Below are 227423 nucleotides of genomic sequence, written 5' to 3' on the forward strand. Positions count from 1 at the left end.
TCGCGTTCGATGGCTTCGAGCAACAATTCCTGAAGCTCATTTTTGTCGAGCGTCGCGACGTATTCGCGAATCATTTCCTCGTAGGTCTTCCGCTTCTTGCGTGGCTTGCCGGGAGCCGCCTCTTCGGCATGAAACACCTCTTCACCGGAATTCTCGAGCCAGGCGAGCGCAACAGCGACAGCGTGCTTGCAGAAAACGCCATCGTCTCCCACCGGACAGGTACAGTCGTAAGCGAGTTCGCCATCGTCATCGACGGCGAGTTCAACCCGGTAACGATGCGTGCCACGTACAGTGGCGTGAACGGCGCCGCCACGCTCCTCGAGACGGGAAACCACGCCCTCGTGGAAATAGGCTTTGCCGCGCGCAAAGGTCTTCGTGTCGGCAAGCGACCGTACATCGGCAAGAGTGAGAACCTCGGAGAGCGTTGCAGACTGGGACATCAATGGACCGGGGAAAAGCGGAAGAATGCCGCGACGGGCGACGCACAGGCACGATGATACCCGGGACGCATGCAGTCGACTCACGGCACAGTAATGCGTGGACGATTCCAGGCGCTGCCGCAGATGACGTCCATGGTCGTCGATGTACTGTCTCCGACGTCCATCAGAATTCGCGCCGCAACGCGAGAGCCAGCGCTCAAGCCGTGCTCGGGGGAATGATGGAGATGCTCAATTGGACATCGGGCGCCCCTCGGCGCCCACTGATGCGCGGAACAGCGGCTTTTTTCATTGCCGCGCTACCGCCCCACCCGCATCCCCCGCCCACCACCATCACGGCGAGCGCCCCGCGACTCACACCACCGCCGCCCCCCTCTGCACCTCCGTCCCTCCGGCCCGCCCCTTCCCGCGCCAGTTCTCCCCGCCCTCCAGCGACGGCGTCGCCTCGAACAGCTCCGCGATCCAGTCAGCGAACACGCGTACCTTCTGCGACAGATGCCGGTTGTGCGGATAAACGATCGAGATCGGCTTGGGCTTCGGATTGCACTCGGGCAGCACCTCCACCAGCGAGCCGTCGCGCAGATGCGGCAGCACCATGAACAGCGTCGGCTGGATCATCCCGAACCCTTCGAGGCCGCTCGTCACGTACGCATCCGAATCGTTCACGGTGACGGTGCCGGCCATCCGCACCTCGACCGGCTTGCCGTCGATCATGAACACCCACGGAATCGGACGCGCGCCGTGGCTCGCCCGGAAATTCACCGCATGATGGTCGGCCAGATCGGCGATCTCCTGCGGCTCGCCATGACGCGCCAGATAGTCGGGCGACGCGCAGGTCACGCGCTTGAGCATGCCGATCCGTCGCGCGACCATCGACGAATCCTCCAGCGGACCGACGCGGATCATGCAGTCGATCCCCTCCTCCACCGGATCCACATAGCGGTCGGACAGCCCGAGATCGAGCGCGATGTCGGGAAAGCGCTGCCGAAAGATCGACAGCGACGGCAACACCACACGCCGCCCGAGCGAGTTCGGCATATGCACGCGCAGCACGCCGCTCGGCTTGCGGTTGCCGGTCTGGAAGCTCGCATCGACTTCGGCGATCTCCGCGATGATCTTCATGCAGTGCTCGTAGTACGCCGCACCTTCCGGCGTCAGCGACAGCCGGCGCGTCGTCCGATGCATCAGGCGCACGCCGAGCAGCGCCTCGAGATTCTGGATGATCGTCGTCACCGACGCGCGCGGCATCGCGAGCGTGTCCGCCGCGCGCGTGAAGCTGTTCGCGTCGACCACGCGGGTGAAAACTTCCATTGCCTGAATGCGGTCCATGCTGCGCCCCTGTACGAATCGCCAACAGGACAGAATAGAGCGCCCACCGGCCGCGGCACAAGCCCCGGCCCATTGTTCCGCAAGCCCGAACAGTACGCGCCGCCTCGGCCTCAAAGTGCGCGACTTCCATGCGATTGCCTCGCATCGCACCCGACCACATCCGGTAATCGCATCGTGAGCATCCCGCCTCACCCCATCACCGCACGAAGCGCTCCCGATACCCCTGCGGCGACACACCGAGCACACGCACGAAACTGCGCCGCAGCGTCTCCTCCGACCCGAAGCCGCAGCGCGTGGCGATCCGCTTGATCGGCCAGTCGGTCTCGCCGAGCAGCCGTTGCGCCGCTTCGATCCGAATCTGTTCGACCGCCCGCGCGGGCGTGCGGCCGGTGCCCGCGCGATAGTGACGCACGAAGCTGCGCTCGCTCATGCTGACGCGCTCGGCAAGCGCGGGCACCGACAGATCGGCCGCGAGGTGTTCGGCGATCCACGCATGCAGTTCGCCGAAGCGGTCGTCGGTGCGCTGCATCGACAACATCGCGCTGAACTGCGCCTGCCCGCCCGGCCGCTTCAGGAACACGACGAGTTCGCGCGCGGCGTCGAGTGCGATCGCGCGCCCGAGGTCCTCCTCGACGAGCGCAAGCGCGAGATCGATGCCGGCCGTCACGCCGGCCGACGTCCACAGCGCGCCGTCGCGGATGAAGATCGGATCGGGCTCGACGCGCACGTTCGGATAGCGCGCGGCGAATTCGTCGCAACGCGCCCAGTGCGTGACGGCGCGCCGCCCGTCGAGCAGGCCGGCCTCCGCCAGCAGGAACGCACCGGTGCATACGGACGCGACGCGTCGCGCGTGCTGCGCCTGCCGGCGCACCCAGCGCACCGTGCGCGCATCCCGCGACGCCGCATGCACGCCCTTGCCGCCGGCGACGATCACCGTATCCGGCCGTCCGGCCGAGCGCAGCGAATCGGCCATCACGACGAGCCCGGCGGACGTCTCCACCGGCCCGCCATCGGCCGCCACGACGCGCGGCGCATAGGGCGCCGGTTGCCCGCGCTCCTGCGCGAGCTCGTTGACCGACGCAAACACCTGCAGCGGCCCGCTCACATCAAGCAACTGCGCACGAGGGAACGTGAGGACGACGATCGAACGGGGAGCGGCATGCATGGCGATTGGCTGAAAACGTGGGCGATATGGCAATTTCGCCAAACACTACGCGCCTAGAATCGATCTGTCCATCGTGCGCCGGCAGCGGCGCTTGTCCTTCTCTTCCGGAGTGTTCGCATGACCCTGCATATCGGCCTTCTCGTGTTTCCGGGCGTCCAGCAACTCGATCTCACCGGCCCGCACGACGTGCTGGCGTCACTGCCCGATGCGGCCGTCCATCTGGTCTGGAAATCGCGCGACACCGTCGCATCGAGCAGCGGCCTCGCGCTCGCGCCGACCTGCACGTTCGACGATTGCCCGCCGCTCGACGTGATCTGCGTGCCGGGCGGGATCGGCATCAACGAGTTGCTGCTCGATGCGCAGACGATCGCGTTCGTGCAGCAACGCGCGGCCACCGCGCGCTACGTCACGTCGGTGTGCACCGGCGCGCTGCTGCTCGGCGTGGCGGGCCTGCTGAAAGGCCGCCGCGCGACGACGCACTGGGCGTTTCACTCGTTGCTCGAACCGCTCGGCGCGGTGCCCGTGCGCGAACGCGTGGTACGCGACGGCAATCTGATCACCGGCGGCGGCGTGACGGCCGGCATCGATTTCGCGTTGACGATCGCGGCGGAACTCGCCGGCGTCGAAGAAGCGCAGTCGATTCAACTCGCGCTCGAATATGCGCCGGCCCCGCCGTTCGACGCGGGCTCGCCGGATACCGCGCCGGCGTCGGTCCTCGAGCGCGTGACGCAGCGCTCGGCGGCCGGCCTCGAAAAGCGCCGGCAGACGATCGACGCGGCATTGCGCGCGATGGCGCGATGGCGCGATAGTGCGATAGTGCGATAAACGCGTCGAATCCACGTCCTGATCCGAGGCCCGCACGGCCTCGTCGCTCCCTGCAAAATTCGAACCGCACCTGCGAACCCGTCGATGAACATCATCCGCAGCACGACCTTCACCGCTGCGCGCCCGTGGGGCGCGCTCGACATCGCGAACCTGAACGGCGTCACGGTCCGGCTGCACTGGACCGATCGGCCGTATCGTTGGCACGTGAACGACGGCGAGGAAGTGTTCGCGGTGCTCGACGGCCGCGTCGAGATGCGCTATCGCGAAGCCGGCATCGAACGCGCGACGGTGCTCGAAACGGGCGACCTGTTCCACGCGACGATCGGCACCGAACACGTCGCGCATCCGCTCGGCGAAGCGCGCATCCTCGTGATCGAATCCGCAGGCAGCGTTTGACCACGCACGCCGCGCCGGTTCGTCGGTCGCGGCTGGCCGGTTCAGATTGCGACGTGCCGCCACGGCGAGCGCATTCGCACGCAGCGTGCTGTAACACGCACGCGCGCTGCACCGAACACCCATCACCGGCGCCGCGTTCGCGCCGCCGCGCGCTCGCTCAGAAGAACAACGATACGCACAGCGCCGCGCCGCACAGATACGTACCGAACGCGCCGGTGAAGCGCACCGGATTGGGTCTGGCCATCGTCGGCCAGACAATCAATCCGACCACCAGCAGGCAGCGGCACACGGTCGCCGCGACGATCAGCGACAGGATCGCGCGAGACGGCGCATGCGCGCCGACATACAGGAACAGCACCGCGAGGAACGGCGCGTATTCGGCCGTGTTGCCGTGCGCGCGCACGACCTTGTGCAACCGGTCGGTCGGATCGGGCAGACATCCCGAACCCGTGGTGTGAAGAAAGCGCGACACCGACACGACGAGCCCGAGCCCGAACAACAGCAGCCCGAGAATCGCCGTACAAAAGAGCGCGACGGGATGGATCGACATGGTGGTCCTCGCCAATGCGGGCACGGCGGCACGGCGCCGCGGTCCGCCGATCGTACCGCAGCGGCGCCGCGCCACCCTTGCCGCAACCCGTAGTACCGTCGCGCGGCAACGGGATCGAACCCGATTTGTCGCCCGCGCCCCACGCACGGACGCGGTGCAGCGCGCCCGGCCGACGGCCCGCGCCGGGCACGTGCGTTGCATCCGCGCATCTCGGTAGTGAACACCCTTGGCAGCCCGCTGCGGAGGACTACACTAGTCCTTTATGAGGTGCGGCCGGAGCCTGCGCCTTCAGGGAGACGCCGCCATGAATCGGCCGCTGAATCGCATCCTGCCGCGCATGACCGGGAGTGCATCGGTCTGGACGTGGGTCAAGTGGTCTTTGCTGGCCGCGCTGCTGATCGCGATCGCGATCGTCGCCCGGCTGGTGATAACCGAGATCCAGACGTCGCGCCTGCAAGCGCACTACCTGTCGGAACTCACCCGCGACCTCAGCTACACGGTCGAGGCCGGCCCGAGCGACCACATCCGCTTCCCCGCCAACGGCCCGTACGACGAGCGCCTCGGCTACTCGATGATTCCCGCGTTTCAGCAACGGCTGCTCGCCCGCGGCTTCGTCGTCGGCAAGCAGGCCCGCGACTCGCAGCGGATGCTGTCGCTCGCCGATCGCGGGCTGTTCCTCCCGTATGAAGAGAAGGACCAGTCCGGGCTGATGCTGTTCGATTCGACCGGCGCGCCGCTGTTCGCGACCGTGTTCCCGCAACGCGTGTATGCCGATTTCGACGCGGTGCCGCGCGTGGTCGCCGACGCGCTGATGTTCATCGAGGATCGTTATCTGCTCGACCCGAACCAGCCGAACCGCAACCCGGCGATCGACTGGGGCCGCTTCAGCCGCGCGCTGGCGGACCAGGCGATGCACGTGGTCAACCGTCATCAGGCGCGCCCCGGCGGCAGCACGCTCGCGACGCAGATCGAGAAGTTCCGCCATTCGCCCGACGGCCGCACCGCGACGCCGCCCGAGAAGCTGCGGCAGATCGCGTCCGCGTCGGTGCTGGCGTACCTGAACGGCCCGCAGACGATGCTCGCGCGCCGCGCGATCCTGGTGCGCTATCTGAATTCGGTGCCGCTCGCGGCGCGCGCGCACGTGGGTGAAATCACCGGCATCGGCGACGGCCTCGCCGCGTGGTACGGCCGCGACTTCAACGACGTGAACCGGATCCTGTCCGCGCCGACCACCGGCGACAACGTCGACGCACAGGGCAAGGCGTTCCGCGAGGTGCTATCGCTGATCATCGCGCAACGCGCGCCGTCGTTCTTCCTGAATCGCGGCTATCCGGCGCTGCAGAAGCTGACCGACAGCTACCTGAGGCTGCTCGCGAACGGCGGCGTGATCTCGCCCGCGCTGCGCGACGCGGCGCTCGCCGCGTCGATCGAGCGCAGCGCGCCGCCGCCGGCCGCGCGCGTGCAGTCGTTCGTGTCGCGCAAGGCGGTGTCGTCGGCGCGCGCGTCTCTGTTGTCCGCGCTCGGCATCAGCGACCTGTACCAGCTCGATCAGCTCGATCTCGAAGCGACCAGCACGCTCGACAACGGCGTGCAGCAGGCGGTCGCCGAACGCCTCGCGCAGGCGTCGACGCGCGACGGCGCGCAGGCCGCCGGCCTGTACGGCTTCGAGATGCTCGCGCCGAAGGACGATCCGTCACACCTGACGTACAGCTTCACGCTGTACGAGCATCGCAACGGCGCGAACCTGCTGCGCGTGCAGACCGACAGCGTGAACCAGCCGTTCGACGTGAATCGCGGCGGCCGCATCAACCTCGGCTCGACGGCGAAGCTGCGCACGCTGATCACCTACCTGCAGATCGTGACCGAGCTGCATGCGCGCTACGGCGGCCTGTCGAACGCGCAGCTCGCGCAGGTGAAGCTCGATCCGCTCGACGGCTTGTCGCGCTGGGCCGTCGACTACCTGTCGCATACGCGCGAGCGCTCGCTGCAGGCGATGCTCGACGCGGCGGTCGAGCGCAAGTATTCGGCGAGCCCCGACGTGTTCTACACGGGCGGCGGCGCGCAGGTGTTCTCGAACTTCGAGAAGTCCGACAACGGCCGCATCCTCACGCTGCATACGGCGTTCGAGCATTCGGTGAACCTCGTGTTCGTGCGGCTGATGCGCGACATCGTGCACTACGAGATGCTGAAGGCGGCCGGCCCGTCGTCGTCGTGGCTCGGCGACCCCGAGCAGCGCAAGCGCTACCTCGCGCAATTCGTCGACGGCGAAAGCAAGGTCTACGTGAAGCGCTACTACACCCGCTATGCGGGCCAGGCGCCCGACGACGCGCTCGCGCTGATGTTGCGCGACGTGCGCAAGTCGCCGGCGAAGATCGCGACGGTGCTGCGCAGCGTCGCGCCGAACGAGCCGCGCGCGTGGTTCGATGCGCAGATGCGCGCGCAGTTGAAGGGCACGCCGGCCGCGACGCTGTCCGACGACGATCTCGCCGCGCTCTACGCGAAGTACGCGATCGACCGCTTCAACCTGAACGACCGCGGCTACATCGCGAGCGTCCATCCGCTCGCGCTGTGGACGCTCAACTATCTGCGCGCGCATCCGAACGCCTCGCTCGGCGACGTGCAGCGCGACAGCCGCGACGCGCGCGTCTACACCTACTCGTGGCTCTACAAGACGCGCTACCACGCGACCCAGGACCGGCGCATCCGCCACATGGTCGAGCTGCGCGCGTACGAAGAGATCACGAAGGCGTGGCGCGCGCTCGGCTACCCGTTCGCCGAAGTCACGCCGTCGTACGCGGCCGCGATCGGGGCATCGGGCGACCAGCCCGACGCGCTCGCGAAGCTGATCGGGCTGATCGCGAACGGCGGCCAAAAGGCGCCGACCGAGACGATCACGCGCCTCGATTTCGCGAAGGGCACGCCGTACGAAACCCGCTTCGTGCGCGCGGCCGCGCAACCGCAGCCGTTGCTGCCGCCGGAGATCGTCAACGTGGCGCACACGCTGCTGCGCGACGTGGTGCTGAACGGCACGGCACGGCGCCTCGCGGGCGGCTTCACGCTACCCGACGGCAAGACGCTCGAGGTGTACGGCAAGACGGGGACGGGCGACCAGCGCTTCAACGTGTACGCACGCGGCGCGCGGCTGATCGAATCGCGCAAGGTCAACCGCAGCGGCACGTTCGTGTTCGTGCTGGGCGACCGCTTCTTCGGCGTGCTGACCGCGACCGCGCACGAGCCGTACGCGGCGCGCTACGACTTCACGAGCGCGATGGCCGTGCAACTGCTGAAGTCGATGGCGCCGGCGCTCGCGCCGCTGATCGAGCGACCCGTGACCGCCGGCACGCGGACGGCCGGCGACGCACCGCAGGCCGAAACGCCGCAGCCGCTACCGTCGTGACGGCCGCGGCGCGTCGCGCGCCGGTGCCGAGCTGCGCCGCGCGCTTCAACGCGAGCGGCCGTCGTAATGCGTGACCGGCAGCACGTCGGGATCGACATCCTCGAGACACCGCACGTTGATGCAGACCATCTCGGTGCCGTTCGGATGCGTGGCCTCGGCGAAGGTGTGGATCCCGCAGCGCTTGCAGAAGCGATGCCGGATCATGTGCTGGTTGAACGTATAGGTGGCGAGGTTGTCGTCGGGCGTCGAGAACGTGACGTGAGCGCGCGGCACGAACCACAACAGCGCGCCCTTGCGCCGGCAGATCGAGCAATTGCAGGCCATCACGCCCTGCAGGTCGCCTTGCGCGTCGAACTTCACGTCGCCGCAATGACAGCTTCCGCGATACAGCATGGTGATCTCCGAAGCGGCACCGGCGCATCGACGCGTGCCGGCGGGACGCCGTCACGCGGATGCGCTCGAGCGAGCACAGTAGCGCGCCGCCACGCCGGCCGCAACGTACTGCGAGCCGCCGCGACGTCAATCGCGGCAGCCGCGACGAACGCGTCACATGACCGCGCCGACCGGCATTCCGCTCGCGACGAATCGGTCTGAACGCAGCGCGCGCAGCCGCCGACGGCGCGCCGGCGCGACCGCCCCGGCCGTCACGAGCGCTCGATGCGCGCGCGCGTCACCGCGAGCAGCGCGGCCATCGCGCGACGGGCGCCGTCCTCGTCGCGCCCGCGAATCGCATCGCTGACGGCCGTATGCTCGGCGAGCGACGCGTTGAACACGTGAGCGCGCCGCGCGTTCAGATGCAGCTGCGCCTCCAGCGTGCGGTCGATCAGCGCGCCGAGCGGCACCAGCAGCTCGTTGCCGCCGGCCTCGAGCACGCTCATGTGAAAGCGCAGGTCGGCGCGCACCCATTCGTCGACGTTGCGCGCCGCCGCCATCGCGCGCACCGCCGCCTCGATCGCGTCGAACCCGCCCGGCCCGTGCGCGCGGGCGGCCAGCGCGGCCGCATGCGGCTCGATCATCTCGCGCATCTCCTGCAGCTTCAGCGCGAACGCGATCGGCGGCGCGACACGCGCGTACCAGTCGAGCAGGTCGGCATCGAGCAGGTTCCATGCGCGACGCGGCCGCACGCGCGTGCCGACCTTCGGCCGCGATTCGACCAGCCCCTTCGACGTCAGCGTGCGCAGCGCCTCGCGCAACACCGTGCGGCTCACGCCGAACATCTCCATCAGGTCCGCCTCGCGCGGCAGCAGCGATTCGGGCGGATAGTCGCCGCGCAGGATCGCCGTCGCAAGCCGGAACGCCGTCTGTCCATGCAGGTCGCGTTGAATGATCGTTCTCCGTTGGGCGGGCAATGCGACGACTGCCCACTATCTGCACAATAGTGCTATTAATACTATTTTTTAGCACGCTACGCTAGGATCACCGTCATGTATTCGGCCGGCACCGCAATCGCACGGCGCGCCGGCCTCCTTCGGAGACTCGCGACATGAAAATCACCCGCCTCGAAACCTTCGTCGTCCCGCCGCGCTGGCTGTTCCTCAAGATCGAAACCGACGAAGGGATCGTCGGCTGGGGCGAGCCGATCGTCGAAGGACGCGCGCACACGGTCGAGGCCGCGGTGCAGGAACTCGCCGATTACCTGATCGGCAAGGACCCGCTGCTGATCGAGGATCACTGGCAGGTGATGTATCGCGCCGGGTTCTACCGCGGCGGCCCGATCACGATGAGCGCGATCGCCGGCGTCGATCAGGCGCTGTGGGACATCAAGGGCAAGCATCACGGCGTGCCCGTGCACGCGCTGCTCGGCGGCCAGGTGCGCGAGCGCATCAAGGTGTACTCGTGGATCGGCGGCGACCGCCCGAGCGACGTCGCGAACAACGCGCGCGCGGTCGTCGAGCGCGGCTTCAAGGCGGTGAAGATGAACGGCTCGGAGGAGCTGCAGATCGTCGACACCTACGACAAGGTCGAGCAGGTGATCGCGAACGTCGCGGCGGTGCGCGACGCGGTCGGCCCGCACGTCGGGATCGGCGTCGACTTCCACGGCCGCGTGCACAAGCCGATGGCGAAGGTGCTCGCGAAGGAGCTGGATCCGTACAAGCTGATGTTCATCGAGGAGCCGGTGCTGTCGGAGAACGCCGAAGCGCTGCGCGACATCGTGAACCAGACCAACACGCCGATCGCGCTCGGCGAGCGGCTCTACTCGCGCTGGGACTTCAAGCACATCCTCGCGGGCGGTTACGTCGACATCATCCAGCCCGACGCGTCGCACGCGGGCGGCATCACCGAGTGCCGCAAGATCGCGACGCTCGCGGAAAGCTACGACGTCGCGCTCGCGCTGCACTGCCCGCTCGGCCCGATCGCGCTGGCCGCGTGCCTGCAGCTCGATGCGGTCAGCTACAACGCGTTCATCCAGGAACAGAGCCTCGGCATCCATTACAACCAGGGCAACGACCTGCTCGACTATCTGCGCAATCCCGAGGTGTTCCGCTACGACGACGGCTTCGTCGCGATCCCGCAAGGGCCGGGGCTCGGCATCGACGTCAACGAGGAGAAGGTGCGCGAAATGGCGAAGACGGGCCACCGCTGGCGCAACCCGGTATGGCGCCACAGCGACGGCAGCGTCGCCGAGTGGTGAAGCAAGGCGGCACTCGCGGCGCGGTGCGCCCGCCGCGAGCCGCATGCGAGACGGCCGCCCGAACGGGCGGCCGTCGTTGCATCTGCGCCGTGCGCGGGCCGCGCGCGCCGCTGCGCCGAACTGCGGTCAGCCCAGCGCCGCAAAGCCCGGCACGCTGAACGACAGCACCGCGGCCGCGACGAACACGCCGATCATCAGCAGCGCCTCGAGATGCAGGATGTTGCGGAACGTATGCGCGTCTTCGGTCGACGCGGTGCGGCGCAGCCGCGGCAACGCGGAGAAGCGGTTCAGGCCGCCGAGCACCAGCGCGAGCGCGACCAGCAGCAGCTTGAGCAGCAGCACGCGCCCCCACGTGCTGCCGTCGAGCGGCGCGAGCGAGCCGCCGAGCCCGCGCAGCGCGTTGAGCACGCCGGTGCCGAGCACGAACACCACCGCGATCGTCGACGTGCGCGACAGCTGCTGGCCGATCCGGATCAGCGCGCCGCGCGCGACCGACGAGCCGAGCGTCGGCAGCACCGCGAGCCCGCCCGCCAGCACGAGGCCGCCCCACACCGCGGTCGCGAGCAGATGCAGCGTCTGCACGCCGACCGCCGCCGACAGCGCGCCCGTGTCGGCCGCATGGCCGAGCGACGCCTTGCCGGCCGCGATCGCGATGACGGCGAGCCACAGCACCGCGTGCGCGAGCGGGCCGTCCGGTTTGGCAAGCGCGACGATCGCCAGCACGACGGCGCCCGCGAACGCCACGCTCCACGCGAAGCCGACGTGGGTCTGCGCGAGCACCTTCGGCAGCGCGCCGAATGCGCCGCCGAGCCCCGTGCCGCTCATCGACGCGGCCTCGTACAGCAGCCAGCCGAGATCGGCGAGCACGAGCGCCAGCGCGGCCGCGACGAGCGAATGTTGCGCGCGCAGCCATGCGGGGTGCGACGGCGCGACGACCGGCCGCGCGCCGTCCTTGCCGAGCCACGCCTTGAGCAGCGCCGAGCCGGCCGCCATCGCGAAGGTCGCGTCCATCAACGCCGCCAGCGCGACCTGCCCGATCCACAGACTGTCGAACCTCGTCATGCGCGACCTCCGCGAAACGGGCTGCGGGCGATACGGCTGCGAATGCAACGACAGGGAGAAGACGGCAACGGCACGGTAACGAACGTCATCGATGAATCCGGAAACGGGAGAAATGACTGGATCAGCGGCGGAGGCGGCGCCGCGCGACCCGCGAGTGTACGGTCTTCGACGGCCAACGCGCACGCCGGTTCAGACTGCGACCATATAAAGCGCGTCAAATTGTCGCAAGTCGCAAACAGGCAGGAACCGACGTCCTTTTGCCAAATAGCCGTCATTACCCATCGGTGATAGAATGCCGCGTCGCAGCAGCCCGGCTGTCCTGCCGTCCATGCGCCGAGCCGATCGTAGCCCGGACAGGTCCCCGACGAATAAACATGGAGTCTCGTGTGTCTTCAAGACGCCTCTTCCGTCCGCTGCTCGCCGTTCTGTTGATCGGCGGCGCGGGCCTTACGAGCGCTGCCCAAGCGCAGACCAAGCCCACGGAGCAAGCGCACGCGCAGCAGGCGCCGCTCAAGGCACCCGATACGATGGCCGAGCGCGTGCGCGGCTGTACCGCATGCCACGGCGTCCACGGCCAGGGCACCGACAACGACTACTTCCCGCGGCTTGCCGGCAAGCCGGCCGAGTACCTGTACAACCAGCTCGTCAACTTCCGTGACGGCCGGCGCAAGTACCCGCCGATGAACTACCTGCTGACGTACCTGAACGACGACTACTTGAAAGAGATCGCCGAGCACTTCTCGGCCGAGCGTCCGCCGTATCCGACGCCGGCCAAGCCGACGCTGCCGGCCGCCACGCTCGCGCGCGGCAAGCAACTCGTGATGCAAGGCGATCCGTCGCGCAAGCTGCCGGCCTGCGTGGCCTGCCACGGCGCGGGCCTGACCGGCATGCAGCCGGCGATCCCGGGTCTCGTCGGTCTGCACGCCGATTACCTGAGCGCACAGCTCGGCGCATGGCGCTCGGGCAACCGTCGCGCGAAGGCGCCCGACTGCATGCACGAGATCGCGTCGAAGCTGTCCGACGAAGACGTGACGGCCGTGACCGCGTGGCTCGCCGCACAACCGGCGCCCGCCAACCCCGTGCCGGCTCCGGCGCGTTCGATGAAGACTCCGCTCGCCTGCGGCAGCGAACCGCAATAAGGCAAGGGAGACAGACACAATGAAACGCAAGTCCCTGTTTGCACTCTCGGCCGTCGCGATCGTCGCGGCTGCCGCTCTCGTGCCCGTCCTGTGGCCCGGCAACGATACGCTGCACGGCGCTGCCGCCGTCGCCGCAACGCCGGCCGACCAGGCCGCGCTGATCAAGAAGGGCGAATACCTCGCGCGCGTCGGCGACTGTATCGCGTGCCACACGGTGCGCGGCGGCAAGCCGTTCGCCGGCGGCCTGCCGATGGCGACGCCGTTCGGCACGATGTACACGCCGAACATCACGCCGGACGACAAGGACGGCATCGGCAAGTGGACGTCGGACGACTTCTATCGCGCGATGCACACCGGCCGTTCGAAGGACGGCAGCCTGCTCTACCCCGGCTTCCCGTTCGCGAGCTACACGAAGGTCACGCGTGCCGATTCGGACGCGATCTACGCGTACCTGCGCTCGGTCGCGCCGGTGTCGGTACCGAGCCGTCCGCACGAACTGAAGTTCCCGTTCAACAACCGCAACCTGCTGATCGGCTGGCGCACGCTGTTCTTCAAGGAAGGCGAATACAAGCCGGATCCGACCAAGTCGGTCGAATGGAATCGCGGCGCCTACCTCGTCGAAGGCCTCGGCCACTGCTCGATGTGCCACACGTCGATCAACATGATGGGCGGCCCGGTGAACTCCGCGGCGTTCGCCGGCGGCCTGATCCCGCTGCAGAACTGGTACGCGCCGTCGCTGACGAACGACAAGGAACTCGGCCTCGGCGACTGGCACGTGCAGGAGCTGTCCGACCTGCTGCAGGCCGGCGTGTCGCACCAGGGCGCGGTGTTCGGCCCGATGGCCGACGTCGTGCACAACAGCCTTCAGTACATGACCGACGAAGATACGCGCGCGATGTCGACGTACCTGAAGTCGATCCCGCAGAAGGCCGAAGCGCCGAAGAACATGCAATACGAGCCGTCGAAGCAGTTCGGCAACGCGCTGTTCGACCAGGGCAAGAAGATCTACGCCGACAACTGCGCGACCTGCCACGCCGAAAACGGCGCGGGCAAGCCGCCGGCCTATCCGCCGCTCGCGGGCAACCATTCGATCGTGATGGAATCGGCAGTCAACCCGATCCGCATGGTGCTGAATGGCGGCTATCCGCCGAGCACGTTCAAGAATCCGCGTCCGTACGGGATGCCGCCGTTCGCGCAATCGCTGTCGAACCAGGAAGTCGCGGCGGTCGTCACGTATATCCGGATGTCGTGGGGCAACAACGGTACGCCGATCTCGCCGCAACAGGTGAGCGACCTGCGTTCCGCGCCGCTTGACTAAATAACGCGCGACACAGACGGGGGCGCGGCTGCGGGAAACCGCAGCCGCGCCCCTTTGCTTTTGGCGACGTCACTTCCCCGCGCTGGCCGCGCGAGGCGTCGCCGATCATAAAACTCAAGAGTGGTATCTATGTCTTTCGAATCTCTCGGCCTGGCCGAACCGCTCGTCAAGGCGGTCAACGAGCTCGGCTACACGTCGCCGACCCCGATCCAGCAGCAGGCGATCCCCGCCGTCCTCGGCGGCGGCGACCTGCTCGCCGGCGCACAAACCGGCACCGGCAAGACCGCCGGCTTCACGCTGCCGATCCTGCAGCGGCTGCATACCTTCTACACCGAGCATCGCGGCGCGAAGCGTGCGGTGCGCGCGCTGATCCTCACGCCGACGCGCGAACTCGCCGCCCAGGTCGAGGAAAGCGTGCGCGCGTACAGCAAGTACGTGAAGCTGCGCTCGACCGTGATGTTCGGCGGCGTCAGCATCAATCCGCAGATCGACGCGCTCAAGCGCGGCGTCGACATCGTCGTCGCGACGCCGGGCCGTCTGCTCGACCACATGCAGCAGAAGACGATCGACCTGTCGGATCTCGACATCCTCGTGCTCGACGAAGCGGACCGGATGCTCGACATGGGCTTCATCCACGACATCAAGCGCGTGCTCGCGAAGCTGCCGCCGCGGCGTCAGAACCTGCTGTTCTCGGCGACCTTCTCCGACGAGATCAAGGCGCTCGCCGACAGCCTGCTCGATTCGCCGGCGCTGATCGAAGTCGCACGCCGCAACACGACCGCGGAAACCGTCGCGCAGAAGATCCACCCGGTCGATCGCGATCGCAAGCGCGAGCTGCTCACGCATCTGATCCGCGAGCACAACTGGTTCCAGGTGCTCGTGTTCACGCGCACCAAGCACGGCGCGAACCGGCTCGCCGAGCAGTTGACGAAGGACGGCATCAGCGCGATGGCGATCCACGGCAACAAGAGCCAGTCGGCCCGCACGCGCGCGCTGGCCGAGTTCAAGAACAACACGCTGCAGGTGCTCGTCGCGACCGACATCGCCGCGCGCGGGATCGACATCGACCAGTTGCCGCACGTCGTCAACTTCGACCTGCCGAACGTGCCGGAAGACTACGTGCACCGCATCGGCCGCACGGGCCGCGCGGGCGCGACCGGCGAAGCGGTGTCGCTGGTGTGCGTCGACGAGAAGCAGTTGCTGCGCGACATCGAGCGGCTGATCAAGCGCGAGATTCCGCAGGAAGTGATCGCGGGCTTCGAACCCGATCCGAACGTCAAGCCGGAGCCGATCCAGCAGCGTCGCGGCCAGCAGCCGCGCGGCGGCGGCAACGGTGGCGGCGGTGGCGGCGGCGGTGGGAATCGTCAGCCGCGTGCGGGCGGCTCAGGCCAGGCCGGCGCGAAGCGCGACGCCAACGCGCAGCCGAAGGCCGCGAAGGCGGCCAAGCCGCGCGCGGCCGGCGGTGCGAGCGGTAACGCCAACGGCGGCGGCCGCCCGGCCGGCGGCGGCAACGGCGCACGTCCCGCCAACGGCAATGCCGCGCACCCGAACCGCAACCGTTCGTCGCGCAGCGGCCAGCGCGGTCACTGAAGCCGCGCGGCCGCGCGCCGCAGGTGCTCGATCTGGCGTTGCCAGCGCGCGAGCACCTCGGCGCGCGTCTCCCCTTCCAGCGCGAACGTGACACCCGTCGCGAGACGCGCATAGCCGACCCGCTGCGCATCGCCGTGTGCGATCGTCGCAGCGAATCCGCGCAAGCCGCCGACATCCGCGTCGAGCGGTTCGATACTCAGTTGTGCCTGAAAGAACGCGCCGTCGGCGACGAGCGTCAGCGCGGCCGCGCGCCGCTGCGCGAGCGCGCGCGCCGCACGCGATTGCGGCCATAGCGCGAGCAGCAGCGTGTGTGCGTCGCGTGCGAAGATCTCGCCCGCGCTCAGCAGCGTCGTGCGCAGCTGGCCGTCGTCGGTCGCGACGAGCAGCGACGCCGCAACGTCGGCATGGCGCTCGAGCGCGGTGCCGTCGAACAGCGAGACGACGGCCGGTGGCCACGCGTCGAACGTCCATTGTTCGAGCGCGTGGCGATGGGTATCGGTCATGATGGCGGGCCCGGTGGAAAGCGAAACACGAGGCGACAGCATACGCGCGACGGGCCGCGCCGGGGGCTCAGCGCATGAACACGTGCCGCGTGATCTTGGTGAGCGGATAGTGGACGCTCGGCTGGATCTTCGCGGGCAGGTCGAGCGGCTTGAGCAGCATCTTCACGCACATGTCGGCCGACAGATTGCGCCGCACGAGCGAGCTGATGCGTGCGGCGCGCTCGCGGTTGTACTGATCGTCGCCGACGCGATCGGGATAGCGCACCGCGAACACGTGGCGCAGCGCGATCTCGGAGTCCTCGTTCTTGATCTCCATCACGCGGCGCATCAGCGCACCGAGCACCGCGAGCCGGCCGTTTCCTTCGAGCTTGTTGTACTTCTTGAAGAACTTGAAGAAGTGCTTGTAGTGGCGCACTTCGTCCGAGCGGATGTTGTCGGTGATTTCCTTCAGCACGGGCTCGTCCGAGCATTCGTTGATCGCGCGATAGAGCGTGGCCGTGCCCGTCTCGACGACGCAGCGCGCGACCATCTCGAGCGCGCGGGTTTTCTCGAACGCGTCGACCGAGCAGGTCTTCGAATACTCGGCGAAGAAATTCGCGAACGCGGTATCCCAGTCGAACTCGGGCCACACGTGCGCGATGTACGCCTTCAGCGCGCGCCCGTGCTGCAATTCTTCGTGCTCCCACGCACTGTTGAGCCACGCGGATACTTCCGGATCGTCGTTGAAGAACTCGCTCAGATTGCTCGTGTAGAGATCCGAGCCGCTTTCGATGAACGACGACGCGCACAACAGCAGCAGCAGATCCTCGTTCGCGGCGGCACGCTGACGATCGATCCGGTTCAGATCGATGTCCTCGATACGCCACGGCATGACATGCGTCGTTTCAGTAGGCATGGTGTTGCGCTCCCAGTCGTCGCGCGGCGCGCCGGCCCTTCCCTTCGGCACCGGCCCGGCGCCCGCAGGCGACGTTTTGCTTGCATTTATAGTGACTTGGTCCGGCCGAACCATCCTGGCATCTTAGCCGGAGATTTATGTTCGTGCTTCAACCACTGACCGTACCCGGCGCGCGCAGTTCCACCCGCCATGTTGCGCTTCGTTAGACGGGTTCTTCGAACCCCGCACGTGCCACGACATGCGCCACGTCAAGCCGGCTGGTCGGCTGGTCGGCTGGTCGGCTGGTTGGCTGTTTTGCCGATCGCCCTCGGATCGGCGCCGCCGCCGACTGGAAGCGTTCCGTCAGAAACCGGCGGCGAGGCCGTCGCGGCGGCTGTCGCTCGCGGCCACGTAGCCGCGCTCGGGATCGTCGGGATCGAGGCGCCAGACGAACTGCCCGGAGCCGAAATCCATGTAAGGATCGTCGACCGACTTGATCGTATGGCCGCGCGCGGCGAGCGCGTCGACGGTCTGCCGGTTCATCGTCGCCTCGACGTCGAGCGTGAAGTCGCGGTTGACCTTCCAGCGCGGCGCGCAGCACGCGGCCTGCGGCTGCTGGTGGTAGCCGAGCATCCGCACGATGGTCTGCAGATGGCCTTGCGGCTGCATGTCGCCGCCCATCACGCCGAAGCTCATCACCGCCTCGGTGCGCCCGTCGACCTGCTCGGTGACGAACGCCGGGATGATCGTATGGAACGGCCGCTTGCCGCCCGCGACCACGTTCGGCGAGCGCGGATCCATCGAGAAGCCGTGCCCGCGGTTCTGCAGCGCAATGCCCGTGCCGGGCACGACGAGCCCCGACCCGAAGCCCATGTAGTTGGACTGAATGAAGCTCACCATCATCCCGCGCTCGTCCGCCGCCGACAGGTAGATCGTGCCGCCCGAATGCGGGCGGCCGGCCGCGAAGTGCGTCGCCCGCGTGCGGTCGATCAGCTTCGCGCGTTCGGCGAGATACGCGTCGTCGAGCATCTCGGCCGGCGTCACGTCCATCGCGCGCGGGTCGGCGACGTAGCGATAGACGTCCGCGAACGCGAGCTTCATCGCCTCGATCTGCAGATGCTGCGAATCGGCCGAATCGACGGGCCAGTCGGTCACGCCCACGTGCTCCGCGATGCCGAGCGCGATCAGCGCGGCGATGCCCTGCCCGTTCGGCGGAATCTCGTGGACCGTATGGCGACCGAAGCGCTTGCCGATCGGCTCGACCCATTCCGGCCGGTACGCGCGCAGGTCGGCCTCGGTCAGCGCGCCGCCGCCTTCGCGCGCGAACGCCGCGAGCCGCGCGGCGAGCGCGCCTTCGTAGAACGCGCGCGGCCCGTCGTGGGCGAGCGTGCGCAGCGTCTGCGCATGGCCCGGCAGGCACATGCGCTCGCCGACGAGCGGCGCGCGCCCGCGCGGCATGAAGGTCTGGGCGAAGCCCGGCAGCGCGTGCAGCTCGGGCACGGCGGCCGCCCATTTGTGCGCGACGATCGGCGACACCGAATAGCCGCGCTCCGCGAGCTCGATCGCCGGTTCGAGCAGATCGGCGAACGGCAGCGAGCCGAACTTCGCGTGCAGCGCTTCCCAGCCGGCGATCACGCCCGGCACCGTGACGGTGTCCCAGCCGCGCGTCGGCTGCTTGGCGATGCCGTGCGCGTCCTCGCCGTGACGCCGGCGGAAGTAGTCGGGATTCCACGCCGCCGGCGCGACGCCCGACGCGTTCAGGCCGGACAGCCGCTCGCCGTCCCATACGAGCGCGAACGCGTCGCCGCCGAGCCCGCACGACACCGGCTCGACCACCGTGATCGCGGCCGCGGCGGCCAGCGCCGCATCGACGGCGTTGCCGCCCTTCCACAGCATCCGCAGCCCGGCCTGCGCGGCGAGCGGATGCGACGTCGACACGACGTTGCGCGCGAATACGGGGATGCGGGTCGTCGGATACGGGTTGTGCCAGTCGAAGCCTGTCATGTCGGTTCCACCTCGTTGGAAGCTGGGATGAGCGCGCGGGGCGCGGGGTTCGGCCTCGGCTCGGGCTCGGACTCCGCTCGCGAGCCGTTCCAGCGCCGTTCCGGCCCGCACTCGAGCTCCCCGCCCCGCGCGCGAACGGTCCGTCATTGCAGCGCGATCCGCGTGCTCGCGCAAATTCATTTGCGACATGAAATCATGCACCTGCGAACTGTATCCGCGGGCGTGGCGCGCCGCCGGCCGCTGCGAACGCGGTTCGCGCCCTTACAATATCCGGTCCGCACCACGATTCGACCGCCGAGCCATGACCCGAGATCCCCGCCTCACCCTCAACGCGCGCCAGCAGGAATTGCTCGAATGGGTGCAGCGCGACGGCTTCGTGACGGTCGACGATCTCGCGTCGCACTTCGCGGTCACGCCGCAGACGATCCGCCGCGACGTGAACTGGCTCGCCGACCTGAACCTGCTGCGCCGCTACCACGGCGGCGCGAGCCTGCCGACCAGCTCGGAGAACGTCTCCTACACTGCGCGCCAGCGGATGTTCCACGACGAGAAGCGGCGCATCGCGGCGCTGGCCGCGTCGCACATCCCCGATCAGGCATCGCTGTTCATCAACCTCGGCACGACGACCGAGGAAGTCGCGCGCGCGCTGAATCGCCATCACGGCCTGCACGTGATCACGAACAACTTGAACGTCGCGTCGATGATGAGCGGATACCCCGACTGCGAGGTGCTGATCACGGGCGGCATCGTGCGGCCGTGGGACAAGGGGATCGTCGGCGAGCTCGCGATCGACTTCATCCGCCAGTTCAAGGTCGACTACGCGATCATCGGCACGTCGGCGATCGAGGCCGACGGCACGCTGCGCGACTTCGACACGCGTGAGGTGCGCGTGGCCGAGGCGATCATGCAGCATGCGCGCACCGTCTACCTGGTCGCCGATCATTCGAAGGTCGGCCGTCCCGCGCTGGTGCGCCAGGGGCACCTGAGCCAGGTGCACGCGCTGTTCACCGACAAGCCGCTGCCGCCCGAGATGACCGACACGGTGGCCGCCGCCGGCACCCAGGTGTACGTCGCCGAATGACCGCCGCGATGCTGCACCGCACGCGAAACTTCAAGTGAAATCAAGAAGTTCGCGCGCCGGCCGAACCGCTTGCGGGGCGCGCCTGTGTCAAACGGAAAATTAACGGGGCACGATTTGTCGTTGCCCGCACGCTCGACTAGACTCCAGTTCCCCGGCCCGTCGCACGATCCGCTCCTGGCAGCGCGTATGCGACATCCCGGCCGGCGAATGCAGCTTTTCCCCCCAAGCCCTACCCGCGGGGTATCGCGCACCGGCGTTCACGCCGGCCGCGCGGGCAGACCGGTTGCCATGGAGAGAACGATGCTGAGTCCGCATGAATTCGCCACGCTATTGCTTGTGAAGGACGCCCCCGACCAGGGCGACATGGAGCGCGATGAACTCGACGCGCTGCTCGAACAGCAACTCGTCCGGCTGGAAGGCCTGGGATCGGGACGCCGATATTGCGTGACCGAAACCGGCGACGCCGCGCTGCGATCCATCAAATACCGCTATTCATGAAGCGCCCGCCGCACCGCCGTTCCAGATGACCCGCGCGCCGGCCGGATTCCCGGCCGCGCCGCTTTCCGCCTCCCTGCCGCCCTTCGTGCGTTCGCGCGTCAGCCGCCGCGCAGCGTCGGATCGACCGCCGCGCGCCAACTGATGGCCTGCGCGCGTGCGCCGTTGAAATACGCGATCCACGCGGCACGCTGCGCCGAGTTCGGCGCCGCGTAGCGCGCTGAAAGTTCGTTTACGAACGCACAATAGTTCGTTTCCGTCAGCCCCCGATAGCGTTTCGCCACGTACGCGTCGTACAGCGTCGAATAGACCGGCACCGCGTCGTCGCCCCAATCGCGCGCGGCGCCGCCGCAGCTCGTCTCCAGGTCGACGAACGACGGCGCGCGCCAGTTGCCCGCCAGCGGCGGCACACCGACGCCGCACCCCGCCAGCAACACGGCGCACGCGCCCGCCCACATCCCAATACGCATGATTCACCTCGCGAAACGGTCGATTGCGTCAGTATCGCCCGCGGTCGCGCCGCGCGCCACTGGCCCGCTTTTTCGAACTTTACTTTTTCGATTCCGTTCGTTAAATTTCGAATCCGAACATTTCATGTTCGCCAATTTCCATCAGACGATAAGGACAGCAGGTGACACAACCGAATCGCTACGATCTGCTCGTCGTCGGCGGCGGCATCAACGGCGCCGGCATCGCGCGCGATGCGGCGGGCCGCGGCCTGTCGGTGCTGCTTTGCGAGCAGGACGATCTGGCGTCGCACACGTCGTCGTGCAGCACGAAGCTGATTCACGGCGGCCTGCGCTACCTCGAATACAACGAGTTCGGCCTCGTCCGCAAGGCGCTGCAAGAGCGTGAAACGCTGCTGCGCGCGGCGCCGCACATCATGTGGCCGCTGCGCTTCGTGATGCCGCACATGCCGAACCTGCGGCCGGCGTGGCTGATCCGCGTCGGCCTGTTTCTCTACGATCACCTCGCGAAACGCGAACTGCTGCCCGGCTCGCGCGGCATCGACATGCGCCGCCACGCGGCCGGCGCGCCGCTGATCGACTCGATCAAGCGCGGCTTCGTCTATTCGGACGGCTGGGTCGACGACGCGCGTCTCGTGGTGCTGAACGCGCTCGACGCGCAGGAGCGCGGCGCCGAGATCCTCACGCGCACCAAGCTCGTGTCGGCGCAGCGCGTCGGCGACGCATGGGAAGCGCGGCTCCAGCTTGCCGACGGCTCGATGCGCGTCGTCCACGCCCGCGCGGTCGCGAACGCGGCCGGCCCGTGGGTCGGCGAGGTGCTGCACGGCGCGCTGGGCCGCGGCGCGCATCACAGCGTGCGGCTCGTGAAGGGCAGCCACATCATCACGCGCCGCCTGTTCGAGCACGACCACGCGTACATCTTCCAGAATCCGGACAAGCGGATCATCTTCGCGATTCCGTACGAACACGACTTCACGCTGATCGGCACGACCGACGTCGAATACACGAGCGATCCCGCGAAGGTCGCGATCGATCGCGACGAGACGCAGTATCTGTGCGAGTCGATCAATCGCTATTTCAAACGCAAGATCTCGCCGGCCGACGTGCACTGGACCTATTCGGGCGTGCGCCCGCTGCTCGAAGACGAAAACGCGGCGAACGCGTCGGCCGTCACGCGCGACTACCGGCTCGAGATGGACGACGGCGCCGGCGCGCCGCTGCTGTCGGTGTTCGGCGGCAAGATCACGACCTTCCGCAAGCTCGCGGAGGAAGCCGGCGACATGCTGTGCCGCGCGCTCGGCCGCGACGCGCCGACGTGGACGGCCGGCGCGCCGCTGCCCGGCGGCGACATCCCCGGCGCGAAGTTCGACGCGTTCGCCGATGCGTTCGCGACACGCCACCCGTGGCTGCCCGCCGCGCTCGCGCGCCGCTATGCGCGCGCGTACGGCACACGCGCGGAGCGCATGCTCGACGGCGCGCAGTCGCTCGCCGAGCTCGGCGCCGAAGTCGCACCGGGCCTGTTCGACGCGGAGCTGCGCTATCTGCGCGACGTCGAGTGGGCCACCTGCGCGCAGGACGTGCTGTGGCGCCGCTCGAAGCTCGGCCTGCACGTCGCGCCCGGCACGCTCGACGCGGTGACGGCCGCGCTCGACGCGTGGTTCACCGCCGCACACGCGCCGCACGCCTGACCCGTTTGCAGTTGCAGTTTGCATTTGCAGTGGCCTTACCGATGTCGATTCACCGACGCGCCGCGTAATATGCGGCGCGCATCACAACTACGCCGATCCACGGATGGAGATGAGAGACATGCAGGACCAGTACATCCTCGCGCTTGACCAGGGCACGACGAGCTCCCGCGCAATGCTGTTCGATCGCCAGGGCAACATCGTTTCGATCGCCCAGAAGGAATTCGAACAGATCTACCCGCAACCCGGCTGGGTCGAGCACGACCCGCAGGAAATCTGGTCGACGCAAGCCGGCGTCGCCGCCGAAGCCGTCACGCGCACGGGCCTGAACGGCACGTCGATCGCGGCGATCGGCATCACCAACCAGCGCGAGACGACCATCGTCTGGGATCGCGAAACCGGCCAGCCGGTCTACAACGCGATCGTGTGGCAGGACCGCCGCACCGCCGACTTCTGCGATTCGCTCAAGCAGCAGGGCCTCGAGGCGAAGGTGCGCGCGAAGACCGGCCTGCCGATCGACTCGTACTTCTCCGCGACCAAGATCCGCTGGATTCTCGACAACGTGCCGGGCGCGCGCGACAAGGCGCGCCAGGGCAAGCTCGCGTTCGGCACGGTCGACAGCTGGCTCGTGTGGAACTTCACGAAGCACGAGCTGCACGTCACCGACGTGACGAACGCATCGCGCACGATGCTGTTCAACATTCACACGCGCGAGTGGGACAGCGAGCTGCTCGAGCTGCTCGACATCCCGCGCAGCATGCTGCCGGAAGTGAAGGCTTCGTCGGAAATCTACGGCCATACGAAGACGACGGTGTTCGCGTCGAAGATTCCGCTCGCGGGCATCGCGGGCGACCAGCACGCGGCGCTGTTCGGCCAGATGTGCACGACCTCGGGCATGGTCAAGAACACCTACGGCACCGGCTGCTTCCTGATGATGAACACCGGCGACAAGCCGATCGAGTCGAGGAACAACCTCGTCACGACGATCGCCTGGCAGATCGGCGACGACGTGCAGTACGCGCTCGAAGGCAGCATCTTCATCGCGGGCGCGGTCGTGCAATGGCTGCGCGACGGGATGGGCATCATCAAGACGGCCGCCGAAATCGAAGCGCTGGCCGCGCGCGTGCCGCATACCGACGGCGTCTATCTGGTGCCGGCGTTCGCGGGCCTCGGCGCGCCGCACTGGAATGCCCGCGCGCGCGGCTCGGTGTTCGGCGTCACGCGCGGCACGACGTCCGCCCATCTCGCGCGCGCGGCGCTCGACGCGATCGCGTATCAGTCGCTCGACGTGCTGGCCGCGATGGAAGCCGACTCGGGGATCAGCATCGGCGAGCTGCGCGTCGACGGCGGCGCGAGCGCGAACAACCTGCTGATGCAGTTCCAGGCCGATCTGCTCGGCGTCGACGCGGTGCGTCCGCAGATCACCGAGACGACCGCGCTCGGCGCGGCCTACCTCGCGGGCCTCGCGATCGGCTACTGGAAGAACCTCGACGAAGTGCGCAGCCAGTGGCAGCTCGATCGCCGCTTCTCGCCGTCGATGCCGAAGGAGCAGGTCAAGCAGTGCATGGCCGGCTGGCAGCGCGCGGTGCGCGCGGCCAAGGCGTGGGCCGACGACACGCAGTAAGCGCGGCGCTGGCCGCAACACGTCCAAACGAAATACAACAACACCGGCGGGCCGCGCAATGCGCGAGTCCGCCGCACTCCAAGAGAGACAACATGTCACCTTATATTGCGGAATTCATCGGCACGGCGATCCTCGTGCTGCTCGGCAACGGCGCGGTCGCAAACGTGCTGCTTGCGAAGACCAAGGGCAAAGGCGCGGACCTGATCGTCATCGTGATGGGCTGGGCGATGGCGGTGTTCGTCGCCGTCTACGTGACCGCGTCGTTCAGCGGCGCGCACCTGAATCCGATCGTCACGATCAGTCTCGCGCTGGCGGGCAAGTTCGCGTGGTCGAAGGTCGCCGGCTACGTCATCGCGCAGATGCTCGGCGGGATGGCCGGCGCGCTGCTCGTATGGCTCGCGTATCGCCAGCACTTCGCGAACGAAGCCGACGCGGACCTGAAGCTCGCGGTGTTCTGCACGGCGCCCGCGATCCGCAGCACCACGCACAACGTGCTGACCGAAGCGATCTGCACGTTCGTGCTGATCCTCGGCGTGCTGTACCTTGCGTCGCCGCAGGTCGGCCTCGGCGCGCTCGACGCGCTGCCCGTCGGCCTGCTGGTGCTCGGCATCGGCATCTCGCTCGGCGGCCCGACCGGCTATGCGATGAGCCCGGCGCGCGACCTGTCGCCGCGCATCATGCACGCGCTGCTGCCGATTCCCGGCAAGCGCGACAGCGACTGGCGCTACGCGTGGGTGCCGGTGATCGGCCCGCTGCTCGGCGGCGCCGCGGCTGCCGGCCTGTATCTGCGCCTGCACGCGATGGCCTGAGCGCGGCGGCGGCGGCGGTTGGCGGTTGGCGGTTGGCGGTTTCGAAACGGCGCGCGGCGGCCGCCGTCGCGCGCTTCATGAACTCCTCACGCGGCGTCACGGCGCAGTGCGCCGGTGACGCCCGCTGCTGCCGCCGCTGCCTGCGGCCAGCATCGCCGGTGGCGAACCGCGTCGCGTCACGGCGGTTCCGCATGCTCGTCAACGCGCATCCCGTTCACGCATGCCGACACCCGGCCGAAGCCACCCGCCGCGGCAGCCGTTCATCTACCTCGAAGCCGAATCTGGCCTGCCTCGCGCCCGGCATTGCGAGGGCGAGCCGCGTCGCGCCACGGCGGCCTCGCATGCGCAGCGACGCCAGGCCCGCCCCCGCATGCCGGCACCCAGCCGACGCCGCTCGCCGCAGTCGCCAATCATCTGCACCGAAGCCGAATCTGTCAGCCGCACGCCGCCGGCACATCCCCCAAGCCCGCTGGCCGCATCGCGAAAACACGTATCATGGCGGCACGTTCGGCGTCGCCGACACCCCGCCTCTTCTTCATCATGCTCGATCACCTTATCTGCGACTGCGACGGCGTGCTCGTCGACAGCGAAGTCATCGCCGACCGCGTCCTGTTCGACACGCTGTCCGCCACGTTCCCCCACCTCGATTTCGAAGACGCTGCAAAGTCGGCCTTCGGCCAGCAGACGTCACGCTTTCTCGCGGGGCTCGAAGCGCGGTTCGGGATCAGGATGCCGGAGAACTTCATCGAAACCGTCGAGCACAACATCGAGACCGGTCTCGCGCAATCGCTCGCGCCGATCACCGGCGTGCGCGACGCGTTGATGCAGGTCGGCCTGCCGGCCGCGGTGGTATCGAACAGCCGGCTCGTGCGCGTGCGCAGCTCGCTCAAGCGCGCGGCGCTCACCGAGATCTTCGGCGATCGCGTGTTCAGCTCCGAGCAGGTCGCGCGGCCGAAGCCCTACCCCGACGTCTATCTGCATGCGGCGCAGACGCTCGGCGTCGAGCCGACGCGTTGCGTCGTCGTCGAGGACAGCGTGTCGGGACTGAACGCGGCGCGCGCGGCCGGCATGAAGACGATCGCGTTCGTCGGCGCGAGCCACATCCCGGACAACTACGCGGACGCGCTGCGCGCGATGGGCATCACGCGCATCATGCGCCGGATGGACGAACTGCCGGCGCTCGTCGCGGCCGGCGTACGCGGCGAATTCGGCGACGTGCAGTCCTGACGGTTGGCCGCCGCGCGATAAATCGACTGGTGCGCGCGGCTGCGCGCACGCGGTGCGCCGGGCGCAACGACGCGCCCGTGCGCCACGCTCAGGCCGGCTCGCAGCAGCGCTCGCGCGCGGCCGCCAGCGCCTCGCGGAATTCCACGAGTTCGGCGATCGTCAGCATCGGCAGCCCGTGCTGCTGCGCGAAGCGCTCGACGTCGTCGCCGCGCGTCATCGTGCCGTCCGGGTTCATCAGCTCGCACAGCACGCCGGCCGGCCTCAGGCCCGCGAGGATCGACAGATCGATCGTCCCTTCGGTGTGACCGCGGCGCGCGAGCACGCCGCCCGGTTGCGCACGCAACGGGAACACATGGCCGGGGCGGACGATGTCGTACGGCTTCGCATCGTCGGCGATCGCCGCGCGGATCGTCGTCACGCGGTCGGCCGCGGACACGCCGGTATGCACGCCTTCGCGCGCCTCGATCGACACGGTGAACGCGGTGCCGTTGCGGCTCTCGTTGGTCTGCACCATCGGCGGCAGCTCGAGCGCGCGGACCTTGTCGTCGGTCAGGCACAGGCACACGATGCCGCTGCACTCGCGGATCAGCAGCGCCATCGTCTCGGGCGTGATGCGCTCGGCGGCGACGATCAGATCGGCCTCGTTCTCACGGTCGTGATCGTCCTGCAACACGACCGCGCGGCCCGCGCGCAACGCGTCGAGCGCGGCGGCGATGCGCGGCGGCACCGGTTCGGATTCGAGCAACGGGAGATCGGCAAAGGCGTCGGCGGGTGCCGACGAAACGGACTTGAAGGACATGTGAAACGCTCCTCGCAATTACGATTTGGGCGAAAAACGTTTCAGGGCATTGCAAACAGACAGAACGACAATCCGCTACGCACGCACGGCGAAGCGGCCCTGACGGACATGACTATCTGCACATCTTCTCTCATCCGGACTATGACCGTCGGCTCTGGCATTCGACCAGATCTGCTGACCCCGCGCAGCTGCGCGGGCGCTCGCGGGCTCGCCGGCTTTCGCCAGCCTACCGCCGGTGGGGAATTTCGCCCCGCCCTGAAGACGCACTGATTGCCGGCCGGGACATCGATCCCGGAACCAGCGGGCAAAGCATACCTCAGCTGCAAACGCCGCGCAGCGAACCGCGGCTATACCCTTACCGGCGACACCGTCTAACGAAGTCGCCGCTACGGCCCGCCGCCCGCCGCGGCAATCGCGGCGTTCGCGCGCAATCAGCCGGCCGCGGCCGCATCGCGCACGTGCCAGCGCGGCGGCGCCTCGGGGCCGACCGTCACGCGGAACGCGCGCGCATCGCTGTCGCCGGGGTTGCGCAGGCTGTACGGCTGGTCGGCGTCGAACACGATCGCGTCGCCGGTCGCGAGCAGCTGGCGACGGTCATGCACGCTGACTTCGAGCGTGCCCTCGCTGACCACCAGATTGATCGTCGTGCCGGGCGCACGCGGCGTGCCAGGCTCCGTATGCAGCGGCGCGATGCGCAGCTCGTGGAACTCGGCCGCGGCCGGTTCACCTTCCGGATACAGCGCGCGCGCGGAAAAGCGGCCGTTCGAGCTGACGACGCGCACCGCGCGCTCGGCCGCCAGATGCTCGAAGCCGTTCACCGCGTGACGGCGCAGGAACGCGGCGACCGACACCTTCAGGGCCGCGGCGATCTTGCAGAGAACCTTGATCGACGGCACGCTGCGCGCGGATTCGATCTGCGCGAGCATCGCGCGCGACACGCCGGACAACCGCGCGAGCGCATCGAGCGACAGTTGCCGCTCGGCACGCAGGCGCGCGAGATTCACGCCGACGACGTGCTCGAGCGCGTCGAGCGAAGCGGACGTCCGCGCGCCGGCGGCGTCGCCGGACTCGAACGAAGACACGTCGCGCACCAGCGCCAGGGGTGTAGACATAGCATGACCTCCGGGCCGCCGTGCGGCCCTGCGTTGGGGTAAGCCGGAATCGGAGTGCGCCATGCACGGCGCGTACCGACACGCTATCACCGGGCCCGGAGCGGGCAAACGAAGTTATCTTCACACCGTTATCAGCAGCGCGGCGCAATGGGTGTTTCACGCGGCGTCTGCGCTCGCACCTTGCCGGGATGGAGCCGGCAAGGGGCCGGAACCCACCGGCACGGCGGCGCGCGCCCGCAACCGGCCACCGGTCCGGCGGGCCGCGAAAAGCTATAATGGAAAGCTTTCCCGACGGCCTTTCCTGTCCAATGCGCGCCATATCATGCAGCGTGCATGCAGCGCGCGGCCGTCCCGATTCACCCTTGACGACGCCCCCAGGTCAACCACTGCGAACGGCGAACCCCATGACCAAGAAAGTTTACGTAAAGACCTTCGGCTGCCAGATGAACGAGTACGACTCGGACAAGATGGTGGACGTGCTGAATGCGGCCGAAGGCCTCGAGAAGACCGACACGCCCGAAGACGCGGACATCATCCTGTTCAACACGTGCTCGGTGCGCGAGAAGGCGCAGGAAAAGGTGTTCTCCGATCTCGGCCGCGTGCGCGAGCTGAAGGAAGCGAAGCCCGGCCTGCTGATCGGCGTCGGCGGCTGCGTCGCGAGCCAGGAAGGTGCATCGATCGTGTCGCGCGCGCCGTACGTCGACCTCGTGTTCGGCCCGCAAACATTGCACCGCCTGCCGCAGATGATCGACGCGCGCCGCGCGAGCGGCCGCGCGCAGGTCGACATCACGTTCCCCGAGATCGAGAAGTTCGACCATCTGCCGCCCGCGCGCGTCGAAGGCCCGAGCGCGTTCGTGTCGATCATGGAAGGCTGCTCGAAGTACTGCAGCTACTGCGTGGTCCCGTACACGCGCGGCGATGAAGTGTCGCGCCCGCTCGACGACGTGCTGACCGAAGTGGCCGGCCTCGCCGACCAGGGCGTGCGCGAAGTGACGCTGCTCGGCCAAAACGTGAACGCGTACCGCGGCGCGCTGAGCGCCGGCTCGGCCGACATCGCCGATTTCGCGACGCTGATCGAATACGTCGCCGACATTCCGGGCATCGAGCGGATCCGCTACACGACGTCGCATCCGAAGGAGTTCACGCAGCGCCTGATCGACACCTACGCGAAGGTGCCGAAGCTCGTGAGCCACCTGCACCTGCCGGTCCAGCACGGCTCCGACCGGATCCTGATGGCGATGAAACGCGGCTACACGGTGCTCGAATACAAGTCGGTGATCCGCAAGCTGCGTGCGATCCGCCCCGACCTGTCGCTGTCGACCGACATGATCGTCGGCTTCCCCGGCGAGACCGAAGACGACTTCGACAAGATGATGGCGCTCGTCCACGAGATGAGCTACGACACGAGCTTCTCGTTCATCTACAGCCCGCGGCCCGGCACGCCGGCCGCCAACCTGCACGACGACACGCCGCGCGAGGTCAAGCTCAAACGCCTGCAACATCTGCAGGCGACCATCGAGGAGAACGTCGCGCGCATCAGCCAGTCGATGGTCGGCAAGGTCGAGCGCATTCTCGTCGAAGGCCCGTCGCGCAAGGATCCGAACGAACTGTCGGGCCGCACCGAGAACAACCGCGTGGTGAACTTCCCGGCGCCGCTCGCCTCGCACCCGCGCCTGATCGGCCAGATGATCGACGTGAAGATCAACCATGCGTACCCGCACTCGCTGCGCGGCGAGCTGCTGCTCGTGAGCGACGACGCGAGCGCGGCCACCCACTGACCGACTGACGTTCCACAGGAGCCCGACGCTACTTTGAAGACCGTCCAAGCACTGGAATTCACCGCACCGCGCGACGACAACGCGCGCCTCGCGAACCTCTGCGGCCCGCTCGACGAGAATCTGCGGCAGATCGAACAGGCGCTCGACGTGACGCTCGCGCGGCGCGGCCACCGGATCACGATCCGCGGCCGCGGCGCGAAGCTCGCGCTCGCGGCGCTCGAGAACTTCTACAACCGCGCGCGCGATCCGCTGTCGGTCGACGACATCCAGCTCGCGCTGGTCGAAGTGCGTCACACCGCCGGCAACGGCCGGCAGCACACGGTCGACGTGCGCTTTCGCGGCGATCCCGACCATCCGTTCGACGAACCGGCGGCGGCGCTCGACGACGCCGCGCCCGACGAGGAGCCCGCGCCGAAGCTGTACACGCGGCGCGCCGACCTGCGCGGCCGCACGCCCGCGCAGCGCGAATACCTGAAGCAGATCCTGCAGCACGACGTGACGTTCGGCATCGGACCGGCCGGCACGGGCAAGACCTACCTCGCGGTTGCATGCGCGGTCGACGCGCTCGAGCGCGACCAGGTCAAGCGGATCGTGCTGACGCGCCCGGCCGTCGAGGCCGGCGAGCGGCTCGGCTTCCTGCCGGGCGACCTCGCGCAGAAGGTCGACCCGTATCTGCGGCCGCTGTACGACGCGCTGTACGACCTGCTCGGCTTCGACAAGACCGCGAAGATGTTCGAGCGCCAGATGATCGAGATCGCGCCGCTCGCGTACATGCGCGGACGCACGCTGAACCACGCGTTCATCATCCTCGACGAGGCACAGAACACGACGCCCGAGCAGATGAAGATGTTCCTCACGCGGATCGGCTTCGGCTCGAAGGCCGTCGTCACCGGCGACACGAGCCAGGTCGACCTGCCGCGCGGACACAAGAGCGGGCTCGTCGAGGCGCAGCAGGTGCTCGGCGACGTGCGCGGGATCGCGCTCACGCGCTTCACGAGCGCGGACGTCGTGCGCCATCCGCTCGTCGCGCGCATCGTCGAGGCGTACGACGACTTCCACGCGCAACACAAGGACGCATGAGGACGCCTGACGACGCGTGACGCTGCTGCGGCGCCCGTGCGCCGCAGCAGCCACCGGCCCGGCCCGCCCGACGGCGCGCCGGGCATTTTTTCACCCGCGTCCGGACGCGGCGCATTCGGGTGCGATCGGCCGTTTGGTGTATCCTCAACGCGTTCCAATCGCCGCCCCAGTCATGAAATCATCCCGTTCTCGCAAGTCCGGGCGCGCACAGTCTGCCGCGCCAGAATCCCCCCGTGTTTCCCTGTTCGATGCGAAGGGCAAGGCCCGGAGCGTCAACGCGCAAGGGCTGCGAATCGACTTCCCGGATGGCCGCAGCCTGATGTTCGACCTGTCGGGCAGCTCGGGCGACGCGGCCGTCGCGATCGTCGCTCAGCACAACGATCCGACCATGCGCGCGAAGCTCGCGCTGCAGCCCGAGCACTACGACAGCGTGACGCTGCACGTCGGCGCCGAACTCGCGCCGCGCGACGAAGAAATGGATGAAGGCGGCCGCGAACTGGAGTTCGAACTGTCCGTGCAATACGGCGACGAAATCACCGCCGAGCTGCGCAAGACGCTGCCGAAGCGCAAGCTGATCGCCGAATGGATCGAGCCGGCGCTGTTCGCGAGCGCGCAGCTCACCGTGCGCTTCGTCGGCGAGGAAGAAGGCCGCACGCTGAACGCCGGCTATCGCCACAAGGACTATCCGACCAACGTGTTGACGTTCGCCTACGATCCGGCGCCGGACGGCACCGTGATCGGCGATCTGGTGCTGTGCTGCCCGGTCGTCGAAAAGGAAGCGCGCGAGCAGAACAAGCCGCTCGCGGCCCACTACGCGCACCTGCTGGTCCACGGCGCGCTGCACGCGCAAGGCTACGACCACGAGACGAGCGACGCTGACGCCGCCGAAATGGAAGCGCTCGAAATCGACATTCTCGCGAAGCTGGGCTTCCCGAACCCGTACCAGTAAACGCCGTCCGCACCATGCACCACGCCGCGCTGCTGCCGCCCGCCTACCCGCCGTCGATCGGCGAGGGCCGGCTGCTGACGGAAGAGGAACTCGCCGCGTCGCTCGCGCACACGATGCGCGATTGGGACGGCCGGCAAGACCTGTGGCTGTTCGGCTATGGGTCGCTGATCTGGAACCCCGGGCTGCCGACGGTCGCCGCCGTGCGCGGCAAGGTGCACGGCTATCACCGCGGGCTCTATTTGTGGTCGCGCGTGAACCGCGGCACGCCCGAGCATCCGGGCCTCGTGCTCGCGCTCGATCGCGGCGGCTCCTGCGCGGGCATCGCATTCCGGATCGCGGGCCCGACCGCCCAGCCGCATCTCGAGACGCTGTGGAAACGCGAAATGCCGATGGGCTCGTACCGGCCCGCTTGGCTGCCGTGCTCGCTCGAGACCGGCGAACGCGTGCAGGCGCTCGCGTTCGTGATGCGCCGCGACGCGCCCACCTACACGGGCAAGCTGCCCGACCCCGTCGTGAAGGCGGTGTTCGACAGCGCGGCGGGCCGCTACGGCACGACGCTCGATTACGTGAGCCGCACCGTCGACGCGCTGCGCGCGAGCGGCATCCCCGATCGCGCGCTGGAAGCGCTGCTCTCGCGATGCCGGTGACGCGCCGCACGCCGGTCCGCGCCGGGCGAGCGCGCCGCCGCGCCCCTGCATTCGAACCAGGATGGCCACGATGAAACCGTCAACCAGATCGCGCTGCATCGTCGCCGCGCTGCTGATCGCCGCGAGCGTCGCGGTGTCGGGCTGCGGAATGTTCGGCTGCGGCGGCGCCGCGACCAACGGCGCGGCCGCGGGCGGCTGCTCGGCCGGCATGCGCTTCTGACGCGGCGCCGGCGGGGCCGGCGCGACGAAATGCCGCCGCGCGGGCCTCGGGCCTCGGGCCTCGGGCCTCGGGCCGCTCCCGCTCCCGCTCCCGCCCGGGTATTTTTGCCTTCGCTGCGCTGCCGGCCCTTTCTGAGATAGGATGGACCCGAAGCAGGGCCGCCGTGCCGCGCGCGGTCGAGTCCCGGCCGACGCGCGGGCCGCCCGGCCTGGCCGGACGGCCGGTGACACGGCCGCGCCATGCCCTTGGTGTATCCTTCCCTACTCCGTGACCGCGCGCCCCGGCATGATCCGGGCGCACCACCATGAACGATTCGTATCCCAGTCGTAAGCCAATCGACAAACCGCAAGAAAAGCGCTCGCTGCTCGAGCGCCTGACCGACTTCATCTCGCCCGAGCCGGAATCCCGGACGGAACTGCTGGAAATCCTCCAGGATGCGCACGAACGCAACCTGATCGACGCCGATTCGCTGTCGATGATCGAGGGGGTGTTCCAGGTGTCCGACCTGTGTGCGCGCGACATCATGGTGCCGCGTGCGCAGATGGACGCGATCAACATCACCGACAAGCCCGAAGATTTCATCCCGTTCGTCCTCGAGAAGGCGCACTCGCGCTATCCGGTGTTCGAGGAGAACCGCGACAACGTGATCGGCGTGCTGCTCGCGAAGGATCTGCTGCGCTTTTACGCCGAGGAAGAATTCGACGTGCGCGGCATGCTGCGCCCGGCGGTGTTCATCCCCGAATCGAAGCGCCTGAACGTACTGCTGCACGACTTCCGCGTGAACCGCAATCATCTGGCGATCGTCGTCGACGAATACGGCGGCGTCGCGGGCCTGATCACGATCGAGGACGTGCTCGAGCAGATCGTAGGCGACATCGAGGACGAATACGACTTCGACGAAGAGGCCGGCAACATCATCTCGGCGCCCGACGGCCGCTACCGCGTGCGTGCGCTCACCGAGATCGAACAGTTCAACGAGACCTTCGGCACCGACTTCCCGGACGACGAGGTCGACACGATCGGCGGGCTGATCACCCATCATTTCGGCCGCGTGCCGCATCGCGGCGAGAAGCTGCAGCTCGGCAACCTCGTGTTCGAGATCCAGCGCGGCGATGCGCGGCAGGTCCACGTGCTGCTGGTGCGCCGCAACCCGCTCGCGAGCCGGCGCGCCGAAACCTCGCACGACGACTGACCTGACCGGCCGCGCCGGCCGCGCCTTCCTCAACCGCTCGCCCTCTTTCGCTTCACATGGACGATCCGATCCCGTCCCGCCCGGCTGGCGGCCTCCTCGCGCCTGCCCCCGGGCGCGCGCTGCCGCGCTGGCACTATCCGGCCGCGCTGCTCGCCGGCGCGGCCAATACGCTCAGCTTCGCGCCGACGCCGCACGGCGGCTGGCTGCAGCTCGCCGTATTCGTCTGGTTCTTCGCGCAGCTCACGCGCACGTCGAGCTGGCGCGGCGCCGCGCTCACCGGCGGCGCATTCGGGTTCGGCAACTTCATCAGCGGCATCTGGTGGCTGTACATCAGCATGCACGTGTACGGCGAGATGGCCGCGCCGCTCGCGGGCGGCGCGCTGGTGCTGTTCGCGCTGTACCTGTCGCTGTACCCGGCGTTTTCGGCCGCGTTGTGGTCGTTTTGCGCGGGCCACGCATGGCATCGCCGCGCGCCCGACCCGCGGCCGTTCGCGCCGACGTGGCACGGCGCGTTCGCGTTCGCGAGCGCATGGGCGCTCGGCGAATGGCTGCGCGGCACCGTGTTCACCGGCTTTCCGTGGCTCGCGAGCGGCTATGCACAGGTCGACGGGCCGCTCGCCGGGTTCGCGCCGGTCGTCGGCGTGTACGGGATCGCATGGGTGCTCGCGCTGTTCGCCGCGCTGGCCGTGCAGGCGCTCGTCGCCGCGCGCCGGCCGCGCACCGCCGAGCTTGGTGCTCCCGGCGCTGCACGCGCGCCCGCGATCCGGGCGGCCGCGCCGGCCGTGCTGGCGGTCGCGCTGGCGGCGCTCGGCATCGGGCTGTCGCAGGCGAGCTGGACCGTGCCCGCGAACGCGCCGCTCACGGTGCGGCTGCTGCAGGGCAACGTGAAGCAGGACATCAAGTTCGAGCAGGAAGGCATCGACGCGGCGATCAAGATGTACACGCAGATGATCGTCGAGAAGCCGGCCGACCTGATCGTCACGCCGGAAACCGCGATCGCGGTGATGATCCAGGAGCTGCCCGAGCCGTTCGCCGTCGCGATCCGCAAGTTCAGCGACACGACGGGCTCGGCCGTGCTGTTCGGCGCGGTCGGCACATCGGTGACGCCGGACGGCCATTACGTCGACTACACGAACAGCCTGTATGGCGTGACGCCGCATTCGCGAGACATTTACCACTACGACAAGCACCATCTGGTCCCGTTCGGCGAGTTCATTCCGTGGGGCTTCCGCTGGTTCGTCAACCTGATGAAGATGCCGCTCGGCGACTTCGCGCGCGGCGCACCGGTGCAGAAGCCGTTCCTCGTTCACAACCAGCCGGTGATGGCCGATATCTGCTACGAGGACTTGTTCGGCGAGGAGATCGCCGCGACGATCCGCGACAACCCGCAGCCGCCCGGCGTGCTCGTCAACGTGACGAACCTCGCGTGGTTCGGCGACACCATCGCGCTCGACCAGCATCTGCAGATCGCCCGCATGCGCGCGCTCGAAACCGGCCGGCCGATGCTGCGCTCGACCAATACCGGGATGACGGCCGCGATCGACGCACGCGGCCGCGTGCTCGGCCAGCTCAAGCCATACACGATCGGCTCGCTCGACGTGCGGATCGAAGGCACCAGCGGCTTCACGCCGTACGTGACGAGCGGCAACGCCGTCGTGCTCGCCGTGTCGCTGATGCTGCTCGCGTTCGGCTTCACGTTCGGGCCGGGGCTGCGCCGCCGCGAGCGGGCGATGCGCGACGGCGGCGGCGACGTGTGAGCGGGGGGTGGTCGTTCGAGCGGGCCGGCCGCTCGGACCGGCCGATCCATCCGAGCCCTCAGGCCAGTCGTTCAGGCTGATCGCTCAGGCCAGCCGCCAATGCGAGCCGCTACCCCCAGCGGCTGCCAGCCCCTCAACCCCGCCCAGCCGCGAGCCCACGCAAATCGCGCGCGAGCGCGTCCATCACCGGCGCCCACGCACCGAACGTCGGCTGCCGGTAGAGCGTCGCGCTCGGATACCAAGGGCTGTCGGTGCGATCGAGCAGCCACGGCCAGTGCGGATTCACGTCGAGCGCGACCCAGGTGCGCGCGCCGAGCGCGCCCGACAGATGCGCAACCGACGTGCACACCGTGATCACCAGATCGAGCGCGCCGATGAACGCCGCCGTGTCGTCGAAACTCTTCAGCTCGACGGTAAAGTCCTCGATCGCGAAACCGGCCGCGCGCGCCGCGGCGACATCGGCATCCGCGCCCGGCTGCAGCGAATAAAACGCGACGCCGTCGATGCTGCCGAACGCGTCGGCATAGCGCGCGAGCCCGACGCGCCGGAACGGGTTGCGCTGGTGCCCCGCACTGCCCGTCCACACCAGCCCGACCTTCAGCCGCCGCTCGCCCGCGAGCCGCGCGCGCCACGCGTCGCGCGCATGTGGCTCCGCATGCAGGTACGGCACCGACGCGCCGAGCGTCGACGTCTCCATCCCGAGCATCAACGGCAGGCCGATCAGCGGCACCTCGTAATCGAACGGCGGCAGCGTGTCGACACCGCCGCCGGCGCTGAACGCGTCCACGTGCGCGCCGAGGCTGCGCTGCATCAGCGTGCCGAGCTGCGGAAACGTGTTCCACACGAGCCGGCCGCCTTCGCGGTGCGCGCGCTCGGCGAGCGGCGCGACGAAGCGCGCGAACTGCAGCACGTCGCCGAGCCCCTGCTCGCCCCAGACGAGCAAGGTCTTGCCGGCGAGCGGCTCGCCCTGCCAGCGCGGGCCCGGCAGCGCCGGGCGGCGGCCGCGCAGCTCGCCGGCGCCGTCCCAGCGCGCCTCGTGGCCGCGCCAGCCGGCCGCGTAATTGCCGCGCACGAGCTGGATGATCGCGAGGTTGAAACGGAACGATGCGTCGTCGGGCGCGAGCTCGCACGCACGCGTCGCGTAGCGCTCGGCGTCGTCCCAGCGCTGCGCCTCCTTCATCGCCATCGCGATGTTGTTCAGCGCGAGCGCGTTGTCGGGCGCGATCTCCGCGAGCCGCGCCGCGGATGCGAGCGCGCCGTCGAGGTCGAGCGCCGCGAGCCGCGCGACGACCAGGTTGATCCACGCCTGCACGTCGTACGGATCGGCCTCGACGGCCGCGTCGAGCAGCGCGATTTCCTCGTTGCGATCGCCGCCCGACAGCCGCAGCGCGATCGCGAGGTTGTTGCGCAGCGACGGCCAGCGCGGATCGAGCGCATAGGCCGCGCGGTACGGCGCGACCGCGTCCGCGTGACGGCCGGCCATCTGCAGCGCGTAGCCGTGGTTGAACAGCGCCGCGACACCGGGATGCACGCGCGCCGCGCATTCGGCCAGCGCGAGCGCGTCGGCGATGCGCTGCCGCGCGACGAGCGTCGTGGTCAGCTGCGCGAGCGCCGCGCTATCGGCTGCGTGCAGCTGGCCGGCCGCGGCCAGCCACAGTGCGTGCACATCGGCATCGCCGCGCGCACGCGCGTCGGCGGCGTGGCCGAGCAGCGCGAGCAGCGGCGGCATCAGCGGAATCAGGAGTTCGTTCGAGTCTTGCATGCGATCGGGATAGGCGAGCGGTCCTGCGGCGAGCGCCGCAATACGCGCATCTTAACGCCCGCAAGACGTCGCGTAGCGGCGCGCAACGCCGCGCGGAAGCCGGCGCGGCATGCGCGTCGCGACACCGCACGACCGCGCGCGCCGCGCGTGTCGACACGCCGCGCCCGGCGCGCCGGAACCCCGCCGGCAGCGCATCGGCAGCGCATCGGCGGCGTTCCGGCCGCATCCGCTCGCCGATCCGGTAAAATTGCACGTTTCAGCACACTAACAAGCCGCGCCGCCGCGCGAGCCGACCCTCCGGGCGTTGCCCGGAGCGCCGCCCGCAACGGAGCGCCAGCGCCACGAAGGCTCTTCATGCTTACGTTTCAGCAAATCATCCTGACGCTGCAGTCCTACTGGGACAAGCAGGGTTGCGCTCTGCTCCAGCCCATCGACATGGAAGTCGGCGCGGGCACGTCGCACGTCCACACGTTCCTGCGCGCGGTCGGCCCCGAGCCGTGGCGCGCCGCCTACGTGCAGCCGTCGCGCCGCCCGAAGGACGGCCGCTACGGCGAGAACCCGAACCGCCTGCAGCATTACTACCAGTACCAGGTCGTGCTGAAGCCGGCGCCGGAAAACATCCTCGATCTCTACCTCGGCTCGCTGGAAGCGCTCGGCTTCGACCTGCAGCAGAACGACGTCCGCTTCGTCGAGGACGACTGGGAGAACCCGACGCTCGGCGCGTGGGGCCTCGGCTGGGAAGTGTGGCTGAACGGGATGGAAGTCACGCAGTTCACGTATTTCCAGCAGGTCGGCGGCCTCGACTGCAAGCCGGTGCTCGGCGAGATCACCTACGGCCTCGAACGCCTCGCGATGTACCTGCAGAAGGTCGAGAACGTGTACGACCTCGTGTGGACCGAATGGGAGGAGCAAGGCCCGAACGGCCCCGAGCTGCGCCGCCTGTCGTACGGCGACGTGTACCACCAGAACGAGGTCGAGCAGTCGACCTACAACTTCGAGCACGCGAACGTCGATCTGCTGTTCACGTTCTTCAACAGCTACGAAGCGGAAGCGAAGAAGATGATCGACGCGCAGCTCGCGCTGCCCGCGTACGAGCTCGTGCTGAAGGCCGGCCACACGTTCAACCTGCTCGACGCGCGCGGCGCGATTTCGGTCACCGAACGTGCGGCGTACATCGGCCGTATCCGCGCGCTGTCGCGTCTCGTCGCGCAGGCTTACTACGACTCGCGCGAGAAGCTCGGCTTCCCGATGCTCGGCAATCCGCCGGGCGTGCCGGGCCTCACCACCGACGCCCAGGACGCCGCGCAGCCGGCATGGGCGCCGCCGCTGAAGGTCGAACGCAAGATCGATCAGGACTGACGAGACGAGACTCATTCAAGACATGACGCATAACCATCCCGCCCCCCTGCTCGTCGAACTGCTAACCGAAGAGCTGCCGCCGAAGGCCCTCGCGCGCCTCGGCGACGCATTCGCCGAAGGTCTCGCGCAACGCCTCGCGGCGCGCGACCTCGTCGAAGGCGAACTCGTGTTCGAACGCTACGCGACGCCGCGCCGCCTCGCGGTGGTCGTGCAGAACGTGCGCGCCGTCGCGCCGGACCGGCAGGTCCGCGAAAAAGTGCTGCCCGTGTCGGTCGCGCTCGACGCCGAAGGCAAGCCGACCGCCCCGCTCGCGAAGAAGCTCGCGGCCCTCGGCCACCCGGACCTGACGATCGCCGAGCTCGAGCGCGCGCACGACGGCAAGGCCGAGGCGTTCTTCGTCAACTACTCGGCGGCCGGCGCGACGCTCGCCGACGGCCTGCAGGCCGCGCTCGACGAAACGCTCGAGAAGCTGCCGATCCCGAAAGTCATGACCTATCAGCGCCCGGACGGCACGGACGTCAAGTTCGTGCGCCCGGTGCATCGCCTGACCGTGCTGCACGACGATCGCGTCGTGCCGGTGGCCGCGTTCGGCGTCGACGCCGGCGACACCACGCTCGGCCATCGCTTCCTGTCCGACGGCCTCGTCGCGATCCAGCATGCGCGCGCGTATGCGGACACGCTGCGCGACAAGGGCCGCGTGATCGCGCATTTCGCCGATCGCCGCGAGACGATCCGCACGCAACTGAACGAGCACGCGAACGGCGACACGGTCGTGATGCCCGACTCGCTGCTCGACGAAGTGGCGTCGCTGGTCGAATGGCCGGTCGTCTATCCGTGCCGCTTCGAGGACGAATTCCTGCAGGTGCCGCAGGAATGCCTGATCCTCACGATGCAGACGAACCAGAAGTACTTCGCGCTGACCGATATCGCCGGCAAGCTGCGCTCGCGTTTCCTGATCGTGTCGAACATCGAGACGAAGACGCCCGGTGAAATCATCGAAGGCAACGAGCGCGTCGTGCGCCCGCGCCTGGCCGACGCGAAGTTCTTCTTCGAGCAGGACAAGAAGAAGCCGCTCGCCGAGCGCGTCCCGCTGCTCGCGAACGTCGTCTATCACAACAAGCTCGGCTCGGCGCTCGCGCGCGTCGAGCGCCTCGAGGCGCTGGCCGGCGAGATCGCGCCCGCGATCGGCGCGGACGTCGCGCATGCGAAGCGTGCCGCGCGCCTCGCGAAGGCCGACTTGCTGACCGACATGGTCGGCGAGTTCCCGGAGCTGCAGGGCACGATGGGCACCTACTACGCGCGCCACGACGGCGAGCCCGACGACGTCGCGCTCGCGTGCGCGGAGCACTACCAGCCGCGCTTCTCGGGCGACGCGCTGCCGACCACGCCGGTGTCCACCGCCGTCGCGCTGGCCGACAAGCTCGAGACGATCGTCGGCATCTGGGGCATCGGCCTCGCGCCGACCGGCGAGAAGGACCCGTTCGCGCTGCGCCGCCACGCGCTCGGCGTGCTGCGCCTGCTGCTCGAGAAGCAGCTGCCGCTCGATCTCGTGTCGCTGCTGCGCACCGCGCATGCGCGCTTCGAGCAGGTGCCGGGCGTCGCCGAAGCGACGGACGCGATCTTCGCGTTCTTCATGGACCGCCTGCGCGGCCTGCTGCGCGAACGCGGCTACACGGCTGGCGAAGTCGACGCGGTGCTGAGCCTGAATCCGACGCGCGTCGACGATCTCGTCGCGCGCCTCGACGCGGTGCGCGAATTCACGCGCCTCGCGGAAGCCGAAGCGCTCGCGGCCGCCAACAAGCGGATCTCGAACATCCTGAAGAAGTCGGAAGGCGGCGTGAACGGCGCGGTCCAGCCGGCGCTGCTCGTCGAGGCCGCGGAGAAGGCGCTGCACGAGCAGCTCGCCGCGGTCACGCCGCACGTGCAGTCGCAGCTCGACGCGCGGGCGTACACGGGCGCGTTGTCGGCGCTCGCCGCGCTGCGCGCGCCCGTCGACACGTTCTTCAACGACGTGATGGTCAACGCGGAAGATCCGGCGCTGCGCGCGAACCGTCTCGCGCTGCTGTTCGCGCTGCATCAGCAGATGAACTGCGTCGCCGACATCTCGAAGCTCGCCGCTTAAGGCCCGACGATGCCGACCAGCCCCAACCGCAAGCTCGTCGTCCTCGACCGGGACGGCGTGATCAACGTCGATTCGGATGCGTTCATCAAGACGCCCGACGAGTGGGTCGCGCTGCCCGGCAGCCTCGAAGCGATCGCGCGGCTCAATCACGCGGGCTACCGCGTGGTGGTCGCGACCAACCAGTCCGGCATCGGCCGCGGGCTGTTCGACATGGCCACGCTCAACGCGATGCATCTGAAGATGCATCGCGCGGCGGCCGCGGTCGGCGCACGCATCGACGCGGTGTTCTTCTGCCCGCATACGGCCGAGGATCAGTGCGACTGCCGCAAGCCGAAGCCCGGCATGATGCAGATGATCGCCGAGCGCTTCGAGATCGATCCCGGTCATACGCCGGCAGTCGGCGATTCGCTGCGCGATCTGCAGGCCGGCGTCGCGTCCGGCTTCCGGCCGCACCTGGTGCTGACCGGCAAGGGCAAGAAGACGCTCGCCGCCGGCAACCTGCCGGCCGGCACGAAGGTCCACGACGATCTGCGCGCGTTCGCGCTCGACTTCCTTTCACACGAACACGAGTGATGCGGCGGCCGCGCGCATCCTCCCTACTGTCAGACCCACGCCGATGCGCTTCGTCCGCTCCCTGCTGCTGCTGATCTACTTCATCCTGTACACGGTGCCGTACGCGACCGCGTGCTTCATCGCCTTTCCGTTCATGCGCCCCGACGCCCGCTACTGGATGGCGGCCGGCTGGTGCAAGTCGACGCTGTGGGTCGTGCGCTGGCTGAACGGCATCCGCTACCGGATCGAAGGGATGGAGAACCTGCCCGACGGGCCGGCCGTGCTGCTGTCGAAGCACCAGTCCGCGTGGGAAACGCTCGCGTTTCCGGCGCTGATGCCGAAGCCGCTCTGCTACGTGTTCAAGCGCGAGCTGCTGTACGTGCCGTTCTTCGGCTGGGCGCTCGGGCTGCTGCACATGGTCAACATCAACCGCAAGGAAGGCAAGAACGCGTTCGTGTCGGTGATCCGCCAGGGCAAGAAGCGCCTGTCCGAAGGCGCGTGGATGATCATGTTTCCGGAAGGCACGCGCACGCCGGTCGGCAAGCAGGGCAAGTACAAGACGGGCGGCGCGCGCTTCGCGATCGAGACCGGCACGCCGGTCGTGCCGATCGCGCACAACGCGGGTCGCGTGTGGCCGCGCAACTCGTTCACGAAATTTCCGGGCGTCGTCACGGTGTCGATCGGCAAACCGATTCCGGTCGAAGGCAAGACGCCCGACGTATTGAACTCGCAGGTCGAAGCCTGGATCGAAGCGGAAATGCGCCGCATCGATCCCGATGCCTATCGGCAGGCGGGCAATGCCGGCACGCGCGATGCCGCGCGCGTCTGACTCCCGCGGACTGCAGCCGTTGCGTACGACGAAACGAAGCGAACTGATGAAGAAGCGTCCGCGGCCACGGCCTGCCGTCGTGGCCCTCGATCATCGCCAGATGGACCTGCCGCTGTTCGACGGGCCGGCAGCCGCGTCGCCCGCGCCGGCTACACCTGCCACGCCCGCTCCCGCCGCCGCACCGCCGGCCACGCCCGCGGCCGGCGCGCCTGCCGCGCCGCTCGATCCGGGGCCTGCGCGCGATCGCTCGCGCGTGCGCACGTTCGCGATCGACAGCCGCGTGCTCGAATATCGGCTCAAGCGCTCGGCGCGCCGCACGATCGGCTTCACGATCGACGGCAGCGGCCTGTCGATCACCGCGCCGCGCTGGGTCACGCTCACCGACATCGAAGCGGCGATCGCCGAAAAGCAGCGCTGGATCTTCGCGAAGCTCGCCGAGTGGAAGACCCGCACCGAACAGCGGGCGCTGCCGCAGATCGACTGGCGCGACGGCGCGCAACTCCCGTATCTCGGCAAGACGGTGACGATCGCGCTCGGCGCGAGCGCCGTCGCCTTCGATACCGACACGCTGCGGCTGTCGCTGCCGCTGCCCGCTCAGGCCGACATGCAGCAGATCAAGGATCGCGTGCAGGGCTGGCTGCAAGGCGAAGCGAAGCGGATCTTCGGCGAGCGCCTCGCCGTCTATGCGCAAAGGCTCGGCGTCACGTATTCGACCTACGCGCTGTCGTCGGCTGCGACGCGCTGGGGCAGCTGCTCGAGCGACGGCAGGATCCGGCTGAACTGGCGGCTGATCCACTTCCCGATGTCGATCATCGACTACGTCGTCGCGCACGAGCTGTCGCATCTGCGCGAAATGAACCACAGCCCGGCGTTCTGGCAGACCGTCGAATCGATCTTCCCCGAATTCCGCGAAGCACGGCACACGCTCAAGCATCATCCGCCCGAGCTGCTGCCGTCGCTGTAACGCCGAGCTTCGCACCGCGAAGCGAAACGGGCGATGCGCATCCTGCGGCATCGCCCGTTTTTCATTGCGCGGCGCGCCGTGTGCGCCGCGACGCGCACCGCGCTCAGTGCGCCTTCTTCTGGATGAACTCGATCTTGTAGCCGTCCGGATCCTCGACGAACGCGATCACGGTCGTGCCGTGCTTCATCGGGCCCGCTTCGCGCGTGACCTTGCCGCCCTGCGCCTTGATCTTCTCGCAAGCCGCGTACGCATCGTCGACTTCCACCGCAAGATGGCCGAAGCCGTTGCCGAGATCGTAGGACGGCGTATCCCAGTTGTGGGTCAACTCGAGCACGGTGCCCGTGCTTTCCGCTTCGTAGCCGACGAACGCGAGCGTGAACCGGCCTTCCGGATAATCGTCGCGACGCAGCAGCTTCATGCCGAGCAATTCGGTGTAGAACTTGATCGAGCGGTCGAGATCGCCGACTCGCAGCATCGTATGCAGCAAACGCATCTGTGTACTCCTGTGGGGACTTTCCGGAACAGGAAATTCTACCGGAGACGGGTGAATCCCGCCGGAGGTGGAGGCGCGGGGTTGGGGGTGGTTTGCGGGCGGTGCTGTCACGGTTCCGGGGCGATCGGGCGGGATGTTGGGCGGCGTTCGGACGTGCTTGAGACCATCACCCGACCGCCTGCGCCCACGCGCGGACCGGCACCGCTCCGCCGGAGGCTCGCCGGCAAGTCCATCGATCGGGTAACATCGTCGCACGTCGCACCAAACGTGGGCATCCGCCCGCCGCCGGCCCGCGCCGCCTCTTCCCATTCAGCCACATTGCCCGCCGTGCGAAATCGCCAACTCGTTCGCCAACAACGCGCCGTCTGCCCGTCTCGTTCGCTGCCCGTCCTGCGTCACGCCGGCGAGGTCCGCCGATGAGCGCGCTCGCCGCATCGCCGACGCGCGGCGCGCTGGACGCACGCGCGGTCGGCGTGATGCTGCTGTGCGCGATCTGGGGCTTCCAGCAAGTCGCCATCAAGAGCACCAACGCCGCGATTGCGCCGATGTTCCAGGCCGGGCTGCGCTCGGTGATCGCCGCGCTGCTGCTATGGGGCTGGGCACGCTCGCGCGGCACGCCGTTGTTCCGCGCGGACGGCACGCTCGGGCCCGGCATCGCGGCCGGCGCGCTATTCGCCGGCGAGTTCGTTTGTGTGTTCTTCGGGCTGACGCTGACGAGCGCGTCGCACATGGCGATCTTCCTGTACACCGCGCCGTGCTTCACGGCCCTCGGCCTGCATCTGTTCGCGCCCGGCGAGCGGCTGCAGCGGATACAGTGGGCCGGCGTCGGCCTCGCGTTCGCCGGCATCGCGCTCGCGTTCGCGGACGGCTTCCTGAAACCGCGCGCGCCAGGCGCGTCGGTGCTCGCGGGGCTGGCCGGCGATGCACTCGGCATTCTCGGCGGCGCGATGTGGGCCGCGACGACGGTCGTCGTGCGCTCGACGTCGCTCGCCCGCGTCAGCGCCAGCAAGACGCTGTTCTACCAGCTCGCGGTGTCGGCTGCCGTGCTGCTCGCGCTCGCCGCGCTGCTCGGCCAGATCTCGTTCGCGCGCGTCACACCGCTCGCGCTCGCGAGCCTCGCGTATCAGTCGGTGATCGTCGCGTTCGTCAGCTATCTGTCGTGGTTCTGGCTGCTGACCCGCTACAGCGCGTCGCGGCTGTCGGTGTTCACGTTCCTGTCGCCGCTGTTCGGCGTCGCGTTCGGCGTGCTGCTGCTCGGCGAATCGGTCGGCTGGCGCTTCATGTCGGCCGCGGCGCTCGTGCTGACGGGCATCGCGCTGGTCAACGCACCGGCGCGTCGGCGCGCGTAGCGGGGCTTGGCGGCGAGCCGGAGGGGTCAAAGGCGCTGATCGCGCCGGTCGCGACGAAGGCGAAGGCGGAGGCGGAGGCGACGACCAAGACCAAGACCAAGACTGGGACCACGACTGGGACTGGGACTGGAACGGTAGCTCAGCCGCATGCGTCATCGCATCCGCAGCCTCAACAGTAGCCGCGACCACACCCGCCACCCCATCTGCATCCGCCAACGCCGCAGCCAGCACGCCGCATCCGCCCCAAAAACAAAAAGGCCACCCTCAAAGGAAGCCTTCCGAACCCCGAACCCGCGCACGGTCGCCCGTGCGCTTGCGTCACTGCGCGACGTTGCGCGTGCGGGCAAGCGCCTGCGCGACCCCGACATATTCGGCCACGCTCACGTCCTCAGCGCGCCGCGCGAGATCGAAGCCGAGCGCGTCGAAATCGATCGTGTCGCGATACGCGCCGAGCGTGTTGCGCAGCATCTTGCGGCGCTGCGAGAAAGCGGCCGTGACGAGTTCGCCGAGCAGCACCGGATCGACGTCCGGCAGTTCGTGCGGTGCGTACGGAATCATCCGCACGATCGCCGAATCGACCTTCGGCGGCGGCTGGAACGATTCCGGCGGCACGTCGAGCATCTTGTCCATCACGTAGCGGTACTGCAGCATCACCGACAACCGCGAGAACGCCTTCGTGCCCGGCTCCGCGACCATCCGCTCGACCACTTCGTTCTGCAGCATGAAATGCTGGTCGATCACGACAGGCGCGAACGTCATCAGATGGAACAGCAGCGGGCTCGAAATGTTGTACGGCAGGTTGCCGACGATTCGCAGCGACGGCGCGTCGCCCGGCGCCGCGAGCGAGCCGAAGTCGAACGCGAGCGCATCGCCCGCGTGCAGTTCGAGCAGCGCGCCGAAGCGCTGCTGCAAGCGCCCGATCAGGTCGCGGTCGAGCTCGACTGCGTGCAGCGGCGACTCCGGCGTGGCGACGCGCGCGATCAGCGGCTCGGTCAGCGCGCCGAGGCCCGGGCCGATCTCGACCATCCGCTGGCCGCGCACGGGGCCGATCGTCGCGACGATCGAGTCGATCACACCGTGATCGACGAGGAAGTTCTGCCCGAAGCGCTTGCGCGCGAAGTGGCCTTGGTGCTGTCTGCTGTTCGACATCGACTGAGAAAAACCAAAAATGCGACGAATGAGGTGGAACTGCGCGCGTCAGGATGCGCGGCGATGGCGCGCCATCGTGACGGCCGTGTCGAGCGCCGCGACCATGCTGCCCGGATCGGCGCGGCCGGTGCCGGCCAGATCCAGAGCGGTGCCATGATCGACCGACGTGCGGATGATCGGCAGCCCGAGCGTGACGTTGATGCCCTCGCCGAAGGTCGCATACTTCAGCACGGGCAGGCCCTGATCGTGGAACATCGCCAGCACGCAATCGGCGCCGGCCAGATAGCGCGGCTGGAACAGCGTGTCGGCCGGATACGGGCCGCGCGCATCGATGCCGCGCTCGCTCGCGCGGGCCAGCGCCGGCGCGATCACGTCGATCTCCTCGCGGCCGAGATAGCCGTTCTCCCCGGCGTGCGGGTTCAGCCCCGTCACGAGGATGCGCGGCGCCGCGAGGCCGAAGTCGCGCCGCAGGTCGCGATCGATGATCGCGAGCGTGTCGACGAGCCCGTCGATCGTCAGCGCGGCCGACACGTCCTTCAGCGGCAGATGCGTGGTCGCGAGCGCGACGCGCAGCGGCCGCTCGCCGGTGCCGGCCAGCATCATCACGACGCGCGGCGTGTGCGTGCGTTCGGCCAGGTATTCGGTATGGCCGGTGAACGGTACGCCGGCATCGTTGATGGTGCTCTTTTGCAGCGGGGCCGTGACGATCGCGTCGTAGCGGCCGGCCAGCGCGCCGTCGATCGCCGCGTCGAGCAGCGCGAGCACGTAGCGGCCGTTGGCCGCGTCCAGCGTGCCCGCGTGCGCGGGCGCCGCGAGCGGATGATGTTGCACCGACACCGGGCCGCCCGCGAGCACCGCACGGTCGGCGCCGACGGCCGCCGCGCGTGCGTCGAGCAGCGCGGCGTCGCCGAGCACGGTGAACTGCGCGTCCGGCCAGCGCCGCGCGGCATCCTGCAACGCCTGCACGGTCAGCTCAGGGCCGACGCCTGCGGGCTCGCCAGTCGTGATCGCGATCTGCAACGCGGCTGCCGTCATCTGAAGCTCGCTCAGTTCGCCGGCCCGACGCCGTCGATCTTGTACTGCACGTACGACGAGTCGCGCAGCTCGCGCAGCCAGTCGGCATATGCCTGCTCGGCCTTGCGCTGGCCGATCGCCTGGCGGGCGATGTCCATCTGCTGCTGCACCGACCCTTCGGCCTCGCGCCGGTCGATCACCTGGATCAGGTGATAGCCGTACTCGGTGCGCACCGGCTGGCTGATCTGGCCGTCCTGCAGGTTGTTCATCGCGCGCTCGAATTCCGGCACGGTCTCGCCCGGGCTGATCCAGCCGAGATCGCCGCCCTGCGACGCCGACCCGTCCTGCGAGTAAGTGCGCGCGAACTTCGCGAAATCGCCGCCGGCCTCGACCTGCTTGCGGATGTCGAGCAGCTGCTGGCGCGCCTGGTTTTCCGACTTGCCTTCGCCGACGCGCAGCAGGATGTGGCGCACGTGCGTCTGCACGATCTTCGGCGCCGCGGCGCTCGCGCCCTGGCTCTGGCGGCGATCGACCAGCCGGATGATCTCGAAGCCGTCCGGCACGCGGATCAGCGTCGGATTGACCTGGCCGGGACGCAGCTTCGACGCGGCCGCGACGACGTCAGGCGGCAGCGTGCTCGGCGCCTTGAAGCCGAGGTCGCCGCCCTTCTTCGCGTCGTTCGCTTCCGAATTGTTGCGTGCGAGCTTCTCGAAATCGGCGCCCGACGTCGCTTGCTGCAGCAGCGCCTCGGCCTTCTTCTGCGCGGCTTCGATGTCGGCCTGCGGCGCGTTGGTGGGCGCCTTGATGAAGATGTGCTGGAAGCGCAGATCCTGCTGCTGCGACGCGTTCGGCCCGCGCTGGCTCGCGATGTAGTTCGCGACCTCGGCGTCCGACACGGTGATCTTGCCGTCGACCTCGCGCTCGCGCAGCTTCGACAGCATCAGCTCGGTGCGCGCATCGCTCGTGAAGACGCTCCACGGCACGCCTTGCGCCTCCAGGCGCGCGCGATACTGGTCGAGCGTCATGCCGTTCGCCTGTGCGAGGCGCTGCAGCGTGGACTGCACGGTGGCGTCGTCGATGCGGATGCCGTCGTCCTTCGCCTTCTGCACCTGGATGCGCTCGAGCACCATCTGGTTCAGCACCTGCGCACGCAACTGTTCGGCCGGCGGCACGGGCGCGTTCTGCTGCTGCAGCCGGCGCGCGATCAGGCCGACCCGCTGGTCGAGTTCGCGGCCCGTGATCACGTCGTTGTTGACGACCGCGACGACTTCGTCGGTCAGTTGCGCGCCTTGCGAACCGAGCGCCTGCGCCGCGGCCGGCGCAGCGGCGAGCAGCGCGGCGGACGCGGCGAGGCTGGACACGACTGCCGCGAAACGAAGGGTTTTCTTCATTGCCACTGATACTCCATTGAAAGCGTGCTGACCGGTGCGGACAAGCCGGCGTTACTCGTAGTTGCTGAAGCGGGACATCGGCGGCGGCGCGGACGGCAGCGGCTGGTAGCCCGGCACGCCGGCGCGGAAGGCGGCGACGAGCCCGTTGTCGATGCTCGACAGCCCCTTCAACGTGAGCTGCATCATGAAGCGCGTCGACGAGTTCTGCTGCCCCGACGTGTTCACGCCGTTCGCGTACCGCTGGATCCCGACGCCGAGCGCCCAGCAATCCGCGTCGTATTGTAAGCCGAGCAGACCGTCGACGACCCGATCGGCGGCCAGGTCGTAGTTGAAGCGACCGACCGCATACAGGCGCCGCGTGAGCGGCCATTGCGCGGACACCAGGAACTGGTTGATCGGCTGGTTGTCGAGCGTCGTGTTCGAGCGCGTATAGCGGTAGCCGACGTTGATCACGCGGCGCTCGCCCGGGCTGAAGCCGAAACCGATGCTCGACTTCACGAGCTGGTTGTTGTTCTGGTTGTACTGGAACGCCGTCTCCGACATGAAGCCGGAGCCGAGCTTCAGCGCCGCGCCGACGATCAGGTCGGAATGGCGCGCCAGCACGCCGCTCTGGTTCGAGTTCAGCGCCACGCGCTGATTCGCGAAGTAGTACTGCTGCGCGACCACGAAGCGCGCGCGCTCGTCGCCGGTACGCGGATCGATGAAGCGCGAGGTCAGGCCGGCCGTGATCCGGTTCGCGTCCGCGATCCGGTCGTTGCCGACGAACGTGTTCGGCTGGTAGATCTCCGCGAGCCCGAAATCCGACTCGGCGGTATCGAACAGCGGCGCGTTCGACTGGTCGCGATACGGCGTGTAGACGTAGTACAGGCGCGGCTCGAGCGTCTGGATGAAGTCCTGGCCGAACAGATGGACCGAGCGGTCGAAGATCAGGCCCGAGTCGAAGCTCACGGTCGGGATCGACTCGGTGAAGTGCTTCGGGCTGTTCGGCGTGCTCGACGACAGATGGTTCAGGTCGTACGACGCGAGGTGGTACTGGACCTTCGGCACGACGAAGTAGCCGGGCCCGTACACGCCGTAGGCGATGTACGGATTGAAGACGATCCGGTCGCCTTCGGTCGAATCGGCGGTCGTGATGCGAAAGCGCGAATAGTCGGCTTCCGCGCCGAAGTCGAAGCCGCCGATGTTGTACTTCGTGTACTTCACGTTCAACTGCGGCTCGCGGCTGTACGGCGAGATCGACGGCGGCAGCGTCTGCCAGTGCTGGTAGCGCGCGAGCACCGACCACGGACCCTTGTTGTACGTGATGCCGGCTTCCTGCTGGTACAGCGTCTGCGTCCCGTTGATGAACTGGTTCATCGACCCAAGGTCTTCGGGATAGGTATTGTCCGAGACCTTGTTGTAGTAGACGTAGCCGGCGAAACCGCTGCCGAAGTTCTGCTGGTGCTGCCAGTAGATCGCGTAGCGGTTGCGGTGCGCGAGGCGGTCGTCCGGCAGGTAGTTGGCCGTGAACGTGCCCGAGTACGACGGCGACAGATAGCGGAACGTCGCTTCCGTCTGCACGCCGCGCCGCGAGATGATGCGCGGCGTGATCGTCAGGTCGCGGTTCGGCGCGATGTTGAAGTAGTACGGCAGCGACAGCTCGAACCCGTTGTTCGAGTTCATCGAGAAGGTCGGCGGCAGCAGGCCGCTGCGCCGGTCGCCCGACAGCGGGAACGTGAGCCACGGGCTCGCGAAGATCGGCACGCCCTGGAAGAACAGCACGCCGTTGCGCGCGGTGCCTTCGTCGGCGCCCGTATCGAAGTCGAAGCGGCTGCCCTTGATGTACCACGCGGGATCGGTCGCGCACTGGCATGCGGTGTAGGTGCCGTTCACGAACACCGAGCGCTCGCTGTCGAGCAGGTCGACGCGCTCCGCGCTGCCCGAGCCGCCCGTCACGTTGAAGTGGTACTTCGGCGCCGTCATGAAGCCCTGGTTCGCCTCGACCTTCAGATGCGCCTCGGGGCCAGCGAACGACGTGCCGCCGTTGATCACCCTCACCTGGCCGTACGCGTCGGCCATGTCGGTGTCCTGATCGTAGTGGATCGCGTCGGCCTTCACGACCGCGTCGCCGCGGCGCAGCTCGGCCGAGCCCTTCGCGGCCAGATCCTGCTCGGCCGTGCCGCTCGTGTGGTCGGCGATCACGAAGGCGGCCGGCTTCGCGCCGTCCTTCAGCGGGTGATCCTCGAGCTGCGGGGCGAGGCGCAGGTCCCACGGCGAGCCGAGCGGCTGCGGTTGCGCGGCCGCGCCCGACAACTGCGCGTACGACACGGCCGGCACGAGGCCGGGCACGGCCAGGAGCGCGAGCGCGAGCCGCCTTTTGCGCGGCGCCCCGTCACCGGGGAAGACATTCGGGAATAGCGGTTTGGGCGGCATCTATCGTTTGGCGAATCGCCCCTTGTCAACCGTCGCTGCACGGCACCGCCGCGCTCGGCGGGCCGCACCGTCGCACCGCGACTGCGGCTGAGCGCAAACCGGGAAGGCGAGCGGGCGGACGGCGCGACAGGCAACTGGCCGGTGCGGCGGAAGCTGACGCGGGGCGCGTCAAAAAAGTCGTGGGGTATTATATGGCAAGACGTTCCCCCCTCCGCCGAGTTTCATGACGCCCCCATCCGCCGCATCCCAGCCCGACGCCCGCCTCGACGCGCTCACCGCGTGGCTGCGCCCGCTCGCCGAGCGCCACGCGCTCGATCTGTCCACCCTCGCGCCCGCGTCTTCGGACGCCAGTTTCCGCCGCTATTTCCGCGTCGCGTCGGCAAACAGCCCGGGCGGCTCGCTGATCGCGGTCGACGCGCCGCCGCCCGAGAAGTGCCGCGAGTTCGTCCAGGTCGCGCAACTGCTCGCCGCGGCCGGCAACCACGTGCCCGAGGTACTGGCCCACGACTTCGACGCCGGCTTCATGCTCGTGACCGACCTCGGCCGCACGTCGTACATCTCGGTGCTCGATCCGGCGGACCCGGCTGCCGCACGCGGGCTGATGCGCGCCGCGCTCGACGCGCTGATCCGCTTCCAGCTGGCGTCGGCGCCCGACGTGCTGCCGCCGTTCGACGAGGCGTTCCTGCGCCGCGAGATGGAGCTGCTGCCCGAATGGCTGATCGGCCGGCACCTCGGCAAACCGGTCGACGACGCGATGCGCGGCACGCTCGACCGCACGTTCGCGCTGCTGATCGCGAGCGCCCGCGCGCAGCCGCAGGGCTTCATGCTGCGCGACTTCATGCCGCGCAACCTGATGGTGTGCGAGCCGAACCCCGGCGTGCTGGACTTCCAGGACGCCGTGTACGGGCCGCTGACCTACGACGTCGTGTCGCTGCTGCGCGACGCGTTCATCAGCTGGGACGAGGAGTTCGAGCTCGACTGCTTCGCGTACTACTGGGAAAAGGCGAAGAAGGCCGGCCTGCCGGTCGATCCGGATTTCGGCGAGTTCTACCGTCAGCTCGAATGGATGGGGCTGCAGCGCCACATCAAGATTCTCGGCCTGTTCGCGCGGATCAACTATCGCAACGGCAAGCCGCATTACCTGGCCGACCTGCCGCGCTTCGTCGCCTATGCGCGCAAGGTCGCGCTGCGCTACCGTCCGCTCGTGCCGTTCGCGAAGCTGCTCGACGAGCTCGAGGGCAAGGGCGCGGCCGATGTCGGCTACACGTTCTGAGCGCCCGCACGACCTGCCGAACATGAGCACGACCCTGACCACCGCGATGATCTTCGCCGCCGGGCGCGGCGAACGGATGCGCCCGCTGACCGACACCCGCCCGAAACCGTTGCTCGAAGCCGGCGGCAAGCCGCTGATCGTCTGGCAGATCGAGGCGCTCGCGCGCGCCGCCATCGACACGATCGTGATCAACCACGCGTGGCTCGGCGCGCAGGTCGAGGCGGCGCTCGGCGACGGTTCGCGCTGGGGCGTGCGGCTCGCGTATTCGGCCGAGCGCGAAGCGCTCGAGACCGCCGGCGGCATCGCGCAGGCGCTGCCGCTGCTCGAGCGCGACGGCCGGCCGACGGTGTTCGCCGCCGTCAGCGGCGACGTGTTCTGCGAATTCGACTACCGCACGCTCGCGTCGCGCGCGGCGCCGATGGCCGCGCTCGAAGCGCCCGCGATGCACCTGGTGATGGTGCCGAACCCGCCGTTCCATCCGGCCGGCGACTTCGCACTCGGCGACGACGGCCGCCTGTCGCTCGACGGCGCCGCGCGGCTCACGTTCGGCAACATCGGGCTGTACGACACGCGGATGTTCCGCGATCTCGAACCCGGCATGCGGCGCGCGCTGACGCCGTACTATCGTGCGGCGATCGAAGCGGGCCGCGCGACCGGCGAACGGTACGACGGCGTGTGGGAGAACGTCGGCACGCCGGCGCAGCTCGGCGAGCTCGATGCGCGGCTGCGGACCGGGGGTTGATCGATACGCGGGGCGGCGCGGCATGACGCGACGCGGTGGGCGGGTGCCGCATGCGGCGGCATCGTCCCGGCGGTCGACGACCACCGGCAGGCCTTGAATCGGCGCGGATCGCCGCGCCGGGCAACGCGGCGATAACGGCGCACCGCCTCACCGCCTCACCGCCTCACCGCCTCACCGCCCGCAGCGTAGCGCGCGCCCTCGGCACGCACCGCAACATCCGCGCTCGCAAACAACACCTCAAGCAACAACTCAAGCAGCCTCCGCCGCCTCCCCACCCGTCGCCGCACGCTGCTGCTGCAGCGTCCACATCTGCGCATACAGCCCGTCCGCTTGCACGAGTTCGTCGTGCGTGCCGCGCTCGACGATGCGCCCGTGGTCCATCACGAGAATCTGCTGCGCGTGCACGACCGTCGACAGCCGGTGCGCGATCACCAGCGTGGTCCGGTGCCGGGCGATCTGGTCGAGCTCCTGCTGGATCGCGCGCTCCGAACGCGAATCGAGCGCGGAAGTCGCCTCGTCGAACAGCAGGATCGGCGGGTTCTTCAGCAGCGTGCGCGCGATCGCGACGCGCTGCTTCTCGCCGCCCGACAATTTCAGCCCGCGCTCGCCGACCGGTGTGTCATAGCCCTTCGGCAGGCTTTCGATGAAGTCGTGGATGTGCGCGGCGCGCGCGGCCGCGATCACTTCGTCGCGGCTCGCGCTCGGGCGGCCGTACGCGATGTTGTAGTAGATCGAGTCGTTGAACAGCACGGTGTCCTGCGGCACGATGCCGATCGACGCGCGCAGCGAATCCTGCGTGACGTCGCGGATGTCCTGCCCGTCGATCCGGATCGCGCCGCCCGTGTGCCGGTCGAGGTCGTAGAAGCGAAACAGCAGCCGCGACAGCGTCGACTTGCCCGACCCGCTATGGCCGACCACCGCGGTCGTCGTGCCCGCATCGATCGTGAACGACACGTCGTGCAGGATCGGCCGCGCCGGCTCGTATGCGAAGTTCACGTGCTCGAAGCGCACCTGCGCGCCGGCCACCGCGAGCGCGCGCGCGTCGGGCAGATCCGCGACTTCCTTCGCAGCCGACAGCAGCCCGAACATCCGGTCCATGTCGGTGAGGCTCTGCTTGAGCTCCCGATAGACGACGCCGAGAAAGTTCAGCGGGATGTACAACTGCAACATGAACGTGTTGATCAGCACCAGATCGCCGAGCGTCAGCTTGCCGGCCAGCACGCCCTGCGTCGCGCGCCACAGGATGAACACGAGCCCCGTGCCGATGATCGCCTGCTGCCCGAAGTTCAGCAGCGACAGCGAATTCTGCGAGCGGATCGCGGCCTGGCGGTAGCGCTTCAGGTTCTCGTCGTAGCGCTGCGTCTCCCACTCCTCGTTGCCGAAGTACTTGACCGTTTCGTAATTGATCAGCGAATCGATCGCCCGCGAGTTCGCGCGCGAATCGAGCTCGTTCATCGTGCGGCGGAAGTGTGTGCGCCAGTTGGTGACCTTCACGGTGAACACGATGTAGGTGACGAGCGCCGCAAACGTCACGTACGCGTAATACGCTTCGTACTTGACCACGAAGAAGCCGAGCACGAGGCCGACCTCGACGAGCGTCGGCAGGATGCTGTACAGCGAATAGGAAATCAGCTGCTGAATGCCGCGGGTGCCGCGCTCGATGTCGCGCGACATGCCGCCCGTCTGGCGTTCGAGATGGAACCGCAGCGACAGCCCGTGCAGATGCCGGAACACCTGCAGCGCGAGCTGGCGCACCGCGCTCTCGGTCACCTTCGAAAACAGAATTTCGCGCAACTCGGTAAACAGCGACGTCGACAGCCGCACCAGTGCATAGGCCACCACCAGCAGCCCGACGCCGCCCGCGAGCACGATGCCGGCCGACTGCTCGGCGCGGCCGAGCGCGGTGAGCTGCTGCACGGCGGACAGATGATCGACGATGCGCTTCATCACGACCGGCACGCCGAGGTTCGCGACCTTCGCGCCGATCAGGCAGCCGAGCGCGAGCGCGACGCGCCATTTGTAGGTCGCGAGGTAAGGCAGCAGCGAGCGGATGGTCTGCCAGTCGTTGCGGGGCCCGGTGGGAGCCGGCGCGGGCTCGCCGGAAGCGGAATATCGGCGCATGGGGAGGATCGGCGGCGGCGTCAGGCGCATGGCTGCGGCGGCCCGCTCGCCCGCTTTCTCGTACAATTTATGGTCGTTGTATTGTCGCAGAAGCCGCTACGCACCGCTGCCGGCGGCCCGGCCGGCCGGGCTGCGCGCGGCGGCGCATTTATTACAGGATGAAAGCCCCGCCATGACCGATCCGATCCTCGAGCTCCCGCAGAAACAGCCCGCCCTGCGCGTCGTCCCGCAACCGCACGACGCCAACGTCCACGGCGACGTGTTCGGCGGCTGGATCATGTCGCAGGTCGACATCGCCGGCTCGATTCCGGCGAGCCAGCGTGCCAACGGCCGCGTCGCGACGGTCGCGGTCAATTCGTTCGTGTTCAAGCAGCCGGTGTTCGTCGGCGACGTGCTGAGCTTCTACGCGACGATCATGCGCACCGGCAACACGTCGGTGACGGTCGACGTCGAGGTGTACGCGCAGCGCATGCGGCTGATGGGCGAAATCGTGAAGGTCACCGAAGCCACGCTCACCTACGTCGCAACCGGCGCCGACCGCAAGCCGCGGCCGCTGCCGCCGCTGTGACCGGCAGCCGCGCCGACGGGCCGCAGCAGGCGCGTCAGCGCGCGGCCGCCAGCCCGAACTCGCGCATCGCCGGCACGAAATCGTGGTTCAGCGTCGGCTTGCGCGACAGCTTCATCAGCACGTAGCGCTGAAACGGCGCGAGCTGCTGCCACTGCGCCAGCGCGGGCGGCAGCAGCCCGGCCAGCGCGCTTTGCTGCACCAGCGCGTCGGGCACCGAGCCGGTGTCGCGCCAGCCCGGCTGCTCGTCCGGCTGGAACCACGACGGCTCGAGATCGGCATGCGTGCGCAGCATCTCGAACAGCGCGTGATCGAAATTGGGCTCGATCGCGGTATCGTCGTCGGCGGGAAAGCGTGCGAGCAGCTTGCGGTCCTCCAGCGGCAGCAGCTGCCACTGCTCGAGCGAGATGCGCAGACCGAAGCGGTCGAGATTGAAGCGCACGATCATCGGGATGTACGTCAGGTTTTCCGACGAATCGTGTTCGAAATCGAATAGCAGCGGAGCGTCGCTGAGTCCCATGGTCGTTACCTGAGTGTCGGATGCCGGCGCGGCCGGCCTGCCTGAGGTATTTTAGAACCTCCGGGCGCGCGCGGCCGACATGATCGACGCCGCAACCGCCCCTATCCACCGGAGTGCCCGTGAATCCGACTGACACAGAAGAACCGCGCGGCGCGATCGAGTTGCCGGTGCGTCGCACGCGCGGCGGCGCGGTCGAGGCCGCGCACGATTACGTCGGCCAGGAATGGCCGGTCGCGCTCGTCTTCAACGGCATCTCGCATGCGGTGATGATGTGTACGCCGCGCGACCTCGAGGCGTTCGCGGTCGGCTTCGCGATCTCCGAAGGGATCGTCGAGCGCGGCAGCGACATCAAGGACATCGACGTGAGCGTGCACGCCGACGCGCCGCTGCCGTATGCGCAGGTGCACCTCGAAGTGGTCCAGCAGGCGTTCGCCGCGCTGAAGGAGCGGCGCCGCGCGCTCGCCGGCCGCACCGGCTGCGGCGTGTGCGGCATCGAAAGCATCGACCTGCTCGATCTCGCGCCGGAGCGCGTGCCCGACACCGGCTTTCTCGCGCGCGTCGCGCCCGACGCGCTCGCGCGCGCCGCACGCGCGCTACCGGCCCATCAGGCGCTCACGCAGCTGACCGGCGGCCTGCATGCGGCCGCGTGGTGCGATGCAACGGGCGCGATCCGCACCGCGTTCGAGGACGTCGGCCGCCACAACGCGCTCGACAAGCTGATCGGTTCGCTGGTGCTCGCGCGCGCCGACCTGACCGACGGCTTCGTGTTTCTGTCGAGCCGCGCGAGCTACGAACTGGTGCGCAAGTCGGCGCGCGTCGGCATTCCGATGGTCGCGACGATCTCCGCGCCGTCGTCGCTCGCGGTCACGATCGCAAAGACGGCCGGCCTGCGGCTGGTGAGCTTCTGCCGCGAGACCGGCCACGTGGATTACGGCACCGCGTGAGCGGTCGCGGCCGGCGCATGGTTCGCCGTGTCGGCCGCATCGGACGCCGCACGCTGCACCGTGCGCACCTCGGGCGCCGCATCGCTCGTGCGCTTGCCGCGATAGTCGGTCCACAGCTTGAGGTCGGTGTCGTAGAGCTTGCAGCGGCGCGCCGTGTCGAAGTACCAGCGCAGGCTGAAGCGCTGCACGACGATCCGGCCGGGCAGCATGTCTTCCAGCTTCGTCTGCGCCGGCTTGAGCCGGTACAGCGGCACGCTCATGTCGACGTGATGCGCGGTGTGCTCCATGATGTGATGCAGCAGGCCGCCGATGCCGAACGGGAACGTCAGGTGCAGCGTGGTCGACACGAACGGCGCGGCGTTCGACCATTCGGCGCGGTTCGCGTGCCATGCGATGCGCGGGTCGGTATGGTGCACATACACGACGAAGCCGATCATCGAACACCAGAACAGGAACGGCACGAGCACGCCGGTCGCGAGCAGCAGCGCGACCGATTGATGCGTGCGCAGCGCGACCGCGACGACGGCGGCGATCCACACGGCCGCGAAGGCCGTCACCAGCAGGCAGTCGCGCCGGAACACCGGCCGCGACGCGCCGATATAGCCGCGGCTCGGGAAGTACATCCGCAGCCACCAGATCTCGACGAGATAGTAGAGGCCCGGCGCCCAGCCGCTCCGGTAGATGCGATCGAGCAGCCGGCGCGTCGGCGACAGCGCGGCGAACTCCGCCGGCGTATGCGGCGCCCAGACGAAGTCGAAGCCCTTCAGGTTCGTATAGCCGTGGTGCACGACGTTGTGCCCGACTTCCCACAGGCTGTACGGCGTCAGCGACGGCAGAAACGCGATGCGGCCGAGCCAGCGGTTCAGCCCGCGGTTCGGCGTGAGGCTCTGATGGCACGCGTCGTGCCCGATGATGAACAGTCGCCCGGTGATGAAGCCGGCCGCCATCCCGCAGACGATCTTGCCGACGATCGAGCCGAGCAGCAGCGCGCCGGCGAACGCGGCGAACAGCAGCAGGTAATCGAGCACCAGCAGCAGGATCGGGCGCGCGATCTCGCGCGTGGCGAACGGCACGAGCCAGGCGCGGATGACCTTGCGATGCGGGATCGGCTCGTCGGCGCGAACCGGAGTATGAGTATCGTGATTGTTCATGATGCGGAGAAGGCGCGCGGTACGCGCGCCTGAAAAGGAGAAGCCGCGCCGCTTAGCGCGACATCATGTTCATGCTGACGTTGTGCATCACCCACAATGTCCCGACGATCAGGATCAGCGCGGTCAGCACCGTATAGCTGAACGCCATCACGTTCCAGCGCTGGCTCGACGCGGTGTTCATGTGCAGGAAGCACACCAGATGCACGAGGATCTGCGCGAACGCGAGCACCGCGAGCGCGATGACCGCCGCCTTCGGCGCGAGCACGCCTGCCATCACCAGCCCGAACGACGCTGCCGTGAGCAGCACCGACAGCACGAAGCCGACGACGTAGCCACGGGCCGTGCCGTGCGCTTCGTCGTGGTGGATGAGTTCCGAATGAGCCATTTAGATCACGCTCGCGAGGTAGACGAAGGAGAACACGCAGATCCAGACGATGTCGAGGAAGTGCCAGAAGAGGCTCAGGCACGTGAGACGCCGCACGTCGCGCTCGGTCATGCCCGAGCCGCGCGCCATCTGCACGACCAGCACCACCATCCACAACAGGCCGACCGCCACGTGCAGCCCGTGCGTGCCGACCAGCGCGAAGAACGCCGACAGGAACGCGCTGCGCTGCGGGCCTGCGCCGTCGGCGATCAGGTGCGAGAACTCGCGCAGTTCCATCGCGAGAAACGCGGCGCCGAGCACGAACGTCACCGCGAGCCACACGAACACGGCGCCGCGCCGGCGGCGCTGCGCGCCGAGCATCGCGAAGCCGTACGTGATGCTCGACAGCAGCAGCGCGGCCGTCTCGAGCGCGACGCCCGGAATGTCGAACAGGTCCTTCGCGGTCGGACCGCCCGCGAACTGGTTGCCGAGCACGGCGAACGTGGCGAACAGCGACGCGAAGATCACGCAGTCCGTCATCAGGTACAGCCAGAAGCCGAACACCGAATGCGACGGCGGATGGTGGTGCGCGGCCGCATGAGGGGCGGCGCCCGACAGAGATTGATACGACATCAGTTCGTCTCCAGTTCAACTTCCGGCGCCGCGGCGCCGAGCTGCACGCCCGCGCGTTGTTCCTCGATGCGGCGGACGGTGTCCGCCGGAATGTAATAGCCGTCGTTGTCCTGCGCGCTGTACAGCACCACCGTCGCGACGATGCCGACGAGCGCGGCGATCGCGAGCCACCAGATGTGCCAGACGAGCGCGAAGCCGAGCAGCAGGCTGAAGATGCCGACGAAGAAGCCCGCGCTCGTGTTCGACGGCATGTGAATGTCGTCGTAGCGGACGTTCTTGCCGAGGCCGAGCCCGAGGCCCTTCGCCTTGCGATACGCGAGCTCGTCGAGTTCGTGCACGTTCGGGATCACCGCGAAGTTGTAGACCGCGGGCGGCGACGACGTCGCCCATTCGAGCGTGCGGCCGTTCCACGGGTCGCCGGTCGCGTCGCGATACTGCGGCTGGTGACGACTGCGCCAGCCGACCCACACCGATGCGACCTGGCAGAGCACGCCGAGCGCGATCAGCACGACGCCGCACGCGGCGGCCACCAGCCACGGATGCCATGCCGGGTTGTCGTAGTGGTTCAGACGGCGCGTCATGCCCATGAAGCCGAGCACGTACAGCGGCACGAACGATGCGTAGAAGCCGAGGAACCAGCACCAGAACGCGCGCTTGCCGAACTTCTCGTCGAGCCGGAACCCGAACACCTTCGGGAACCAGTAATGCACGCCTGCGAAGTAGCCGAACACGACGCCGCCGATGATCGCGTTGTGGAAATGCGCGATCAGGAACAGGCTGTTGTGCAGCACGAAGTCGGCGCCCGGAATCGCCATCATCACGCCGGTCATCCCGCCGAGCGTGAACGTCACCATGAAGCCGATCGTCCACAGCACGGGCGTCGTGAATTCGATGCGGCCGCGGTACATCGTGAACAGCCAGTTGAAGATCTTCACGCCGGTCGGGATCGCGATGACCATCGTCATGATCCCGAAGAACGCGTTGACGTCGGCGCCCGAGCCCATCGTGAAGAAGTGATGCAGCCACACCAGGAACGCGAGCACCATGATCACGCACGACGCGTAGACCATCGTCTTGTAGCCGAACAGCGGCTTCTTCGCGAAGGTCGCGATCACTTCCGAATAGATGCCGAACGCGGGCAGCACGAGGATGTACACCTCCGGATGGCCCCACGCCCAGATCAGGTTCAGGTACAGCATCGCGTTGCCGCCGGCATCGTTCGTGAAGAAGTGCATGTCGAGGTAGCGATCGAGCCCGAGCAGCGCGAGCGCGACCGTCAGGATCGGGAACGTCGCCATGATCAGCACGTTCGAGCACAGCGCCGTCCACGTGAACACCGGCATCTTCATCAGCGTCATGCCGGGCGCGCGCATCTTGACGATCGTCACGAAGAAGTTGATCGCGGTGATCAGCGTGCCGACGCCCGAGATCTGCAGCGCCCACAGGTAGTAGTCGACCCCTACGCCCGGACTGAACTGCAGCTCCGACAGCGGCGGATAGGCGAGCCAGCCCGTCTGCGCGAATTCGCCGATCACGAGCGAGATGTTCATCAGGATCGCGGCGACCGCCGTCATCCAGAAGGACAGCGAATTCAGGAACGGGAACGCGACGTCGCGCGCGCCGATCTGCAGCGGCACGATCAGGTTGAAGAACGCGACCAGCAGCGCCATCGCCATGAAGAAGATCATGATCACGCCGTGCGCGGTGAAGACCTGGTCATAGTGATGCGGCGGCAGATAGCCGGGCGAGTTGTATGCGAGCGCGAGCTGCAGGCGCATCATCACGGCGTCCGCGAAGCCGCGCAGCAGCATCAGCACCGCGACGATCAGATACATCACGCCGATCTTCTTGTGGTCGACCGACGTCAGCCACTCGCTCCACAGCCATTTCCACCGTCCGGTCACCGTCAGCGCGGCGACGATGCCGAGCACGACGAGCCCCATGAACGCGCTCGCGCCCATGATGATGGGCTGATCGAACGGGATCGCCGATAGTGTGAGTTTGCCTAGCATGCGTTACCCCTTCGTCGTGCAGGCGGCGTCCTTCGGATCGAGGACATGGCCGTTGTTGTACTTCGCGATGATGTTGTGGAACAGCTTCGGGTCCACCGACGAGAAATAGCGCACCGGCGCCTTCTCGCTCGGCTGCGCGACCGTGCCGTACGCGGTCATGTCGAGCCGGTCCGCCGACGCCTTCACTTTCTGCACCCACGCGTCGAACTGCTCGCGCGGCTCGGCGAGCGTGCGGAACTTCATGTCCGAGAAGCCGCGACCGCTGTAGTTCGCGGACACGCCGGCGTAGTCGCCGGCTTCGTCGGCGATCAGGTGCAGGCGCGTCTGCATGCCGGCCATCGCATAGACCTGCGTGCCGAGCTGCGGGATGAAGAACGAATTCATCACCGAATCGGACGTGATGCGGAAGTTCACCGGCGTGCCGACGGGAATCGCGAGCTGGTTCACCGACGCGATGCCGAGCTGCGGATAGATGAACAGCCACTTCCAGTCGAGCGCGACGACTTCGACGTCGATCGGCTTGACCGACGACTCGAGCGGCCGGTACGGGTCGAGTTCGTGCGTCGTGCGCCACGTGAGCACGCCGAGGAACAGGATGATCAGCGTCGGGACCGTCCAGATCACGACTTCGATCGCGGTCGAGTGCGACCAGTTCGGCGCGTAGGTCGCGTTGCGGTTGGATGCGCGATAGCGCCATGCAAACCACAGCGTGAGCAGGATCACCGGGACCACGACGATCAGCATCGTCCACGTGGCCGTCGCGATCAGCGACTTTTCCGCGACGCCGACGGCGCCCTTCGGATCGAGCACGTGGAGGTCGCTGCATCCGGCGAGTCCAGCCAGCAGCCCGATGGCGGGTGCCGCACGCGCCCCGCCGGTGATTCGTCCGATCATTGTTCGTTCGCCTGATTGTCGTTGAGGAGTACCACCGGTCGCGCGCCGCCGTCGCGCGACGCAGCCGGCCGCGGCGACCCGACCGCGAACTGTACGGAAATTTGCGGCAGCGCAACTTGACGGCAGACAAGGTTTGCCGTTGCGAGCGGGAGCGGGTCGCGGTAGGCGGGGCGGGATTTTTGGCGGTTGCCGCGTTCGCCGGGGCTCGCGGCGCGGCGGGGGGCCGCGTTCAGGCTGGGGGCAGGAGCGAAGGCGCTACACCGCGACGTGGGTGTCGGCGGGAAGCACGGTAGATATGGGGGACGATCGCGCGCGGCGATCGGCGACGATTGCCGCGGTATGGCGTGCCACGCGAACGCGCGGCGATGCGGGATCGAACCGAGATGCCGCTCGGCGCGTCTTCCCTACGCGCAGATGACGGGCCGCGCGGCGAGCCGCCGGCCGGCCCGAGCGTCCCGCTCGGCCGCGCCGGGCCGCGCGCTCGTTCTGGATCGCGAAGCGTTCGCGCCGCGTATCAGTCGAATTGCCGAAAATCCGGCTTCCGCTTCTCGAAAAAGGCCGTCATCGCCTCGCGCGCTTCCGGCGCGCGCAGCATCGCCGAGAAATGCGCAGCCTCCTCCGCCATCCGCGCGGCCACCGCGACGCCGCCGGTATCCTTGAGCAGCGCCTTCGTCACGCGCAGCGACGACGCGGGCAGCGCCGCCAGCTTCGCGGCCTGCTTCGCCGCGAACGCGTCGAGTTCGGCCGCCGGCAGCACGCGATTGACGATGCCGATCCGGTGCGCCTCAAGCGCGTCGAACGGCTCGCCGAGCAGCAGCTTTTCGGCGGCGATCTGATGTCCGGCCAGCCGCGGCAACAGCACGCTCGACGCGGCCTCCGGGCACAGCCCGAGCTGCGCGAACGGCAGCGAGAACGTCGCGGTGTCGGCCGCATAGACGAGATCGCAGTGCAGCAGCATCGTCACGCCGACGCCGACCGCGATGCCCGGCACCGCCGCGACGATCGGCTTCGCCGCGCCGCTGATGCGGCCGAGGAACTGGAACACCGGCGCGTGCTCGTCCGTCGGCGGCGCCTTCAGGAAATCCTCGAGATCGTTCCCCGAGCTGAAATTGCCGTCGCCGCCGCGCAGCAGGATCGCGCGGATCGCGTTGTCCTCGTGCGCATCGGCGAGCGCATCGGCCATCGTCTGGTACATCGCCGCGGTCAGCGCGTTCTTCTTCGCCGCCCGCGCGATCGTGATCGTGATCACGCCGTCGGCGCGCTCCACTTGAATTTCGGCCACAACCGTCTCCTTTGACTTTCCCCTACCGGAATGAAAAACGGTGCGCGAGCTCGTGGCCCGCGCACCGTCGTCGCTGCTCGTCGCGTCCCGCTTACAGGCGTTCGATGATGCCCGCCGCACCCATGCCGGTGCCGACGCACATCGTGACCATCCCGTACTTCAGGTTGCGGCGGCGCAGCCCGTGCACGACGGTCGCCGCGCGGATCGCGCCGGTCGCGCCGAGCGGATGGCCGAGCGCGATCGCGCCGCCCACCGGGTTGACCTTCGACGGATCGAGGCCGAGATCGCGGATCACCGCCAGCGATTGCGCGGCGAACGCCTCGTTCAGCTCGATCCAGTCGATGTCGTCCTGCTTCAGGCCCGCTGCCTTCAGCGCGGCCGGGATCGCTTCCTTCGGCCCGATGCCCATGATTTGCGGCGGCACGCCGCGCACCGCGAAGCTCACGAAACGCGCGAGCGGCGTCAGGTTGAACTCCTTCAGCACCTTCTCCGACACGACCAGCAGCGCGCCCGCGCCGTCGGACGTCTGCGAGCTGTTGCCGGCCGTGACCGAGCCCTTGTTCGCGAACACCGTGCGCAGCTTCGCGAGGCCCTCGAGCGACGTATCGGCACGCGGGCCTTCGTCGAGCGCGATCTCGCGGGTCTTCACGTCGACTTCGCCGGTCGCGAGGTTCGGGAAGCGCTCGGTGATCGTGTACGCGGCGATCTCGTCGCCGAATTCGCCGGCCTGCTGCGCGGCGAGCGCCTTGCGGTGCGATTCGACCGAGAATGCGTCCTGGTCTTCACGGCTCACCTTCCACTGCTCGGCCACGCGCTCGGCGGTCAGGCCCATGCCGTACGCGATGCCGAAGTCTTCGCTGCGATCGAAGATGTGCGGCGACATCGACGGCTTGTTGCCCATCATCGGCACCATGCTCATCGATTCGCAGCCGCCCGCGAGCAGCGCCTCCGACTCGCCGACGCGAATGCGGTCGGCCGCCATCGCGAGCGCCGTGATGCCCGACGCGCAGAAGCGGTTGACCGTCACGCCGCCGACCGTCTGCGGCAGCCCGGCGAGCAGCGCGCCCATCCGCGCGACGTTCAGTCCCTGCTCGGCTTCGGGAATCGCACAGCCGATGATCGCGTCCTCGATCAGCTTCGTGTCGAAGCCCGGCACCTGCGCGATCGTCGACTTGATCGCGTGAACCAGCATCTCGTCGGGGCGCGTGTTCTTGAAGACACCGCGCGGGGCCTTGCCGATCGGGGTGCGACTGGCGGCGACGATGTATGCGTCTTGCAGTTGTTTGCTCATTTGAAGCTCCTTGTCGGCTCGCTCACTCAGTTACGCACCGGCTTGCCGGTCTGCAACATGCCCATGATCCGCTCCTGCGTCTTCTGCGTGCCGAGCAGCTCGACGAACGCGCGGCGCTCGAGCGCGAGCAGCCATTGCTCGTCGACGAGGCTGCCGGCTTCGACGTCGCCGCCGCACACCACTTCGGCGATGCGGCTCGCGATCAGGAAGTCGTGGTCGCTGATGAAGCGGCCGTCGCGCATGTTGACGAGCGACGCCTTGATCGTCGCGATCGCCGAGCGGCCGGCGACCGGCACGTCCTTCGCGCGCAACGGCGCGCGATAACCGGTCGCGGCCAGCGCGCGCGCTTCCTTCTTCGCAGTGTCGAGCAGCTCGAACACGTTGAAGACGATCGTGTCGGACGGCTTCACGTAGCCCATCGCGCGCGCATCGTGCGCCGAGCTCGACACCTTCGCCATCGCAGCGTTCTCGAACGACTTAGTGACGAACTTGAGGATGTCGGTCGTCGCGTTCGCGGCCGTGGCGGCGTCCGCCGCGCGCAGCGCCGCTTCCTTCAGGCCGCCGCCGGCCGGCACGAGGCCGACGCCCACTTCGACGAGCCCGATGTAGCTCTCGACGTGCACGACGCGCTTCGCGCTGTGCAGCATCAGCTCGCAACCGCCGCCGAGCGCGATGCCCGACACGGCCGCGACCACCGGCACGTTCGCGTACTTCACGCGCAGCATGCCTTCCTGGAACTTCTTCACGAACGGCTCGATGCCCTTCGCGCCGCCCATCATGAACGCGGGCATCGCCTCCTCGAGGTTCGCGCCGGCCGAGAACGGACCGCCCGGCGTGCCGAGCTTCAGCGACGTCGGCTGCCAGATCACGACGCCCTTGTAATCCTGCTCCGCGAGCTCGATCGCCTGCACGAGGCCGTCGATCACACTCGGCCCGATCGTGTTCATCTTCGACTTGAACGACACGATCACGACGTCGTCCTCGCCCGCGCGGTCGTCGACCCACGCGCGCACCGCGTCGGTTTCGAACAGCGTCTTGCCGTAGGTCTTCGGGTCAGCGCCAGTTTCGCCGATCAGCGGAGCGCGGAACACCTGCTTGCGGTAGACGGCGAGGTCCGAGCGCGGCACGAAGCGCTTCGACGCCGGCGCCCACGAGCCCTCGGCCGTATGCACGCCGCCCTTCTCGGCGACCGGGCCTTCGAGCACCCACGACGGCAGCGGCACGTTGGCGAGCGCCTTGCCGGCCGCGATGTCTTCCTGCACCCACTCGGCGACCTGCTTCCAGCCGGCGGCCTGCCAGCCTTCGAACGGACCTTCGTTCCAGCCGAAGCCCCAGCGGATCGCGAGGTCGACGTCGCGCGCGTTGTCGGCGATCGACTCGAGGTGCACGCCGATGTAGTGGAACACGTCGCGGAAGATCGACCACAGGAACTGCGCGTGCGGATGGTCCGTCTCACGCAGCAGTTTCAGGCGTTCCGCCGGCGGGCGCTTCAGGATGCGGCCGACGGTTTCGTCCGCCTTAGCACCCGAGTCGACGTAGGTGCCCGTCTTCGCGTCGAGCACCTTGATCGCCTTGCCTTCCTTCTTGTAGAAGCCGCCGCCGGTCTTCTGGCCGAGCGCGCCCTGCTTCACCAGTTCGGCGAGCACCGCGGGCGTTTCGTAGACCGGGAAGAACGGATCGTCGGCGAGGTTGTCCTGCATCGTCTTGATCACGTGCGCCATCGTGTCGAGGCCGACCACGTCCGCGGTGCGGAACGTCGCCGACTTCGCGCGGCCGAGGCGGGCGCCGGTCAGATCGTCGACTTCGTCGAAGCGCAGGCCGAACTTCGCGGCCTCGGCGATCACCGCGAGGATCGAGAAGATGCCGACGCGGTTCGCGATGAAGTTCGGCGTGTCCTTCGCGCGCACGACGCCCTTGCCGACGACGCTCGTCAGGAACGTCTCGAGCTGGTCGAGGATCTCCGGGCGCGTATGCGCGGTCGGGATCAGCTCGACGAGGTGCATGTAGCGCGGCGGGTTGAAGAAGTGCACGCCGCAGAAGCGCGCCTTCAGCTCGTCGGAGAAACCTTCGGACAGCTTCGTGATCGACAGGCCCGACGTGTTGGTCGCGAAGATCGCGTTCGGCGCGATATGCGGGGCGACCTTCTTGTACAGGTCGTGCTTCCAGTCCATCCGCTCGGCGATCGCTTCGATCACGACGTCGCATTCGGCCAGCTTCGCGATGTCGTCCTCGTAGTTCGCGGCTTCGAGGTATTTCGCGTCGTCCTTCACGCCGAACGGCGCGGGCGACAGCTTCTTCAGATTCTCGATCGCCTTCAGCGCGATCGCGTTTTTCGGGCCTTCCTTGGCCGGCAGGTCGAACAGCAGCACCGGCACGCGCGCGTTGACGAGATGCGCGGCGATCTGCGCGCCCATCACGCCGGCGCCGAGCACGGCGACCTTGCGAATCAGAAAATTGCTCACGGGATGTCTCCGGATAGTGCCGTGCAGCGCGGGTTATGAGGGCTGCGCGGCGAAGTGAGTACCAGGAACCGTTGCGTTCGGGCGGCGCGCGATGCGCACCGCCCGGACTCGCGTCAGAACAGCGATTCGTCGACTTCCATCAGCGTCTTCGAACCGGCGCGCGCGGCGCGGATCGTCGCGGCCGTTTCGGGCAGCAGGCGCGCGAAGTAGAAGCGGGCCGTCGCGAGCTTCGACTTGTAGAAGGGGTCGCCCGACGCTTCGTGATCGAGCGCGATGCGCGCCATGCGCGCCCAGAAGTACGAGAACACCAGATGACCGACGGTGCGCAGGTACGGCACGGCAGCCGCGCCGACTTCGTCCGGGTTCTGCATCGCCTTCATGCCGATTTCCATCGTCAGCTTCTGCACCTTCTCGCCGATGTCGGCGAGCGGGTTGATGAACTCGGCCATCTCCGGCTTCACGCCTTCGGCTTCCGCGAACTCGGTCACGAGCTTGCCGAACTTCTTCAGCTTCGCGCCCATGTCGCCGAGCACCTTGCGGCCCAGCAGGTCGAGCGACTGGATCGAGTTCGTGCCTTCGTAGATCATGTTGATCCGCGCGTCGCGCACGTACTGCTCCATGCCCCACTCGGAGATGAAGCCGTGGCCGCCGTAGATCTGCATCGCGTGGTTGGTCGACTCGAACGCGTTGTCGGTCAGGAACGCCTTGATGATCGGCGTGAGCAGCGCGACGAGGTCGGCGGCTTCCTTGCGCACCGCTTCGTCGGCGTGCGACAGCTCCTTGTCGATCTGCAGCGCCGACCAGTACGTGAACGCGCGCGCGCCTTCCGCATAGGCCTTCTGCGTGAGCAGCATGCGGCGCACGTCCGGGTGGACGATGATCGGGTCGGCCGGCTTGTCCGGCGCCTTCGGGCCGGTCAGCGAGCGCATCTGCAGGCGTTCCTTCGCGTAGGTCAGCGAGTTCTGGTACGCCACTTCGGTGAGACCGAGGCCCTGCATGCCGACGCCCAGGCGCGCGGCATTCATCATCACGAACATCGCGTTGAGGCCCTTGTTCGGCTCGCCGACCATCCAGCCCTTCGCGCCGTCGAGGTTCATCACGCACGTCGAGTTGCCGTGGATGCCCATCTTGTGCTCGATCGAACCGCACTTGATGCCGTTGCGCTCGCCCGGCTCGCCCGACGCGTCCGGAATGAACTTCGGCACGATGAACAGCGAGATGCCCTTGGTGCCTTGCGGCGCGTCCGGCAGGCGCGCGAGCACGAGGTGGACGATGTTCTTCGACATGTCGTGCTCGCCGCTCGAGATGAAGATCTTCGTGCCGCTGATCGAGTACGAGCCGTCGCCGTTCGGTTCGGCCTTGGTGCGCAGGATGCCGAGGTCGGTGCCGCAGTGCGGCTCGGTCAGGCACATCGTGCCGGTCCATTCGCCGGACACGAGCTTCGGCAGATATTGCTGCTGCAGCTCCGGCGCGCCGTGGGCGTGCAGGCATTCGTACGCGCCGTGCGACAGGCCGGGATACATCGTCCAGGCCTGGTTCGCCGAGTTCAGCATTTCGTAGAGCGCGTTGTTGACGAACGCGGGCAGGCCCTGGCCGCCGTATTCCGGGTCGCAGCCGAGCGCGGGCCAGCCGGCCTGGACGTACTGGCGGTACGCTTCCTTGAAGCCGGTCGGCGTCTTCACGACGCCGTCGCCTTCATAGGTGCAGCCTTCGCGATCGCCGACCTGGTTCAGCGGGAACAGCACCTCTGAGCAGAACTTGCCCGCTTCCTCCAGGACCTGGTTGATCGTGTCGGCGTCGAGGTCCGCATGCCGCGGCATTTGCTTGACCTCGGCTTCGACGTTCAGAAGCTCGTGCAACACGAATTGCATGTCGCGCAGCGGCGCGGCGTACTGTCCCATGACTCTCTCCAAAGGTGGGCAAAACGGCTCGAGCTCCTGGCGGCGGTTCCCGCGCCGCTAACGGCTCTCGCTCTGATACGAAACGATCGTCTTTTCCAGCGCGGCCCACGTGAGGCGCACGGCATCCGGCGAATGCAGGAAGCGTGCGTCGTGATGCAGGCCGAGCGTGAAGCTGTACAACTCGAAGAGCATCAGGTCCGGATCGGAATCCGCACGCAGATGACCCTCTTCCTTCGCCTGCGAAATGGCGCGCAGCAACGCGGCACGCCAGGCGGTCACGCTCGCGATCAACTGCTCGCGCACCGGGCTGTCCGGCCGGTCGTCGTACTCGACGGCCCCGCTGATGTAGATGCAGCCAGTCGTCACCTCCTGGATGCGCTTCTCGATCCAGCGCGCCAGCATCGCCCGCAGGCGCGGCAAACCGCGCGGCTCGCGCAGGCTCGGAAAGAACACCTCGTTCTCGAAACGATGGTGATATTCGCGGACGACCTCGACCTGCAGATCCTCGCGCGATCCGAAGTGCGCGAACACGCCGCTCTTGCTCATCTGCATGCGCTCGGCCAGCAGGCCGATCGTCAGCCCCTCCAGCCCGTCACGGCTGGCGAGATCCAAAGCAGCTTCGAGTATCGCGGCACGCGTCTGTTCGCCTTTTCGCATAGCTTTTTCTGTAACCGTTCGGGGGGTCGAATAAAATCGAACGGCCGTACTATTATTGAGTGCGGCCGCTCGTGAAACAAGGAAATTATTAGAAACCGGTGTCTAACCGAGCCGCTATTTTGCGCGATTCCGGCGGGACCGGAGCGGCTTTTCCGCACGAACGTGCGGACAGATTTTTGAAGCGGGCGCTTAGTCGTAACCGCCGACCGTCAGCGCCTTCATCACGAGGCGGTACGTGTTGTACGCGAGCCAGTTCAGGATACGCTCGATGCGCGGCCGCGTCGCGTACAGCGCGGCGTCGATTTCGCGGCCTTCGGCGAACGCGGCGCCGATCGCGTCGCGCAGCTCGTTGGTGACCTTGTCGTAGCGCACCAGCACCACGTTGGCCTCATTGTTCAACATCAGGCTCAACGCGTCCAGATTCGACGAACCGACCGTCGCCCAATTGTCGTCGATCACGGCCACCTTGCCATGCAGGATCGTCTTGTCGTATTCCGCCACGCGCACGCCGGCGCGCAGCAGCGCGTGGTACAGGAACGGCACCGCGGCGTCGAGCGCGGTGAACTCCTTGCGGCCGATCAGGATGCGCACGTCGACGCCGCGGCGCGCCGCGCGCGTCAATGCGCGGCGCAGCTTGCGACCCGGCATGAAATAAGGATTCGCGAGCAGGATCTGCGCGCGCGCCTTGCCGATCGCGGCGAGATACGCCTTCTCGATCGCGCGGCGGTTCACGACGTTGTCGCGCGCGACGAACGCGACGCTCGGCTCGGTCACGACCCGCAGCGCGCCGGCCTTGATCCAGCGATGGTTGCGCATCCAGCGCCGGAACATGTCCGGGAACGCTTCGCCGCCGTGCAGCCCGGCCGCGTACTGCGCATACGGCTTGTGGCCGAAGCGGATGCGGTGCCATTGCAGCTCGAACGCGGCGCGCACGTCGGCCACCGCCGGCCCGGCCATCTCGACCGCGAAATCCCAGCGCGGAAACGGCAGCGTCGCGCTGCCCTGCGTGTAGTCGTCGACGATGTTGATGCCGCCGCAGAACGCGACCGCATGATCGATCACCGCGAGCTTGCGGTGCGTGCGCGAGAAGCCGAAGCGGCCGAACAGATAGCGGTTGTAGATGCTGTGCTCGACGCCGGCCGCGGCCCAGGCGTCGAACAGCGGCAGGCGCGCGGTGCCGACGCCGTCGGTGATCACGCGCACGCGCACGCCGCGCTGCGTCGCGCGGATCAATGCGTCCGACACCGGCCGGCCGGCCGCGTCGTCGCAGAAGATGTAGGTTTCGAGCATCACCTGCTCGCGCGCCGCGTCGATCCGCTCGATCAGCGCGTGGAAGAATTCGGCGCCGGTTTCGCACAGCCGCACCGTGTTGCCGGTCGTGAACGCGAGCCGCGATGCGGAGCCGCGCTCCTGCAGGAACATCTGCCGCAATTGCGCGAAGCGCTTGCGGGCCTGCCCATTCATGCGGACGAGCCGTGCGTCGCGCCGGCGAGCGCGACGCGCACCGGCAGTTGCAGGATCGCCTCGGCGTTCGACGGCGAAAAGCAGCGCGCGGCCGCTTCACGGTACGGCAGCCACGCGTAGTCGACGTGCTCGCGCGGCGACAGCGTCACGTCGACACGCCGCGGCACGCACAGCCCGAACCAGTGCTCGACGTTGCGCGTGACGCCCGGCGCATAGCGATGCAGGTATTGCGGATAGATCGCGTATTCGATCCGATGGCGCCAGTCGGTCAGCGCGGCGGCCGGCACGTCGTGCGAGCCGACCGCGATGCCGGTTTCCTCGACGACTTCCCGCGCGGCGGTGAGCGCGAGCGGCTCGTCGGGCGTGTCCTTCGAGCCGGTCACCGATTGCCAGAAGTCGGGCTGATCGGCGCGCTTGATCACCAGCACGTCGAGTTCGGGCGTGTAGATCACGACGAGAACGGATTCGGGGATTTTCGGCGGCTTCGTCATCGTTGTTTCATGCGGCACAGGGCCGTGCGCCGGGCCTGTGCCGGAACGGGCGGCAAGTGCTGCGACTGTACCGCAAAAAACGAAAAAGGCGCATCGGATGCGCCTCTTTCATCGGGTGCGCGTGTGCGCGTCGCCGCGCACACGCATGACTGCGAACTTACGCCTTCGGCTGTTCCGGCTGGCGCAGGCGGATGTGCAGCTCGCGCAGCTGGCGCTCGTCGACCGGGCTCGGCGCCTGCGTGAGCAGATCCTGCGCGCGCTGCGTCTTCGGGAACGCGATCACGTCGCGGATCGAGTCGGCGCCGGCCATCATCGTGACGATGCGGTCGAGACCGAACGCGATACCGCCGTGCGGCGGCGCGCCGTATTGCAGCGCGTCGAGCAGGAAGCCGAACTTCGCCTGCGCTTCTTCCGCACCGATCTTCAGCGCGCGGAACACCTTGCTCTGCACTTCCTCGCGGTGGATCCGCACCGAGCCGCCGCCGATTTCCCAGCCGTTCAGCACCATGTCGTACGCCTTCGCGAGGCAACGGCCCGGATCGGTCTCGAGGTACTCGAGGTGCTCGTCCTTCGGGCTCGTGAACGGGTGGTGAGCGGCGACGTAGCGCGCGTCTTCGTCGTCGTATTCGAACATCGGGAAGTCGACGACCCACAGCGGCTTCCAGCCGGCCTGAACGAGGCCGTTCGCCTTGCCGAATTCCGAGTGGCCGATCTTCAGGCGCAGTGCGCCGAGGCTGTCGTTCACGACCTTCGCGCGGTCGGCCGCGAAGAAGATGATGTCGCCGTCTTCAGCGCCGGTGCGCTCGAGGATCGCCGCGATCGACGCGTCGTGCAGGTTCTTGACGATCGGGCTTTGCAGGCCGTCGCGGCCCTTCGCCTTCTCATTGACCTTGATCCACGCGAGGCCCTTCGCGCCGTAGATGCGCACGAATTCCGTGTAGCCGTCGATGTCGCCGCGCGACAGCTCGCCGCCCTTCGGCACGCGCAGCGCCGCGACACGGCCGTCCTTCGCATTGGCCGGCGTGCTGAACACCTTGAAGTCGACGTCCTTCATCGCGTCGGTCAGCTCGGTGAATTCGAGCTTCACGCGCAGGTCCGGCTTGTCCGAGCCGAAACGCGCCATCGCTTCCGAGTACGGCATCACCGGGAATTTCGCGTCGAGCTCGACGTCGATCGTCGTCTTGAAGATGTGACGGATCATGTCTTCGAACAGATCGCGGATTTCCTGCTCGCCGAGGAACGAGGTTTCGCAGTCGATCTGCGTGAATTCCGGCTGACGGTCGGCACGCAGGTCCTCGTCGCGGAAACACTTGGTGATCTGGTAGTAACGGTCGAAGTTCGCGACCATCAGCAGCTGCTTGAACAGCTGCGGCGACTGCGGCAGCGCGAAGAACTGGCCCGCGTTCACGCGCGACGGCACCAGGTAGTCGCGCGCGCCTTCCGGCGTGCTCTTCGTGAGCATCGGCGTTTCGATGTCGATGAAGCCCTGCTCGTCGAGGTACTTGCGCGCCTCGATCGCGACGCGGTAGCGCAGACGCAGGTTGTGCTGCATCTGCGGGCGGCGCAGGTCGAGCACGCGGTGCGTGAGGCGCGTCGTTTCCGACAGGTTGTCGTCGTCGAGCTGGAACGGCGGCGTGACCGACGCGTTCAGCACGATCAGCTCGTGGCACAGCACTTCGATCTTGCCGCTCTTCAGCCCCGCGTTGACCGTGCCTTCCGGACGGTTGCGCACCAGCCCCTTGATCTGCACGCAGAACTCGTTGCGCACGCCTTCGGCGGTCGCGAACATTTCCGCGCGATCCGGGTCGCAGACCACCTGCACGAGGCCTTCACGATCGCGCAGGTCGATGAAGATCACACCGCCGTGATCGCGGCGGCGCTGCACCCAGCCGCACAGCGACACGGTTTGGCCCAGCAGGTGTTCGGTCACGAGACCGCAGTATTCAGTACGCATCGACATGATGTTTGCTTTCGTTCGGTTTGATCAACGGGCGCCGCAGCGCGCGGCCCGGGCGATGATACGTTGGTTACAGCGGCGGCTCGACGGGACGGCGGGCGGGCGCAGGAACCGGCGCCGGGGGCGCCACGACGCCCATCGAGACGATGTACTTGAGCGCGGCATCGACCGACATGTCGAGTTCGATGACTTCGCTCTTCGGCAGCATCAGGAAGAAGCCCGACGTCGGGTTCGGCGTCGTGGGCACGTACACGCTCACGAATTCTTCCGTCAGATGGTTGACCACGTCGCCGCCCGGCGTGCCGGTCAGGAACGCGATCGTATACGAGCCGCGGCGCGGGTATTCGATCAACAGCGCCTTGCGGAACGCGTTGCCGCTGCTCGACAGCAGCGTGTCCGACACCTGCTTGACGCTCGTGTAGATCGGGCCGACCACCGGGATGTGGCGCACCACCGCGTTCCACCACGTGACGAGCTTCTGGCCGATGAAGTTGCGCGTGGCCAGCCCGACGACGAAGATGAACGCGAGCGTCAGCACCGCGCCGATGCCCGGCAGGTGAAAGCCGAGCAGCCGCTCCGGCTGCCACGACTCGGGCAGCAGCAGCAGCGTCTGGTCCATCGTGCCGATGATGAGGCCGAGCACCCACAGCGTGATCGCAAGCGGGACGAGGACCAGCAGGCCGGTCAGAAACACCGATTTCAGGGTCGTCTTTTTCATCATCTGCCGTCAATGAACCGCGCCTCGAGCGCGGTGTGAGCGCGGCCCGGCCGGGCCGCGACTGTCAAGTGCCGGCGGCGGGCGTCGCGGCCGGGGCCGGCGCGGCGCTCGTCGTCGTGCTTTCGGTGCTCGCGGCAGCCGGCGCGGCCGCAGCCGGGGCTGCACCGCCCGCGGCGCTGCCCGCTTCGCCGGACGTCGACGCCGGCGCGCTGGTGCCGCCCGAGCCACCGCGGAAATCGGTGACGTACCAGCCGGAACCCTTCAGCTGGAAGCCGGCGGCGGTGACCTGCTTGCGAAAAGCATCCTTCCCGCATTCGGGGCATTGCGACAGCGGCGCATCGCTCATCTTCTGGAGCACGTCTTTCGCGAAACCGCACGCTTCGCATCGATAGGCGTAGATCGGCATGATATTTTTCCCGCAGAAACTGGAAACGGCTTGCAAAACCTTGAATTATAGCCGAAACCCCGGCGCGCTCCGGCAACGGCAGCGACGCGCGGCGTTCAGCGACGGCGCCACGTGAGCCAGCGCTCGTGCCCATCGAACACGGGCAGCGAATCGGTCACCGGCAGCTCCTCGATCAGTTCGAACGAGGGCGCCAGCAAGGCGTCGAGCTCGGCGCGCTCGATGCCGAACGGCGGCCCCTTCGGCTTCTTCATCACGAAGAAATAGCCGGCCAGCAATCCGCCGGCCGGCAGCAGTTCGGCCATCCGCGCCGCGTAGCCGGCGCGCAGGCTCGGCGGCAGCGCGCACAGGAACGCGCGCTCGTACACCCACTGCACGACGAACGGCGGCTGGTACGCGAAAAAATCCGCCTGCTCGACGACGTCCGCATGCGCACCGAGCGTCGCCTTCGCGGCGGCGACCGCCTGCTCGGCGAAATCGATCGCGCGCACCGGCCAGCCGGCCTGCGCGAGCCAGCCGGCCTCCTGCGCGCTGCCGCAGCCGGGAATCAGCACCGTACACGGCGCGCGGCGCTGCGCGAACGCGCGGAACCCGTCGGGCACGCCGCCGAATTCCCACGGCGTCACGCCGCGCGCGAAGCGCTCGTCCCAGAACGAAGCATTGGCCGGATCGCGCGTCGCGAAGTCGGCGGCGCTCGGCGGCGGCGGTTGGGTCGGGTTGGACATCGCTCGGCTCCTGTCGGTCATGCGCCGTACGTGAGCGCGAGCAGCACGCGCGCGACGAGCGCGCCAACGCCGACGGCCAGACCGAAGATCAGCAGCGCCTGCAGCAGCCGGTTGGTGCGCTTCTGCTCGAGGAGGATCTGACGCATCAGATCGTCGCTCGCCGCGCGCGTGCCATCTTGTCGTTCGGCCAGCGCGTGGTGGATCAGGCGCGGCAGCTGCGGCAGCGTCTTGCTCCATTGCGGCGCCTCGACCTTGAAGCGCTCGTACCAGCCGCGCAGACCGATCTGCTCGGTCATCCAGCGCTCGAGATACGGCTTCGCGGTCTTCCACAGGTCGAGCTCGGGGTCGAGCGAACGGCCGAGCCCCTCGACGTTGAGCATCGTCTTCTGCAGCAGCACCAGCTGCGGCTGGATCTCGACGTTGAACCGGCGCGACGTGGAGAACAGGCGCATCAGCACCTGGCCGAGCGAGATGTCCTTCAGCGCGCGGTCGAAGTACGGCTCGCACACCGCGCGGATCGCGCTTTCGAGCTCCTCGACGCGCGTCTCGGGCGGCACCCAGCCCGATTCGAGGTGCAGCGTCGCGACGCGATGGTAATCGCGCTTGAAGAATGCGAGGAAGTTCTGCGCGAGGTAGTTCTTGTCGAAATCGGACAGCGCGCCGACGATCCCGAAATCGAGCGCGACGTAGCGGCCGAACGTGTTCGGATCGAGGCTCACCTGGATGTTGCCCGGATGCATGTCGGCGTGGAAGAAACCGTCGCGGAACACCTGCGTGAAGAAGATCTCGACGCCTTCGCGCGCGAGCTTCTTGATGTCGACGCCCGCGCTGCGCAGCGTTTCGACCTGGCTGATCGGCACGCCGGTCATGCGCTCCATCACGAGCACCTGCGACGTCGAGAAATCCCAGAACATCTCGGGCACCAGCAGCAGGTCGAGCCCGGCGAAGTTGCGGCGCAGCTGGCTGCCGTTCGCGGCCTCGCGCATCAGGTCCAGCTCGTCATGCAGGTACTTGTCGAACTCGGCGACGACCTCGCGCGGCTTCAGGCGCCGCCCGTCGGCCCACATGCGCTCGGCCCACGTCGCGATGTCGCGCATCAGCGCCAGATCGGAATCGATCACCGGCAGCATGTTCGGACGCAGCACCTTGATCGCGACCGCCTTGCCCGCATGCACGCCCTGCTTGAGCTTCGCGAAATGCACCTGCGCGATCGACGCGCTCGCGACCGGCTCGCGCTCGAATTCGTCGAACAGCTCGTCGACCGGCGCGCCGAGCGACTTTTCGATGATCGCGATCGCGACCGCCGAGTCGAACGGCGGCACCTGGTCCTGCAGCTTCGCGAGCTCGTTCGCGAAATCGACCGACAGCAGATCGCGGCGCGTCGACAGCACCTGGCCGAACTTCACGAAGATGGGGCCGAGGCTCTCGAGCGCGTGACGCAGCCGCACCGCGGGCGGCGACGAATAGCGGCGGCCGATCGTCGTGATTCGCAGCAGCAGCTTCACGCGCCGGTCGTCGATCCGGGACAGCATCACCTCGTCGAGGCCGAAACGGATGACGGTATAGACAATCTTGATGAAACGTAAAATGCGCATGCGCTGCGGCCCTCAGTGCGCGCCGCGCAGGCTGGAACCCGCACGCGCGCCGATTTTTTGTTCGAGTCGCTCGATCCGTTTCTCGACGCGCGCGAGCGCATCGCGCGCCCGCGCCAGTTCGGCGTCGAAGCCGCCGAGCGCGGTGCGCCGGACGACTTGCGGGTTCTCGTCGAGCCAGTACTCGGCGACGGAATCGAGCACGTTGCGGCCGGTGCGGCGCGCGCGTGCGCCGGCGTCGCGCACGACCGTCGCGATCCGGTGCGCCGCCGCGTCGCCGACCAGCTTCGCGAGATCTTCCTCAGGCTCCCAGCGCAGGTGCTCGGCGAGCTTCGCGATCTGCGTCGCGAACTCCGCGTCGCCCTCGATCTTCACGTGCTTCATCACGGCGGCCTGGCCGCCCTGCAGGAACGCGGCGAGCGTATCGCCAGCGAGTGCGATCGACACGTCGACGCGCTGCGCATCGTGCGCGTCGACCGCGGACAGATAACCGTCGGGCTGCACCAGCAGCGTCAGCGTGACGGGCGGCACGACGAGCCGGGCGGTCTTGCCCGCGTATGGGATCAGGCGGTCACGCGCCCACGATTCGCGCGCGAGCAGGTGATTGACGGCAGCAGCAAAAGGCTTGGCGGCAAAGGTCATCGGGCTGGGAAAGAAAAAACCCGCGCAGGCCGGGCGCCCACGCGGGTTTCTATTGTAACGTCGGATCGTCGGCAGACTGCGCTCGACCGCACGCGCCGGCGGCAAGCGGCCGCACTGCGGCGACCGTCGCCAGCAGCCGGCAAGCCGGCCGCCGGCTGCGTTCAGTGCGTGTTCAGCTGCTGGATGCCCGCGAGCAGCCAGCCCTGACCGCCCGACTTCGACAGGTTCCACACCTCTTCGAACGGCGCCGCCGACGCGTTCGCCGATTCGCGGATCAACCCATGGAAGCGCACGCTCGCCGCCTGCTCGATGCCGCGATCCTCGATCGCGACCAGTTCCGCGTCGAGCTGCACGACGTCGGTCTGGTTCGCTTCGTTGCCGCGCGAATCGAGGTCGATCTTGATCTCGGCGAACATTTCGGGCGTCGTGAACTCGCGGATGTCGGCCATGTTGCCCTGGTCCCATGCCGCCTGCAGGCGCACGAAGTAGACCTTCGCGCTGCGCAGGAACGCTTCGGTGTCGAAGCCGGCCGGCACCTGCAGCGGCGCCGCGCCGAGCGCGCCTGCCGCGCCCGCGGCCGCCGCACCGCCGCCGAACACACTTTGCGCCTCGTTGGCATAGCTGCTGCCGCTGCCCGCGTAGTTGCCGCCGCTGCCCTGCTGGAACGACGAACCCTGGGCATAACCGCCCGCCGACGACGCCGAGCCGCCAGCCGAATACGCCGGCTCGTGCGGGCGGCGCCGGTTCATGAACTTGCGGATCAGCCAGATGCCGACCATCGCGAGCAGCGCGATCACGATGACGTTCGCCATCATGCTCGCGAACGCGCCGCCGAGACCGAAGTGCGACAGCAGCGCCGCGATGCCGAGGCCGGCCGCGAGACCGGCGATCGGCCCGAGCCAGCGCGAGCGGTTCGGCTGCGCGGCCGGCGCCGGAGCGGCCGGGTTGGTGCGCTGCGCCGGCGCGGCCTGCTGCATCGGCTGCTGGGCGGGCGGCGTGGCCTGACGCTGCGTGACGGTGGAGCTCTGGCGGCCGATGCTGCGCCCGCCGCCCATGCGCCGCGCCTCGGCGTCGAGCGATGCGAACGTGCCGGCCGTGAGCAGGCCGACCATCAGCAGCGTGCCGACCCGTCGAGCCCACGGCTTCGACGGCTTGCTACGGTTGAACAACGAACGCGACTCGGACATCAGCTTCTCCAGATGTAAGACGAATGTAGGGATAGAACCCTTTAGTACTTGGATCCTACGTGTAAAGCTACCACGCCACCTGACAAATTGTAATATTTGACGGCGTCGAGACCCGCTTGTTCCATCATCGTCTTGAGGGTGTCCTGATCGGGATGCATCCGGATAGATTCAGCAAGATACCGATAACTGTCGGCATCTTTCGCGAACCTGTCGCCAAGCCACGGTAATACTTTGAAAGAATAAAGATCGTAGGCCTTTTTCAGCGGCTCCCACACTTTCGAGAATTCCAGCACCATCACGCGGCCGCCGGGCTTCGCGACGCGGCGCATCTCGGCGAGGGCGGCGTCCTTGTGCGTCATGTTGCGCAGCCCGAACGCGACGGTGACGACGTCGAAGTAGTTGTTCGGGAACGGCAGCTTTTCCGCATCGCACAGCAGCGACGGCGTCACGACGCCCTTGTCGAGCAGCCGGTCGCGGCCCACGCGCAGCATCGATTCGTTGATGTCGGTGTGCCAGACTTCGCCCGTCGGGCCGGCCGCCTTCGCGAATGCGCGGGTCAGGTCGCCGGTGCCGGCCGCGATGTCGAGCACCTTGAAGCCGGGGCGGACGTTCGCCTGCGCGATCGTGAACGCCTTCCACGCGCGGTGCATGCCGGCCGACATCAGGTCGTTCATCAGATCGTAGTTGCTCGCGACCGAATGGAACACGCCCGCCACTTTCTTCGCTTTTTCGGTTTCCTCGACGCTTTCGAAGCCGAAGTGGGTTTTGCTCATCGCGTTGATCCTCAGTAAATGGCAAGACGGCGCCGAGCGGGCGCCGTCGATTTCAGTGGCAGTGGCCGTGCGGCGCGGGGGCCGCCTGCATCGGCGCATCGCGCTCGACGCCCGCCGCCTTCAGTTTGTCGAAATAGTCGCGCCACAGCGCATCCTGCTGCGTCGCCAGTTCATACAGCAGATCCCACGAGTAGATGCCGGTCGAATGGCCGTCGGAGAAGGTCGGCTGCAGCGCGTAGTTGCCCACGCCCTCGAGCGCGGTGATGGTCACCTCGCGCTTGCCGGTCTGCAGCGTCTCCTGGCCGGGCCCGTGGCCGCGCACCTCGGCCGACGGCGAATAGACGCGCATCAGCTCGAACGGAATCCGGTAGCTCTCGCCGTTCGGGTACTGCAATTCGAGCACGCGCGACACCGCGTGCACGACGACGCCGGACGGAATCGGCGTCGTGGAAGTCAAACCGCTCATGCCTGCCTCGAATCGGGGGTTCGTTGAATTTCTTCGCGCACCGCATTGTGCAGCAGCGACGCCTGGGCCGCGCGCGCGCGCAGCAACGCCTCGGACACGCTGCGCTGGCGCGGCGCCCACACCGGCTGCGGAAAGTGCGCGTCGTTCGAGAAGCGCGGGATCACGTGCCAGTGCACGTGCGGCACCATGTTGCCGAGGCTCGCGAGGTTCACCTTGTTCGGCTGCATCACGCGGCGCACCGCGCGCTCCACTGCATACACGATGCGCATCAGATGTGCCCGCTCGGGCTCGCCGAGATCGGAGAACTCGGCCACGTGCGCGCGCCAGATCACGCGGCAGAAGCCCGGGTAGTCGTGCTCGGCCGTCGCGAGGACGACCCGCAGCACGTCGTCCTGCCACAGCACCTCGCCACCGTCTTCACGGCAAAACACGCATTCCATCGTCGCTCCCTGTGCACGGGGGCCGGCTCGTCAACGCCGGCGCCCGCTCTCGTTGCATGCCCGCATTAGACCAGTACGCGCTCGATCCCGCCATTGTTCGCACGTGCGACATAATCGGCCATCCAGTTCTCGCCGAGCACCTGGCGCGCGATTTCGACGACGATGTAGTCGGCCTCGAGGTTCGCGTCCTCGTTGTAGCGCGAGAGGCCCTGCAGGCACGACGGGCAGCTCGTCAGGATCTTCACGTCCGGGCCGCTCGCGGCCGCCGGCGCCGGCGCGCCGTCGGCCATGACGGGAATGCCGCGCAGCTTCGCCGCGCCCTTGCGGATCTCCTCTTCCTTGCGGAAGCGCACCTGCGTCGACACGTCCGGACGCGTGACGGCCAGCGTGCCCGACTCGCCGCAGCAGCGGTCGTTCTTCTCGATCCGGTAGCCGTCCTTCTCCGCGCCCATCAGCTCGTTGACGAGCTTGACCGGGTCCATCGTCTTGATCGGCGTGTGGCACGGGTCGTGATACATGTAGCGCGTGCCCGTCACGCCGTCGAGCTTCATCCCCTTCTCGAGCAGGAACTCGTGGATGTCGATGATCCGGCAGCCGGGGAAGATCTTGTCGAATTCATAGCCGGCGAGCTGGTCGTAGCAGGTGCCGCACGACACGACCACCGTCTTGATGTCGAGGTAGTTCAGCGTGTTCGCGACGCGGTGGAACAGCACGCGATTGTCGGTGACGATCTTCTCGGCCTTGTCGTACTGGCCCGAGCCGCGCTGCGGATAGCCGCAGCACAGGTAGCCCGGCGGCAGGACCGTCTGCACGCCCGCTTCCCACAGCATCGCCTGCGTCGCGAGGCCGACCTGCGAGAACAGGCGCTCGGAGCCGCAGCCGGGGAAGTAGAACACCGCTTCCGAATCGACGGTCGTCGACTTCGGGTTGCGGATGATCGGCACGATCTTGTTGTCCTCGATGTCGAGCAGCGCACGCGCCGTCTTCTTCGGCAGGTTGCCCGGCATCTTCTTGTTGACGAAGTGGATCACCTGCTCGACCACCGGCGGCCGGCCGGTCGTCGCCGGCGGATGCTGCGTCTGCTTCGTGACGACCTTCTTCAGCATGTCGTTGGCGAAGCGCTGCACCTTGTAGCCGACGCCCATCATCACGGTGCGCGCCGCGTTGATCGTCTGCGGATTGGTGGCGTTCAGGAAGAACATCCCCGCCGCATTGCCGGCGTTGAACTTCTTCTTGCCCATCTTGCGCAACAGGTTGCGCATGTTCATCGTGACGTCGCCGAAGTCGATCTTCACCGGGCACGGCGTCGCGCACTTGTGGCACACCGTGCAGTGGTCGGCCACGTCGTTGAACTCGTCCCAGTGCTTGATCGATACGCCGCGGCGCGTCTGCTCCTCGTACAGGAACGCCTCGACCAGCAGCGACGTCGCGAGGATCTTGTTGCGCGGGCTGTACAGCAGGTTGGCGCGCGGCACGTGGGTCGCGCACACCGGCTTGCACTTGCCGCAGCGCAGGCAGTCCTTCACCGAATCGGCGATCGCGCCGATGTCGGACTGCTGCATGATCAGCGACTCGTAGCCCATCAGCCCGAAGCTCGGCGTATAAGCGTTGCGCAGATCCGCGCCGTCGAGCAGCTTGCCCTTGTTGAAGCGGCCGTTCGGGTCGACGCGCTGCTTGTACGCGCGGAATTCGGCGATCTCGTCGTCGGTCAGGAACTCGAGCTTCGTGATGCCGATCCCGTGTTCGCCGGAGATCACGCCGTCGAGCGAGCGCGCGAGCGTCATGATGCGCGCGACGGCCGCATGCGCGTCCTGCAGCATCTCGTAGTTGTCGGAGTTGACCGGGATGTTGGTGTGGACGTTGCCGTCGCCCGCGTGCATGTGCAGCGCGACGAACACGCGGCCGCGCAGCACGCGCTTGTGGATCGCCTGCGCTTCGTCGAGGATCGGCTTGAACGCGCCGCCGTTGAAGATCGCGCGCAGCTCCGCGCGGATCTCCTGCTTCCACGAGATGCGGATCGTGCGGTCCTGCGTGACGTGGAACACGCTCGCGCCCGGCTGCTCGTCGGCGCGATCGGCGAACTTCTCGGCGAGCGCCTCGTAGCCGAGCTGCACCAGGTAGTGCTGCGCCTCGCGCAGCGGCTGGTCGAGCCGGTCGCGCACGAACTCCCAGCGCGCACGCACGCGCTTGAGCAGCTCCAGCGCCTGCTGCACGCGGTCTTCCAGCAGTTCGGCGCTGGGGATCTCGTTCGCGTCGTCGGTCTTGCCGAGCGGCAGGTTGCCACCGCGGAAGAACGCCTCGAGCGCGTCGACCAGCTGCAGCTTGTTCTTCAGCGACAGCTCGATGTTGATCCGCTCGATGCCGTCGGTGTATTCGCCCATCCGGTTCAGCGGAATGACGACGTCCTCGTTGATCTTGAACGCGTTGGTGTGCTTCGCGATCGCGGCCGTGCGGCTGCGGTCGAGCCAGAAGCGCTTGCGCGCCTCGGCGCTGACCGCGACGAAGCCTTCGCCGCTCTTGCCGTTGGCCATCCGGATCACTTCGGAGGTCGCCTGCGCGACCGCATCGGCGTCGTCGCCGACGATGTCGCCGATCAGCACCATCTTCGGGAACGCGTTGCGCTTGCTCTTGGTCGCGTAGCCGACCGCGCGCAGATAGCGCTCGTCGAGGTGCTCGAGGCCCGCGAGGATCGCGCCGCCCTGCTTCGCCGTCTCGAACAGGTAGTCCTTGATCTCGACGATGCTCGGGATCGCCTCGCGCGCCTGGCCGAAGAATTCGAGGCAGACGGTACGCGTGTGCGCGGGCATCTTGTGCAGCACCCAGCGCGCGGACGTAATCAGCCCGTCGCAGCCTTCCTTCTGCACGCCCGGCAGGCCGGCGAGGAACTTGTCGGTCACGTCCTTGCCGAGCCCTTCCTTGCGGAAGCGCCGGCCCTCGATCTCGAGCATTTCGGTGCGCAGCAGCTTCTCGCCCGGCGCGTACGCGCCGTCGAACCACTTCAGCTCGAAGCGCGCGACCGCGATGTCGTGGATCTTGCCCTGGTTGTGCTCGTGGCGCGTGACTTCGAGCCAGTTGCCGTCCGGGTCGACCATCCGCCACCAGGCGAGGTTGTCGAGCGCGGTGCCCCACAGCACCGCCTTCTTGCCGCCCGCGTTCATCGCGACGTTGCCGCCGATGCACGATGCGTCGAGCGACGTGGGGTCGACCGCGAACACGTAGCCCGCCGCTTCGGCCGCCTCGGTCACGCGGCGCGTGACGACGCCCGCGCCGGAGAAGATCGTCGGCACCTTGTGCGCGACGCCCGGCAGCTCGGTCAGCTCGACCGCGCCGAGCTGCTCGAGCTTCTCGGTGTTGATCACCGCGGAGAACGGCGTGAGCGGCACCGCGCCGCCCGTGTAGCCGGTGCCGCCGCCGCGCGGGATCACGGTCAGGCCGAGCTCGAAGCAGGCCTTGATGAGCGCCGCGATCTCGGCTTCTGTGTCGGGCGTCAATACGACGAACGGGTACTCGACGCGCCAGTCGGTCGCATCGGTCACGTGCGACACGCGCGACAGCCCGTCGAAGCGGATGTTGTCCTTCTGCGTGCAGCGGCCGAGCGCCTTGGTCGCGCGGCGGCGCAGGTCGGCCATCTTGTCGAATTCGTCGGCAAACTCGTCGACCGCGCGCTGCGCGGCGGCCTCGAGCATCTCGACGCGGCCGGCGCGCTCGCGGCCAGCGTCGTCACGATGCTCGGTGAGGTCGGCCCGGCGGCGCTTGCCGATCTCGGTCAGCCGGTGGTTCAGCGCCTCGATCAGCAAGGCGCGGCGCTTCGGGTTGTCGAGCAGGTCGTCCTGCAGGTACGGGTTGCGGCGCACGACCCAGATGTCGCCGAGCACTTCGTACAGCATCCGTGCCGAGCGGCCCGTGCGGCGTTCGGCGCGCAGCTCGTCGAGCACCGACCACGCGTCCTCGCCGAGCAGGCGGATCACGATCTCGCGGTCGGAGAACGACGTGTAGTTGTAGGGAATCTCGCGCAGACGGGGCGCGGGGTCGGCGGCGACGGCGGTGGCCGCGCCATGCGGATCGAAAACTTGTGGTGCGTTCATGTTCGGACGACTCGGAGGGCCGATACACCGTGCACGGGCGTCGGCAAGCGCGTGGGCGCAATCTTGGGGAAATCTGTTCTGGTGCCAGGCGCGCGACTATCTCGCATGGGGCCGGAGCGGGTGGAGACTCACCGATCCGGGCCGGCCGGGCCTGGCGGCACTCGGCGTCATCAGCACGATCGCGCGCGGCGCGCATGCCGCTGCGCCGCGGGGCTGGCAGCGCGCGGCGTCGGCTTCAACGGGGCGATCCGAGGGTGCCTCTGCATCTTCCGATCCTTGATTCAAAACGGAATTCTAACCCATGATCGGGCCGTCCGTGGCACGCCGGACAGGTCGTGGGGCTTTCGCCGCAAGCCGCGCCACGCCTGGCTCGACGCCGCTTCGCGCCGGCATTCGCCGGCCGGCCGGTCGGTAACCGCGCGGTTAAACCGCGGTTGAACCGCGCAGTGGACCCGGCGAGCACGGCATGGCAGGCCGCGAACGGCTTCGTGCGGGCGTCCTGCGGACGTCGTGCGCGCCGCGCGGCGAACCTGCCGCCGGCACGTCGCTTGCGTGCAGGCGGACCCTTGGCGCTATCATTGATCCTTTACCCTCTGCTTTTCGCACTGCCCGCGAGCGCCCATGGCATCCCACGACTACCTGAAGAAAATCCTCACCGCGCGCGTCTACGACGTCGCACGCGAGACGGAACTCGAACCGGCCCGCAACCTGTCGACACGGCTGCGCAACCCCATTTACCTGAAGCGCGAGGACAACCAGCCGGTGTTCTCGTTCAAGCTGCGTGGCGCGTACAACAAGATGGCGCACATTCCGGCCGACGCGCTCACGCGCGGCGTGATCACCGCGTCCGCCGGCAACCATGCGCAGGGCGTCGCGTTCTCGGCGGCGCGCATGGGCGTGAAGGCGGTGATCGTCGTGCCGGTCACGACGCCGCAGGTGAAGGTCGACGCAGTGCGCGCGCACGGCGGCCCGAGCGTCGAGGTGATCCAGGCAGGCGAGTCGTACAGCGATGCGTACGCGCATGCGCTCAAGGTGCAGCAGGAGCGCGACCTCACGTTCGTGCACCCGTTCGACGATCCGTACGTGATCGCCGGCCAGGGCACGATCGCGATGGAAGTCCTGCGGCAGCATCAGGGGCCGATCCACGCGATCTTCGTGCCGATCGGCGGCGGCGGGCTCGCGTCGGGCGTCGCCGCGTACGTGAAGGCCGTGCGCCCCGAGATCAAGGTGATCGGCGTGCAGGCGGAGGATTCGTGCGCGATGGCGCAGTCGCTGCAGAAGGGCGAACGCGTCGAGCTCAGCGAAGTCGGGCTGTTCGCCGACGGCACCGCGGTGAAGCTGGTCGGCGAGGAGACCTTCCGGCTGTGCAGCGAATTCCTCGACGGCGTCGTCACCGTCGACACCGACGCGCTGTGCGCGGCGATCAAGGACGTGTTCCAGGACACGCGCAGCGTGCTCGAGCCGTCCGGCGCGCTGGCGGTCGCCGGCGCCAAGCGTTACGTGGAACGCGAAGGGATCGAGAATCAGACGCTCGTCGCGGTCACCTCCGGCGCGAACATGAACTTCGACCGGATGCGCTTCGTGGCCGAACGCGCGGAAGTGGGCGAGGCGCGCGAAGCCGTGTTCGCGGTCACGATCCCCGAGGAGCGCGGCAGCTTCAAGCGGTTCTGCTCGCTGGTGGGCGACCGCAGCGTGACCGAGTTCAACTACCGGATCGCCGACGAAAAATCGGCGCACATCTTCGTCGGCGTGCAGATCCGCCGGCGCGGCGAGTCGGCCGAGATCGCCGCGAACTTCGACGCGCACGGCTTCAAGACGGTCGACCTGACGCACGACGAGCTGTCGAAGGAGCATATCCGCTACATGGTCGGCGGCCGCTCGCCGCTGGCGCTCGACGAGCGTCTGTTCCGCTTCGAGTTTCCGGAGCGGCCGGGCGCGCTGATGAAGTTCCTGTCGTCGATGGCGCCGGACTGGAACATCAGCCTGTTCCACTACCGCAACCAGGGCGCCGACTACAGCTCGATCCTGGTCGGGCTGCAGGTGCCGCAGGCCGATCGCGCCGAGTTCGAACGCTTCCTGGCCGCGCTCGGCTATCCGTATGTCGAAGAGAGCGCCAATCCGGCCTACCGCCTGTTCCTGTCGTAAAGGTTGCGTGCCATGAACCCCGAACATTCCCCGCTCGGCAAGGCCACCGTCTACGCGGCGCAGTACGACGCGTCGCTGCTGTTTCCGATCCCGCGCGCGGGCGCGCGCGAGCAGCTCGGCATCGCGGCCGCGCCGCCGTTCTTCGGCACCGACATCTGGAACGCGTACGAGCTGTCGTGGCTGAACGCGCGCGGCAAGCCCCAGCTCGCGGTCGCGACCTTCTACGTGCCGGCAGAATCGCCGAACATCGTCGAATCGAAGTCGTTCAAGCTGTATCTCGGCTCGTTCGCGCAATCGAAGTTCGATTCCGTCGATGCCGTGCGCGACGTGCTCAAGCGCGACGTGTCGGCCGCGTGCGGCGCGAGCGTGTCGGTGCAGCTGGTGTCGCCGCACGACTTCGGCAAGCTGCAGATGGAGGAGCTCGACGGGCTGTCGCTCGACCGCCTCGACCTCGACACCGACGTGTACGAGCCCGATCCGTCGCTGCTGTCGGCCGCCGCCGACGAAGCGCCGGTCGAGGAGACGCTGGTGTCCGACCTGCTGCGCTCGAACTGCCCGGTCACCGGCCAGCCCGACTGGGGCAGCGTGCAGATCCACTACGTCGGCCCGCAGATCGATCACGCGGGGCTGTTGCGCTACATCATCTCGTTTCGCAACCACACGGGCTTTCACGAGCAGTGCGTCGAGCGCATCTTCCTCGACATCCTGCAGGCGTGCAAACCGCTGAAGCTCGCGGTGTATGCGCGCTATACGCGCCGCGGCGGGCTCGACATCAACCCGTTCCGCACCAACTACAACCAGTCGATGCCGGACAACGCGCGCACAGCGCGGCAGTGACGCGCACCGGCCGCTGCGCGCGGCCCTGAACGCAACAGCCCCGCCGGTTTGCACCGGCGGGGCTGTTTGACTTGCGACCAGCAGCGCGGCCGCGTTACTTCGCCGGCGACTTGTACGCGATGCAGTCCACTTCGACCTTGCAGTCGATCACCATGCTCGACTGCACGCACGCGCGGGCCGGCGGGTTGGCGCCGAAGTACGACACGAACACCTTGTTGAACGACGCGAAATCGCGCGCATCGTCGAGCCACACGCCGCAGCGCACGACGTCCTCGACGCCGTAGCCGGCTTCCTTCAGGATCGCGATCAGGTTCTCGATCGCCTGCTTCGACTGCGTGACGATCCCGCCTTCGACGACCTCGCCGTTCACCATCGGCGTCTGCCCCGACACGTAGAGCCAGCCGTCGGCCTCGACCGCCCGCGCGAACGGCATCACCTGGCCGCCCGTCCCCTTCGCTTCGCCCACGCCATATCGCTTCATCGTTTCACTCCGTTTCAGTTCCGGTTCAGTTCCATTTCATTGCGAAGGCGCGCGCCGCTCGCGGCACACGCCGAATCTCGACCTGCCTGCCGCGCTCAGAAGGCCGCATCGGCGGCGGCCGCAGAACGCTCGCCACGCGCCACGAAGCCGCCCGCGCGCGCGCCGGTCGGCTGCCCGTTCTCGTAGGTCAGCACGCCGTTCACCCACACCGCGTCGATGCCGTGCGCCGGCTGCTGCGGCTGCTCGAAGGTCGCCGCATCGATCACGCGGGCCGGATCGAACAGCACCAGATCCGCGTGGTAGCCGACGTGCACCTCGCCGCGACGCGCGAGCCCGAAGCGCCGCGCGGACAGCGACGTCATCTTGCGGATCGCCTCCTCCAGCGGCAGCAGGTTCGTGTCGCGCACATAGTGGCCGAGCACGCGCGGGAACGCACCCCACAGGCGCGGATGCGGCAGCGGATCGTTCGGCAGCCCGTCGGAGCCGACCATCGTCGCCGGGTGCGACAGGATGCGCCGCACGTCGTCCTCGGACATGTTGTGGTACACGGCGCCGGCCGGACGGATGCGCTGCGCGGCTTCCTGCTCGGTCACGCCCCAGTCGGCCGCGATCGCCTTCAGCAATTTGCCGGCGACTTCCGGATGCGGCGCCGACCACGTGATCGTGATGTCGATGTCGCCACTCACCTGCTTCAGGTCGAGCGTCGACGAGCTGCGGCTGTACGGATAGCAGTCGCAGCCGACCGGCTGAAGGCGGCGCACGCCGTCGAGCGACGCGAGCACCTCGGTGCTGCGCCCCCAGTTCGACGGCCCCGCGCACTTCAGATGCGAGATCACGACGGGCACCTGCGCGTGCCGCCCGACCCGGTACGCCTCGTCCATCGCATCGAGGATCGCGTCGAACTCGGTGCGCATGTGCGTCGTATACAGCGCGCGCGCCTTCGCGAGCGGCTCCGCGAGCGCCATCACTTCCTCGGTCGGCGCCGCGAACGCGGAGCCGTAGGCGAGGCCCGACGACAAACCGAGCGCGCCGTTCTGGAGCGCCTCGTCGAGCTGCGCGCGCATCGCGGCGATTTCGCCGTCGGTCGCCGCGCGGTCGAGCCGGTCCATCTGGTTGTTGCGCAGCGCCGTGTGCCCGACGAGCGCCGCGACGTTGACCGCCGGGCGCGCTTCGTTCACCGCCGCGACATAGGCGGCGAAGGTCGGGTAGCGGAACGCGTCGCGCTCGCCGAGCAGGTTCATCGGATCGGGCGGGTCGCCGGCGAGCGTGACCGGCGACGCGCTGATCCCGCAGTTGCCGACGATCACGGTCGTCACGCCCTGCGAGATCTTCGGCAGCATCTGCGGCGCGCGGATCACGTGCGTGTCGTCATGCGTGTGCACGTCGACGAAACCGGGCGCGAGCGCGCGGCCGTTCGCATCGACGACGCTCTCGGCGAGCCAGTTCGACAGGTTGCCGATCGCCGCGATCGCGCCGTTGCGGATCGCGACGTCGCGCGTGACGGGCGGCGCGCCCGTGCCGTCGTACAGCTGCGCGCCGACGATCAGCGTATCGGCGGCTTCGGGATGCGAATGCATGGTCAGTCTCCTACCGGTTGACGATCTCCGCCGCCGCGATGCGCGTCGAGCGCATGCTTGATGCGGCGCAGCGATTCGCGGCCCGCATCGCCGAGCCGCAGCGCGACGCCGGTCACGAGCACGTCGATCGCCATCATCATCGCGTAGCGCGACGTCGACGGCTTGTAGATGAAATCGGTTTCGAACGCGACCACCGGGATCAGGTGATCGGCGAGCTTCGCGAGCGGCGAAGCCGGCGCGGTGATCGCGATCAGCGTCGCGCCGTAGCGCTTCGCGACGCGGCAGCTGTCGAGCAGCTCCGGCACGCGCCCGCTCACCGACAGCGCGACGACCACGGCGTCGCGCGACAGCGTCGCCGACACCATCCGCTGCAGCAGGCTGTCCTGGTAGCTCGCGACCGGCCGGCCGAAGCGCACGAGGCGAAAGCGCAGCTCGTCGGCGAGCGCGGTCGAGCCGCCGCCCTGCCCGTACACGTAGATCATCTGCGCGCCGGCGAGCAGATCGGCCGCCGCGTCGAACGACGTGTTGCGCAGCAGCTGGTGGTTGTGCGCGAGCGCGACGCAGATCTCGTCGTAGACCACCGATGCCGGGCTCGTATCGTCGGCGTGCGGCTGGTCGGACGGCGCCAGAAACCGCCGGCCCACCGCCGCCGCCTGCGCGACGAGCACCTTCAGCTCGCGCACGTCGCGGCAGCCGACGGCCTTCGCGAACCGCGTGACCGTCGCGACGCTCACCTGCGCGTCGCGCGCAAGCGCGCCGATGCTGGCATGCGCGGCGCGCGCCAGATCGGCGAGGATGAACGCAGCGACCTTGCGCTCGGCGTCGCGCAGTTCGGGCGCGCATTCGGTGATGCGTGCGACGATGTCGACGGCCGGCTGCGCAAGCTGCGCGGATGACTGGGCGGCCGCGCGTGACGCGGCCCGCGAGACGGGGGAATTCATCGGTGGAAAGCGCTGGCGCGCGTCGTGTTACTAAATAACATCACCGCGTCGATGCTACTTTCGGTACCATCGGCATGTCAACTTCGATGCAATGCATAGTGATGATGGAGCGGGACGACATGAAAGTTACAAACTATCAGGAGCCGAAAATAGATCCGTTGGGCAAGGGCCTCGGCAACGTGCCGAGCGCGAGCGTGCCGCTCGACGAAGCCGGCCGCCTCGAGTGGAACCTGCTCGCGGAGGACGTCAGCCTGCCCGCGGCCGTGCTGTACGCCGACCGGATCGAACACAACCTGAACTGGATGCAGGCGTTCGTCCAGCAGTACGGCGCGCAGTTCGCGCCGCACGGCAAGACGACGATGGCGCCGCAGCTGTTCCGCCGCCAGCTCGCGGCCGGCGCGTGGGGCATCACGCTCGCGACCGCGCACCAGACGCAGGCCGCGTATCACGGCGGCGTGCGGCGCGTGCTGCTGGCGAACCAACTGGTCGGCCGCCAGAACATGACGCTCATCGCGGGGCTGCTGTCCGATCCCGAATTCGAGTTCTTCTGCCTCGTCGATTCCGTCGATGGCGTCGAGCAGCTCGGCCGCTTTTTCGGCGCGGCGAACAAGACGCTGAACGTGCTGCTCGAGCTCGGCGTGCCGGGTGGCCGCGCCGGCGTGCGCGACGCTGCGCAGCGCCAGGCGGTGCTCGATGCGATCGCCCGCCATCCGGACACGCTGAAGCTGGCCGGCATCGAACTCTACGAAGGCGTGCTGAAGGAAGAAGGCGAGATCCGCACGTTCCTGCAACACGCGGTCGCACTCACGCGCGAACTGGCCGAAGCCGGCCGCTTCGCGCGCACGCCGGCGATCCTGTCGGGGGCCGGCTCCGCGTGGTACGACGTGGTCGCGGAGGAATTCGCGAAGGCGTCCGACGCCGGTTTCGCCGAGATCGTGCTGCGTCCGGGCTGCTATCTGACGCATGACGTCGGCATCTACAGGAAGGCGCAAGCGGACGTGTTCGCGCGCAATCCGATCGCACGCAGGATGGGCGAAGGGCTGCTGCCGGCGCTGCAGCTGTGGGCGTACGTGCAGTCGGTGCCGGAACCGGACCGCGCGATCGTCGCGCTCGGCAAGCGCGACGCGGCGTTCGACGCGGGCATGCCCGAGCCGGCTCGCCATTTCCGCCCCGGCCGCGACGGCGCGCCGCGCGAGCTGGCCGCCACCGAAGGCTGGGTCGTGACGGGGATGATGGACCAGCACGCCTATCTGCAGATCCCGCCGGGCGCGGATGTGAAGGTCGGCGACATGGTCGCGTTCGACATCTCGCACCCGTGCCTCACGTTCGACAAATGGCGGCAGTTGCTCGTCGTCGATCCGCAGTACCGCGTGACGGAAGTCGTCGAAACGTTCTTCTGACACGCCGTCCGCGCGTGGCGCCGCCCGCCGCGGGCGGCCGTCACGCACGCTTCGAGCGGGCGGAGTACACTGCGCGTTCGTCCTCGGGGCCGCATCGCCGCCGCGGCGGCCGTGCGCCGCTCGCCGCGCGAACGGCCCTTCAACGCCGTTGAATGGAGAGTGCCATGGCCGCGAAGAAGATCCTGTTCCTGACCGGCGATTTCGCCGAAGACTACGAAACGATGGTGCCGTTCCAGGCACTGCAGGCCGTCGGCCATCGCGTCGACGCCGTGTGCCCCGGCAAGCGCGCCGGCGACAAGGTCAAGACCGCGATCCACGATTTCGAAGGCGACCAGACCTACACCGAAAAGCCCGGCCACTATTTCACGCTGAACGCGAGCTTCGACGACGTCGACGCGTCGAGCTACGACGCGCTCGCGATCGCCGGCGGCCGCGCGCCCGAATATCTGCGTCTCGATGCGAAGGTGATCGCGCTGGTGCGCGCGTTCGCGCAGGCCGGCAAGCCGATCGCCGCGATCTGCCATGCGGCGCAGCTGCTGGCGGCCGCCGACGTGATCCGCGGCAAGCGCATCTCGGCCTACCCGGCCTGCGCGCCCGAAGTGAAGCTCGCCGGCGGCGAATATGCGGACATTCCGGTCGATGCGGCCGTGACCGACGCGCCGTTCGTCACCGCGCCCGCGTGGCCCGCGCATCCGGCATGGCTCGCGCAGTTCCTCGCATTGCTCGGCACGCGCATCGAGCTGTGAGCGAAGTCGTCGTGCCCGTAGAACGGAAATGAAGTGATGTGACGAGCGCCGGCCGGCGCCGGGCGGTGGGCTCTCGGGCCCGCCGCGCCGCGCCGGTCGCCGCCCTTCAGTGCGGAGACGGCGTCGAGCCGACCTCCGCGATCCGCGACTCCAGCATCGCCAGCGCGCCCGACAGCGCGGTCAGCACGTCGTCCGGCAACTGCGCGACGGTGCGGTCGAGGAACGCCTTGCGGCGCGGCAGGCACGCGTCGAACGCCGCCCGCCCGGCGGCGGTCAGCGTGACGTTGGTCACCCGGTTGTCGCGGGCATCGGACGCGCGCTCGATCCAGCCGAGCGCATCGAGCGATTTCAGCTGGCGCGTGAGCGCGCCCGGATCGATGCGCAGCACCTCGACGAGCTTCTTCTGCGACGCCTGGCCGTCCAGCGTGTGCAGCGCCACCATGATGCGCCAGCGCGGCATCGGCTGCCCGACGTGCGTTTCGAACGCGCTCATGAACGCGCGATACGTGCGTCCGAATTGCTGCAAGATCGCGATGCGGTCCGGTTCTTCCATGCGCTGATGCCTACTCGTTCATTCGGTGAATCGTTTCAATCGGCCGCGACATGCGGTTCGACCTTGCGTCGCAGCGCGATCGGCGGCACGCGGCGGCATTGCCACACCGACACCACGGCGACGACGGCCGCCATCGCGACGCCCAGGTGAATCGCGCCGACGAGCGATTCGCGGGCCGCTTCCAGCAGCAGCGCACCATTATGCCCGGCCGCCGTCAGCTCCGCGACCAGACGGCCTTGCGCCGCACGGTCGATCAGGATCTGCGGATCGGCGAGTTGCGCATGCCACTGCAGCGCGCGGTCGCCGGCCAGCGCATCGTGCACGCCGCTCGAATACATCTGGTTGACGAGCGTGCCGGTCAGCGCGGTGCCGATCATCCCGCCGACCATGCGCAGCGATTGCAGGAGCGCGGTCGCGATGCCGAGGTGCTCGCGACCGGCGGTCTGCTGCGCGAACACGGTGAGGTTCGGCAGCACGAAGCCGAGCCCGATCCCGCCGGCGACCATCAAGACCATGAGCATCCAGCCAGGCGTCGTGTGGGTCGACACGACGACACCCGCGCAGGTGAACGCGAACAGCCCGAAGCCGACGTGCAGCATCGCGTTCGGATGGCGGATGCGCGTGACGACGCGCCCGTTCATGATGCTGCCGATCGTGATGAACACGACGAGCGGCGTGATGACGAGCCCCGCCGCCTTCGGCGACATCCCGAAGCCGCCCTGGAACAGCAGCGGCGCATAGAACAGCAGCGAGAACATCGAGAAGCCGGCGAGCATCGCGAGCACGAACAGCGCCGACAGCGCGCGGTTGCCGAACATGTCAAACGGCAGGATCGGCTGCGCGCAGCGCTTCTCCCAGTGCCACAACGCCACGCCCGCGCCGAGCGCGACCACCAGCAGCAGCGACGCCCAGCTCATCAAGCCGTATTTCGGCAGCCATTCGACGAACAGCTGCAGCGCGCCGAGCGACAGCGCGATCAGCAAGGCGCCGGGCCAGTCGAGCCGCATGCTGCGGTCGTGCTCGACGTGCCGCAGGTGCGGCAGGTAGCGCCACACGAAGAACAGCGACAGGATGCCGATCGGCAGGTTCACGTAGAACACCGAACGCCAGCCGAACGACTGGGTCAGGAACCCGCCGAGCGACGGCCCGATCGCGTTCGCGATGCCGAACGCCGAACTCATCAGCACCTGCCAGCGCAGCCGCACGACCGAATCGGGGAACAGGTCGGGGATGCACGCGAACGCGGTGCCGACCAGCATGCCGCCGCCGATCCCTTGCAGGCCGCGCGCCAGCACGAGGTACAGCATGTCGTTGGCCATCCCGCACAACACCGACGCGCCGGTGAACACGACGATCGACACGATCACGAACGGCTTGCGGCCGTAATAGTCGCCGAGGCGGCCGAAGATCGGCACGGTGATCACGGAGCTGAGCAGGTACGACGTCGCGACCCATGCGTACAGGTCGAAGCCGCGCAACTCGGCGACGATGGTCGGCAACGCGGTGCCGACGACCGTCTGGTCGAACGCGACGAGCATGGTGACGAACGAGATCCCGATCATCGCGAGCAGCGACTCGCGAAACGGCAGAAGTTGCCCGCTGGAATGGTGGGCGGCAGTATGGACCGGCATTTTTTGTTGATGCAATCTTTGACGTGTCAAACAATCGCGAAAGTGTAGCACGTCGGAGTAATCTACGCGGGCATGGGATGGGCGGCGTGCCGCCAGGGAGAACGATGGAACCGATTTCGATCACGCCTGCGGCGACGCTGTCGCCGCAGGACCAGGACGCGCTGCGGCGCGCGAAGCAGGTGCTGGAAAGCCCGTCGCTGACGTTGAAGCTGACCAGCGTGCTCGGTGCGCCGGTCGAGAAGATGATCGGGCGGCTGCCGGCGTTCGCGACCGGCAAGATCAACGATGCGACGCAGCTCGCGCTGCGCAAGTGCCTGAACATCGCGCTGCGCACGCTCGGCAAGCCGCCGGCGCCCGATGCCGAGCCCGACAAGCCGAGCAACCTGCTGCACAAGCTCGCGGTCGCGACGACCGGCGCGGCCGGCGGCGCGTTCGGCTTCCTCGCGCTGCCGGTCGAGCTGCCGGTCACGACCACGCTGATCTTCCGCTCGGTGTGCGACATCGCGCGCAGCGAGGGCGAGGATCTCGCGGCGGTCGACACGCAGTTGCAGTGCCTGGCCGTGCTCGGCATGGGCGGCGACACGGACAAGCGGGAAGAGGACGCCGATCTCGGCTATTTCGTGCTGCGCGGCGCGCTCGCGCAGGCGATCTCGAAGGCGTCGTCCGACATCGCGACGAAAGGTGTGGCCGCGCACAGCTCGGCGGCGGTGTTCAAGCTGGTGCAGACGGTCGCGTCACGTTTTTCCGTGCAGGTGACTGAGCAGATGGCCGCGAAGTCGATCCCGGCGATCGGCGCGGTGCTCGGCGCGACCGTCAACACGCTGTTCATCGATCACTTCCAGCAGATGGCGCACGGCCACTTCACCGTGCGCCGGCTCGAGCGCAAGTACGGCGCGGCGGCCGTGCGGGCCGCGTATCAGGCGATCGACGGCGCGCCGGCGCGGTGACGAGCGGTGACGAGCGGGGGCGGTTGCGAGGCGGTTGCGAGGCGGGGGCGTTGGGCGTTGGGCGTTGGGCGTTGGGCGTTGGGCGTTGGGCGCTGGGCGCTGGGCGCTGGGCGCTGGGCGCTGGGCGTTCGCGCGGTTCGCCGGTTCGCCGGTTCGCCGGTTCGGCGACTGGCGACTGGCGACTGGCGACTGGCGACTGGCGACTGGCGACTGGCGGTCGAGCATCGCGCGCCTGCGGCGCGATCGGCGCTTACATCTGCCCGAGCGGCGGCCTGTCGAGCCACACGTCATCTCGACCGACTCGCCACCCGCCTTCGACACCCTATATGTCAAACGCCGCCGCGCGCGTCAGTTCGCCGGCATCACCTGCCCGCGGATCTCGCCGGCCGGATGCGCCTTCGTATGCACGTTGAAGTACCACTTGCCGCTCGTCAGCTCGGCCACCTGCGCGTCGGTGAGTTCCTTCGAGCCCTTGATCGGGCTCGCGAGCTCGTCCTTCGGAATCGGCACCTGCACGCCGGCGTTCTGGCCGACCGGCGCGGGACCGTGGAAGTGTGCGGCCGTCGCCGGCCCCGTCAGGTTTTCGTAAGTGACGGTCCAGCGCAGCAGGTGGCTCGCCGTGTCGTAGGTGGCGTCGACCGTGCCGGCGCCCTTGGTCGCGGTGGGCGGCACCTCGCTCGACGGCTGCAGGTTCGCGGACAGACGCACCGTTTCGGCGGCGGCGCTGCCGGCCGCCAGAACGCCCGTGAGCAACGCCACCTGGAGCAAACGCAACTTCGGCATGAATCCTCCTTGTACGACGTGGTACGCCCCGCGGCCGGGGCGCTACGTGATGGTAGTCGATCGGCGCCGATCCGGCAGCGTGCCGAATCCAGGAAGGGACCTTTGCAGCGCAACGCCTGAATCCGCACGCGGCCTTTCGCTACACTCCGTCTCACAGTTGCTTGTTTCCTTCGTCCGAAGGAGTCTGCGAGTATTCACGCGGCCAGCCGGCCGCGTTTTTTTTGCTCGTCGCGCACGCGATACCCGCCTCGTCCGCCGCTTCGGCGTCGGGCGTCGGCAAGCAGCCCGAAGCAATCTGCCCCGCCGCAGTTACGCATCACCCGCGTATCCATCACGCGCGATACCCCGGATCGATACGATCGACGATACGCTGCAGCGCGTCGAACGCGTCCTGTCCCGCACCGTGCTTCGGATCGAAATTCAGCGAATCGAGCACGCACCGGTCGAGCACCGGCGGCTCGATCGGCAACGGCTCGCCGATCGCGTGCGTCGCCACCTGCACCTCGCACGCGCGATTGAGCAGCCACATCAGCGAGAACGCGTGCGCGAGCGTCGCACCGATCGTCACCGGCCCATGGTTGCGCAGCAGCAGCACGGGCCGTCCGCCCGCGCTCGCGACGATCCGACGGCCCTCCTCCGCATGCACGGTGATGCCCTCGAAATCGTGATACGCGACCTTCCCGTAGAGCTGCGCCGAATAGAAATTCGAGAACGACAGGCCATCGCGCGCGCAGCACACGGCCATCGTCGGCGTCGTGTGCACGTGCATCACGCAGTGCGCGTCGGGCAGCGCCGCATGGATCGCGCCGTGGAACGTGAAGCCGGCCGGGTTGATCGGCCAGTCGGAATGGCCGATCACGTTGCCGTCGACGTCGATCTTCACGAGATTCGACGCACACACCTCGCGGTAATGGAGCCCGAACGGGTTGATCAGGAAGTGGCCGTCCGCGCCCGGCACGCGCAGTGAGATATGGTTGTAGATCAGCTCGGTCCAGCCGAGGTGAGCGAAGATCCGGTAGGCGGCCGCGAGCTGCACACGCGCTTGCCATTCGGCTTCGGAGAAACGGGCGGGACGCGTGAACGGCTGGTTCGGTACACGTTGCATCGGGCACTCCGGTTGCGCACGGGCGCGGCTGCGGCACGCGCGGGCGGCGCCTCGGGTCCGGCCCGCGACGCTGCGCGTATCGTTGTGCGAGCAACTATATCGCCTGTGCCGACACCTCGGTAACACGGGTTTTGCCGGAGCCGCGCCGCCGTTACAACTGATCGTCGACCGGCAGCAGCATGAAGACGCCGGTCATCACGTTGCGCAGCAGCCCGGCATGCGGGTCGACGTGATAGGTGGTGGTTTGCCCGCCGTCGGTGCCCGTCCATTCGAGCGCGGGCGGGCCGCCGCCCGGCTGCGGCGCGAGCGTCACGCGATAGCTCTGGTCGGGCTGCGTCACGTGCGCGAAGATCGCCGCCGCCTGCTGCGCGAGCTGCGGGCTGTGGATCACGAGCGCCAGTTCGGTGTTCAGGTGTGCGGAACGCGGGTCGAGGTTCAGCGAGCCGATCACGACGATCTGCCGGTCGATCACGTACGCCTTCGCATGCAGGCTCGCACGCGAGCGCGAGCCGAACAGCCGCGCGGGCGGCTGCTCGGGCTGCGACTTGAATTCGTACAACTCGACGCCGCGCTGCAGCAACGGCACGCGGTACGGCGCGTAGCCGGCCTGCACCGCGACCGCGTCGGTGGCCGCGAGCGAATTCGTGACGATCGCGACGCGCACGCCGCGCGCGGCCGTATCGCCGAGGATCTTCACGCCGGCGTCGTGCGGCACGAAGTACGGCGAAAACGCGAGAAATTCCGTGCGCGCGCCGCGCGTGAGATCGGCCAGGCGCTGCATCGGCGGGCTCACGTAGGTGTCGGTCGGCTGCGCGATCTTGTCCGGCGCATCGACCTTGAACTCGGCCGGCGCCCACACGAGTTCCAGCTCGTCGCGCGCGATCTGGCGCGCCAGCGGCGTGGCGTTCAACGGCTTCGCGTTGTACGGGTCGGCGTTGTTGCGCCAGTGCTCGCGCAACTCGTCGCGCACCGCGTCGAGATCCTTCGGATCGAAGCGCTGGTGGTTCAGCACGCGCAACGGATAGCTGCTCGCGCTCGCCCAGTAGTCGTCGAAGCTCTTCGAGATGTCGTTCGTCACCGGGCCGGCCGCGAGCACGTCGAGATCCCGGAACTGCAGCGTCGGGCTCGCACTGAAGTATTCGTCGCCGAGATTGCGGCCGCCGACGATCGCGAGCTGGTTGTCCGCGATCATCGCCTTGTTGTGCATGCGGCGCGTGAAGCTGTCGAGCCGCGTGAAGAAATTGGCCGTGCGCTCGACCATCCCGTACTGCGACGCGCCGAACGGGTTGAACACGCGGATCTCGATGTTCCCGTGCGTATTGAGCGCGGCCATCACGCGGTCGATGTCGCGGAAGTTCAGGTCGTCGACCAGCATCCGCACCCGCACGCCGCGATCGGCCGCGTACAGCGCCGCGGCGAGCAACAGCTTGCCGGTCGTGTCCTCGGTCGCGATGTAGTACTGCATGTCGAGCGTCTTCGTGGCCGCCCGCGCGAGCGCGATGCGCATCTGCAGCGCGGTGGCGCCGTCGGCGAGCAGGCGGAAGCCCGACTGCTCGGGATGTGCGGCTTCCGGTGCGGCCAGCGCCGTGCGCAGCGGCGTCGCGGCATCGGCCGGCAGCGCGTGGGACACGGAGCGCTCGAGCGACGTCGCAGGCGGGTGCGTCGCGCACGCGACAAGTGGCAGCAGCGCGCAGACGACCAGCGCGCGGGCCAGGCGGCACACGGCGCGCCAACACGGCGCGGCCGGCGCGTGCCGGATCAAAGACGTGAGCACGGAGGCTTCCTCGACAGTCGGGTCAACGGGCACGTGAGCGCCGCGGCGCGCGGCGCACGGGCAGTTCCGACCGATTCTAGTGGGCGCCCGACGAGCCGGTCAATCGCGCGTCGAGCGGCGTTCGGGCGCCGCCCGGACCTTGGTTCGAGCGTAGTTCGATCGCGCTTCCGCCGTACTTCCATCGCACCTCCGCCGTACTTCGACTGCACTTCGACCGTACTACGAGCGCACCCGGCACCCCGCCCCCCGCCCCTCACACCGCCCCACCGCCAGCGCGTTCAGGTACGGGCCACAGGCGCCGTGGTCCAACCAATCTCACGACGCGGCGCCGTTACGCTCGAAGTGGCTGCGCACGTAGTCGATATGGGTCTGCATCGCGGTGCGCGCCTCCTCGGGCCGGTGTGCGCAGATCGCATCGCACACCACACGATGCTGCTGCAGCAGCAGTTCGGATGCCTGCTCGTCGTCGGTCGTCATCCCGGCGACGTTGATCGAAATGTGTTCGCGCAGCATCCCGAGCACGCTCGTATGCAGGTGCAGGAACATCGTGTTGTGCGACGCGAGCGCGATCGCCTCGTGCAGCTTCGCGTCGGCCGACGCCTCGACGACCGCGTCGTCGTTCGCATGCGCGGTCTCCAGCTCGCGCAGCAGCCCGCGGATCCGGCGCCGGTCGTTGGCATCGGCACGCAGCGCAGCGAAATACGCGGTCGCGCCTTCGAGCACGCGGCGGAATTCGAGGATGTCGTCGCGCAGCGCCGGATGATCGGCGACCAGCTGGCCCCACGGCGACGCGATGCCCGCGCGCAACTGGTCGGTCGCGAACACGCCCGCGCCGCGCCGGCTCTGCAGCAGCCCGCGCGCGACGAGCCGCTGGGTCGCCTCGCGCACGGTATTGCGCGCCACCCCGTACTGCTGCGCGAGCACGCGCTCGGCCGGCAGCCGCGCGCCCGCCGGCCACGTGCCGTCGAGCAGCGCCGTCTCGATCTTGCGCATCACCACTTCGGTCCGGCCCCGTGCCGTCATCGCCGCCATTGCCGTCTCCCCGTTTCGTATCGCTGTCGCGTCGATTGGCCCAACCAATTTGAGCTCCGGCGCCGTCGCGGGAATTATGCAGCGAAATGGCCGCCCGCATGCAGATGCCGGGACGGCGTACCTGGAGCGAGACATGAACCCAAGGCCCTACCCCGCTGTCGCCCCCGCGCACGTGTACCTGTTCGCGACCTGCCTGGTCGACCTGTTCGTGCCGGAAGCCGGCCTCGACGCGGTCCGGCTGCTGGAGCGCGAAGGGCTGACCGTCCACTATCCGCGCGGCCAGAGCTGCTGCGGGCAGCCGGCCTACAGCAGCGGCAATCCCGACGAAGCGCGCCGCGTCGCGGCCGCGCAGCTCGACCTGTTCGGCGACGCGTGGCCGGTGATCGTCCCGTCCGGCTCCTGCGCCGGCATGATCCGGCACCATTGGCCGACCCTGTTCGCCGACGATCCCGTGCACGGCCCCAAGGCCCGTGCGATCGCCGAGCGCACCTACGAACTCGCCGAATTCCTCGTCAACGTGCTGCACGTGCGGCTCGACGCCATCGCGCCGCCGGCCGGCCCCGACGAACGCGTGGTGCTGCACACGTCGTGCGCGGCCCGCCGCGAGATGGGCACGCGCGCCCACGGCGTCGCGCTCGTCGATGCGCTGCCGGGCGTCACGCGCGTCGAGCATGAACGCGAATCGGAATGCTGCGGCTTCGGCGGCACGTTCTCGCTGAAGCACCCCGATATTTCGGGCGCGATGGTGCAGGACAAGGTGGCGTCGGCGTGCGCGACCGGCTGCGACCGGCTCGTGTCGGCCGACTGCGGCTGCCTGCTCAACATCGGCCATGCGGCCGACAAGGCCGGCGCGAAGCTCGCCGTCGAGCACCTCGCGAGCTTCCTGTGGCGCCGCACGGCCGGCGCGGCGTCGCTGAGCGGAGATGCACAATGAGCGCCCGCGACGCGATCCTCGCGCGGCTGCGCGCCGCCGCGCCCGGCGTCGCCGGGCACGCGAGCGCCGCGGTCGACACGCGCATCGGCGAGCATTACGCCGCGCAGCGCGCCCCGCTCGCCGCCGATCTCCACACGCTGGTGCAGACGATGCAGGCCGCGCTCGCCGCGTCGCATACCGACGTCTGGTGCGCGAGCGCCGACGCATGGCCCGCCCAACTCGCCGCGAAGCTCGCGGCGGCCGGCGTGCGGCGGCTGCTGCTCGACCCGGCCCGCGCCGAAGCCGCGGCGCTCGCGCACGCGCTGCCCGAGACGGTCGCGCCGGTGCCGTTCGATCGCCCAATCGACGCGTGGAAGACCGAACTGTTCGACACGATCGACGCCGGCTTCACGGTGGCGCGCTCCGGCATCGCGGCGACCGGCACCGTCGTGCTCGCGCCCGACGCCGGCACGCCGCGCACGGTGTCGCTGGTGCCGCCGCTGCACGTCGCGCTGGTGCACGCGCGCACGCTGCACGCGGACCTGCACGCGGCCGTGCACGCCGAGCGCTGGCATGCCGGCATGCCGACCAACCTCGTGCTGGTATCGGGCCCGTCGAAGACTTCCGACATCCAGCAGACGCTCGCGTACGGCGCGCACGGCCCGCGCGAACTGTGGGTCGTGATCGTCACCGAGCCGACCGATGCATCCGCCGCACCCGCTTTCCAGGAGCTGCCGCGATGAGCGACCAGCCGCTGCACTTCGTCGCCCCCGGCGACTTCAAGACCCGCGCGCGCGCCGCGCTCGACGATCCCGCCTTGCGCCGCAGCTTTCGCGGCGCGATGGACTTCCTGCAAGGCAAGCGCGCGAGCCAGTTTCCCGACGGCGCCGAGCTCGAGCAGCTGCGCGACGTCGGCGAAGCCGTGCGCCGCCATGCGCTCGCGCAGCTGCCGGCGCTGCTCGAACGGCTCGAGGCGAAGCTCACCGCAGCCGGCGTGCAGGTGCACTGGGCCGAGACGGCCGACGACGCGAACGCGATCGTGCTCGGCATCGCGCAGGCGCGCAACGCGCGCCGCGTGATCAAGGGCAAGTCGATGGCGAGCGAGGAGATCGAGCTGAACCATTACCTCGCGGAGCGCGGCGTCGACTGCATCGAGTCCGACATGGGCGAGTTCATCGTCCAGCTCGCGGGCGAGAAGCCGTCGCACATCGTGATGCCGGCGATCCACAAGACGCGCGCCGACATCGCCGCGCTGTTCGAGCAGCACATCGCCGGCACCCGCTACACGGAGGATGTCGACGCGCTGATCCAGACCGGCCGGCGCGCGCTGCGCCGCGCGTTCGCGGAAGCGGACATCGGCCTGTCCGGCGTGAATTTCGCGGCGGCCGACACGGGCACGCTGTGGCTCGTCGAGAACGAGGGCAACGGCCGGCTGTCGACGACGGTGCCCGACACGCACATCGCGATCATGGGCATCGAGAAGGTCGTCGAGAAGCTCGAACACATCGTGCCGCTGGCGAGCCTGCTGACGCGCTCGGCCACCGGCCAGGCGATCACGACCTACTTCAACCTGATCTCCGGCCCGCGCCGCGACGGCGAACGCGACGGCCCGCGCGAGCTGCATCTCGTGCTGCTCGACAACGGCCGCACGCAGGCCTACGCGGACGAGCAATTGCGCGCGACGCTGCAGTGCATCCGCTGCGGCGCGTGCATGAACCACTGCCCCGTCTATACGCGCATCGGCGGCCACGCGTACGGGACCACCTATCCCGGCCCGATCGGCAAGATCATCTCGCCGCACCTGCTCGGCCTCGATGCGACGGCCGACCTGCCGAGCGCATCGACGCTGTGCGGCGCATGCGGCGAGGTGTGCCCGGTGCGCATTCCGATCCCGCAGCTGCTGGTGCGGCTGCGCACCGAGGCGAACCGCAAGCCGGACGAGGCCGTGGCGCACCCGCTGCGCGGCCAGGGCGCGAACTACAACCGGGCGGAAGACCTCGTGTGGCGCTTCTGGTCCGGCGCGTTCGCGCATCCGCGCGCGTATCGCGCGTTCCGCTGGGCCGCAACGCGGCTGCGCGCGCTGACGCCGGCGAAGCAGCTCGGCTGGACCCAGCACCGCACGCCGCTCGAGCCGGCGCCGCGCAGCCTGTCCGACCTGCTGCGCGCGCGCGGACAACCCGAATAGCCGCCGATTCAAAACCCGTACCAACAGCAATCCATGGAGGAGACCACCATGCAGGTTTGGCACCAGATCTACACGCCGCTCGGCAGCCTCGGGCTGTCGGCGTTCGTCGCCGCGATTCCGATCATCTTCTTTTTCGTCGCGCTCGCCGCACTGCGGATGAAGGGGCACGCGGCCGCCGCGATCACGCTGCTGCTGTCGCTCGGCGTCGCGATCCTCGCCTACGGGATGCCCGTGCGGCAGGCGCTCGCGGCAGCCGGCTTCGGCTTCGCATACGGCCTCTGGCCGATCGCGTGGATCATCGTCGCGGCGGTGTTCCTGTACAAGATCGTCGTGAAGACCGGCCAGTTCGACATCATCCGTGCGTCGGTGCTGTCGATCACCGACGACCAGCGGCTGCAGATGCTGCTGATCGGCTTCTCGTTCGGCGCGTTTCTCGAAGGCGCGGCCGGCTTCGGCGCGCCGGTCGCGATCACGGCCGCGCTGCTCGTCGGCCTCGGCTTCAAGCCGCTGCACGCGGCCGGACTGTGCCTGATCGCGAATACCGCGCCGGTCGCGTTCGGCGCGATGGGCATCCCGATCATCGTCGCCGGGCAGGTGACCGGCATCGACGCGTTCCACATCGGCGCGATGGCCGGCCGCCAGCTGCCGCTGCTGTCGCTCGCCGTGCCGTTCTGGCTCGTGTTCATGATGGACGGGCTGCGCGGCGTGCGGCAGACCTGGCCGGCCGCGCTGGTCGCGGGCGCCAGCTTCGCGGTCACGCAGTACTTCACGTCGAACCATATCGGGCCCGAGCTGCCGGACATCACGTCGTCGCTCGTCAGCCTCGTGTCGCTCGCCACGTTCCTGAAGGTCTGGCAGCCGAGCAGCGCGAAAGCGACGGCCGGCAGCGTCGTCACGTCCGGCGGCGGCGCCGCGCTCGCCGGCTTCGGTGCCGGCGGCAACGCCGCGGGCTCGAGCCGTCAGGCGTCGCCGTACTCGCTCGCGCAGACCGTGCGCGCATGGTCGCCGTTTCTGATCCTGACGGCCGTCGTCACCGTCTGGAGCCTCGCGCCGTTCAAGGCGCTGTTCGCGGCGCACGGCCCGCTCGCGGCAACCGTGCTGAAATTCCACGTCGCCGGGCTCGACCAGCTGGTCGTGAAGGGCGCGCCGATCGCGGCTGCGCCGAAGGTGCTCGACGCCGTGCTGAAGATCGACCTCCTGTCGGCCGTCGGCAGCGCGATCCTCGTGACGGCGCTGATCTCGATGGTGCTGTTGCGGATGAAGCCGCGCGACGCGCTCGTCACATTCGGCGAGACGCTGAAGGAGCTCACGCGTCCGATCCTGTCGATCGGCCTCGTGCTCGCGTTCGCGTTCGTCGCGAACTACTCGGGGATGTCGTCGACGCTCGCGCTGATGCTCGCCGCGACCGGCGCCGCGTTCCCGTTCTTCTCGCCGTTCCTCGGCTGGCTCGGCGTGTTCCTGACCGGCTCGGACACGTCGTCGAACGCGTTGTTCTGCTCGCTGCAGCAGGCCACGGCCCACCAGCTCGGCGTGCCCGAGACGCTGGCCGTCGCCGCCAACACGACGGGCGGCGTGACCGCGAAGATGATCTCGCCGCAATCGATCGCCGTCGCATGCGCGGCGACCGGCCTGGTCGGCAAGGAGTCGGAGCTGTTCCGCTTCACGGTGCGCCACAGCCTGCTGTTCGCGGTGATCGTCGGCGTGATCACGCTCGTACAGGCCTACCTGCTGCCGGGCATGGTGCCGTAAGCCCCTCGCGCGGCGCTCGCCACAAACAAAAACCCCATGCCCGCGAGGGCATGGGGTTTTGTTCATCCGAACGCGCGGGCCTGGCCGGGGCCGCGCGGCGGGCAACGGCGATCAGCTGCCCTTCGCGATGCGATCCTGGATGTGCTGCGCACGGCTCGTCGACGACGGGTGCGAGCTCATCATCGAGCTCTTGCCGCCGTCGAGCTGCGCGAGCTTCTGGAACGCGGTGACGAGGCCCTTCTGGCTCATGTTCTTCTGCTTCATCAGGTCGAACGAATAGTCGTCGGCCGCGCTTTCCTGCGATTGCGAGAACTGCGCGTTGATGAACTTCTCGGTGATGTCGCCGAGCTGCGAGCTGGTCAGCGCCGCGACGCCGGGCGAGGCCGCGCCGGCCGCCGTGCGCGCCGCGCTGACGGCGTAGGCCGTCTGCATCGCCTTCTTCGAGTGGCCCAGCGCAACGTGGCCCATTTCATGGCCGATCACGCCGCGCAGCTCGTCGTCGTTCATCATGTCCATCAGGCCGCTGTACACGCGCACGCAGCCGTTGCCCATCGCCCACGCGTTGACGTCCTTCGTGACGTAGACCTTGTAGTTGATCTTCTGGCCGTTCAGCGTCATGTCGCCGAAGCCCTTCATCACCTTCGTCAGACGCTTCGAATACGCGCTGTTCGGCGCGGCGATCTTCGATTCCGCGTCGCTCGCCTTGCACGAGTCGTTCGACAGGGCCGCGATGTCGCTGTCCGACAGCGTCGCCGCCTTGAACAGGCTGGTGCCCGCCGACGTCAGGCCGTTCGCGTCGAGGTTCTGCACCCCGCCGCACGCGCTCAACAGGAACGCCACGCCACACGCTGCCGCCGCTTTCTTGATATGCATTCCGTAACCCTCGGTAGTTTTATTTGGGAGCGGCGATTTTGCATAATCCGGCAGAAAATTACCAGACGTTTACATCTAATGACAGGACCATTACCGGCGCAATCGGCCGGAAGTAACAATAGTTAACGGATTGACGGTCAGCGGGACGGTCGATCGCCGCGTCGCGGCCGGTCGAACGCGCGGCGCGAGCGGCGCGTCAGCCGCCGCGCGGCCAACAGCGGCAGCCGCAGCACGAAGCCGGCGACGAGCCGCACGTGCATCCATGCGAGCAGCGCGTTGTCGCGACCGTAGTGAAAATGCGACACGCCGCCCTCGTGCGCGCCGAAATAGCGCACCGGCGCGTCGATGCGGATCGGCCGCACGCCGGCCCAGCAGAGCCGCACGGCCGCTTCGGGATCGAAGTCGAAGCCGCGCATCCACGGCTGCCGGTGCATGATCGCGGCGAGCGGCGCGATCGGATACACGCGAAAGCCGTACAGCGAATCGCCGATCCCGGCCCACAGCGTCTCGAGGTCGGCCCAGCCGTTCGACAGGCGCCGGCCCTGCACGCGCAGCCGCGGCGCGCTCGCGTCGAATTTCGGCAGGCCCAGCACCATCGCGTCCGGCGCCGCCTGCGACGCGGCCATGAATTGCGGAATCAGCTCGGCCGGATGCTGGCCGTCGGAATCCATCGTCAGCACGTGCGTGAAGCCGCTCGCGGCGGCCGCGTCGAGCCCGGCGAGCACGGCCGCGCCCTTGCCGCGGTTCTGCGGCAGCACGATCACGCGCAGGCCGGGATCGCGCTCGGCCATCGCCTGCAGCCGCTCGGCGCTGCCGTCGGTGCTGCCGTCGACGACGACCCACACCGGGTTCCACTGCGCACGCGCGTTGCGTACGGTCGTGTCGACCTTGACGCCGGGGTTGTAGCTCGGGATCAGCACGAGATGGGTGGTCGACGCGTGCAGCTGGGACATGGGAACGACCGATTGCGAAGACGATGATCCTGACAAAAGTGTATGACCTGCGGGCGACTGCCGGCAGGCTTCGTCGATGCCGGGCGACGGCTCGCGCAGCGACAGGCCGGCGCGCTTCACGACCGATGCTCCGGCGGATGGGCGGCGCTCGCGTCGATCTCGACCGGCGGATTGCCGCCGCATGCATCGGCGTGGACGAACGACGTGCGTACGCCCAGGCCGGCCGCGTCGCGCAGCACGCCTTCGATCGCGGCGCGCGCGCCGGGAAACGTCTGCCGGAACGCGTCGCCGCGCCGTTGCGTACCGTGCTGCGGCGCGGCGAGCCGCGCCTCCGCGCTGCGGACGAGTCGCAAGGCACGACCGCCGCCACGACGCACGGCGCGCGCGCCATATGGGGCTGCGGCTGCGGCCGGGACGGTGGACGGAGAACACACGCGCCGTTCGGCGCCGACTGGTTGCACTGACACTTCGATTTCCTCAACAAGCGGCGCGGCGTGGGACGCACGCGCGGTCATGCAAGTCCGCCGTTGACCGACAGTACCTGCCCGGTCACATAGGCGGCCGCATCGGACACCAGATACGCGACCATCGCCGCGACTTCGTCGGGCCGGCCTGCGCGTTGCGCGGGCACGAGCTGCCTGATCCGTTCGATCGGGAACGCGTCGCCGGCCATCGGCGATTCGATGATGCCGGGCGCGACCGCGTTCACGGTAATGCCGCGCGACGCGAGCTCGAGCGACAGCGATTTCGTCGCCCCGATCAGCCCGGCCTTCGCGGCCGCATAGTTGACCTGCCCGCGGTTGCCGGTCACGCCGGCGACCGACGCGATGTTCACGATGCGCCCGTGTCGCGTGCGGATCATCGGCAGCAGCAGCGGCTGCGTGACGTTGAAAAAGCCGTTGAGCGTCACGTCGATCACGTCGTGCCATTGGCGGCGCGACATGCCGGCCATCGGCGCGTCGTCGTGGATGCCCGCGTTGTTGACGAGGATCTGCACCGGCGCGCCGTCGACGAACGGTGCGAGCGCGGCGAGCGTCGCGTCGGCGTCGGTCACGTCGAACGCGATCGCATGCGCGGCGCCGCCGGCCGCGACGAGCCGCTGCGCGACGGCCTGCGCCTGGGCGAGATTCCGGTTCGCATGCACCCACACTTCATGGCCGGCCTGCGCGAGCGCCGTGCAGATCGCCTGCCCCAGTGCGCCGCTGCCGCCCGTTACGAGCGCCCGCATCGAATGGCTCCGTTCATTGCACGTCGCGTTGAGCGACGCCGCCGCCTCGTATCGTGCCGCAGGCGTCGCCGCGTGCCGTCGTCCATGGCGTGCCGTATCGCGCCGCCGTCACTTCGTGCGATGCACGGCGACGTAGGCGGCCAGCGCGCCGAGATTCGAGAAGATCTGCTGGTTGTCCGGGTTGTCCGAGCGCAGCTCGAAGCCGTACTTCTTCGAGATCAGCAGCGCGATTTCGAGGATGTCGATGGAGTCGAGCCCGAAGCCCTCGCCGTACAGCGCGGTCGCGGCCGTCACCGTGTCGGGCGAGACGTCTTCGAGATTCAGTTCGCCGATGATCAGCGTGGCGAGCTCTTGTTCCAGTGCGTTCATCATGCTTGCGGGCAGGCGGCCCGGGGCAGCGAAAGGCGCATCGAACCGGCAGCCGCCGTGCCCGCGCGGCGCGTGCGAAGCGCCGTCGCGCCAGCGTCTGCCGGCTTCCCCGCCTGCGTTATGGGGGACCATGTGTAAAAGTTACGCGGATTCTAGACGAACGGATATCGGGGCGTATACCGCGAATGGTTACAGACTGAAGGGCCCGCGCGCGGGCCAGTTGGAGGCCCCGATCGCACGAGACGCTTGCGCCGCTTCGACTCGAAATGAATCGCCGCAGCGACGCGTGCGCGCGGCCGCCATACAATCCGTTACAAAACCCGGCCGCGCCCATCACGAAGCGTCGCGCCGCGGCCCTAAAATGTGCGTGCGTCACCACCGGCCCGGACTGAGTTCGGGCCATGGTTCGCAAGCCTTTTCGTAAGACTTTTTCGTAAGACCTTTGACAGCCCGACGCACGCGTGGGGCGACGATCCGCACGATGTTTCCAGCAGCCATGCCGCGCCCGTTCATTCGCCCCGCTCCCGTCCGTCCAGCCGTACGCCGCGCTACCGCGGCGGCCATCGGCCGTGCGCGGGCGCGCCGCGCAGCGGGAGCACCGCGATGAGCACGCCGCTCGCCATCGCGCGCGGCGCCGGCGCGCTGGCCGCGGTCGCCGCGTATCAGATCGGCGCGCATTACGCGGCCGCGACGCCGGGCGCGCACGGCTTCGGCCTCGCGATGGCGCTGGTGCCGCCGCTGCTGCTCGCGCTCGGTGCGGCGCTGCGCTCGCCGCGACGCGCGGCGCTCGTGCCGGTGTGGCTGCTCGTCGCCGGCGCGCTGTGGGCCGCACGCGTCCCGCTCGCACGCCATTTCGAATGGGGCCTGTATCTCGAGCACGCGAGCTTCAACGTCGCGATGGCGCTGCTGTTCGGCCGCACGCTGATGGCCGGCCAGGTGCCGCTGTGCACGCGCTTCGCGGCGATGATTCACGGCGAGATCACGCCGGCCGTCGCGCGCTACACGCGGCGCATCACGCTCGCGTGGGCGCTGTTCTTCGTCGCGATCGCGGCCGTGTCGACGCTGCTGTTCGCGACCGCGCCGATCGCCGCGTGGTCGACCTTCGCCAACTACCTGTCGTTGCCGCTCGTCGCCGTGATGTTCGCCGCCGAGCATGCGTGCCGGCGCGTCGCGCTGCCGGGCGACGCGCGCACGACGATGGCCGACTCGATGCGCGCGTACCGCGCGTCGACCCAGCCGTCGCGATGATTCCAAGGCCGGCGCGGCTGCGCCGGCCACTGCCTCACGCTTCAACCGATTTATGCCGACTCACCCGCTGGTATTCCATTCGTCGCCGGACCAGACGATCGCCTGGCGCGACGGTGCGCCCGTCAGCGTGCGCGCGTTCGTCGCGGACGTCGCACGCGTCGCCGCCGTGCTGCCCGCCGGCGGCCACGTGTTCAACGTGTGCCGCGATCGCTACCGCTTCGCGGTCGGCCTGTGCGCGGCGCTCGTCGCCGGCAAGGTCAGCCTGCTGCCGTCGACGCACACGCCGGAGATGGTGCGCCAGCTCGCGTCGTTCGCACCCGATGCGTTCTGCCTGCACGATGCGCCGGACTGCACGATCGACCTGCCGCGCTTCACGTATCCGGAAGCCGCCGCGCACGCAGGCGGCGACGACGACGCCGCGCCGTGCGTGGTGCCGCAGATCGACGCGTCGCGGCTCGTCGCGTACGTGTTCACGTCGGGTTCGAGCGGCACGCCGGTGCCGCATCGCAAGACGTGGGGCGGCCTGGTCGGCTGCGTGCGCGCGGCGGCCGAACGCCTCGCGCTGCTCGACGGGCGTGCGGCCACGCTGATCGGCACCGTGCCGCCGCAGCACATGTACGGCTTCGAATCGACGGTGCTGCTCGCGCTGATCGGCGGCCTCGCGTTCAGCAACCGGCAACCGTTCTATCCGGGCGACATCCGCGACGAACTCGCCGCGCTCCCGCAGCCGCGCGTGCTCGTCACGTCGCCGGTGCATCTGCGCGCGCTGCTGTCGGCCGGCCACGCGCTGCCGCGCGCGGCGCTCGTGCTGTCGGCCACCGCGCCGCTGTCGGAAAAGCTCGCGGGCGAAGCGGAAGCCGCGCTCGACGCGCCGCTCGTCGAAATCTACGGCAGCACCGAGACCGGCCAGATCGCGACGCGCCGCACGTCGCAGGGCGCCGCGTGGCAACCGTTCCCCGAGATCCGGCTGGACGTGCGCGACGCCCTCGACCGGCCGGGCGCGGACGCCGCGGGCGACGACGGCGGCCCGACCGTCTGGGCGTCGGGCGGCCACGTCGAGGCGCCGGTGCCGATGGGCGACGCGCTCGAACTGCTCGGCGACGGCCGGTTCCTGCTGCACGGCCGCAAGGCCGACCTCGTCAACATCGCCGGCAAGCGCACGTCGCTCGCCTATCTGAATCATCAGCTCAACGCGATTGCCGGCGTCGTCGACGGCGTGTTCTTCATGCCCGACGAAGCCGCGCCGGCCGACGCCGATGCGCGCCGCGAACCGGTGACGCGGCTCGTCGCGCTGGTCGTCGCGCCGACGCTCGCCGCGGCCGATCTGCAGCGCGCGCTGCGCGAACGGATCGATCCGGCGTTCATGCCGCGTCCGCTCGTGTTCGTCGACGCGTTGCCGCGCAACGAAACGGGCAAGCTGCCGCGCGACGCGCTGGCCGCGCTGGTCGCCCGCCACGTGCGCACGAGCGCGGCCGCCGCGCGTGCGCACTGCGCGCCGCAGACGCGGCTCGGCTTCACGATCGCGGCCGACCATCCCGCGCTGCCCGGCCATTTCCCTGGCCATCCGATCGTGCCGGGCGTCGTGCTGCTCGACCACGCGATCGCCGCGCTCGGCGCGTCGCTGAACCGGCCGCTCGACACATGGCGGCTCGCATCCGCGAAATTTCTGAGCCCGGTCGCGCCCGGCGAGCCGCTCGATATCGCGTTCGAGGCGGCGGCGAACGGTGCGATCCGCTTCACGCTGCGCGCCGGCGCGCGCGACGTCGCGAGCGCCGTGCTGGCCGCGCCGCCCGCCACGCACGACGGCGGACAGCCATGAAGCGCACCGCGTGGGCCGAACGCCAGGAACGCAGCCATGCGGGTTTGCTGCGCGTGATGACCTGGCTGTCGCTGCGCTTCGGCCGGCGGCCGTCGCGTGTCGTGCTGCATGCGATCGCGACGTACTTCGTGCTGTTCTCGCCGGCCGCGTGCGCGGCGTCGCGCGACTACCTGCGCCGCGCGCTCGGCCGTCCCGCGCGATGGCGCGACGTGTACCGGCACGTGTTCACGTTCGCGACGACGATCCACGACCGCATCTATCTGATGAACGGCCGCTTCGACCTGTTCGACATCCGGCTGCACGGCGCCGCGCGCGTCGACGAAGCGCTCGCCGGCGGGCGCGGCGCGTTCCTGCTGGGCGCGCACCTCGGCAGCTTCGAGGTCGTGCGCGCGATCGGGCGCACGCGTGCGGACCTGCGCGTCGTCGTCACGATGTACGAGGAAAACGCGCGCAAGATCAACGCGACGCTCGCCGCGGTGAATCCGGCCGCGACGCCGGAAGTGATCCCGCTCGGGCGGATCGATTCGATGCTGAAGGTGCGCGAGCGCCTCGACGCGAACTGCATGGTCGGGATGCTCGCCGATCGCACGCTGCTCGACGACGCGGCCGCGTCGCTGCGCCGGCTGCCGCTGCTCGGCGCACCGGCCGCGTTTCCGCTCGGGCCGCTGCACATGGCCGCGATGCTGCGGCGCCCGGTGCTGTTCATGACCGGCCTGTACCGCGACGGCAACCGCTACGACGTCCATTTCGAAACGATCGCCGATTTCTCCGACGTGCGCCGCGACACGCGCGCGGCGGCCGTCGATGCGGCGCTCGCGCGCTACGTCGGCCTCGTCGACCGGTACTGCCGCGCGGCGCCTTACAACTGGTTCAACTATTTCGATTTCTGGCAGACGGGCGATGCCGCGGCGCGCGGCGACGATGCGCGCGCATGCACCGAGCTGCCGGCCACCGGGGATTCCGACACATGATCGCCGTTCGTCGCTCGTTGGCATCGTCGATGTCGTCGTTGCCGCGGCCCTGGCCGCCGCGGTTACCGTCGTCGTCGTCGTTCACGCTGCTCCATGCGCTACGCGGCGCCGCCCGCACGCTCGTCATCGCGGCGGCCGCGGCCTGCGCGCTGCCCGCCCACGCGGCCGACGCCGGCCCCGCGTGGACGCTCGACCGGCTGATGGCGACGCTCGCGCAGCACAAGTCCGGCCGCGCGACCTTCACCGAGACGAAGACGCTGTCGATCGCGGCCGAGCCGCTGGAATCGTCGGGCGAGCTCGTGTTCGTCGCGCCCGACCATCTCGAGAAGCACACGCTGCGCCCGAAGCCCGAGCATCTCGTGGTCGACGGCGACATGCTCACCGTCGAGCGCAACGACCGCAAATACACGCTCGCGCTCGCGCGCTATCCCGAGCTGGGCACGTTCATCGACAGCATCCGCGCGACGCTCGCCGGCAATCGCTACGCGCTCGAACAGCTCTACAAGGTGGTGGTCGACGGACACGGCGACGACTGGACGCTCACGCTCACGCCGCTCGACGCGCGGATGCTGAAGGTCGTCAGCTCGATCACGCTCGACGGCACGCGCGACGTGCTGCGCAGCGTCGCGATCCGGCAGGCCGACGGCGACCATTCGACGATGCGCCTGCAACCGGCGCCCGCGAACCGATGAACGAGCGCCCCCGCTCGGCCGGCCCCGTCGCACGGCATTCGCCCGCCTGGCGGCAACCCGCGGTGCTCGTATGGGCACTGGCGCTGGTCGCGTGCGCGGCGGCGATCGCCCGCGCGAATTTCACCGCCGATCTGTCCGCGTTCCTGCCGCGTGCGCCGAGCGCCGCGCAGCGCGTGCTCGTCGACCAGCTGCGCGACGGGATCGTGTCGCGGCTGATCCTGGTGGCGATCGACGGCGGCGATGCGGCCACGCGCGCCGCGCTGTCGCGGCGCATCGCACGCACGCTGCGCGACGATCGGCAGTTCTCGGCGGTGAACAACGGCGAAGCCGCGAACGACGCGCGCGACCGGCAGTTCGTGTTCGATCATCGCTACCTGCTGAGCCCGGCGGTGAACCCGCAACGCTTCAGCGCGGACGGCCTGCACCGCGCGCTCGGCGACAGCCTCGACCTGCTGAGTTCGTCGGCGGGGCTCGTCGCGAAGGCGCTGCTGCCGCGCGACCCGACCGGCGAGGTGACGGCGCTCGTCGACCAGCTCGACAACGGCGCCCAGCCCGCGCTGCGCGACGGCGTGTGGGCGTCGCGCGACGGCACGCGCGCGGTGCTGGTCGTGCAGACGGCCGCGGCCGGCGCCGACACCGATGCGCAGGCGCGCGCGCTCGACGCCGTGCGGCGCGCGTTCGGGGCGGCGACGCAGACGCTGCCGGACCGCGCCGCCTACACGCTCGCGATGACCGGCCCCGGCGTGTTCTCGGTCGATACGCGCGACACGATCCGCCACGACGTCGAGCGGCTGTCGACGGCGAGCATCGTGCTGATCGTCGCGCTGCTGCTCACGCTGTACCGCTCGCCGCGCACGCTCGCGCTCGGGCTGCTGCCGGTGCTCACCGGCATCGCGGCCGGCATCGCCGCGGTCGGCGTCGCGTTCGGTACGGTCCACGGGCTCACGCTCGGCTTCGGCACCACGCTGATCGGCGAAGCCGTCGACTACTCGATCTACCTGTTCGTCCAGTCGGCGCGCGCCGATTCGCGCAACGTCGCGCGCGCAGGCGACGCGACCCGCGCATGGATCGCCGCGTACTGGCCGACGATCCGGCTCGGCGTGCTGACGTCCGTGTGCGGGTTCGCGTCGATGCTGTTCTCCGGCTTTCCGGGTCTCGTGCAGCTCGGGCTGTATTCGATCGCCGGCCTGACGGCCGCCGCGCTCGTCACGCGCTTCGTGCTGCCGCATCTGCGCGGCGAGCACGTCGCGATTCGCGACGTGTCGCGGCTCGGCGCGCTGCTCGCGCGCGCGGCGGCCGCGGCGCCGCGGCTGCGCTGGCCGCTCGCGCTGCTCGTCGCGGCCGCGTGCGCGACGCTCGTCATCCATCGCGACGGCCTGTGGAGCCGCGAGCTTGCCGCGCTCAGCCCCGTCCCCGGGAGCGCGCAGGCGCTCGATGCACGGCTGCGGGCCGACGTCGGCGCCCCGGACGTGCGCTATCTCGTCGTGATCTCGGCGCCGAGCGAACAGGCGGCGCTCGAACGCGCGGAGCAGGTCGCCGGGCAGTTGCAGCCGCTCGTCGATCGCGGCGCGCTCGCCGGCTTCGAAACGCCCGCCCGCTATCTGCCGAGCGACGCCGCGCAGCGCGCGCGGCAGGCGAGCCTGCCGGCCGCCGACGTGCTCGCCGCCCGCATGCGCGACGCGGTCGCGAATCAGCCGGTTTCCGTGAAGCCCGAGCTGTTCGCGCCGTTCATCGCCGATGTCGACGCCGCGCGCCGCGCGCCGCTGCTCACGCGCGCCGACTTGCGCGGAACCTCGATGGCCGTTGCCGTCGATGCACTGCTGACCGAGCGCAACGGCCGCTGGAACGCGATGCTGCCGCTGCGCGCGGCGGATCGCGCACGCAGCGCGTCGTCGGCCGCGGCGGCGCCCGATGCCGCGGCCGCGCTCGACACGGCGGCGATCCGCGCGGCCGTCGCGCGCGCCGGCGTGCGCGATGCGTTGTTCGTCGACCTGAAGGCAGAAGCCGATCGCCTGTACGTCGACTACGTGCGCGAGGACTTGCGGCTGTCGCTGGCCGGCTTCGCGGCGATCGCCGTGCTGCTGCTGATCGCGCTGCGCTCGCCGCGTCGCGCGCTGCGCGCGCTCGCGCCGCTGGTCGCGGCCGTGCTGGTGGTGGCAGCCGCGTTCGCGCTCGCCCGTGTGCCGCTGACGATTCTGCATCTGGTCGGCATGTTGCTGATCGTCGCGGTCGGGTCGAACTATGCGCTGTTCTTCTGCAAGCGCGAAGATGCGCAACCGGTGACGCCGTACACGCTCGTGTCGCTGCTGGTCGCCAACGCCGCGACGGTGGCGGGCTTCGGCCTGCTCGCGCTGTCGCACGTGCCGCTGCTCGAAACCTTCGGGCTGACCGTCGGCCCTGGCGCGATGCTCGCGCTCGCGTTCGCGGCGATCCTCTCGCCGCGGGCGACGGACACTGCCGAAGCATCGGAAGCACCGGACGCACCGCCCGCGCACCGCCCGCATCACAATCAGACAGGAGGTCGCTCATGAACGAGCCGTCGGCCATTGGGCGGCACCCGAGCGGCCCTGCGCGCCGCTGGAAGCCGACGCCGCTGATCGCCGGCACGGTCGCGCTGCATGCGGGCGCGCTCGCGGCCGTGCTCGCGCAACCGGGCGCGTGGCCTTGGGCTGTCGGCAGCGTGTTCGCGTCGCACGCCGCGCTGACGGCGGCCGGCCTGTGGCCGCGCAGTACGCTGCTCGGCCCGAACTGGACGCGGCTGCCGGCCGACGCCGGCCGCCGGATCGCGCTGACGATCGACGACGGCCCGGACCCCGAGGTCACGCCGCGCGTGCTCGACCTGCTCGAGCGCCACGACGCGCGCGCGACGTTCTTCTGCATCGGCGATCTCGCGCGTCGGCATCCGCGCTGGATCGAGGCGATCGTCGCGCGCGGTCACGCGGTCGAGAACCACAGCCAGCGGCATCGTCACACGTTCTCGTTGACGGGGCCCGCCGCGCTGCGGCGCGAGATCGCGGCCGCGCAGCAGACGCTGACCGAACTCACCGGCACGCGCCCGCAGTTCTTTCGCGCGCCGGCCGGGCTGCGCAATCCGTTCCTCGAGCCGGTGCTGTGCGAGCTCGGCCTGCAGCTCGCGAGCTGGACGCGCCGCGGCTTCGACACGCGCACGCGCGACGCGGGCATCGTCGCGCAGCGGCTGCTCCACGGCCTCGCGCCGCGCGACATCCTGCTCGTGCACGACGGGCACGCCGCGCGTGATGCGCGCGGCGTACCGGTCGTGCTCGACGTGCTGCCCGCGCTGCTGCGCGCGGCTGCCGACGCGCAATTGCAGTGGACCACGCTGCGCGCCGCCGCCGCGGCCGAGCCGCCCGCAGCGGGCGTCCGGCCGGGCCTGCAAGGGACCCCGTTTGATAAACTCTGACCACGCCCGACGCGCCGGCCGGCGTTGCTGCCGCGCGCGTTCCGGCTCCCGGATGCGATCCTCGTGAACCCTCTCCTGCTCTCGCACTTCACCAGCACCAGCTGCATCGGCCGCGGCGTCGACGCGACCGTCGATGCGCTGCGCACCGCGCGCGGCGGGCTCTCGCCATGTCGCTTCGAGCGCGCCGAACTCGACACGTGGATCGGCGCCGTCGACGGGCTCGATGCGCAGCCGGTGCGCGCCGATCTCGCCGACTTCGACTGCCGCAACAACCGCCTCGCCCAGCTCGCCCTCGTGCAGGACGGCTTCGACGCGCGCGTCGCGGCGGCCGTCGCGCGATACGGGGCGCAGCGCGTCGGCGTGTTCGTCGGCACCAGCACGTCGGGCATCCTCGAAACGGAACGCGCGTACATGCGGCGCGATCCCGCGAGCGGCGCGCTGCCGGCCAACTTCCGCTACGCGCATACGCACAACCCGTATTCGGCCGCCGCGTTCGTGCGCGCGTATTGCGGGCTGCGCGGGCCGGCGACGGCGATCTCGTCCGCCTGCTCGTCCGGCGCGAAGGTGTTCGGCTCCGCGCGCCGGATGATCGAGGCGGGGCTGATCGACGCGGCCGTGGTCGGCGGCGTCGACACGCTGTGCCTGACCACGCTGTACGGCTTCAATTCGCTCGAACTGCTGTCGCGTCAGCCGTGCCGGCCGTTCGACGTGGCGCGCGACGGCATCTCGATCGGCGAGGCCGCCGCGTTCGCGCTGCTCGAGCGCGTGCCCGCTGAACGCGACGCACTCGACGACGATGCGATCCTGCTGCTCGGCATCGGCGAATCGAGCGATGCGCATCACATGTCGTCGCCGCATCCCGAAGGACTCGGCGCGCGCCTCGCGATCGAACAGGCGCTCGCATCGGCCGGCCTCGACGCGACCGACATCGACTACGTGAACCTGCACGGCACCGCGACGCCGAGCAACGACGCCGCCGAAAGTCGCGCAGTCGGTGCGCTGCTCGCGCGCACGCCGTGCAGTTCGACCAAAGGCGCGACCGGTCACACGCTCGGCGCGGCCGGCGCGCTCGAAGCCGTGATCACCGCGCTCGCGCTGCGCGAGGGGTTCGTGCCGGCCGGCGTCAACACGACGCAACCCGATCCGGCGCTCGCTGCCGACTACGTGCTCGCGAGCCGCGCGGCGCAGATGCGCACGGCGCTGTCCAATTCGTTCGGCTTCGGCGGCACGAACTGTACGCTGGTGTTCGGCCGCGCCGACCACGCGAGCGCGAACCGCCGGGAGCCGACATGACGCTCAGCGCATTCATCGAAGGTATCGGCTTGGTTGGCCCGGGGCTGAACGACTGGCCGCACGCGGCCGCCGTCCTCGCCGGCCACGCGCCCTACGCGAGCGCGCGCACCGTGTTGCCGCCGCCGGCCGGCTTGCCGCCGGCGGAACGCCGGCGCACCGGCCCGGTCGTGCGCGTCGCGCTGGCAGCCGGCCTCGAAGCCGCGGCGGCGAGCGGGCGCGACGCGGCGACGCTTGCGACCGTGTTCAGCGCGTCGGGCGGTGATGGCCAGAACTGCCATGCGATCTGCGAAACGCTGGCCGGCGACGATCGCCAGCTGTCGCCGACGCGCTTCCACAACTCCGTACACAATGCGCCGGCCGGCTACTGGAGCATCGCGACCCGCGCGATGGCGACGTCGAACGTGCTGTGCGCGCACGACGGCAGCTTTGCCGCGGGCCTGCTCGAGAGCCTGTGCCAGGTGGCGGTCGACTGCGTGCCGAGCCTGCTGATCGCTTACGACACCGACTATCCGCAGCCGCTGCGCAGCGTGCGCCCGATCGTCGACGCATTCGGCGTCGCGCTGGTGTTCGCGCCGCGGCCGAGCGAGCGCACGCTGGCGCGCATCGACGTGGCGCTCACCGATGCCGCGGCGACGCCGCTCGCGCTGCCCGCGCTCGAAGCGCTGCGCGCCGGCATTCCGGCCGCGCGTGCGTTGCCGCTGCTCGATGCGCTGGCCGCGCGGCGTGCGGCGCGCGTCGTGCTCGACTATCTGGACGATACGCGCGTGCAGGTCGATGTCGCACCGGCCGATGCGGCCATGGAGCGTGTGCGATGACGACCGTCGACCCTACGCCGCAGCCGCCGATGTCGACCACGACGCTCGATCGCGAATGGATCGCCGCGCGCATTCCGCACGCGGGCGCGATGTGCATGCTCGAGCGCGTCGACGCGTGGGACGCCGTGCGCATCCGCTGCAGCGCGACGAGCCACCGCGATGCGCACCATCCGCTGCGTCGCGACGGCCGGCTCGCGTCGGTGTGCGGCATCGAATATGCAACGCAGGCGATGGCCGTGCACGGCGCGCTGCTCGGCGCGCACGACGAACGGGCGCGTCCGCGCGCCGGCTATCTCGCGAGCGTGCGCAACGTCGATGCGTTCGTCGATCGGCTCGACACGTTCGAGCTGCCGCTCGTCGTGGAGGCAGAGCGCATCGGCGGCGACGACCGCACGGTGCTGTACGACTTCGCGCTGCGCTGCGGCGAGCGCGTGCTGCTGCGCGGACGCGCGGCGGTGATGCTCGATGCAGCGGCGGCCGGCGCATCGGCCGCGCCGCACGGCGATCGCATGGAGGCCCGATGAATCAATCCGAAGGAAACCACGTCGTGAAAGCACGCAAGTTCGTTTGCACCGCGTTCGTCGTCGCGCTGATCAGCCCGATCGCGCACGCGGACATGTCGGAAGTGAAGCAGGACATCAAGCGCGATTCGAAGGAAGCCGCGCACAAGACCGGCGAGGCCGCGCGCAGCTTCGGCCATGCGACCGCGAGCGCCGCGAAGGCGGTCGGCCACGGCATCGCGCACGCGTCGCGCGAGGGCTGGGATGCGACCAAGCGCACGACCAAGCGGGTCTTCCACAAGAACGACTCGGGCGACGGCGCGCAGACGCGCGGCGAGTGAGCCACGGCATCGCGCAGGCGTTGCGCGCGGGTTGGGATGCGACCAAATGCACGACCGAGCGGATTTTTCGCAAGGGCGACGCGGGCGACGGCGCGCAGACGCACGGCGAGTGAGCCACGGCATCGCGCAAGCGTTGCGCGCGGGCTGGGATGCGACCAAGCGCACGACCGAGCGGATTTTTCGCAAGAGCGACCCGGGCGACGGCGCGCTGACTCACGGCGATTGAGCGCGATTGACTGCGAGCGAGCGGCGCACCGCCGCCGAGCTCGCGGGTTGCGGGTTGCGGGTTGCGGGTTGCGGGTTGCGGGTTGCAGACTGCGGCACGGTACGTAAGCGCGCCGCAGCCGCCGTCGCCTACCGCTACGTACTCACCCCGCCGCCCTCACCGCGCGCCGCTGCGCGTGCGCCGTACCGGCCGACGCGCAAGACGCCTGCCATACGCGACGACCCAGCAATCGCGATGATCGAAATTGCGCAGCAACCGCGCGCGGCGCCGCTCGAGCCAGTGCAGCGCGATCGCCATCGTCAGCGCGACGGCCAGCGCCGAGCCGCCGATCACGAGTCCCGTCCAGGTGTCGCCCATGCCTCCTCCGGAATGCGAGGCCGGCGCGGCGTGCCTACCGCGCCGGCGCTGGATACTGCGGGAACGCGGCCCGGCCGTGCGCGGCCGGGCCGCCACGCGTCAATGCATGTGCTGGCCGCCGTTGATCGCGATGTTCGAGCCCGTCACGAAGCCGGCCTCCTCCGAGCACAGATACGCGACCAGCGCCGCGACTTCCTCCGGCTGCCCGAGGCGGCCCGCCGGGATCTGCGGCAGGATCTTCGTATCGAGGATGTCCTGCGGGATCGCCGTCACCATCTTCGTCGCGAGATAACCGGGCGACACCGTGTTCACCGTCACGCCCTTGCGCGCGACTTCGAGCGCGAGCGATTTGGTGAAGCCGTGCATGCCGGCCTTCGCCGCCGCGTAGTTGGTCTGCCCGACCGAGCCCTTCGAGCCGTTCACCGACGAGATATTGACGATGCGGCCCCAGCCGCGCTCGACCATGCCGTCGCACACCGGCTTCGTCATGTTGAACACCGAGTCGAGGTTGGTGCGGATCACCGCGTCCCAGTTCACCTTGTCGAGCTTGCGCAGCGTCATGTCGCGCGTGATGCCCGCGTTGTTCACCAGGATTTCGACCGGGCCGACGTCCCGGACGATCTTCTCGACGCACTGCTGACACGAATCGTGGTCGGCCACGTCCACCGGGTACGCGTCGAATTCATGGCCGGCCGCATGCATCGCGCCGAGCCAGCGATCGGCGCCGCTGTTGCCCGGCGAATACGTGACGACGACCCGGTGGCCCGCATCGCTCAGCCGGATGCTGATCGCTTCGCCGAGGCCGCCCATTCCACCCGTCACAACTGCAATTCGCTTAGTCATCCTGTTTGTCACCGACAAGAAAAGTAGACAATCACGCGAGACGGCCGCACCGCCGATGCCGCCGCCCCGCCGCTGCGATGCGTCCGCGCCCGCGGCGCGGACACGGCGCATCCCGGAACATCACGCTTGTTGTTGGCAACGTATCGCGCGCGAAGCCGCTGCTTCGTGCGCGCGCGGCGCAGGCTGCGCCGCCTCCATGCTCGAGCGTCGAATCGCGCTCATGCGCTTACGCGCGCTCCACCGCGAGCGCCACGCCCATCCCGCCGCCGATGCACAGCGACGCCAGCCCGCGCTTCGCATCGCGCTTGACCATCTCGTGCAGCAGCGTCACCAGAATCCGGCAGCCCGATGCGCCGATCGGGTGACCGATCGCGATCGCGCCGCCGTTCACGTTCACCTTCGACGTGTCCCAGCCCATCTGCTTGTGCACCGCCAGCGCCTGCGCCGCGAACGCCTCGTTGATTTCCATCAGGTCCAGATCGCCCGGCGTCCAGCCCGCGCGCTCCAGGCAGCGCCGCGACGCCGGCACCGGCCCCATGCCCATCACGCTCGGATCCACGCCCGCGTTCGCGTACGCCTTGATGCGCGCCAGCGGCGTGAGCCCCAGCGACTGCGCCTTCCGCGCCGACATCACCAGCACCGCCGCCGCGCCGTCGTTCAGCCCCGACGCGTTCGCCGCCGTCACCGAGCCGTCCTTCGCGAACGCCGGCTTCAGCCCCGCCAACGATTCCGCCGTCACGCCGTGACGCACGAACTCGTCGGTCGCGAACTGCAGCGGCTCGCCCTTGCGCTGCGGAATCGACACCGGCACGATTTCGTCGGCGAAGCGGCCGGCCTTCTGCGCGGCTTCCGCCTTGTTCTGCGACAGCGCCGCGAACGCGTCCTGCTCTTCGCGCGTGATCCCGTATTCCTTCGCGACGTTCTCCGCCGTGATGCCCATGTGGTACTGGTTGTACACGTCCCACAGCCCGTCGACGATCATCGTGTCGACCAGCTTCGCATCGCCCATCCGGAACCCGTCGCGCGAGCCCGGCAGCACGTGCGGCGCCGCGCTCATGTTCTCCTGGCCGCCCGCGATCACGATCTCCGCGTCGCCCGCCGCGATCGCGTTCGCCGCCAGCATCACCGCCTTCAGGCCCGAGCCGCACACCTTGTTGATCGTCATGCCCGGCACCGCCGTCGGCAGCCCGGCCTTGATCAGCGACTGACGCGCCGGGTTCTGCCCCGAGCCCGCCGCCAGCACCTGGCCCATGATCACTTCGCTCACTTGATCGGGCTGCACGCCTGCGCGCTCCAGCACCGCGCGAATCACCGTCGCGCCCAGCTCCGGTGCCGCAACCTTCGCGAGCGAACCACCGAATTTGCCGACCGCGGTCCGCGCGGCCGATACGATCACTACGTCCGTCATGTTCTGTTCCTGCGTTGAAATCAATGGGTCGATAGGGGATGCGCGGCGGTGGGCGGGCGGCGCGCAGACTGCCGCGCCTCGGCGCCGTGCGGCCGCGCGTGCGGACGCGCAGCGCGACCGTCAGAGCGGATGCGTCGCACACCGCGAAAGCGATACGCAGCACCTCCGCGCGCTCCGGCCGTTCCCGGACATCGCGCCGCAAGCCGACCGCGCGCACCGGCCGCCGCGCAGCACACGCGACGGCCGGCACGCGGCTCCCGTGGCGATCGAGCGATCGTGTTCGTGTCGCGCGTGTCGCGACCCGCGATCACGCCGCCGATTCGCGCGAAGCGGCGTCCTTGCGGGCGGCTGCGGCAGTCTGCTTCGCGCCGCGCGCGGCCGTGTCGCTGACCGCGTCGAAGCCGCTTTGCGCGGCCTCGATCGCCTGCCCGGTTGCCGCGCGCATCGAGTCGGCCGCGGCCGTCGCCGCGGACAGCGCCGAATTCAGTGCGGCCACCACGGCGCCCGAACCGGCCGGTGCGTGCTTGGTCAGCTCGCCGACCACGTCCTTCACGCGCTTGTCGGTCTCCTCATACTGCGCCTGAGCGACTTTGGCCCACTCGGCCTGCGTCGACACCGCGATGTCGAACAGATGGCGACCGTACGCGGCTGCCTTGCCGGCCGCTTCCTGCGGCGCGGCGACCTGCTGCGCGAAACCAGCCGCCGGGTTGCTCGCGTTGAACGCGTTCTTCAGCTTGTCCTCGTACTCAGCGAGCGCCGTCCGGGCCACTTGCAGATTGAGTTCGACGACGGCCTCGAAGCCGCTGATCGCCGGACGCGCGATCGCAAACCAGGCTGCGATACCGGACTGATAATCGGCGGCGAATTTTTCGGGGGCAAATACGGACATCGGGCACGCTCCTGTTTGGCAATGCGAGAGACGACGTAATGGAAAATGGAAGGCAGATCGACCGCCCGCTTCCTTACTGACAACCCGCAACTCCATTGAGCTCGAGAAGTTGAGGTGGCCATTCTAGAACGTTTAATTGTCAATTAAATGGCATTAATGATAGGTGAAAACCCTTATGCCTCGAAATGACCGGCGCTGCAAGGCGGCCTGCAGGCTTGCATGACGGCGTTGCACCGCAACGCCGACGATAGCTTTTACCTTTTTACGGTATGCCGCACCATGACGAGATGCAACATTTACCCCGTCATTATTCCCGATATTAAAAAAATGATCGCATTCGAATGCGATCATTTATCATGTAATCGTTTTTTCGATTTATTCTGAAACCGTTGCCGGGATTACTAATACGCACTTAAATGATCGGATGATTCCGATTATTGCCGGCGCAGATTCACCCGGCCAACTCGCGGTGCAGTGCGCGAAACTCCTGCGCGAGCTTGTGCGCCGGCTCGAGATGAATCACGGGCTTGGACTGCTGGTGCGACTCGCGAATCTTCACCGACGCCGACAGCCGCGACGCGAGCACCGGCAGCCCTTCGCCGACGAGTTCGTCGACCAGCTGCTGCGGCAGGCTTGCGCGCGGCTGGAACTGGTTGATGACGATGCCTTCGACCTCGAGCGCCGCGTTGTGGTCCTGCTGGATTTCCTTCACGTTCTCGAGCAGCGTGTACAGCGCGCGGCGCGAAAAGTCGTCGCAGTCGAACGGAATCAGGCAGCGCTCGACCGCAATCAGCGCCGAGCGCGAATAGAAGTTCAGCGCGGGCGGCGTGTCGATGTAGACGGCGTCGTAGCCGTCCAGCTCGTTCAGCGCGTCGCGCAGCTTGTAGATCTTGTAGCGCGACTCGAGCTTGCCGTGCAGCGTGTCGAGGTCCGCGTGCGCGGGCATCACGTCGAGCCCGTCGAATGGCGTCGGATGAATGAACGAGGCGACGTCGATCGGCCGGAAGTTGAACGTCAGCGCCGTCTCGAAGAACTCGGCGGCGCCGGGCCGCGCATCGGCCGCGCGATCGCCGAGCAGATAGTGCGTGGAGTTCGCCTGCGCGTCGAGGTCGATCACGAGCGTGCGCAGCCCTTCGCTGGCGCTGATCGCCGCCAGGTTGCAGACGATCGTCGATTTGCCCACGCCGCCCTTCTGGTTGAATACGACCCGCCGCATTGCGTCTCCTTCGATCGAACGTCGAAGAGACGAGCTTAGCCGGTCAATCATGGCGGCCGCGTGACATCGATCAGATGCGCGCGATTGCGCACGATTGCGGGCGGCATCCGCGGCGTGTCGGGCGCGCGGCACGTATACGGCAAAGGGCCCGGCGGTCCGTGCCGAGCGATTCGCTCGACTCGGACCGCCGGGCCCCCTTCGGGTACGCGATGCCGTTGGTCCGCTTTAGAACGGAATATCGTCGTCCATCTCGTCGAAGCCGCCGCCTGCCGGCGCGCTCGGACGGCTCTGGCCGCCACCTGCACCGCCCGCACCGCCGCGCGATGCGCCGCCGGCACGGCTGCCGCGTTCCGCCTGCTCGCCGCCGCGGCTGCCGCCGCCACCACCGTAGCCGCCGCCGTAACCGCCTTCGTCACCGCCGCCACCGCCGCCGCCCGCACCGCCGCGGCCGCCGAGCATCTGCATCTGGTCGGCGACGATTTCGGTCGAGTAGCGATCCTGGCCATCCTGGCCCTGCCACTTGCGCGTGCGGATACGACCCTCGATGTAGACCGACGAACCCTTCTTCAGGTATTCGCTGACGATCTCGGCGAGCCGGCCGAAGAACGCGACGCGGTGCCACTCGGTCATTTCCTTGAAGTCGCCGCTCGCCTTGTCCTTGTAGCGATCGGTCGTCGCGAGACGGATGTTCGCAACCGCGTCGCCGCTCGGCAGGTAACGGACTTCAGGATCGGCGCCGAGATTGCCGACGAGGATGACCTTGTTGACGGATGCCATGTGTTTCTCCAATAAATTCGATGCCGGACCGCTCGCGAAGGTGCTCCGAGCGGCCCGCCGAGCAAGCCGCCGAGCGCCGTCCGTGCGTGCCCGAAAAGAGGGTTCAGGCCTTGCGCGGCGGGGCTTTCATGCTGGCCGCGATTATAAGCCACGCCGCCACGAGCCCCGAACACGCATAGAAGACGGTGTTCGCGCCGCCGTGCTTCAGCAGCCAGCCGCCCGCGATGCCGCCGAGCGCGAGCCCGATCGATTGCGTGGTGTTGTAGACGCCCGTGGCCGCGCCCTTGCGCGAACCGGGCGCGAGCTTCGACACGAGCGACGGCTGCGACGCTTCGAGGATGTTGAAACCCAGGAAGTACACGAAGAGGATCGCGGCCACGATCAGAATGGTATGCGGTGCGCTGCCGAGCAACAATTGGCCGATCAGGATAGCGAGGATGCCGCCGAGCAGCACCGGCTTCATCTTGCCGCGCTTCTCCGCGACGATGATCGCCGGGACCATCATCACGAAGGCGAGCCCCATCACCGGCAGGTACACCTTCCAGTGCGACGCGACCGGCAGCCCGCCGTCCACCAGGAGCCGCGGCACGACCAGGAACAGCGCGGTCTGCGTCGCGTGCAGCACCAGCACGCCGAAGTTCAGCCGCAGCAGTTCGCCGTTGTGCAGCACCTCGCCGAACGGCGCCGGCACGTGCACGGGCCGCGCCGCGTCGGGCACGATCCACAGCACGACGCCGATCGCGACGATCGACAGCACGCCGACGATCGTGAAGAGCCCGCTCATGCCGACCCAGTGGAACACGATCGGCGCGCCGACGATCGCGACGGCGAACGACACGCCGATCGAGCCGCCGACCATCGCCATCGCCTTCGTGCGGTTCTGCTCGGAGGTCAGGTCGGCGATGAACGCCAGCACCGCGGACGACACCGCGCCCATCCCCTGGATCACCCGGCCGACGATGATCCACGTGATGTCGTGCGCGAACGCGGCGACGAAGCTGCCGAGCGCGAAGATCAGCAGGCCGGTCGCGATCACGGGCTTGCGGCCGAACTTGTCCGACGCCCACCCGTAGAAGATGTAAAGCAGCGACTGCGTGACGCCGTAGGCGCCGAGCGCGAGCCCGACGAGCAGCACGTTGTCGCCGCCCGGGATGGTTTTCGCATAGACCGAGAACACCGGCATGATCATGAACAGGCCGAGCATGCGCAGCGCGAAGATCGCCGCGAGCGACGCGGTCGCGCGCAGTTCGGGCGCAGTCATGCGGGAAGACGTGGCGGACGGATTGGACATCGGGAATGAATTTCGAATGATCGGAATGTCCGCCCGGCGGCGGGCGGCGAAAGATCAGGGCCAGCGCCCCGGCCAAGCCGGGCAGGCGCTTTCGGGAAGCTTTCCGGCGCACCTTGCAGGACGCCGCGCAGCCGTGCGGCAAGGCCGCTTTCACCCGCGCGGGCAGCGCGTCGACCGGCTGCTGCAAAGGCTGGGACCCCCAACGACGGCCTCGAAAAGCCGTTATAGTAGCAGGTTTGGTTCCCTCCATTTGGCCAGGTTCATGGAACAGATCCGTATCCGTGGGGCACGCACCCACAACCTGAAAAACGTCAATCTCGACCTGCCGCGCCACAAGCTGGTCGTGATTACCGGGTTGTCGGGGTCGGGCAAGTCGTCGCTCGCGTTCGACACCCTTTATGCCGAGGGCCAGCGCCGCTACGTCGAAAGCCTGTCCGCGTATGCCCGCCAGTTCCTGCAGCTGATGGAGAAACCCGACGTCGACCTGATCGAAGGCCTGTCGCCCGCGATCTCGATCGAACAGAAGGCGACGTCCCACAACCCGCGTTCGACCGTCGGCACGGTCACCGAAATCCACGACTACCTGCGACTTTTGTTCGCACGGGTCGGCACGCCGTACTGCCCCGACCACGACATCCCGCTGGAGGCCCAGAGCGTGTCGCAGATGGTCGACGCCGCGCTCGCGCTGCCCGAGGAAACCAAGCTGATGATCCTCGCGCCGGTCGTCGCGGACCGCAAGGGCGAGCACGCCGAGCTGTTCGAGGACATGCAGGCGCAGGGCTTCGTGCGCTTTCGCGTGCGCTCGGGCGGCGGCACGGCGAACGAAGGCGTCGCGAAGATCTACGAGGTCGACTCGCTGCCGAAGCTGAAAAAGAACGACAAGCACACGATCGACGTGGTCGTCGACCGCCTGAAGGTGCGCCCGGACATGAAGCAGCGCCTCGCCGAATCGTTCGAAACGGCGCTGCGCCTCGCCGACGGCCGCGCCATCGCGCTCGAGATGGACACCGAGCGCGAACACCTGTTCAGCTCGAAGTTCGCGTGCCCGATCTGCTCGTACTCGCTGCAGGAGCTCGAGCCGCGCCTGTTCTCGTTCAACAACCCGATGGGCGCGTGCCCGGAATGCGACGGCCTCGGCCAGATCACGTTCTTCGATCCGAAGCGCGTCGTCGCGCACCCGTCGCTGTCGCTCGCCGCCGGCGCGGTGAAGGGCTGGGACCGCCGCAACCAGTTCTACTTCCAGATGCTGCAGAGCCTCGCGGCGTTCTACGAATTCGACATCGACGCCGCGTTCGAAGATCTCCCCGAGAAGATCCGCAAGGTGCTGCTGTACGGCTCCGGCAAGCAGACCATCCCGTTCTCGTACATCAACGAGCGCGGCCGCACGACGATCCGCGAGCACGTGTTCGAAGGGATCATCCCGAACCTCGAGCGGCGCTACCGCGAGACCGATTCGGCCGCGGTGCGCGAGGAGCTCGCGAAGTACCAGAACAACCAGCCGTGCCCGTCGTGCGACGGCACGCGGCTGCGCCGCGAGGCGCGCCACGTGCGGGTCGGCACCGGCGACTACGCGCGCGGCATCTACGAGATCAGCGGCTGGCCGCTGCGCGACGCGCTCGGCTATTTCGACGGCCTGACGCTCGAGGGCGCGAAGCGCGAAATCGCCGACAAGGTGATCAAGGAAATCGTCGCGCGCCTGACCTTCCTGAACAACGTCGGCCTCGACTACCTGTCGCTCGAGCGCAGCGCCGAAACGCTGTCCGGCGGCGAAGCGCAGCGCATCCGGCTCGCGTCGCAGATCGGCTCGGGCCTGACCGGCGTGATGTACGTGCTCGACGAGCCGTCGATCGGGCTGCATCAGCGCGACAACGACCGGCTGATCGCGACGCTCAAGCACCTGCGCGACCTCGGCAACTCGGTGATCGTCGTCGAGCACGACGAGGACATGATCCGCACCGCCGATTACGTCGTCGACATGGGGCCGGGCGCCGGCGAGCACGGCGGCGTGATCGTGGCCGAAGGCACGCCGAAGCAGGTGCAGGCGAACCCGCAGTCGCTGACCGGCCAGTATCTGGTCGGCAAGCGCACGATCGAGTATCCGGACGAGCGGATCGCGCCCGATCCCGAGCGGATGCTGCGCATCGCCGACGCGCACGGCAACAACCTGAAGCACGTCGATCTCGAGCTGCCGATCGGGCTGCTGACCTGCATCACCGGCGTGTCCGGTTCCGGCAAGTCGACGCTGATCAACGACACGCTGTATCACGCGGTCGCGCGCCATCTGTACGGCTCGTCGGCCGAGCCGGCGCCGTACGAGGCGATCGAGGGCCTCGAGCATTTCGACAAGGTGATCAACGTCGACCAGTCGCCGATCGGCCGCACGCCGCGCTCGAACCCGGCCACCTACACGGGCCTGTTCACGCCGATCCGCGAGCTGTTCTCGGGCGTGCCGACCGCCAAGGAGCGCGGCTACGATCCCGGCCGCTTCTCGTTCAACGTGAAGGGCGGCCGCTGCGAGTCGTGCCAGGGCGACGGCGTGCTGAAGGTCGAGATGCACTTCCTGCCGGACGTCTACGTGCCGTGCGACGTGTGCCACGGCAAGCGCTACAACCGCGAGACGCTCGAGGTGCAGTACAAGGGCAAGAACATCAGCGAAGTGCTCGACATGACCGTCGAGCACGCGTACGAGTTCTTCAGCGCGGTGCCGGTGATCGCGCGCAAGCTGAAGACGCTGCTCGACGTCGGCCTCGGCTACATCCGCCTCGGCCAGTCGGCCACGACGCTGTCGGGCGGCGAGGCGCAGCGCGTGAAGCTGTCGCTGGAGCTGTCCAAGCGCGACACGGGCCGCACGCTGTACATCCTCGACGAGCCGACGACCGGCCTGCACTTCCACGACATCGCGCTGCTGCTCGAGGTGATCCACCGGCTGCGCGACCAGGGCAACACGGTCGTGATCATCGAGCACAACCTCGACGTGATCAAGACGGCCGACTGGGTGATCGACCTCGGTCCGGAAGGCGGCGCGGGCGGCGGCCAGATCATCGCCCAGGGCACGCCCGAGCAGGTCGCGAAGACCAAGGCCAGCTTCACCGGCAAGTATCTCGCGCCGCTGCTCAAGCGGCCGACCCGCAAAACGGCGGCCGGCTGACACGTTCCGTTCCCGCGCGCGGCCGCCCGGCCGCGCGCCCTCGGCGGCCCGCACGCCGGGCGCCCTGCGCGTTTTCCCTTCTGCGGTTTTCCCTTCTGCGTTTACACCACGAGCCAAACCGTCCCGTGGCGGACCATAATGGCAGCTATACTTTACGGTCGTAAGGTTCGCCCTCCGCACCAATCCGGTGCGGCGCGCGGCAACCGCGGTCCTGCCGCCCACCGCGCGGCACGCCACACGAACGACAGGAATCCATGATGGAGAAGCAACAAGAGTCGCGCGACGCGCAGAACCGCGAGCCGCACCTGCGCAGCGTGCGGCTGACGAGCGACTTCAGCCTGCCGAAGCTGTCGGCGATCGAGATCGGCAGCTACCTGTTCGCGCTGGTCGCGATGGTGGCCGTGATCGAGCTGAAGCTGCTCGGCGGGCTGCTGGCCGGCCTGCTGGTCTACCAGCTGATCCACACGATCGCGCCTGCGATCGAACGGCATACGACCAGCATGCGCGCGCGCTGGGTCGCCGTCGTGCTGCTGTCGATCGCGATCGTCGGCGGCCTCACCGGCCTGACGATCGGCATCATCCAGCACTTCGAGCACACGGTGCCGAACCTGCAGAGCCTGCTCGGCCAACTGATGCAGATCGTCGAGCAGACGCGCGCGCGCACGCCGGCGTGGATCGCCAACCTGCTGCCGGTCGACGTCGAGCAGATGAAGGCGAAGGCCGCGCTGCTGATGCACTCGCACATGGACCAGCTCCAGCAAGGCGGCAAGAGCGTCGCGCGCGGCTTCGGCCACGTGCTGTTCGGGATGGTCATCGGCGCGATGATCGCGATCGGCGTCGAACATGGCAAGGTACGCCGGCCGCTGTCGACGGCGCTCGTCACGCGCGTGTCGCGCTTCGCCGAATCGTTCCGCCGGATCGTGTTCGCGCAGATCAAGATCTCGGCGATCAACGCGGCGTTCACCGGCATCTACCTGCTCGTCGCGCTGCCGATCTTCCAGCAGCGGCTGCCGCTGTCGAAGACGCTCGTGCTCGTCACGTTCATCGTCGGGCTGCTGCCGGTGATCGGCAACCTCGTCTCGAACACGCTGATCGTCGCCGTGTCGCTGTCGGTGAGCATGGGCACCGCGATCGCGTCTCTCGCGTTCCTGATCGTGATCCACAAGCTCGAATACTTCCTGAACGCGAAGATCATCGGCGGCCAGATCGAATCGCGCGCATGGGAGCTGCTGCTCGCGATGCTGATCATGGAGGCCGCGTTCGGGCTGCCGGGCGTGATCGCCGCGCCGATCTTCTACGCGTACGTGAAGCGCGAGCTGTACATGCTGCGGCTGATCTGACGCCGCGCGCCGCCGCCCGGCCTGCGAAAAAAACGCCGCGCTCGTGACCGAGCGCGGCGTTTTTGCTGGCGCGCCTGCAAGCGGCCGGCGCGATGCGTCGCTCAGCGGAACACGACGGTCTTGGTCCCGTTCAGCACGATCCGGTGCTCGACGTGCCACTTCACCGCGCGCGCGAGCGTCACGCACTCGACGTCGCGGCCGATCGCAGTCAGCTGGTCGGGCGTCATGCTGTGGTCGACGCGCTCGACTTCCTGCTCGATGATCGGGCCTTCGTCGAGGTCGGTCGTCACGTAGTGTGCGGTCGCGCCGATCAGCTTCACGCCGCGGTCGAACGCCTGGTAATACGGCTTGGCGCCCTTGAAGCTCGGCAGGAACGAATGATGGATGTTGATCGCGCGGCCGGCGAGCTGCTCGCACATGTTCGGCGACAGGATCTGCATGTAGCGCGCGAGCACGACGAGATCGGCGCGGTGCTCGTCGATCACCTCCAGCACGCGGGCTTCCTGCGCGGCCTTCGCCGCGTCCGACGATCCGCCGACGAGCGGAAAGTGATGGAACGGGATGTTGTAGCTGGCGGCGAGCTGGTAGAACTCCTTGTGGTTCGACACGATCGCCGGAATCTCGATCGGCAGCTGGCCGGTGCGATAGCGGAACAGCAGATCGTTCAGGCAATGGCCGATCTTCGACACCATGATCACGACGCGCGGCTTCACCGCCGCGTCGTGCAGCTCCCAGCGCATCTCGAACTGCTCGGCGAGCGGCGCGAATTCGCGGCGCAGCGTGTCGAGCGCGGCCGTGGCATCCACGCCGTCGGCATCCTGCTCGAAGTGCACGCGCATGAAGAACTCGCCGCTGCGGCTGTCGCCGAACTGCGCGGAATCGAGGATGTTGTTGCTGCGCTCGAACAGGAAGCCCGAGACCGCGTGGACGATGCCGTGCCGGTCGGGGCACGACAGTTTCAAGATAAAGCTGTGATCGGTCGACATGACCGCTACTCCCTTCGTTTCGGTATTCGTCAATTGGGCCGTGGGTTCGGCTGCGACGCCGGCCGCGCCCGCCACGGCATCGCGCGGGTCACGCGGCTGAGGCTCAGGCGGGCGGCGCGAACAGCGCATCCATGCCGTCGGCGTCGGCCGCTGCCAGCCAGCGGTGGCGCAGCAGCGTGTCGAGCATCGCGAGGCTCGCATCCATCGTCGCGCGGCCTTCGCGCAGCCAGCCGAGCACTTCCGGAACGCCGGCCAGCAGATGCTCGGCCACCTCGCCGTCCTGGTTGTGCGGCGCGAAGTCGCGCGGCAGCGGCAGGTCGTACACGAAGATCAGTTCGGATTGCGTGCCTTCGGGCAGCGAGCACAACACCTGCACCGCGCGGCCCGCGACCGCGCGCGCCGCCAGTTCGGCCGGCATGCCGGCCTCTTCCCAGCACTCTTTCGCGAGCGTCTCGCGCACGCCCAGCCCCCAGCCGATGCCGCCCGCGACGACGTTGTCGAGCATGCCCGGGTCGGTGGCCTTGGTGGCGCTGCGGCGGCCGAGCCACATCTGCGGCACGGCCGGCGCGCCCGGCGCGGCCGCATATTCTACGATGCCGTTCAGGTGCACCGCATAAGTCTGCGTGCCGAAGAAGCGCGCGGCGGCGCGCTCGATATAGGCGAGCGGCGGATCGTCGAAGCGGTTGCGGATCGCATAGATCTCGTCGCGCCAGCCGGGGATCGCGCCTTCCGCGGCCAGTGCGCCGATCGCGCTCGCGAGCGCCATGCTGCGTGCGTCGACCGTGTCGTAGCGCGCCGACAGCACGACGCGCGCGTCGCTCAGCTCGAACACGTCGGGCCAGCGGGCCAGCTTCGCGACGTCTGCGCGCCGCACCCAGCCGACCTCGCGGCCGGCGATCTCGAAGCGCAGGTGCGCGGCCGGATCGAAGCGGCGCGCGGCCGCAATGCAGGGGAACGTCATCGGCGTCAGTCCTTCAGCGCCACGCGGATGCCGATCGCGATGAAGGTCGCGCCGGCGATCCGGTCGAGCCACACGCCGGCCTTCGGGCGGCGCTTCAGCCACGCGCCGATCGCGCCCGCGCCGACGCCGAACAGCGAGAAGATCGCGGCCGTCTGCAGCATGAACAGCGCGCCGAGCTCGAACATCTGCAGCGTCACCGGCTGCGCGCCGTGCGGATCGACGAACTGCGGCAGGAACACGACGAAGAACAGCGTGACTTTCGGGTTCATCAGGTTGCCGATCACGCTCTGCCGGAAGATCGCGCCGAGCGGCTGCGGCGGGCGCGCATGCGCGTTCGCGAGCCCCTGGCTGCGCAGCGCCTTGATGCCGATCCACACGAGATACGCGGCGCCCGCGAGCTTCAGGATCTGGAACGCGACCGGCGACGAGCGCAGCACGGCCGCGACGCCGAGCGCCGCGAGCGTCGTATGGAACAGGATCCCGGCCGTGAAGCCGAGCGCGGCGACGAAGCCGGCCGCGCGGCCCTGCGAGATGCCGCGCGCGAGCACCTGCAGGTTGTCGGGGCCGGGCGCGAAGGTGATCGCGATCGACGTGGCGAGAAACAGCATGAAGTTGGGCATCGTGACCTCGCGGCGTGAGCCGGCGCTCGATGGTTCAGTGGCCGGCGAATTCGGTGACGGTGTAGATCGGCAGCCCTGCGTTGCGAAGCAGCGTCGAGCCGCCGAGGTCCGGCAGGTCGATGATCGCCGCGCCTTCGACGACGACCGCGCCGAGCCGCTGCAGCAGGTTGCGTCCCGCCATCATCGTGCCGCCGGTCGCGATCAGGTCGTCCATGATGATCACGCGGTCGCCGGGGCGGCACGCGTCCTCGTGGATCTCGACCGTCGCGCTGCCGTATTCGAGGTCGTACGATTCCGAGCACGTCTTGTACGGCAGCTTGCCGACCTTGCGGATCGGCACGAAGCCGACGCTCAGCTCATAAGCGACGATCGGCGCGATGATGAAGCCGCGCGCGTCGAGGCCGGCGACGTAGTCGAGCTTCGCATCGACATAGCGCTCGACGAACAGGTCGACGAGGATGCGCAGCGCCTTCGGGCTCTGCAGCAGCGTCGTGATGTCGCGGAACATCACGCCCGGCTGCGGCCAGTCGGGCACCGTGCGGATCTGGCTGTGGATGAAGGCGACCGGATCGAGCGGCGCGCCCGACGACGAATGCGGCATGAAACTCTCCGAAAAAAACGGTGCGCGACGATCGCGCACCGTTTCGAATTAATGCGGGTCAGGTTGTTGGGTCGCCCTTCGAGGCTTCGAGGCTTCGAGGCTTCACGCTACCGCGGCCGGCGGCTCGCGCCGCAGCCGCGACAGCCGCTCCTCGGCAATCGCGAGCGCCTCGGGCAGCCCGCGCAGCACGACGATGTCGCTCGCGCGCAGCTTGGTCTGCGGATCGGGCTCGACGCCGCGAATGCCGTGCCGGCGAATCGCCGTGACTTCGATCCCGAGCACGTACAGCCCGAGCTCCTCCAGCGAGCGCCCGACCGCGTCGGCGCGCGCGTCGACCGGCACCGATTGTAGCCGCACCTGCTCGTGATCGTCGTCGTCGGCATCGTCCGCGCCGTGGAAATAGCCGCGCAGCAGGCTGTAGCGCTCGTCGCGCATCTCCTCGACGCGCCGCACGACCTTGCGCATCGGCACGCCCACCAGCACCAGCGTGTGCGACGCGAGCATCAGGCTGCCCTCGACGATCTCCGGAATCACCTCGGTCGCGCCGGCCGCGAGCAGCTTCTCGAGATCGGCGTCGTCGACGGTGCGCACGATCGCCGGCAGCGTCGGCGCCAGCTCGTGCACGTGGTGCAGCACGCGCAGCGCCGACGGCGTGTTCGCATACGTGATCGCGACGGCCGCCGCGCGATGGATGCCGGCCGCGAGCAGCGACTCGCGGCGCGCCGCGTCGCCGAACACGACCGATTCGCCGGCCGTCGCCGCGGCGCTCACGCGATCGGGATCGAGGTCGAGCGCGACGTACGGAATGCCTTCCTGCTCGAGCATGCGCGCGAGGTTCTGCCCCGCGCGGCCGTAGCCGCAGATGATCACGTGGCCGCGCTGCTTGAGGCTTTGCGTCGCGATCCGCGTCATCTGCAGCGACTGCTGCATCCATTCGGTCGACGACAGCCGCATCACGATCCGGTCGGCGTTCTGGATCAGGAACGGCGCGGCGAGCATCGACAGCAGCATCGACGCGAGGATCGCCTGCAGCAGCGTCGCATCGACCAGGTGCCGGTCGAGGATCAGGTTCAGCAGCACGAAGCCGAACTCGCCGGCCTGCGCGAGGCCGATGCCGGTGCGCATCGCGACGCCCGGCGTCGCGCCGAACAGCCGCGCGAGCCCGGCGATCGTCGTCGCCTTGAACAGGATCTGCCCGACGAAGAAGCCGAGCACGAGCAACGGGTGCTCCCAGATCACGCGCGGATCGAGCAGCATCCCGGTCGTTACGAAGAACAGCCCGAGCAGCACGTCGCGAAACGGCTTGATGTCTTCTTCGACCTGATGGCGGAACGGCGTCTCGGCGATCAGCATCCCGGCGATGAACGCGCCGAGCGCGAGCGACAGGCCGAAGCGGTCGGTGATGAACGCGGCGCCCAGCGTGACGAGCAGCAGGTTCAGCACGAACAGCTCCTGCGAGCGGCGCCGCGCGACGACGTTCAGCCAGCGCGTCATGAAGCGCTGCCCGACGATCAGCAGCAGCGCGAGCGCGATCACGATCTTGACCGCCGCGAAGCCGAGCGTGATCGCGAGATCCTTCGACGACTCGGCGCCGAACGCCGCGATGACGATCAGCAGCGGCACCACCGCGAGATCCTGGAACAGCAGCACGCCGAAGATGTTGCGCCCGTGCGCGGTCTCGATCTCGAGCCGCTCGGCGAGCATCTTCGAGACGATCGCCGTCGACGACATCGCGAGCGCGCCGCCGAGCGCGACGCTGCCCTGCCACGCGATGTGCACCCAGCGCTCGAACAGCGCGCCGAGCACGACCGCCAGCACGAGCGTCGCGACCACCTGCAGCAGCCCGAGCCCGAACACGAGCCGCTGCATCGCCCGTAGCTTCGCGAGCGAGAACTCGAGGCCGATCGAAAACATCAGGAACACGACGCCGAATTCGGCAAGATGCTCGGCGCGCTCGAGGTCCGCGGCGACGCCGAACGCGTGCGGGCCGACCAGAATGCCGACGGTCAGATAGCCGAGCATCGGCGGCAGGTTCAGCGAGCGAAATACGACGACGCCGACCACCGAAGCCAGCAGCAGCAGCAGCGTCATTTCGAGCGGGGAAATCACAGGCGAAGCGTCCTCGTTCGTCGGGGCCACGGCAATGCGGGCGCGGGTGGTGGCGGTAGGCAAGCGGCATCGGACAAGTCCGAAGGCGCGGCGCGGCGAACAAACGCCTTTGCTATACTCCGCGCATGATAGCGAAAATCAATGATGATCGGGCGCTCGCGCTCGCCCGCGACGTGCTCGACATCGAGGCGGACGCCGTGCGCGCGCTGCGCGACCAGCTCGACGGCGACTTCGTCCAGGCCGTGGCACTGCTGCTCGGCTGCCGCGGGCGCGTGGTGGTCTCCGGCATCGGCAAATCAGGGCATATCGCCCGCAAGATCGCGGCCACGCTGGCCAGCACCGGTACGCCTGCATTCTTCGTCCACCCGGCGGAAGCGAGCCATGGCGACCTCGGGATGGTGACCGCCGACGACGTCTTCATCGGCATTTCGTATTCCGGCGAATCGGAAGAGCTCGTGGCGATCCTGCCGCTCGTCAAGCGGATCGGCGCGAAGCTGATCGCGATCACGGGCCGCGCCGAATCGAGCCTCGGCAAGCTCGCCGACGTGCACCTGAACGCCGCCGTGTCGAAGGAAGCCTGCCCGCTGAACCTCGCGCCCACCGCGAGCACGACGGCCGCGCTCGCGCTCGGCGACGCGCTCGCCGTCGCGGTGCTCGATGCGCGCGGCTTCGGCTCCGAGGACTTCGCGCGCTCGCATCCGGGCGGCGCGCTCGGCCGCCGTCTGCTCACGCACGTGCGCGACGTGATGCGCAGCGGTGCCGACGTGCCGCGCGTCGGGCTCGACGCGACGCTGTCGGACGCGCTGTTCCAGATCACCGAAAAGCGCCTGGGCATGACCGCCGTGGTCGACCCCGACGGCCGCGTCGCCGGCATCTTCACCGACGGCGACCTCCGCCGCGTGCTCGCGCGCGACGGCGACTTCCGCACGCTGCCGATCGTCGACGTGATGACGCGCGCGCCGCGCACGATCGGCCCGGACCAGCTCGCGGTCGAAGCCGTGGAACTGATGGAGCGCCACCGGATCAACCAGATGCTGGTGGTCGATGCAAACGGCATGCTGATCGGCGCGCTGAACATGCACGACCTGTTTTCGAAGAAGGTGATCTGATGAGCGCAGCGCTGACTGCGGCCGAACGCGCGAGCCGCGTGAAGCTGATGATTTTCGACGTCGACGGCGTACTGACCGACGGCGGCCTGCTGTTTACCGCGGCCGGCGACGCGATGAAGTCGTTCAATTCGCTCGACGGCCATGGCGTGAAGCTGCTCGGCGAAGCCGGCATCGCGACCGCGATCATCACCGGACGCCGTTCGGAGATCGTAGCGGCGCGCGCGAAGGAAATGAAGATCGCGCACCTGTTCCAGGGCGTCGAGGACAAGCTCGCCGTGTTCGCCGATCTGGCCGGCTCGCTCGGCATCGGCGCCGACGCATGCGGCTACATGGGCGACGACTGGCCCGACCTGCCCGTGATGCTGCGCTGCGGCTTCGCGACCGCGCCGGCCAATGCGCACCCCGAGGTGATCGCGCGCGCACACTGGGTGGCCGAGGCCCGCGGCGGTCACGGCGCGGTGCGCGAAGTGTGCGACGCGATCCTGCGCGCGCAGCGCCGCTACGATGCGCTGCTCGCCGCCGCGTGCGGAGTCTGACCGATGAATCCGCAATTTCGCTGGACCCAGCTGCTGCCGCTTGTCGCGGTGGCCGCGCTCGCGGGCATCACGTGGTGGCTGCTGCAGGCGACGCTGCCGCCGCCCGGCGAAGGCGCCGCGCAACCGAAGCGCCATACGCCCGACTATTTCGCCGACAACTTCTCGGTCACCGAGCTCGACCAGACCGGCACGACCCAGTACCGGCTGACGGCCGCGAAGCTGGTCCACTACGAAGACACCGACGACAGCGACCTGACCGATCCGGCGATGCGCGCGTTCCAGCCCGGCAAGCCGGTCGTCACGACCACCGCGAAGCGCGGCACGGTCAACGGCGACGTGTCGATCGTCGACTTGTACGACGACGCGCGCATCCTGCGCGTGGCCGGCGGCGGCGATCCGCAGATGCAGGCCGATTCGCAGCATTTCCGGATCTTGGTCAACGACGATGTGATCCAGACCGAAAAGCCGGTTAAACTTCAGCGCGGCCTGTCGCTCGTCAACGCGACCGACGGCATGAAGTACAACAACGTCACCCGGGTCATCGAGCTTTACGGCAACGTGCGCGGCACGATCGCCGCCACGGACACGTCCGGCGGCTCGAAAGGTCAACCCAGGTGACGCATCCCTCACGTGACTGCATGAACGAACCGTTCCCTCGACAGAATTCCGGCGGCGCTGCGCGCGCCGTCCGCGCCGCGCTCGTCGCGACGCTCGTGGCGCTCCCGCTCGTCGGGCTGGCGCCGCTCGCCCATGCCGAGAAGGCCGACCAGAACAAGCCGATCAACGTCGAGGCCGACAATCTGACCTATGACGATCTGAAGCAGGTGACCGTCGCGACCGGCAACGTCGTGATCACGAAGGGCACGATCAAGATCACCGGCGACCGCGTCGAAGTGCGGCAGGACCCGGAAGGCTATCAGTACGCGACGTCGTTCGGCAGCGGCAAGAAGCACGCGACGTTCCGCCAGAAGCGCGAAGGCCTCGACGAATACATCGACGGCGACGCCGAGCGCATCGACTACGACGGCAAGCAGGACCTGACCACGCTGACGACGGCCGCCACCGTGCGCCGCCTGCAGGGCACGTCGACGATCGCGGACACCGTGCACGGCAGCGTGATCACGTACGACGGCCAGCGCGACTTCTACACCGCGAAGGGCGGCAAGGACGTCGCCGCGCCGGGCAACCCGAACGGCCGCGTGCGCGCGATGCTGTCGCCGAAGAACGGCGGCCCCGGTCCCCTGAACGGCGCGCCGGCGAAGCTGTCGCCGTCGACCACGATCCAGGGAGCGCCCGCCCAATGAACGCGCTTCCGAATCGCCAGCCGGCCGGCACCACGAGTTCGCTCGTGGTGCGCAACCTGAAGAAGCGCTACGGCTCGCGCACCGTCGTCAAGGACGTGTCGCTCGACGTGAAGAGCGGCGAGGTGGTCGGCCTGCTCGGCCCGAACGGCGCGGGCAAGACGACGTCGTTCTACATGATCGTCGGCCTCGTGCCGCTCGATGCGGGCGAGATCTCGCTGAACGGCAGCTCGATCAGCCTGCTGCCGATCCACAAGCGCGCGTCGCTCGGCCTGTCGTATCTGCCGCAGGAAGCGTCGGTGTTCCGCAAGCTGACCGTCGAGGAAAACATCCGCGCGGTGCTCGAGCTGCAGCACGGCGACGACGGCAAGCGCCTGTCGAAGGACGCCATCGCGGCGCGCACGGAGGCGCTGCTCGACGAGCTGCAGATCGGCCACCTGCGCGACAATCCGGCGCTGTCGCTGTCGGGCGGCGAACGCCGTCGCGTGGAGATCGCACGCGCGCTCGCGACCAACCCGAACTTCATCCTGCTCGACGAACCGTTCGCGGGCGTCGACCCGATCGCGGTGCTCGAGATCCAGAAGATCGTCAAGTTCCTGAAGCAACGCAACATCGGCGTGTTGATCACCGATCACAACGTGCGTGAAACGCTCGGCATCTGCGATCACGCCTACATCATCAGCGACGGTTCGGTGCTCGCCGCCGGCGCGCCGAGCGAAATCATCGAGAACGAGAGCGTGCGCCGCGTCTACCTCGGCGAACACTTCCGGATGTAACTTCCCCATGGCTGGCCGCCCCCGCCCGGCGATGCCGCGCGGGGCCGCGCCCGCGTGCCCGCTCAGCGGCCCTGCCGCGGCCTGACGCCGCGCCGCGCGTAATCGCGGATGGCTCAACGCGGCTGGGTCGTGGCAAACTGCCGGTATGACTCCCTCCTCGCCATGAAAGCCAGCCTCCAACTCCGCCTGTCGCAACACCTTGCGTTGACGCCGCAGCTGCAGCAGTCGATTCGGCTTTTGCAGCTGTCGACGCTCGAGCTGCAGCAGGAAGTCGCGATGGCCGTCGCGCAGAATCCGCTGCTGGAAAGCGACGACGAATGGATCGCGAGCCCGCTGCGCGTCGCAGCCGACGGATCGCTGATCGCGCAGACGCCGCCCGCCCCGAACGGCGAGTCCGGCAGCATGAACGGCAGCGGCCAGTCGAGCGAGCGCGCCGAACGCGACGAGCCGGCCGCCACCGACGAATACGACGGCTATGGCTCGGGCGACGCGAGCGACGGCCCGCAATGGAATCTCGACGAGTTCGGCCGCTCGAGCGGCGCGTCGGACGACGACGATCTCCCGCCGCTGCAGGTCCAGGAAGCCGCCACATCGCTGCGCGAGCATCTGTCCGCGCAGCTGCGCGTCACGCAGGCCAGCCCGCGCGATCGCGCGCTCGTGATGTTCCTGATCGAATCGCTCGACGACGACGGCTATCTGACCGCGTCGCTCGACGAAGTGCTGGCCGACCTGCCGCCCGAACTGGAAGTCGACGGCGACGAGCTGAACGCGGCGCTCGCGCTGCTGCACAGCTTCGATCCGGCCGGCGTCGGCGCGCGCTCGGCGTCCGAATGCCTGAAGCTGCAACTGCTGCGGCTCGATCCGTCCCCGACCCGCACGCTCGCGCTGGAAATCGTCTCGCAGCATCTCGAGCTGCTCGCCGCGCGCGACTTCACGCGGCTGCGCAAGCAACTGAAGGCGAGCGACGACGCGCTGCGCGACGCGCACGCGCTGATCCGCTCGCTGGAGCCGTTCCCCGGCGCGGCCTACGGCAAGGCCGAGGCCGACTACGTGGTACCCGACATCATCGTGAAGAAGGCCGGCCAGGGCTGGCTCGCGGAGCTCAATCCGGAGGTGATGCCGCGCCTGCGGATCAACAACCTGTACGCGAACATTCTGCGCAACAGCCGCGGCGATCCGTCGACCGGATCGTTGAAGCAACAGCTGCAGGAAGCACGCTGGCTGATCAAGAATATCCAGCAGCGATTCGACACGATCCTGCGTGTCGCGCAGGCTATTGTCGAACGTCAGAAGAACTTCTTTGCGCACGGCGAAATTGCCATGCGCCCCTTGGTTTTGCGGGAAATAGCTGATACGCTGGGCCTACACGAGTCGACTGTCAGCCGTGTGACAACCGGTAAGTACATGCTGACCCCGTTCGGGACGCTGGAGTTCAAGTACTTCTTCGGATCGCACGTTTCGACCGACACCGGAGGCGCCGCATCGTCGACCGCCATCCGAGCCCTGATCAAGCAACTGATAGGAGCTGAAGACCCAAAGTCGCCACTTTCGGACAGCCGCATTGCCGAGCTGCTGGCAGAACAGGGATTCGTGGTCGCGCGCCGCACGGTCGCGAAGTATCGCGAAGCCCTCAGGATCCCGGCAGTGAATCTGCGCAAATCTCTTTAAGCCTGCTGCCTGCCCGGCGGCAGGCGTGTTCCGGCCACCGCGCATACGGGGAACAGGCCGGGCGACCTGTCCGCGATTACGCCGCCATGTGCGGCAGGGCAAGTCGACCGGAGCGCCGCCTCGATGCGGCCGGGTGGTCACTCGCTTGGAGAAGCACTATGAACCTGAAGATCAGTGGACATCATCTCGAAGTCACGCCTGCAATTCGCGAATACGTGATCACCAAGCTGGACCGGGTGCTACGCCATAGCGATCAGGTCATCGATGGCACTGTGATCCTCTCGGTCGACAACCACAAGGAAAAGGACAAGCAGCAGCGCGCGGAAATCAACCTGCACCTGAAGGGCAAGGACATCTTCGTCGAAAGCGCGAACGGCAACCTGTACGCAGCGATCGATCTGCTGATCGACAAGCTGGATCGCCAGGTCGTCAAGCACATGGAGCGTCTGCAGACCCATGCGCACGACCCGATCAAGCTCCAGCCGTCGGTCGACCAGATCGAACTGCCGCCGCAATAACCTTTACCGCAACACGCACATCGCCCGGTTCGCCGGGCTTTTTTTGTGCCCTCGGGGCCGTGGTGCGACCGGTCCGTCCATGCTGCGCCATGCACGCGGCTGTGCTCTATAATGTGCCGGTTATCGCCGGGGGGCGTGGCGCGCGGTAGCTGCGTTGCAGGCTGCCGAAGCCGAACGCCTTGATATCGCCGAACATGGAAAATCAGTCTGCCGCAGCAAGGAGACCCCAGGCCGCCCACTCGCCTGCCAACATGAATCGCCTAGCCAAAATCCTGCCCATTGAGAACGTCGTCATCGACCTCTCCGTCACCAGCAAGAAACGCGTCTTCGAGCAAGCGGGGCTGATCTTCGAGAATCAGAACGGCATCGCCCGCAGCACCGTCACGGACAACCTGTTCGCGCGCGAGCGCCTCGGCTCGACCGGGCTCGGCGAAGGCGTCGCGATTCCACACGGGCGCATCAAGGGTCTCAAGCATCCGCTCGCCGCCTTCGTCCGGCTTGCCGAGGCGATCCCGTTCGAGGCGCCCGACGGCCAGCCCGTCGGGCTCCTGATCTTCCTGCTCGTGCCCGAGCAAGCCACGCAGCAGCACCTCGAGATCCTGTCGGAGATCGCGCAGCTGCTGTCCGATCGAGACGCGCGCGAGCGTCTGCACAACGAAACGGATATCGCCGAGTTGCATCGCCTGCTCACTCAGTGGCAACCTTGAGTTGATCCGGGCGGAACATTCCCCAGAACCCGGCGGCACGCGCCGCCGTCCAGGGCCGCCCGGCGCCGGTCCGGCATGGCGACGCCCGTCGCCGTGCGCATGCACCGGCTCATTGGAGTGACGAGAGTCATGGATACGTCCAGCATCAACGCCCAGAGCATCTTCGACGACAACGCGGCCACGCTGAAGCTCAGCTGGCTGACGGGGCATGAAGGCTGGGAGCGCGGTTTCTCGGCCGACACGGTCGGCAACGCGACGTCGAGCGCCGACCTCGTCGGCCACTTGAACCTGATCCACCCGAACCGGATCCAGGTGCTCGGCGAAGCTGAAATCGACTACTACCAGCGGCAGACCGACGAAGACCGTTCGCGCCACATGGCCGAGCTGATCGCGCTCGAGCCGCCGTTCCTGGTGGTGGCCGGCGGCGCGGCCGCCCCGCCCGAGCTGGTGCTGCGCTGCACGCGCTCGTCCACGCCGCTGTTCACGACGCCGATGTCCGCGGCCGCGGTCATCGACAGCCTGCGGCTCTACATGTCGCGCATCCTCGCGCCGCGCGCGACGCTGCATGGCGTGTTCCTCGACATCCTCGGGATGGGCGTGCTGCTCACCGGCGATTCGGGGCTCGGCAAGAGCGAGCTCGGCCTCGAGCTGATCAGCCGCGGTCACGGCCTGGTGGCCGACGACGCCGTCGATTTCGTCCGCCTCGGTCCCGATTTCGTCGAAGGCCGCTGCCCGCCGCTGCTGCAGAACCTGCTCGAAGTGCGCGGCCTCGGGCTGCTCGACATCAAGACGATCTTCGGCGAAACCGCCGTGCGCCGGAAAATGAAGCTGAAGCTGATCGTCCAGCTGGTGCGCCGGCCGGACGGCGAATTCCAGCGCTTGCCGCTCGAAAGCCAGACGGTCGACGTGCTCGGCCTGCCGATCAGCAAGGTCACGATCCAGGTGGCGGCCGGCCGCAACCTCGCGGTGCTCGTCGAGGCGGCCGTGCGCAACACGATCCTGCAGCTGCGCGGCATCGACACGTTGCGCGATTTCATGGATCGGCAACGGCTCGCGATGCAGGATCCCGACAGTCAGTTCCCCGGCAAGCTCGTATAGCGTTCGCGCGCCGGCCACGCAGCGCCGACGCGTCGAGCCGGTGCTATGATGAAACGTCAGGATTCTCTGCTTCCCATGCGCATCGTCCTCATCACCGGCATCTCCGGCTCAGGCAAGTCCGTCGCGCTGAACGCGCTGGAGGACGCAGGCTACTACTGCGTCGACAACCTGCCGCCGCACGTGCTGCCCGAACTCGCCCGCTACCTCGCCGAGGATGGCCAGCACCGGCTCGCGGTCGCGATCGATGCGCGTTCGAGCGCGTCGCTCGACGAAATGCCCGGCCTGATCCGCGCGCTGTCGCTCGAGCACGACGTGCGCGTGCTGTTCCTCAACGCGAGCACGCAGTCGTTGATCCAGCGCTTTTCCGAAACGCGCCGGCGCCATCCGCTGTCCGGCTCGCCGTCCCACGACGCGAACGTCGGGCTGCTGTCGTCGCTCGAGGAAGCGATCGAGCGCGAGCGCGAGCTGGTCGCGCCGCTCGCCGAATTCGGCCACCAGATCGACACCAGCACGCTGCGCGCGAACGTGCTGCGCACCTGGGTCAAGCGCTTCATCGAGCAGAAGAACAACGACCTGATGGTGATGTTCGAATCGTTCGGCTTCAAGCGCGGCGTGCCGCTCGACGCCGACCTGATGTTCGACGTGCGCGCGCTGCCGAATCCGTACTACGACCACGAGCTGCGCCCGCTCACCGGGCTCGACCAGCCGGTCATCGCGTTTCTCGACGCACTGCCGATCGTCCATCAGATGATCGACGACATCCATGCGTTCCTGATGAAATGGTTGCCGCACTTTCGCGAGGACAACCGCAGCTATCTGACCGTCGCCATCGGCTGTACCGGCGGCCAGCATCGCTCGGTGTTCATCGCGGAAACGCTCGCCGGGCGCCTCGCGCACGATGCGAACGTGATCGTGCGGCATCGTGACGCGCCGGTGGATGTCGACGCGTCGTCGCGGCTCGTCGCCGACGTCCACCGACCTTAGCGACCCCGCCTCTCTCGCCAGCGCGCCATGTCCACCTTATCGACGACCCTCATCGACCTGCCGCTGTTTCCGCTGCACACGGTGCTGTTCCCCGGCGGCTGGCTACCGCTGAAGGTGTTCGAGGCGCGCTATCTGGACATGTGCCGCGCGTGCCTGCGCGACGACGCGCCGTTCGGCGTGTGCCTGCTCAAGAGCGGCCCCGAAGTGGCGCAGGACGGCGCCGTGTCGGTGCCCGAGACCATCGGCTGCATGGCGCGCATCACCGAATGCGACACCGGCGAGTTCGGCATGCTCTACATGCAGGCGATCGGCACGCAGCGCTTCGAGCTGCTGTCGTATCGCGTCGAAGGCAACGGGCTGCTGGTCGGCATCGCGCAGGCGCTCCCCGACGACATCCCGCTCGAAGGCGAACAGGCGCTCGCGCAGTTCGGCTCGTGCGCGGAGGTGCTCGAACGGATCATCGACGCGCTGAAGAAGTCCGAGCCCGACAACAAGCTGCCGTTTTGCGAGCCGTTCCGCCTCGACGATCCGAGCTGGGTGTCGAACCGTCTCGCCGAGCTGCTGCCGCTCGACCTGCGCGCGCGGCAGAAATTGATGGAGTTTCCGGACGTCGGCGCCCGGATCGACGCCGTGCATCACGTGCTCGATCGGCACGGATGGCTTTGAGCGCAGGACGCGCGTCGGTTTTCTATCGGCTTCACGTGGCGGATCGAAGCCGCGGCGCGAGCGCGCGCAGCGGCGTCGCGGCGTACTGAACGCACGCGCCGCCTCGTCACCGTTTCGTCACAACAGCGGCCCGCTCAACGCATCGAGCAGCTTGCGCACCGGCGCCGGCACGCCGTACGCATCGAGGCCGGCGAGCGGCACCCACGCGGTGTCGGCATCGAGCGCCGCCGCTTGCGCCTGACCGCCGTGCGTCATGTCGCTCAGGCGCGGTTCGATCTCCAGCCGGAAATGCGTGAAGGTGTGCGTGAACGGCGCGAGCGGCACCGGGCCGCCGCCGCCGAAGCCCTGCGCCAGCGCCGCGAGCGCCGCATCGCCGTCGGCCTGCGGCAGGCACCACAGCCCGCCCCAGATGCCGGCCGGCGGACGCCGCTCGAGCAGCACCGCATCGCCGTCGCGCAGCACCAGCATCCAGGTCTTGCGCGTCGGCACCGCCTTCTTCGGCCGGGCTGCCGGAAGTTCGCGCTGGCGCCCCGTCGACTGCGCGACGCAGTCGCCCGCGAACGGACAGCGCGCGCAATCCGGCTTGCCGCGCACGCACAGCGTCGCGCCGAGATCCATCAGCCCTTGCGTGTACGCGCTCACATCGGCCGCATTCGCGGCATCCGGCAGCAACGATTCGGCGAGCGCCCACATGTCGTTCTCGACGCGCTTGTCGCCCGGAAAGCCTTCGACGCCGAACACCCGCGCGAGCACGCGCTTCACGTTGCCGTCGAGGATCGTCGCGCGCGCGCCGTACGCGAACGACGCGATCGCGGCGGCCGTCGAGCGGCCGATGCCCGGCAGCTCGGCAAGCCCGTCCGGCGTCGACGGGAATACGCCGCCGTGCTCGGCGACGACGACCTGCGCGCAGCGATGCAGATTGCGCGCGCGCGAGTAGTAGCCGAGGCCGGCCCACAGCGCCATCACGTCGTCGGACGGCGCGGCCGCGAGCGCGGCGACGTCGGGAAAGCGCTCGAGAAAGCGCGTGTAATACGGAACGACCGTCGACACCTGCGTCTGTTGCAGCATGATTTCCGACAGCCAGATCCGGTACGGATCGCGGGTGTTCTGCCACGGCAGGTCATGGCGGCCGTGCACGCGCTGCCAGGCGACGAGGCGCGTGGCGAAGGTGCGGTGCAGCGGCGTGACGGGGAACGGAGCGGGAGCGATGCGGGGCGGCTTCAAGTGTTCGAAGTTTCGGAAAGAGGTTACGACGCGCAGCTCAACGCTGGCAGGTCGGACAGAAATAGGTCGAGCGCTGCCCCTGCACGATCTGGCGGATCGGCGTGCCGCATACGCGGCAAGGCAGCCCGGCGCGGTCGTACGCGAAGCAGTCGAGCTGGAAATAGCCGCTTTCGCCGTTGCTGCCGACGAAATCGCGCAGCGTGCTGCCGCCGCGTTCGATCGCGTCGGCGAGCGTCGCGCGCACCGCGTCGGCGAGCCGCTCGTAGCGCGGCAGCGACACCTTGCCGGCCGCGGTCGTCGGCCGGATGCCGGCGCGAAACAGGCTCTCCGACGCATAGATGTTGCCCACGCCGACGACCATGTCGCCCGCGAGCAGCGCCTGCTTGACCGACACCGTGCGCCCGCGCGTGCGCGCATGCAGCAGCGCGCCGGTGAAGGCGGGCGAGAACGGCTCGACGCCGAGGCTCGCGAGCAGCGGATGCGCATGCACGTCGCCGGCTTCGCGCGGGTGCCACAGCACGGCGCCGAAGCGGCGCGGATCGCGAAAGCGCAGCACGAATTCGTCGAAGATCCAGTCGATGTGGTCGTGTTTGGCCGCGACCGGCACGCCGGCCACCGGCAGCACGCGCAGCGTGCCGGTCATCCCGAGATGGACGATGAACCAGCCGGCGTCGACTTCGAACAGCAGATACTTGCCGCGACGCTCGACGGCGAGCACCTCGCGCGCGCGCAATTGCTCGGCGAGGTCCGCCGGCACCGGCCAACGCAGCATCGCGGTGCGGACGTCGACACGCTCGACGCGGCGGCCCGCGACAAAGGGCGCGATGCCCCGGCGCGTGACTTCGACTTCTGGCAACTCTGGCATGTTTTGCGGGTCTGAGACGGGATTCACGATCGTGCGTGTATTGTAGCGAGCGCGTTACAATCGGTTGAAACATCGAACGGATTTCCATGACCCTGCCCTCGAAGCTGCTTCTGAAGCGCCCCGCCGCCGCGCGCGGCGCGCGCGCCTTCCCGGTCCGCCGTGCGCTCGGCGCCGCGCTGTTCGCCGCATGGACCCTCACCGCCCTCCCGGCTCACGCGCAGGCTCCGGCATCGGACGACGCGCAGTCGCAGGGCGCGTTCGAGCACGTGATGCCGGACGAGAAGAAGAATCTCCCAGCCGTTCCGCTGACGAGCCAGATCGTCTACCAGGTGCTGGCCGCCGAGGTCGCGCTCCAGCGCAACCAGCCGGCGCCGGCCTACCAGACCTACCTCGCGCTCGCCCGCGACACGCGCGATCCGCGCATGGCGCAGCGTGCGACGGAGATCGCGCTGGGCGCGCAAAGCCCGGCCGACGCGCTGTCGGCGGCCAATCTGTGGCTCCAGTACGCGCCGGATTCGAATCGCGCGTCGCAAGTCGACGCGGCGCTGCTGGTGCTCGCCGGCAAGCCCGCCGACGCGCAGCCGATGCTCGCCCGCGAGCTGGCGCGCGCGACCGGCGAGACGCGCGGTCAGGCGATCCTCGCGCTGCAGGCGCTGCTGGTGCGCGGCGCCGACCGCGTCGGCGGCCTCGCGGTGCTGAAGGACATGCTGAAGAACGACATGAACCGGCCGGAGGCGCAGCTCGCGATCGCGCGGCAGCAGCTCGCGGTCGACGACAAGGAAGGCGCCGCGCAATCGCTGAAGCAGGCGCTGCAGATCCGCCCCGACTACCTGCCGGCCGCGCTGATGCTGTCGCAGATGGGGCCCGCGGAGCGCGCGGCCGGCATCGCGTCGTTCGAGAAATACGTTCAGCAGAATCCGAAGTCGCGCGATGCGCGGCTCGCGCTGTCGCAGCTGTATCTCGCCGACGATCGCCTCGACGACGCACAAAAGCAGTTCGAGTCGATGCGCAAGCTCGATTCGAAGGACCCGACGCCGCTGATGGCGCTCGCGCTGATCAAGATCCAGCAGAAGAAGCTCGACGATGCGAGCGCGTACCTGAAACAGTACGTGCAGCTCGGCACGAAGCAGCCGAACCTCGACGTCGGCCAGGGCTACATCTACCTCGCGCAGATCGCGATCGAGCAAGGCAACGACGCGCAGGCGTCGCAGTGGCTCGACAAGGTCGACCAGACGAGCCAGCACTACCTGCCCGCGCAGATCACGCGCGCCCAGCTGCTGCAGAAACAGGGCAAGACCGACGAGGCGCGCAAGGTGCTCTACGATCTGCCGATCAGCGATCCGCGCGATGCGGCCGTGGTCGCGCGCACCGACGCGTCGATCCTGTTCACCGCGAAGCGCTACACGGAAGCCGAGGCACGGCTCGGCCAGGCGGTCCAGGACTTCCCGGACGATCCCGACCTGCGCTACGACTACGCGATGGCGGCCGAAAAGACCGGCCACTACGCCACGATGGAAAAGCAGCTGCGCGAGCTGATCCGCACGCAGCCCGACAATCCGCAGGCATACAACGCGCTCGGCTATTCGCTGGCCGATCGCAACCAGCGGCTGCCCGAGGCGAACAAGCTGATCGACAAGGCGCTGTCGCTCGCGCCGAACGATGCGTACATCATGGACAGCCTCGGCTGGGTGAAGTACCGGATGGGCGACACGGCCGGCGCGACCAAGGTGCTGCGGCGCGCGTACGAGCTGCAGCCGAACGCCGAGATCGGCGCGCACTTGGGCGAAGTGCTGTGGAAGAGCGGCGCGCAGGAAGACGCACGCAACGCGTGGCGTGCCGCGCAGCAGCTCGAGCCCGACAACGAGACGCTCGTGCAGACGCTGAAGCGCTTGCAGGTCAACGGCCTTTGATGCGGATGTTCCCGATGCTTTTCCCGTCTTTCCGCGCGCAGCGCGCGCTGGCTGCGGCCGGCGCGGCGCTCGCGCTCGCCGGCTGCGCGAGCACGCCGCCGGCGGCGAACGCGCCGTCGGACGCCGTGCTGCAGACGGCCGCGACGCACGCGTATCACGGCCGCTTCGCGGTGCAGTACAACGACCGCCTCGGCCGGCAACAGAACGTGTACGGCAACTTCGACTGGCAGGAGCACGGCGACGACGTATCGCTGGAACTGCGCAGCCCGCTCGGCCAGACGCTCGCCGTCGTCAAATCGACGCCGCAGGCCGCGTCGCTCGAGCTGCCGAACCGTCAGCCGCAATATGCGACCGACGTCGGCGAGCTGATGCAGAACACGCTCGGCTTCGCGTTGCCGCTCGCCGGCCTGCGCTACTGGCTGCTGCCAACGCCCGCGCCCACGACGCCCGCGCAGACGCAGCGCGATCCGGCCGACGCCGCGCGCGTCACGCAGATCCGCCAGGACGGCTGGACGATCGACTACCTCGCCTACGCGGACGCGCCGGCCACGGGCGTCAAACGCGTGAACCTCGTGCGCGCGACGCCGCCACTCGACATCAAGCTCGTGCTCGACCAGTGAGCACGTGAACCTAGCCCCGACATACGCATGACCGATTCGACCCGCTCGCTGCGCAACTGCCTTGCGCCCGCGAAACTCAACCTGTTCCTGCACATCACCGGCCGCCGGCCGAATGGCTATCACGATCTGCAGAGCGTGTTCCAGTTGCTGAACTGGGGCGACACGCTGCACTTCACGCTGCGCGACGACGGCCGCGTCGCACGCGCGACCGACGTGCCGGGCGTGCCAGAGGAAAGCGATCTCGTCGTGCGCGCGGCGAACCTGCTGAAAGCACACACCGGCACCGTCGCGGGCGTCGACATCGAGATCGACAAGTGCCTGCCGATGGGCGCGGGCCTTGGCGGCGGCAGCTCGGATGCGGCGACGACGCTGCTCGCGCTGAACCGTCTGTGGCAACTCGACCTTTCGCGTGCGGAGCTGCAGTCGCTCGCGGTGAAACTCGGCGCGGACGTGCCGTTCTTCGTTTTCGGAAAAAATGCGTTCGCAGAGGGTATCGGAGAAGAATTAGCTGAGGTACAATTGCCGACTCGCTGGTTCCTGGTTGTGACGCCGCGAGTTCATGTCGCCACCGCTGAGATTTTTTCAGACGAGCTGTTGACAAGGGACACAAAGCCAGTCACAATTGCTGACTTTCTTGCACGGCGTAACAGCGATGCGGGATGGCCAGACAGTTTCGGCCGGAACGATATGCAGCAAGTTGTGACAAGTAAGTACGCGGAAGTTGCACAGGTGGTCAAATGGTTGTATAATGTGACCCCTTCAAGGATGACCGGCTCCGGAGCAAGCGTGTTTGCGGTGTTTCGAAGCAGGCACGAGGCAGAAGCGGTGAAAGCCAATCTGCCCACCGGTTGGAATGGTGCAGTTGCCGAGAGCCTGAACGAGCATCCGCTCTTCGCTTTCGCGTCATGAAGTTTCGCTTTGTCGGATGGCCTACGAGTCCGGCGAAGTTATCAGTTAAGTGTAGGGGAGTCGCCAAGTTGGTCAAGGCACCGGATTTTGATTCCGGCATGCGAGGGTTCGAGTCCTTCCTCCCCTGCCAAAAATTTTCCCGCATTTCCCGCCTAAGCCTGAAGCAGGTGCACGATGAGCAGCCACAGCCATGATGGCTTGATGGTCTTTACTGGCAACGCGAACCCCGCGCTCGCCCAGGAAGTCGTCAATATCCTTGGTATTCCCCTCGGCAAAGCAATGGTCAGCCGGTTCTCCGACGGCGAGATCCAGGTCGAGATCCAGGAAAACGTGCGCGGCAAGGACGTCTTCGTCCTGCAATCCACGTGCGCGCCGGCCAACGACAATCTGATGGAACTGATGATCATGGTCGACGCGCTCAAGCGTGCGTCCGCCGGCCGGATCACCGCTGCCATCCCCTACTTCGGCTACGCCCGCCAGGATCGCCGCCCGCGTTCCGCGCGCGTCGCGATCTCGGCGAAGATCGTCGCGAACATGCTGGAAATCGCCGGCGTCGAGCGGATCATCACGATGGATCTGCACGCCGACCAGATTCAGGGCTTCTTCGACATTCCGGTCGACAATATCTACGCAACGCCGATCCTGCTGGGCGATCTGCGCAAGCAGAACTACTCGGATCTGCTCGTCGTGTCGCCGGATGTCGGCGGCGTGGTGCGCGCCCGCGCGCTCGCGAAGCAGCTGAACTGCGATCTCGCGATCATCGACAAGCGTCGTCCGAAGGCGAACGTCGCCGAAGTGATGAACATCATCGGTGAAGTCGAAGGCCGCACCTGCGTGATCATGGACGACATGGTCGATACGGCCGGCACGCTCTGCAAGGCCGCGCAAGTGCTGAAGGATCGCGGCGCGAAGCAGGTGTTCGCCTACGCGACGCACCCGGTGCTGTCGGGCGGCGCCGCCGAGCGCATCGCCGCATCGGCACTCGACGAGTTGGTCGTCACCGATACGATCCCGCTGTCGGCAGAATCGCTGGCCTGCTCGAAGATTCGCTCGCTGACGAGCGCGAGCCTGCTGGCCGAAACGTTCTCGCGGATTCGCCGCGGCGACTCGGTGATGTCGCTGTTCGCGGAATCCTGATCGCGGAACGACACGTAACGAATGCGCAGAAAGCGAAGCGGTGACGCTTCGCTTTTTGCACAATCGGACGGGATAGACGAAACCCCGTCCGCTTTATCGGGGGCCGCCATTTCGCCGGCCCCGTTTTACTGCCTGGTCGCGGGCAGCAAATGGAGAATCACATGAAAGTCGTCGCTTTCGAGCGCCAACAGCAAGGTACGGGTGCGAGCCGCCGCCTGCGCAACGCCGGTAAGACCACGGGCATCGTCTACGGTGGCGAAGCTGCCCCGCAAAAGATCGAACTGGATCACAACGCGCTGTGGCACGCACTGAAGAAGGAAGCTTTCCACGCGTCGATCCTCGACCTGGAAATCGCTGGCCAGTCGCAACAGGTTCTGCTGCGCGACGTGCAATACCACCCGTTCAAGCAACTGGTGCTGCACGTTGACTTCCAGCGCGTCGATGCGAAGAAGAAGCTGCACACGAAGGTGCCGCTGCACTTCCTGAACGCCGAAGTCAGCCCGGCAGTGAAGCTGTCGAGCGCAATCGTCTCGCACGTCACGACGGAAATCGAAGTCGAGTGCCTGCCGTCGGCTCTGCCGGAATTCCTCGAAGTCGATCTGTCGAAGATCGAAGCAGGTCAGTCGCTGCACGCGAAGGACATCGCACTGCCGAACGGCGTCGCGCTGGTCGCGCACGTCGACGCGGAAAACCCGGTTGTCGCCTCGGCGACGGTCCCGGCTGGTGCCGTGTCGGACGCAGCAGAAGGCGAAACGCCGGCTGCCTAACGGCTGCCCACGCGCCATTCGATCCGTTTCACGAAACGGTCGACGCAACCCGCCGCGGCTCGCCCGGCGGGTTTTTCTTTTTTGCGCCCAGGCGGGCGCTGCCGCCTACGAAACGTCATGATCAAACTGATCGTCGGCCTCGGCAATCCCGGGGCGGAATACACCGCGACGCGCCACAACGCCGGCTTCTGGCTGATCGACCAGCTCGCCCGCGAGGCCGGCACGACGCTGCGCGAGGAGCGCCGCTTTCACGGCTTTTATGCGAAAGCGCGCCTGCACGGCGAGGAAGTGCATCTGCTCGAGCCGCAAACCTACATGAACCGTTCCGGCCAGTCGGTCGTCGCGGTCGCGAGTTTCTTCAAGATCCTGCCAGATCAGATCCTCGTCGCGCACGACGAGCTCGATCTGCCGCCCGGCACCGTGAAGCTGAAGCTCGGCGGCGGCAGCGGCGGCCACAACGGGCTGAAGGACATCTCCGCGCACCTGTCGTCGCAGCAGTACTGGCGGCTGCGTATCGGCATCGGCCATCCGCGCGATCTGATCCCGGAAGGCGCACGTGCCGGCGCGAAGCCCGACGTCGCGAACTTCGTGCTGAAGCCGCCGCGACGCGAGGAGCAGGACGTGATCGACGCATCGATCGAGCGCGCGCTCGCCGTGATGCCGATGATCGTCAAGGGCGAGCTCGAGCGCGCGACGATGCAGCTGCATCGCAACTGACCGGCCGCAGCACCGGCGCCGCACCACGCGCGGCCCGGCGGATGCGCCGCGCGGCCATCCGCCGTCGGCGCAATTGCGCACCGCAGCGCTCACATGCGGTACTCTGGCTGTTTTGCCTGTCAGGAGCCAAGCGGTGAGCCGTTACTGGAGCGACGTCGTTCAGCAACTCGTGCCTTACGTGCCGGGCGAACAGCCCGCACTCGCACACCCCGTCAAGCTGAACACCAACGAGAATCCCTATCCGCCGTCTCCGCGCGTCGTCGCGGCGATCGCCCGCGAACTCGGCGACACCGGCGACACGCTGCGCCGCTATCCCGATCCGCTCGCGCGTGCGCTGCGCGAGACGGTCGCGGCCCATCACCGCATCAAGCCCGAACAGGTTTTCGTCGGCAACGGCTCGGACGAAGTGCTCGCGCACGCGTTCCACGCGCTGCTCAAGCACGACCGGCCGCTGCGCTTCCCGGACATCTCGTACAGCTTCTACCCGACCTACGCGCGGCTGTACGGCGTGCAGACGGCCATCGTGCCGCTCGCGGACGATTTCTCGATCCGCGTCGACGACTATCTCGACGACGCCGGCGGCGTGCTGTTTCCGAACCCGAACGCGCCGACCGGGCGCGCGCTGCCGCTCGCGGACATCGAACGAATCGCGGCGGCGAACCCGTCGTCGGTCGTGCTGATCGACGAGGCCTATGTCGATTTCGGCGCGCAATCGGCGATCACGCTGATCGATCGCCATCCGAACCTGCTGGTCGTGCACACGACGTCGAAGGCGCGCTCGCTGGCGGGCATGCGCGTCGGCTTCGCGTTCGGCAATGTCGATCTGATCGATGCGCTGAACCGCGTGAAGGACAGCTTCAACTCGTATCCGCTCGACCGGCTCGCGCAGGTCGCCGCGCAGGCCGCATACGAGGACACCGACTATTTCGCCGCGACCTGCCGTCGCGTGATCGACAGCCGGACGCGGCTCACACACGCGCTCGAGGCGCTCGGTTTCGACGTCGTGCCGTCGGCCGCGAACTTCGTGTTCGCGCGCCATCCGGCGCACGATGCGGGCACGCTCGCGGCCACGCTGAAGGATCGGGAGATTTTCGTGCGGCATTTCCGCGCGCCGCGCATCGACCAGCATCTGCGCATCACGGTCGGCACCGATGCCGAATGCGACGCGCTCGTCGCGGCCTTGCGTGAAATGATCGGCTGAACACCGGAAGGACGCCGGCGCGAGGCTGCGCCGGCCGAAGAAACGGTGACGCGCACGCGTCACCGCGACATCACTGCGCGCCGTCGCCCTTCGCGGCGATCAACGCGTGATACTTCTCCATCAACTGCGCGTGCGATTCCTCATGCTGCGGATCGCGCGGAATGCATTCGACCGGACACACCTGCTGGCACTGCGGTTCGTCGAAATGGCCGACGCATTCGGTGCACTTGCCGGGATCGATCACGTAAATGTCCGGGCCCATCGAAATCGCGCCGTTCGGGCACTCGGGCTCGCACACGTCGCAATTGATGCACTCGTCGGTAATCATCAAAGCCATACTGATCTCACTTCTTCAAGCCCGCGGCCGGCTTCGGGGCGAAACCGGCCGGCGCCGCGTCATGCGGCCGGGCCTCCCATCGCGGCGACTTTCTCGGTCAGCCACTTCTCGACGGACGGGAACACGAACTTGCTGACATCGCCGCCCAACTGCGCGATTTCGCGCACGATCGTGCCGGAGATGAACTGGTACTGATCGGACGGCGTCATGAACATCGTCTCGACGTCGGGCAGCAGATAGCGGTTCATCCCCGCCATCTGGAACTCGTATTCGAAATCGGACACGGCACGCAGGCCGCGCACGATCACGCGCGCGTTGTTGGTGCGGACGAAGTCCTTCAACAGGCCCTTGAAGCCCATCACCTTCACGTTCGGATAGTGACCGAGCACCTCGTTCGCAATCTTCAGACGTTCTTCCAGCGAGAAGAACGGCTTCTTCGCGCGGCTGTCGGCGACGCCGACCACCAGCGTATCAAAAATGCTCGACGCACGCCGCACGAGGTCTTCGTGCCCGCGCGTCAGCGGATCGAACGTACCGGGATACACGGCGACTACCATGTCGCTCCTCCTGTCATCACGCCAACGGGGTGGCAGCCGTGCCGTGCGCACGTGGCTGCCGAGATGGGCTTGCGTCGCCTTTGGGGCGCGCCGCCTCGTATGGAACGCGCATTATTCATCATTTTCGCGTTGCAGCAAATGATAGTGAACCGCGCCTGCCTTGCCGTGCTTCACCACCTGCCAGCCGGCCAGCGCTTCGTGCGCATCGGGTTCCAGCGCCTCGCCGGTTTCGACGTACAGCGCGCCGTCCGGCGCGACGAGCGGCGCCGCCAGCGCGAGCGCGCGCGCCAGCACGGCCGGCTCGCCGAACGGCGGATCGAGGAACACGACGTCGAACGCGCCCGGCGTCAGCCCGGCCGCGAGCCGCAGCGCGTCGGCTTCCGCGACCTCGACCGAGCGCGCGCCCAGCTTGTCCTTGATCGCGCGAAGCTGCTGCGCCGCGCGCGGGTGGCGCTCGACCATCACGACGCTCGCCGCGCCGCGCGACGCGGCCTCGAAGCCGAGCGCGCCGGTGCCCGCGAACAGGTCGAGGCAGCGCCGGCCGGCGAGATCCTGGCCGAGCCAGTTGAACAGCGTCTCGCGCACGCGATCGGGGGTCGGCCGCAGGCCGTCGAGATCGAGCACGGCGAGCGGAGTGCGTTTCCAGTCACCGCCGATGATGCGGATCGTGTGCGGCTTGCCGCGGCCGGCAGAGGCCGCGGGGCGGCCGGAAGAGGAACGGGACATACGGAGTATCGACGACGGGGGAGACGGGGGCGCGCACGCGGGCGTGCCGCCAAACAGGCGCACGTTACCACAGCGGCGGCGACGGCTGACGCGACTGTCTCGCCGCACTGATAAAATGCTCGGTTTCGGCCGCCGTGCGCACGCCCGACGCCTCCCGGCGCGCCGCCATGCCGGCCCCCGCCCTCTTCCCGACGTCAAACCATGTTCAGCTTCTTCAAACGATTCAAGAAAACGCAGGAGCCCGACTCCGCGGAATCGCAACCGGCCGACGCGCCGCAGCCGGACGAGCCGTCCGCTGCGCCGGCCCCCGCCGCGCGAGCGGCGGACACTGCGCGCGCGCCCGCCGTCGTGATGACGGTCACGCCCACCAACGACGGCAGCGACGAAGTCGTCGAAGCGGTCGAGATCGTGCCGCCGCCGACGCAGGACGCGTCCGCGAAGAAGTCCTGGCTGTCGCGCCTGAAATCGGGGCTCGCGAAGACGGGTTCGAGCATCACCAGCGTGTTCGTCAACACGAAGATCGACGAGGACCTGTACGAGGAGCTCGAAACCGCGCTGCTGATGTCCGATGCGGGCGTCGATGCGACCGAATACCTGCTCGGCGCGCTGCGCGAGAAGGTGCGCGTGGGCCGGCTGACCGACCCGCAGCAGGTGAAGGCGGCGCTGCACGATCTGCTCGTCGAGCTGCTGCAGCCGCTCGAGAAATCGTTGATGCTCGGCCGCGCGCAGCCGCTCGTGATGATGATCACCGGCGTGAACGGCGCGGGCAAGACGACCAGCATCGGCAAGCTCGCGAAGCACCTGCAGAGCTTCGACCAGTCGGTGCTGCTGGCCGCGGGCGACACGTTCCGCGCGGCCGCGCGCGAGCAGCTGGCCGTCTGGGGCGAGCGCAACAACGTGACGGTCGTCCAGCAGGAAAGCGGCGATCCGGCCGCGGTGATCTTCGATGCGGTCAGCGCCGCGCGCGCGCGCAAGATCGACGTGATGATGGCCGACACGGCCGGCCGGCTGCCGACCCAGCTGCACCTGATGGAGGAGCTGAAAAAGGTGAAGCGCGTGATCGCGAAGGCGCACGACGGCGCGCCGCACGAGGTGCTGCTCGTGATCGACGCGAACACCGGCCAGAACGCGCTCACGCAGGTGAAGGCCTTCGACGATGCGCTCGGCCTCACCGGGCTGATCGTCACGAAGCTCGACGGCACCGCGAAGGGCGGGATCCTCGCCGCGATCGCGCGGCAGCGTCCGGTGCCCGTCTACTTCATCGGCGTCGGCGAGAAGGTCGAGGACCTGCAGCCGTTCAACGCGGTGGAATTCGCGGACGCGCTGCTCGGCTGAACGCCGTCGACACGTCCTGCAACGGGCGCCTTCGGGCGCCCGTTTTCATTGGCGGCGGCGGGCCGCGGCGACGTCAGCCGGCCATCATTCGGCGTCGGGCTGCACACCGGGCGCGGCGGCCTTGAACGCATCGAGCGTCGACGCGTAATCGGCGATCCGCCGCAGCGTCGGGAAGCGCGTCGTATCGATCGAGAACCGGTCGGCGTTGAACATCTGCGGCACGATGCAGATATCGGCGAGCGTCGGCGAGTCGCCGAAGCAGAGCTTGCCGGTGCGCGGATCGTTCGCGAGACGCGTCTCGAGCGACGCGAAGCCCGCGTCGATCCAGTGCCGATACCATTCGCTCTTCGCGTCCTCGGACACTTGCAGCGTGTGCTTCAGGTACTTCAACACGCGCAGGTTGTTCAGCGGATGGATCTCGCACGCGATCTGCAGCGCGATCGCGCGCACATACGCGCGGTCGGCCGGCGCCTTCGGCAGCAACGCGGGCTCGGGGTGCATTTCGTCGAGATACTCGATGATCGCGAGCGACTGCTGCAGCGTCGCGTCGCCGTCGATCAGCGTCGGCACGACCGCATCCGGATTCACCGCGCGGTACGCGTCCTTCAGTTGCTCGCCGCCGTCGCGCAGCATGTGCACGGGCACCGTATCGAACGGCAGCTGCTTCAGGTTCAGGGCGATCCGTACGCGGTAAGACGCGGAACTGCGGAAATAGCTGTAGAGCTTCATCGGTTGTCTCTCGTAATCGTATTCGGCCGGCGCCGCCGGGCGGAAGCCGCGATGCGCCGCCGGGGACTCCGAGTTTAGCGCGCCGCACCGCGTCGGCATACGCGGCCGCGCTTGCGCGACGCGCGCCCGTGCGATACTCGGGCATTCCTCACCGCTCAGCGCGCGGCCCGATGCCGGCCGCCCGCCCCGTCACGATGACCGCTTCCCAAGACTCCACAGCCGCTTCGCCGTTCCCGTGCGCCCGCTTCATCAAGGAAATCGGCCGCGGTCCGCACGGCGCACGCGCGCTGTCGGCCGAAGACACGTTCGAGCTCTATCGCGCGATGCTCGATGCGCGCGTGTCGGACGTCGAACTCGGCGCAATCCTGATCGCATATCGACTGAAGGGCGAAACCGCCGACGAGCTGGCGGCGATGCTGGCCGCCGCACAGGCGTCGTTCGAACCCGTGCACGTGCAGGACGCGGCGTTCCGGCCGGTGTCGATCCCGAGCTACAACGGCGCGCGCAAGCAACCCAATCTCGTGCCGCTGCTCGCGCTGCTGCTCGCGCGCGAAGGCGTGCCGGTGCTGGTGCACGGCGTCGAGCGCGATCCCGGCCGGGTGACCAGCGCGGAGATCTTTGCGGCGCTGTCGATCGCGTCGGCAAGCTCGCACGACGCAATCGAAGACACGCTCGCCGAACGCCGCGTCGCCTTCGCGCCGATCGACGTGCTGGCGCCGCGCATTGCGCGTCTGCTGTCGCTGCGCGCCGTGCTCGGCGTGCGCAACTCCACGCATACGCTGGTCAAGATCCTGCAGCCGTTCGCACCGGCCGGCCTGCGGCTCGTCAATTACACGCATCCGCCGTACCGCGACAGCCTCGCGCAACTGTTTCGCGAGCATCCGGAAGCGGCGCTCGGCGGCGCGCTGCTCGCGCGCGGCACCGAAGGCGAGGCGGTGGCCGACACGCGCCGCCAGGTGCAGGTCGACTGGCTGCACGACGGCATCTGCGACACGCTGATCGCGGCCGAGCGCTCGTCGGACGACGCGCCGCCCGTCGCGCTGCCGGAATCGCGCGACGCCGCGACGACGGCCGCGTGGACCGGCGCCGTGCTGCGCGGCGAGGTGCCGGTGCCCGACGCGCTCGCGCGTCAGGTCGAAACGATCGTGCGGCTGACGCGGCTCGCACCGTGACGGGCCTCCGCGGGCGGCGCGCTGTCGTGCCGGCCGCTGACGTATCGGCCGCTGTCGTGCCGGCCATTCGGCCGACTATCCAGGCCGCGATTTTCCCGACCATTTGACACGCGCAGGCATCCTGGCATAGAGTTCTCGCCATGCGTTCCTTTCCGAACACCCTCCGAATTACCTCCGGCCGCCTAGCGCGGTCGCTATCGCTACGACTAGCCTAAGGCTGTCCTAGCGCCGTGTGCTGTCCGCACGGTCCCTCCCTGCAGTTCCTCGCAGCACCTTTCTCGCAGTTTTTACAACCCGAAGTCGTCAGCATTCGTCCGTCTATCCGTCGGTCGATTCGCGAAGATCATCCGCATCTGCTGCGCGCGTTGCGCGCGCCGGTGCGAGGCAGCGCCAACCGTCGCCCATGCCGCCCGTCTTCGCTCGCGACTTGAGACCCGAGGTCCAGAAGATGAAGCGCAATCCGCAAGACAAGTACCGTCCGTTCGAACCCGTCCGCATCAATGGTCGCCGCTGGCCGACCCGCACCATCGAGCGTGCGCCGGTCTGGATGAGCACCGACCTCCGTGACGGCAACCAGTCGCTGATCGAGCCGATGAGCATCGAGCAGAAGCTGGAGTTCTTCGACATGCTGGTCGCGATCGGTTTCAAGGAAATCGAAGTCGGTTTTCCGTCGGCGTCGCAAACCGACTTCGATTTCGTCCGCAAGCTGATCGACGAAAAGCGCATTCCGGACGACGTGACGATCGAAGTGCTCGTGCAGTCGCGCGAAGACCTGATCGCACGCACGTTCGACGCGCTCGACGGCGTGCCGCGCGCGATCGTGCATCTGTACAACGCGATCTGCCCGTCGTTCCGGCGCATCGTGTTCGGGATGTCGAAGGACGACGTGAAGGCGCTCGCGGTCGACGGCACGCGGCTCATCAAGGAGCACGCGGCCGCCCGCCCGGACACGCACTGGACCTATCAATACTCGCCGGAAACCTTCAGCATGACCGAGCTGACGTTCGCGCGCGAAGTGTGCGACGCGGTCGCGCAGGCCTGGCGCCCGACGCGCGATCACAAGATGATCGTGAACCTGCCGGCGACCGTCGAAGCGGCGACCCCGAACGTGTTCGCCGACCAGATCGAGTGGATGGACCGCAATCTCGCGTACCGCGACAGCATCGTGTTGTCCGTGCATCCGCACAACGATCGCGGCACCGCGGTAGCCGCCGCCGAGCTGGCGCTGCTCGCGGGCGCCGATCGCATCGAGGGCTGCCTGTTCGGCAACGGCGAGCGCACCGGCAACGTCGATCTCGTCACGCTCGCGCTGAACCTCTATACGCAGGGCATCGACCCCGGCCTCGATTTCTCCGACATCGACGCGGTGCGCCGCGTGGTCGAGCGCTGCAACCAGATTCCGGTGCATCCGCGCCATCCGTACGCGGGCGATCTCGTGTTCACCGCCTTCTCCGGCTCGCACCAGGACGCGATCCGCAAGGGCTTCGCGCAGCAGCGCCCGGACGCCGTATGGGAAGTGCCGTATCTGCCGATCGACCCGGCCGACCTCGGCCGCAGCTATGACGCGGTGATCCGCGTGAACAGCCAGTCCGGCAAGGGCGGCGCGACGTTCCTGCTCGAACGCGGGATGGGCTTCACGCCGACGCGGCGCGTGCAGATCGAGTTCAGCCACGCCGTGCAGACGCTCGCCGACGCCTCCGGCGAAGAAGTGACCGGCGACGCGATCTGCGCGCTGTTCGCTCGCGAATTCTTCGAGACCGACGGGCCGGCCGCGCGCCACGGCGATACGGCGCGCTGGAGCAATCGCGACCTCGCGTACGCAGCGCCGGCCAACGCCGCGCCCGAAGAGGTCGTGCAGCAGGCGGCCGCGGCCTTCGCGGGCGCCGCCGGCGCGCCGATCGAGGTCGCGTCGTGCGAACACACGCGCACGACGGACGGCCGGATTGCGATATCGGTCGGCTGCCGGGTCGGCGATGCGCCGCTGCGGCATGGCGTCGGCGTGCATGCCGACGTGGCGAGCGCCGCGCTCGATGCGCTCGTGAGCGCGATCAACCGGTCGGCGTGGCACTGCGCCGACCGCCGTGCGGCGGCCTGAGCGGGCTGCGGGAACAGGTTCAAAGGTCAGCGAGCGGTGCGTGACCGCCCGTGCACCGCGCGATCCGCGCTGCACGGGCCAATGAAAAGCGGCTCAGAAAGCCGCTTCGGTCGGGACACGAAAACGAGCGCCACGCGCGCTCATGTCTCGGTCGCGCATCGCGTCGCCTGCCACACGAGCAGACGCCACTGCCCGTGCTCATGGGTATGGACGGCCGTATAGGCAATCGGAAACACCAGGCCGCCGTTGTTGGTTTCCATCTCGATCAGCGCGCGCCCGGTGACGACGCAGGTTGCGTCGCCGACGGGCAGCAGGTCCTGCGACTGGATCTCGATCTGGCGGTAGCGGCGGCGGCCGGCGACGATGGCGTCGATGAACTGCTGCTTGGTCTCGCGCTTGCCGTTGGTGTGCACGAAGAACACCTTGTCGGACAATTGCGCGTCGAGCGCCTCGCCGTCCCCATCGACCATCGCTCGGAACCGATCGCGCTCGAGTGCGCGAATCGCATCGACCACCTTCGCCATCGCCTGACTCCTCGGCAACGCGCCCGCCGTGGGCGGGCGTGCGGATCAGAAGTTGTACTGCAGGTAGAACTGGTGGAAATTTATACCAGGATTCGGCTCTTTGATACCCGCGTTAGACACATGTTCGAAACGGTAGCCGACCTGATACTGTTGCCGTTGGCCGAACTCCACGCCGACGCCTGCGGTCGGCGCGAACTGGAACGCCGTCGACAGCGAGAAATGGTCGGAGATCGTCGGATGCGTGAGCACCCGCACGCCGCCGCCGGCCTCGATGAACGGACGGATCTGCCCCGCGCTCTTGACGAAGCGGAACATCGGCGTCACCCCGAATTCGCCGATGTTGCTGTGGACGTTGCCGCCCGTATGCCAGTAGCCGGCATGCCCTTCGACCACGAAAGCGAAGTGCCACCCGCCGATTTCCCACCAGTTCCAGCCCGGATCCCACACGACGCCGAGATCGCCCTTGTCGACGCCGTGGCGATCGGAGAAACCGCCGCCGGCCTGAATCCCCCAACGATCGGCGCACGCGGCTCCCGATCCGGCCAGCAGCGACGCCGTGAGCAACGCATGCAAGGCAAGCCGGCTACGGGGCCGACGGTTCTTCTTGTTGTTCATCTAACACTCCAACTTTATGGGTTGAATGTGGGCCTTGCCGCACCGGCCGGGCCCGAGCGAACAGAATGGTATGGTAAAGGACTTTTCGGATCGGCATCACGAAGTGAAATGGTTTCCTTCCGAAACAACAAAAATCGAAAACCTGTACTGATTACCAACAGAAACAACGCTTTATGGAACTTCGCCCGAGTTGGCGAGTCGCACGATATACTATCGACATGGACATTCCGATAGAAAACGGGAACTTCGATGCCCACCCGCGCTCTAAGGAATTAGCACTCGGATTACGGGAGTGCTAAGATGAGACTCGGAATCTCGTCCGAGACCAGGGGTTTGTCCCTGATTCCAAAGGAGTTTTTAGTGAGCCACGCCCTGACCCTTCCGAACACCCTGAGCCCGACGCCGGCCAAGGCCGCATCGGCAGGCTCGCTGGCGCTCGCAACCCAATCGCTGTTGCCGGGCCAGTTGGGCAACATCGACGCCTATATCCAGGCCGTCAACCGGATTCCCCTGCTGAGCGCCGAGGAAGAACGCCGGTACGCGACCGAGTTCCGCGAGGACAACAACCTCGACGCGGCACGCAAGCTCGTGCTGTCGCACCTGCGGCTCGTCGTGTCGATCGCGCGCAACTATCTCGGTTACGGCCTGCCGCACGGCGACCTGATCCAGGAAGGCAACATCGGCCTGATGAAGGCGGTGAAGCGGTTCGACCCTGCGCAAAACGTGCGCCTGGTGTCGTACGCGATCCACTGGATCAAGGCGGAGATCCACGAGTACATCCTGCGCAACTGGCGCATGGTGAAGGTCGCGACGACGAAGGCGCAGCGCAAGCTGTTCTTCAACCTGCGCAGCCACAAGAAGAGCATGCAGGCGATGACGCCGGAGGAAATCGACGGCCTCGCGCAGGAGCTCAACGTCAAGCGCGAAGAAGTGACCGAGATGGAAACGCGCCTGTCGGGCGGCGACATCGCGCTCGAAGGCCAGGTCGAAGACGGCGAGGAAGCATACGCGCCGATCGCCTATCTGGCCGACTCGCACAACGAGCCGACCGCCGTGCTCGCCGCGCGCCAACGCGACATGCTGCAGACGGACGGCATCGCGCAAGCGCTCGAGGCACTCGACGCGCGCAGCCGTCGCATCATCGAGGCGCGCTGGCTGAACGTCGACGACGACGGCTCGGGCGGCTCGACGCTGCACGACCTCGCGGCCGAGTTCGGCGTGTCCGCAGAGCGCATTCGTCAGATCGAAGCGAGCGCAATGAAAAAGATGCGCACTGCACTCGCCGAGTACGCATAAGCACCGGCATAAGCACCGGCAATTCAGCGCGCTTCACGCAAAAACCGCTGCCAAACGGCAGCGGTTTTTTTTGCACTTATGATTGCCGCCTTTCCGCCGTTAATAGACATATTCGATTGGGTATCGGCAGGCTGCGAGCCCCTTCCGCACAACCTTGATCTGCCTCAATCTTTGGCCGGCAGTTCGCGACGGTCTGCCGCAGCGCGACACTCGGCATCGTAAGGCGCGCAATCTAAAATTGGCATGTCGGCTTAAAAGGATTAAAACACCTTCATTGCGGTCATAAATCCGACGTAAAGTCGCCCCCAAACCACACACGTCGATTCAGGATAATTACCTTGATCTCGATCAATAAAGAGCCTGCGCCGCCCCCCGCGCAGGCCGCCGCCCCGATCGGCTGGCGCACGCGCATCGTCGCGTGGGCGCGAGGGCCCACATTGATGCGCGACATCACGCTGCTATTGATCGTCAAGCTGATCCTCCTGATGTCGCTCAAATACGCATTTTTCAATCATCCGCAGGCTGCGCACATGTCGCTTCCGCCTGCCGTCGTCGCCGAGAAGCTGCTCTCGGTGCCGGCGCCTGCATCCACCGAGGGAGACCACCATGATAAGTAGCGAAGTCGTCGATCTGTCACGTCTGCAGTTCGGCATCACGGCGCTCTACCACTTCTTGTTTGTGCCGTTGACGCTCGGCATGTCCTGGCTGCTCGTCATCATGGAAGCGGTATACGTGATGACCGGCAAACAGGTCTACAAGGACATGACGCAGTTCTGGGGCAAGCTGTTCGGTATCAACTTTGCGATGGGCGTGACCACCGGGATCACGATGGAATTCCAGTTCGGTACGAACTGGTCGTACTACTCGCACTACGTCGGTGACATCTTCGGCGTGCCGCTCGCGGTCGAAGGCCTGATGGCGTTCTTCCTCGAATCGACGTTCGTCGGCCTGTTCTTCTTCGGCTGGAACCGGCTGTCGAAGGTCAAGCACCTGATCGTGACGTTCCTCGTCGCGCTCGGCTCGAACCTCTCCGCGCTGTGGATTCTGGTGGCGAACGGCTGGATGAACAATCCGGTCGGCGCCGAGTTCAACTACCAGACGATGCGCATGGAGATGACGAGCCTGTTCGACGTGGTGTTCAACCCCGTCGCGCAGGTCAAGTTCGTGCATACCGTGTCGGCCGGCTACGTGTCGGCGGCGATGTTCGTGCTCGGCGTGTCGTCGTGGTACCTGCTGCGCAAGCGCGACGTCGACTTCGCGCTGCGCTCGTTCGCGGTCGCGGCCGGCTTCGGCCTCGCGGCGACGCTGTGCGTGATCGTGCTCGGCGACGAGTCGGGCTATACGACCGGCGAAGTGCAGAAGATGAAGCTCGCCGCGATCGAATCCGAATGGGAAACGCAGCCGGCGCCCGCCTCGTTCACGCTGATCGGCATGCCGAATCAGGAAGAACAGCGCACCGACTACGCGATCAAGATCCCGTACGCGCTCGGCCTGATCGCGACGCGCTCGATCGACGAACCGGTGACCGGCCTGCGCGATCTCGCCAAGCTCAGCGAGGAGCACATCCAGAGCGGGATGATCGCGTACGGCGCACTGCAGAAGATGAAGCAGGGCGACAAGAGCGACGCAACCCGCGCGTTGTTCGACCAGCACAAGCAGTATCTCGGCTACGGGTTGATGCTCAAGCAGTTCACGCCGAACGTGACCGATGCGACGCCGGACCAGATCAAGGCCGCGGCGAAGAAGACGATCCCGCCGGTGGCGCCCGTGTTCTTCTCGTTCCGGATCATGGTGGCTCTCGGCTTCCTGTTCGTCGCGACGTTCGTTACCGCGTTCTGGCTGTGCGCGCGCCGTCAGTTGCTGCAGGACAACCGCCGCTGGTTCCTCCGCTATGCGGTGTGGGCGATCCCGCTGCCGTGGATCGCGATCGAATTCGGCTGGATCGTCGCCGAGCTCGGCCGTCAGCCGTGGACGATCGCGGGCGTGCTGCCGACCCATCTGTCCTCGTCCAGCCTGCAAGTGAACGACCTGTACCTGAGTATCGCCGGCTTCGTGCTGTTCTACACGGCACTGTTCATCATCGAAATCAAGCTGATGTTCAAGTACGCGCGCCTCGGCCCGTCGTCGCTGCATACCGGCCGCTATCACCACGAACTCGCCCCGGCTGGCGAGCGTGCCTCGGTTTGAGCACGCCCTCGCAACGGAACAAGGAATCGCTATGGACTACGCAACTCTCAAGCTGATCTGGTGGCTGCTCGTCGGCGTGCTGCTGGTCGGCTTCGCCGTCACGGACGGCTTCGACATGGGCGCAACCGCGCTGCTGCCGTTCCTCGGCAAGACCGACGACGAACGCCGCATCATCGTCAACACGGTCGGCGCGACGTGGGAAGGCAACCAGGTGTGGCTGATCACGGCAGGCGGCGCGATGTTCGCAGCCTGGCCGCTCGTCTACGCCGCATCGTTCTCCGGCTTCTACTTCGCGATGCTGCTCGTGCTGTTCGCGCTGTTCTTCCGGCCGGTCGGCTTCGACTACCGCAGCAAGCGGCCCGATCCGCGCTGGCGCGCGGGCTGGGACTGGGCGCTGTTCGTCGGCGGCTTCGTCCCGGCGCTGGTGTTCGGCGTCGCGTTCGGCAACCTGCTGCAAGGCGTGCCGTTCCAGTTCGACACCGACCTGCGCGTCACTTACTACGGCGGCTTCTGGGCGCTGCTGAACCCGTTCGCGCTGCTCTGCGGGCTGGTCAGCCTCACGATGCTCGTCGCGCACGGCGCCGCATTCATCAAGATGAAGACGGACGGCGCGATCGCGCGCCGCGCGTCGGTCGCACTGCGCGTGTCGTCGTTCCTCGCCGTCGTGCTGTTCGTGCTGGCCGGCGTGCTGGTCGCGTCGTACATCGGCGGCTTCCACATCACCCACGCCGCGCCGACCGACACGGTCGCGAACCCGCTGTTGAAGGACGTCGCCGCCGGCTCGGGCCTGTGGCTGTCGAACTACCACGAATTCCCGTGGATGATCGCTGCGCCCGTCGTCGGCATCGCGGGCGGCCTGCTTGCGCTGCTGCTCGCCGGCTCGAAGCAGGAAAAGACCGCGTTCTTCTGCACCGGCCTGATGATCGCCGGCGTGATCATGACGGCGGGCTTCTCGATGTTCCCGTTCATCATGCCCTCGTCGCTCGACCCGCGCAGCAGCCTGACCGTCTGGGATTCGACGTCCAGCCACAAGACGCTGCAGGTGATGCTGATCGCGGTGATCGTGTTCCTGCCGATCGTCCTGCTCTACACGGGCTGGGTGTATCGCGTGATGCGCGGCAAGGTCACGCATCAGGCGCTCGAAGAGAACAAGCACTCGATGTATTGAACTCGGCCGGGGGCGCACGGCGCCCTCGTCCACCGTTTCGCAAGGAGTCGGACCATGTGGTATTTCAGCTGGATTCTCGGTATGGGCGTCGCGCTGTCGTTCGGCATCGTCAACGCGATGTGGCTCGAAGCGCGGCAGAAGCCGCAGGAAGCAGCGGTGCGTACGCGCCGCGACTGACCCGCGGCCGGCGGCAGATCGCTGCGCCGCCGTCGTCCGGAAAGAACCTCGCCTCGCGCGAGGTTTTTTTTCGTCCGCACGCGGCGCGCATGCCGGTGACGCCGATGCCAATTTAGCGCCAGATTGATACCACTTGAATACCAATCAAAGGTTTCATAAGATCGTTGGACACGGCCGCCGCGAGGCCGGATCCATCTGGTGGGGCAGACATGCGCATCCCGTGTCAGGCGCGCGCACGCGCGCCGTTTCGCCGGCCGCACGCAGCGGCTGATCGCCGTGCAGCGGCGTATCGCGTGGCCGGTCGGGCCCAGCGCGGCCACGACGCCCGCGGCCACTCCGCCGCGGCCGCTCTCCCTCGATGAACACCGCGTCACGCGCCGGCCGCCCCGATCGGCACGCGCGCCCGCCTCCCGTTCCGTAATGCACGCGCGTCGCGTGCCGAACCCGCGCGGGGCGATCCGCTCGCACCGCGCGTCGATGTCCCCGCAGCTCCGTTGAAAGACCCGATCGCAGCGACGTCATCCGACGCCGCCGCGGCGCCACCCTTTTTCTCAGGAGTTCCAATGAAACGCCCGTTGCCCTTCCTGTTTGCCGGCGTGCTGATCGCGGCGCTGCTGCCGTCCGCAAGCCGCGCCGAACCCGTGCCGGCCGGCGCCGGCTCGGTGACCGCCTCGGTGGTCGTGCCGGCCGCCGGCATCGCGCGGCCCGCCATGCGGCCGGCCGACCTCGCTGCGTTGCTGTCGAACGGCCTCGCGCTGCGCGTCGCCGTCGACAACAACCATGCGGCGGCGACCGGCGTGCCGTGCGCCGATCTCGGCGCCGACGGCGCCGCCTGCGCGACCGGCCGCCTGTTCCTGCAGAACCGCGGCCACCGCCCGATCGCCGACGGCGGCTGGAAGCTCTATCTGCACAGCATCCGACGGCTGCTGCGTATCGATCGTCCGGGCTTCGCGTTGCGGCGGCTCACGGGCGACCTGTACGAGCTGACGCCGCAGCCGGGCTCGCTGCGGCTCGCGCCCGGCGAGCGCATCGCGTTGCCGTTCGTCGCCGAATACTGGCTGCGACGCTACAGCGACGTGATACCGCGCCCGTATGTGGTGGTCGACGGCGCGCCGCCGACGGTGCTGCGCTACAACGATACCGACGACGAACTGCGCTACGTCGAATCGCTGCCGGCCGATGCGCAGAACAGCTCGACCGGCAATGCGCCGCCGGTGGCCGCGCGGCCGGACGCGAGCCGCGCGCTGCCGAGCGTGAAGCGCGAGCAGCGGCTGCCCGGCGCGCTCGAGCTGCGCGGCGTCGAGCTGGTGCTGCCCGAGTTGCCCGATGCGCAGGTCGCGGCGCTGCGCGAACGCGCGGCGACGCTCGGGCTGGACGGCGCCCGCGCGCGCGTGCGCGGCGTGGTCGCGCCGCGCCGGCTGCCGGCCGACATCGCGACGCCGGGCGGCTACCGGCTCGCGATCGGGCCGCGCGGCGTGCTCGTCGAAGGCTACGATCGCGCCGGCCTCTACTACGGCGTGCAGACGCTGTTCTCGCTCGCGCCGGCCGGCGGCGGCCCGGTTCCGGCGCTGCTCGTCGAGGACGCGCCGCGCTTCACGCATCGCGGCATGCACGTCGATCTCGCGCGCAACTTCAAGCATCCGGCGACGCTGCGCCGCCTGATCGACCAGATGAGCGCGTACAAGCTCAACCGGCTGCACCTGCACCTGTCCGACGACGAAGGCTGGCGCATCGAGATCCCCGGGCTGCCCGAGCTGACCGACATCGGCGCGCGCCGCTGTCACGATCCGTCCGAGACGCGTTGCCTGCTGCCGCAGCTCGGCTCCGGCCCGGACAACCGCTCGGGCGGCGGCTATCTGACGCGCGCCGACTACGTCGCGCTGGTGCGCTACGCGGTCGACCGCTTCGTCGAGGTGATTCCCGAAATCGACATGCCGGCCCATGCGCGCGCGGCCGTCGTGTCGATGGAAGCGCGCTACCGGCGCCTGCATGCGGCCGGCCGCGACCAGGAGGCGAACGCGTATCGGCTGCTCGACCCGCAGGACACGTCGAACCTGACCACGGTGCAGTTCTACGATCGGCGCAGCGATCTGAACCCGTGCGTGCCGGGCGCGCTGAACTTCGCGTCGAAGGTGATCCGCGAGATCGCGGCGATGCACGCGGACGCGCAGGCGCCGCTGCGAATCTGGCATTTCGGCGGCGACGAAGCGAAGAACATCCTGCTCGGCGGCGGCTTCCAGCCGCTGAACGGCACCGATCCGAACAAGGGGCGCATCGACCTCGCCGCGCAGGACAAGCCGTGGGCGCGCTCGCCCGCGTGCGCGGCGCTGCTGCAGCGTGGCGAGATCCGCTCGATCGACGAGCTGCCGACGCGCTTCGCGAAACAGGTCAGCGCGGCGGTAGACGCGAACGGGATCGACACGATGGCCGCGTGGCAGGACGGCATCAAGCACGCGAGCGGGCCGCGCGATTTCAGTACGCGTCACGTGATGGTGTCGCTGTGGGACACGATCTTCTGGGGCGCGGCGGACAGCGCGCGCGACCTCAGCAACGCCGGCTATCTGACCGTGCTCGCGCTGCCCGACTACCTGTACTTCGACTTCCCGTACACGCTGAATCCGCGCGAGCGCGGCTATTACTGGGGATCGCAGGCAACCGACGAGTACAAGGTGTTCTCGCTCGCGCCCGAGAACCTGCCGCAGAACGCCGAGGTGATGGGCGATCGCGACGGCAACGCGTTCGAGGCGACCGGCACGGGCCCCGCGCCGCGCATCGAGGGCATCCAGGGGCAGGCATGGGGCGAGGTGATGCGCAACGACACGTTCCTCGAGTACATGGTGTATCCGCGGCTGCTCGCACTCGCCGAACGCGCGTGGCATCGCGCCGACTGGGAGCTGCCCTATGCGGCCGGCGTGCGCTACAAGCGCGGCGACACGCATCACGTCGACACCGCGGCACTCCAGCGAGACTGGGCCGGCTTCGCGACGCTGGTCGTCCAGCGCGAGCTGCCGAAGCTCGACCGCGCGGGGATCGGTTATCGCAAGCCGAGCTTCACGGTGACGAACCCGTAAGGGGCGCACAGTTGCACGGGGTGGGCGAGGCGCGAGGCGGATCGGAGCACCGGCACTGAACACTGAGCAGTGGCACCGCCCCCAAGTAAAAACGGCTTGCGCCCCATCGGTCGCAAGCCGTTTTCGTACTGGGGCCGGCAGCCGGCCCGCTGCGGCAACGCAGACGGACCGGCAGCGTCGCGTCAGGCCGGTTGCGCGGCCGCGCCGCCCCCGGTCGACGGCAGGCGTGCGCCGAGCTGCTGCGCATAGCGCGCGGCCGCATTGCCGCAGACGATGTGGAACGTGTCCGGCGACACCCATGCGGCGTCGAGCGTGCCGAGCCGTTCGCGATCGACGGCCGATGCGTCGCGCACGACCACGCGCAGCCGCGTGGTCGCGATCGCGTCGAGCGCTGCGACGTTGGTCGCGCCGCCGAACACCGCGAGCCAGCGCAGCGGATCGGGATCGAGCGGCCCGGCCGCCGCGCCCGTGACCGCTTGCGCCGTCGATTGCGCGGCCGCGGCCGGCGCTGTGGCTGCGGCCCCAGCCGTACCGCTGCCGATCACCGCCCGCATCTCGTCGGCGATGATGTCGGCCTCCGGCCCGATGATCACCTGCACGCTGTTGCCGCCGCGCTTGAGCACGCCGCGCGCGCCGATCGCCTTGAGCTCCGGCTCCGACACCTTGTCCGGATCGACGACGCTCAGGCGCAGACGCGTCGTGCAGGCGTCGACGACCGTCAGGTTGCCCGCACCGCCGAGCGCGGCGATGTAGCGCTGCGCACGCGGGGCGGCCGCAACCGCGCCGCCGGCCGGTGCGACGAAGCCGCCCGACGCGTACGATTCGGCCGCCGCATCTGCGCTGGCCGGCTCGCGGCCGGGCGTCGCCATGTTGAACTTGCGGATGAAGAAGCGGAACAGCCCGTAGTACGCGACGCCGTACGCGATGCCGAGCGGAATCGCGATCCAGCCCTTCGTCGACAGCCCGTAGTTCAGCACGTAGTCGATCGCGCCGGCCGAGAACGTGAAGCCGAGCTTCACGCCGAGGATCTGGCAGATCGCGAGCGACAGCCCGGTCAGCACCGCGTGGATCACGTACAGCACCGGCGCGAGGAACATGAAGCTGAACTCGATCGGCTCGGTCACGCCGGTCAGGAACGACGTGAGCGCCATCGAGAACAGCAGGCCGCCGACCATCGCGCGGCGCTCCTTCGGCGCTTCGTGCAGCATCGCGAGACACGCGGCCGGCAGGCCGAACATCATGATCGGGAAGAAGCCGGCCATGAAGGTGCCCGCGGTCGGATCGCCCGCGAAGAAGCGGTGCAGGTCGCCGTGCACGATCTCGCCGCCGGCCGGCGGCGTGAAGTTGCCGAACACGAACCACGCGAGCGAGTTGATGATGTGGTGCAGGCCCGTGACGAGCAGCAAGCGGTTCAGGAAGCCGAACACGAACGCGCCGATCGCACCCGCGGTCGTCAGCCATTGCCCGGCCGCGTCGATCGCATGCTGGATCGGCTGCCACACATAGCCGAACACGATGCCGAGCACCACGCACGCGAGCCCCGTGATGATGGGCACGAAGCGCTTGCCGCCGAAGAAGGCGAGGTAGTCGGGCAGCTTGATGTCCTTGTAGCGGTTGTACAGCAAGCCCGCCACCACGCCCGCGATGATCCCGGACAGCACGCCCATGTTCAGCTTGGGATCGATGTCCTTCATGATCGCGGTTTCGATCAGATAGCCGATCGCGCCCGCGAGCGCCGCGACGCCGTTGTTGTCCTTCGCGAAGCCGACCGCCACGCCGATCGCGAACAGCAGCGGCAGGTTGTCGAAGATCGCCCCGCCGGCGTCGGCGATCATCTTGATGTTGAACACGTCCGGCTGGCCGAGGCGCAGCAGGATGCCGGCGACCGGCAACACCGCGATCGGCAGCATCAGGGCGCGGCCCAGCCCCTGTATCTTCAGAAACGGATTCCCGTCCATTCAGTCCTCCAGTCCATTGTCTCGTCGTGAAGCGTCGTTGACCTAATTGCTTTCGTGGTGATGCGGGTCGCGCGCCCGCCGTCGACGTTCAGTCGAGCGGCCAGACCTCGCGGCTTGCTGCCCTTACCGCCTGTGCCGAGTCGAGTGCGAGCAGATCCTGCGCACGCTGGCGACACAGCTGGTAATCGAGACGGCGCACGCGCGCCTTGATGCCCGGCACCGCCACCGGGTCGACCGACAGCTCGGTCACGCCGAGGCCGACGAGGATCGGCACCGCGAGCGGATCGCCGCCGAGCGCGCCGCACACGCCGACCCACTTGCCGTGTTTCGTCGCGCCGCGCACCGCGATGTCGATCAGGCGCAGCACGGCCGGATGCAGGCCGTCGGACTGCGCGGCGAGGTCGGCCTGGCAGCGGTCCATCGCGAGCGTGTACTGCGTGAGGTCGTTGGTGCCGATCGACAGGAAATCCGCGTGCCGTGCGAGTTGATCGGCAAGCAGCGCCGCCGACGGCACCTCGATCATCACGCCGACCTCGATCGGCTCGGTACGGCCCTGCGCCCGCGCGAATTCGTCGATGCGCGCGCGCAGCCGCACGAGTTCGCCCGCGTCGGTAACCATCGGCAGCAGGATGCGCACCGCACCGAACGGCTTCACCGCGAGCAGACCCTGCAGCTGATCGTCGAGCAGATCGGGGCGCACCTGCGCGAGCCGGATGCCGCGCAGGCCGAGCGCCGGATTCGGCTCCGGCGGCAGCGTCAGATAGTCGACTTCCTTGTCCGCGCCGACGTCGAGCGTGCGGATGATCGCGGTGCGGCCCTGCAGCGCGTCGACGATCGACTGGTAGCTCTGCCGGTGCTCGACGACGCTCGGCGCGGTTTGACGATGGATGAACATCAGCTCGGTGCGCAGCAGCCCGATCGAATCGGCGCCGTTGTCGAGCGCGGTGTTCGCGTCGTCGAGCGTCGCGATGTTCGCGGCGACTTCGATCGCGCGACCGTCGGCCGTCGCGGCGGCTTCGCGCGCATGTTGGCGGTTCGCTTCGCGCACGCCGTCGAGGCGCTCGCGTTCGTGGCGCGCACGCTCGACGTCGACCGCGCTCGGCGCGTGTTCGAGCCGGCCCGCGCTCGCGTCCACGACGACCTGCGTGCCGTCCGGAATCGCGTACAGCGCATCGCCGACCGCGACGAGCGCCGGGATGCCGAGCTGGCGCGCGATGATCGCCGCATGCGAGGTCGCGCCGCCGCGCGCCATCACGAGCGCGGTCACGCGTTCGCGATCGAGCGACGACAGGTCCGACGGCGTGAACTCCTCGGCGGCGAGCACGGCCTCGTCGGGCAGCGCGCGCGTCACGCCGCTCGTGTAGCCGAGCGCGCGCAGCACGCGCTTCTCGATGTCGCGCAGATCGGCCGCGCGCTCGGCGAGCAGCGCGTCGTCGAGCCGCGACAGCGTGTCGATCTGCGCGCGGATCGTCGCGCGCCACGCGAAGCCGGCGCTCTTGCCGAGGCTGATCTGGTCGCGCGCCGCGTCGACCAGCGTCGGATCCTCCAGCAGCACGCGATGCACCGCGAAAATGCCGGCCTCGCCCACCGCGCCGCGCGCGGACGCGTTGCGCACCGTTTCGCCGAGTTCGGCGTCGACCGCCTTCAGCGCCTGGTCGAGGCGGCGGCTTTCCGACGCGGGCGTGCCGCTCGCCGGTTCGGGCGGCACGATGTCGGCATCGTCGAGCCGCACCAGCGTGCCGACCGCGATGCCGGGCGCCGCACATACGCCCGCGAGCGTGTTCGGATCGAGGGGCGCACCGGCGCGCGCCGCGCCGTCGTCGTGCCGCAGCGTCGGCGGCGCCGGCGAGCGAAGCCGTGCCGGCGTCTCTTCCACTTCGCCGTGCGCTTCGCGCAGCAGCTCGCGCGCGACCGCGTCGACGGCCTGCTGCGCATGCGCGCCGCGGCCGATCAGCTCGACCGTCGCGCCTTCGCCGGCGCCGAGGCCGAGCAGGCCCACGACGCTCGCGATCGACGCGTGGCGGCCGTCGAACTGCACGTCGACCGTCGCGTCGAAACCGCGCACGGATTCGCGCGCCCGCGCGGCCGGGCGCGCATGCAGGCCGCCCGGCTGCGTGAGCACGATCTGGCGGCGCACTTCGTGCGCCGAAGTCGCGGTCGCGGTCGCATGAGCGGCCTGCGTGGCCTGCCCGGCCGCTGCGCCGTTGGCGCGCAGCGTCAGCAGCGGCGTCTCGCCGGCCGTCGCGAAGCCGCTCGCGCGCTCGACGACGTCGAATGCATCCGAGTTCGCGATCGCGATCACCGACACGAGCGAATGCGCGCTGCGTGCGACCACGTCCTGATCGAACTCGATCAGCAGGTCGCCCGGCGCGACGTGCGCGCCGTCCTCGACGCGCGCGGTGAAGCCCTGCCCGTTCAGCTCGACGGTGTCGATGCCGATGTGCAGCAGCACTTGCGCGCCTTGCGGCGTCGTGATCGTCACCGCATGGCCGGTACGCGCCAGATGCGACACGACGCCCGCGCACGGCGCGACGAGCCGGCCCGCGAGCGGGTCGATGCCGATGCCGTCGCCGAACATCCCGCCGGCAAACACCGGATCGGGCACATCGGCCAGCGCGACGATCGGCCCGCTCAGCGGGGCGAGCAGGACGATCTGATCTGGGGCGGAACTCTTCAACTGGGACTCCTCGGCGCGTCTCATCGGCTGTCTCGGCTATCAGTGCGTTTCGGTGACTTTGTTCAGGTGACGCGGCGTGTCGGGATTGCGACCGCGCGCGACGGCGAGCTCGGCCGCCATCACGTAGAACGACAGAATGGCGGCGATCGGATCGAGCGCCGCATGGGCGGACTGCGCGAGCGGCAGGTTCGCGCCCGGCGTGCCGGCGGGCGCGGCGAGCAGCACCGCCGCACCGCGTGCGCGCATGTCCTGCGCGAGCTGCAGCAGCCCGGCCTGCTCCGGCCCCGGCGGCGCGAACACGAGCAGCGGATAGTCGCGCTCGATCAGCTCCATCGGGCCGTGCCGGACTTCGGCGCTCGAAAATGCCTCGGCCTGGATGCCCGAGGTTTCCTTCAGCTTCAGCGCGGCTTCCTGCGCGATCGCGAGGCCAAGGCCGCGGCCGATCACGATCATCCGTTCGATGCCCGAAAGCGCGGCCACCGCCGCCGACCAGTCGAGCCGGCCCGCTTGCGCGAGCACGTCGGGCAGGCCGCGCAACGCGGTGACCAGCGCGGCGTCGCGCTGCCAGAACGCGACGATCTGCGCGGACAGCGACAGCATCGCGATATAGCTCTTGGTCGCGGCGACCGACAGCTCGGGGCCGGCCAGCAGCGGCAACTGGTGCTCGCACGCATCGGCGAGCGGCGACGGCAGCACGTTGACGGCGGCGACGGTCCGCGCGCCAGCTTCGCGCAGCGCGGCCATCGTGTTGACGAGATCGGGGCTCTGGCCCGACTGGGAAAACGCGAGCGCGAGCTGGTCGTGCACCTTCAGCGGCGCCTGCTGCAAGGTCGCGACCGACATCGGCAGCGACGCGACCGGCACGCCGAGGCGGCTCATCGTCAGGCTCGCGAAATAGCTGGCGGCGTGATCCGAGCTGCCGCGCGCGACCGTCAGCGCGACGGCCGGCGGGTGATCGAGCAGCTGGCCGGCGAGCGCCTCGACGCGCGCGGTATCGGCGAGCTGCGCGGCGACGACCTGGGCGGCCTCGCGCGCTTCCTTAAGCATATTCGACAATCGATTCTCCTTCGACGTAGGTCGCGGTGAGGTTCAGATCGCGATCGAATACCGCGAGGTCGGCCCATGCGCCGCGCTCGAGGCGGCCGCGGTCCGCGATGCCGAGGTAGTCGGCCGCGTAGCGCGACATGCGGTTCGACACGTCGGCGATCGGCAGGCCGAGCGACACGAGGTTGCGCAGCGCCTGATCCATCGTCAGCGTGCTGCCCGCGAGCGTGCCGTCGGCGAGCCGCACGCCGCCGAGGCACTTGGTCACGTGCTGGCTGCCGAGCCGGTATTCGCCGTCGGGCATGCCGGTGGCCGACGTGCTGTCGGTCACCACGTACAGGCGCGGGATCGCGCGCAGCGCCGCGCGGATCGCGCCGGGATGCACGTGCAGCAGGTCGGGGATGATTTCCGCGTACTCGGCATGCGCGAGCGCCGCGCCGACGAGGCCGGGGTTGCGGTGATGCAGCGGCGACATCGCGTTGAACAGATGCGTGAAGCCGCAGGCGCCGTGCTTGAGCGCGGTGACCGCGTCGTCGTACGTCGCGAGCGAGTGGCCGAGCTGCACGCGCACGCCGCGCGCGGCCATCTCGCCGATGATCTCGATGTGGCCGGCGATCTCCGGGGCGAGCGTGACCACGCGAATCGGCGCGATCGACAGGTATTTCAGCACTTCGTCGAGCACGGCCGACACGGCCGCGTCCGGTTGCGCGCCGAGCTTGCCGGGGTTGATGTACGGCCCTTCGAGATGCACGCCGAGCACGCGTGCGCCGCCCGGCGCGCGCGCGCGCGCGGCGGTGCCGAGGTTCGCGACGACTTCCATCAGCTCGTCGCGCGGCGCGGTCATCGTGGTGGCGAGCAGGCTCGTCGTGCCGAACTGCGCGTGGGTGCGCGCGATCGTCTCGATCGCGTCGCCGCCTTCCATCACGTCGGCGCCGCCGCCGCCGTGCACGTGCAGATCGATGAAGCCGGGCAGGATGTACGGCGCGTCGTTGTTGGCCGGGTCGGCGGGCGTGCCGTCGACCATCGTGATGCGGCCGTTCTCGCTGTCGAGCGAGCCGTGAATCCAGCCGTCGGGGGTGAGGATGTTGCCAGTCAGCATGACGTTTCTCTTGATGATCCGGTGACGCGGAGCGCCGCGTCGCGATGTGCCAGTTCGTTGGGATGCGTTGCGCGCGATTGCGTTCCGTTGCGTTGCATTGCGTTCCAGTCGGGTGGCGCGCGCAGTCTCGCGCGTCAGCGTTTCAGTTCGGCGACGAAGTCGTAATAGTCGTCGCGGCAATACGATTCGGTCACTTCGAGCGCGCGCTGATCGGCGCCATAGCCGATCCGCCTGATCACGAGCAGCGCCGCGCCCGGCTTCACGCCCATCCATTTCGCGATCTCGTGCGTCGCGTTGGCCGCGCGAAAGTGCTGCAGCGCGCGCACGACGCTCGACCCGCGCGCCTCCAGATAGTCGTACAGCGATGCGCCGAGCGCCTGCGGATCGGGCAGCACCGCGGCCGGCAGCGTCGAGTGCTCGACGGCCATCACGGTGCCGTCCGCGCGGCGCAGCCGCTCGAGCCGCGCGACCGTCGCGCCCGGCGCGAGCCCCAGATGCGCGATTTCGTCGCGACTCGCGACGCGCAGCGTGCGCGCGAGCCACACCGAATCGGGGATGAAGCCGCGCTGCCGCATCTTCTCGGTGAAGCCGACGAGCCGCGACAGCGGATCGGCGACGCGCGGCGTGATGAAGCTGCCCGCCCCGCGCACCCGCCGGATCAGCCCCTGCTCGACCAGCAGCGCGAGCGCGCGGCGCGCCGTGATGCGCGATACGCCGACCGTGTCCGACAGCAGCCGCTCCGACGGCAGCGCCTCGCCCGCGCGCCACGCGCCAGCGTGGATCGCGCTCGCCAGATTGCGGGCGAGCTGCAGATACAGCGGCGTGTCGTCGAGGGGATCGGGCGCCAGTTCGGAGCAGCCGGTTTCCATATGCCTCCGCGGGTCGGACGACGGCCGTCGAGCCGTCGAAAGTGAACGCATTATATAACCACAATAATACCAGTCAACGAACTGGTATTAGACGTGTGGAAATCGCGGGAAGCCTTGTCCGACAAGCGGTTTAGTCGCAAGAAGTCCTTTTTTTACAAGGCGATGCTGGATAGGGATTTACCCGGAGTGGTATGCAAAGGGACGGGTTGCAGCCTCGCTTCGGCGTGCGCAACGAGGCAGAAACGATACCGAAATAGAACCAGTTAGGGCCACTGGTATGCATACGACCGAGCGGGGTGCGGGTGAGCCGGGATGACCGGTGTATGGATGAGCGTTTCGCGGTGAGCGGTGAGCGGTGAGCGGTGAGCGGTGAGCGGTGAGCGGTGAGCGGTGAGCGGTGAGCGGCAATCGACACGCCCCGCCCTCTGTCGCGCCCTCAGTGAAATTCCCGGCTCGACGTGCGCAGGCCGCCGAGCAGCGGCGTCAGATCCTCGAAATGCTGCGCGACGAGGTGCCTCACGTCGCTGACGACCTGCCACACGCCCGACGCAGCGAGCAGCCGCGAGTCGAGCGTTTCGCGCCGCTGCCGGGCGAGCAGCTCGGGCCGCACGATCACGTTCACGCAGCCCGTTTCGTCTTCGAGCGTCATGAACATCACGCCCTTCGCGGTGCCCGGCATCTGCCGCGCGATCACGAGCCCGCACGCGCGCGCGAGCCGGCCGTCGGGACGGTCGCGCAGCTCGGCCGCGGACGACAGCCGCTGCGCGCGCAACGCGGGCCGCAGCAGCGCGACCGGATGGCGGTTCAGCGTCAGGCCGATGGTGTGATAGTCGGCGAGGATGTCGTCGGCTTCGGACGGCGCGCCGAGCGCCGGCTGCTCCGTTTCGTCGATCGGCGCGGCGGCGAGCAGGTCGCGCTCGGGCGCCGCGGCGACGGCCTGCCACAATGCGTCGCGGCGATGGCCGGCGAGCGCCGCCAGCGCGTTCGCGGCGGCGAGCGCCTCGAGATCGCGCCGCTCGAGCTGCGCGCGGCGCGCGAGCGCGTCGACGCTGTCGAACGGGCCGGCCGCGCGCGCGGCCTCGATGCGCCGCGCGGCCGCCTCGCCGAGCCCGCGCACGAGCGCCAGGCCGAGCCGCACCGCCGGCTGGCCGTGTGGCGGCGGCTGACCGGGCAGCGCTTCGAGCGACGTCTCCCAGCCGCTTTGCGTGACGTCGGCCGGCAGCACCTGCACGCCGTGGCGCTTCGCGTCCTGCACGAGCTGCGCGGGCGCATAGAAACCCATCGGCTGGCTGTTCAGCAGCGCCGCGACGAAGATCGCGGGCTCGTGGCACTTGAGCCAGCTGCTCGCATACGCGAGTTTCGCGAAGCTGGCCGCGTGGCTTTCGGGGAAGCCGTATTCGCCGAAGCCCTTGATCTGCTCGAAGATCTGCTCGGCGAATTCGCGGGTGTAATTGCGCGCGAGCATCCCTTCGACGATCTTGTCGTGATACTTCTCGAGATTGCCCTTGCGCTTCCACGCGGCCATCGCGCGCCGCAGCTCGTCGGCCTCGCCCGGCGTGAAGCCCGCCGCGACGATCGCGATCTGCATCACCTGCTCCTGGAAGATCGGCACGCCGAGAGTGCGCTCGAGCACCTCCTTGAGCGCGTCGCTCGGATAAGTGACCTTGCCTTGCTCCTCGCCGGACATGATCCGGCGCCGCTTCAGGTACGGATGCACGGCGCCGCCCTGGATCGGCCCGGGCCGCACGATCGACACCTGGACGACGAGGTCGTAGTAGTTGCGCGGCTTCAGCCGCGGCAGCATCGACATCTGCGCGCGCGACTCGATCTGGAACACGCCCACCGTATCGGCCCGGCAGATCATGTCGTAGGTCGCCTCGTCGTCCTGCGGGACGTGCTTCATCGTGAACGGCTCGCCGTCCGGCTGCGGGCCGCGCCACGCGGTGCGCAGGTCGAAGGCGCGATGCAGCGCCGACAGCATGCCGAGCGCGAGCACGTCGACCTTCATCAGGCCGAGCGCTTCGAGATCGTCCTTGTCCCACTGGATCACGCGCCGCCCGTCCATCGCCGCGTTCTCGACCGGCACGAGCCGCGTGAGCTTGCCGCGGCTGATCACGAAGCCGCCCGAGTGCTGCGACAGATGGCGCGGAAAGTTCAGCAGCCGCGCGGCGAGCGTGGCCCACGTGGCGATCAGCGGCGTGGCCGGATCGAGCCCGGTCGACGCGAACTGCTTCAGCAGATCGCGGCTGCCGTCGAACCAGCGGTGCGCCTTCGCGACGCGGTCGACCAGCATCGGATCGACGCCGAGCGCCTTGCCGGTTTCGCGCAGCACGCCGCGCGGGCGGTAGGTCGAGACGGCGGCGGCGATCGCCGCGCGATCCTTGCCGTACTTCCGGTAGATGTGCTGAATCACCTCTTCGCGGCGCTGGTGCTCGAAGTCGACGTCGATGTCGGGCGGCTCGCCGCGCTTCTCGCTGATGAAGCGCTCGAACAGCATCGTGCTCTGATCGGGATCGACCTCGGTGATGCCGAGGCAATAGCAGACGACCGAATTCGCGGCCGAGCCGCGGCCCTGGCACAGGATGTTCCGGCTGCGCGCGAATTTGACGATGTCGTAGACGGTCAGGAAGAACGGCTCGTAGCTCAGCTTCGCGATCAGGTCGAGCTCATGGCGGATCAGCTTCGCGACCTTCTCGGGAACCCCGCGTGGATACCGCGCGCGCGCCCCGGCGAGGGTTTCCTGTTCCAGATAGCGCGTCGGCGTGAGCCCCGCCGGCACGATCTCGTCGGGATACTCGTAGCGCAGCGAGCCGAGCTCGAAATCGCACGCGTCGAGAATCTCGCAGGTTTGCGCTATCTCGTCCGGCGAGTACAGCTGCCCGATGCGCTGCCGCGACCGCAGGTGCTGCTCGGCATTCGGCGCCAGCGCGTAACCGCACTCGGCCACCGGCATGCCGACGCGGATCGCCGTCATCACGTCCTGCAACGGCTTGCACGAGCGCCGGTGCATCGTCACGTCGCCGAGCGCGACGACGGGCACGCCGCGCCGCTCGCCGGCCGCGCGGATCTCCTCGCGCTGCGCGCCGTCGAGCGCGCGCTGCAACTGCACGAGCCCGAGCCGTGCGCGCTCGCCGAAGGTCGCGCGAAACCATGCGACCTGCGCATCGAGCACGTCGGCGCGCACCGGATACACGGGCACGAGGATCGCGAAACAGTCGGGCATGCCGCGCAGGTGTGCGAATGCCGCAGGCGGCGCCGACAGCATCCGCGACGTCAGCGTGTAGGTGCCCTTCGGCGCCGCCATGCGCCGCCAGGAAATCAGCTCGGCAAGATTGCCGTAGCCCTCGCGGTTCTGCGCGAGCAGCACGAGCCCGAAGGCGCCGGGCCCCGGATCGTGGCCCGGCGCGACCTCATCGGGCGTGACGGCGAAATACGCGCCGACGACGAGCAGCAGCCCTTGCGCCTGCGCGGCGACATGCATGCGCGGCGCGCCGGCCAGCGAGCATTCGTCGGTGATCGCGAGGCCGCGATAGCCGAGCTCCGCCGCGCGCGCGACGAGCTCCTCCGCATGCGACGCGCCATGCAGGAACGAGAAGTTCGAGCGGCAGAACAACTCCGCGTAGTCGGGCAGCCAGGTGATTTGCGCGGCCATCGTCGCTCACCCGAACAGGCCGTGCAGGAACCAGCGCGGCTCGGCCGCGCTTTCGGAACGCTCGAGGAACACCCAGTAGCACGCGCCCGCTTCGTCGTGCGCGACGTGGTAGTCGCGCGCCACGTGCTGCCCGTCGAACCAGCCGCCTTCGATCCGCTCGGCCGACGACATCATCCTGAGCGGCGTATGGAATACCGGCCGCTCGCCGCGCATCAGCAGCGGCAACGGCTCGGCCAGCAGCCATGCGGGACGCGGCGGCGCGTCGGGCGGCCCGGCCGCGGCCTTGCCCGCCTGCGCGTCGAGCGGCAGCCAGCGGTTGGCGGCCTCCGGACGGTGATCGGCGACGCGCGCCGCGCGCAGCACGTTGTCCGCGCCGAGCCGCGCCGACAGCAGCTCGAACAGCCGCGCGCGCGTCTCGCGCGTGCCGCCCGGCTCCGGAAACAGATCGTCGGCCGGCGGCGCGACCGATTCGACGCGCGTGGCCTTCAGCCGCACCGCGATCACCGCGGCCGGCAGCTCGACGCGCGCGAGCCGCTCGCCGAGCAGCCGCATGAAGTGCGCTTCGTCGCGCACGGGCGCGGCGAACGCGAGCTCCAGCGCGGTCGGCGGCACGGCCTGGCGGCCGCGCTCGTGCTCGAGATCGAACGTCATCGCAGCGAGCGACAGCTGGCGCGCGGCCAGCCAGCCGCAGAGCTGCACCACGAGCCGCTGCGCGGCGAACAGCACGGCTTGCGCGTATTCGACGCGCTCCGGCAGCTCGAGCCGCACGTCGAAGACGGGCGGCACCGTCATCCATGCGAGCGGCTCGAGCGCATCGCCGTACGCGCGATCGAGCGCCGCGAGCAGCGCGGGCCCGCAGCGGCGCTGCAGCCCGGCGCGCGGCAGCGCGCGCAGATCGGCGAGCGTGCGGCAGCCGAGCCCGTCGAGCCAGCCCGCATACGGACGCGCATCCGGCAGCAGCACGCACGGCAACCGATCGAGCGTGCGGCCGAGCGAAGCCGGTCGCGCCACGCGGCGCCGCATCCGCGCACGCGCCGACGTGCGCGCGAGCAGCCACGCGCCGCGCCCGGTCGGCGCGGCCGACAGGTGCGCCGCATAGCCGAGCGCCGCGAGCGTCGCGCGCACCTGGCGGCACAGCGACGGCAAGCCGCCGAACAGCCGCAGGCTCGGGCCGACGTCGACGATCAGCGTCGCTTCGTCGTCGAGCGCGACGCACGGCGAGAAGCGCAGCAACGCGAGCGCGACGGCGCGCAGCGCGTCGGCCTCGCGCGCCGGATCGCGCTCGACGAGCCGCGTGCCGGGCGCGAGCGTCAGCACGCCGCCGCGCTTCATGCCCGCGCGCACGCCGTGCCGGCGCGCGGGCGCGTCGGCAATCAGCACGACGCCCTGCTCGAGCACCGCGCAGCCGGCCGCGCCGGCTTCTGCGTCAGACGGCGGCGGGGCGCACACGTCGAGCGGCAGGCGCGGCAGATGGATGCCGAGCAAGACGCGCATAGCGGCTCTCCACGATGGGCGACGGCAATTCGAGCGCGAGCGGTTCGCTGCGCGCGGGCCCGCGACGCTTGACGATGTCGAGCGACACGCCGCCCGGCACCGGATGCAGCGCGACGCGCAGCACGGCCGGCGACGGCTGCCGCACGGCCGACAGCGCGCGCAGCATCACGAACAGCGTGTCGCCGGTGCGCGCGGCCGCCAGATGCAAGCGCCGCAGTGCATCGGGCCGCGCGTCCTGCCACAGCAGCAGCGCTCCGCAGCAGCCCGTCTTGAGCGCCTGCTCGGCGGCCCACAACGCGTCGGTACGGCTGCCCGCGCGCAGCCACAGCAGCGCATCGGACGGCACGCCGAGGGCGGCCAGCGCGCTCGCATGCGGCGCATGGGGCGGCGCGACCAGCGCGAGCGGACGCCGCGCGCTGACCGACTGCGCGAGCGCGGGCGCGAGCAGGCGCATCTCGCCGCAGCCCGGCTGCGCGGCCAGCAGCTCGACGAGTGCGCCGACCGGCCAGCCGCCGCCCGGCAGCTCGGCGGACAGCGACGCGAAGCCCGTGTCGATCGTGCGCGGGCCGCCGCGCGCGAGCTGCGAGCCGCGCCACAGCGACGGATGAAGGGATTCGGGAGAAATGGAGGATGCGAGCATGACGCCACCCACAACTGTATGGATATACAGTATATGGCAATGCGCCCGCGTCGCACAGTCTCGGCACGAAACCGGCCTTTCGTCAGATGAACGCAGCGCATGCCGCACGCGCCGCCAGCGGCCACGGGCCAGCGCCCGCCCCAATGAAAAAGGGCCTGCGCGCGGCAGGCCCTTCGGGTCGGCAATCGGACCGGTGTGCGGCGTTCAGAACGACGCGACCATCGAGCCCTTGAACTGCTTCTTGATGAATTCGCGCACTTCCGGCGACTGGTACGCGCTGACCAGCTTCTTCACCCACGGCTGGTCCTTGTCCTTCGCGCGCACGGCGATCAGGTTCGCATACGGGCTCGTCAGCGATTCGAGCGCGATCGCGTCCTTGGTCGGCTGCAGGTTCGCGGCGAGCGCGTAGTTCGTGTTGATCACGGCCGCGTCGACGTCCGACAGCACGCGCGGCAGTTGCGCGGCGTCGAGCTCGGAGATCTTCAGCTTCTTCGGGTTCTCGGCGATGTCGAGCACCGTCGCGTTGTTGCCGCCCGTGCCGGCGCCGGCCTTCAGCTTGATCACGCCTTGCGTCTGCAGCAGCAGCAGCGCGCGGTTCTCGTTCGACGGATCGTTCGGCACCGCGAGCTTCGCGCCTTGCGGCAGATCCTTCAGCGCCTTGAACTTCTTCGAATACACGCCGATCGGCGAGATGTAGGTCAGGCCCGCGCTGACGATCTTGTAGCCGCGCTGCTTCACCTGGCTGTCGAGGTAGGGCTGGTGCTGGAAGCTGTTCGCATCGAGGTCGCCCGCGTCGAGCGCCGCGTTCGGCTGCACGTAGTCGTTGAACTCGATGACCTTCACGTTCAGGCCTTGCTTCTCCTTCGCGACCTTCTGCACGACCTGCCACACCTGCGCATCCGGGCCGGCGACCGTGCCGACCTTGATCACCTTGTCTTCGGCGTGGGCGCCCGCCGACAGCGTCAGCGCGGCACCGGTGGCCACCACGGAAAATACCTTCAGGAGACTGCGACGCTTCATCTGTTTCTCACTTCGTTGCTAACTGAAATAGGGGCGCGATACGGGTATCCCCGGACTCGCAGGAAGGGGCAAATGGTGTCACAGGATCGCGCGGAAGTGAAATACATCCCGCTCATATATGTATGCACCGCAACGGGGCCGACGAACGACCGCCGCCACGGCCACCGGCCGCCGGCCGGATGAGTCAGCGCGCGCCGCCGGCCGCCTCGGCGACGCGGAACGCGCCGATCGCCTCGCGCAGCCGCCCGGCCTGCTCCTGCAGCGACGCGGCGGCGGCCGCGGCCTCCTCGACGAGCGCCGCGTTCTGCTGCGTCACCTGGTCCATCTGCGTGACGGCGCGCCCGACCTGCGTGATGCCGCTTGCCTGCTCCTCCGACGCGGCCGCGATCTCGCCCATGATGTCGGTCACGCGCGCGACCGCCTGCAGGATCTCCCCCATCGTCGTGCCGGCCTGGCCGACCAGCGCCGAGCCGTTGCGCACGCGCTCGACCGAATCGACGATCAGCGCGCGGATCTCCTTCGCGGCCGTCGCGCTGCGCTGCGCGAGCGAGCGCACCTCGCCCGCGACCACCGCGAAGCCGCGTCCCTGCTCGCCCGCGCGGGCCGCCTCGACCGCCGCGTTCAGCGCGAGGATGTTGGTCTGGAACGCAATGCCCTCGATCACGCCGATGATGTCGGCGATCTTGCGCGAACTGTCGTCGATCTGCCCCATCGTGCCGATCACGCGGCTCACGACGTCGTGGCCGGTGCGCGCGATCTCCGACGCGTTGTTCGCGAGCCCGCTCGCCTGCCGCGCGTTGTCGGCGTTCTGCTTCACCGTCGCGGTCAACTGCTCCATGCTCGCGGCCGTTTCCTCGAGCGACGCGGCCTGCTCCTCGGTGCGCTGCGACAGGTCGTTGTTGCCCGACGCGATCTCGCGGCTCGCCGACGCGATCGACTCCGCCGACTGACGAATCCCGCCGATCGTCGCATGCAGGCGCGCCTGCATGTCGCGCATCGCGGCCATCATGCTGGTGCGGTCGTCCGCGCGCGCCGGCACCGGCTGCGTGAGGTCGCCCTGCGCGATGCGGGCCGCCAGCGCGGCCGCTTCGTCCGGCTCGCCGCCCAGGCTGCCGCGCACGTTGCGGATGATCACGAGCATCGCCGCGCTGATCACGAAGCCGATCACCAGCACGACCGCGAGGTGGCCGAACAGCGTGCGGTAGTAGACGGTATCGATGTCCTTCAGGAACACGCCGCTCGAGATGTTCCAGTCCCACGGCGCGAAGCGCGTCACGTAGCTGATCTTCGGCACCGCGGTCTCGCTGTGCGGCAGTCGCCCGCGATACTCGGCGAAGCCGCTGCCGGTCGCCTTCGCGGCGTTCAGGATCGTGACGAACAGCGGCTTGCCGTCCGGATCGAGATAATCGCCGACCTGCGTGCCGACCAGTTTCGGCAACGTCGGGTGCATCAGCACGACCGGCTTCGAATCCATCACGAACACGTAGCCCGACTCGCCGTAGCGCATCGCGGCGAGGCTCGCGAGCGCGTCGCGCTTCGCGTCGGCCTCGGGCAGCGTGCCGCTCTGCGCGAGCGCGTGATACGCGGCCACGATGCCGGCCGCCGAATCGACGAGATTCGCGATGCCTTGCTTGCGTTCGGCGAGCATCGTCGCGCGCGTCTCGTATGCGCTCCATGCGCCTACGCCCAGCAGACCGATCCATACCAGCGCAAGCGCGAGCCACAGCTTGCGGTTCAAACTCATTCTGCTCATCTACGTGCCTTGTTGTCGAAGTCATGCCCCGCTGCGCGCCGACGGCCAGCCGCGCGCAAACGGTTGCGTACGTATTTACGGCAGCGACGCTTACGACTTGAATACAACCGGCCGGCGCACGGCACGACACCGGTGCGCGCCTGTGCTACAAAGACCGGCTGGCCGGCGCGCAGCGCGCCGGCGCCATTCCGGGATCATCCATGTACGTCATCGACATCCAGTACCACGCGTCGCTCGAGCGCATCGACGATGCACTCGAACGCCATCGCGCGTATCTGCAGCCGCTGTTCGAGCGCGGCATCTTCATCGCGGCGGGGCCGAAGGTGCCGCGCGAAGGCGGCGTGATTCTCGCCGCGCGCATCGACCGCGACGAACTCGACGCGATTCTCGCCACCGATCCGTTCGTGACCGAAGGGCTCGCGACCTATCGCGTCACCGAATTCCGGATCACGCGCGCCGCGCAGGGTTTCAACGTGCCGGCGCTGCCGTGACCGACGCGGCGGCGCATGAACGCACGCGCGCACGACGTGCGCACGCGCATCGTGCATCGCGATCGGACAGGAAAGAGGGAAGCAGGCGTGACGGCGGCGCCGTCACGCGTCGCGCCGGGCAGCGGCCCGCGCGCTGAGGCGCCGAGGCGGCTTGGCGCCGCTCAGTCGACCAGCAGTTTCAGGTCGTGGACCCACGGGCCGGGGCCCTGGCCGTCGCGCACGAACAGGCGCAGCTTGCCGTCGCGATCGAACACGTAGCTCGCGGCGGTGTGATCCATCGTGTAGCTGCCGGGCGTCTTGCCGGGCACCTTCGCGTAGTACACGCGGAAGTCCTTCGTGACCTTCTTGAGCTGCGCTTCGTCGGCCGGCCGCAGCCCGATGAACGACGGATCGAACGCGGGCACGTACTGGCCGAGCAGCGCCGGCGTGTCGCGCTCCGGATCGACGGTGACGAACAGCACCTGCACCCGCTTCGCCGCATCGGGGCCCAGCTGCTTCAGCGCCTCGGACAGCTCGGCCATCGTGGTCGGGCACACGTCCGGACAGTGCGTATAGCCGAAGAACATCACGACCGCGCGGCCCTTGAAGTCGGCGAGCGTGCGCACCTTGCCGGCGGTGTCGGGCAGCGAGAAGTCGGTGCCGAACTGCGTATTGCCGGTGATGTCGAGATTCTGGAATTTCGGCGCGTTGTCGCAACCGGCGAGCAGCGTCGCGGCGGCGAACGCGCACGCGAGCAGCCAGCCTTGGCGCGCGCGGCGCCCGAACCGTGAATGGAGCATTGCGTTCAAACCGTGCAGTTACACGCCGAGCAACGGGCGCGCATAGTGATCGACGAGCAGCGCGGCGAACAGCAGCGACAGGTAGACGATCGAGTAGCGGAACGCCTTGCGGGCGAGCGCATCCGAATAGTCGCGGTAGATCTTCCACGCATACGCGAGGAACACCGCGCCGAGCAGCACCGCGCTCGTCAGGTAGACGGCGCCGCTCATGCCGGAAATGAACGGCATCAGCGTGACGGCGAACAGGATCACCGTGTACAGCAGGATGTGCAGCCGCGTGTATTGCTCGCCGTGCGTGACCGGCAGCATCGGCAGCCCCGCGTTTTCGTAATCCTTGCGGCGATAGAGCGCGAGCACCCAGAAATGCGGCGGCGTCCACACGAAGATGATCAGCACGAGAATCCACGCGTCGCCCGGCACCGCGCCGGTGACCGCGGCCCAGCCGAGCGCCGGCGGCATCGCGCCCGACGCGCCGCCGATCACGATGTTCTGCGGCGTCATCGGCTTGAGCAGCAGCGTGTAGATCACCGCGTAGCCGACGAACGTCGCGATCGTCAGCCACATCGTCAGCGGGTTCGTGAACGTGTAGAGCGTCCATGCGCCGATGCTGCCGAGCACGGCCGAGAACAGCAGGATCTGCGGCGTCGTGATCTCGCCGCGCGCGGACGGCCGCCACGCGGTACGGCGCATCATCGCGTCGATCTTCTGCTCGACCAGACAATTGATCGCGAACGCGGCGCCGGCCAGCAGCCAGATGCCGACCGTACCGCCGATCAGCACGCGCCACGGCACCATGCCCGGCGTCGCGAGGAACATGCCGATCACCGCGCAGAACACCGCGAGCTGCGTGACACGCGGCTTCGTCAGCGCCATGTACTGCGAAAACCGGCTACCGGGCGATTGGGAGAGGATGCTTTGCATGGGGGCGGTCACGCCGGGGCGGCGTCGCGCGCGGGCTGCACGACACGGCCGGGGCGGCTTGAAAGGATGCGAAAGTTTAACATGACGACGAGCAGCAGCAGGATCGCGGCGCCGCCGTTGTGCGCGACGGCGACCGGCAGCGGCCACTGCAGCACGATGTTGGTCAGGCCCGTCAGAAACTGCAGCAGCACGACCAGCAGCACGCCGTTCGCCGGCCGCCGCAGCGACTCGAAGCGGCGCATCTTCAGCGCGAACGCGACCAGATACGCGACGACGACGAACGCGAACGTGCGGTGCGTCCAGTGGATCGCGACCAGCGCGTCCTGCGTGATCGCGTCGCCGTCCTTCGTCATCCCGAGCGCGCGCCACAGATGGAAGCCCTGGCCGAAATTCATCGGCGGAATCCACTGGCCGTTGCAGGTCGGGAAGTCGGTGCACGCGAGCACCGCGTAGTTCGTGCTCACCCAGCCGCCGAGCGCGATCTGCACGACCAGCAACACCAGCGCGGCGAGTGCGGCGGCGCGGTAGCGGCCGGCCTCCGGATCATGCGCGGGCAGCGGCGTCTGCCGCGCCGCGAGCCAGCCGAGCGTGCCGAGCAGCGCGAGGCCGAGCAGCAGATGGGTCGTGACGATCACCGGCTGCAGCTTCATCGTGACGGTCCACGCGCCGAACGCGCCCTGCACGACGATCAGCAGCAGCAGGCTCGTCGGCCACCACGGCGACACCGACAGCGGGCGGCGGCGCAGCCGCGCCGACCACGCGATCACCACCTGCGCGATGATCAGCACGCCGATCGCCATCGCGAAATAGCGGTGGATCATCTCGATCCACGCCTTCGACATGCTGACGGGGCCGCTCGGCATCGCCTGGTGGGCGGCCGTGATCGCCGCGTGCGCGATGAACGGCGACGACGTGCCGTAGCAGCCCGGCCAGTCGGGGCAGCCGAGGCCCGAATCGGTGAGACGCGTGAAGCCGCCGAACATCACGAGGTCCAGCGTCATGAAGGTGGTGACCCACACCAGCTTGCGGAACTTGTCGTCGTCGGCCTTCACCCACACGTACGACAGCGGCAGCAGCGCGATGCACAGGCCGATCAGGCCGAGTTGCAGTAGATACGACATCGAATGTGTGCCTCGTTGTGTCGCCTTAACCGATGCTCGACCACTTCAGCAACTTCGTGACGTCCGTCTTGATCTTGCTGGGGTTCGGGTTCTTCGGGAAACGCATCATCAGGTTGCCGTTCGGATCGACCAGGTAGAGGTGGTCGCTGTCCGTCGTGCCCGCGTCGGCCGGCAGCCATGCGGCGACCGCGGCCGGATCGGCGACCAGCCGCCGCGTGTCCGGGTAGGCCTCGAGCACCTTCGGCGGAATCGCGCCCGCATCGCTGCGCAGCCACACCATCGTCAGCCGGTGGCGCTCGCCCGCCTGCGTGACGCGGATCTGGCGCATGAAATAGAGCTTCTGCGCGCAGGCATCGTCGCATGCGCTGCGGTCGGTCATCACGAACAGCCACACGCCGCGCAGCGACGCCAGCGGCACCGTCCTGCCGGTTTCGTCGGTGACCTGCAGGTCGGCCGGGATCGGCCGCTGCGGCTCGATCAGCGTGCCGTAGTTGGTCGAGCCGCCCTTCGGCTTGATCACGTAATAGGTGAAGTACGACGCGATGATCGGCGCCGCGCACACGAGCCCGAGCAGCACGAGCATCCAGCGGCCGCGCTTGCGCGCCGCCGGCGAAACCGGCGTCGCGGCCGGACCCTGACGGGAAGATTGCATGGACAAATCAAACCTCTCGAAACGAACCCGCGGCGCCGTCGCCGCGTCCGGGCACCGCGCTCACGCGTCGGCCGACTTCTTCGCCGCCCGCCGCGCGGCGTACAGGCCGAAACCGAGCGCGGCTGCGGCGATGCCCCACCACTGAAACATGTAACCGTAATTGCGCTCGACGCCGGTCGTCGCGGCCGGCCAGTCGCGCACGAGCCGGTCGCCGTCGTCGCTCGTCTGCTGGATCACGAACGGCTGCAGCGGCAAGCCGGTTTCCTTCGCATACGCGGCCACGTCCAGGTTCTGGCGGATCTTCTGGTGCGCGGCCGAGCCGCCTTCGCCGAGCTCGAACGCACGCGACGCGTCGGCGCGCGCGATGCCTTCGATCTCGATGTCGCCCGCGGGCGTCGAAAACGGCTCGATCGCCGTGCGATCGGCGATGTTGCGCGGCAGCCAGCCGCGATTCACCAGCACGACGCCGCCGCCCGCGAGTTTAAACGGCATCACGACGTAAAAACCCGGCTGGTCGTTATACGGCCGATTGTCGAGGAACACCACCTGCTCGGGCATGAAGCGGCCTTTCGCCCGCACGCGGTGAAACTCGATCGACGCCAGCGCAACCGGCTGCGCGCCCAGGTCGACCGGCGCGGCGTGCTCGTAGCGCACGATGTCCGCCTGCAGCGCCTCCTTCTGATGCGCGCGGTCGCGCTGCCAGAAGCCGAGGCGGATCGCCGCGGCGACGACGGCGAGTATCAGCAGCGCGGGCAGCCAGCGGATCTTCATCGCGCCGCCCACCGGCCGCAGCCGCGAAAGCGAAGTGCGATAATTATCCGCTTCCTGTCGAATTGCCGTCGTCCGGTTCGTGTCATGCACATCCTCGTTCCCATCGCCTTCGTCCTGATCATCGCCAGCATGGGCTCGGCGCTCTACTTCATGATGCACGACCGCGGCCACACGAAACGCATGGCCTGGTCGCTCGCCACCCGCGTCGGGCTGTCGGTGTCGCTGTTCCTGTTCATCCTGTTCGCGAACTGGATGGGCTGGATCCATTCGACCGGCCTGCCCATCGGGCGTTGATGGATTCGCTGCGGCAGCCGACGCTGCGGCAACCGGTGCCGCGGCAGCCGGTGCTGCGTCTGCGGGCGCCACAGCAGCCGCTGTGACATATCGCCGCACACCGGCGCCGCCAAGCAAAAGCGCCGCCTGACTGAGTCGCGGCGGCGCCCGGTGGCGTCGGGCGCGCGGCAACCGTCAGCTGCCCGCACCCCGCCAATCTGAAACGGCCCGCGCATCGCTGCGCGGGCCGTCGTTCCATTTACAGCCAGTAGACGACGACGTACAGGCCGAGCCAGACGACGTCGACGAAGTGCCAGTACCACGCGGCGCCTTCGAATGCGAAATGGTGATCCGGCTTGAAGTGGCCGCGGATCATCCGCACCAGCACCACCGCGAGCATCGTGCCGCCGAGGAACACGTGGAAACCGTGGAAGCCCGTCAGCAGGAAGAACGTCGAGCCATAGACACCCGAATTCAGCGTGAGGTTCAGTTCGTTGTACGCGTGGTAGTACTCGAAGCCCTGCAGGAACAGGAAGCAGACACCGAACACGAGCGTCGCGGCGAGCCATGCGATCGCCTTCTTGCGGTGATCGTCGCGCAGCGCATGGTGCGAGATCGTCAGCGTGACGCCCGACGACAGCAGCAGCGCGGTGTTCAGCGTCGGGATCGGCCACGGCCCCATCGTCTTGAAGTGACCGGCGAGCGCGCCCGGCCCTTCGTTCGGCCACACGGCGGAGAAGTCCGGCCAGATCAGCTTGTAGTCGAGGCTGCCGAGCTGGTGCAGCGCGATTTCACGTGCGTAGAACAGCGCGCCGAAGAATGCGCCGAAGAACATCACTTCGGAGAAGATGAACCAGCTCATGCTCCAGCGGTACGACTTGTCGACGTTCTTGCCGTAATGACCGCCTTCCGACTCGGAAATCGCGTCACCGAACCAGTGATACAGCGTGAAGAGCAGCCACAGCAGCCCGAGCAGCGCCGTAAACGGCGCCCAGTCGTGACCGTTGAGCCACAGCGCCACCGACCCAAGCATGACCAGCAGGCCGACGGCCGCGCTGATCGGATGCTGCGACGGATGCGGCACGAAATAGTACGGGGTCTGGTTTTGACCGCTCATGCTTGATTCTCCACTTCAGTCCAATTTGTGTACCGGAAACCGCTCCGGTCTTATTTCTGGCGCGGCGCGACGGCCGCCACTCTTTCCCGTACGCGGCGCCCGGGGCGCCACGCACTGCATTCTTTCGTCGCCGCGGGCGTCAGCCCACGACCGCACGCACGATCAGGATCAGCACGCCGATGAACATGCCGGCCGCGATCAACGCGACGATCAGCACGTGCAACGGATTGAGCTGCGTCGCATCGGCTTCGAGATCGCGCCGCTTGCGCACCCCGAAGAACGACCACAACACCGCCCGTACCGCCTGGCCGAACGTCCCGCTCCGCTTGGTCTCCGTCATCGCCCCGTCTCCGTGGTCATGCAGCCGGTTTCGCCGCGCCCTGCTCCGCGCTCTTGCGCGGCGCCGGCGCCGGCGCGGCCGGCGTATTGAGCTCGAAGAACGTGTACGACAGCGTGATCGTCTTCACGTCCTTCGGCAGTTTCGGATCGATCACGAACACCACCGGCATCTTGCGCGACTCGTTCGCGGCCAGCGTCTGCTGCGTGAAGCAAAAACACTCGATCTTCTTGAAGAACTCCGTCGCCTGCTTCGGCGCGTAGCTCGGAATCGCCTGCGCCACCACCGACCGGGCCTGCCCGTTGGTCACGTCGTAGACGATCGTCGTCAGCTCGCCCGGATGCACGTCGAGGCTGTTGTGCTCCGGCTTGAAACCGAGCGGGCCGCGCGCATTCGCATCGAACTCCACCGACACCGTGCGGCCGTAGTCGACCTGCGAGCTCTTCGCTTCGCGCGCGCTGACATCGCGCTGCACCAGATTGTTGATGCCGGTGATCTGGCAAATCGCGCGATACATCGGAATCAGCGCGAAGCCGAAGCCGAACATCAGTGCGGCGACGACGAAGAGCTTCACCAGCATCGAACGATTGAACGCCCGATCGACGGCGCCATCTTCCGGCTTCGACATACGACTACTTCCTCGCTACTGCGTCAGTTGCTGCATCAGTGAGTGGACAGCCACCACTGCTTGATCACGACACCCACAAAGAAAACGGCGGCGATGACGAGCAGGATGAGGCCGAGCCGCTTGTTGCCCGCGCGAATCTGCTCGGGCGTTCGTCTTTCTTGTGGATTCCGGTTCATCTGGAACTTCGCTGAAACTGCGCTGAAACTTCGGTCCGGCGCCCGCCGCGCCTGCCTGCACGGCAGGCAGCGGCGGAACGCACGGCGTAACTTATTCCACGTGCGGCGGTTGCTCGAACGTGTGGAACGGAGCCGGGCTCGGCACCGTCCATTCGAGGCCCGTCGCGCCGTCCCACGGCTTGTCCGACGCCTTTTCGAGGTCGCCGCCACCACGGTAGGCCGGCAGCGCGACCGCGAACAGGAAGTACACCTGCGCGAGGCCGAAACCGAATGCACCGATCGTCGCGATCTGGTTGAAGTCGGTGAACTGCGCCGGGTAGTCCGCATAGCGACGCGGCATGCCCGCGAGGCCGACGAAGTGCATCGGGAAGAACGTCAGGTTGAAGAAGATCATCGACGACCAGAAGTGGATCTTGCCGCGCGTCTCGTTGTACATCCAGCCCGTCCACTTCGGCGACCAGTAGTACCAGCCCGCGAACAGCGCGAACAGGGAACCGGCCACCAGCACGTAGTGGAAGTGCGCGACCACGAAGTAAGTGCCGTGGTACTGGATGTCGAGCGGCGCCATCGCCAGCATCAGGCCCGTCAGGCCGCCGAACGTGAACACGAACAGGAAGCCGATCGCGAACATCATCGGCGTTTCGAACGTCATCGAGCCGCGCCACATCGTCGCGAGCCAGTTGAACACCTTCACGCCCGTCGGCACCGCGATCAGCATCGTCGCGTACATGAAGAACAGCTGACCGGTGACCGGCATGCCCGTGGCGAACATGTGGTGCGCCCAGACCATGAACGACAGGATCGCGATCGACGCGGTCGCGTACACCATCGAGCTGTAGCCGAACAGCGTCTTGCGCGCGAACGCCGGGATCACCTGCGACACGATCCCGAACGCCGGCAGAATCATGATGTACACCTCGGGGTGGCCGAAGAACCAGAAGATGTGCTGGTACATCACCGGGTCGCCGCCGCCTGCCGCGTTGAAGAACGACGTGCCGAAGTGGCGATCGAACAGCACCATCGTGATCGCGCCCGCGAGAACCGGCATCACGGCGATCAGCAGGTACGCGGTGATCAGCCAGGTCCATGCGAACATCGGCATCTTCATCAGCGTCATGCCCGGTGCGCGCATGTTCAGGATCGTCACGACGATGTTGATGCCGCCCATGATCGACGACGCGCCCATGATGTGGACCGCGAAGATCGCGAAGTCCATGCCCGGGCCCATCTGCGTCGACAGCGGTGCGTACAGCGTCCAGCCGGCGGCCGTCGCGCCGCCCGGCGCGAAGAACGAACCGACCAGCAGCACGGCCGCGACCGGCAGCAGCCAGAAGCTGAAGTTGTTCATCCGCGCGAACGCCATGTCGGATGCGCCGATCTGCAGCGGAATCATCCAGTTCGCGAAGCCGACGAACGCCGGCATGATCGCGCCGAACACCATGATCAGCCCGTGCATCGTCGTGAGTTCGTTGAAGAACTCCGGACGCATGATCTGCAGGCCCGGCTCGAACAGCTCGGCCCGGATCGCGAGCGCCATCACGCCGCCCGACAGGAACATGATGAACGAGAACAGCAGGTACAGCGTACCGATGTCCTTGTGGTTGGTGGCGAACAGCCAGCGGCGCCAGCCGTGCGGTGTTTCGTGCGCGTGGTCGTCGTGCGCGTGGCCCGCGGCTACGTCGTGCCCGATGCTAGACATGAGAATCTCCTAATGCGAATACGTCGACTAACTCAGCGACACGTCAAGCCGCCGGCCCGATCTCGACGCGCCGCGCTTCCTTCGCGTCGGCGCCGCCCGTGATCGTTTCCGGCTTCTTGAGAACAATGTGGTCTTCCGCCACGCCCGCAGCCTTCAGCGCATCGCGCACGGCTTGCGCGCGGCGCTTCGCGAGCTCCGCATTGGCGTCGGCCGAGCCCGACTTGTCGGTGAAGCCCGACAGCGCGAGCTTCGCGTCCGGATGCGCCTTCGCATAGTCGGCCGCGGCGGCGATCGCCGCCTTCGCGTCGGCCGGCAGCACGCTCTTGCCCGTTTCGAAGTAGACCGTGGACACCGCCGCCGCTGCGGCCGGCTGCTCGGCCGCGCCCGACGCGGCTTGCGCCGGCGCCAATGCCGCGTCGGCCGGTGCGGCCGCGCCTGCTGCGTCTTCCGGCATCTTGCCGTTGCGTGCGTCGGCTACCTGCTTCGGTTGCAGCAGGTCGTTCTTGTGGTTGCCCCACGAATTGCGTTCGTAGGTGATGACCGATGCGATGTCGAGGTCCGACAGCGACGCCCACGACGGCATCGCGCCCTTGCCGTGCAGCACGCGCTCGACGTGGCCGGCGATCGGGCCGTTCACGATCGCGCTGCCGTCCATCGCGGGAAACGCGCCGAGGCCCTTGCCGTTCACCTGGTGGCAGGCCGCGCAGTTCGCCTTGTAGACTTCCTCGCCGTGCGCGACGAGTTCGGCCATCGTGTAGACCTTGTTCGGATCGACCGCTGCGTTCGCGAGCTTGCCCTTCTGCGCGCTGACCCACTTCGCGTAGTCTTCGTCCGACAGCACTTCGACGACGACCGGCATGAACGCGTGTTCCTTGCCGCACAGTTCGGTACAGAAGCCGCGGAACGTGCCGACCTTGTCGGCCTTGAACCACGTATCGCGCACGAAGCCGGGGATCGCATCCTGCTTCACGCCGAACGCGGGCACGTACCACGAGTGGACGACGTCGTTCGCGGTCGTGATGATCCGGATCTTCTTGTTGACCGGCACGACGAGCGGGTTGTCGACTTCCTGCAGATAGGTTTCGGTGATCGGCTTCTTGCCCATCACTTCGTCACGCGGCGTGCTGAGCGTCGACAGGAAGCTGATGCCCTCGCCCGGGCCCTTCACGTAGTCGTAGCCCCACTTCCACTGATAGCCGGTGACCTTGATGGTGAGATCGGCGTTGGTGGTGTCCTTCATCGCGACGACGGCCTTCGTGGCCGGCAGCGCCATCAGCACGACGATGATGAACGGCACGATCGTCCAGATGATTTCGACGGTCGTGCTTTCATGGAAATTGGCGGCCTTGTGGCCTTTGGATTTGCGGTGCGCGAAGATCGAATAGAACATCACGCCGAACACGCCGACGAAGATCACCGTACAGAGGATCAGCATCATCGTGTGGAGATCGTAGAGCTCCTCGGCGATCTTCGTGACCGGCGGCTGAAAGTTGATCTCGTTGACGCGGGGGCCGCCCGGGCTATCACCGACCGCCAGAGCAGCGCCGGCAAAGAGCAGACTGCTGCATGCCAGCACGCCCGTGAGGGCTCGCTTGATTGTTTTCATAGCATCCTTACCCAAAATTTCCATTCAAACCCTCCCCCGTCGCAAGCCTCCGGCCCTGGGCCGGTGCCTGCGCCTCGTCAGCCGCAGCGCCTGAGCGACACGCGCAGTTCGTCGGCGAACTGCGCACGCTTGTACTGCGCGAGATGCTGCCCGATTACGACGGTCTGCCCGCGCGATACCAGTCGAATCGGATCGCGTGGCGTCGCACCCGGCTCGACCCGCACCCAGCGCGGGTTGAATTCGATCTGCGTGAACCGCTCCGCATCCATCCGCTCGATCACGAGCCGGTGCGAAAACAGCCTGATACGCTCGTAATCGACTGCATGGCGCGCATAGATCGCGAACGCGACGCCTACCGCCAGCAATTCGATCCCGGTGAAGGGCATGACGAGCCACGCTCCCCGCCACATCAGCAATGCCGCGATCACCAGCGAGAAGCCCGCGAGCGACACGTAAAACAGCACGAACTGCCGCGGCGATACCGAACAGTTGCGTTTCATGAGCCAGTCTGCGATGACCGGTTCGCCGTTCGTCGACTCCGCCAAAACACTCGCTGCTTCCATCGCCGCCTCACGCGAATGGCATGCGATGCATGCCTGCATCGGACTCGTCGCACCGTATTGCGGGGACCCCGGGGCGACAAGCTGACGCATTATAGGCGCGTTCAATGGCATCCACAAGCAAGCGACTATCGGCCCGCGAGCCAAGCGCCACAAGCCTCCTGGCCGTTTTTCGGATCACTTCGACCGCGCTTCGCGCCGCTAATTTCTGACATAACAAAACCGCTCTTTACCGCTTCACCGATTCTTCGGACGCCCCTTGCCGATGTCCTCGATGCGCACGATCCCGTGTCCGTCGGCGGTCGTGCGCGGCACGGCTTTCCACGCGTGGCCGTAGATCACCTCGAACGTCAGCGCGATCGTGCCGTCCGCGCGGCGGCGCGCTTCCAGCGCCTCGCAGAGCGCCGCGCGAAAGCGCCGCGTCGCGCGCTGCGGCGCGACGCGCTCGAACGGATACGCGCCCCAGCGACGTACGTCGGCCAGCAGCGAATCGGGCGTCTTATATGTAACGGTGAGCACTTCCTGATCCATCACGGGGATCTCGAAGCCGCTCTCGACGAGCATGTCGCCAAGGTCGTGCATGTCGACGAAATCGATCACGCGCGCGGCGGGCGGCGCGATGCCGAGCGCCGCTTCGGCGTCCGCGCAGGCCGCGCGCAGCTCGCGCAGCGTATCGGGGCCGAGCGTGCTGAACATCAGCAGGCCGTTGACGCGCAGCACGCGCTGCCATTCGGGGAACACGGTATCGGGACGCGAATGCCAGTGCAGCGCGAGATTCGACCAGATCAGGTCGAATGCGCCGGCCGCGAACGGCAGCACCGAGAAGTCGGCCTGTGCGACGCGCGCGCCGCGCTGGCCCAGCGCGCGGCCGAGCGAGGCGGGCAGCCAGCGGCGCCAGCTGGTCTGCTCGACTTCGCGCTGGCCCGCGCGCGCCAGCATCGCGCCCGACAGGTCGACGCCGAACACCGGCGCCTCGGGAAAGCGCGCGCGCAACGCCGGCAGGTCGTCGCCCGGGCCGCAGCCCGCATCGAGCACGGCCGCGGGGCTCACCTTGATGTATTCGAGCCGCTCGTTCATCCGCTGCGCGATCTCGCGCGGCAGGAACGCAACGGCGTCGAATGCGGCCGCGCGACGATCGAAGATTCGCCGCAAACGCCGGGCGTCATTGGCCGGACGGCCGGTTGGAGTCGAAGCTGGGGACATGTCGGGCACACTGGCGAAGAGCCCGAAGTATACTCGCTCGCCTCGCGGCCTTCAGCGAGCGGGCACCTGCGGAGTGTTGGCGATGGACGGCCGTTCGTCGGCGCGCGTCACGCGCGTCGTTTTGTCGCATGCTCGCATGCTGTTGACACACGTCATTGCAGCCGCGCTGCCGAATCGGTGCGCGCTGTGCGGCAATTTGTCACATAACGTCATTTGCGACGCATGCGATGCCGCGTACTGGAATGAAGCGCGGCTGCGTTGCGAGGTCTGTGCGCTACCGCTGGGCGTCGGTCGCGCAAGCATGCGCAGGCCGGGCAGCCGACACGGTGGCGCTGACGCGACGTCCGCCTACCGTTGCGACGGATGCCGCGCGACGCCGCCGCCGTTCGACGCGACGCTCGCGCTCGCCGATTACCGCGCACCGCTCGACGGGCTCGCGCGCGGGCTGAAATTTCGCGCGCGCCTCGCGCTCGGTGCGGAATTCGCCGCGCGGCTCGCCTCGCGGATCGACGACACCGACACGTTGCGCCGCGCGAGCGGCTTCGACGTGATCGCGCCGGTGCCGCTCGCGCGCGGACGGCTGGTCGCGCGCGGCTACAACCAGGCGTGGGCGATCGCGCGACCGCTGGCGCGCCAGCTCGGTGTGCGCGCCGACGCGGCGCTGCTCGAACGCGTGACCGAGACCGCGCCGCAGTCGCGGCTCGACCGCCGCGCGCGGCGCGACAACGTGAGCGCGGCGTTCGCGGTGACGAGCGACCTCGCCGGCCGTCACGTTGCGCTGGTCGACGACGTGATGACGTCCGGCGCGACGCTCGCGGCCGCCGCGCATGCATTGAAGGCGGCGGGCGCCGCGCGCGTGACGAATCTGGTTGCGCTGCGCACCGCCAGGGATTAATTAGATGGACAGCAAAGAGGCCGGCCGCCCGGATACGGCGCCGGCCGCCACGAACCGGCCGGCCGGGAACGAGCAGCAGCGTTGCTCCGCCCCGGCCGGCCCAGCCAGACCCAACCCATGTTCAACGTCGTTCTCGTCGCCCCCGAAATTCCGCCGAACACCGGCAACGTGATCCGCCTGTGCGCGAACACCGGCGCGCGCCTGCATCTGATCGAGCCGCTCGGCTTCCCGCTCGACGACGCGAAGATGCGCCGCGCGGGCCTCGACTATCACGAATACGCGGAAATGCGCGTGCACCGCGACTGGGATGCGTTCGTCGCGGCCGAGTCGCCCGATCCCGCGCGGATGTTCGCGTTCACGACCCGCGGCTCGGGGCGCTTCCACGACCACGCGTTCGTGCCGGGCGACTGGTTCGTGTTCGGCTCCGAAACCCGCGGGCTGCCGGCCGAGCTTCTCGAGCGCTTTCCGGGCGAGCAGCGCGTGCGCCTGCCGATGCGGCCCGGCAACCGCAGCCTGAACCTGTCGAATACGGTGGCCGTGGTCGTGTTCGAAGCTTGGCGCCAGGCCGGCTTCGAAGGCGGCGCCTGAACGGCGGCGCGCGGCCGCGCTAGATGCGCGCGAGCCGCGCGCGATAGAGGTCGTAGATGTCCGGCGCAAAGCACGCGAACACCACACGTGCGAGGTTCGGCGCCTGCGGCAGCATGTCGATTACCGTGCCGACCGCGATGTCGACGGCGTCTTCAGCCGGATAGCGGTACACGCCGCAACTGATCGCCGGAAACGCGATCGACGTCGCGGCGACTTCTTCGGCGAGTTCGATGGCGCGCCGGTAGCACGACGCGAGCAGCTCGGGCTCGCCGCGCGCACCGCCGTACCAGACGGGGCCGACCGCATGAATCACGTAGCGCGCCGGCAGCCCGTGCCCGCGCGTGAGCTTCGCGTCGCCGGTCGCACAGCCGCCGAGCGTACGGCATTCGGCCAGCAGCCCGGGGCCGGCCGCGCGATGGATCGCGCCGTCGACGCCGCCGCCGCCGAGCAACGAGCCGTTCGCGGCGTTGACGATCGCGTCGACGTCGAGCGTGGTGATGTCGACGAGTTGCGCGTCGAGCGCGGTGGAACCGATCTGCAGCATGACGCTCTCCCGAAAGCTATGGCGACGGTTCGAGCGTAATGCGCTTTCGCGCCGCGCGCGTTGCGCGAAGGCACGCGGGCGCGAGAACGGCGCGCTGCGCCCGCACCGACGCGTTAGCGCGTCATTCGGCGCGCGCGTCGCGGCGCAGCAGCCCGCTCACCGCATCGCGCGGTGCGACGCCGTCGAACAGCACGCCGCACACGGCCTCGGTGATCGGCATTTCGATCGCGTGTGCGTGCGCGAGTGCGAGCACCGCCTGCGCGCAGCGCACGCCTTCGGCCACGTGGCCGAGCGCGCCGAGGATGTCGGCCAGCGAGCGGCCGGACGCCAGTTGCAGCCCGACCGTGCGATTGCGCGACAGGTCGCCCGTCGCGGTGAGGATCAGGTCGCCGAGGCCCGTGAGGCCCGTGAAGGTTTCCGCCCGGCCGCCGAGCGCCACGCCGAGGCGCGACATTTCGGCGAGGCCGCGCGTGATCAGCGCGGCGCGCGCATTGAGCCCGAGCCCGAGGCCGTCGGCGATGCCGGTGGCGATCGCCAGCACGTTCTTCACCGCGCCGCCGACCTCGACGCCGACCACGTCGTCGCCCGTATAGATCCGCATCGCGCCGTGATGGAACGCCGCAAGCGTGCGCTTGCGGCACGCGGCCGACGCGCTGGCGACCGTCAACGCGACCGGCAGCCCGAGCCCGACCTCGCGGGCGAAGCTCGGCCCCGACAGCACGCCGTTGCTGCGCTGCTCGGGCAGCTCGGCCGCGATCACCTGGTGCGGCAGCAGATGCGTGTCGGCCTCGAAGCCCTTGCACACCCACACCACGTGCGCCGGTACGCAGCGCGCGTCGCGCATTGCGCGCAACAGCGTGCGCAGCCCGGCCACCGGCGCGCCGATCACGCACAACGCGTCGTCAGCGGCGCCGTGCGCGAGCGCGGCGTCGAGATCGGCGTCGTAGCGCAGCGCATCGGGCAGCGCGATGCCTTCCAGATAGCGGGAATTTTCGTGCCGGGCCTGTAGCCCGGCGATCAGCGCGGCGTCGCGCGCCCAGAGAAGCGTATCGTGCCGCGCGGCCAGATGGCCCGCGAGCGCGGTGCCCCAGGCACCGGCGCCGAGAACGGCTACTTTCATACCCAGCACCGGTCCGGAGTGAAACGTCAGTTCAGCGTCGTGCCGTTCGGCGCGCCGGCCGCACCGGCCTGCTGCTGAAGCTGCGCGAGACGCTGCTCGTACAGCGCCTGGAAGTTGATTTCCGCGAGGTGAATCGGCGGGAAGCCCGCACGCGTGATCGCGTCGGCGATGTTCGAACGCAGGTACGGGAACAGGATCGTCGGGCAAGCGATGCCGACGAGCGGATCGAGCTGTTCGTCCGGAATGTTGCGGATGTCGAAAATACCGGCTTGCTTCGCTTCGATCAGGAACGCGACCTTGTCCTTGACCTTCGCGGTGACGGTGCCCGACACGACGACTTCGAACACGCTTTCCGCGAGGCGCTCCGCCTTGACGTCGACTTCGACTTCAACCGACGGCATGTCCTGCTCGAGGAAGATCGCCGGCGAATTCGGCTGCTCGAGCGACATATCCTTCAGGTAGACGCGCTGGATGTTGAAGAACGGTTGGTTTTCGACGTCGGACATGGTGTTTCCCTAAAAGTGGTGACGAGGCGGCCCGGCTCGATGCCGGCCGCCGCGGTTGGATCCTGCGCGCCAAGAGCCGCGGCGCGGCCGGCGGCCATTCTGCCCTAATCAGGCCGCTTGCAGAAGCGGCAACAGGCCGCCTTCGCGATCGAGCTTCGACAGATCGTCGTAACCGCCGACGTGGGTGTCGCCGATGTAGATCTGCGGCACCGTGCGGCGGCCCGTGCGCGTCATCATCTCCTCGCGGCGGGCCGGATCGCGGTCGATCAGCACCTTTTCGATCTGCTCGACGCCGCGCAGCTTCAGCAGACGCTCGGCCTGCATGCAATACGGACACACCTGCGTGCTGTACATCAGAACCTTGTTCACTTCGCCACTCCTTGTTTGACGACCGGCATCCCGGCCTGCTGCCACGCGGCGACGCCGCCTTCGAGCACGTGCACCTCGGCATAACCTGCCGCCTCGACCTCGCGCGCCGCCTTCTGCGACTGCTGGCCGTTCTGGCAGACGAGCAGCACCGGGGTGCTCTTGTTCTTGGCGATCTGCGCAATTTTCGCGCCGAGCTCGCCCGCGGCGATCTGGCGCGCCGACGGCAGATGGCCGGCGGCGAATTCGGGCACGGCGCGCAGGTCGATCACGACCGCGTTGCGGCGGTTGATGAGCTGCGTGGCTTCCGCAGCCGACAGGCCGCCGCGGCCGCGACGCAGCACGGGCCACGCGAGCAGGCCGCCGGAAACCAGCAGGATCGCGATGAGGGCCAAGTTCGTGTATTGAGTAAAGAACGTCACTGAATGCCGCCGGAAAGAGAAGAAAGAGAGAAATCGGGAAAGGACAATCCCGCCATTATAAAATAACCGTCTTGCGCGATGGCGGACCCCGATCGGGAGCCGCGCGACGCGCCCCGCTTCCCTATCACTACCGACCGCAAGATCCATGTACAAACTCGTTCTCATCCGCCACGGCGAATCGACGTGGAACAAGGAAAACCGCTTCACCGGCTGGGTCGACGTCGACCTGACCGAACAGGGCCGCAACGAAGCCTACCAGGCCGGCGCATTGCTCAAGGAGGCCGGCTACACGTTCGACATCGCGTACACGTCGGTGCTCAAGCGCGCGATCCGCACGCTGTGGCACGTGCAGGACAAGATGGACCTGATGTATCTGCCGGTCGTTCACTCGTGGCGCCTGAACGAGCGCCACTACGGCGCACTGTCGGGGCTGAACAAGGCCGAAACGGCCGCGAAGTTCGGCGACGACCAGGTCCTCGTCTGGCGCCGCAGCTACGACACGCCGCCGCCCGCGCTCGAGCCGACCGACGAACGCGCGCCGTTCAGCGATCCGCGCTACGCGAAGGTGCCGCGCGAGCAGCTGCCGCTCACCGAATGCCTGAAGGACACGGTCGCGCGCGTGCTGCCGCTGTGGAACGAGTCGATCGCGCCGGCCGTGCGCGCCGGCAAGCAGGTGCTGATCGCCGCGCACGGCAACTCGCTGCGCGCGCTGATCAAGTACCTCGACGGCATCTCGGACAGCGACATCGTCGGCCTGAACATCCCGAACGGCGTGCCGCTCGTCTATGAACTCGACGAGAACCTCAAGCCGATCCAGCATTACTACCTGGGCGACCAGGACGCGATCGCGAAGGCGCAGGCCGCCGTCGCAAAGCAAGGCAAGGCGGGCTGACGCCTGTCGCGCCGGGCGGCCCGCGCTGCGCGCGGCCCGCCCGGCGGGCGACGCGAACCTTTGCCGCCCCGGCGCTGTCGAAGCGGCTTTCGAACACCGCCGCGCGTGCGGCGGTACGGCGCCGGAGCCGCTTGGCACCGGTTTCGCACCGTTGCACTGAGTAATCGGACGAACAGTTATACTTGTCCGCTACATCCCCGCTACCGCCACGCGCTTCCCGACCGCACCAGACTCTCTATGCGAATGAAATTGAAGAACATCGGCCTGATTGCCGCGGGCCTCGCCACGGGCGTATTCGCCACGCTGCAGATTTCGGCGTCGGCCGAGCAGACGGCCACGGCGCCGCTTCCCCTCGACCAACTCCGTCTGTTCGCGGAAGTGTTCGGCCAGATCAAGCGCGAGTACGTCGAGCCGGTCGACGACAAGAAGCTGCTGACGGCGGCGATCAAGGGCATGGTGTCGAGCCTCGATCCGCACTCGTCGTTCCTCGACAAGACCGACTACGACGAGCTGCAGGAGCAGACCAAGGGCCGCTTCGCCGGCCTCGGCATCGAGATCTCGCAGGAAGACGGCCTCGTCAAGGTGATCTCGCCGATCGAGGACACGCCCGCGTTCCGCGCCGGCATCCGTCCGGGCGACCTGATCACCCGCATCAACGACAAGCCGGTGCGCGGCATGACGCTCGACAAGGCCGTCAAGCAGATGCGCGGCGAGCCGGGCACCAAGGTCACGCTGACGATCTTCCGCAAGAGCGACGACCGCACGTTCCCGGTCACGGTCACGCGCGCGATCATCAAGGTCCAGAGCGTCAAGATGAAGATGCTCGACCCGGGCTACGCCTACATCCGGATCACGAGCTTCCAGGAACGCACGACGCCCGACCTCGCCGCGAAGCTGCAGGACATCGCGCGTCAGCAGCCGAACCTGAAGGGCCTGATTCTCGATCTGCGCAACAACGGCGGCGGCCTGCTGCAGAGCGCGGTCGGCGTCGCCGGCGCGTTCCTGCCGCCGGATTCCGTCGTCGTATCGACCAACGGCCAGATCCCGGATTCGAAGCAGGTCTACCGCGACACCTACGACAACTACCGTCTGCCCTCGTTCGACGGCGATCCGCTGAAGAATCTGCCGCCGATCTTCAAGACCGTGCCGATGGTCGTGCTGACCAACGCGTATTCGGCGTCCGCGTCGGAAATCGTCGCCGGCGCGCTGCAGGATTCGAAGCGCGCGCAGATCATGGGCAAGACGACGTTCGGCAAGGGCTCGGTGCAGACGGTGCGCCCGATGACGGCCGACACGGCGCTGCGCCTGACGACCGCCTACTACTACACGCCGAGCGGCCGTTCGATCCAGAACAAGGGCATCACGCCCGACGTGCCGGTCGATCAGTACGCGGACGGCGATCCGGACGACGTGCTCGTGACGCGCGAGGTCGACTACACGAACCACCTCGCGAACACGCAGGACCCGAACGAGAAGAAGGAACAGGAAGAGCGCGAGCAACGCCGGATGGATCAGCTGCGCCTGCTCGAAGAGCAGAACGACAAGAAGACGCCGGAGCAACGCCAGAAGGATCGCGATCGCAAGCCGATCGAGTTCGGCAGCGCCGACGACTTCATGATGCAGCAGGCATTGAACAAGCTCGAAGGCAAGCCGGTGCAGGAATCGAAGTCGCTGCTCGCTGAAAGCACGACCAAGAGCCCGGCCGGCAAGGCCGCGTCCGCCGCGAAGGCGTCGGGCGCAAAGGCAGCCGCGCCGAAGCCGGCGTCCGCGCCGCAGTAAGCCTCGGCCGGCATCCGACGGGCCATCGCGGGAAGACCGCGATGGCCCGTTTTTCATGTGCGCCTAGAATACGCAGACAGACGCCAAGGCAAGCGCGCCGCCGCCGGCATGCGGCGCCCGACACTCCATGAACGACGATCAACTCCTTCGCTATTCCCGCCACATCCTCGTCGACGAAATCGGCATCGACGCGCAGCAGCGCTTTCTCGACGCGCATGCGCTCATCGTCGGCGCGGGCGGCCTGGGCTCACCGGCCGCGATGTATCTCGCGGCGTCCGGCGTCGGCACGATCACGCTGGCCGATGCCGACACCGTCGATCTCACCAACCTGCAGCGGCAGATCCTGCACGCGACGGCGTCGGTCGGCCGCAGCAAGGTCGAGTCGGGCCGCGACGCGCTCGTGCAGCTGAACCCGGAAGTGACGGTGCATGCGGCCGCGCTGCGCGCCGACGATGCATGGCTCGACGAACATGTGCCGCGTGCGAGCGTCGTGCTCGACTGCACCGACAATTTCGCGACGCGCCATGCGATCAACCGCGCGTGCGTCGCGCACGGCGTGCCGCTCGTGTCGGGCGCTGCGTTGCGCTTCGACGGCCAGATCAGCACGTTCGACTTCCGCGACGCGGCCGCGCCGTGCTATGCGTGCGTGTTTCCGGAAGACCAGCCGTTCGAGGAAGTCGCGTGCGCGACGATGGGCGTGTTCGCGCCGACGGTCGGGATCATCGGCGCGATGCAGGCCGCCGAGGCGCTGCGTGTGATCGGCGCGTTCGGCACGACGCTCAACGGCCGGCTGATGATGCTCGATTCGCTGCGGATGGAATGGACCACGATGAAGATCGCGCGGCAGGCCGACTGCCCGGTATGCGGCGGCCGGCACTGATTGCGTCATGCATGCGCCCGCGGGCGCCTGCATGACGTCGCGCCGCCATTGCAGGCGTGGCGACCTGCGGCCTAAGCCGCCGCGTCCGCGCGCGGCTCGGCGACCGCCAGGCGCTGGAGCGCCGCCTGCACTTCCTCCGGCTCGAACGCGGCCAGCACGTCGGCCGTCGGCTTCTCGAGCGCCTTCAGATGCGCCCGCAGGATCTCCTGCTTGACCACCAGCAACTGGCTGGGGTGCATCGAGAATTCCGTGAGCCCCATGCCGAGCAACAGACGCGTCAGCGCCGGATCGCCGGCCATTTCCCCGCATACCGACACCGCCACGCCCGCGCGCTTCGCCTCGCGCAGCGTATAGGCGATCAGATGCAGCACCGCCGGATGGAGCGGGTCGTACAGGTGCGCGACCGCGTTGTCCGCGCGATCGATCGCGAGCGTGTACTGGATCAGGTCGTTCGTGCCGATCGACAGGAAGTCGAAGCGCTTCAGGAACAGCGGCAGCGCGATCGCCGCGGCCGGAATCTCGATCATCGCGCCGACGCGCACGTTCGGATCGTACGCGAGCCCCGCATCGTCGAGCTGGCGCTTCGCCTCGCGGATCAGGTCGAGCGTCTGGTCGATCTCCTGCGCGTGGGCCAGCATCGGGATCAGGATCTTCACCTGCCCGAACGCGGACGCGCGCAGGATCGCGCGCAGTTGCGTGAGGAACATCTGCGGTTCGGACAGGCTCCAGCGGATCGCGCGCAGCCCGAGCGCCGGGTTCGGCGCCGTCTCGTAGCCTTCGTCGAGCGCCTCGAGTGGCTTGTCCGCGCCGACGTCGATCGTGCGGATCGTCACCGGCATGCCCTTCATCCATTCGACGGCGCGCTTGTACGCGGCGAACTGCTCCTCCTCCTCCGGCATCTGCTTCTGATGCATGAACAGGAACTCGGAGCGGAACAGGCCGACGCCAACGGCGCCTGCCTCGACGGCCGCCTTCGCGTCGTCGGGCAGCTCGATGTTCGCGTACAGGTCGATCTTGGTGCCGCACAGCGTTTGCGTCGGCGAGAACTTCAGCCGCTGCAGCTTGCGCTGCTCGAGCAGTTTCTCCGATTGCCGGTACGAATATTCCTCGAGGACGATCGGCGCCGGATCGACGATGACGATCCCCTGGTCGCCGTCCACGATGATCAGGTCGTCCTGGCGGATCAGCGCGCTCGCATGCTGGACGCCGACCGCGGCCGGAATGCCGAGGCTGCGCGCGACGATCGCCGTGTGCGACGTGCGGCCGCCGAGATCGGTGACGAAGGCCTGGAACGACTGCGACTTGAACTGCATCATGTCGGCCGGCGCGATGTCGTGCGCGACCACGATCATCTCGTTCTGGCCTTGCGCGGCGGCACGGTCGAGCGCCTGCGACGCCGACGGCGCGCCGGCCAGCGCCTTCAGCACCCGCTCGACGACCTGCTCGATGTCGGCCTTGCGCTCGCGCAGGTATTCGTCCTCGATGTCGTCGAAGTGACGCGTGAGCAGCTCGAGCTGCTCGGTCAGCGCCCATTCGACGTTGTAGCGTCGCGTGCGGACCAGGTCGATGGTCTCCTGCACGAGCATCGCATCGCTGAGGATCATCGCGTGGACGTCGATGAATGCGCCGACTTCGGTCGGCGTGTCGTCGGTCAGGTCGGCACGCAGCGCCTCGAGCTCGCGATGCACACCCTCGCGCGCCGCGCGAAAACGCTCGACCTCGGCATCGATCTGGCTCGTGTCGATCAGGTAATGGGCGACGTCGAGCGCCGCCGGCGCGATCAGATACGCTCGCCCGATCGCGATACCACGTGAGACGGGAATGCCATGCAGCGTGAAGGACACGCGCACCTCCTCTGTACATGAAAAGCCGCGGCACACTGCTGCGATGCGCTTATGACCCCGGTCAGCGATTATAAATTCCGCGCCTGCCCGCTGGCTGCGAGCAGTGCAGCATTGCACCTTCCGCATCAATGCCGCGCGCGAAAAAAATGCCGCGGGAAACGCGGCATTCTGCTCGGAAACGGCAACGATCCCGCGACGCTCACTGACCCTCGCCGAACTTGTCGGCGATCAGCTTCAGCAGCGCGTCCATCGCTTCGCGCTCGTCCGGACCTTCGGTCTCGATCGTGACCGTGCTGCCGATGCCGGCCGCCAGCATCATCACACCCATGATGCTCTTCGCATTGATCTTGCGCCCATTGCGCGTCATCCAGACTTCCGACTGGAAGTTGCCGGCCAGTTGCGTGAGCTTGGCCGATGCGCGCGCATGCAGCCCCAATTTGTTGACGATGGTGGTTTCTTGTTGAAGCATGATTCTCGGTCGGGTCGGTCGAGGCCGCCGGCGACGTGCCGTCGGCGGGTCAGTCTAAAACGTGAATACGGGGCGTCAGTGCGATTCCGTGCGCGGTTGCGGCTCGGGCGGAATCGGCGCGCACTGCCCGCAGCCGGCTTCGGACGGTGGCGGCGGCGTGCCGGCCGCCACTTCGTGGACGCCCTTCGCGCCGCCGGACAGCGCCTTGTCGACGAGCTTGTCGAGCGGCACGGAACGGTAGCAGACGGCGCGCACGAGCATCGGCAGATTCACGCCGGCCAGCACGCGCACGTTCTCAAGCTTCGCGAGCTGCCCGGCGATGTTCGCGGGCGTCGCACCGTACATGTCGGTGAGCACGACGACGCCGTTTTCTTCCCGCAGCCGTGCGAGCTCGGCATGCGCGAACGCCATCACCTGGGCGGGGTCGCTGTCGGCGAGTACGTCGATGCAGCCGATGCGTGCGGGCACGCCGCCGTAGATATGGGCGATGCAGTCGCGCAACGCGGTGGCGAGCGGCGCATGCGCGATGATCAGGATCCCGGCCATGTCAGACTGCCTCCGCCCCGTGGCGGGGCAACGAGCATAGCGAGTGGGGAAAACGTGTCATGTTCAGCCTTGCAACGGTTTCGGCCCGACCGCCGGGCCGTCGGCGCGCTGGTCGCGGCACCGGGCAGGCGGGCATTGTAGCAGGCCGGTCGAACCGCTCCGGCAGCGGTGGACCTGCGCGGCCGCCGCCGGGATTGCGCGCGAAAGCGGGCTACGCGGCCGCCCGCTCCAGCGCGTCGATGAACATCGCGGCGACGTCGAAGCCGGTCTGCTCCATGATCTCGCGAAAGCACGTCGGGCTCGTCACGTTCACCTCGGTCAGCCAGTCGCCGATCGCGTCGAGCCCGACCAGCAGCAGCCCGCGCGCGGCGAGCACCGGGCCGAGCGTCTCGGCGATCTCGCGATCGCGCGGCGTCAGCGGCTGCGCGACGCCGAGCCCGCCGGCCGCGAGATTGCCGCGCACCTCGCTGCCCTGCGGAATCCGCGCGAGCGAATACGGCACCGGCTCGCCCGCGATCAACAGGATGCGCTTGTCGCCGGCCTTGATCTCCGGAATGAACTTCTGAATCATCAGCGAGCGCGTGCCGTCATGGCCGAGCATCTCGATGATCGCGCCGAGGTTCATCCCGTCGGCCTTCACGCGGAACACGCCCATTCCGCCCATGCCGTCGAGCGGCTTCACGATCACGTCGCCGTGTTCGGCATGAAACGCACGCAGGCGCGCCGCGTCGCGCGTGACGAGGGTCGGCGCGACGAATTGCGGAAACTCGCCGATCGCGAGCTTCTCCGAATGATCGCGGATCGACTGCGGCTTGTTGAACACGTGTGCGCCCGCCCGTTCGGCGAGCTCGAGCATCCAGGTGGCCGTCACGTACTCCATGTCGAACGGTGGATCCTTGCGCATCAGCACCGCGCCGAACGACGTCAGCTGGCGCGACTCGTGCGCGGCCGCCTCGTACCACGGATGGCGATGCAGGTCGGCCGTGTCGCCGACGATCGTCACGCGCTGCACGTCGGCCTCGACGCCCGAGCCCGTCCACGCGAGCTGGTGCGGCTGACACATGTAGATCGCATGCCCGCGGCGCGCGGCCTCCGCCATCATCGCGTAGGTCGAGTCCTTGTAGATCTTGAAGCAATCGAGCGGGTCGGCGATAAAGAGAATGTCCATGCGGGTCCTGTACGTAGCGAAGCCGTTACACCTGGATGGCTTCGGGATCGGTCTTTTCGAGTTCGATCGACGCTGCGATCAGCGCCAGCCGTGCAACGACGCCGTACATGTAGAAGCGGTTCGGCGGCGCGGCGCCCGGCTTCGCGCCGGCATCCGGCAGCGCGGTGTGCTCGAAGCCGAGCGGCACGTAATGCATGCCCGGCGCGTTCAGGTTCTGGTCGCGCTCGCGGCCGCCGTGGGTGCGGTAGAAGCCGCCGACCACATAGCGGTCGATCATGTACACGACCGGCTCGGCGACTTCGTCGCCGACGCGCTCGAACGTATAGACGCCTTCCTGCACGATCACGTCGCGCACCGCGAGGCCGGCCTTCGACTCGGCCATCTGCGCGCGCTCGGCCTTCGACATGCGGCCGATCTCGGCCGCGTCGTGCACCGTCATCACGCCGCGTCCGGCGGTGCCCGCATCGGCCTTCACGACGACGTACGGCTTTTCGCTGATCCCGTATTCGCGGTACTTGCGCGCGATCTTCTTCAGCACGCTGTCGATCGCGTCGGCGAGCGCCTGCTCGCCTTCATGCGCCTGCCAGTCGACGCCTTCGACGTGCGCGAAGTACGGGTTCACCATCCACGGATCGACGCCGACCATCTTCGCGAACTTCTTCGCGACGTCGTCGTAGCACGAGAAGTGCGTCGACTTGCGGCGCACGGCCCAGCCGGCGTGCAGCGGCGGCAGCAGATACTGCTCGTGCAGGTTCTCCAGCACGGACGGAATCCCGGCCGACAGGTCGTTGTTCAACAGGATCGAGCACGGATCGAAATTCTTCAGGCCGAGGCGGCGCTGCGAGCGCTCGAGCGGCTCGAGCACGATCTTCTGGCCGTCGGCCAGCGTGATCGGCGTCATGTCGGTGATGCTCGGATCGAGCGAGCCGAAGCGCACGTTCAGGCCGGCCTGACGCATGATCGTCGCGAGCCGCGCGACGTTCTCGAGGTAGAACGCGTTGCGGGTCGGCAACTCGGGGATCACGAGCAGATTCTTGGCGTCCGGGCAGATCTTCTCGATCGCGGCCATCGCGGCCTGGACGGCGAGCGGCAGCACTTCGGACGGCAGGTTGTTGAATGCGCCGGGGAACAGGTTCGCGTCGACGGGCGCCAGCTTGAAGCCGGCGTTGCGCAGGTCCACCGAACAATAGAACGGCGGCGTGTGTTCCTGCCATTCGAGCCTGAACCAGCGTTCGATTGCAGGCGTCGCGTCGAGGATCTTCTGCTCGAGCTCGAGCAGCGGACCATTCAACGCAGTAACCAGGTGGGGAACCATGAATCACTCGCGAGCGGGAGAATGAAGATTGTAGAGCAATTGCCTTGCCCATTTGGGGATTGTTCCCGGCTTCACAAGGATTTGGAGGGGAGATTTCGGCTATTGACCCGATAGTCTGCAGGGTTATGCGCTACGGCAGCGCACGACAGGAGAAAAAAAGCCCGCCGGGTGGGCGGGCTGAAGTCGCTGCGCTCATTCGGGGCGGGCACCGCATGCGTGGCGGCCCGCCGTCATTCGTACGACTTACTCGACGTGTTCGCCGTGCAGGATCACGTCCAGACCTTCGCGCTCTTCCTCTTCGGTCACGCGCAGGCCGATCGTCATGTCGATCAGCTTCAGCAGCACGAAGCTCAGCACGCCGCTGTAGACCAGCGTGATCAGCACGCCCTTCGCCTGCAGCAGCAGGCTGCCGTCCGCGCCGCCGATGTCCTTGACCGCGAACACGCCGGTCAGCAGTGCGCCGAGGATCCCGCCCACGCCGTGTACGCCGAATGCGTCGAGCGAATCGTCGTAGCCGAGCTTCGACTTGAGCCACGTGGCCGACCAGAAGCACACGACGCCGGCCGCGATGCCGATCACCAGTGCGCCCGTCACGCCGACGAAGCCGGCTGCCGGCGTGATCGCCACCAGACCCGCGACCGCGCCCGACACGATGCCGAGCACCGACGGCTTGCCCTTCGCGACCCACTCCGCGAACATCCAGCCGAGCGCCGCACATGCCGTCGCGACTTGCGTCGTCAGCATCGCGAAGCCGGCACGGCCGTCAGCCGCGACTGCCGAACCCGCGTTGAAACCGAACCAGCCGACCCAAAGCATCGAGCCGCCGATCATCGTCAGCACCAGGTTGTGCGGCGCCATCGATTCGCGGCCGTAGCCGACGCGCTTGCCGAGCACCAGGCACGAGATCAGGCCTGCGATACCGGCGTTGATGTGCACCACCGTGCCGCCCGCGAAGTCGAGCACGCCGTCTGCCGACAGCCAGCCGGTCGGCTCCCACACCATGTGCGCGATCGGCACATAGACGATCAGCGACCAGAGCGCCATGAACACCAGCATCGCGGAGAACTTCATCCGGTCGGCGAACGCGCCGCAGATCAGCGCCGGCGTGATGATCGCGAACGTCATCTGATAGACGAAGTAGACCGACTCGGGGATCGTCGTGGCAAGATGGCTGACGGTCAGCGTGGTCGCCTTGTCGCCCTTGATGTAATTCATCCCGTGCAGGAACACGCGCGACAGGCCGCCGATGAAGCCGTTGCCCGGCGTGAACGCGAGGCTGTAGCCCACCACCGTCCACAGCACCGTGATCAGCGCGGTGATCGCGAAGCTCTGCATCACGGTCGCGAGCACGTTCTTCTTGCGGACCATGCCCGCGTAGAACAGCGCGAGGCCGGGGATCGTCATGAACAGCACGAGCGCGGAGGAGGTGAGCATCCACGCGGTGTCGCCGGCGCTGATCTTCGACGAATCGACGGAGAACGGTGCGGTCGGCGCTGCCGGGGCGGCGGGCGCGGACGCGGCGGCGGCAGCCGATGCGTCGGCAGCGCCCGAAGCGGGTGCGGTGGCGGCGGCGGGCGCCGAGGCGTCCGTGGCGGCCGGAGCAGAAGCGGCCGGCGCGGCGGCGGCCGACGCGTCGGAAGCCGTGGCGGCAGGCGCGGACGCAGCGGCGGCGGAGGCCGCATCGTCAGCAAGCGCGGGGCCGACACCGGCCGCGATCAGCGAGCCTGCCATCAGCAGGGACATCAGAAGTTTGCGCATCTCGGGTTTCCTCTTGTCGCTTGTCTTTGTCTGTTACAGCGCGTCAGCGCCTGTCTCCCCGGTCCGGATCCGGATCACCTGCTCGATCGGCGTGACGAAGATCTTCCCGTCGCCGATCTTGCCGGTGCGTGCGGCCCGCTCGATCGCCTCGACGGCCTGGTCGACCAGATCGTCGGACACCGCGGCCTCGATCTTCATCTTCGGCAGGAAATCGACGACGTACTCCGCGCCGCGGTACAGCTCGGTGTGCCCCTTCTGGCGCCCGAACCCTTTCACCTCCGTCACCGTGATGCCGGAGACGCCAAGCGCGGAGAGCGCCTCGCGCGTCTCATCGAGCTTGAACGGCTTGATGATTGCGGTAATGAGTTTCATGAAAGTCCTCTCGCTGGGTTGTCCCGTCGAATTGGTTTGGAATGTTGTAACGGTTCTCTCCTCAGCAACTCGCATGCCATGTTTGCGTGAGCGCCGGTTCGAACGGCTCCGGAGCGGGGTCGCACCAGCCGTTGAAAGGTCCGCGAGCCCGGCCGAATGGCCAACGTGGCGCGGTTTGCTGGCGCACCGAAAGGATCGTTGCTAGAGTGCACGCACGTCCCGGTTTCCCGGGCCATTCACCCATGCGGGCGCCATGCCCGGAATTCGCGCCGCCGGCGCACCATTTCCGGTCATGCGTGCATCATGGGCACGTACGCAACTGAAGATGCACACTTTTTGTGCAACGAAGGGGAATCACATGAAACAACCCAGCGATGTTTTCAACGACCTGCAGTCGCGCGTCGGCGACCTGCTGAAAAACTCGCCGGCCAAGGATGTCGAGCGCAACGTGAAGGCGATGCTGACGCAAGGCTTCTCGAAGCTCGATCTCGTCACGCGCGAGGAATTCGACACCCAGGCGCAGGTGCTCGCCCGCACCCGCGTGCGTCTCGAGGAGCTCGAGAAGCGCGTCGCGGAACTCGAGTCGAGGCTCGCGGCGTCGCAGGACTGACGCGCCGCACCGGCTGACCGGCCGGGCGCGGGCCGCTTCGCGTGGCGCTCGCCCGCGCCGGTAGCACCGGCGAGCGGTCCGGGGAGGTTTGCACTGCCTGCTGTTCGCTGTCCTATGCTGTTCGTCGGGTTCTGCTGGCCTTAGATCTTCGCTGTTCGTCGCTCTTCGCTGTCCTTCGCTCTTCGCTGTCCTTCGCTCTTCGCCGTCCTTCGCTCTTCGCTGTCCCTCGCTCTTCGCGGTCCTTCGTTCTTCGCAGTTCATCGTTTTTTTCCGCGCCACGCCGGCACGCGCGCCCTGACTCTCCGATTTCCGAAGGCAGGCGGCCTCGCACGCCCGTAGCCGTCCGATTCATACACAGGAGCCTCGCCATGTCGCTCGCCGTGGTGCGCAGTCGCGCGCCGGCGGCCGGCCGCGCGCCGGACGTCACCGTCGAAGTCCATCTTGCCAACGGGTTGCCGTCGTTCTCGATCGTCGGCCTGCCCGACGTCGAAGTCCGCGAAAGCCGCGAGCGCGTGCGCGCCGCGCTGCAGAACTGCGGATTCGACTTCCCGGTCAGGCGCATCACCGTCAATCTCGCACCGGCCGACCTGCCGAAAGAATCCGGCCGCTTCGACCTGCCCATCGCGCTCGGCATTCTCGCGGCCAACGGCCAGATCCCGGTCGACGCGCTGGCTGGCCGCGAATTCGCCGGTGAGCTGTCGCTGACCGGCGCGCTGCGGCCGATGCGCGGTGCGTTCGCGATGGCCTGCGGCACGGCGCGCGACGGACGCGCCGACGCAACCCGCGATGGTTTCGGTTCTGGCTCTGGCTCTGGCTCTGGCTCTGGCTCTGGCTCTGGCTCTGGCTCTGGCTCTGGCTCTGGCTCTGGCTCTGGCTCTGGCTCTGGCTCTGGCTCTGGCTCTGGCTCTGGCTCTGGCTCTGGCTCCGGCTCTGGCTCTGGCTCCGGCTCCGGTGCCGGCTTCGGCACAGGCGCCTGCTCAGGCTCCGACTCAAACTCCGCCGCCAATACCGCACCCGAACCCCACGCGCGAGCGCCGGAGCTCTACCTACCGTTCGACAGCGCCGCCGAGGCTGCGCTCGTACCGGGCGTCATCGTGTACGGCGCCCCCGACCTGCCCACGCTCTGCGCGCACCTCTCCGGTGCGCCCGACGCGCGACTCGTGCCGGTCGCGGCGCCGTGCGTCGACGGCTTGCCGGCACCGGCCGCGCCTGATCTCGCCGACGTCGTCGGCCAGCGGGGCGCACGACGCGCGCTCGAAGTGGCCGCCGCGGGCGGCCACCACATACTGATGATCGGTCCGCCCGGCGCCGGCAAGTCGATGCTGGCAGCGCGGCTGCCCGGCCTGCTGCCCCCACTGACCGACGACGAGGCGCTGACCTCCGCCGCGCTGCTGTCGGCGAGCCGCCTCGGCTTCTCGCCCGCGCACTGGCGGCGGCGGCCGTTCCGCTCGCCGCACCACTCGTCGAGCGCCGCCGCGCTGGTCGGCGGCCGCAATCCGCCGCAGCCGGGCGAGATCACGCTGGCCCATCTGGGCGTGCTGTTTCTCGACGAGCTGCCCGAATTCGACCGGCACGTGCTGGAAATGTTGCGCGAGCCGCTCGAAGGCGGCCGCATCACGATCTCGCGCGCTGCGCAGCAAGCCGATTTTCCCGCCGCCTGTCAGCTGATCGCCGCGATGAACCCCTGCCCGTGCGGCTGGCACGGCGATCCTTCCGGACGCTGCCGCTGCGCACCGGACGTCGCGACGCGCTATCTGCGCAAGCTGTCCGGGCCGCTGCTCGATCGCATCGACATCCAGATCGACGTGCCCGCGCTGTCGGTGGCCGAACTCGCGGCGCGCGCGTCGGCGCCCGGCGAGCCGAGCGCCGTGGTCGCCGAGCGCGTCGCGCGGGCGCGCGCCGTGCAACTGGCGCGGCAGGGCAAGACGAACCACATGCTGAGCGGCCGCGAGACCGACGACCTGTGCCGCCCGACCGACGACGGCGAGCGGCTGTTGCGCGAGGCCGGCGAGCGCTTCGGCTGGTCGGCGCGCGCGTATTTCCGCGTGCTGAAGGTCGCCCGCACGATCGCCGATCTGGCCGGCGATCCGTCCCCGACGGCCGCGCAGATCGCCGAGGCGATCCGCTACCGGCGCGCGCTCACCGCGCTGTGAGCGCGGCCCGATCACAAAATTGCGCTGTCAAGACTTGACTTATGCACAATTTCGCGAATCCAGCCGGGCCACGGGCAGCGCCGGCAACCGTGTCATCACTCGTCGCTATCTCTTTGTTTCCATTGAATTTTACGAAACGGCGCGGCGAAGCCCAAATGCGCGTGAAGGCCGCCCGGTGCGGCTTCGCGGGCAATCCGGTCAACTTTTCAACAAAGTTATCCACATGCGCTGTGGATAGCCGGAAAATCCCCGCAAAATCCGGCGATTAGCGGCGAAAGCTGCGAACGAACTTTCAATCGCGGCGGGTGTCCGCGCGTCGGCTTCAGTCGAGTTTGAACGAGCCGAAAAATTGATCGAGCTGTTCCTGCGCGAGCGGGCCGTCCATGATCACGACCGCCTGGTATGCGTGGCGGCCGCGCGCGGCGAGCCGCGCGACGATCGTCCGGCGCGCGTGGTCGCCGCCGCTCGCCGCGCCGGCGATGCGCAACTCGAGCCCGTCCACCGCGCCGCCCGCCGCGAGCGGCACGCGCACGGCGGCCGTGGCCGGCGTGCCGTCGAGGTTGCGCGACAGCCCGGCGCGCAGGAATTCGAGCGCCGCACGGCGGGTCTCTTCACGCTCGTCCGGCAGCGTCAGCGTGCCGACCGCGAACACCGCGCCGGCCACATGCGCAGCCTGCATCCGCATGGGCATCGTCGCGCCGCCCACCGCCACCGGCTGGTTTTCGACGGTCGGCTTCGCCGGCAGGTCGATCGTATAACCCGCGTCGTTGTGCAGCGTGCGCCAGTCATACGACGGCGAGCACGCGGCCAGCACGACGCTCACGCATGCAAGCGCCGCGCAGTGTCGCAGCGGACGAAAAAAGGGGCTCGACGAATCGGCGGCGTGCTTCGGCATGGCAGTGATGGGGACAGGCGAAACGCGTATTATCCGCCGAAGCCGGCGGCCGACACGCGTAGCGGCGGCCGGTGCGCCAGCCGCATTCGCGCTAGAATGATCGCCGAATTTCGCCGTCCTTCGCATCGATCCGCATCATCGACCGACTCCGAGAGCACCCAGATGAACACCACGCCTTCCGCCCAACGCCGCACCGGCCGCGCCCGCTATATCGCCGCGGCCGTCGTCGTCGCGGCCATCGCCGTTGCCGGCTTCTTCGCGTTCAACGGCAAGTCCACCGTGCCGGACGCCACCTTCACGCTGCTGTCGGGCCAAAAGGTGTCGACCGGCGGCGACCTGAAGGGCAAGGTCTACCTCGTCAATTTCTGGGCGACGAGCTGCGCCACCTGCATGCAGGAAATGCCGCAGATGGTCGATACCTATAACCGTTTCAAGGGCCAGGGGCTCGAATTCGTCGCGGTCGCGATGAACTACGACCCGCCGATGTACGTCGCGAACTATGCACAGACGCGCCAGCTGCCGTTCAAGGTCGCGCTGGACGACGGCAGCGTCGCCAAGCAGTTCGGCAACGTGCAGCTGACGCCGACGACCTTCGTCGTCGACAAGGACGGCAAGATCCTGAAGCGCTACGTCGGCGCGCCGCAATTCGCGGAGCTCGACGCACTGCTCAAGAAGGCGCTCGACGGCAACGCGGCCTGAGCGCCGCCCCACCCGAACCGAACGACCGCGCCGCCCACGGCGCGCAGCTCGCCAGAGCGGACCGCCCGACCGGCCAGCCCGGTTCCGCGGTCCGCTTTCATTTTCAGCGGTCGGTGTCGCCCTTCGCCGACAGCCCGTAGCGCTTCATCTTCTCGTACAGCGTCGCCTTGCCGACATGCAGCCGGTCGGCCGTCGCCGCGACCGCCCCGCCCGTCTGGTTCAGCGCCTGCGCGATCACCGCGCGCTCGAACTGCTCGACGCGCTCCTTCAGCGTCTGGTCGTGCTCCGCGTCGTCGTCGCTCGCCCCGGATTGCTCGGGCATGTCGGCGACGCCGAGCACGAAGCGGTCGGCCGCGTTGCGCAGCTCGCGTACGTTGCCGGGCCAGTCGCGCTGCATCAGGCTCGCGCGCTGGCGGTCGGTCAGCACGGGCGCCGGCCGCCCGTAGCGCACGGCCGCGTCGAGCATGAAGTGCTCGAACAGCGGCACGATGTCCTCGCGACGCTCGGCGAGCGGCGGCAGCGCGATCGTCACGACGTTGAGCCGGTACAGCAGGTCGCGCCGGAACGTGCCGGCCGCGACGAGTTCGCTCATGTCGCCCTTCGCGGCCGCGACGACGCGGCAGTTCACGCGGATCGGCTGGTTCGAGCCGAGCCGCTCGAGCACGCCGTCCTGCAGCACGCGCAGCAGCTTCACCTGCAGCGCGAGCGGCATGCTCTCGATCTCGTCGAGAAACAGCGTGCCGCCGGACGCGTATTCGAGCTTGCCGACGCGGCGCTTCGCGGCGCCGGTGAACGCCCCCGACTCGTAGCCGAACATCTCCGACTCGAACATCGGCTCGGGCAGCGCGCCGCAGTTCACCGCGATGAACGGCTTGTCGCGGCGCGGCGACAGCTCGTGCAGGCTGCGCGCGATCAGCTCCTTGCCGGCGCCCGTGTCGCCGTTGATCAGCACCGACGCATCGGTCGGCGCGACGTTCGCGATCAGCTTGCGCACCTGTTCGATCGCCGGGCTGCGGCCGATGATGCGCGGCGCGACGATGTTCTGGCCGGCCAGCTCGCGCCGCAGCGCATGGTTCTCGAGCACCAGCTCGCGCCGCTCGAGCGCGCGCCGCACCGTCTCGATCAGCCGCTCGGCCGCGAAGGGCTTTTCGATGAAATCGTAGGCGCCGTCGCGCATCGCCTGCACGGCCATCGAGATGTCGCCGTGGCCGGTGACGAGGATCACCGGCACGTCCGGGACGCGCTCGCGGCACTGCGCGAGCAGGTCGAGCCCGCTCGCGCCGGGCAGCCGGATATCGCTGACGATCACGCCGGCGTTCTCCGCGACGAGCGCCTTGTCGGCCGCCTCGGCCGACTCGAACCCGGCGACGTCGAACCCGGCGAGCTGCAGGCTCTGCACGCTCGCCCGGCGCACGAGCGCATCGTCTTCGATATAGATCACTTGCAGCCGGTTGGCCATCTTGGTCACTCGCTCCTGACACGCCGCGCGACCCGTGCGCGGCTCTCGTTGATGCCGGTGGTGCGGCCTAGCGCGAGCCGATCGGCTCGGACGCCGCGTCCGGATGATGCGTGCGCGCGCGCCGCAGCGTCAAGACGAACAGCGCGCCGCCGTCCGGCGCGTTGCGCGCGGTCAGCGCGCCGCCCGCGTCGCTCGCGATCGACGACGAGATCGCGAGGCCGAGCCCGAGCCCGCGCCCCATCTCCTTGGTCGTGAAGAACGGTTCGAACAGGCGCGGCAGCAGGTCCGGCGCAATGCCGGGGCCGTTGTCGCGCACCTCGATCGACAGCGTCGCGGCCGACACGACGATCGTCACGTCGATCGCCGGCGCGGCGACGACCGCCGCCGCAGCCGCCCCGCCGACCGCGTCGAGCGCGTTGCCGAGCAGATTGATCAGCACCTGTTCGAGGCGCAGATCCTCGCAGCGCGCGACCAGCTCCGGATAGTCGCCCGCGAGATCGAGCGGCGCGTCCTGCGCCGGCGCCACGGTCGCATCGCGCAGCGTCAGCGTGAGCGCGACGCCGCGCATCCGTTCGCCGAGCAGCGCGAGCACGCTGCGCAGCGCGCGCACGACGAGCGCCCGCTCGTTGCGCGGCTTCGCGCGGCCGACGAACAGCTTCAGCTGGTTGGTGATCTTGCCCATCCGCTCGGTCAGCGCGGCGATCGCCTCGAGGTTCTCGCGCGCGGCGCCCTGCTCGCCGCGGTCGAGCAGCACGCGCGTGTTGTCCGAGAAGCTGCGCAGCGCCGCGAGCGGCTGGTTCAGTTCATGGGTGATGCCGGCCGCCATCTGGCCGAGCGCGGCCAGCTTGCTCGCCTGGATCAGCTCGTCGTGCGCGGCGCGCAACTCCTGCTCCGCGCGAATCCGGTCGCCGACTTCCTTCTGCAGTTGCGCGTTGGCCTGCGACAGATCGGCCGTGCGCTCCTCGACGCGCCGGTTCAGCTCCGCATACGCCTGCTGCAGCAGCGCGCGGCCGCGGATCATCTCGCGCACACGGGCGCGACGCATGCGCCAGTAGAACGCCAGCAGCGCGATCGACACGAAGCCGAAGCCGGTGACGATCGTCGCGTTGCGGGCGTCGGCGTCGACGGGGGCGAGCGGCGCGAGCGTGACGAGCAGCCAGTCGGGCTCGCCGATCCGGCGCTTGCTCGCGAGAAAGCGCGGCGCGCGCCGGCCGGCGCCCACGCGAACGATCTCCGCGTCGGCGCCGAGCACTTGCTCGACGCGCAGCGGCAGCGGCGTGACGGGCTGCTGCGCGTACTGGCGCGTCTCGTAGATCGACGCGGCGACCGGCTCGGTCAACGGATGCAGCGTGTGATATTTCCACGCGGGCACGGACGACAGGAACACGACGCCGTGATCGTCGGCGACCACCAGCGGCTCGGAGGCATCGGCGCCCTGGAACCATTCGAGGTTGAGCTTCACGACGACGACGCCGGCGATCCTGCCGTCGCGCCACACCGGTTGCGAGATGTAGTAGCCGGGATCGCGCGAGATCGTGCCGATGCCGAAGAAGCGGCCGACCCGGCCGTTCATCGCGTCGATGAAATAGGGCCGGAAGCGATATTCGATGCCGACGAAGCTGTCGGGCGCGCGCCAGTTGCTGGCTGCGACGCACAGGCCGTCCGCGCCGACCACGTAGGTGACGGTCGCGTGCGCGTGTTCGTTGAGATCTTCGAGATAGCGGTTGGCGCGCGCGGTGAGATCGGCGCGCTGCGGCTCGGCCAGCAGGTCCTGCACGTACGGATGGCTGCCGAGCAGATAAGGCAGCGACTCGTAGCGATCGAGCGTGCTCTTCAGCGCGCTGGTCGTGCGGTTGACCCGCACCGCGGCGTTGCGCTGCAGCTCGGCGACGCCGCGCTGCCACGTGATGCTCCACGTCAGCGCGCAAGCCGCCGCGAGTGCGGCGGCGAGCACGACGAGGATGTACAGGCGGCGCTTCACGGACGAGACTTCCTGGCGATGCGGATCGCCTATTGTGTCATAGGCGTCCCGCCCGCCGCCCGCACCGCCCGCACCGCCGCGCGGCGCGCCGCCCGCGGGCGGCACCGCCTGCTCGCTCACGCCGTCAGACGCCGGCCGTCTCGGTCGGCGTGACGTCGCGGTTGCCCTTCAGCGCATCGCGCAGCTTGTTGCGGTCGAGCTCCTTCTCCCACGCGGACACGACGACCGTCGCGACACCGTTGCCGACGATGTTGGTCAGCGCACGGCATTCGCTCATGAAGCGGTCAATGCCGAGGATCAGCACCATGCCCGACAGCGGGATGGTCGGCACGACGGCGAGCGTCGCGGCGAGCGTGATGAAGCCCGCGCCGGTAACGCCGCTCGCGCCCTTCGACGTCAGCATCGCGACCGCCAGCAGCGTGAGCTGCTGCATCCACGTGAGTTCGATGTTGGTGGCCTGCGCGATGAACAGCACGGCCATCGTCATGTAGATGTTGGTGCCGTCGAGGTTGAACGAATAGCCGGTCGGCACGACCAGGCCGACGACCGAACGCGAGCAGCCGGCCTTCTCGAGCTTTTCCATCAGCTGCGGCAGCGCGGCTTCCGACGAGCTGGTGCCGAGCACGATCAGCAGTTCCTCCTTGATGTACGACACGAAGCGGACGATCGAGAAGCCCGTGAAGCGCGCGATCGTGCCGAGCACGACCAGCACGAAGACGATCGACGTCAGGTAGAACGTGCCGATCAGCTTGAGCAGCGGCACCAGCGAGCCGACGCCGTACTTGCCGATCGTGAACGCCATCGCGCCGAACGCGCCGATCGGCGCCAGCTTCGTGACGATGTGCACGATGCCGAACAGCACGCGCGTGAGCCCGTCGATGAAGTCGGTGACGATCTTGCCGCGCTCGCCGAGGTGCGCGAGCACGCTGCCGAACAGCAGCGCGATCAGCAGGATCTGCAGGATTTCGCCCTGCGCGAACGCGTCGACCATCGTGTTCGGGATGATGTGCATCAGGAAGTCGACCGTCGACTGGCCGTGCGCCTTCGCCGCGTATGACGCGACGGCCTTGCCGTCGAGCGTCGCCGGGTCGATGTTGAAGCCGACGCCCGGACGCAGCAGGTGCGTGGCCGCGAGGCCCAGCAGCAGCGCGAAGGTCGACACGATTTCGAAGTACAGCAGCGCCTTGCCGCCGACGCGGCCCACCTTCTTCATGTCCTCCATGCCGGCGATGCCGGTGACGACCGTACAGAAGATGATCGGGCCGATCACCATCTTGATCAGCTTGATGAAGCCGTCGCCGAGCGGTTTCATGTCGGTGGCGAGCGCCGGATAGAAGTGGCCGAGGATCACGCCGACGATGATGGCGAAGATCACCTGCACATAAAGCACTTTGTAGAAGGGTTTCTTCTTCACGATGGTTCCTGCTGGTGTAGATGAGCCGGTGGAAACGGCGTCACGCGCGCAGGCGAATGTCTCAGGGGATAAGGCCATTCGCCCGCGCGGCTGCCGTGCCGCAACAAGCGATGCCTCAGAACATCCGAAGGGGGTGGAAGGCAGTGGTCATCGATTGTCTCCTTGATGTAATAGTCGGGCCGGTGGACGGCCGTGCATTCCATATCGCAAGGTCGATGCCAGCTTTCCGCAAGCCGTCAAGCCATTGTTTTTATTGCATTTCTCATAATTCGGAAGGCGAGGAAATCCGGCATTCCGGATTTCCGGAAAACATCCGTCCGGTGTTCCGGACGGATTTCCCGTTTCGTCGGACGATTCGGTGCCGGGCGGCGAGGCCCGCGAGCACGCGCGGGAAACCACGCAACTTCACGCCGGCGAGCGGCAGCGCGCGCGCTTCGTCCGGCTGCCCGTCGTCTCGATCCACGCGCCGCGCCGTCATCGTTTCGCCAGCGCGATGTAGCGCGCCAGATGATGGTCCTCGTCGCCGAGCTGGTGATCGATCATCACCAGCCGCTTCGCGTAATGCGACAGCGGCAGCTCCCACGTCATCCCGATCCCGCCGTGCAGCTGGATGCTCTCCTCCGCGACCAGCGTGCCGATCCGGCCGATGCTGTACTTGGCCGCCGCGAGCGCGCGTTCGCGCACCGTGCGCGGCGCGTCGAGCTGGGCGGCCGCGTTGATCACCGCCGAGCGCGCCTGCTCGACTTCGAGCAGCAGGTCGGCCATCCGGTGCTGCAGCGCCTGGAAGCTGCCGATCGGCATCCCGAACTGCTGGCGCGTGCGCAGATAGTCGAGCGTCGCCTCCTTCGCGACGTCCATCGCGCCGAGCGCCTCGGCCGACAGCGCGAGCAGCCCGTAGCCGAGCACGCGCTCGAGCAGCGCGGCGCCCTGCCCGTCGTCGCCGGCGGGCGCGTCGTGCGTGTCGACCAGCGCCGCCTCGCCGGGCAGCGCGACGCGTTCGAAGCGCACCTCGGCCGCGCGGCCGCCGTCGATCTTCCGGTAGTCGCGCCACGACACGCCAGGCGCATCGGCCGGCACGACGAACAGGCCGATGCCGTGCGCGTCGTCGTCGCGGCCGGCCGTGCGCGCGCTGACGACGAAGAACGACGCCTGCGCGGCCTGCTCGACGACGCCCTTCGCACCGGTCAGCACCCAGCCGTCGCCGCTGCGCTCGGCGCGCGTGCGCACGGTCGTCAGTTCGTAGTGCGAGCCCGGTTCGTCGTGCGCGAACGCGGCGCACGCGCGGCCGTCGATCAACTGCGCGAGCCGTTCGCGCTGCGCGCCGCCGCCACCGCCGCCCAGCAGCAGCGCGCGGCCCGCGAGCAGCGCGCCGAGAAACGGCTCGACGACGAGCCCGCGGCCGAGGCATTCGAACACCACCGCGATATCGAAGCCCGCGCCGCCGAAGCCGCCGTCCGCTTCCGGAAACAGCGCGCCGACCGCGCCCAGTTCGGCGAAGCGCCGCCACATCGCGCGATCGCACCCTTGCGGCGACCGCGCGATGCGGTCGCGCACCGGGAACGCATACTGTTCGGCGATGAAGCGGTTCAACGTGTCCGCCAGCATCCGCCGGTCTTCCGTGTGCTGAAAATCCATCGTCGCGTTCCTCGTTACAGCCCGAGCATCATCTTCGCGATGATGTTCTTCTGGATCTCGTTCGAGCCGCCGAAGATCGACAGCTTGCGATTGTTGAAGTACTGCTGCGCGGCGCTCGCCGCTTCGTCGGGACCGACGGCCGCGCCGTCGTGCGCGGCGTCGAGCGCCTCCTCGACGAACGGCTGCGCGTACGGCCCCATCGCGCGGCGCATCAGCGCGGTGATCTCCTGGCGGATCTGCGTGCCGCGGATCTTCAGCATCGAGCTTTCCGCGCCCGGCACGCTGCCGCCCGCGACCGCCGCGAGCACGCGCAGGTTGGTCGTGCGCATGTTCTCGAGCTCGATCTCGACACGCGCGATACGGGCCGCGAAGAGCGGATCGTCGGCGAGCGGCCGGCCATTCTTCGTCAGCTTCGCGGCGACGCTGCGCAGCCGCTCGAGCGCGGCCGTCGAAAAGCCGACGCCGGCGATGTTGGTGCGTTCG

The 227423-nt window shown here is 68.3% G+C and carries 209 protein-coding genes, 1 tRNA gene and 1 riboswitch (2 of these 211 only partly in view); of the genes, 89 read left to right on the top strand and 121 right to left on the bottom strand.

All coding sequences use genetic code 11. The annotated features are described in order from the left end of the window. The 3 genes from MYA_RS11810 to MYA_RS11820 form a co-directional block, all read right to left on the bottom strand. On the bottom strand, window positions 1-440 hold the start of the coding sequence (locus MYA_RS11810) for an SWIM zinc finger family protein (RefSeq protein ID WP_041493886.1). The gene continues 1336 nt to the left of window position 1, outside the view; 440 of the gene's 1776 nt are visible here — the first part of the coding sequence; the start codon lies at window positions 438-440; its stop codon lies off the left edge, out of view. Between the two features lie 351 nt (window positions 441-791). Further along, window positions 792-1766 carry a LysR family transcriptional regulator gene (locus MYA_RS11815; RefSeq protein WP_014723586.1) on the bottom strand — a complete coding sequence of 325 codons (975 nt, stop codon included), beginning with the start codon at window positions 1764-1766 and terminating at the stop codon, window positions 792-794. A gap of 196 nt (window positions 1767-1962) precedes the next feature. Further along, window positions 1963-2931: a GlxA family transcriptional regulator gene (locus tag MYA_RS11820; protein ID WP_014723587.1), complete on the bottom strand. Its 969-nt coding sequence runs from the start codon at window positions 2929-2931 to the stop codon at window positions 1963-1965. Between the two features lie 117 nt (window positions 2932-3048). Here MYA_RS11820 and MYA_RS11825 point away from each other — a divergent pair, with 117 nt between their 5' ends. Both MYA_RS11825 and MYA_RS11830 read left to right on the top strand, forming a co-directional pair. Further along, complete coding sequence (locus tag MYA_RS11825; RefSeq protein WP_014723588.1) at window positions 3049-3756, top strand: DJ-1/PfpI family protein; 708 nt, start codon at window positions 3049-3051, stop codon at window positions 3754-3756. 84 nt (window positions 3757-3840) lie between these two features. Then, the gene (locus tag MYA_RS11830) at window positions 3841-4152 is read left to right on the top strand and encodes a cupin domain-containing protein (RefSeq protein WP_014723589.1); all 312 of its coding nucleotides are present in this window, start codon (window positions 3841-3843) and stop codon (window positions 4150-4152) included. Between the two features lie 157 nt (window positions 4153-4309). On the opposite strand, the gene MYA_RS11835 is transcribed toward MYA_RS11830, so the two are convergent. Beyond that, entirely contained in the window at window positions 4310-4702 is a 393-nt protein-coding gene (locus MYA_RS11835) for an MAPEG family protein (RefSeq protein ID WP_011885937.1), read from the bottom strand. 304 nt (window positions 4703-5006) lie between these two features. Here MYA_RS11835 and MYA_RS11840 point away from each other — a divergent pair, with 304 nt between their 5' ends. Continuing rightward, window positions 5007-8099 (top strand): transglycosylase domain-containing protein, encoded by a 3093-nt coding sequence (locus MYA_RS11840; RefSeq protein WP_014723590.1) that lies wholly within the window; start codon window positions 5007-5009, stop codon window positions 8097-8099. 45 nt (window positions 8100-8144) lie between these two features. Here MYA_RS11840 and MYA_RS11845 read toward each other — a convergent pair whose 3' ends face one another. After that, window positions 8145-8492: a GFA family protein gene (locus MYA_RS11845; protein WP_014723591.1), complete on the bottom strand. Its 348-nt coding sequence runs from the start codon at window positions 8490-8492 to the stop codon at window positions 8145-8147. A gap of 251 nt (window positions 8493-8743) precedes the next feature. Beyond that, window positions 8744-9448: a FadR/GntR family transcriptional regulator gene (locus MYA_RS11850; RefSeq protein WP_011885940.1), complete on the bottom strand. Its 705-nt coding sequence runs from the start codon at window positions 9446-9448 to the stop codon at window positions 8744-8746. A gap of 134 nt (window positions 9449-9582) precedes the next feature. Here MYA_RS11850 and dgoD point away from each other — a divergent pair, with 134 nt between their 5' ends. Then, entirely contained in the window at window positions 9583-10731 is a 1149-nt protein-coding gene (gene dgoD / locus MYA_RS11855) for a galactonate dehydratase (protein ID WP_011885941.1), read from the top strand. A gap of 126 nt (window positions 10732-10857) precedes the next feature. On the opposite strand, the gene MYA_RS11860 is transcribed toward dgoD, so the two are convergent. Beyond that, complete coding sequence (locus MYA_RS11860) at window positions 10858-11793, bottom strand: copper resistance D family protein (RefSeq protein WP_014723592.1); 936 nt, start codon at window positions 11791-11793, stop codon at window positions 10858-10860. 374 nt (window positions 11794-12167) lie between these two features. Here MYA_RS11860 and MYA_RS11865 point away from each other — a divergent pair, with 374 nt between their 5' ends. From MYA_RS11865 to MYA_RS11875, 3 genes are all read left to right on the top strand, one after another. Next, complete coding sequence (locus MYA_RS11865; protein WP_034192684.1) at window positions 12168-12932, top strand: c-type cytochrome; 765 nt, start codon at window positions 12168-12170, stop codon at window positions 12930-12932. Window positions 12933-12951: 19 nt separating this feature from the next. Beyond that, window positions 12952-14250 (top strand): c-type cytochrome, encoded by a 1299-nt coding sequence (locus tag MYA_RS11870; protein WP_014723593.1) that lies wholly within the window; start codon window positions 12952-12954, stop codon window positions 14248-14250. Between the two features lie 129 nt (window positions 14251-14379). Next, window positions 14380-15840, top strand: coding sequence for a DEAD/DEAH box helicase (locus tag MYA_RS11875; protein ID WP_011885945.1), 1461 nt, complete (start codon window positions 14380-14382; stop codon window positions 15838-15840). Here MYA_RS11875 and MYA_RS11880 read toward each other — a convergent pair. The 3 genes from MYA_RS11880 to MYA_RS11890 all read right to left on the bottom strand — a co-directional run bounded on the left by MYA_RS11880 (window position 15834) and on the right by MYA_RS11890 (window position 19221). Further along, a complete protein-coding gene (locus tag MYA_RS11880; protein ID WP_034192685.1) occupies window positions 15834-16343 on the bottom strand; it encodes a hypothetical protein in 510 nt (169 codons plus the stop codon). The genes MYA_RS11875 and MYA_RS11880 overlap by 7 nt on opposite strands. A 67-nt stretch (window positions 16344-16410) precedes the next feature. Further along, window positions 16411-17238, bottom strand: coding sequence for a ferritin-like domain-containing protein (locus tag MYA_RS11885; RefSeq protein WP_034192713.1), 828 nt, complete (start codon window positions 17236-17238; stop codon window positions 16411-16413). A 342-nt stretch (window positions 17239-17580) separates the two neighbouring features. Beyond that, window positions 17581-19221, bottom strand: a complete 1641-nt coding sequence (locus MYA_RS11890) for a gamma-glutamyltransferase family protein (protein ID WP_014723596.1) — start codon at window positions 19219-19221, stop codon at window positions 17581-17583. Window positions 19222-19522: 301 nt separating this feature from the next. Between MYA_RS11890 and MYA_RS11895 the strand changes: the two genes are divergently transcribed. Beyond that, window positions 19523-20302, top strand: a complete 780-nt coding sequence (locus MYA_RS11895; RefSeq protein ID WP_011885949.1) for a DeoR/GlpR family DNA-binding transcription regulator — start codon at window positions 19523-19525, stop codon at window positions 20300-20302. Between the two features lie 300 nt (window positions 20303-20602). After that, window positions 20603-20800 carry a hypothetical protein gene (locus MYA_RS11900; RefSeq protein ID WP_011885950.1) on the top strand — a complete coding sequence of 66 codons (198 nt, stop codon included), beginning with the start codon at window positions 20603-20605 and terminating at the stop codon, window positions 20798-20800. 98 nt (window positions 20801-20898) lie between these two features. Here the strand turns inward: MYA_RS11900 and MYA_RS11905 are convergent, their stop codons facing one another. Next, window positions 20899-21267, bottom strand: a complete 369-nt coding sequence (locus MYA_RS11905; protein ID WP_011885951.1) for a hypothetical protein — start codon at window positions 21265-21267, stop codon at window positions 20899-20901. 161 nt (window positions 21268-21428) lie between these two features. On the opposite strand from MYA_RS11905, the gene glpD reads away from it, so the two are divergent. The 4 genes from glpD to MYA_RS11925 all read left to right on the top strand — a co-directional run bounded on the left by glpD (window position 21429) and on the right by MYA_RS11925 (window position 26609). Continuing rightward, complete coding sequence (gene glpD / locus MYA_RS11910; RefSeq protein WP_011885952.1) at window positions 21429-22952, top strand: glycerol-3-phosphate dehydrogenase; 1524 nt, start codon at window positions 21429-21431, stop codon at window positions 22950-22952. Between the two features lie 118 nt (window positions 22953-23070). Next, window positions 23071-24573 (top strand): glycerol kinase GlpK, encoded by a 1503-nt coding sequence (gene glpK / locus MYA_RS11915; protein WP_011885953.1) that lies wholly within the window; start codon window positions 23071-23073, stop codon window positions 24571-24573. A gap of 92 nt (window positions 24574-24665) precedes the next feature. Next, complete coding sequence (locus MYA_RS11920; RefSeq protein WP_011885954.1) at window positions 24666-25382, top strand: MIP/aquaporin family protein; 717 nt, start codon at window positions 24666-24668, stop codon at window positions 25380-25382. Window positions 25383-25922: 540 nt separating this feature from the next. Further along, window positions 25923-26609 carry an HAD family hydrolase gene (locus MYA_RS11925; RefSeq protein WP_011885955.1) on the top strand — a complete coding sequence of 229 codons (687 nt, stop codon included), beginning with the start codon at window positions 25923-25925 and terminating at the stop codon, window positions 26607-26609. Between the two features lie 88 nt (window positions 26610-26697). On the opposite strand, the gene ribB is transcribed toward MYA_RS11925, so the two are convergent. Then, the gene (gene ribB / locus MYA_RS11930; protein WP_011885956.1) at window positions 26698-27408 is read right to left on the bottom strand and encodes a 3,4-dihydroxy-2-butanone-4-phosphate synthase; all 711 of its coding nucleotides are present in this window, start codon (window positions 27406-27408) and stop codon (window positions 26698-26700) included. 118 nt (window positions 27409-27526) lie between these two features. After that, window positions 27527-27675: riboswitch (FMN riboswitch) on the bottom strand. Window positions 27676-27839: 164 nt separating this feature from the next. After that, window positions 27840-28520, bottom strand: a complete 681-nt coding sequence (locus MYA_RS11935; RefSeq protein ID WP_041493887.1) for a helix-turn-helix domain-containing protein — start codon at window positions 28518-28520, stop codon at window positions 27840-27842. Between the two features lie 404 nt (window positions 28521-28924). On the opposite strand from MYA_RS11935, the gene miaB reads away from it, so the two are divergent. The 7 genes from miaB (at window position 28925) to lnt (ending at window position 36143) form a co-directional block, all read left to right on the top strand. Further along, window positions 28925-30298 (top strand): tRNA (N6-isopentenyl adenosine(37)-C2)-methylthiotransferase MiaB, encoded by a 1374-nt coding sequence (gene miaB, locus MYA_RS11940; protein ID WP_011885958.1) that lies wholly within the window; start codon window positions 28925-28927, stop codon window positions 30296-30298. Between the two features lie 33 nt (window positions 30299-30331). Next, complete coding sequence (locus MYA_RS11945) at window positions 30332-31378, top strand: PhoH family protein (protein ID WP_011885959.1); 1047 nt, start codon at window positions 30332-30334, stop codon at window positions 31376-31378. Window positions 31379-31550: 172 nt separating this feature from the next. Further along, window positions 31551-32327, top strand: a complete 777-nt coding sequence (ybeY, locus tag MYA_RS11950; RefSeq protein WP_041493888.1) for an rRNA maturation RNase YbeY — start codon at window positions 31551-31553, stop codon at window positions 32325-32327. A 14-nt stretch (window positions 32328-32341) separates the two neighbouring features. Continuing rightward, window positions 32342-32974 carry a gamma-glutamylcyclotransferase gene (locus tag MYA_RS11955; protein ID WP_011885961.1) on the top strand — a complete coding sequence of 211 codons (633 nt, stop codon included), beginning with the start codon at window positions 32342-32344 and terminating at the stop codon, window positions 32972-32974. Between the two features lie 70 nt (window positions 32975-33044). Continuing rightward, window positions 33045-33194 (top strand): hypothetical protein, encoded by a 150-nt coding sequence (locus MYA_RS31930; RefSeq protein ID WP_164716012.1) that lies wholly within the window; start codon window positions 33045-33047, stop codon window positions 33192-33194. Between the two features lie 304 nt (window positions 33195-33498). Further along, window positions 33499-34386, top strand: coding sequence for an HlyC/CorC family transporter (locus MYA_RS11960; protein WP_011885962.1), 888 nt, complete (start codon window positions 33499-33501; stop codon window positions 34384-34386). Window positions 34387-34442: 56 nt separating this feature from the next. Then, the gene (gene lnt, locus MYA_RS11965; protein WP_014723601.1) at window positions 34443-36143 is read left to right on the top strand and encodes an apolipoprotein N-acyltransferase; all 1701 of its coding nucleotides are present in this window, start codon (window positions 34443-34445) and stop codon (window positions 36141-36143) included. Between the two features lie 133 nt (window positions 36144-36276). Here the strand turns inward: lnt and MYA_RS11970 are convergent, their stop codons facing one another. Beyond that, window positions 36277-37905: a tetratricopeptide repeat protein gene (locus MYA_RS11970; protein ID WP_014723602.1), complete on the bottom strand. Its 1629-nt coding sequence runs from the start codon at window positions 37903-37905 to the stop codon at window positions 36277-36279. A 354-nt stretch (window positions 37906-38259) separates the two neighbouring features. Here MYA_RS11970 and glyQ point away from each other — a divergent pair, with 354 nt between their 5' ends. From glyQ to MYA_RS11995, 5 genes are read left to right on the top strand one after another with little or no spacing between them, the layout of a single operon-like run. After that, window positions 38260-39264 carry a glycine--tRNA ligase subunit alpha gene (gene glyQ / locus MYA_RS11975; RefSeq protein WP_011885965.1) on the top strand — a complete coding sequence of 335 codons (1005 nt, stop codon included), beginning with the start codon at window positions 38260-38262 and terminating at the stop codon, window positions 39262-39264. Window positions 39265-39286: 22 nt separating this feature from the next. Further along, complete coding sequence (glyS, locus tag MYA_RS11980; protein WP_014723603.1) at window positions 39287-41386, top strand: glycine--tRNA ligase subunit beta; 2100 nt, start codon at window positions 39287-39289, stop codon at window positions 41384-41386. A gap of 9 nt (window positions 41387-41395) precedes the next feature. Continuing rightward, the gene (gene gmhB / locus MYA_RS11985) at window positions 41396-41959 is read left to right on the top strand and encodes a D-glycero-beta-D-manno-heptose 1,7-bisphosphate 7-phosphatase (RefSeq protein ID WP_011885967.1); all 564 of its coding nucleotides are present in this window, start codon (window positions 41396-41398) and stop codon (window positions 41957-41959) included. A gap of 43 nt (window positions 41960-42002) precedes the next feature. After that, complete coding sequence (locus tag MYA_RS11990; protein WP_011885968.1) at window positions 42003-42767, top strand: lysophospholipid acyltransferase family protein; 765 nt, start codon at window positions 42003-42005, stop codon at window positions 42765-42767. 46 nt (window positions 42768-42813) lie between these two features. Next, entirely contained in the window at window positions 42814-43731 is a 918-nt protein-coding gene (locus MYA_RS11995; RefSeq protein ID WP_011885969.1) for a M48 family metallopeptidase, read from the top strand. 103 nt (window positions 43732-43834) lie between these two features. Here the strand turns inward: MYA_RS11995 and gloA are convergent, their stop codons facing one another. Beyond that, window positions 43835-44224 (bottom strand): lactoylglutathione lyase, encoded by a 390-nt coding sequence (gene gloA / locus MYA_RS12000; RefSeq protein WP_011885970.1) that lies wholly within the window; start codon window positions 44222-44224, stop codon window positions 43835-43837. 416 nt (window positions 44225-44640) lie between these two features. Between gloA and MYA_RS12005 the strand changes: the two genes are divergently transcribed. Next, the gene (locus MYA_RS12005) at window positions 44641-45573 is read left to right on the top strand and encodes a DMT family transporter (protein ID WP_014723604.1); all 933 of its coding nucleotides are present in this window, start codon (window positions 44641-44643) and stop codon (window positions 45571-45573) included. Between the two features lie 318 nt (window positions 45574-45891). Here MYA_RS12005 and rsmA read toward each other — a convergent pair whose 3' ends face one another. From rsmA to MYA_RS12025, 4 genes are read right to left on the bottom strand one after another with little or no spacing between them, the layout of a single operon-like run. Continuing rightward, window positions 45892-46722, bottom strand: coding sequence for a 16S rRNA (adenine(1518)-N(6)/adenine(1519)-N(6))-dimethyltransferase RsmA (gene rsmA, locus MYA_RS12010; RefSeq protein WP_014723605.1), 831 nt, complete (start codon window positions 46720-46722; stop codon window positions 45892-45894). 48 nt (window positions 46723-46770) lie between these two features. Further along, a complete protein-coding gene (gene pdxA / locus MYA_RS12015) occupies window positions 46771-47757 on the bottom strand; it encodes a 4-hydroxythreonine-4-phosphate dehydrogenase PdxA (RefSeq protein ID WP_011885973.1) in 987 nt (328 codons plus the stop codon). An 11-nt stretch (window positions 47758-47768) separates the two neighbouring features. Continuing rightward, on the bottom strand, window positions 47769-49127 hold the full coding sequence (locus tag MYA_RS12020) for a peptidylprolyl isomerase (RefSeq protein WP_011885974.1): 1359 nt from the start codon (window positions 49125-49127) through the stop codon (window positions 47769-47771). A gap of 51 nt (window positions 49128-49178) precedes the next feature. Beyond that, on the bottom strand, window positions 49179-51539 hold the full coding sequence (locus tag MYA_RS12025) for an LPS-assembly protein LptD (RefSeq protein WP_014723607.1): 2361 nt from the start codon (window positions 51537-51539) through the stop codon (window positions 49179-49181). A gap of 223 nt (window positions 51540-51762) precedes the next feature. On the opposite strand from MYA_RS12025, the gene MYA_RS12030 reads away from it, so the two are divergent. Together MYA_RS12030 and murU are read left to right on the top strand one after the other, a co-directional pair. Further along, window positions 51763-52812: an aminoglycoside phosphotransferase family protein gene (locus tag MYA_RS12030; protein WP_014723608.1), complete on the top strand. Its 1050-nt coding sequence runs from the start codon at window positions 51763-51765 to the stop codon at window positions 52810-52812. 22 nt (window positions 52813-52834) lie between these two features. Continuing rightward, the gene (murU, locus tag MYA_RS12035) at window positions 52835-53554 is read left to right on the top strand and encodes an N-acetylmuramate alpha-1-phosphate uridylyltransferase MurU (protein WP_014723609.1); all 720 of its coding nucleotides are present in this window, start codon (window positions 52835-52837) and stop codon (window positions 53552-53554) included. Window positions 53555-53803: 249 nt separating this feature from the next. Here the strand turns inward: murU and MYA_RS12040 are convergent, their stop codons facing one another. Next, window positions 53804-55675: an ABCB family ABC transporter ATP-binding protein/permease gene (locus tag MYA_RS12040; RefSeq protein ID WP_041493985.1), complete on the bottom strand. Its 1872-nt coding sequence runs from the start codon at window positions 55673-55675 to the stop codon at window positions 53804-53806. Window positions 55676-55847: 172 nt separating this feature from the next. On the opposite strand from MYA_RS12040, the gene MYA_RS12045 reads away from it, so the two are divergent. Then, window positions 55848-56243 carry an acyl-CoA thioesterase gene (locus tag MYA_RS12045; protein WP_014723611.1) on the top strand — a complete coding sequence of 132 codons (396 nt, stop codon included), beginning with the start codon at window positions 55848-55850 and terminating at the stop codon, window positions 56241-56243. Between the two features lie 34 nt (window positions 56244-56277). On the opposite strand, the gene MYA_RS12050 is transcribed toward MYA_RS12045, so the two are convergent. Further along, window positions 56278-56760 carry a nitrate reductase associated protein gene (locus MYA_RS12050; protein ID WP_014723612.1) on the bottom strand — a complete coding sequence of 161 codons (483 nt, stop codon included), beginning with the start codon at window positions 56758-56760 and terminating at the stop codon, window positions 56278-56280. Between the two features lie 113 nt (window positions 56761-56873). Between MYA_RS12050 and fdhD the strand changes: the two genes are divergently transcribed. After that, window positions 56874-57704, top strand: coding sequence for a formate dehydrogenase accessory sulfurtransferase FdhD (gene fdhD / locus MYA_RS12055; protein WP_034192696.1), 831 nt, complete (start codon window positions 56874-56876; stop codon window positions 57702-57704). Here the strand turns inward: fdhD and MYA_RS12060 are convergent. The 23 genes from MYA_RS12060 to MYA_RS12170 form a co-directional block, all read right to left on the bottom strand. Beyond that, window positions 57689-58855, bottom strand: coding sequence for a fatty acid desaturase (locus tag MYA_RS12060; protein ID WP_011885982.1), 1167 nt, complete (start codon window positions 58853-58855; stop codon window positions 57689-57691). The genes fdhD and MYA_RS12060 overlap by 16 nt on opposite strands. 52 nt (window positions 58856-58907) lie before the next feature. Beyond that, window positions 58908-59240 carry a cytochrome o ubiquinol oxidase subunit IV gene (gene cyoD / locus MYA_RS12065; protein ID WP_011885983.1) on the bottom strand — a complete coding sequence of 111 codons (333 nt, stop codon included), beginning with the start codon at window positions 59238-59240 and terminating at the stop codon, window positions 58908-58910. Next, the gene (cyoC, locus tag MYA_RS12070) at window positions 59241-59852 is read right to left on the bottom strand and encodes a cytochrome o ubiquinol oxidase subunit III (protein ID WP_011885984.1); all 612 of its coding nucleotides are present in this window, start codon (window positions 59850-59852) and stop codon (window positions 59241-59243) included. It lies immediately after the preceding gene. Continuing rightward, a complete protein-coding gene (cyoB, locus tag MYA_RS12075; protein WP_014723613.1) occupies window positions 59852-61864 on the bottom strand; it encodes a cytochrome o ubiquinol oxidase subunit I in 2013 nt (670 codons plus the stop codon). Before cyoB ends, cyoC begins: the two co-directional genes overlap by 1 nt. A gap of 3 nt (window positions 61865-61867) precedes the next feature. Continuing rightward, entirely contained in the window at window positions 61868-62758 is an 891-nt protein-coding gene (gene cyoA / locus MYA_RS12080) for a ubiquinol oxidase subunit II (protein ID WP_014723614.1), read from the bottom strand. Window positions 62759-63272: 514 nt separating this feature from the next. Further along, window positions 63273-64040: an enoyl-CoA hydratase gene (locus MYA_RS12085; RefSeq protein ID WP_014723615.1), complete on the bottom strand. Its 768-nt coding sequence runs from the start codon at window positions 64038-64040 to the stop codon at window positions 63273-63275. A 91-nt stretch (window positions 64041-64131) separates the two neighbouring features. Next, window positions 64132-65331 (bottom strand): acetyl-CoA C-acyltransferase, encoded by a 1200-nt coding sequence (locus MYA_RS12090; RefSeq protein WP_014723616.1) that lies wholly within the window; start codon window positions 65329-65331, stop codon window positions 64132-64134. Window positions 65332-65357: 26 nt separating this feature from the next. Further along, window positions 65358-67793 (bottom strand): 3-hydroxyacyl-CoA dehydrogenase/enoyl-CoA hydratase family protein, encoded by a 2436-nt coding sequence (locus MYA_RS12095; protein WP_014723617.1) that lies wholly within the window; start codon window positions 67791-67793, stop codon window positions 65358-65360. 113 nt (window positions 67794-67906) lie between these two features. Then, window positions 67907-69694, bottom strand: coding sequence for an acyl-CoA dehydrogenase C-terminal domain-containing protein (locus MYA_RS12100; protein ID WP_014723618.1), 1788 nt, complete (start codon window positions 69692-69694; stop codon window positions 67907-67909). A gap of 57 nt (window positions 69695-69751) precedes the next feature. Next, window positions 69752-70351 (bottom strand): TetR/AcrR family transcriptional regulator, encoded by a 600-nt coding sequence (locus tag MYA_RS12105; protein WP_011885991.1) that lies wholly within the window; start codon window positions 70349-70351, stop codon window positions 69752-69754. 189 nt (window positions 70352-70540) lie between these two features. Beyond that, the gene (clsB, locus tag MYA_RS12110; RefSeq protein ID WP_011885992.1) at window positions 70541-71815 is read right to left on the bottom strand and encodes a cardiolipin synthase ClsB; all 1275 of its coding nucleotides are present in this window, start codon (window positions 71813-71815) and stop codon (window positions 70541-70543) included. Further along, window positions 71812-72306 carry a dihydroneopterin triphosphate diphosphatase gene (nudB, locus tag MYA_RS12115; RefSeq protein ID WP_011885993.1) on the bottom strand — a complete coding sequence of 165 codons (495 nt, stop codon included), beginning with the start codon at window positions 72304-72306 and terminating at the stop codon, window positions 71812-71814. The genes clsB and nudB overlap by 4 nt, the downstream gene beginning before the upstream one ends. Window positions 72307-72463: 157 nt before the next feature. Beyond that, window positions 72464-74266, bottom strand: coding sequence for an aspartate--tRNA ligase (gene aspS / locus MYA_RS12120; protein WP_014723620.1), 1803 nt, complete (start codon window positions 74264-74266; stop codon window positions 72464-72466). Window positions 74267-74333: 67 nt separating this feature from the next. Next, on the bottom strand, window positions 74334-74984 hold the full coding sequence (locus MYA_RS12125; protein ID WP_011885995.1) for a DUF502 domain-containing protein: 651 nt from the start codon (window positions 74982-74984) through the stop codon (window positions 74334-74336). A gap of 61 nt (window positions 74985-75045) precedes the next feature. Further along, entirely contained in the window at window positions 75046-75387 is a 342-nt protein-coding gene (locus tag MYA_RS12130) for an FmdB family zinc ribbon protein (protein WP_014723622.1), read from the bottom strand. A 95-nt stretch (window positions 75388-75482) separates the two neighbouring features. Beyond that, complete coding sequence (locus MYA_RS12135) at window positions 75483-76109, bottom strand: SAM-dependent methyltransferase (RefSeq protein WP_014723623.1); 627 nt, start codon at window positions 76107-76109, stop codon at window positions 75483-75485. A gap of 17 nt (window positions 76110-76126) precedes the next feature. Beyond that, a complete protein-coding gene (gene ubiB, locus MYA_RS12140) occupies window positions 76127-77704 on the bottom strand; it encodes a ubiquinone biosynthesis regulatory protein kinase UbiB (protein ID WP_011885998.1) in 1578 nt (525 codons plus the stop codon). A 12-nt stretch (window positions 77705-77716) separates the two neighbouring features. Then, entirely contained in the window at window positions 77717-78343 is a 627-nt protein-coding gene (locus MYA_RS12145) for a ubiquinone biosynthesis accessory factor UbiJ (protein ID WP_011885999.1), read from the bottom strand. Window positions 78344-78504: 161 nt separating this feature from the next. After that, the gene (locus MYA_RS12150; protein WP_011886000.1) at window positions 78505-79530 is read right to left on the bottom strand and encodes a Tim44 domain-containing protein; all 1026 of its coding nucleotides are present in this window, start codon (window positions 79528-79530) and stop codon (window positions 78505-78507) included. A gap of 41 nt (window positions 79531-79571) precedes the next feature. After that, entirely contained in the window at window positions 79572-80303 is a 732-nt protein-coding gene (gene ubiE / locus MYA_RS12155; RefSeq protein WP_011886001.1) for a bifunctional demethylmenaquinone methyltransferase/2-methoxy-6-polyprenyl-1,4-benzoquinol methylase UbiE, read from the bottom strand. Between the two features lie 52 nt (window positions 80304-80355). Next, window positions 80356-80769: a gamma-butyrobetaine hydroxylase-like domain-containing protein gene (locus MYA_RS12160; RefSeq protein ID WP_011886002.1), complete on the bottom strand. Its 414-nt coding sequence runs from the start codon at window positions 80767-80769 to the stop codon at window positions 80356-80358. Continuing rightward, window positions 80766-81209, bottom strand: coding sequence for an HIT family protein (locus tag MYA_RS12165; RefSeq protein ID WP_011886003.1), 444 nt, complete (start codon window positions 81207-81209; stop codon window positions 80766-80768). Before MYA_RS12165 ends, MYA_RS12160 begins: the two co-directional genes overlap by 4 nt. A 65-nt stretch (window positions 81210-81274) precedes the next feature. Continuing rightward, window positions 81275-85294, bottom strand: coding sequence for a DUF3683 domain-containing protein (locus tag MYA_RS12170; protein WP_014723624.1), 4020 nt, complete (start codon window positions 85292-85294; stop codon window positions 81275-81277). A gap of 621 nt (window positions 85295-85915) precedes the next feature. Between MYA_RS12170 and ilvA the strand changes: the two genes are divergently transcribed. Both ilvA and queF read left to right on the top strand, forming a co-directional pair. Further along, complete coding sequence (gene ilvA, locus MYA_RS12175) at window positions 85916-87439, top strand: threonine ammonia-lyase, biosynthetic (protein WP_014723627.1); 1524 nt, start codon at window positions 85916-85918, stop codon at window positions 87437-87439. Between the two features lie 12 nt (window positions 87440-87451). Continuing rightward, entirely contained in the window at window positions 87452-88276 is an 825-nt protein-coding gene (gene queF / locus MYA_RS12180) for an NADPH-dependent 7-cyano-7-deazaguanine reductase QueF (RefSeq protein WP_014723628.1), read from the top strand. Between the two features lie 94 nt (window positions 88277-88370). Here the strand turns inward: queF and MYA_RS12185 are convergent, their stop codons facing one another. The 3 genes from MYA_RS12185 to MYA_RS12195 form a co-directional block, all read right to left on the bottom strand. Beyond that, on the bottom strand, window positions 88371-88757 hold the full coding sequence (locus MYA_RS12185; RefSeq protein ID WP_014723629.1) for a RidA family protein: 387 nt from the start codon (window positions 88755-88757) through the stop codon (window positions 88371-88373). A 95-nt stretch (window positions 88758-88852) separates the two neighbouring features. Then, window positions 88853-90334 carry an N-acyl-D-amino-acid deacylase family protein gene (locus MYA_RS12190; protein WP_014723630.1) on the bottom strand — a complete coding sequence of 494 codons (1482 nt, stop codon included), beginning with the start codon at window positions 90332-90334 and terminating at the stop codon, window positions 88853-88855. Between the two features lie 2 nt (window positions 90335-90336). Continuing rightward, window positions 90337-91275, bottom strand: coding sequence for a MurR/RpiR family transcriptional regulator (locus tag MYA_RS12195; protein ID WP_014723631.1), 939 nt, complete (start codon window positions 91273-91275; stop codon window positions 90337-90339). A gap of 119 nt (window positions 91276-91394) precedes the next feature. On the opposite strand from MYA_RS12195, the gene MYA_RS12200 reads away from it, so the two are divergent. Beyond that, on the top strand, window positions 91395-92675 hold the full coding sequence (locus MYA_RS12200) for an amino acid deaminase (protein WP_041493986.1): 1281 nt from the start codon (window positions 91395-91397) through the stop codon (window positions 92673-92675). A 164-nt stretch (window positions 92676-92839) separates the two neighbouring features. Further along, window positions 92840-93421 (top strand): DJ-1/PfpI family protein, encoded by a 582-nt coding sequence (locus MYA_RS12205; protein ID WP_011886011.1) that lies wholly within the window; start codon window positions 92840-92842, stop codon window positions 93419-93421. A 106-nt stretch (window positions 93422-93527) separates the two neighbouring features. Here MYA_RS12205 and MYA_RS12210 read toward each other — a convergent pair whose 3' ends face one another. Both MYA_RS12210 and MYA_RS12215 read right to left on the bottom strand, forming a co-directional pair. Beyond that, a complete protein-coding gene (locus MYA_RS12210) occupies window positions 93528-93974 on the bottom strand; it encodes a MarR family winged helix-turn-helix transcriptional regulator (RefSeq protein ID WP_014723633.1) in 447 nt (148 codons plus the stop codon). A 35-nt stretch (window positions 93975-94009) separates the two neighbouring features. Next, window positions 94010-95605 carry an MFS transporter gene (locus tag MYA_RS12215; RefSeq protein ID WP_014723634.1) on the bottom strand — a complete coding sequence of 532 codons (1596 nt, stop codon included), beginning with the start codon at window positions 95603-95605 and terminating at the stop codon, window positions 94010-94012. Window positions 95606-95709: 104 nt separating this feature from the next. On the opposite strand from MYA_RS12215, the gene MYA_RS12220 reads away from it, so the two are divergent. Beyond that, window positions 95710-96552: an EcsC family protein gene (locus MYA_RS12220; RefSeq protein ID WP_014723635.1), complete on the top strand. Its 843-nt coding sequence runs from the start codon at window positions 95710-95712 to the stop codon at window positions 96550-96552. Window positions 96553-96900: 348 nt separating this feature from the next. Here MYA_RS12220 and MYA_RS12225 read toward each other — a convergent pair whose 3' ends face one another. The 4 genes from MYA_RS12225 to MYA_RS12240 all read right to left on the bottom strand — a co-directional run bounded on the left by MYA_RS12225 (window position 96901) and on the right by MYA_RS12240 (window position 101246). After that, window positions 96901-97335 (bottom strand): CHRD domain-containing protein, encoded by a 435-nt coding sequence (locus MYA_RS12225; RefSeq protein WP_014723636.1) that lies wholly within the window; start codon window positions 97333-97335, stop codon window positions 96901-96903. A gap of 331 nt (window positions 97336-97666) precedes the next feature. Further along, window positions 97667-98440 (bottom strand): class II aldolase/adducin family protein, encoded by a 774-nt coding sequence (locus MYA_RS12230; RefSeq protein ID WP_014723638.1) that lies wholly within the window; start codon window positions 98438-98440, stop codon window positions 97667-97669. A gap of 151 nt (window positions 98441-98591) precedes the next feature. Further along, a complete protein-coding gene (locus MYA_RS12235) occupies window positions 98592-100214 on the bottom strand; it encodes a phospholipase D family protein (protein WP_014723639.1) in 1623 nt (540 codons plus the stop codon). Between the two features lie 315 nt (window positions 100215-100529). Then, a complete protein-coding gene (locus tag MYA_RS12240; protein ID WP_011886018.1) occupies window positions 100530-101246 on the bottom strand; it encodes a FadR/GntR family transcriptional regulator in 717 nt (238 codons plus the stop codon). A 133-nt stretch (window positions 101247-101379) separates the two neighbouring features. Between MYA_RS12240 and MYA_RS12245 the strand changes: the two genes are divergently transcribed. The 4 genes from MYA_RS12245 to MYA_RS12260 are packed head-to-tail and all read left to right on the top strand — an operon-like array spanning window position 101380 to window position 106093. Further along, window positions 101380-102180 (top strand): (Fe-S)-binding protein, encoded by an 801-nt coding sequence (locus MYA_RS12245; protein ID WP_041493889.1) that lies wholly within the window; start codon window positions 101380-101382, stop codon window positions 102178-102180. Continuing rightward, the gene (locus MYA_RS12250; protein WP_014723642.1) at window positions 102177-102902 is read left to right on the top strand and encodes a LutC/YkgG family protein; all 726 of its coding nucleotides are present in this window, start codon (window positions 102177-102179) and stop codon (window positions 102900-102902) included. The genes MYA_RS12245 and MYA_RS12250 overlap by 4 nt, the downstream gene beginning before the upstream one ends. Beyond that, window positions 102899-104344, top strand: a complete 1446-nt coding sequence (locus tag MYA_RS12255; protein WP_014723643.1) for a LutB/LldF family L-lactate oxidation iron-sulfur protein — start codon at window positions 102899-102901, stop codon at window positions 104342-104344. The genes MYA_RS12250 and MYA_RS12255 overlap by 4 nt, the downstream gene beginning before the upstream one ends. Before the next feature lie 48 nt (window positions 104345-104392). Further along, window positions 104393-106093, top strand: a complete 1701-nt coding sequence (locus tag MYA_RS12260; protein ID WP_014723644.1) for a lactate permease LctP family transporter — start codon at window positions 104393-104395, stop codon at window positions 106091-106093. Window positions 106094-106204: 111 nt separating this feature from the next. Here MYA_RS12260 and MYA_RS12265 read toward each other — a convergent pair whose 3' ends face one another. From MYA_RS12265 to MYA_RS12285, 5 genes are all read right to left on the bottom strand, one after another. After that, a complete protein-coding gene (locus tag MYA_RS12265) occupies window positions 106205-106966 on the bottom strand; it encodes a M48 family metalloprotease (protein ID WP_011886023.1) in 762 nt (253 codons plus the stop codon). Window positions 106967-107103: 137 nt separating this feature from the next. Continuing rightward, window positions 107104-107919 carry a glycosyltransferase family 2 protein gene (locus tag MYA_RS12270; protein ID WP_034194787.1) on the bottom strand — a complete coding sequence of 272 codons (816 nt, stop codon included), beginning with the start codon at window positions 107917-107919 and terminating at the stop codon, window positions 107104-107106. A gap of 116 nt (window positions 107920-108035) precedes the next feature. Next, window positions 108036-108272 (bottom strand): hypothetical protein, encoded by a 237-nt coding sequence (locus MYA_RS12275; RefSeq protein ID WP_034194786.1) that lies wholly within the window; start codon window positions 108270-108272, stop codon window positions 108036-108038. 158 nt (window positions 108273-108430) lie between these two features. Continuing rightward, window positions 108431-109147 carry a 3-oxoacyl-ACP reductase FabG gene (gene fabG, locus MYA_RS12280; RefSeq protein ID WP_011886026.1) on the bottom strand — a complete coding sequence of 239 codons (717 nt, stop codon included), beginning with the start codon at window positions 109145-109147 and terminating at the stop codon, window positions 108431-108433. A 108-nt stretch (window positions 109148-109255) separates the two neighbouring features. Further along, window positions 109256-109516, bottom strand: coding sequence for a phosphopantetheine-binding protein (locus MYA_RS12285; RefSeq protein ID WP_011886027.1), 261 nt, complete (start codon window positions 109514-109516; stop codon window positions 109256-109258). A gap of 603 nt (window positions 109517-110119) precedes the next feature. Between MYA_RS12285 and MYA_RS12290 the strand changes: the two genes are divergently transcribed. The 10 genes from MYA_RS12290 to MYA_RS12335 all read left to right on the top strand — a co-directional run bounded on the left by MYA_RS12290 (window position 110120) and on the right by MYA_RS12335 (window position 120616). After that, window positions 110120-110764 carry a membrane protein gene (locus MYA_RS12290; RefSeq protein ID WP_014723648.1) on the top strand — a complete coding sequence of 215 codons (645 nt, stop codon included), beginning with the start codon at window positions 110120-110122 and terminating at the stop codon, window positions 110762-110764. A 52-nt stretch (window positions 110765-110816) separates the two neighbouring features. Beyond that, window positions 110817-112583, top strand: a complete 1767-nt coding sequence (locus MYA_RS12295) for an AMP-binding protein (protein ID WP_014723649.1) — start codon at window positions 110817-110819, stop codon at window positions 112581-112583. After that, window positions 112580-113554, top strand: coding sequence for an LpxL/LpxP family acyltransferase (locus MYA_RS12300; protein ID WP_014723650.1), 975 nt, complete (start codon window positions 112580-112582; stop codon window positions 113552-113554). The genes MYA_RS12295 and MYA_RS12300 overlap by 4 nt, the downstream gene beginning before the upstream one ends. After that, complete coding sequence (locus tag MYA_RS12305; RefSeq protein ID WP_014723651.1) at window positions 113551-114246, top strand: outer membrane lipoprotein carrier protein LolA; 696 nt, start codon at window positions 113551-113553, stop codon at window positions 114244-114246. Before MYA_RS12300 ends, MYA_RS12305 begins: the two co-directional genes overlap by 4 nt. Next, window positions 114243-116777: an MMPL family transporter gene (locus MYA_RS12310; protein WP_041493890.1), complete on the top strand. Its 2535-nt coding sequence runs from the start codon at window positions 114243-114245 to the stop codon at window positions 116775-116777. The genes MYA_RS12305 and MYA_RS12310 overlap by 4 nt, the downstream gene beginning before the upstream one ends. Further along, a complete protein-coding gene (locus MYA_RS12315) occupies window positions 116774-117667 on the top strand; it encodes a polysaccharide deacetylase family protein (protein ID WP_014723653.1) in 894 nt (297 codons plus the stop codon). Before MYA_RS12310 ends, MYA_RS12315 begins: the two co-directional genes overlap by 4 nt. Window positions 117668-117730: 63 nt before the next feature. After that, on the top strand, window positions 117731-118960 hold the full coding sequence (locus MYA_RS12320) for a beta-ketoacyl-[acyl-carrier-protein] synthase family protein (RefSeq protein ID WP_041493988.1): 1230 nt from the start codon (window positions 117731-117733) through the stop codon (window positions 118958-118960). Continuing rightward, window positions 118957-119775, top strand: a complete 819-nt coding sequence (locus MYA_RS12325; protein WP_011886035.1) for a beta-ketoacyl synthase chain length factor — start codon at window positions 118957-118959, stop codon at window positions 119773-119775. Before MYA_RS12320 ends, MYA_RS12325 begins: the two co-directional genes overlap by 4 nt. Further along, window positions 119772-120299 (top strand): hotdog family protein, encoded by a 528-nt coding sequence (locus MYA_RS12330; protein WP_014723655.1) that lies wholly within the window; start codon window positions 119772-119774, stop codon window positions 120297-120299. Before MYA_RS12325 ends, MYA_RS12330 begins: the two co-directional genes overlap by 4 nt. Beyond that, the gene (locus MYA_RS12335; protein WP_011886037.1) at window positions 120296-120616 is read left to right on the top strand and encodes a hypothetical protein; all 321 of its coding nucleotides are present in this window, start codon (window positions 120296-120298) and stop codon (window positions 120614-120616) included. The genes MYA_RS12330 and MYA_RS12335 overlap by 4 nt, the downstream gene beginning before the upstream one ends. A 382-nt stretch (window positions 120617-120998) precedes the next feature. Here the strand turns inward: MYA_RS12335 and MYA_RS12345 are convergent, their stop codons facing one another. From MYA_RS12345 to MYA_RS12375, 8 genes are all read right to left on the bottom strand, one after another. Further along, entirely contained in the window at window positions 120999-121199 is a 201-nt protein-coding gene (locus MYA_RS12345; protein ID WP_011886038.1) for a hypothetical protein, read from the bottom strand. A gap of 99 nt (window positions 121200-121298) precedes the next feature. Then, window positions 121299-122042, bottom strand: coding sequence for an acetoacetyl-CoA reductase (gene phbB, locus MYA_RS12350; protein WP_011886039.1), 744 nt, complete (start codon window positions 122040-122042; stop codon window positions 121299-121301). Window positions 122043-122268: 226 nt separating this feature from the next. Continuing rightward, window positions 122269-123450, bottom strand: a complete 1182-nt coding sequence (locus MYA_RS12355) for an acetyl-CoA C-acetyltransferase (RefSeq protein ID WP_011884947.1) — start codon at window positions 123448-123450, stop codon at window positions 122269-122271. A gap of 307 nt (window positions 123451-123757) precedes the next feature. Beyond that, a complete protein-coding gene (gene phaP, locus MYA_RS12360; RefSeq protein ID WP_011886040.1) occupies window positions 123758-124339 on the bottom strand; it encodes a TIGR01841 family phasin in 582 nt (193 codons plus the stop codon). Between the two features lie 153 nt (window positions 124340-124492). After that, window positions 124493-124690 (bottom strand): hypothetical protein, encoded by a 198-nt coding sequence (locus tag MYA_RS31030; protein WP_131929064.1) that lies wholly within the window; start codon window positions 124688-124690, stop codon window positions 124493-124495. 100 nt (window positions 124691-124790) lie between these two features. Continuing rightward, window positions 124791-125555, bottom strand: a complete 765-nt coding sequence (locus MYA_RS12365; RefSeq protein ID WP_011886041.1) for a ParA family protein — start codon at window positions 125553-125555, stop codon at window positions 124791-124793. A 225-nt stretch (window positions 125556-125780) separates the two neighbouring features. Continuing rightward, complete coding sequence (locus MYA_RS12370; RefSeq protein ID WP_011886042.1) at window positions 125781-126332, bottom strand: single-stranded DNA-binding protein; 552 nt, start codon at window positions 126330-126332, stop codon at window positions 125781-125783. A gap of 103 nt (window positions 126333-126435) precedes the next feature. Next, on the bottom strand, window positions 126436-127623 hold the full coding sequence (locus MYA_RS12375; RefSeq protein ID WP_014723660.1) for an MFS transporter: 1188 nt from the start codon (window positions 127621-127623) through the stop codon (window positions 126436-126438). 262 nt (window positions 127624-127885) lie between these two features. On the opposite strand from MYA_RS12375, the gene uvrA reads away from it, so the two are divergent. Together uvrA and MYA_RS12385 are read left to right on the top strand one after the other, a co-directional pair. Next, window positions 127886-130771 carry an excinuclease ABC subunit UvrA gene (gene uvrA / locus MYA_RS12380; RefSeq protein WP_011886044.1) on the top strand — a complete coding sequence of 962 codons (2886 nt, stop codon included), beginning with the start codon at window positions 127886-127888 and terminating at the stop codon, window positions 130769-130771. Window positions 130772-131028: 257 nt separating this feature from the next. Beyond that, on the top strand, window positions 131029-132111 hold the full coding sequence (locus MYA_RS12385) for an AI-2E family transporter (protein WP_014723662.1): 1083 nt from the start codon (window positions 131029-131031) through the stop codon (window positions 132109-132111). Window positions 132112-132212: 101 nt separating this feature from the next. On the opposite strand, the gene purU is transcribed toward MYA_RS12385, so the two are convergent. The 5 genes from purU to MYA_RS12410 form a co-directional block, all read right to left on the bottom strand. Further along, window positions 132213-133097, bottom strand: a complete 885-nt coding sequence (gene purU / locus MYA_RS12390) for a formyltetrahydrofolate deformylase (RefSeq protein ID WP_011886046.1) — start codon at window positions 133095-133097, stop codon at window positions 132213-132215. Between the two features lie 103 nt (window positions 133098-133200). Beyond that, window positions 133201-134058, bottom strand: coding sequence for an NUDIX hydrolase (locus tag MYA_RS12395; protein ID WP_014723663.1), 858 nt, complete (start codon window positions 134056-134058; stop codon window positions 133201-133203). Between the two features lie 5 nt (window positions 134059-134063). Next, window positions 134064-134678 carry a LysE family translocator gene (locus MYA_RS12400; protein WP_011886048.1) on the bottom strand — a complete coding sequence of 205 codons (615 nt, stop codon included), beginning with the start codon at window positions 134676-134678 and terminating at the stop codon, window positions 134064-134066. 34 nt (window positions 134679-134712) lie between these two features. Further along, window positions 134713-135279, bottom strand: a complete 567-nt coding sequence (locus tag MYA_RS12405) for an adenine phosphoribosyltransferase (RefSeq protein WP_011886049.1) — start codon at window positions 135277-135279, stop codon at window positions 134713-134715. A 102-nt stretch (window positions 135280-135381) separates the two neighbouring features. Next, window positions 135382-137388 carry a monovalent cation:proton antiporter family protein gene (locus tag MYA_RS12410; RefSeq protein ID WP_011886050.1) on the bottom strand — a complete coding sequence of 669 codons (2007 nt, stop codon included), beginning with the start codon at window positions 137386-137388 and terminating at the stop codon, window positions 135382-135384. A 125-nt stretch (window positions 137389-137513) separates the two neighbouring features. Here MYA_RS12410 and kdsD point away from each other — a divergent pair, with 125 nt between their 5' ends. From kdsD to MYA_RS12465, 11 genes are all read left to right on the top strand, one after another. After that, a complete protein-coding gene (kdsD, locus tag MYA_RS12415; RefSeq protein WP_014723665.1) occupies window positions 137514-138497 on the top strand; it encodes an arabinose 5-phosphate isomerase KdsD in 984 nt (327 codons plus the stop codon). Then, window positions 138497-139033 (top strand): KdsC family phosphatase, encoded by a 537-nt coding sequence (locus MYA_RS12420; RefSeq protein ID WP_011886052.1) that lies wholly within the window; start codon window positions 138497-138499, stop codon window positions 139031-139033. Before kdsD ends, MYA_RS12420 begins: the two co-directional genes overlap by 1 nt. Before the next feature lie 3 nt (window positions 139034-139036). Next, a complete protein-coding gene (gene lptC / locus MYA_RS12425; protein ID WP_011886053.1) occupies window positions 139037-139651 on the top strand; it encodes an LPS export ABC transporter periplasmic protein LptC in 615 nt (204 codons plus the stop codon). A 20-nt stretch (window positions 139652-139671) separates the two neighbouring features. Further along, window positions 139672-140337 carry a lipopolysaccharide transport periplasmic protein LptA gene (gene lptA / locus MYA_RS12430; RefSeq protein ID WP_011886054.1) on the top strand — a complete coding sequence of 222 codons (666 nt, stop codon included), beginning with the start codon at window positions 139672-139674 and terminating at the stop codon, window positions 140335-140337. Further along, window positions 140334-141110, top strand: coding sequence for an LPS export ABC transporter ATP-binding protein (gene lptB, locus MYA_RS12435; protein ID WP_014723666.1), 777 nt, complete (start codon window positions 140334-140336; stop codon window positions 141108-141110). Before lptA ends, lptB begins: the two co-directional genes overlap by 4 nt. Before the next feature lie 162 nt (window positions 141111-141272). Beyond that, window positions 141273-142778, top strand: coding sequence for an RNA polymerase factor sigma-54 (locus MYA_RS12440; RefSeq protein WP_041493891.1), 1506 nt, complete (start codon window positions 141273-141275; stop codon window positions 142776-142778). A 158-nt stretch (window positions 142779-142936) separates the two neighbouring features. Beyond that, window positions 142937-143296 carry a ribosome hibernation-promoting factor, HPF/YfiA family gene (hpf, locus tag MYA_RS12445; protein WP_011886057.1) on the top strand — a complete coding sequence of 120 codons (360 nt, stop codon included), beginning with the start codon at window positions 142937-142939 and terminating at the stop codon, window positions 143294-143296. A gap of 194 nt (window positions 143297-143490) precedes the next feature. After that, window positions 143491-144003: a PTS sugar transporter subunit IIA gene (locus tag MYA_RS12450; RefSeq protein ID WP_011886058.1), complete on the top strand. Its 513-nt coding sequence runs from the start codon at window positions 143491-143493 to the stop codon at window positions 144001-144003. Window positions 144004-144132: 129 nt separating this feature from the next. Further along, a complete protein-coding gene (gene hprK / locus MYA_RS12455) occupies window positions 144133-145101 on the top strand; it encodes an HPr(Ser) kinase/phosphatase (RefSeq protein WP_006483133.1) in 969 nt (322 codons plus the stop codon). Window positions 145102-145176: 75 nt separating this feature from the next. After that, window positions 145177-146085: an RNase adapter RapZ gene (gene rapZ, locus MYA_RS12460; RefSeq protein WP_014723670.1), complete on the top strand. Its 909-nt coding sequence runs from the start codon at window positions 145177-145179 to the stop codon at window positions 146083-146085. 27 nt (window positions 146086-146112) lie between these two features. Then, window positions 146113-146751 (top strand): LON peptidase substrate-binding domain-containing protein, encoded by a 639-nt coding sequence (locus MYA_RS12465; RefSeq protein ID WP_011886060.1) that lies wholly within the window; start codon window positions 146113-146115, stop codon window positions 146749-146751. Window positions 146752-146868: 117 nt separating this feature from the next. On the opposite strand, the gene mutY is transcribed toward MYA_RS12465, so the two are convergent. Both mutY and mutM read right to left on the bottom strand, forming a co-directional pair. Continuing rightward, entirely contained in the window at window positions 146869-147975 is a 1107-nt protein-coding gene (gene mutY / locus MYA_RS12470; RefSeq protein ID WP_011886061.1) for an A/G-specific adenine glycosylase, read from the bottom strand. Window positions 147976-148012: 37 nt separating this feature from the next. Then, window positions 148013-148840, bottom strand: coding sequence for a bifunctional DNA-formamidopyrimidine glycosylase/DNA-(apurinic or apyrimidinic site) lyase (gene mutM / locus MYA_RS12475; RefSeq protein ID WP_011886062.1), 828 nt, complete (start codon window positions 148838-148840; stop codon window positions 148013-148015). An 86-nt stretch (window positions 148841-148926) separates the two neighbouring features. On the opposite strand from mutM, the gene MYA_RS12480 reads away from it, so the two are divergent. The 8 genes from MYA_RS12480 (at window position 148927) to hisC (ending at window position 156101) form a co-directional block, all read left to right on the top strand. Then, window positions 148927-150750, top strand: a complete 1824-nt coding sequence (locus tag MYA_RS12480) for a tetratricopeptide repeat protein (RefSeq protein WP_014723671.1) — start codon at window positions 148927-148929, stop codon at window positions 150748-150750. Further along, window positions 150750-151370 carry a lipoprotein insertase outer membrane protein LolB gene (gene lolB, locus MYA_RS12485; RefSeq protein ID WP_011886064.1) on the top strand — a complete coding sequence of 207 codons (621 nt, stop codon included), beginning with the start codon at window positions 150750-150752 and terminating at the stop codon, window positions 151368-151370. Before MYA_RS12480 ends, lolB begins: the two co-directional genes overlap by 1 nt. 27 nt (window positions 151371-151397) lie before the next feature. After that, window positions 151398-152279, top strand: a complete 882-nt coding sequence (gene ispE, locus MYA_RS12490) for a 4-(cytidine 5'-diphospho)-2-C-methyl-D-erythritol kinase (RefSeq protein ID WP_014723672.1) — start codon at window positions 151398-151400, stop codon at window positions 152277-152279. Window positions 152280-152332: 53 nt separating this feature from the next. Further along, window positions 152333-152409 (top strand) — tRNA-Gln (locus MYA_RS12495). Window positions 152410-152453: 44 nt separating this feature from the next. After that, a complete protein-coding gene (locus MYA_RS12500) occupies window positions 152454-153416 on the top strand; it encodes a ribose-phosphate pyrophosphokinase (protein ID WP_011886066.1) in 963 nt (320 codons plus the stop codon). Window positions 153417-153577: 161 nt separating this feature from the next. Further along, a complete protein-coding gene (locus MYA_RS12505) occupies window positions 153578-154183 on the top strand; it encodes a 50S ribosomal protein L25/general stress protein Ctc (RefSeq protein ID WP_011886067.1) in 606 nt (201 codons plus the stop codon). A 117-nt stretch (window positions 154184-154300) separates the two neighbouring features. Beyond that, window positions 154301-154900, top strand: coding sequence for an aminoacyl-tRNA hydrolase (gene pth, locus MYA_RS12510; protein ID WP_014723674.1), 600 nt, complete (start codon window positions 154301-154303; stop codon window positions 154898-154900). Between the two features lie 133 nt (window positions 154901-155033). Further along, window positions 155034-156101, top strand: a complete 1068-nt coding sequence (gene hisC, locus MYA_RS12515) for a histidinol-phosphate transaminase (protein WP_011886069.1) — start codon at window positions 155034-155036, stop codon at window positions 156099-156101. Between the two features lie 70 nt (window positions 156102-156171). Here hisC and MYA_RS12520 read toward each other — a convergent pair whose 3' ends face one another. From MYA_RS12520 to rsmD, 3 genes are all read right to left on the bottom strand, one after another. Continuing rightward, entirely contained in the window at window positions 156172-156438 is a 267-nt protein-coding gene (locus MYA_RS12520; protein ID WP_011886070.1) for a YfhL family 4Fe-4S dicluster ferredoxin, read from the bottom strand. A 59-nt stretch (window positions 156439-156497) separates the two neighbouring features. Further along, complete coding sequence (gene coaD, locus MYA_RS12525; RefSeq protein WP_006398238.1) at window positions 156498-156995, bottom strand: pantetheine-phosphate adenylyltransferase; 498 nt, start codon at window positions 156993-156995, stop codon at window positions 156498-156500. Window positions 156996-157106: 111 nt separating this feature from the next. Beyond that, complete coding sequence (rsmD, locus tag MYA_RS12530; RefSeq protein ID WP_011886071.1) at window positions 157107-157721, bottom strand: 16S rRNA (guanine(966)-N(2))-methyltransferase RsmD; 615 nt, start codon at window positions 157719-157721, stop codon at window positions 157107-157109. Between the two features lie 201 nt (window positions 157722-157922). Here rsmD and ftsY point away from each other — a divergent pair, with 201 nt between their 5' ends. Further along, on the top strand, window positions 157923-159056 hold the full coding sequence (gene ftsY / locus MYA_RS12535; protein ID WP_011886072.1) for a signal recognition particle-docking protein FtsY: 1134 nt from the start codon (window positions 157923-157925) through the stop codon (window positions 159054-159056). Window positions 159057-159140: 84 nt separating this feature from the next. Here ftsY and maiA read toward each other — a convergent pair whose 3' ends face one another. After that, window positions 159141-159785 carry a maleylacetoacetate isomerase gene (gene maiA / locus MYA_RS12540; protein WP_011886073.1) on the bottom strand — a complete coding sequence of 215 codons (645 nt, stop codon included), beginning with the start codon at window positions 159783-159785 and terminating at the stop codon, window positions 159141-159143. Between the two features lie 194 nt (window positions 159786-159979). Between maiA and ybiB the strand changes: the two genes are divergently transcribed. Continuing rightward, window positions 159980-160957, top strand: a complete 978-nt coding sequence (gene ybiB / locus MYA_RS12545) for a DNA-binding protein YbiB (protein ID WP_011886074.1) — start codon at window positions 159980-159982, stop codon at window positions 160955-160957. A gap of 448 nt (window positions 160958-161405) precedes the next feature. After that, window positions 161406-163052 carry a 2-isopropylmalate synthase gene (gene leuA, locus MYA_RS12550; RefSeq protein ID WP_011886075.1) on the top strand — a complete coding sequence of 549 codons (1647 nt, stop codon included), beginning with the start codon at window positions 161406-161408 and terminating at the stop codon, window positions 163050-163052. Between the two features lie 140 nt (window positions 163053-163192). Here the strand turns inward: leuA and MYA_RS12555 are convergent, their stop codons facing one another. Next, window positions 163193-163576, bottom strand: a complete 384-nt coding sequence (locus MYA_RS12555; RefSeq protein ID WP_014723676.1) for a nuclear transport factor 2 family protein — start codon at window positions 163574-163576, stop codon at window positions 163193-163195. Window positions 163577-163621: 45 nt separating this feature from the next. Continuing rightward, on the bottom strand, window positions 163622-164191 hold the full coding sequence (locus tag MYA_RS12560) for an acyloxyacyl hydrolase (RefSeq protein ID WP_011886077.1): 570 nt from the start codon (window positions 164189-164191) through the stop codon (window positions 163622-163624). 360 nt (window positions 164192-164551) lie between these two features. Here MYA_RS12560 and rpoH point away from each other — a divergent pair, with 360 nt between their 5' ends. The 6 genes from rpoH to MYA_RS12590 all read left to right on the top strand — a co-directional run bounded on the left by rpoH (window position 164552) and on the right by MYA_RS12590 (window position 172090). Beyond that, window positions 164552-165487: an RNA polymerase sigma factor RpoH gene (gene rpoH, locus MYA_RS12565; protein ID WP_014723678.1), complete on the top strand. Its 936-nt coding sequence runs from the start codon at window positions 164552-164554 to the stop codon at window positions 165485-165487. A 338-nt stretch (window positions 165488-165825) separates the two neighbouring features. Continuing rightward, window positions 165826-166104: a cytochrome oxidase putative small subunit CydP gene (cydP, locus tag MYA_RS12570; RefSeq protein WP_011886079.1), complete on the top strand. Its 279-nt coding sequence runs from the start codon at window positions 165826-165828 to the stop codon at window positions 166102-166104. Further along, window positions 166094-167674 carry a cytochrome ubiquinol oxidase subunit I gene (locus MYA_RS12575; RefSeq protein ID WP_011886080.1) on the top strand — a complete coding sequence of 527 codons (1581 nt, stop codon included), beginning with the start codon at window positions 166094-166096 and terminating at the stop codon, window positions 167672-167674. Before cydP ends, MYA_RS12575 begins: the two co-directional genes overlap by 11 nt. Window positions 167675-167705: 31 nt before the next feature. After that, complete coding sequence (gene cydB, locus MYA_RS12580; protein WP_011886081.1) at window positions 167706-168842, top strand: cytochrome d ubiquinol oxidase subunit II; 1137 nt, start codon at window positions 167706-167708, stop codon at window positions 168840-168842. Window positions 168843-168896: 54 nt separating this feature from the next. After that, window positions 168897-169019 (top strand): cytochrome bd-I oxidase subunit CydX, encoded by a 123-nt coding sequence (gene cydX / locus MYA_RS29715; protein ID WP_014723679.1) that lies wholly within the window; start codon window positions 168897-168899, stop codon window positions 169017-169019. A gap of 563 nt (window positions 169020-169582) precedes the next feature. After that, window positions 169583-172090, top strand: coding sequence for a family 20 glycosylhydrolase (locus MYA_RS12590; RefSeq protein ID WP_014723680.1), 2508 nt, complete (start codon window positions 169583-169585; stop codon window positions 172088-172090). Between the two features lie 182 nt (window positions 172091-172272). On the opposite strand, the gene nagE is transcribed toward MYA_RS12590, so the two are convergent. The 10 genes from nagE to MYA_RS12640 all read right to left on the bottom strand — a co-directional run bounded on the left by nagE (window position 172273) and on the right by MYA_RS12640 (window position 188296). Then, entirely contained in the window at window positions 172273-174048 is a 1776-nt protein-coding gene (gene nagE / locus MYA_RS12595; protein ID WP_014723681.1) for an N-acetylglucosamine-specific PTS transporter subunit IIBC, read from the bottom strand. Window positions 174049-174136: 88 nt separating this feature from the next. Beyond that, the gene (gene ptsP / locus MYA_RS12600; protein ID WP_041493892.1) at window positions 174137-176749 is read right to left on the bottom strand and encodes a phosphoenolpyruvate--protein phosphotransferase; all 2613 of its coding nucleotides are present in this window, start codon (window positions 176747-176749) and stop codon (window positions 174137-174139) included. Between the two features lie 15 nt (window positions 176750-176764). Next, the gene (locus MYA_RS12605) at window positions 176765-177772 is read right to left on the bottom strand and encodes an SIS domain-containing protein (protein ID WP_014723683.1); all 1008 of its coding nucleotides are present in this window, start codon (window positions 177770-177772) and stop codon (window positions 176765-176767) included. Further along, on the bottom strand, window positions 177765-178868 hold the full coding sequence (gene nagA, locus MYA_RS12610) for an N-acetylglucosamine-6-phosphate deacetylase (protein ID WP_014723684.1): 1104 nt from the start codon (window positions 178866-178868) through the stop codon (window positions 177765-177767). The genes MYA_RS12605 and nagA overlap by 8 nt, the downstream gene beginning before the upstream one ends. Window positions 178869-179002: 134 nt before the next feature. Next, window positions 179003-179737, bottom strand: a complete 735-nt coding sequence (locus MYA_RS12615) for a GntR family transcriptional regulator (protein WP_011886087.1) — start codon at window positions 179735-179737, stop codon at window positions 179003-179005. Between the two features lie 436 nt (window positions 179738-180173). After that, window positions 180174-183389, bottom strand: coding sequence for an error-prone DNA polymerase (locus MYA_RS12620; protein WP_014723685.1), 3216 nt, complete (start codon window positions 183387-183389; stop codon window positions 180174-180176). A 6-nt stretch (window positions 183390-183395) separates the two neighbouring features. Continuing rightward, window positions 183396-184883 carry a Y-family DNA polymerase gene (locus MYA_RS12625; protein WP_041493893.1) on the bottom strand — a complete coding sequence of 496 codons (1488 nt, stop codon included), beginning with the start codon at window positions 184881-184883 and terminating at the stop codon, window positions 183396-183398. Then, complete coding sequence (gene imuA, locus MYA_RS12630; RefSeq protein WP_011886090.1) at window positions 184816-185523, bottom strand: translesion DNA synthesis-associated protein ImuA; 708 nt, start codon at window positions 185521-185523, stop codon at window positions 184816-184818. Before imuA ends, MYA_RS12625 begins: the two co-directional genes overlap by 68 nt. 204 nt (window positions 185524-185727) lie before the next feature. Then, on the bottom strand, window positions 185728-186543 hold the full coding sequence (locus MYA_RS12635; RefSeq protein ID WP_011886091.1) for a MetQ/NlpA family ABC transporter substrate-binding protein: 816 nt from the start codon (window positions 186541-186543) through the stop codon (window positions 185728-185730). A gap of 184 nt (window positions 186544-186727) precedes the next feature. Continuing rightward, on the bottom strand, window positions 186728-188296 hold the full coding sequence (locus MYA_RS12640; protein WP_014723688.1) for a methyl-accepting chemotaxis protein: 1569 nt from the start codon (window positions 188294-188296) through the stop codon (window positions 186728-186730). A gap of 200 nt (window positions 188297-188496) precedes the next feature. Between MYA_RS12640 and MYA_RS12645 the strand changes: the two genes are divergently transcribed. After that, on the top strand, window positions 188497-188787 hold the full coding sequence (locus MYA_RS12645; protein WP_011886093.1) for a YciI family protein: 291 nt from the start codon (window positions 188497-188499) through the stop codon (window positions 188785-188787). A gap of 161 nt (window positions 188788-188948) precedes the next feature. Here the strand turns inward: MYA_RS12645 and MYA_RS12650 are convergent, their stop codons facing one another. Genes MYA_RS12650 through MYA_RS12670 form a run of 5 tightly spaced genes read right to left on the bottom strand, consistent with a single transcriptional unit; the run spans window position 188949 to window position 193031 of the window. Then, window positions 188949-189566: an SCO family protein gene (locus tag MYA_RS12650; RefSeq protein WP_014723689.1), complete on the bottom strand. Its 618-nt coding sequence runs from the start codon at window positions 189564-189566 to the stop codon at window positions 188949-188951. Between the two features lie 18 nt (window positions 189567-189584). Beyond that, window positions 189585-190487, bottom strand: a complete 903-nt coding sequence (gene cyoE, locus MYA_RS12655) for a heme o synthase (RefSeq protein ID WP_011886095.1) — start codon at window positions 190485-190487, stop codon at window positions 189585-189587. 8 nt (window positions 190488-190495) lie between these two features. Beyond that, on the bottom strand, window positions 190496-191608 hold the full coding sequence (locus MYA_RS12660; protein ID WP_014723690.1) for a COX15/CtaA family protein: 1113 nt from the start codon (window positions 191606-191608) through the stop codon (window positions 190496-190498). 25 nt (window positions 191609-191633) lie between these two features. After that, on the bottom strand, window positions 191634-192260 hold the full coding sequence (locus MYA_RS12665) for an SCO family protein (protein WP_014723691.1): 627 nt from the start codon (window positions 192258-192260) through the stop codon (window positions 191634-191636). 60 nt (window positions 192261-192320) lie between these two features. Continuing rightward, window positions 192321-193031, bottom strand: a complete 711-nt coding sequence (locus MYA_RS12670) for an SURF1 family protein (protein WP_011886098.1) — start codon at window positions 193029-193031, stop codon at window positions 192321-192323. An 84-nt stretch (window positions 193032-193115) separates the two neighbouring features. On the opposite strand from MYA_RS12670, the gene MYA_RS12675 reads away from it, so the two are divergent. Continuing rightward, window positions 193116-193325, top strand: coding sequence for a twin transmembrane helix small protein (locus MYA_RS12675; protein ID WP_011886099.1), 210 nt, complete (start codon window positions 193116-193118; stop codon window positions 193323-193325). A 238-nt stretch (window positions 193326-193563) separates the two neighbouring features. Here MYA_RS12675 and MYA_RS12680 read toward each other — a convergent pair whose 3' ends face one another. From MYA_RS12680 to MYA_RS12715, 8 genes are all read right to left on the bottom strand, one after another. Then, entirely contained in the window at window positions 193564-194421 is an 858-nt protein-coding gene (locus MYA_RS12680) for a cytochrome c oxidase subunit 3 (protein ID WP_011886100.1), read from the bottom strand. 139 nt (window positions 194422-194560) lie between these two features. Then, window positions 194561-194761, bottom strand: a complete 201-nt coding sequence (locus MYA_RS12685) for a DUF2970 domain-containing protein (RefSeq protein WP_011886101.1) — start codon at window positions 194759-194761, stop codon at window positions 194561-194563. 16 nt (window positions 194762-194777) lie between these two features. Next, window positions 194778-195386 (bottom strand): cytochrome c oxidase assembly protein, encoded by a 609-nt coding sequence (locus MYA_RS12690; RefSeq protein WP_014723693.1) that lies wholly within the window; start codon window positions 195384-195386, stop codon window positions 194778-194780. A gap of 35 nt (window positions 195387-195421) precedes the next feature. Next, window positions 195422-195562, bottom strand: a complete 141-nt coding sequence (locus MYA_RS31935) for a cytochrome oxidase small assembly protein (protein ID WP_006760728.1) — start codon at window positions 195560-195562, stop codon at window positions 195422-195424. A 91-nt stretch (window positions 195563-195653) separates the two neighbouring features. After that, window positions 195654-197261 (bottom strand): cytochrome c oxidase subunit I, encoded by a 1608-nt coding sequence (ctaD, locus tag MYA_RS12700; RefSeq protein WP_011886103.1) that lies wholly within the window; start codon window positions 197259-197261, stop codon window positions 195654-195656. 43 nt (window positions 197262-197304) lie between these two features. Then, window positions 197305-198891 (bottom strand): cytochrome c oxidase subunit II, encoded by a 1587-nt coding sequence (gene coxB, locus MYA_RS12705; RefSeq protein WP_014723694.1) that lies wholly within the window; start codon window positions 198889-198891, stop codon window positions 197305-197307. 53 nt (window positions 198892-198944) lie between these two features. Further along, on the bottom strand, window positions 198945-199469 hold the full coding sequence (locus MYA_RS12710; protein WP_011886105.1) for a DUF2244 domain-containing protein: 525 nt from the start codon (window positions 199467-199469) through the stop codon (window positions 198945-198947). A gap of 195 nt (window positions 199470-199664) precedes the next feature. Then, window positions 199665-200630 (bottom strand): methyltransferase domain-containing protein, encoded by a 966-nt coding sequence (locus MYA_RS12715; protein ID WP_041493895.1) that lies wholly within the window; start codon window positions 200628-200630, stop codon window positions 199665-199667. An 82-nt stretch (window positions 200631-200712) separates the two neighbouring features. Between MYA_RS12715 and MYA_RS12720 the strand changes: the two genes are divergently transcribed. Together MYA_RS12720 and trmL are read left to right on the top strand one after the other, a co-directional pair. Then, complete coding sequence (locus MYA_RS12720; protein WP_014723696.1) at window positions 200713-201525, top strand: ComF family protein; 813 nt, start codon at window positions 200713-200715, stop codon at window positions 201523-201525. Window positions 201526-201642: 117 nt separating this feature from the next. Beyond that, a complete protein-coding gene (trmL, locus tag MYA_RS12725; protein ID WP_014723697.1) occupies window positions 201643-202113 on the top strand; it encodes a tRNA (uridine(34)/cytosine(34)/5-carboxymethylaminomethyluridine(34)-2'-O)-methyltransferase TrmL in 471 nt (156 codons plus the stop codon). 19 nt (window positions 202114-202132) lie between these two features. Here the strand turns inward: trmL and MYA_RS12730 are convergent, their stop codons facing one another. The 5 genes from MYA_RS12730 to MYA_RS12750 form a co-directional block, all read right to left on the bottom strand. Then, window positions 202133-202657 carry an O-acetyl-ADP-ribose deacetylase gene (locus MYA_RS12730; RefSeq protein WP_014723698.1) on the bottom strand — a complete coding sequence of 175 codons (525 nt, stop codon included), beginning with the start codon at window positions 202655-202657 and terminating at the stop codon, window positions 202133-202135. A 121-nt stretch (window positions 202658-202778) separates the two neighbouring features. Continuing rightward, window positions 202779-203777, bottom strand: a complete 999-nt coding sequence (locus MYA_RS12735) for an NAD(P)H-dependent glycerol-3-phosphate dehydrogenase (protein ID WP_014723699.1) — start codon at window positions 203775-203777, stop codon at window positions 202779-202781. Between the two features lie 26 nt (window positions 203778-203803). Continuing rightward, window positions 203804-204283, bottom strand: a complete 480-nt coding sequence (secB, locus tag MYA_RS12740; protein WP_011658008.1) for a protein-export chaperone SecB — start codon at window positions 204281-204283, stop codon at window positions 203804-203806. Between the two features lie 108 nt (window positions 204284-204391). Beyond that, complete coding sequence (gene grxC / locus MYA_RS12745; protein WP_011886111.1) at window positions 204392-204652, bottom strand: glutaredoxin 3; 261 nt, start codon at window positions 204650-204652, stop codon at window positions 204392-204394. Further along, entirely contained in the window at window positions 204649-205071 is a 423-nt protein-coding gene (locus MYA_RS12750) for a rhodanese-like domain-containing protein (protein WP_014723700.1), read from the bottom strand. Before MYA_RS12750 ends, grxC begins: the two co-directional genes overlap by 4 nt. A gap of 145 nt (window positions 205072-205216) precedes the next feature. Between MYA_RS12750 and gpmA the strand changes: the two genes are divergently transcribed. The 3 genes from gpmA (at window position 205217) to MYA_RS12765 (ending at window position 208622) form a co-directional block, all read left to right on the top strand. Next, window positions 205217-205963, top strand: a complete 747-nt coding sequence (gene gpmA, locus MYA_RS12755) for a 2,3-diphosphoglycerate-dependent phosphoglycerate mutase (RefSeq protein WP_011886113.1) — start codon at window positions 205217-205219, stop codon at window positions 205961-205963. A 237-nt stretch (window positions 205964-206200) separates the two neighbouring features. Then, a complete protein-coding gene (locus tag MYA_RS12760; RefSeq protein ID WP_011886114.1) occupies window positions 206201-207742 on the top strand; it encodes a S41 family peptidase in 1542 nt (513 codons plus the stop codon). 127 nt (window positions 207743-207869) lie between these two features. Beyond that, a complete protein-coding gene (locus MYA_RS12765) occupies window positions 207870-208622 on the top strand; it encodes a HesA/MoeB/ThiF family protein (protein ID WP_014723701.1) in 753 nt (250 codons plus the stop codon). 71 nt (window positions 208623-208693) lie between these two features. Here MYA_RS12765 and ptsP (MYA_RS12770) read toward each other — a convergent pair whose 3' ends face one another. The 7 genes from ptsP (MYA_RS12770) to MYA_RS12800 form a co-directional block, all read right to left on the bottom strand. Next, on the bottom strand, window positions 208694-210466 hold the full coding sequence (ptsP, locus tag MYA_RS12770) for a phosphoenolpyruvate--protein phosphotransferase (RefSeq protein WP_014723702.1): 1773 nt from the start codon (window positions 210464-210466) through the stop codon (window positions 208694-208696). A gap of 199 nt (window positions 210467-210665) precedes the next feature. Further along, on the bottom strand, window positions 210666-210935 hold the full coding sequence (locus MYA_RS12775; RefSeq protein ID WP_006477716.1) for an HPr family phosphocarrier protein: 270 nt from the start codon (window positions 210933-210935) through the stop codon (window positions 210666-210668). A gap of 75 nt (window positions 210936-211010) precedes the next feature. Beyond that, window positions 211011-211481 carry a PTS sugar transporter subunit IIA gene (locus MYA_RS12780; RefSeq protein ID WP_011886117.1) on the bottom strand — a complete coding sequence of 157 codons (471 nt, stop codon included), beginning with the start codon at window positions 211479-211481 and terminating at the stop codon, window positions 211011-211013. A 211-nt stretch (window positions 211482-211692) separates the two neighbouring features. Further along, window positions 211693-212649 carry a glutathione synthase gene (gshB, locus tag MYA_RS12785; protein ID WP_014723703.1) on the bottom strand — a complete coding sequence of 319 codons (957 nt, stop codon included), beginning with the start codon at window positions 212647-212649 and terminating at the stop codon, window positions 211693-211695. Window positions 212650-212674: 25 nt separating this feature from the next. Next, window positions 212675-213964 carry a glutamate--cysteine ligase gene (gene gshA / locus MYA_RS12790; RefSeq protein ID WP_014723704.1) on the bottom strand — a complete coding sequence of 430 codons (1290 nt, stop codon included), beginning with the start codon at window positions 213962-213964 and terminating at the stop codon, window positions 212675-212677. Window positions 213965-214207: 243 nt separating this feature from the next. Next, window positions 214208-215722, bottom strand: coding sequence for an ammonium transporter (locus tag MYA_RS12795; RefSeq protein ID WP_014723706.1), 1515 nt, complete (start codon window positions 215720-215722; stop codon window positions 214208-214210). Between the two features lie 33 nt (window positions 215723-215755). Next, on the bottom strand, window positions 215756-216094 hold the full coding sequence (locus MYA_RS12800; protein WP_006398175.1) for a P-II family nitrogen regulator: 339 nt from the start codon (window positions 216092-216094) through the stop codon (window positions 215756-215758). Window positions 216095-216452: 358 nt separating this feature from the next. Here MYA_RS12800 and MYA_RS12805 point away from each other — a divergent pair, with 358 nt between their 5' ends. Further along, window positions 216453-216704 carry an accessory factor UbiK family protein gene (locus MYA_RS12805; RefSeq protein WP_011886121.1) on the top strand — a complete coding sequence of 84 codons (252 nt, stop codon included), beginning with the start codon at window positions 216453-216455 and terminating at the stop codon, window positions 216702-216704. A gap of 368 nt (window positions 216705-217072) precedes the next feature. Then, window positions 217073-218857 (top strand): YifB family Mg chelatase-like AAA ATPase, encoded by a 1785-nt coding sequence (locus MYA_RS12810; protein WP_041493896.1) that lies wholly within the window; start codon window positions 217073-217075, stop codon window positions 218855-218857. Window positions 218858-219179: 322 nt separating this feature from the next. On the opposite strand, the gene MYA_RS12815 is transcribed toward MYA_RS12810, so the two are convergent. Further along, a complete protein-coding gene (locus tag MYA_RS12815) occupies window positions 219180-219752 on the bottom strand; it encodes a hypothetical protein (RefSeq protein ID WP_014723708.1) in 573 nt (190 codons plus the stop codon). 162 nt (window positions 219753-219914) lie between these two features. Here MYA_RS12815 and MYA_RS12820 point away from each other — a divergent pair, with 162 nt between their 5' ends. Further along, window positions 219915-220451 (top strand): peroxiredoxin family protein, encoded by a 537-nt coding sequence (locus MYA_RS12820; protein WP_011886124.1) that lies wholly within the window; start codon window positions 219915-219917, stop codon window positions 220449-220451. A gap of 103 nt (window positions 220452-220554) precedes the next feature. Here MYA_RS12820 and MYA_RS12825 read toward each other — a convergent pair whose 3' ends face one another. The 6 genes from MYA_RS12825 to MYA_RS12845 form a co-directional block, all read right to left on the bottom strand. Further along, a complete protein-coding gene (locus tag MYA_RS12825) occupies window positions 220555-221910 on the bottom strand; it encodes a sigma-54-dependent transcriptional regulator (RefSeq protein ID WP_011886125.1) in 1356 nt (451 codons plus the stop codon). Window positions 221911-221977: 67 nt separating this feature from the next. Next, entirely contained in the window at window positions 221978-224011 is a 2034-nt protein-coding gene (locus tag MYA_RS12830; RefSeq protein WP_014723710.1) for a sensor histidine kinase, read from the bottom strand. Window positions 224012-224015: 4 nt separating this feature from the next. Further along, entirely contained in the window at window positions 224016-225305 is a 1290-nt protein-coding gene (locus MYA_RS12835; protein WP_014723711.1) for a dicarboxylate/amino acid:cation symporter, read from the bottom strand. Between the two features lie 262 nt (window positions 225306-225567). After that, a complete protein-coding gene (locus MYA_RS31045) occupies window positions 225568-225768 on the bottom strand; it encodes a hypothetical protein (protein WP_148278555.1) in 201 nt (66 codons plus the stop codon). Window positions 225769-225779: 11 nt separating this feature from the next. Beyond that, window positions 225780-226940: an acyl-CoA dehydrogenase family protein gene (locus MYA_RS12840; protein ID WP_014723713.1), complete on the bottom strand. Its 1161-nt coding sequence runs from the start codon at window positions 226938-226940 to the stop codon at window positions 225780-225782. Window positions 226941-226954: 14 nt separating this feature from the next. Next, on the bottom strand, window positions 226955-227423 hold the 3' end of the coding sequence (locus MYA_RS12845; protein ID WP_014723714.1) for an acyl-CoA dehydrogenase family protein. The gene runs 728 nt beyond the window's last position; 469 of the gene's 1197 nt are visible here — the last part of the coding sequence; the start codon falls outside the window, past its right edge — the gene reads right to left on this strand; its stop codon occupies window positions 226955-226957.

Source organism: Burkholderia sp. KJ006, from assembly GCF_000262695.1.
In the GTDB taxonomy this organism is placed as follows: domain Bacteria; phylum Pseudomonadota; class Gammaproteobacteria; order Burkholderiales; family Burkholderiaceae; genus Burkholderia; species Burkholderia vietnamiensis.

Excerpts from the sequence above, each read along its gene's own strand:
- MYA_RS12465 (WP_011886060.1), top strand. The coding sequence starts at position 146,113 with ATGTCCACCTTATCGACGACCCTCATCGACCTGCCGCTGTTTCCGCTG.
- lptB (WP_014723666.1), top strand. The coding sequence starts at position 140,334 with ATGAACGCGCTTCCGAATCGCCAGCCGGCCGGCACCACGAGTTCGCTC.
- nagA (WP_014723684.1), bottom strand. The coding sequence starts at position 178,868 with ATGCTGACTGGCAACATCCTCACCCCCGACGGCTGGATTCACGGCTCG.
- MYA_RS12130 (WP_014723622.1), bottom strand. The coding sequence starts at position 75,387 with ATGCCGATCTACGCCTATCGATGCGAAGCGTGCGGTTTCGCGAAAGAC.
- ybeY (WP_041493888.1), top strand. The coding sequence starts at position 31,551 with ATGAAATCATCCCGTTCTCGCAAGTCCGGGCGCGCACAGTCTGCCGCG.
- MYA_RS12590 (WP_014723680.1), top strand. The coding sequence starts at position 169,583 with ATGAAACGCCCGTTGCCCTTCCTGTTTGCCGGCGTGCTGATCGCGGCG.
- MYA_RS12170 (WP_014723624.1), bottom strand. The coding sequence starts at position 85,294 with ATGAACGCACCACAAGTTTTCGATCCGCATGGCGCGGCCACCGCCGTC.
- MYA_RS11955 (WP_011885961.1), top strand. The coding sequence starts at position 32,342 with ATGCACCACGCCGCGCTGCTGCCGCCCGCCTACCCGCCGTCGATCGGC.
- MYA_RS12100 (WP_014723618.1), bottom strand. The coding sequence starts at position 69,694 with ATGGGACAGTACGCCGCGCCGCTGCGCGACATGCAATTCGTGTTGCAC.
- phbB (WP_011886039.1), bottom strand. The coding sequence starts at position 122,042 with ATGACTAAGCGAATTGCAGTTGTGACGGGTGGAATGGGCGGCCTCGGC.
- queF (WP_014723628.1), top strand. The coding sequence starts at position 87,452 with ATGAACCCCGAACATTCCCCGCTCGGCAAGGCCACCGTCTACGCGGCG.
- MYA_RS12650 (WP_014723689.1), bottom strand. The coding sequence starts at position 189,566 with ATGCTCCATTCACGGTTCGGGCGCCGCGCGCGCCAAGGCTGGCTGCTC.
- MYA_RS12090 (WP_014723616.1), bottom strand. The coding sequence starts at position 65,331 with ATGAGCAAACAACTGCAAGACGCATACATCGTCGCCGCCAGTCGCACC.
- clsB (WP_011885992.1), bottom strand. The coding sequence starts at position 71,815 with ATGAATGGGCAGGCCCGCAAGCGCTTCGCGCAATTGCGGCAGATGTTC.
- MYA_RS12685 (WP_011886101.1), bottom strand. The coding sequence starts at position 194,761 with ATGACGGAGACCAAGCGGAGCGGGACGTTCGGCCAGGCGGTACGGGCG.
- MYA_RS12305 (WP_014723651.1), top strand. The coding sequence starts at position 113,551 with ATGATCGCCGTTCGTCGCTCGTTGGCATCGTCGATGTCGTCGTTGCCG.
- MYA_RS12805 (WP_011886121.1), top strand. The coding sequence starts at position 216,453 with ATGAAACAACCCAGCGATGTTTTCAACGACCTGCAGTCGCGCGTCGGC.
- MYA_RS11860 (WP_014723592.1), bottom strand. The coding sequence starts at position 11,793 with ATGACGAGGTTCGACAGTCTGTGGATCGGGCAGGTCGCGCTGGCGGCG.
- MYA_RS12265 (WP_011886023.1), bottom strand. The coding sequence starts at position 106,966 with ATGCATATCAAGAAAGCGGCGGCAGCGTGTGGCGTGGCGTTCCTGTTG.
- MYA_RS12605 (WP_014723683.1), bottom strand. The coding sequence starts at position 177,772 with ATGCTTAAGGAAGCGCGCGAGGCCGCCCAGGTCGTCGCCGCGCAGCTC.
- MYA_RS11870 (WP_014723593.1), top strand. The coding sequence starts at position 12,952 with ATGAAACGCAAGTCCCTGTTTGCACTCTCGGCCGTCGCGATCGTCGCG.
- MYA_RS12300 (WP_014723650.1), top strand. The coding sequence starts at position 112,580 with ATGAAGCGCACCGCGTGGGCCGAACGCCAGGAACGCAGCCATGCGGGT.
- MYA_RS12240 (WP_011886018.1), bottom strand. The coding sequence starts at position 101,246 with ATGGCGGCGATGACGGCACGGGGCCGGACCGAAGTGGTGATGCGCAAG.
- trmL (WP_014723697.1), top strand. The coding sequence starts at position 201,643 with ATGTTCAACGTCGTTCTCGTCGCCCCCGAAATTCCGCCGAACACCGGC.
- glyS (WP_014723603.1), top strand. The coding sequence starts at position 39,287 with ATGACGCATAACCATCCCGCCCCCCTGCTCGTCGAACTGCTAACCGAA.
- miaB (WP_011885958.1), top strand. The coding sequence starts at position 28,925 with ATGACCAAGAAAGTTTACGTAAAGACCTTCGGCTGCCAGATGAACGAG.
- MYA_RS12405 (WP_011886049.1), bottom strand. The coding sequence starts at position 135,279 with ATGCCGCATTCGTCGTCGGGCGCGCCGCTCGATCCGGTCGCCTTCATC.
- cyoD (WP_011885983.1), bottom strand. The coding sequence starts at position 59,240 with ATGGCTCATTCGGAACTCATCCACCACGACGAAGCGCACGGCACGGCC.
- MYA_RS11995 (WP_011885969.1), top strand. The coding sequence starts at position 42,814 with ATGAAGAAGCGTCCGCGGCCACGGCCTGCCGTCGTGGCCCTCGATCAT.
- MYA_RS12710 (WP_011886105.1), bottom strand. The coding sequence starts at position 199,469 with ATGCAGGCATGCATCGCATGCCATTCGCGTGAGGCGGCGATGGAAGCA.
- gshA (WP_014723704.1), bottom strand. The coding sequence starts at position 213,964 with ATGGTTCCCCACCTGGTTACTGCGTTGAATGGTCCGCTGCTCGAGCTC.
- MYA_RS12800 (WP_006398175.1), bottom strand. The coding sequence starts at position 216,094 with ATGAAACTCATTACCGCAATCATCAAGCCGTTCAAGCTCGATGAGACG.
- MYA_RS12045 (WP_014723611.1), top strand. The coding sequence starts at position 55,848 with ATGACCGATCCGATCCTCGAGCTCCCGCAGAAACAGCCCGCCCTGCGC.
- MYA_RS12640 (WP_014723688.1), bottom strand. The coding sequence starts at position 188,296 with ATGAGCAGAATGAGTTTGAACCGCAAGCTGTGGCTCGCGCTTGCGCTG.
- MYA_RS31935 (WP_006760728.1), bottom strand. The coding sequence starts at position 195,562 with ATGAACCGGAATCCACAAGAAAGACGAACGCCCGAGCAGATTCGCGCG.
- MYA_RS11845 (WP_014723591.1), bottom strand. The coding sequence starts at position 8,492 with ATGCTGTATCGCGGAAGCTGTCATTGCGGCGACGTGAAGTTCGACGCG.
- cyoA (WP_014723614.1), bottom strand. The coding sequence starts at position 62,758 with ATGATCGGACGAATCACCGGCGGGGCGCGTGCGGCACCCGCCATCGGG.
- ispE (WP_014723672.1), top strand. The coding sequence starts at position 151,398 with ATGACCGATTCGACCCGCTCGCTGCGCAACTGCCTTGCGCCCGCGAAA.
- MYA_RS12615 (WP_011886087.1), bottom strand. The coding sequence starts at position 179,737 with ATGGAAACCGGCTGCTCCGAACTGGCGCCCGATCCCCTCGACGACACG.
- MYA_RS11990 (WP_011885968.1), top strand. The coding sequence starts at position 42,003 with ATGCGCTTCGTCCGCTCCCTGCTGCTGCTGATCTACTTCATCCTGTAC.
- MYA_RS12795 (WP_014723706.1), bottom strand. The coding sequence starts at position 215,722 with ATGCGCAAACTTCTGATGTCCCTGCTGATGGCAGGCTCGCTGATCGCG.
- MYA_RS12310 (WP_041493890.1), top strand. The coding sequence starts at position 114,243 with ATGAACGAGCGCCCCCGCTCGGCCGGCCCCGTCGCACGGCATTCGCCC.
- MYA_RS12225 (WP_014723636.1), bottom strand. The coding sequence starts at position 97,335 with ATGCCGAAGTTGCGTTTGCTCCAGGTGGCGTTGCTCACGGGCGTTCTG.
- MYA_RS12560 (WP_011886077.1), bottom strand. The coding sequence starts at position 164,191 with ATGAACAACAAGAAGAACCGTCGGCCCCGTAGCCGGCTTGCCTTGCAT.
- aspS (WP_014723620.1), bottom strand. The coding sequence starts at position 74,266 with ATGTCGATGCGTACTGAATACTGCGGTCTCGTGACCGAACACCTGCTG.
- nagE (WP_014723681.1), bottom strand. The coding sequence starts at position 174,048 with ATGGACGGGAATCCGTTTCTGAAGATACAGGGGCTGGGCCGCGCCCTG.
- MYA_RS12060 (WP_011885982.1), bottom strand. The coding sequence starts at position 58,855 with ATGAACAATCACGATACTCATACTCCGGTTCGCGCCGACGAGCCGATC.
- MYA_RS12145 (WP_011885999.1), bottom strand. The coding sequence starts at position 78,343 with ATGACCTTTGCCGCCAAGCCTTTTGCTGCTGCCGTCAATCACCTGCTC.
- MYA_RS12125 (WP_011885995.1), bottom strand. The coding sequence starts at position 74,984 with ATGATGAAAAAGACGACCCTGAAATCGGTGTTTCTGACCGGCCTGCTG.
- cyoB (WP_014723613.1), bottom strand. The coding sequence starts at position 61,864 with ATGCTAGGCAAACTCACACTATCGGCGATCCCGTTCGATCAGCCCATC.
- MYA_RS12575 (WP_011886080.1), top strand. The coding sequence starts at position 166,094 with ATGATAAGTAGCGAAGTCGTCGATCTGTCACGTCTGCAGTTCGGCATC.
- gpmA (WP_011886113.1), top strand. The coding sequence starts at position 205,217 with ATGTACAAACTCGTTCTCATCCGCCACGGCGAATCGACGTGGAACAAG.
- mutM (WP_011886062.1), bottom strand. The coding sequence starts at position 148,840 with ATGCCAGAGTTGCCAGAAGTCGAAGTCACGCGCCGGGGCATCGCGCCC.
- MYA_RS12160 (WP_011886002.1), bottom strand. The coding sequence starts at position 80,769 with ATGAGCGGTTTGACTTCCACGACGCCGATTCCGTCCGGCGTCGTCGTG.
- pdxA (WP_011885973.1), bottom strand. The coding sequence starts at position 47,757 with ATGACGGCAGCCGCGTTGCAGATCGCGATCACGACTGGCGAGCCCGCA.
- MYA_RS12020 (WP_011885974.1), bottom strand. The coding sequence starts at position 49,127 with ATGAAGAAAACCCTTCGTTTCGCGGCAGTCGTGTCCAGCCTCGCCGCG.
- MYA_RS12730 (WP_014723698.1), bottom strand. The coding sequence starts at position 202,657 with ATGCTGCAGATCGGTTCCACCGCGCTCGACGCGCAACTCGTCGACATC.
- lolB (WP_011886064.1), top strand. The coding sequence starts at position 150,750 with ATGCGGATGTTCCCGATGCTTTTCCCGTCTTTCCGCGCGCAGCGCGCG.
- hpf (WP_011886057.1), top strand. The coding sequence starts at position 142,937 with ATGAACCTGAAGATCAGTGGACATCATCTCGAAGTCACGCCTGCAATT.
- ybiB (WP_011886074.1), top strand. The coding sequence starts at position 159,980 with ATGACCGCTTCCCAAGACTCCACAGCCGCTTCGCCGTTCCCGTGCGCC.
- MYA_RS11905 (WP_011885951.1), bottom strand. The coding sequence starts at position 21,267 with ATGCGTATTGGGATGTGGGCGGGCGCGTGCGCCGTGTTGCTGGCGGGG.
- MYA_RS11830 (WP_014723589.1), top strand. The coding sequence starts at position 3,841 with ATGAACATCATCCGCAGCACGACCTTCACCGCTGCGCGCCCGTGGGGC.
- MYA_RS12635 (WP_011886091.1), bottom strand. The coding sequence starts at position 186,543 with ATGAAGCGTCGCAGTCTCCTGAAGGTATTTTCCGTGGTGGCCACCGGT.
- MYA_RS12690 (WP_014723693.1), bottom strand. The coding sequence starts at position 195,386 with ATGTCGAAGCCGGAAGATGGCGCCGTCGATCGGGCGTTCAATCGTTCG.
- MYA_RS11880 (WP_034192685.1), bottom strand. The coding sequence starts at position 16,343 with ATGACCGATACCCATCGCCACGCGCTCGAACAATGGACGTTCGACGCG.
- ptsP (WP_041493892.1), bottom strand. The coding sequence starts at position 176,749 with ATGAGACGCGCCGAGGAGTCCCAGTTGAAGAGTTCCGCCCCAGATCAG.
- MYA_RS12555 (WP_014723676.1), bottom strand. The coding sequence starts at position 163,576 with ATGGCGAAGGTGGTCGATGCGATTCGCGCACTCGAGCGCGATCGGTTC.
- MYA_RS12765 (WP_014723701.1), top strand. The coding sequence starts at position 207,870 with ATGAACGACGATCAACTCCTTCGCTATTCCCGCCACATCCTCGTCGAC.
- MYA_RS12040 (WP_041493985.1), bottom strand. The coding sequence starts at position 55,675 with ATGCGCCGATATTCCGCTTCCGGCGAGCCCGCGCCGGCTCCCACCGGG.
- cyoC (WP_011885984.1), bottom strand. The coding sequence starts at position 59,852 with ATGTCGTATCAATCTCTGTCGGGCGCCGCCCCTCATGCGGCCGCGCAC.
- MYA_RS12450 (WP_011886058.1), top strand. The coding sequence starts at position 143,491 with ATGGAAAATCAGTCTGCCGCAGCAAGGAGACCCCAGGCCGCCCACTCG.
- glyQ (WP_011885965.1), top strand. The coding sequence starts at position 38,260 with ATGCTTACGTTTCAGCAAATCATCCTGACGCTGCAGTCCTACTGGGAC.
- MYA_RS12500 (WP_011886066.1), top strand. The coding sequence starts at position 152,454 with ATGAGCAGCCACAGCCATGATGGCTTGATGGTCTTTACTGGCAACGCG.
- MYA_RS12355 (WP_011884947.1), bottom strand. The coding sequence starts at position 123,450 with ATGACGGACGTAGTGATCGTATCGGCCGCGCGGACCGCGGTCGGCAAA.
- MYA_RS12210 (WP_014723633.1), bottom strand. The coding sequence starts at position 93,974 with ATGGAAGAACCGGACCGCATCGCGATCTTGCAGCAATTCGGACGCACG.
- gloA (WP_011885970.1), bottom strand. The coding sequence starts at position 44,224 with ATGCGTTTGCTGCATACGATGCTGCGAGTCGGCGATCTCGACCGCTCG.
- MYA_RS12230 (WP_014723638.1), bottom strand. The coding sequence starts at position 98,440 with ATGCAACGTGTACCGAACCAGCCGTTCACGCGTCCCGCCCGTTTCTCC.
- MYA_RS12675 (WP_011886099.1), top strand. The coding sequence starts at position 193,116 with ATGCACATCCTCGTTCCCATCGCCTTCGTCCTGATCATCGCCAGCATG.
- rapZ (WP_014723670.1), top strand. The coding sequence starts at position 145,177 with ATGCGCATCGTCCTCATCACCGGCATCTCCGGCTCAGGCAAGTCCGTC.
- hprK (WP_006483133.1), top strand. The coding sequence starts at position 144,133 with ATGGATACGTCCAGCATCAACGCCCAGAGCATCTTCGACGACAACGCG.
- MYA_RS12315 (WP_014723653.1), top strand. The coding sequence starts at position 116,774 with ATGAACGAGCCGTCGGCCATTGGGCGGCACCCGAGCGGCCCTGCGCGC.
- MYA_RS11840 (WP_014723590.1), top strand. The coding sequence starts at position 5,007 with ATGAATCGGCCGCTGAATCGCATCCTGCCGCGCATGACCGGGAGTGCA.
- MYA_RS12190 (WP_014723630.1), bottom strand. The coding sequence starts at position 90,334 with ATGCATTCGCATCCCGAAGCCGCCGATACGCTGATCGTCGGCGCGCAG.
- kdsD (WP_014723665.1), top strand. The coding sequence starts at position 137,514 with ATGATAGCGAAAATCAATGATGATCGGGCGCTCGCGCTCGCCCGCGAC.
- MYA_RS11835 (WP_011885937.1), bottom strand. The coding sequence starts at position 4,702 with ATGTCGATCCATCCCGTCGCGCTCTTTTGTACGGCGATTCTCGGGCTG.
- glpK (WP_011885953.1), top strand. The coding sequence starts at position 23,071 with ATGCAGGACCAGTACATCCTCGCGCTTGACCAGGGCACGACGAGCTCC.
- ubiB (WP_011885998.1), bottom strand. The coding sequence starts at position 77,704 with ATGCGCATTTTACGTTTCATCAAGATTGTCTATACCGTCATCCGTTTC.
- rsmA (WP_014723605.1), bottom strand. The coding sequence starts at position 46,722 with ATGTCGAACAGCAGACAGCACCAAGGCCACTTCGCGCGCAAGCGCTTC.
- MYA_RS12825 (WP_011886125.1), bottom strand. The coding sequence starts at position 221,910 with ATGGCCAACCGGCTGCAAGTGATCTATATCGAAGACGATGCGCTCGTG.
- ilvA (WP_014723627.1), top strand. The coding sequence starts at position 85,916 with ATGGCATCCCACGACTACCTGAAGAAAATCCTCACCGCGCGCGTCTAC.
- MYA_RS12520 (WP_011886070.1), bottom strand. The coding sequence starts at position 156,438 with ATGGCTTTGATGATTACCGACGAGTGCATCAATTGCGACGTGTGCGAG.
- MYA_RS31930 (WP_164716012.1), top strand. The coding sequence starts at position 33,045 with ATGAAACCGTCAACCAGATCGCGCTGCATCGTCGCCGCGCTGCTGATC.
- MYA_RS12285 (WP_011886027.1), bottom strand. The coding sequence starts at position 109,516 with ATGAACGCACTGGAACAAGAGCTCGCCACGCTGATCATCGGCGAACTG.
- MYA_RS12645 (WP_011886093.1), top strand. The coding sequence starts at position 188,497 with ATGTACGTCATCGACATCCAGTACCACGCGTCGCTCGAGCGCATCGAC.
- murU (WP_014723609.1), top strand. The coding sequence starts at position 52,835 with ATGAGCACGACCCTGACCACCGCGATGATCTTCGCCGCCGGGCGCGGC.
- MYA_RS12335 (WP_011886037.1), top strand. The coding sequence starts at position 120,296 with ATGAATCAATCCGAAGGAAACCACGTCGTGAAAGCACGCAAGTTCGTT.
- rsmD (WP_011886071.1), bottom strand. The coding sequence starts at position 157,721 with ATGTCCCGTTCCTCTTCCGGCCGCCCCGCGGCCTCTGCCGGCCGCGGC.
- MYA_RS31030 (WP_131929064.1), bottom strand. The coding sequence starts at position 124,690 with ATGATCGCATTCGAATGCGATCATTTTTTTAATATCGGGAATAATGAC.
- dgoD (WP_011885941.1), top strand. The coding sequence starts at position 9,583 with ATGAAAATCACCCGCCTCGAAACCTTCGTCGTCCCGCCGCGCTGGCTG.
- leuA (WP_011886075.1), top strand. The coding sequence starts at position 161,406 with ATGAAGCGCAATCCGCAAGACAAGTACCGTCCGTTCGAACCCGTCCGC.
- MYA_RS12030 (WP_014723608.1), top strand. The coding sequence starts at position 51,763 with ATGACGCCCCCATCCGCCGCATCCCAGCCCGACGCCCGCCTCGACGCG.
- MYA_RS12245 (WP_041493889.1), top strand. The coding sequence starts at position 101,380 with ATGAACCCAAGGCCCTACCCCGCTGTCGCCCCCGCGCACGTGTACCTG.
- lnt (WP_014723601.1), top strand. The coding sequence starts at position 34,443 with ATGGACGATCCGATCCCGTCCCGCCCGGCTGGCGGCCTCCTCGCGCCT.
- MYA_RS11900 (WP_011885950.1), top strand. The coding sequence starts at position 20,603 with ATGCTGAGTCCGCATGAATTCGCCACGCTATTGCTTGTGAAGGACGCC.
- MYA_RS12200 (WP_041493986.1), top strand. The coding sequence starts at position 91,395 with ATGAAAGTTACAAACTATCAGGAGCCGAAAATAGATCCGTTGGGCAAG.
- MYA_RS12400 (WP_011886048.1), bottom strand. The coding sequence starts at position 134,678 with ATGCCCAACTTCATGCTGTTTCTCGCCACGTCGATCGCGATCACCTTC.
- MYA_RS11885 (WP_034192713.1), bottom strand. The coding sequence starts at position 17,238 with ATGCCTACTGAAACGACGCATGTCATGCCGTGGCGTATCGAGGACATC.
- MYA_RS11920 (WP_011885954.1), top strand. The coding sequence starts at position 24,666 with ATGTCACCTTATATTGCGGAATTCATCGGCACGGCGATCCTCGTGCTG.
- MYA_RS12810 (WP_041493896.1), top strand. The coding sequence starts at position 217,073 with ATGTCGCTCGCCGTGGTGCGCAGTCGCGCGCCGGCGGCCGGCCGCGCG.
- MYA_RS12215 (WP_014723634.1), bottom strand. The coding sequence starts at position 95,605 with ATGCCGGTCCATACTGCCGCCCACCATTCCAGCGGGCAACTTCTGCCG.
- MYA_RS12325 (WP_011886035.1), top strand. The coding sequence starts at position 118,957 with ATGACGCTCAGCGCATTCATCGAAGGTATCGGCTTGGTTGGCCCGGGG.
- MYA_RS12840 (WP_014723713.1), bottom strand. The coding sequence starts at position 226,940 with ATGGATTTTCAGCACACGGAAGACCGGCGGATGCTGGCGGACACGTTG.
- MYA_RS12330 (WP_014723655.1), top strand. The coding sequence starts at position 119,772 with ATGACGACCGTCGACCCTACGCCGCAGCCGCCGATGTCGACCACGACG.
- MYA_RS12255 (WP_014723643.1), top strand. The coding sequence starts at position 102,899 with ATGAGCGACCAGCCGCTGCACTTCGTCGCCCCCGGCGACTTCAAGACC.
- cydB (WP_011886081.1), top strand. The coding sequence starts at position 167,706 with ATGGACTACGCAACTCTCAAGCTGATCTGGTGGCTGCTCGTCGGCGTG.
- pth (WP_014723674.1), top strand. The coding sequence starts at position 154,301 with ATGATCAAACTGATCGTCGGCCTCGGCAATCCCGGGGCGGAATACACC.
- MYA_RS12025 (WP_014723607.1), bottom strand. The coding sequence starts at position 51,539 with ATGCCGCCCAAACCGCTATTCCCGAATGTCTTCCCCGGTGACGGGGCG.
- MYA_RS12820 (WP_011886124.1), top strand. The coding sequence starts at position 219,915 with ATGAACACCACGCCTTCCGCCCAACGCCGCACCGGCCGCGCCCGCTAT.
- MYA_RS12680 (WP_011886100.1), bottom strand. The coding sequence starts at position 194,421 with ATGAGCGGTCAAAACCAGACCCCGTACTATTTCGTGCCGCATCCGTCG.
- MYA_RS12260 (WP_014723644.1), top strand. The coding sequence starts at position 104,393 with ATGCAGGTTTGGCACCAGATCTACACGCCGCTCGGCAGCCTCGGGCTG.
- MYA_RS12735 (WP_014723699.1), bottom strand. The coding sequence starts at position 203,777 with ATGAAAGTAGCCGTTCTCGGCGCCGGTGCCTGGGGCACCGCGCTCGCG.
- MYA_RS12395 (WP_014723663.1), bottom strand. The coding sequence starts at position 134,058 with ATGACGTTCCCCTGCATTGCGGCCGCGCGCCGCTTCGATCCGGCCGCG.
- coxB (WP_014723694.1), bottom strand. The coding sequence starts at position 198,891 with ATGGAAATTTTGGGTAAGGATGCTATGAAAACAATCAAGCGAGCCCTC.
- MYA_RS12715 (WP_041493895.1), bottom strand. The coding sequence starts at position 200,630 with ATGTCCCCAGCTTCGACTCCAACCGGCCGTCCGGCCAATGACGCCCGG.
- MYA_RS12270 (WP_034194787.1), bottom strand. The coding sequence starts at position 107,919 with ATGTCCCAGCTGCACGCGTCGACCACCCATCTCGTGCTGATCCCGAGC.
- MYA_RS12205 (WP_011886011.1), top strand. The coding sequence starts at position 92,840 with ATGGCCGCGAAGAAGATCCTGTTCCTGACCGGCGATTTCGCCGAAGAC.
- MYA_RS11815 (WP_014723586.1), bottom strand. The coding sequence starts at position 1,766 with ATGGACCGCATTCAGGCAATGGAAGTTTTCACCCGCGTGGTCGACGCG.
- MYA_RS12375 (WP_014723660.1), bottom strand. The coding sequence starts at position 127,623 with ATGTCCAATCCGTCCGCCACGTCTTCCCGCATGACTGCGCCCGAACTG.
- ctaD (WP_011886103.1), bottom strand. The coding sequence starts at position 197,261 with ATGTCTAGCATCGGGCACGACGTAGCCGCGGGCCACGCGCACGACGAC.
- MYA_RS12385 (WP_014723662.1), top strand. The coding sequence starts at position 131,029 with ATGGAGAAGCAACAAGAGTCGCGCGACGCGCAGAACCGCGAGCCGCAC.
- MYA_RS12780 (WP_011886117.1), bottom strand. The coding sequence starts at position 211,481 with ATGGCCGGGATCCTGATCATCGCGCATGCGCCGCTCGCCACCGCGTTG.
- lptC (WP_011886053.1), top strand. The coding sequence starts at position 139,037 with ATGAATCCGCAATTTCGCTGGACCCAGCTGCTGCCGCTTGTCGCGGTG.
- gshB (WP_014723703.1), bottom strand. The coding sequence starts at position 212,649 with ATGGACATTCTCTTTATCGCCGACCCGCTCGATTGCTTCAAGATCTAC.
- MYA_RS12420 (WP_011886052.1), top strand. The coding sequence starts at position 138,497 with ATGAGCGCAGCGCTGACTGCGGCCGAACGCGCGAGCCGCGTGAAGCTG.
- MYA_RS12150 (WP_011886000.1), bottom strand. The coding sequence starts at position 79,530 with ATGTCCGAGTCGCGTTCGTTGTTCAACCGTAGCAAGCCGTCGAAGCCG.
- purU (WP_011886046.1), bottom strand. The coding sequence starts at position 133,097 with ATGTCGACCGATCACAGCTTTATCTTGAAACTGTCGTGCCCCGACCGG.
- MYA_RS12250 (WP_014723642.1), top strand. The coding sequence starts at position 102,177 with ATGAGCGCCCGCGACGCGATCCTCGCGCGGCTGCGCGCCGCCGCGCCC.
- MYA_RS12440 (WP_041493891.1), top strand. The coding sequence starts at position 141,273 with ATGAAAGCCAGCCTCCAACTCCGCCTGTCGCAACACCTTGCGTTGACG.
- coaD (WP_006398238.1), bottom strand. The coding sequence starts at position 156,995 with ATGGTAGTCGCCGTGTATCCCGGTACGTTCGATCCGCTGACGCGCGGG.
- MYA_RS11925 (WP_011885955.1), top strand. The coding sequence starts at position 25,923 with ATGCTCGATCACCTTATCTGCGACTGCGACGGCGTGCTCGTCGACAGC.
- maiA (WP_011886073.1), bottom strand. The coding sequence starts at position 159,785 with ATGAAGCTCTACAGCTATTTCCGCAGTTCCGCGTCTTACCGCGTACGG.
- fabG (WP_011886026.1), bottom strand. The coding sequence starts at position 109,147 with ATGCGGGCGCTCGTAACGGGCGGCAGCGGCGCACTGGGGCAGGCGATC.
- MYA_RS12670 (WP_011886098.1), bottom strand. The coding sequence starts at position 193,031 with ATGAAGATCCGCTGGCTGCCCGCGCTGCTGATACTCGCCGTCGTCGCC.
- MYA_RS12345 (WP_011886038.1), bottom strand. The coding sequence starts at position 121,199 with ATGGGCGACACCTGGACGGGACTCGTGATCGGCGGCTCGGCGCTGGCC.
- MYA_RS11820 (WP_014723587.1), bottom strand. The coding sequence starts at position 2,931 with ATGCATGCCGCTCCCCGTTCGATCGTCGTCCTCACGTTCCCTCGTGCG.
- ubiE (WP_011886001.1), bottom strand. The coding sequence starts at position 80,303 with ATGAGCAAAACCCACTTCGGCTTCGAAAGCGTCGAGGAAACCGAAAAA.
- MYA_RS12135 (WP_014723623.1), bottom strand. The coding sequence starts at position 76,109 with ATGTCCAACCCGACCCAACCGCCGCCGCCGAGCGCCGCCGACTTCGCG.
- MYA_RS12625 (WP_041493893.1), bottom strand. The coding sequence starts at position 184,883 with ATGCGCGTCTTGCTCGGCATCCATCTGCCGCGCCTGCCGCTCGACGTG.
- MYA_RS12370 (WP_011886042.1), bottom strand. The coding sequence starts at position 126,332 with ATGGCATCCGTCAACAAGGTCATCCTCGTCGGCAATCTCGGCGCCGAT.
- nudB (WP_011885993.1), bottom strand. The coding sequence starts at position 72,306 with ATGACGAAGCCGCCGAAAATCCCCGAATCCGTTCTCGTCGTGATCTAC.
- MYA_RS12290 (WP_014723648.1), top strand. The coding sequence starts at position 110,120 with ATGAGCACGCCGCTCGCCATCGCGCGCGGCGCCGGCGCGCTGGCCGCG.
- MYA_RS12185 (WP_014723629.1), bottom strand. The coding sequence starts at position 88,757 with ATGAAGCGATATGGCGTGGGCGAAGCGAAGGGGACGGGCGGCCAGGTG.
- imuA (WP_011886090.1), bottom strand. The coding sequence starts at position 185,523 with ATGCTCGCATCCTCCATTTCTCCCGAATCCCTTCATCCGTCGCTGTGG.
- MYA_RS11825 (WP_014723588.1), top strand. The coding sequence starts at position 3,049 with ATGACCCTGCATATCGGCCTTCTCGTGTTTCCGGGCGTCCAGCAACTC.
- MYA_RS12050 (WP_014723612.1), bottom strand. The coding sequence starts at position 56,760 with ATGGGACTCAGCGACGCTCCGCTGCTATTCGATTTCGAACACGATTCG.
- MYA_RS11970 (WP_014723602.1), bottom strand. The coding sequence starts at position 37,905 with ATGCAAGACTCGAACGAACTCCTGATTCCGCTGATGCCGCCGCTGCTC.
- MYA_RS12195 (WP_014723631.1), bottom strand. The coding sequence starts at position 91,275 with ATGAATTCCCCCGTCTCGCGGGCCGCGTCACGCGCGGCCGCCCAGTCA.
- MYA_RS11865 (WP_034192684.1), top strand. The coding sequence starts at position 12,168 with ATGGAGTCTCGTGTGTCTTCAAGACGCCTCTTCCGTCCGCTGCTCGCC.
- MYA_RS12220 (WP_014723635.1), top strand. The coding sequence starts at position 95,710 with ATGGAACCGATTTCGATCACGCCTGCGGCGACGCTGTCGCCGCAGGAC.
- MYA_RS12105 (WP_011885991.1), bottom strand. The coding sequence starts at position 70,351 with ATGCGAAAAGGCGAACAGACGCGTGCCGCGATACTCGAAGCTGCTTTG.
- ftsY (WP_011886072.1), top strand. The coding sequence starts at position 157,923 with ATGTTCAGCTTCTTCAAACGATTCAAGAAAACGCAGGAGCCCGACTCC.
- MYA_RS11935 (WP_041493887.1), bottom strand. The coding sequence starts at position 28,520 with ATGTCTACACCCCTGGCGCTGGTGCGCGACGTGTCTTCGTTCGAGTCC.
- MYA_RS11895 (WP_011885949.1), top strand. The coding sequence starts at position 19,523 with ATGACCCGAGATCCCCGCCTCACCCTCAACGCGCGCCAGCAGGAATTG.
- MYA_RS11875 (WP_011885945.1), top strand. The coding sequence starts at position 14,380 with ATGTCTTTCGAATCTCTCGGCCTGGCCGAACCGCTCGTCAAGGCGGTC.
- gmhB (WP_011885967.1), top strand. The coding sequence starts at position 41,396 with ATGCCGACCAGCCCCAACCGCAAGCTCGTCGTCCTCGACCGGGACGGC.
- MYA_RS12165 (WP_011886003.1), bottom strand. The coding sequence starts at position 81,209 with ATGGAATGCGTGTTTTGCCGTGAAGACGGTGGCGAGGTGCTGTGGCAG.
- MYA_RS12760 (WP_011886114.1), top strand. The coding sequence starts at position 206,201 with ATGCGAATGAAATTGAAGAACATCGGCCTGATTGCCGCGGGCCTCGCC.
- MYA_RS12365 (WP_011886041.1), bottom strand. The coding sequence starts at position 125,555 with ATGCGGCGGGTCGTATTCAACCAGAAGGGCGGCGTGGGCAAATCGACG.
- MYA_RS12505 (WP_011886067.1), top strand. The coding sequence starts at position 153,578 with ATGAAAGTCGTCGCTTTCGAGCGCCAACAGCAAGGTACGGGTGCGAGC.
- MYA_RS12775 (WP_006477716.1), bottom strand. The coding sequence starts at position 210,935 with ATGCTTCAACAAGAAACCACCATCGTCAACAAATTGGGGCTGCATGCG.
- MYA_RS12295 (WP_014723649.1), top strand. The coding sequence starts at position 110,817 with ATGCCGACTCACCCGCTGGTATTCCATTCGTCGCCGGACCAGACGATC.
- lptA (WP_011886054.1), top strand. The coding sequence starts at position 139,672 with ATGAACGAACCGTTCCCTCGACAGAATTCCGGCGGCGCTGCGCGCGCC.
- MYA_RS12815 (WP_014723708.1), bottom strand. The coding sequence starts at position 219,752 with ATGCCGAAGCACGCCGCCGATTCGTCGAGCCCCTTTTTTCGTCCGCTG.
- MYA_RS12480 (WP_014723671.1), top strand. The coding sequence starts at position 148,927 with ATGACCCTGCCCTCGAAGCTGCTTCTGAAGCGCCCCGCCGCCGCGCGC.
- secB (WP_011658008.1), bottom strand. The coding sequence starts at position 204,283 with ATGTCCGACGTCGAAAACCAACCGTTCTTCAACATCCAGCGCGTCTAC.
- uvrA (WP_011886044.1), top strand. The coding sequence starts at position 127,886 with ATGGAACAGATCCGTATCCGTGGGGCACGCACCCACAACCTGAAAAAC.
- MYA_RS12620 (WP_014723685.1), bottom strand. The coding sequence starts at position 183,389 with ATGGCCGCGCAAATCACCTGGCTGCCCGACTACGCGGAGTTGTTCTGC.
- MYA_RS11960 (WP_011885962.1), top strand. The coding sequence starts at position 33,499 with ATGAACGATTCGTATCCCAGTCGTAAGCCAATCGACAAACCGCAAGAA.
- MYA_RS12720 (WP_014723696.1), top strand. The coding sequence starts at position 200,713 with ATGGACGGCCGTTCGTCGGCGCGCGTCACGCGCGTCGTTTTGTCGCAT.
- ribB (WP_011885956.1), bottom strand. The coding sequence starts at position 27,408 with ATGTCCTTCAAGTCCGTTTCGTCGGCACCCGCCGACGCCTTTGCCGAT.
- MYA_RS11890 (WP_014723596.1), bottom strand. The coding sequence starts at position 19,221 with ATGACAGGCTTCGACTGGCACAACCCGTATCCGACGACCCGCATCCCC.
- cyoE (WP_011886095.1), bottom strand. The coding sequence starts at position 190,487 with ATGCAAAGCATCCTCTCCCAATCGCCCGGTAGCCGGTTTTCGCAGTAC.
- MYA_RS12660 (WP_014723690.1), bottom strand. The coding sequence starts at position 191,608 with ATGTCGTATCTACTGCAACTCGGCCTGATCGGCCTGTGCATCGCGCTG.
- MYA_RS12005 (WP_014723604.1), top strand. The coding sequence starts at position 44,641 with ATGAGCGCGCTCGCCGCATCGCCGACGCGCGGCGCGCTGGACGCACGC.
- phaP (WP_011886040.1), bottom strand. The coding sequence starts at position 124,339 with ATGTCCGTATTTGCCCCCGAAAAATTCGCCGCCGATTATCAGTCCGGT.
- MYA_RS12665 (WP_014723691.1), bottom strand. The coding sequence starts at position 192,260 with ATGCAATCTTCCCGTCAGGGTCCGGCCGCGACGCCGGTTTCGCCGGCG.
- cydX (WP_014723679.1), top strand. The coding sequence starts at position 168,897 with ATGTGGTATTTCAGCTGGATTCTCGGTATGGGCGTCGCGCTGTCGTTC.